Raw genomic sequence first — 228,083 nt, forward strand, 5'->3', positions numbered from 1 at the left:
TACTTCGGATCGATGTACTTGGCCATCACCTCGCTGTCGTCCAGCTCGCGCAGGGCATCGCGCAAGTTGTTCGGCAGGCTTTGTTCGTTCTGCTCGTAGCTGTTGCCCTCGACCGGAGCGCCTGGCTCGATCTTGTTCACCAGACCGTGATGCACACCGGCCAGGACCGAAGCCATCAGCAGGTACGGGTTGGCGTCGGCGCCGGCCACGCGGTGTTCGATACGCACGGCATCGGCAGAACCGGTCGGTACGCGGATCGCCACGGTGCGGTTGTCCAGGCCCCAGCACGGCGAGTTCGGCACATAGAACTGCGCGCCGAAGCGACGGTACGAGTTGACGTTCGGGCAGAGGAAAGCCATCTGCGCCGGCAGGGTCTCGAGCACACCGCCGATCGCGTGACGCAGCGCGGCGTTCTGCTCGGGATCCTCGCTTGCAAAGATGTTCTTGCCATCTTTGTCGAGCACCGAGATATGGACGTGCAGACCATTACCCGCCTGGCCCGGATACGGCTTGGCCATGAAGGTGGTGTCCATTTCATGGTCGTAGGCGATGTTCTTGATCAGACGCTTGAGCAGGACCGCGTAGTCGCACGCCTTGATCGGGTCGGCGACGTGGTGCAGGTTCACTTCGAACTGCGCCGGGGCACTTTCCTTGACGATCGCATCGGCGGGGATGCCTTGCTCTTTGGCACCTTCCAGAATGTCCTGGAGGCAGTCGACGTATTCGTCGAGGTCGTCGATCAGGTAGACCTGAGTCGAGTGCGGGCGTTTGCCGGAGATCGGCGAGCGTGGCGGCTGTGGACGGCCGTTCACGTTTTCCTGGTCGATCAGGTAGAACTCCAGTTCGAACGCGGCGCAGATGGTCAAGCCCAGCTCGTCAAACTTTGCAACAACTTGACGGAGCACTTCGCGCGGATCGGCGAAGAACGGGTCACCCTCGAGTTCGTGCATGGTCATCAACAGTTGCGCGGTAGGGCGCTTCTGCCATGGCTCGTTGCACAGGGTATCGGGGATTGGATAGCAGATCCGGTCGGCGTCGCCGATGTCCAGACCCAGGCCGGTGCTTTCCACCGTAGAACCATTGATATCCAGAGCAAATAGAGAGGCCGGCAGGTTGATGCCTTTCTCGTAAACCTTGTGGAGGCTGGTGCGTTCGATGCGCTTGCCGCGCACCACACCATTCATATCCGCAATCAGAAGGTCAACGTACAGAACCTCAGGATGTTCCTTAAGGAACGCGTTCGCTTCGTTAAGCTGAACGGCACGCGGGGGTACCGACATGATGCAACACCTTTGTTGTTAAAAATATCAATCATTGATCTTTTCTGGTTTCAGTCAACCCGAACGGCCTGCCGAAGTCAAGCGAGGCCTTTTTTGCCCTAAAAAAGCGCTGCAAGGGCATTTATGGGGCACTTTGGGGCGGTTTTTTGTCCTTGAAACACGTGGCACCCGCAGGCTTGAGCAGGCCGTGTTGTATTTTTTACGGGGGTGTTGTGTAAAAAAATGAACAAGGCTAAGCTCCGACCAAACCCATAACAGCAATAATACCGGGGTGCTTCATGTCTCGCCTGCCGTTAATCGGCATCACCGACTGCTCGCAACAGTCCGGTCTGCATGCTCATCACATCAGTGGCGACAAATCCGTCCGTAATGCAGCCAGCATGGCTCGCGGCGGGTCGACGAGGTTCTCGTGCGCATCAGGCCAAACGGCAACGTCCGATATTCTGGACGCACGCGACAGCATCCTGTTTATGGCGTTTCCTTTCAATATAGATCTCTTTGAGTCCCAAAGCCTGTGCCGCTCCCCGAGCCGTGCTCACGATTCTGCACGCCTTGAATGTGCACAGGAAATGCAACGCCAGCGTAAAGGGCAGGTAAGCTCCTCTTTCATTGTCGATGCGCGGTGCCGGGCGTAAGCCGGTACTGCGCGCAAGCAAGCCCCCTTTAACGCGACGCCACGGCGTCAAACTTTGCCTGACACGATGTCAGGAGACTCAGCCCAGAGGCATTTATGAGTAACAACCTCGACCAGCTCACCGATTGGTTGAAAGACCACAAGATCACAGAAGTCGAATGCATGATCGGCGACTTGACCGGTATCACCCGGGGCAAGATCTCGCCGACCAACAAGTTCATCGCCGAGAAGGGCATGCGCCTGCCAGAAAGCGTTCTGTTGCAGACCGTGACTGGCGACTACGTCGAAGACGACATCTATTACGAACTGCTCGACCCGGCCGACATCGACATGATCTGCCGTCCCGACCAGAACGCCGTGTACCTGGTGCCATGGGCCATCGAGCCAACCGCTCAGGTGATCCACGACACCTACGACAAGCAAGGCAACCCGATCGAGCTGTCGCCGCGCAACGTCCTCAAGAAAGTCCTGAAGCTCTATTCCGACAAGGGCTGGCAGCCGATCGTGGCGCCGGAAATGGAGTTCTACCTGACCAAACGCAGTGACGACCCTGACTATCCGTTGCAGCCGCCGATCGGCCGCTCCGGGCGTCCGGAAATCGGCCGTCAGTCGTTCTCCATCGAAGCGGCGAACGAATTCGATCCGCTGTTCGAAGACGTTTACGACTGGTGCGAACTGCAGGAGCTGGACCTCGACACGCTGATCCACGAAGACGGCACGGCGCAGATGGAAATCAACTTCCGTCACGGCGACGCACTGTCGCTGGCCGACCAGATCCTGGTGTTCAAACGCACCATGCGCGAAGCCGCGCTCAAGCACGACGTGGCCGCGACCTTCATGGCCAAGCCGATGACGGGCGAGCCGGGCAGTGCCATGCACTTGCACCAGAGCATCATCGACATCGAGACCGGCAAGAACGTGTTCTCCAATGAAGACGGGACCATGAGCCAGCTGTTCCTGCACCACATCGGTGGCTTGCAGAAACTGATCCCGGAACTGCTCCCGCTGTTCGCACCGAACGTCAACTCGTTCCGCCGCTTCCTGCCGGACACCTCGGCGCCGGTAAACGTCGAATGGGGCGAAGAGAACCGCACCGTGGGCCTGCGCGTCCCGGATGCCGGCCCGCAGAACCGCCGCGTGGAAAACCGCCTGCCGGGCGCCGACGCCAACCCGTACCTGGCGATTGCCGCGAGCCTGCTCTGCGGCTACATCGGCATGGTCGAGGGGCTGAACCCGAGCGCGCCAGTCGTAGGCCGTGGCTATGAACGCCGCAACCTGCGCCTGCCGCTGACCATCGAGGACGCGCTGGAGCGTATGGAAAACAGCGCGACCATCGAGAAATACCTGGGCAAGACCTTCATCACCGGCTACGTCGCGGTCAAGCGGGCCGAGCATGAAAACTTCAAGCGCGTGATCAGTTCCTGGGAGCGTGAATACCTGCTCTTCGCCGTCTGATACGCCGGGCGCGGTGGCCAGCCGCCGCGCCTTCACCGATAACAAGGAGAATTGGCATGACCAGCAACAACCCGCAAACCCGTGAGTGGCAAGCCCTGAGCAGCGATCACCACCTGGCCCCGTTCAGCGATTTCAAGCAGCTGAAAGAGAAGGGTCCACGGATCATCACCAACGCCAAGGGCGTGTACCTGTGGGACAGCGAGGGCAACAAGATCCTCGATGGCATGGCGGGTCTGTGGTGCGTGGCGATCGGTTATGGCCGCGATGAACTGGCCGACGCGGCCGCTAAACAAATGCGCGAACTGCCTTACTACAACCTGTTCTTCCAGACCGCGCACCCGCCAGCACTGGAACTGGCCAAGGCCATCGCCGACGTGGCGCCGGAAGGCATGAACCACGTGTTCTTCACCGGTTCCGGCTCCGAAGGCAACGACACCATGCTGCGCATGGTTCGCCACTATTGGGCGATCAAGGGCCAGCCGAACAAGAAAGTCATCATCAGCCGCAAGAACGGTTACCACGGTTCGACCGTGGCGGGCGCGAGCCTCGGTGGCATGACGTATATGCACGAGCAGGGCGATTTGCCGATCCCGGGCATCGTCCACATTGCGCAGCCGTACTGGTTCGCCGAGGGCGGCGACATGTCGCCGGAAGAGTTCGGCATCTGGGCGGCCAATCAACTGGAAGAGAAAATTCTCGAAGTCGGCGTGGACAACGTCGGTGCCTTTATTGCCGAGCCGATCCAGGGCGCCGGTGGCGTGATCATTCCGCCAGACACCTACTGGCCGCGCATCAAGGAAATCCTCGCCAAGTACGACATCCTGTTCGTCGCCGACGAGGTGATCTGCGGTTTCGGCCGTACCGGTCAGTGGTTCGGTTCGGATTTCTACGACCTGAAACCGGACATGATGACCATCGCCAAAGGCCTGACGTCCGGCTACATCCCGATGGGTGGCCTGATCGTGCGTGACGAAGTGGTGAAGGTGCTCAACGAAGGCGGCGATTTCAACCACGGTTTCACCTACTCCGGGCACCCGGTGGCGGCGGCGGTGGGTCTGGAAAACATCCGGATTCTGCGCGACGAGAAAATTATCGAGAACGCGCATAACGAAACGGCACCGTATTTGCAGAAACGTCTGCGCGAACTCAACGATCACCCGTTGGTGGGTGAAGTACGCGGAGTGGGGCTGCTGGGGGCGATCGAGCTGGTGCAGGACAAGGCCACTCGCAAACGTTACGAAGGCAAGGGCGTGGGCATGATCTGCCGGCAGTTCTGCTTCGATAACGGCCTGATCATGCGCGCCGTGGGCGACACCATGATCATTGCGCCGCCGCTGGTGATCAGCAAGGCGGAGATCGATGAGCTGGTGACCAAGGCGCGCAAGTGCCTGGACCTGACCCTCAGTGCGTTGCAGGCCTAAGTGCTAGGCTTCGAGCGGGGGAGCTGCGGCGCTCTCGCTCGAAGGTGTCAGAAAGGTTGGCCTTTTCTTGAAAGACCGCCTCCGATCTTGCCAGACTAGCCGCAGTTCCAGTTGTCGGGGTTCGGCCGCTGAACAAAGTGGTTCAAAAAAGAAAAATTTGGAGCATGACGCATGAAGGCATTAGGTAAAAAGCTTGCTGGCAAGACTCTTCTCGCTTTGTCCGTTGCGGGCATGATGGCGGGTGCGGTTCACGCGGACGACAAGGTGTTGCACGTCTACAACTGGTCCGACTACATCGCTCCTGACACCATCGCCAACTTCGAGAAAGAGTCCGGGATCAAGGTCGTCTACGACGTATTCGACAGCAACGAAACCCTGGAAGCCAAATTGCTGGCGGGCAAGTCCGGTTACGACGTGGTTGTGCCGTCGAACAACTTCCTGGCCAAGCAGATCAAGGCCGGCGTCTATCAGGAGCTGGACAAGTCCAAGCTGTCCAACTACGGCAACCTGAACAAGTCGCTGCTCAAGGCCGTTTCGGTCAGCGACCCGGATAACAAGCACGCCTTCCCGTACATGTGGGGCTCGATCGGCATCGGTTACAACCCGGAGAAGGTCAAGGCTGCGCTGGGCGTCGACACCATCGACTCCTGGGACGTGCTGCTCAAGCCGGAGAACATCGCCAAGCTCAAGGGCTGCGGCGTGAGCTTCCTCGATTCGCCGACCGAAATGCTTCCGGTCGCGCTGCACTACCTGGGCCTGCCAACCGACAGCCAGAAGAAAGAGGACATCAAGAAAGCCGAGGACCTGTTCCTCAAGATTCGTCCTTCGATCACTTACTTCCACTCCTCCAAGTACATCTCGGACCTGGCCAACGGCAACATCTGCGTAGCAGTCGGCTACTCGGGTGACGTGCAGCAGGCCAAGTCCCGTGCCGCCGAGGCCGGTGACAAGGTCAAAGTCAGCTACGCCATTCCGAAGGAAGGCGCCGGCAGCTTCTATGACATGGTCGCGATTCCGAAAGATGCGGAAAACATCGACGGCGCCTACAAGTTCATGAACTACCTGCTGCAACCGAAAGTGATGGCCGAGATCACCAACGCTGTGCGCTTCCCTAACGGTAACGCCGAAGCGACTCAGTACGTGAACAAGGACATCACCTCCGATCCAGGCATCTACCCACCAGCCGATGTGCAGGCCAAGCTGTATGCGATCGCCGACTTGCCGGCCGCTACCCAGCGTGAACTGACCCGCAGCTGGACCAAGATCAAATCCGGTAAATAAGCCGGTTTGAGGCAACAACCGCTGGCCGTCGTCGCCGTGACGGCGACCAGCGGATCAATTAAATGACAGAAAGTTTTGCTGGAACGGTTTTTCGAGGGTAAGTTGCGCGCCGGTTTGGTTGCCGGGCAGCCATGGCTGTCATGTAGCGCGGGGCAACTTGGGCCCAACTAATTTAGAGGACCTCCACTTGCCTATTTTTTCTTCTTTGCGCAAAGCCCTGCTGGCCACTGCCGGCCTGACGATCGCAGTCGGAGCCCAGGCCGCCGGTACGGTGCATATTTATAACTGGTCGGATTACATCGGCGAGACCACCCTGGCCGACTTCGAGAAAGCCACCGGGATCAAACCGGTGTACGACGTGTTTGATTCCAACGAAACCCTGGAAGGCAAGCTGCTGGCCGGGCGTACCGGTTACGACGTGGTCGTGCCGTCGAACCACTTCCTCGGCAAGCAGATCAAGGCGGGTGCGTTCCAGAAGCTCGACAGGTCGCAACTGCCGAACTATGCGAATCTCGATCCGGTGCTGCTCAAGCGCCTGGAACAGAACGACCCGGGCAACCAGTACGCCGTGCCGTACCTGTGGGGCACCAACGGCATCGGCTACAACGTCGAGAAAGTCAAAGCGGTGCTCGGCATCGACAAGATCGACTCCTGGAGCGTGCTGTTCGAGCCTGAGAACATCAAGAAGCTGCACAGCTGTGGCGTCGCGTTCCTCGACTCGGCCGATGAAATGATGCCGACCGTGCTCAACTACATGGGCCTGAACGCCAACAGTACCAATCCGAAGGACTACGCCAAGGCCACCGACAAACTGCTGGCCGTGCGTCCTTATGTGACCTACTTCCACTCGTCGAAATACATCGGTGATCTGGCCAACGGCGACATCTGCGTAGCCATCGGCTTCTCCGGCGATATCTTCCAGGCCAAACACCGTGCCGAAGAAGCCAAGAAGGGCGTGAACATCGCCTACTCGATCCCGAAAGAGGGCGGCGCGTTGTGGTTCGACATGCTGGCGATTCCGAAGGACTCGTCCAACGTCAAAGAAGCCCACGCCTTCATCAACTATTTGCTGAAACCTGAGGTGATCGCTCAGGTCAGTGATTACGTCGGTTACGCCAACCCCAACCCAGGGTCGGACAAGCTGATGGAACAGTCCATCCGCACCGATGAAGCGGTTTATCCACCGCAAGCAGTCCTCGACAAGACTTACGTGTCGGTCGAGTTGCCACCCAATATTCAGCGTTTGATGACCCGTAGCTGGACCAAGGTCAAGTCGGGCAAGTAAGGCACAAACTATCCTGGGTTCGCCCGCGTTGGGCGAACTGCACTGTTTTTTTCTGGGAGTTTCGTAAATGGCAGTTGCCTCCGGCGCCTATAAGAAAGCCCTCGAGGGCGACCAGACACCTAAGCAGGTGTTGGTCAAAATCGACCGGGTCACGAAGAAGTTCGACGAGACGATTGCCGTGGACGATGTGTCCCTGGAAATCAAGAAGGGCGAGATCTTCGCCCTGCTCGGCGGTTCGGGATCGGGCAAATCCACTCTGCTGCGGATGCTGGCAGGGTTCGAACGGCCCACGGAGGGGCGCATTTTCCTCGACGGCGTCGACATCACCGACATGCCGCCGTACGAGCGACCGATCAACATGATGTTCCAGTCGTACGCCTTGTTCCCGCACATGACCGTGGCGCAGAACATCGCCTTCGGCCTCAAGCAGGACAAGATTCCCAACGCCGAGATCGATGCGCGCGTGGCCGAGATGCTCAAGCTGGTACAGATGAGCCAGTACGCCAAGCGCAAGCCGCATCAACTGTCGGGCGGTCAGCGGCAGCGTGTGGCACTGGCACGCTCGCTGGCCAAGCGGCCGAAGTTGCTGCTGCTCGACGAACCGATGGGTGCACTGGACAAGAAACTGCGTTCGCAGATGCAGCTGGAGCTGGTGGAAATCATCGAGCGCGTCGGCGTGACCTGCGTGATGGTGACCCACGACCAGGAAGAGGCCATGACCATGGCCGAGCGCATCGCGATCATGCACCTGGGCTGGATCGCCCAGATCGGCAGCCCGATCGACATCTACGAAACCCCGACCAGCCGTCTGGTCTGCGAATTCATCGGCAACGTGAACATCTTCGAAGGCGAAGTGATCGACGACGCCGAAGGCCACGCGACCATCACCTGCAAGGACCTCGACCGGCAGATCTACGTCGGCCACGGCATCAGCACCTCGGTGCAAGACAAGTCCGTGACCTACGCGATTCGTCCGGAGAAGCTGCTGGTCACCGCTGAAATGCCGACCTGCGAATACAACTGGTCGAGCGGCAAAGTGCATGACATCGCCTACCTCGGCGGTCACTCGGTGTTCTACGTCGAATTGCCGAGCGGCAAACTGGTGCAGTCGTTCGTTGCCAACGCTGAACGTCGCGGTCAGCGTCCGACCTGGGGCGATCAGGTTTACGTGTGGTGGGAAGACGACAGCGGCGTGGTACTTCGCTCATGAACATGCGCAAGTTCAAACGACGGCTCAACCGAATAATTCCCAATGGCCGGCAACTGGTCATCGGGGTTCCGTTCATCTGGCTGTTCCTGTTCTTCATGCTGCCGTTCTTCATCGTCCTGAAGATCAGCTTCGCCGAAGCCGACGTGGCCATCCCGCCGTACACCGAGATCTACACCTTCGCCGAGCAGAAGCTGCAACTGCTGCTGAACCTTGGCAACTACGCGATGCTCGGCGACGACGAGTTGTACATCGCCGCCTACCTCGGCTCGCTGAAGATGGCGTTTTTCAGCACGCTGCTGTGTCTGCTGATCGGCTACCCGATGGCCTACGCCATCGCCAGTGCCCGCAAAGAGCTGCAGACGGTGCTGGTGCTGCTGATCATGATGCCGACCTGGACCGCGATCCTGATCCGCGTCTACGCGTGGATGGGCATCCTCAGCAACAACGGCCTGCTCAACGGTTTCCTGATGAGCATGGGCTGGATCGACGAGCCGCTGCAGATCCTCAACACCAACCTGGCGGTTTACATCGGCGTCGTTTACTCGTACCTGCCGTTCATGATCCTGCCGCTGTACGCCAACCTGGTGAAGCACGATCACAGCCTGCTGGAAGCCGCTTCCGACCTCGGTTCGAGCACCTTCAACAGCTTCTGGAAAATCACCATTCCGCTGTCCAAGAACGGGATCATTGCCGGCTGCATGCTGGTGTTCATCCCGGTGGTCGGTGAGTTCGTGATCCCGGAACTGCTCGGCGGCCCGGAAACCCTGATGATCGGTAAAGTGCTCTGGCAAGAGTTCTTCAACAACCGTGACTGGCCGGTGGCGTCCGCCCTGGCGGTGGTGATGCTGGCGATCCTGATTGTGCCGATCATCCTGTTCAACCGCAGTCAGGCCAAGGAAATGGAGGGCAAAGAATGAAGAACTTCCGTTTCTCCAGCCTGATGCTGGTACTGGGTCTGTTGTTCATCTACGCGCCTATGCTGATCCTGGTGATCTACTCGTTCAACGCCTCGAAACTGGTGACGGTGTGGGGTGGCTGGTCGGTGAAGTGGTACGTCGGCCTGCTCGACAACACCCAACTGATGGGCTCGGTGGTGCGCTCGCTGGAAATCGCCTGCTACACGGCAGTTGCTGCCGTGGCGCTGGGTACGCTGGCCGCCTTCGTGCTGACCCGCATCACCCACTTCAAGGGCCGCACGCTGTTCGGTGGCCTGGTCACCGCACCGCTGGTGATGCCCGAAGTGATCACCGGTCTGTCGCTGTTGCTGCTGTTCGTGGCGATGGCGCAGATGATCGGCTGGCCGCAGGAACGTGGCATCGTCACCATCTGGATCGCCCACACGACGTTCTGTGCGGCGTACGTGGCGGTGGTGGTGTCGGCGCGTCTGCGTGAGCTGGACCTGTCGATCGAAGAGGCGGCGATGGATCTGGGTGCGCGGCCGTGGAAGGTGTTCTTCCTGATCACCATCCCGATGATCGCGCCGTCGCTGGCAGCGGGCGGAATGATGTCGTTCGCCCTGTCGCTGGACGATCTGGTACTGGCGAGCTTCGTTTCCGGCCCGGGTTCGACCACCCTGCCGATGGAAGTGTTCTCGGCGGTGCGTCTGGGCGTGAAGCCTGAGATCAACGCCGTGGCCAGTCTGATTCTGCTGGCGGTGTCGCTGGTGACGTTCCTGGTGTGGTTCTTCAGCCGCCGTGCCGAAGAAGCGCGCAAGAAAGCCATCCAGCAAGCCATCGAAGAAGGCGCCGCCGATTCGTGGAAGCAACCGGACGTACGCCGCGCGCCTGCGCCGGAAGCGGCTTAAGCCATATCGGGTTGGCCACTTTCTCAGGGCCAACCCAAATCCAAATGTGGGAGCGGGCTTTTGTGGCGAGGGGATTTATCCCCGATGGGTTGCGAAGCGGCCCCTCTTTTGATCCTGAAAGTAGGGACTGCTACGCAGTCCATCGGGGATAAATCCCCTCACCACAGGGCTCACTCCTACAGTTGGTATTAGGCAGTCCAGGGAGATTGGCGGATGACTTCAACGAAGTTCATCGGCTTGAACCCCGGCTCCTGATCCTTCAGCACATCGGTCTTCACGTTGCCAAACGTGGTCTGCGGACGATGGCGCAAGCCGTCGGCAAACGCACAGATGATGCACTCCTTGAAACCTTCCCCGCGTGGATGCGCATGCACCACCGCCTCGCGCTGGGTGCTGCTGAACGCCGCGTAATCCATGCCCAGCACATCCATCTCGACACCTGCAGTCACCAGCGCCACGGTCGGACGCAGATGCTTGGGCACGCCCGGTGTGGTGTGCAGGGCAATCGACAGCCACACCTGCTCGATGTCGTCATCGCTCAGCCCGTACGGCTTGAGAAACGCCGCCGCCGCGTTGGCACCATCCACTTCGAAGCGCTCGTCGTCACTGCGATAACCTTCGACCAGACCGAGGTCGTGGAACATCGCGCCGACGTACAGCAGCTCCGGGTTGTAAGGCAGTTGCTGGCGCTCCCCGCTCAACGCACCGAACAAAAACACCCGGCGCGAGTGGTGGTAGAGCAGGTCGGTTTCGATGTCGCGAATGTACTCGGTGGTGGCCCGGGCGAGGGCGCTGTCGGGGATCTTGATGCCGGCAATGGTCGTGCTCATGAAGGTATCCTCATCGAAAACGCCGTCGTGGCGCTGATGGGCAAAGTCTGTTCCCCGAGACACTAAACGGACAATCAACGCATGGCTGCGATCCTTGCCAATCGACCTGCAAATCGTGCCAATCTCGCTTGTTGAACGAGGATTGGCCAGGGTTGGCTTACAAAAAGGCAGGCACGGCCCAGGTGGGAGCGGGCTTGCTCGCGAAAGCGGTGTGTCATTCAACAGATAAGTTGAATGTAAGGGCCCTTTCGCGAGCAAGCCCGCTCCCACAGGGATTTGTGTTTGCCACTGCATTGAGGACATTGGAGGCTTATGAACAAAACCATCGCCATCGTGGTATTCCCCGGCGTGCAGGCGCTGGATGTCAGCGGGCCGATGGATGTGTTCGCCGAGGCCAACCGGTTTCTGCCGCCCGAGGACCACTACCAGCTGGAGGTGATCGGCCTCGAACGTGGCCCGATGGCTTGCTCCAATGGCCTGAACCTCAGCGCTCACCGACACTTCAGTGAAGCGCACGATGCTTATGACCTGCTGCTGGTGGCCGGAGGGCCGCAGTTACCCTTCATGGATTTCGGCAAAGGCTTCGACACCTGGCTGCGCGAGGCCTGCGCGCGTGCACGGCGTTTCGGTTCGATCTGCAACGGCGCGTTCATGCTGGCGCGGGCGGGGCTGCTGGAAGGGCGCACGGTCACTACCCACTGGAACGATGCCGAGGCCCTGGCGCAGTTGTGCCCATCGACCCGGGTCGAGGCCGATCGCCTGTACGTCGAGGACGGTGCGCTCTACACCTCGGCCGGGGTCACCGCCGGGATCGATCTGTCGCTGTACCTGCTGGCCCGTGATTGCGGCGCTGAAGTGGCGCTGAGTGTGGCCAAGCGGCTGGTGGTGTTCACTCAGCGCTCGGGCGGGCAATCGCAGTTCAGCCCGTTCCTCACGCCGCATGCGGAGCCGACGTCAGCGGTGGCGATGGTGCAATTGTATGTGCTGGCCAATCTCACCGGCGATCTGACGATTGCCGATCTGGCGAACGCGGCGAACATGAGTGCGCGCAACTTCTCCCGGGTGTTCGCCCGTGAGGCTCGGGTCACCCCGGCAGAGTTCGTCGAAAGTGCGCGAGTGGACGCGGCGCGGGTGCTGCTGGAAAGCACCACGGCACCGCTGAAGACCGTGGCCTATCAGTGCGGGTTTCGCGATGCGCAGCACATGCGCAGTGTGTTCAACCGTCGATTGGGCGTGACGCCGCAGCAGTTTCGGCTGAATTTTGCAGTGCTGCTCTGAGTTCCAGTGTTGTTCTTGAGGGCCCCTTCGCGAGCAAGCTCGCTCCCACAGTTGAAATGCACTCCCCTGTGGGAGCGAGCTTGCTCGCGAAGGGTTCAGCGCAGAAAGTACAAAACTATTGGGCAGCCCGCGCCGGCAACAGCTTCAAGGTACTCCGGGTATTGGCCGTCACTTCTTCCTCGCTGAAGTGCGCCTGCACATACATCCCGTCGACATACGCCTCGGCCTGATCGTCATAGTGGCTGTCGAACGGCACGCCGCTCTGGCCGACCGGGTTGATGGTCAGGCTGTGCGCCGGGTCGGCGAAGTCGACCAGCCGCCGCGTCGAAGGCCCGTAGGTCACCGGCCATGGCGCCGGGCCGAGCTTGGCCGAGAGGTTGTTCGGCACTTCGTGGCTACCCGGTGCGGCGAACGGCCCGACGTTGAAGATGTGATCCAGCGGCTTCTGCTGACCCAACGGATGACCGTGGGTCAGGGTGTGCGCCGTGCCCCATTGCCAGTCGGACGGGTTGTCGCCGAGGGTCTGTTTCAGGTGCGCCATGCTCGCCTGCCACGCCGCTTTGACGATGTCGGCACGGGTCTCCTTGTTCGGTGTGTTGCGGTTGTCCCACCACGGCGAGTCCGCATTCGCCGCCAGGCGCGGCAGGGCGGCGTCGATCACCCGGGTCGACAGCAGCGTCTCGAAGAAGTCGTTGCCGAGCTCATCGCGCATCGCCGCATCGGCGAGGTCGTAGAGGAACTGGTTGAACACTGTGGCGCTCACCGAATCCAGTGGATAGTCGCCTTGCCACTGCGCCAGTTGCTCGACCAGTTTCAGCTGTGCCTGATCACTCACCACTTCACGCAGCACCGGCAGCAACGGCGCCAGGGTGCGCGGGCCGTAACCGGTGGTGGTGCCCAGTTGCAGTTTCTGGTTGGCCTCGTTGCTCCACTTCACGCTCTTGTCGCTGAGCTGACGGTTGAGCTGCTGCCCGCGATCGGCGAGGTTGTAGTAACCGGGAATCGCCATGCCGGTGGGCGACAGCGGCTGGAAGTTGGCCGAGACGATGTAGCCGCGTGCCGGGTTCTCTTCCTGCGGGTTGGCGCTGAACGGGTAGTAGCCGTCCTTGTCCGCCTGATTGCCGCTGCCGTCGAGAATGAACTCCGGGCGCACGCCCGCCGGACGTTTGGGCAGCAGCGCCGAAGCCCACCAGGCAATGTCACCCTTGGCGTTGGCGTAGACAATGTTCAGCCCCGGCGCCTGGACCTTGGCTGCTGCGGCGCGGGCCTTGGCCAGGGTGTCGGCGCGGTTAAGCTGGTAGAAACCTTCGAGGATCGGGTTCGGCGTTTCGAGAAACGCCCACCACATGGCGATCGGCGTTTTACCGGCGGCAGTGCCGAGGGCGTCGTTGACGATCGGGCCGTGGGGCGACTGGCGCAAGGTCAGCGTCACCGGCGCCTGGCCCTTCACCGCGATTTGCTGCTGGGTGCTGACCAGATCGGTCCACTGGCCGTGGTACCAGACCTGATTCGGGTTGTCCGGGTTGACCTTCTCGGCGATCAGATCCAGATCGTCATTCTGAAACATGGTCAGGCTCCAACCGAAATCCAGGTTGTGCCCCAGGAACGCAAACGGCACCAGCGCCTGATGATGGCCGTACAACTCGAACCCCGGCGCCGACAGTTGCGCCTCGTACCACACCGACGGCACCGAGAAGCGAATATGCGGATCACCGGCCAGTAGCGGTTTGCCGCTCTGGCTACGGCTGCCGGCAATCACCCAGGCGTTGCTGCCTTCGAATTGCGGCAGGCCGTTTTCAATCAGCGCCTGCTCGCTGAGACGGGCGAGGGCATTGAGGTCTTTCCAGTCGCCGGCGGCGAGGGCCGGAGTCTTGTTGGCGTGACCTTTGGCGAGCACTCCTTTGGGCTGCCAGTCGAGGTCGAAGACATTGAGGTAATCAGCGCCGAGTTGATCGCGCACGTAGGTCAGCAATGGCTCGGTGCGAAACGCCGCCGCAAAACTGTAGGCCATGTAACCGGCGACGCTGATGCTGTCTTCGGCGGTGAACGGCCGCTTGGGGATGCCCAGCACGTCGAACTCGACCGGTGCGGCGTGGCTGTCCTGATATTGATTGATGCCGTCCAGATAGGCTTGCAGGGCCTTCCACGCCGGGGACTGCTTATCGAGACTGGCAACATAACTGGCGGCGCGCTCGCGGATGCGCAGGCTGCGGAACAGTTTGTCGGTGTCGAGCAGCTTCGGCCCCAGCACTTCGGCCAGCTCGCCGCGGGCCAGGCGGCGCATGGCTTCCATCTGGAACAGTCGGTCCTGGGCATGCACGTAGCCGAGGGCGCGATACAGATCGGTTTCGTTCTCGGCACGAATGTGCGGCACCCCGCGATCGTCATAGCGCACGGTCACCGAGCCTTGCAGATTGCGCAGCTCCACCTGACCCTGACGCGTCGGTTGCTTGCTGTAGACGTAACCGCCGATGGCGATGAGCAGGATAACGATGAGCAAGGCAAGAACGGTGAAGACGCGTTTCATGGTGACTCCTTGTGCATGCGGGATTGCCGCCCGTCGGGCTGCAAACAATTAGCACAGACCTTCCGTGCCGTGCATCGCTGTCCTTGAAAAGTCCGGAATGCCTTACTGCGCCACTACCGGCCACGGGCAATAGCAACCGACCGCCAGGGTGTGCGTGGCGTTGACCGGACGGTCTTCCGTGAGGGCATTGAGGATCGGTTCGATAAAACTGTTGCTGGAATTGCAGGTCAGCCCTTCGCTGTACGGGCCGAAGTACGCCAGTTTGCCGCTGCGGTCCCAGATCGCCACGGCGGGGCTGGCCGGGATCTGCTCGGAGCCAGGCAGCACGGCGATGGTTTTCAGGTTGCTCAGGGTGGTGGGCAACTGACCGTGGGAGCCGGCGCGTTGCACGGCGAAGAATTCCACACCGCGCGTGCCGTACTGCTCGACCATCTCGGTCAGGTGCTGTTGATTGCCGACGTTGCATGGGCAGGCCGGGTCCCAGAAATGCACGAGACGGATTTTGCCGGGGCCGGCCAGTTCATCCGGCAGGCGCAACGGATCACCGGAAAACACTGCGGTGTGCTGACTGAACGCGCGTAGATAACGCCCCTGAAACCAGTCGTACGCCGCCCACAGCACCCCGGCACACACAAGCGCGAGCAGGCTGGCAAACAGTGCGGTGCGGTAGGGCGAGCGCATGGTTTTCGTTCCCGAAGAGGTGGGCTAGCTTGCCATGCTTGCCGCAACAGATGAATATCGCAGGCCGATAAAGTCTGTTTACCGCTCTGGAATACCCGCATGCCTGACACTTTCGATGCCGATCATTTACGCGCCAGCCTCAAGCCTTTGGCCCAGTGGCAGCCGTTGTCGGACGAGGCCAAGGCGTATCAGCAGTTCTATAAAACCGACTTTCCCGAGCGCGATGTCTGGCGCGGCATGGGCCGGTTCGAGGTGGACGGTTATGAGCTGGTCAGCCATTGCTGGTGGCCGGAGAAGGTCAAGGGCACGCTGTTTCTGCTGCACGGTTTTTACGATCACACCGGGCTGTATCGGCATGTGATCGAGTGGGCTCTGGATCAGGATTTTGCCGTCATCGCCTGCGACTTGCCGGGCCATGGTTTGTCGAGTGGGCCGCGGGCGAGCATCCGCGACTTCTCCGAATATCAGGACACGTTGCAGGCGTTGTTCGCTGAAGCCAGTTCGATTGCCCTGCCGCAACCCTGGCACCTGTGCGGACAAAGCACTGGCGGCGCGATCGTCGTCGATCATGTGCTCAACCATGGCGAGAACAGTCCGGCGCAGGGCCAGTTGATTCTGCTGGCGCCGCTGGTGCGTCCGCGCGCCTGGGGCTGGTCGCAGCTCAGTTATTACTTGCTGAGGCCTTTCGTGCGGGGTGTCACCCGGCGCTTCAGCGAGAACTCCAACGACCCGGATTTCCTGCCGTTTCTGCAGACCGATCCGTTGCAGCCCAAACGCTTGCCGACGGCGTGGGTCGGTGCGCTGTCGCGCTGGATCATCCGCGTGGAACACGCGAAAAAAAGTCCGCGACGGCCGCTGATCATTCAGGGGCAGGCGGACATGACCGTGGACTGGCAGCACAACTTGCAGGTGCTGAAGTGGAAGTTCGACCGGCCGCAGATTCTGCTGCTGCCGGAGGCGCGGCATCATCTGGCGAATGAGACGCTGGAGATGCGCGAGGAGTATTTCGAGTTTCTGAACAAGCGGATCAGGGGGCGGAATCTTCAGTGATTCCAAGGGCCTCTTCGCGAGCAAGCCCGCTCCCACAGGAGACCTCGATCACCTGTGGGAGCGGGCTTGCTCGCGAAGGCGGCCGGTCAGGCGATGAAGATCACTGGCCAAGGTTCGAAGAGCTTTGCCCCACCGCCAACCCCGCCCGAATCGCCGCCAGCGCCGCCTGGTAATACGCCTTGCCCTCGCTGGACTCGGCAAAGGTCGCGAACTGCTCCAGTTCGTCATCCGACAGATCGCGATAAACGTAGAGCAGCGTGTTGTTCAAATCGGCGCCGATCTGATCCATCAGGCGCTGGCGCTGACCGTTCAACATGCCCTGTGCCTGACCGCCGCCGAGCAGGCCGGGGATCATCGAGCTCAAACTGTCCGCCGCCACCCCGGCAATCGCCAGGCTGACTTCGGCGCCGGCCTCGCGGGCGGGCAGGGCCTGGGCCAGATGGCCGATGATCAACAGACGGCTGTCGCTGGCCTGCATTTTCGGCAAGCCCTTGGCGTTCTTCGCCAGTTGATCGCGACGGGTGGCGAGCAATTCAGCGGCGACGATTTTCTTGCCCAGCGGCGATTGAAAGAACGTCAGCGCCGGTTGTGGATCGGCAAGGTGCTGGCGCAGTTGCGCTTCGGCACGCTGATCCATGGCCTGGGGGGCGAAGCGCTGGTTGCTGTTGTTGACCAGGGCTTGAAACACCGCTGGCGGCAGATTGTTCTGGTAGCGCTGCTGCGCGGCACTCAGGGCATCATTGAAATGCGCACGTTGATCTGGCCAGCCGGCGATCTTGTACAGCTGATCGTGGCCGTCCGCCCAGGCGGGCAAAACGCAGAACATCAACAGTGAAAAAAGCAAACGGCGCATAGGGACTCCTGTCAGCAGCGGACTATTCTCCGTGCGGTGCCGGGACTTGTCGAGAATTCGTAGCAAGCCGCTGCGTGGCTCTGTCGGATTTCTTGCCGCCGGCATACTATGCGCGCCATGCAAATATCCTCTGAACACCCGCTGCTGTTACGTATCGTCGACGACCTGGCCGAACACGGCTGGTCGCAGCAGAACATTTTCCTGCCCGCGGGTTTGACCCGTGAGCTGGCGGCCGAGTGCCGCAAACGTGAGGCCGAGGGTGAGCTGGCGCCGGCGGGGGTAGGCCGTGGGCCGTTTTCGGAGATTCGCGAGGGCATTCGCGGCGACCACATCCAGTGGATCGACCCGGGCCAGGCCGAGGCCAGCGACCGTTATCTGAGCCTGATGGACAGTCTGCGCGAGGCGCTCAATCGCGGGCTGTTCCTCGGGCTTGAGGATTTCGAATGTCATTTCGCCCTCTATCCGCCGGGCGCGTTTTACCGCAAGCACGTCGACCGTTTTCGCGACGATGACCGGCGCATGGTTTCGGTGGTGGTCTACCTCAATGACGCGTGGTTGCCGGAAGACGGCGGTCAGCTGCGCATGTACCTGGACGATGAGCGCGTCCACGACGTGCAACCCACCGGCGGCTGTCTGGTGGTGTTCCTCTCCGGCGAGGTGCCGCATGAAGTGCTGCCGGCGCACCGCGAGCGCCTGTCGCTGACCGGCTGGTTCCGTCGCCGTGGCAACGAGCCGTTCTGATATGCAGAAGATTCTGGTCAGCCGCTGCCTGTTGGGCCACCGCGTGCGTTACGACGGCGGGGCCAGCGGGCCGTTCGATCTGCTCGAACAGTGGATCGCCGAGGGCCGCGTGGTACCGCTGTGTCCGGAAGTGGCTGGCGGTTTGCCAACCCCGCGGGCAGCGGCGGAGATCCCGGGCGGGCAGGGCGCGGAAGTGCTCGATGGCCAGGCGGCGGTGATCACCAGCGAGGGCGAGGACGTCAGCGCGCAGTTTCTCGATGGTGCGCGGCAAGCGCTGGAGCTGGTGCAAAAGCATGACATCCGCGTTGCGGTGCTCAAGGCCAACAGTCCTTCCTGCGGAAATTTGCTGACCTATGACGGGACGTTCAGTGGGGTGAAGGTCAGTGGCGAAGGCGTGACGGCTGCGCTGCTCAAACGGCATGGGGTACAAGTCTTCAGCGAGCTTGAACTGCCGCAAGCCGCAATGGCCCTGACCCAGCTCGACTGAAAGCCCACCGTAGACCCCCTGTAGGAGTGAGCCTGCTCGCGATAGCGGTCTATCAGCACATCAATGAATGACTGACAGACCGCTATCGCGAGCAGGCTCACTCCTACAGGGTTTGTGTGTTCATTTGGGCTCGCTGAACCACTTCTCGGACAACGCCGCCAACCGCCCATCCGCCTTGATCCGCTGCAACGCACCCGCAAGGCTCGCCTGAAACGCCGGGTTGCCCTTCTGAAACGGAATCGCCAGCTCCACCGGGGTCGCCTTCGGCTTTTCCTCGGTCAGCGCCTGTACCAGCACCATCGGCCGTGGCTGCTCATCCTTCTTCGCCCATAGCTGCGAGTCGACCTTGCCGTAAGACTCGCTGAAGTCGAAACGATCCTTGAGTTCAGGTGTCAGTGCTATGTGATTGAGCGCAACGTCGTACTTGCCGCTTTCAACGCCCTGAAGCAGGTCGGCGTCGTCGGTGACGATGAAGTCGGCGCGTACATCCAGCTCGTTGGCCAGCAGTTGCCCAAGCTCGACCTCGAACCCCGTGAGTGTGTCGCCGTCCTTGAAATTGAAGGGCGGTGTATTAGCCTCAAGGGCTATGCGCAACTCGCCACGGTCGTTGACGTCATCAATCAGTTCGGCGTGAGCCAGCGGGCTCAGAAGGGGTAGCAGGCAGATCAGGCCAGGCAGAAAACGCATGGTCACTCCTTTGAAATCATTATCGCGATGCTCTGAGTCAGGCTCGCTTTGCTATGGTTGTCGAGTGCCTTCGACAACGAATGGTCATGAAGTTGTCATGACCGCGCGGATTTTACGAAAAAACTGGAGAAGAGAATGAAAACATTCATGTCACGTGCAGCGCTGGCTGGCCTTCTGTTGGGTGCTTCGATGATGGCCAGCGCCGCCACAGAGGCGCCGGCGGGCGCTTCAGTGAGTATCGTCGAGCCAAGCAGTGGCGCCGTTGTCGACAAGACATTCAAGGTCAAGTTTGAAGTCAAAGGCATCGCACTGGCGCCGGCAGGCGATCCGACCGCGAACACCGGCCACCATCACCTGCTGGTCGATGCCAAGGACATTATCCCGGCGGGCGCGGTGATTCCGGCAGATGCCAACCACATCCACTTCGGCAAGGCGCAGACCGAAACCGAACTGACGCTGACCCCAGGCAAGCACACCTTGCAACTGGAACTGGGCGACAAGGGCCACATGGCTTTCAACCCGCCAATCGTTTCGGAAAAGATCACCGTGACGGTGAAGTAACGTTTTCAGCGGCATGAAAAAGGGAGCCTCGAAGGCTCCCTTTTTCATTGCTCGGCGTTCGATCAGAACAACACGCGGCTACGGATGGTGCCGTTGACGTGTTGCAGCTTCTCTTGCGCCAGCTCCGAGTACTCGGCGTCGACGTCGATTACCACGTAACCGACTTTCTCGTTGGTCTGCAGGAACTGACCGGAGATGTTGATACCGTTTTCGGCGAAGACCTTGTTGATCTCGCTCATCACACCCGGGATGTTCTCGTGGATGTGCAGCAGACGGTGCTTGCCAGGGTGAGCCGGCAGGGCCACTTCCGGGAAGTTCACCGACGAAACGGACGTACCGTTGTCGCTGTACTTGACCAGTTTTTCCGCCACTTCCAGACCGATGTTGGCCTGCGCTTCGGCAGTCGAGCCACCGATGTGCGGGGTCAGGATCACGTTGTCCAGGCCACGCAGCGGGCTTTCGAACTCTTCGTCGTTGGAGCGAGGCTCCACCGGGAAGACGTCGATGGCCGCGCCGATCAGGTGCTTGTCCTTGATCGCGTCCGCCAGGGCGTCCAGCTCGACCACGGTGCCGCGCGCGGCGTTGATCAGGATGCCGCCCTTCTTGATGGCGCGGATTTCCTTCTCGCCGATCATCCACTGGGTCGCAGCGGTTTCCGGAACGTGCAGGGTGACGATGTCGGACATGCCCAGCAGTTCGTGCAGGTTGCCGACCTGAGTGGCGTTGCCCAGCGGCAGCTTGGTCACGGTGTCGTAGAAGAACACCTGCATGCCCAGACCTTCAGCCAGAACCGACAGCTGCGTACCGATCGAGCCGTAGCCGACGATACCGAGTTTCTTGCCACGGATCTCGAAGGAGTTGGCTGCGGATTTGATCCAGCCGCCACGATGGCAGGAAGCGTTTTTCTCCGGGATGCCGCGCAGCAGCAGGATCGCTTCGGCCAGCACCAGTTCCGCGACGGAGCGGGTGTTGGAGTACGGCGCGTTGAACACGGCGATGCCGCGCTCGCGGGCAGCACTCAGGTCAACCTGGTTGGTGCCGATGCAGAAACAGCCGACCGCGACCAGCTTCTTCGCGTGATCGAAGATCTCTTCGGTCAGTTGGGTGCGCGAACGAATGCCGATGAAGTGAGCATCAGCGATCTTTTCCTTGAGCTCGGCTTCCGGCAAGGAGCCTGTCAGGTATTCGATGCTGGTGTAGCCCGCCGCCTTGAGGACGTCGACAGCCGATTGGTGGACGCCTTCGAGAAGAAGGAACTTGATCTTGCTCTTATCGAGAGAAGTCTTGCTCATCTGCGTAAACCTGTATCCCGGAGAAAAATGGCAGGAAATGGTCAACAGACATTGACCTGGACGACAAGAAAGCCGTCACCGCAGAACTGGCCTTGGGCACTGGCCTGCGGGGTCGGTATGCTAGCATAGCCACCCCGCTAAACACTCATTCCTGCGACGTGAAGCGTCTTCAGGATGACCATGAATTGTTCGAGAGTTCTGTCGATGACCAATCCTGCCCTGATTGATGAACTGAAGACCCTGGTCGAGCCTGGCAAGGTCCTGACCGACGCCGACTCCCTGAACGCGTACGGCAAGGATTGGACCAAGCACTTCGCCCCCGCGCCGAGCGCCATCGTATTTCCCAAGACCATCGAGCAGGTGCAGGCCATCGTCCGCTGGGCCAACACCCATAAAGTGGCGCTGGTGCCGTCGGGCGGGCGCACCGGGCTGTCCGCCGCCGCCGTGGCCGCGAATGGCGAAGTGGTGGTGTCGTTCGACTACATGAACCAGATTCTCGACGTGAACCTCACCGATCGCACCGCCGTGTGTCAGCCGGGCGTGGTCACCGAGCACCTGCAGAACGTCGCCGAAGAAAACGGCCTGTACTACCCGGTGGACTTCGCTTCGGCCGGTTCCAGCCAGATTGGCGGCAATATCGGCACCAATGCCGGCGGGATCAAGGTGATTCGCTACGGCATGACCCGTAACTGGGTCGCCGGCCTGAAAGTGGTCACCGGCAAGGGCGACGTGCTGGAACTGAACAAGGACCTGATCAAGAACGCTACCGGCTACGATCTGCGCCAGCTGTTCATCGGCGCCGAAGGCACCCTCGGCTTTGTGGTCGAAGCGACCATGCGTCTGGATCGCGCACCGAAAAATCTGACCGCCATGGTCCTCGGCACCGCCGACTTCGACTCGATCATGCCGGTGCTCCATGCCTTCCAGGGCAAGCTTGATCTGACCGCGTTCGAATTCTTCTCCGACAAGGCATTGGCCAAAGTGCTGGGGCGTGGCGACGTACCGGCGCCGTTCGACACCGACTGCCCGTTCTACGCGCTGCTGGAATTCGAAGCGACCAGCGAAGCAGTGGCCAACACGGCGCTGGAAACCTTCGAGCGTTGCGTCGAGCAAGGCTGGGTGCTGGACGGTGTGATGAGCCAGAGCGAAACCCAGTTGCAGAATCTGTGGAAGCTGCGCGAGTACATCTCCGAGACGATCTCTCACTGGACACCGTACAAGAACGACATCTCGGTCACCGTGTCGAAAGTGCCGGCATTTCTGCAGGAAATCGACGCGATCGTCGGCGAATACTACCCGGACTTCGAAATTGTCTGGTTCGGCCATATCGGCGACGGCAACCTGCACCTGAACATACTCAAGCCGGATAACCTGAGCAAGGACGAGTTTTTCGCCAAGTGCGCCACCGTCAACAAGTGGGTGTTCGAAACCGTCGAGAAGTACAACGGTTCGATCTCCGCCGAACACGGCGTGGGCATGACCAAGCGCGACTACTTGACGTACAGCCGCTCTCCGGTCGAAATCGAGTACATGAAAGCGGTCAAAGCGGTGTTCGATCCGAACGGCATCATGAACCCGGGCAAGATTTTCGCGGTTTGATTGGCAATCCCCTGAATCAATGAAGGCAGGAGTCGGTAAATGAGCTATCAGCACCAGTATGTCGACGGCACGCGCATTCACTTCCCGATCGGGAAAGTCGTGTGCATTGGCCGTAATTACGCCGAACACGCCAAGGAACTGGACAACCCGGTGCCTACCGAGCCGCTGCTGTTCATCAAACCGGGCAGTTGCGTGGTGCCGCTGGAAGGCGGCTTCAGCATTCCGACCGAGCGCGGCTCGGTGCACTACGAAGCGGAAATCGCTGTGTTGATCGGCAAGCCGCTGTCGACCAAGCCGAGCCGTGAAGAAGTGCTCGACGCGATCTCCGGGTTCGCCCCGGCGCTGGACCTGACCCTGCGCGACAAGCAGGCCGAGCTCAAGTCCAAGGGCCTGCCATGGGAAATCGCCAAGTCGTTCGACGGCGCGGCGGTGATTGCCCCGTTCGTGGTCGGCAGCACCTTCGCCGACCTGACTGACATCGGCATCCGCCTGACCATCAACGGCGAAGTACGCCAGGACGGCAACAGCAGCGCGATGCTCAACCCGATCGTGCCGATGATCCAGCACATGGCCGGCTGCTTCTCGCTGCAGGCCGGCGACGTAATCCTCACCGGCACGCCAGTGGGCGTCGGCCCGCTGAATGTCGGCGACGACATCGTCCTGGAACTGGTTGGCGCGAGCCGCTTCAGCAGCAGCGTGCGCTGACCGAACGCATTCGATACACAGCAACTGTGGCGAGGGAGCTTGCTCCCGCTGGACTGCGCAGCAGGCCCCTGCTTTTTGAAGTGAAAAGCAGGGTCGCTTCGCGCCCCAGCGGGAGCAAGCTCCCTCGCCACAAGTGCCCGCTCCTGCATTGGCTCTGTGTCGCGGCTCGCAAAGCCGCACGACAATCCCGTCATTTGCCGTTTTTTTCACATCCTGTCCGGATAATTCCTCTCATTCTGGCGTCTGAGCCGGCCTCTTTGTGCTATTACCCATAGCCTGAATTTTCGGAACGCGTCCCTGATGTCAGCTCAAACTCAGCTCAAAACTTCCCGTCGCTCACGTTTTGCCCTGCGCTGGTATGTCTGGCTATTGCTGGTGCTCGCCGTCGCTTATGGCCTGGCGCATATCATGCATTGGGACGACCGTGGCCTGCTGTGGCTGCGCGAACGTTTTGAGAGCCAGGCCGAGCAGAAGGCAAGCATCTGGTTGCCGGATTATCGGGCGGTCATCGATGGCAAGCTGCTGCCGGGCATGGAAAAGGACGAGGCCTCGGACCTGTCCTACAACCCGCAGACCAAAACCCTGTTTTCGGTGATGGGCAAGAACCCGTTCCTGGTCGAATTGACCCTGCAGGGTGATGTGCTGCGCAAGATGCCACTGGTGGGCTGGATCAATCCTGAAGGCGTGACCGTGATGGAAAACGGCCTGATGGCGATTGTCGACGAGCGCGAGCACCTGCTGACCATCGTCAAGGTCGATGCCAATACCCGCGAGCTGAATATCGCCGACTTCCCGAAATACGATCTCGGTCCGTCGAAAAACCAGAACAAGGCGTTCGAGGCAATTACCTGGGATCCGCGCAACCAGCAGTTGCTGCTGGGCGAAGAACGGCCACCGGCGCTGTTCACCTGGAAAAGCGACGGCAGCCAGATCCTCAAGGGCGACAAGCAGAAGCTGGCCAATGATGAACTGGATATCCGCAACCTCTCGGCACTGGCCATCGACCCGCGTACCGGCCACACCCTGGTGCTGTCCGCCGATTCGCACCTGTTGCTGGAGCTGGACGAGAAGGGCGAGCAAGTCAGCTTCATGACCCTGCTCGGCGGCTTCAACGGATTGAAGAACACCATTCCCCGTGCCGAAGGCGTGACCATGGACGACGCCGGTACGCTGTACATGGTCAGTGAGCCGAACCTGTTCTACCGCTTCGAAAAGCAGAAGTAGCAGCCTGAACCTCTCCCTATAGGAGCTGTTGTGGGCAAGGGCAAGTGGCCATTAAGCTTCAGTTCAGACAGGCGTGATATTTCATCCGCCTGTTTTGATCCCGAGCCTGCCCGAATGCGTCGACTTGTCCGCCCCAAGCCCCTGTTTGTCATCCTGTCGGTTGTCGCCCTGATCGCGTTGATTGCGATCGGCCAATACCTGCGCCTGTTCGAGCGCGCCTGGTTCAATCTGCAGACCTTGTGGCAGCCGTTGAGCAGCGAGGCCATTGGTCTGGGTCAATACCGGGTCGAGGTCGAAGCTCGGGTCATCGAAGGGCTGAACGACGATGTTTCGGCGCTGACCTACGATCCGGTGCGCAAGAGCCTGTTCACCGTGACCAACAAGAATGCCGAACTGGTCGAGTTGTCGCTTGAAGGCAAGATCCTGCGGCGTATCGCGTTGATCGGCTTTGGCGATGCGGAAGCGGTGGAGTTCATCAGCGCCGACACCTACGTGATCACTGACGAGCGTCAGCAACGGCTGATCAAGGTCCATCTGGAGCAGGGCACGACCTTCCTCGATGCGGCGGACGCCGAACAAATGACCCTCGGCGTGCACATGAGTGGCAACAAGGGCTTCGAAGGCCTGGCGTATGACTCGGTGGGCAAGCGCCTGTTCGTCGCCAAGGAGCGCGATCCGATGCTGATTTATGAAGTGCACGGATTTCCCCACTTCAATCCGGAAAAGTCCTACGCGGTACACGTGATCAACAACCCCAAGCGCGACGCCGGGATGTTCGTGCGCGATCTGTCGAGTCTGCAATACGACGAGCGCAGCGGCCATTTACTGGCGCTGTCCGACGAGTCGGGGCTGATTCTGGAGCTGGATGTGGACGGGCGGCCGTTGAGCACACTGTCACTGAACAAGGGACGGCAGGGTTTACAGAAGAGCGTACCGCAGGCCGAGGGTATCGCGATGGATGACGATGGGACGTTGTATCTGGTGAGTGAACCGAACTTGTTTTACGTCTTCAAGAAACCTGCGCAAAACTGACTGACACCCCAAAAAACCAAATGTGGGAGCGGGCTTGCTCGCGAATGCGGTGTATCAGACAAAATAATGTATCTGGCACACCGCATTCGCGAGCAAGCCCGCTCCCACAGGGGGTGATGCAATTACCCTCAAGAATGGGGCAGTCGGGCTTACTCAGCCTTCAGGGTTTTCACACCTTCGCTGGTGCCCAGCAACAGCAGATCCGCCGGCCGCGCCGCGAACAGACCGTTGGTGACCACGCCGACGATCGCGTTGATCTGCGCTTCCAGCTCCACCGGGTTGGTGATCTGCAGGTTGAACACGTCGAGGATGATGTTGCCGTTGTCGGTCAGCACGCCTTCGCGGTACACCGGATCGCCGCCCAGTTTCACCAGTTGACGGGCCACGTGGCTGCGGGCCATCGGGATCACTTCCACCGGCAGCGGGAATTCGCCCAGCACCGGCACCAGTTTGCTGGCGTCGGCGATGCAGATGAAGGTCTTGGCCACGGCCGCGACGATCTTCTCGCGGGTCAGGGCGGCGCCGCCGCCCTTGATCAGGTTCAGGTGCGCGTCGCTCTCGTCGGCGCCATCGACGTAGAACTCCAGGTCGCTGACGGTGTTCAGCTCATACACCGGAATCCCGTGGCCCTTGAGGCGCGCCGCAGTGGCTTCGGAGCTGGCGACCGCGCCATCGAACGCGCCCTTGTGCTGGGCCAGCGCGTCGATGAAGCAGTTGGCGGTGGAGCCGGTGCCGACCCCGACGATGCTCTTGTCGTCGAGTTTCGGAAGGATGAAGTCGACGGCGGCCTGAGCCACTGCCTGTTTGAGTTGATCCTGGGTCATGCGGGCTCCGGAAGCGGGCAAGGTGAGTACGGAAAGGCCGGCATTATAGGCCTCGCGGTGGTGAAGGGGGAAACACCCCTGTGGCGAGGGAGCTTGCTCTCCCGCTGGAGCGCGAAGCGGTCCTTTGCATTCCTTCAGGCAAATCGAATGTTCTGATTTACGACTGCTGCGCAGCCGAGCGGGAGCAAGCTCCCTCGCCACATTGGTTCTCTGTACCCTAAAACCCCCTGTTCAGTGTGGTCGTGCGCCCAAAAGCCGGGTTAGACTCGTCGGCCCCGCCCAATCGCCAGTGATGCTTTCCGATGCTCGAACAGTACGTCAAAAAGATCCTCACCTCGCGCGTTTATGACGTTGCCGTAGAAACCCCGCTGCAGAACGCTCGCCAGCTCTCCGAGCGGCTGGGCAATGACATCTGGCTCAAGCGCGAAGACTTGCAGCCGGTGTTCTCGTTCAAGATTCGCGGCGCGTACAACAAGTTGACCCAGCTGTCTGACGAAGAACGCGCCCGTGGCGTGGTCACCGCGTCGGCGGGCAACCATGCGCAGGGTCTGGCGCTGGCGGCGAAAGTGCTGGGCGTGAAAGCGACCATCGTGATGCCCAAGACCACTCCCGAGATCAAGGTCGAAGGCGTGCGTTCGCGCGGCGGCAAAGTGGTGCTGCACGGCGATTCCTTCCCGGAAGCCCTGGCCTACTCGCTGAAACTGGTCGATGAAAAGGGCTACGTTTACATCCACCCGTACGACGATCCGCACACCATTGCCGGGCAGGGCACCGTGGCGATGGAAATTCTGCGCCAGCACCCGCAACCGCTGGACGCGATTTTCGTGCCGGTCGGCGGCGGCGGGCTGATCGCTGGCATCGCGGCGTACGTGAAATACCTGCGTCCGGACATCAAGGTCATCGGCGTCGAGCCGGACGACTCCAACTGCCTGCAAGCGGCCATGGCCGCCGGCGAGCGCGTGGTGCTGCCGACCGTGGGCATCTTCGCCGACGGCGTGGCCGTGGCGCAGATCGGCCAGCACACCTTCGACATCTGCAAGGATTACGTGGACGAAGTGATCACCGTCAGCACTGACGAGATCTGTGCGGCAATCAAGGATATCTACGACGATACCCGCTCGATCACCGAACCTGCCGGCGCCTTGGGCGTGGCCGGGATCAAGAAGTACGTCGAGTTGCGTGGCGTCAGCGGCCAGACCTTCGTTGCCATCGACTCCGGGGCCAACGTCAACTTCGATCGCCTGCGCCACGTCGCCGAACGCGCCGAGCTGGGCGAGGGCCGCGAAGCGATCATCGCCGTGACCATCCCGGAGCAGGCCGGCAGCTTCAAGGCGTTTTGCGAAGCCATCGGCAAGCGCCAGATCACCGAATTCAACTACCGCTACAACACCGGCAGCGAAGCGCACATCTTCGTTGGCGTGCAGACTCACCCGGAAAACGACCCGCGCAGCGCACTTCTGGCGAGCCTGACCGGGCAGGGCTTCCCGGTGCTCGACCTGACCGACAACGAACTGGCCAAGTTGCACATTCGCCACATGGTCGGCGGCCACGCGGCGCACGTCATCGACGAAGTGGTGTTTCGCTTCGAATTCCCGGAGCGCCCGGGCGCATTGTTCAACTTCCTCAACAAACTCGGCGGGCGCTGGAACATCTCGATGTTCCACTACCGTAACCACGGCGCGGCGGACGGCCGGGTGGTCGCGGGCCTGCAAGTCCCGCATGACGAGCGGCATCTGGTGCCGGCGGCGCTTGAGGAAATCGGCTACCCGTACTGGGATGAAAGCGAAAACCCGGCCTATCAGCTGTTTCTTGGCTGAGCGGCTACGCTGATGGGCAGGCCATAAGGAAATCGAACAATGGAAACGTTAACTGCCCTGAAAACCGCGCACATGGTCGCCACCGTGGTGTTGCTGGCCAGTGCGCTGGGTCTGGGAATCTGGGTTTTTCTCGCGCGGCGCAAAGGTGATGCCACGGCGGGCAGCCGCACCTTGCAACGGCCACGGGTGTTCATCTGGTTGTTGATGGGCCTGGCGCTGTTGAGCATGCCGTTCACTGGCTGGGGCATGGTGCATCTGGTCGGCTGGCCGCTGGGGCAGACCTGGTTGCTGGCCTCCAGCGTGCTGTACACCGTGGCGGCACTGGCGTTGTTCTGGTTGCTGGTGCGGTTGAATCGGTTGCGCAAGGCGCCGGGTGGCGTTGGCAAGTTCACCTTTGCCTTGGCGTTGTTCAGTTTCGTCTGCTTTATCGCCATTGCCGGGTTGATGGGCGCCAAGCCTGTTTAAGGCTTCACACCGCGTTGGCCCCATTCGGGAGCAAGCCCCCTCCCACATTGGATTTGTGCTGTGAACACGGTCCCCTGTGGGAGCGGGCTTGCTCGCGAAGGCGTAATCAGTCGCGCAACGAGATAACTGGCCAGCCACGCTTCTCGGCCTCGGCGCGCAGATTCGGATCCGGATCAACGGCCACCGGGTTCGCCACCTGCTCCAGCAGCGGCAGGTCATTCATCGAATCGCTATAGAAATAGCTGTCATCCAGCGAATACCCAGTCTCCTCCAGCCAACGATTCAGGCGCGTCACCTTGCCCTCACGGAAGCACGGAATGTCGGTGCTGCGCCCGGTGTAGCGGCCATCGACCATCTCGCACTCGGTGGCGATCAGGGTTTCAACGCCCAGGCGCACGGCAATCGGGGCGGTGACGAAGCGGTTGGTGGCGGTGATGATCACCAGTTTGTCACCAGCGTCGCGGTGCTGTTTCAGCAGTTCCAGCGCCTTGGGCAGCACGATCGGCTCGATGCAGTCGCGCATGTAGTCGTTATGCCACTGTTCGAGCACGGCCATTTCGGTGCGGCCGAGGATTTCCAGGCAGAAGTTCAGGTACGCGGCGTTATCCAGCTTGCCGGCCAGGTAATCCTGATAGAACTCGTCGTTGCGCGTCTTGTACGCCACCGGGTCAAGGAAGCCGCGCTCGCACAGATAGTCGCCCCAGGCGTGATCGCTGTCGCCGCCCAGAAGGGTGTTGTCCAAATCGAATAGAGCCAGGCGCATTGCAGTTACCCGCTGAAAAGTCAGTAAAAAGGCGACAAGAATACGGTCTTTTCACAAGAGTGCACATAAGGTAGGAACCTTCGTTGCCGCCTTATCAAGCTTTGTGGAACAATGCGGCGACATGCGTTTGCGAGGTTGTTGCCGTGATCGACCCCGATGGTTTCCGCCCCAATGTCGGGATCATTCTGACGAATGACGCCGGCCAGGTGCTATGGGCTCGCCGTATCAATCAAGATGCCTGGCAGTTTCCACAAGGGGGAATCAACCCCGAGGAGACGCCGGAGGACGCCTTGTACCGCGAGCTGAACGAAGAAGTTGGCCTGGAACGTGAAGATGTTGAAATACTGGCCTGTACTCGTGGCTGGTTGCGCTATCGTTTGCCGCAACGTCTGGTGCGTACCCACAGCCAACCGCTGTGCATCGGCCAGAAACAGAAATGGTTTCTCCTGCGCCTGATCTCCAACGAGCAGCGGGTGCGGATGGATTTGACCGGTAAACCGGAGTTCGATGGCTGGCGCTGGGTCAGTTATTGGTATCCGTTGGGCCAGGTGGTGACATTCAAGCGCGAGGTGTATCGACGCGCCCTCAAAGAGCTTGCCCCGCGCCTTTTAGCGCGCGACTGACGACGGAGTTCGACCCCGAGCCATGCTCAATACGCTGCGCAAGATCGTCCAGGAAGTTAACTCCGCCAAGGATCTCAAGGCGGCGTTGGGGATTATTGTGTTGCGCGTCAAAGAGGCCATGGGCAGCCAGGTCTGCTCGGTCTACCTGCTTGATCCCGAGACCAACCGCTTCGTCCTGATGGCCACCGAGGGCTTGAACAAGCGCTCGATCGGCAAAGTCAGCATGGCACCCAACGAAGGTCTGGTGGGTCTGGTCGGCACGCGTGAAGAACCCCTGAACCTCGAAAACGCCGCGGATCACCCGCGCTACCGCTACTTCGCCGAGACCGGCGAGGAGCGCTACGCCTCGTTCCTCGGGGCGCCGATCATTCACCACCGCCGCGTCGTCGGCGTGTTGGTCATCCAGCAGAAAGAACGTCGCCAGTTCGACGAAGGTGAAGAAGCCTTCCTCGTGACCATGAGCGCGCAGCTCGCCGGCGTTATCGCCCACGCTGAGGCCACCGGCTCGATCCGTGGTCTGGGTCGTCAGGGCAAGGGCATTCAGGAAGCCAAGTTCGTCGGCGTACCGGGTTCGCCGGGTGCTGCCGTCGGTACCGCGGTGGTCATGCTGCCGCCGGCGGATCTGGACGTTGTTCCAGATAAAACCATTACCGATATCGACGCCGAGCTGGCGCTGTTCAAGACCGCCATCGAAGGCGTGCGCGCCGACATGCGTGCGTTGTCCGCCAAACTCGCGACCCAGCTGCGCCCGGAAGAGCGCGCGCTGTTCGACGTTTACCTGATGATGCTCGACGATGCCTCGCTGGGCAGCGAAGTCACCACCGTGATCAAGACCGGCCAATGGGCCCAGGGCGCACTGCGTCAGGTGGTCACCGATCACGTCAACCGTTTCGAACTGATGGACGACGCCTACCTGCGCGAGCGCGCGTCGGACGTCAAAGACCTCGGTCGGCGCCTACTGGCGTATCTGCAGGAAGAGCGTCAGCAGAACCTGGTCTACCCGGAAAAAACCATTCTGGTCAGCGAAGAGCTGACGCCGGCCATGCTCGGCGAGGTGCCGGAAGGCACGCTGGTCGGTCTGGTGTCGGTCCTCGGTTCGGGTAACTCCCACGTCGCGATCCTGGCCCGGGCCATGGGCATTCCGACGGTGATGGGCCTGGTCGACCTGCCGTACGCCAAGGTCGACGGCATCGAGGTGATCGTCGATGGCACCCGCGGCGAGGTCTACACCAACCCCAGCGACGTCCTGCGCAAGCAGTTCGCCGAGGTGGTCGAAGAAGAGAAACAACTGGCGCTGGGCCTCGACACCCTGCGTGATCTGCCGTGCGTGACCCTCGATGGCCACCGCATGCCGCTGTGGGTCAACACTGGCCTGCTGGCCGATGTGGCGCGGGCACAAAAGCGTGGCGCCGAAGGTGTCGGCCTGTACCGCACCGAAGTGCCGTTCATGATCAATCAGCGCTTCCCGAGCGAAAAGGAACAGCTGGCGATCTACCGCGAACAGCTCGCCGCGTTCCACCCGCAACCGGTGACCATGCGCAGCCTGGACATCGGCGGTGACAAGTCGCTGTCGTACTTCCCGATCAAGGAAGACAACCCGTTCCTCGGCTGGCGCGGGATTCGCGTGACCCTCGACCACCCGGAAATCTTCCTGGTGCAGACCCGCGCGATGCTCAAGGCCAGCGAAGGCCTGAACAATCTGCGGATCCTGCTGCCGATGATCTCCGGCACCCACGAACTCGAAGAAGCCCTGCACCTGATCCACCGGGCCTGGGGCGAAGTGCGTGACGAAGGCACCGACGTGCCGATGCCGCCGATCGGCGTGATGATCGAAATTCCGGCCGCGGTGTACCAGACCAAGGAACTCGCGCGGCAGGTGGACTTCCTGTCAGTCGGCTCCAACGACCTGACCCAGTACCTGCTGGCGGTCGACCGCAACAACCCGCGGGTGGCCGATCTCTACGACTACCTGCACCCGGCGGTGCTGCAAGCCCTGCAAACCGTGGTACGCGACGCGCATGCCGAAGGCAAACCGGTGAGCATCTGCGGCGAAATGGCCGGTGATCCGGCGGCGGCGGTGCTGTTGATGGCGATGGGCTTCGACAGCCTGTCGATGAACGCCACCAACCTGCCGAAAGTGAAGTGGATGCTGCGTCAGATCAACCTGAGCAAGGCCAAGGATCTGTTGGCCGAGCTGATGACCATCGACAACCCGCAAGTGATCCACAGCTCGCTGCAACTGGCGCTTAAGAATCTCGGGTTGTCGAAGATGAATCCGCCGGCGGTCAACAAGGCTCTCTAAAACCTTGTGGGCCTCTTCGCGAGCAAGCCCGCTCCCACATTTGACCGAGTTCTACCTTTGGAATGTGGTCGAATGTGGGAGCGGGCTTGCTCGCGAAGGCGTCAGTTCAAACGCTGCTAAACAGCAATCTCCACCTCGCCCAAATGCCCGCCATATGGCCCGAAACTGCGCTCGACCATTCGCCGAGTGCCGTCCGCCTGCACTATCAACGCCGTACTCGCCCGTGTGCCATAACTCTGGCTGGCAATGAACACACTCGACAGCAACGATTCGGTGGCCAGCCCGACCCCGGTATCCGGCAGCTCGGCAAACGGCGCGGTCTGCGCATCGCCCAGCAGCTCCAGTAACCGCGCAGGCTGTGGATCATCCAGCACCGCACTCAGTGCGGCCTTGGCCTTGAGCAACTTCGGCCACGGCGTATCCAGCCCGGCATTCGATAGCCCGTAAACGCCCGGTTCCAGCATCACCGGCTCGGACGTCCGCGCATTGAAGTGCCACAGCTCATGGGCATTGCCCAGCAGCAGGTTGAACCCGGCGTATTCCGGCGCGCGAGCGACCACATCGCGCAAATAATCATCAATCGACGCATCGCCCGTGAGAAACCGCGCCACCAGCTCCCCCCGCGACTTGCGCGCCGGTGGCTGGTGCGGGTCGCGGATATTGGTCAGCGCGGCAAAGCGCCCATTGACGCCGATTCCCAGCCACGTGCCGCCAGCCTCAAGATCGCGCCCCGCGTGCACGTGCGGCGCGTCGACCCATGGCGCCAGCGGCAGGCTCGGGCGGGCGTAGAACTCGTCACGGTTGGCCGCGACGATCAGCGGCTGGGCATGGCCCGGGCGCCAGGCGAAAACAATCAGGCACATAAGGTGGTCCTTGTGTGTTTTTTGCTCACTCTACGCAGTCAGCGTCCGTGCATCCATCGCCAGTTCCGCCAGAGGGTGTGCATCCGTTACCATGCCGCTCCGGTTTTGGGGATGCGTCTGGGAGACGGCCGTGGAATTTCTGCTCTATCTGGCGCTGGGCGCCTGTGCGGGCGTGCTGGCCGGGCTGTTCGGGGTGGGCGGCGGGATCATTATTGTCCCGGTGCTGGTGTTCAGTTTTACCTTGCAGGGTTTCGATCAGTCGATCCTTACACATCTGGCGGTTGGCACGTCGCTGGCGACGATCATCTTCACCTCGGTCAATGCCGTGCGCGAACACCACCGGCGTGGCGCCGTGCGCTGGCCGATTTTCAAGTGGATGGCGGTTGGCATACTGCTCGGCGCCGGTTTCGGTGCGCTGACGGCCGAGGCGATTTCCGGGCCGAACCTGCAAAAGATCATCGGCGTGTTTGCCTTGGTGATCTCGCTGCAGTTGGCGCTGGACATCAAACCCAAGGCCAGTCGAACCGTCCCCGGCAAACTCGGTCTGACCGTGGCCGGGAGCGTAATCGGTTGGGCGTCGGCGATTTTTGGCGTCGGCGGCGGTTCGCTGACCGTACCGTTTCTGACCTGGCGCAGCGTGCCGATGCAGCAAGCCGTGGCGACCTCGTCAGCCTGTGGCCTGCCGAGCGCCCTGGTCAGTGCATTAAGTTTCATGATTCTGGGCTGGCACGATTCGTTGTTGCCGCCGCATAGTCTCGGTTTTGTTTATTTGCCGGCGCTGCTGGGCATTGCCCTGACCAGCATGGTCTTCGCCCGTCTCGGCGCGCGCCTGGCCCACAGATTGTCGCCGCGCTTGCTGAAACGGCTGTTCGCCGCTTTGCTGTTCTGCGTGGGCCTGAATTTCCTGCTCTGATCCGCTTGTTCAGAACAGCCCGCAATCCTGGCTTAATCCTGAGGTGGCAGCGTCGCCCGGGAATTTTGGTTTCAACTCTAACGAGGAGTCGCAATGCTGCCTTACCCGCAGATCGACCCGGTGGCCCTGGCCATCGGTCCGCTGAAAATCCACTGGTACGGCCTGATGTACCTCGTCGGCATCGGCGGCGCATGGCTGCTGGCGTCGAGCCGGCTCAACCGTTTCGACCCGACCTGGACCAAGGAGAAGCTTTCCGATCTGGTGTTCTGGCTGTCGATGGGGGTGATTGTCGGTGGACGTCTGGGTTACGTGCTGTTCTATGACCTGAGCGCGTACATCGCCAACCCGACGCTGATTTTCGAAGTGTGGAAGGGCGGCATGTCGTTCCACGGCGGATTCATCGGCGTGATGCTTGCCGCGCTGTGGTTCGGCAAGCGTAACGGCAAGACCTTCTTCCAGCTGATGGACTTCGTTGCGCCGATGGTGCCGATCGGTCTGGGCGCCGGGCGCATCGGCAACTTCATCAACGCCGAGCTGTGGGGCAAGCCGACCGACGTGCCGTGGGCGATGATCTTCCCGCCGTTCAGCGATCCGGCGCAGCTGCCGCGTCACCCGTCGCAGCTGTATCAGTTCGCGCTCGAAGGTGTCGCGCTGTTCCTGATCCTGTGGCTGTTCTCGCGTAAGCCGCGCCCGACCATGGCCGTGTCCGGCATGTTCGCGCTGTTCTACGGCATCTTCCGTTTCATCGTCGAGTTCGTCCGCGTACCGGACGCGCAACTGGGCTACCTGGCCTGGAACTGGCTGACCATGGGGCAAGTGCTGTGCGTACCGATGATTGTCGCCGGACTGTTCCTGATCTGGCTGGCCTATCGTCGCGCGCCGGCAGCACCGCTCGCGCCGACCGCTTAAACTACGAACCCCGGCGCGCGACGCCGGGGCTCAAAGGACACAGGTAACTCATGAAGCAATATCTCGAACTGGTCTCGCACGTCATTCAGAACGGCACCAAACAGGCCAACCGCACCGGCATCAACACCATCAGCTTTCCGGGTGCGATGCTGCGTTTCGATCTGCAGGAAGGCTTTCCGGCGATCACCACCCGCAAGATGGCCTTCAAATCGGCCATCGGCGAGATGTGCGGTTTTCTGCGTGGCGTGAACAACGCCGCTGAATTCCGTGCGCTGGGCTGCAAGGTCTGGGATCAGAACGCCAACGAAAATGCGCAGTGGCTGGCCAACCCGTTCCGTCAGGGCGAAGACGATCTCGGCGAAATCTACGGCGTGCAATGGCGCAAATGGCCGGCGTACAAGCAGATCCCGCTGAGCAATACCGCCGCCATCGAACAAACCCTGAGCAATGGCTACAAGCAGATCGCCCAGGGCGAAGAAGACGGCCAGGCTTACGTGGTGCTGTACAAAGCCATCGACCAGGTACGCCAGTGCGTCGACACGATCATCAAGGACCCGGGCAGTCGCCGCATCCTGTTCCACGGCTGGAACGTCGCCCAGCTCGATGAGATGGCCCTGCCGCCGTGCCATCTGCTGTACCAGTTCCACCCGAACGTCGAGACCAAAGAGATCTCCCTGACCCTGTACATCCGCTCCAACGACCTGGGTCTGGGCACGCCGTTCAACCTCACCGAAGGCGCCGCGCTGCTGAGCCTGATCGGGCGCCTGACCGGCTACACGCCGCGCTGGTTCACCTATTTCATCGGTGATGCGCACGTCTACGAGAACCACTTGGACATGCTGAACGAACAGCTCAAGCGCGAGCCGTTCGCCATGCCGAAGCTGAAAATCTCCGACCGCGTGCCGGAGTTTGCCAAGACTGGCGTTTATCAGCCGGAGTGGCTGGAGCTGGTGGAACCGAGCGATTTCTCGCTGGAAGGCTATGAGCACCATGCGCCAATGACCGCGCCGATGGCGGTCTAAGCCGTTGCACAAAACCCCTGTGGGAGCGAGCCTGCTCGCGAAGAGGGCGTGTCAGTCATAGAGATGTCGACTGATACACCGCTTTCGCGAGCAGGCTCGCTCCCACATTCGGCTCTGTGTAAGTCTCAGTGGCCGTGGCTACGGCCTACATGGGAGTGTTCGACTTCGGTCGCCACAACCCCGCCACTCACCTCCAGCCGTTGCAAGATCCCGCACTGATCCGCCCCCGGCCCTTCGCCACAGCGTTGGCGCAGGTCGAGCAGTTGCGTCTGCAACGCCAACAAGCCATCAATTCGCGCCTTTACATGCTGGATGTGCTCGTCGATCAGCGCATTGACGTTTTCGCACTGGTCCTGCGGGCTGTCGCGCAAGGTCAGCAGGCTGCGGATCTCTTCGAGAGTCATGTCGAGGGTGCGGCAGTTGCGGATGAAAGTCAGGCGTTCGGCGTGGGCCTGGGTGTAAACGCGGTAGTTACCGTCGCTGCGCGCCGGTTCCGGCAGCAGGTTTTCGCGCTCGTAATAGCGGATGGTTTCCACGGCGCAGTCGGTGAGTTTGGCCAGTTCTCCGATCTTCATGATGGCAATCTCCAAAAGGGTGCTTGACCCTATAGTGGCTACAGGGTCTTTACTTGGCAACAGGCACCTTTATGGACGCGACCAATGAGCGATTCCCAGCACAACCACAAATCCCACGCGGGACACGACCACAGCCACAAATTGCAGCCTGTGCATAAGCATGACCACGGTGGCGATTCCTGCTGCGCGTCGAAAGCCGCTGCGCCTGCGTTGGTGCAACTGAGCGAAAAGACCAGCGCTGACGCCCGACTGAGCAGTTTCCGCATCGAGGCGATGGACTGTCCGACCGAGCAGACGCTGATCCAGAACAAACTCGGCAAACTGGCCGGTGTGCAGCAGCTGGAATTCAACCTGATCAACCGCGTGCTCGGCGTGACCCACAATCTGCCGGACACCGCGCCGATTACCGAGGCGATTACCTCGCTGGGCATGCACGCCGAACCGCTGGAGGCGGGCGTCGAAGCCCCGGCCCCGGCGCCGGTGAAAAAACACTGGTGGCCCCTGGCGCTGTCCGGCGTTGGTGCGCTGGCGGCTGAAGTGATCCACTTCACCAACGCCGCGCCGACCTGGGTGGTGGCGATCATTGCGCTGATCTCGATCCTCAGCGGCGGCCTGACCACCTATAAAAAGGGCTGGATCGCCCTGAAGAACCGCAATCTCAACATCAACGCACTGATGAGCATCGCGGTGACCGGTGCGGTGCTGATCGGGCAGTGGCCGGAAGCGGCGATGGTGATGTTCCTGTTCACCGTGGCCGAGCTGATCGAAGCGCGCTCGCTGGATCGTGCGCGCAACGCCATCAGCGGTCTGATGCAGATGACCCCGGAACAGGCCACGGTGCAGCAAGCCGACGGCAACTGGGTCGAACAAGAGGTCAAAAGCGTCGAACTCGGCGCCCGCGTGCGGGTAAAACCCGGCGAGCGTATCGCGCTGGACGGCGAAGTCGTCAGCGGCAGTTCGACCATCGATCAAGCGCCGATCACCGGTGAAAGCCTGCCGGTGGAGAAAACCATCGGCGATAAAGTCTTCGCCGGCACCATCAACCAGGCCGGCTCGCTGGAGTACACGGTGACTGCGGCGGCGAACAACTCGACCCTGGCGCGGATCATCCACGCCGTCGAGCAGGCTCAGGGTGCGCGGGCGCCGACGCAACGCTTCGTCGATCAGTTCTCGACAATCTACACCCCGGTGGTGTTCGTGCTGGCGCTGGCCGTGGCGATCATTCCGCCGCTGTTCATGGGCGCAGCATGGTTCGACTGGATCTACCGTGCGCTGGTGCTGTTGGTGGTGGCATGTCCGTGTGCCCTGGTGATTTCCACCCCGGTGACCATCGTCAGCGGCCTCGCGGCAGCGGCGCGCAAAGGCATTCTGGTCAAGGGTGGCGTGTACCTGGAGGGCGGTTTCAAGCTCGATTATCTGGCGCTGGACAAGACCGGCACGATCACCCACGGCAAACCGGTGCAGACCGATTACCTGTCGCTGGACCCGACCGCTGACGCCACAGCCCCGGCGATTGCCGCCGCGCTGGCCGGACGCTCCGACCACCCGGTGTCGCTGGCCATCGCCAATGCGGCTGTGGATAAAAACCTCGCCGTGCTGACTGTGGATAATTTCGAAGCGCTGGCCGGTCGCGGCGTAAAAGGCCAGGTCAACGGCCAGACCTATCACTTGGGCAACCATCGTCTGGTCGAGGAGCTGGGCCTCTGCTCGCCGCAACTGGAAGAGAAGCTGTTTGCGCTGGAGAAACAGGGCAAGTCCGTGGTGTTGCTGCTCGACAGTTCCGGCCCGCTGGCGCTGTTCGCCGTGGCCGACACGGTCAAGGAATCCAGCCGCGAAGCGATCCGCCAGTTGCACGCGCTGGGCGTGAAAACCCTGATGCTCACCGGTGACAACGTGCACACCGCGCAAGCCATTGCCGCGCAGGTCGGCATCGACCAGGCCAAGGGCGACTTGCTGCCGACCGACAAACTGCAGGCTATCGAAGAGCTTTATGCACAGGGGCATCGGGTCGGCATGGTCGGCGACGGTATCAACGACGCCCCGGCGCTGGCGCGGGCCGAAATCGGTTTCGCCATGGCGGCCGCTGGCACCGACACCGCGATTGAAACCGCCGATGTCGCCCTGATGGACGACGATCTGCGCAAGATCCCCGCGTTCATCAGCCTGTCGCGCGACACCGCGAGCATCTTGAAACAGAACATCGCGTTGGCACTGGTGATCAAGGCTATCTTTCTTGGGGTAACCTTCGCCGGACTCGCCACCATGTGGATGGCGGTGTTTGCCGACATGGGCGTGAGCCTGCTGGTGGTGTTCAACGGTTTGCGCCTGCTGCGCAAATAAACGATGAGGGATGGTTGTGCTGAGTGCCGAGCTGAAAGCGTTTTATATGGTCGCCCGCCTGGGCAGCATTACGCTGGCGGCGAAAAAGCTCGGCCTCAGCCAACCCACCGTGACCACGCAGATCCGTAATCTGGAAAGTCAGTACTCGGTGGAGCTGTTCTACCGTGGCGGTCGGCGCCTGAGTGTCAGCGACGAAGGCGCGCGGCTGCTGCCGATGGTCAAGGCGCTGTTGCAGCAGGAGGCCGACATCGAGTTCTTCCTGCGCAACAGCGGTCAGGTGCAGGGCACGCTGCGCATCGCTGCCACCGCGCCGTATTACATCCTTGATCTGGTGAAAACCTTCCGCGAGCGCTTGCCGCAGGTGGAAGTGTCGGTGGAAATCGGCAACTCGCAGCAGGTGCTCGAAGCGCTGGAGGATTACCGGGTGGATGTCGCGGCGTCGTCGCAGTTGCTTGAGGATGCGCGCTTGATTCGCCGGGTATTGGGTAGCGATCCGCTGGTGCTGGCGGTGCATCGCAACCATCCGCTGGCGGCGCAGGAGCATGTGGCGTTGAGCGCGCTGGCCGGGCATACCTTGCTGATGCGCGAGTCCGGTTCGACCACCCGGCGCCTGACCGAGGAGTTGCTGGAAAGCGCCGGAGTCAGTTTCGGCCCGCTGCTGGAGATCGGCAGCCGCGAGTCGATCCGCGAGGCGGTGCTGCGCAATATCGGCATCAGCATCATTGCCCGCCAGGAAGTCCCGCATGATCCGCAGTTGCGGGTGCTGACCATCGAGAATGCGCCGCAGATTCCCGAGTACCTGTATTGCCTCAAGGAGCGCAAGGGCGCGCGGTTGCCGGCGGCGTTTCTCGGGTTGGCTCAGGAAATGTCTCCGGCCTGATTTCTTCAGTGCCCATGCCGGCCTCTTCGCGAGCAAGCCCGCTCCCACAGGGGATAGTGTTCACAACACAAATCCAATGTGGGAGCGGGCTTGCTCGCGAAGGCGTCAGACCAGGCAACACATGACTTGAAACCTGAACCAAAATCCCCGAATACCACTATCAGCCGTTTTTGCCTCACTGCCACATGACGGACGCATTACAACTCTAGGATTGGCCCCATCAGCTTGATGAGGTCTGTCCATGAATCCTGCAATCGCAACTGCCCTGACCAACCCCGGTGCGCCGATGAAAGTGCGCGGCGTGCAGAAGCGCTTCGGCGCGTTCACCGCGCTGGATAACGTCTCCCTCGATGTCGCGGCCGGTGAGCTGGTGTGCCTGCTCGGCCCGTCAGGCTGTGGCAAGACCACGCTGCTGCGCTGCATCGCCGGGCTTGAGAAGCAGGACAGCGGCGAGTTGTACCTCGGAGATCGCGATGTTTCGCACCTCGCGCCGCAAGCCCGGGACTACGGCATCCTGTTCCAGTCCTACGCGCTGTTCCCCAATCTGACCGTCGAAGCGAACATTGCCTACGGCCTCGCCGGCAGTGGTCGTGACGAAGTGCGTCGTCGCGTCGGGCAGATGCTGGAACTTGTCGGCCTTACCGACAGTGAGAAAAAGTACCCGGGCCAATTGTCCGGCGGTCAGCAACAAAGGGTCGCACTGGCTCGTGCCCTGGCCCCGGCGCCGTCGCTGCTGTTGCTCGATGAACCGATGTCGGCCCTTGATGCCCGAGTGCGCGAGCATCTGTGCACCGAACTGCGCCAACTGCAGCGCAACCTCGGCATCACCACCCTGATGGTCACGCACAATCAGGACGAAGCCATGCTGATGGCCGACCGCATCGCCGTGATGCACAACGGCCGGGTCGAGCAGTACGCCACCCCGCAGGAAATCTACAATCGCCCGGCCACGCCGTTCGTGGCCGAGTTCGTCGGGCAGGGCAACTGGCTGCCGTTCCAGCGCAGCAGCGCCAGTCACGCCCGGGTTGGCGGGATGGATGTGCGTCTGGCCGATGGCAGCGTCAGCGGCGCTTCGGGCCGACTGTTCTGCCGTCCGGAAGCCATCAGCGTCAATCCGTTGGTGCACGAAGAAAACCTGTTCCCGGCGAAAGTCCGTGAGATCACCTTTCTCGGCAATCGCTGCCGCATGAGCTTCGAACTCGACCAATTGCCGGGCCACGCGCTGCTCGCTGAACTGGCGCCGGAAGCCATGCCGCGCCTCGGTGCCCAGCAGATCATGGTCGCCTTGCCGCCGCGCAGCCTGCAGGTGTTTGCCTGATGAGCGCGAACATCGCACTGCCGCTACCGCACAAGCAGGCGCGGCGAGTGTCCGGGGCCGAGGTCGGTGACCGGATCTTCGTCCTCGGCGGCAAACTCCTGCTGCTGTTACTGCTCGGTGTTGCTGTGCTGCTGCCGTTGCTGGCGATCTTCTGGCGCGGCTTCAGCAGCGAGGCCGGGCAGGGCGGTGGCTGGCTCGCCGCCAAGGAGCTGGTGAGCAGCGAGAATTTCCACTGGCTGCTCGGCAACAGCCTGAAAGTTTCCCTCAGCGTCGCGGCCATCGTCGTACCGCTGGCCTACCTGTTTGCCTACGCCCTGCAACGCACACTGATTCCGGCCAAGGGCATCTGGCGCGGGATTTCGCTGCTGCCATTGATGGCGCCGTCGATGCTGCCGGGTATCGCATTGGTCTATCTGTTCGGCAATCAGGGCATGTTGCGCGGGCTGCTCTCGGACAACATCTACGGTTTCTGGGGCATCGTGCTGGGTGAGGTGATCTACACCTTTCCGCATGCGCTGATGATTCTGCTGTCGGCGTTGTCGCTGGCCGATGCGCGGCTGTTCGATGCGGCGTCGAGCATGGGCGCCAGTCCGGCCAAGGCGTTCCGCAGCATCACCTGGCCGGCGACCCGGCAAGCGGTATTCGCTGCGTTCTGTCTGGTGTTCACCCTGACCATCACCGATTTCGGCGTGCCGGTGGTGGTCGGTGGCGACTATCAAGTGCTGGCGCTGGAAGCCTACAAAGCCGTGGTCGGCCAGCAACAATTCGGTCGCGGGGCGCTGATCGGCATGGTGCTGTTGCTGCCGGCGCTGTTCAGCTTCGGCGTCGATGCCTGGCTGCGCCGCCGTCACGGCGATTCCATGAGCGGCCGCGCCCAGGTGTTCAAACCGGCACCGTCGAAACTGCGCGACAGCTGCTATTTGACGATTGTCGTGTTGATCAGCGCCGCGTTGCTGCTGGTGTTCGGCATGGCAGTGTTCTCGTCGCTGGTGAAGTTCTGGCCATACAACCTGTCGTTGTCGCTCAACCACTACCAGTTCAACGAAACCGCCGGCGGTGGCTGGCTGGCCTACAGCAACAGCTTGAAGATGGCGCTGGGCACGGCGCTGATCGGCAGCGTATTGATCTTCACCGGCGCTTACCTGATGGAGAAAACCCGCAGCCAACGCGGCCTCAACCTGACCCTGCGCATGCTCAGTTTCGTGCCGATGGCGGTGCCGGGGCTGGTGCTCGGCCTGGGTTACGTCTTCTTCTTCAACCTCAGCGGCAACCCGCTGCACGTGCTGTACGGCACGATGACGCTACTGATCGTCTGCACCATTGCGCACTATCTGACCACCGCGCAAATGACCGCGACCACCGCGCTGCGCCAGCTCGACGCCGAGTTCGAAGCCGCCGCGCTGTCGCTCAAGGCGCCGCTGTACCGCCATTACCTGCGCGTCACCGTGCCGATCTGCCTGCCGGCGCTGCTGGACATCGTGCGCTACCTGTTTGTCTCGGCGATGACCACGGTGTCGGCGGCGATCTTCCTCTACAGCCCCGACACCATCCTCGCGGCGGTGGCGGTGCTGAACATGGATGACGCCGGCAATGTCGGCGGCGCGGCAGCGATGTCGACCCTGATTCTGTTCACCTCGGCAGGCGTGTCCTTGCTGCTGGCGTGGGCTTCGCGCGGCTTGCTGCGCCGTTCCCAGGCCTGGCGGCAAACCGCGCCCGGTCACTGATTGACGATTTATCCCTACAGCCTCAACTCACCGACAGGAAAACGATCATGTTCAAGCCTATGGCCCTGGCCGCTGCTGTGCTCGCTACTTTCAGCCTGAATGCCTTCGCGGCAAAAACCGAGTTGACGGTGTACACCGCTCTCGAAGCCGAGCAACTGACCGCTTACAAAGCCGCGTTCGAGAAGGCCAACCCGGACGTCGAGATCAAGTGGGTGCGTGATTCCACCGGGATCATCACCGCCAAACTGCTGGCCGAAAAGGCCCGTCCGCAGGCTGACGCGGTGTGGGGGCTGGCCGCTTCGAGCCTGGCGATCCTCGATCAGCAGGGCATGCTGCAAAGCTATGCACCGAAGGATCTGGGCAAGATCGGCGCGAACTACCGCGACGCCGCCAACCCGCCAGCCTGGGTCGGCATGGACGTGTGGGCCGCGACCATTTGCTTCAACACCGTCGAAGCCGAGAAGCAGGGTTTGAGCAAACCGGTGAGCTGGCAGGACCTGACCAAGCCTGAGTACAAGGGCAAGATCGTCATGCCGAACCCGGCGTCCTCCGGCACCGGTTTCCTCGACGTCAGCGCCTGGTTGCAAACCTTCGGTGAGAAACAGGGCTGGGCCTACATGGACGGTCTGCACCAGAACATCGGCCAGTACGTTCACTCCGGTTCCAAGCCTTGCAAACTGGCCGCTGCGGGTGAGTTCCCGATCGGCATTTCCTTCGAATACCCGGCCGTACAGCTGAAACGCCAGGGCGCGCCGCTGGACATCATCCTGCCGAAGGAAGGCCTGGGCTGGGAAATCGAAGCGACGGCCGTGATCAAAGGCACGCCGCATGAAGAGGCAGCGAAGAAACTCGCGGACTTCTCCGCCAGCGCCGAGGCGATGGATCTGTACAAGGAAAACTTCGCCGTCCTCGCCCAGCCGGGTATCGCCAAGCCACAGACCGAACTGCCGGCCGACTACGAGCAGCGCCTGATCAAGAACGACTTCGCCTGGGCCTCGAAGAATCGCGACGAGATCCTGACCGAGTGGCGCAAGCGTTATGACGGCAAGTCCGAGAAAGTTGTCGCCAAGTAAGATCTTTATCGACTGACAGGGCCTCTTCGCGAGCAAGCCCGCTCCCACATTGGATCTTCAGTGAACACCTATTTTGTGGGCACCAAGAATCCCCTGTGGGAGCGGGCTTGCTCGCGAAGGCGGTCTCCCATTCAGGGAAAATCTCCATGACTCAACACAAAGACCTGCTCATCGTCGGCGCCGGCATCCTCGGCCTGTCCCACGCCTACGCCGCCGCCAAGCGCGGCCTCAAGGTCAGCGTTTTCGAACGCACCGCCACGCCCCTCGGCGCCTCGGTGCGCAACTTCGGTCAGGCGCTGGTCACCGGCCAGCCACCCGGGCCGATGCTCGAACTGGCCAAGGCCAGCCGCGAGATTTGGGGCGACTGGGCGCAACTCGCCGGTCTGCAGATCAAGCGCAACGGCTCGTACCTGTTCGCCCGCAGCGAAGCCGAAGAGCAATTGCTCGAAGCCTTCTGCAACGGCCGCGCCGTGGAGCACGGTTACAACGTCGCCTTGCTGCGTGGCGCCGCCCTGCGGGATCTGTACCACGGCCAGTTCAGCCATCACCGCGCTGCGTTGCACGGCATGGACGATCAACAGTTGTACTCGCGGGAAGCGATCCCGGCGTTGATCGATTATCTGCGCCGCGACCTCGGCGTCGAGTTTCACTTCAGTACGCTGGTGCGCGACGTCGAGCCAGGACGTCTGCACAGCACTGCCGGCAGTTTCACGGCGAAGCAAATCATCGTCTGCTCCGGCCACGATTATCAGACCCTGCTGGCCGAGCCGATTGCCACGCTCGACCCGCAGATCTGCCGTTTGCAAATGCTCCGCGCCAAACCGCAGATCGAGTTGAATCTGCAACACGCCTTGCTCACCGGTTTGAGCTGCGTGCACTACGGCGCCTTCGCCGATTTGCCAGAAGCGGCAGCGGTGCAGGCACAGATCCTGCGCGAACAGCCGCACCTGCACGACAACGGCATTCACCTGCTGATCAGCCCGACGCCGCATGGCGAGCTGATCATCGGCGACTCGCACCATTACGGCAGCGATCCATCGCCGTTCAACGCCGAGCAAGTGGACAACTGGATGCTCGAACTGGCCGAGCACACGCTGGGCTGCAAGGTGCAAGTGGTCGAGCGCTGGCAGGGCGTCTATGGTTCCCGTGGGCCGGGGCCGTTCTCATTCCTGCGCCCGGCACCGGGCTTGAGTGTGGCGCTGATGCACACCGGCGTCGGCATGAGCGTCGGTCCGGCACTGGCCGAGCGCAACGTGGCGCAATTGCTGGAGGAAATCTGATGGCGGCGCATGCGCAAGTCGTTGACCGGGTGTTTGCGCTGTATGAACGCTTTGGTGCCAGTGATTACATCGGCGAGCCGGTGTCGCAGATCGAACACATGTCTCAGGCAGCGCAGTTGGCGATGGCTGAAGGCTTTGATGATGAAGTGGTGCTCGCCGCGTTCTTCCACGACATCGGCCATTTGTGTGCCGAAGGTGCCGAGAACATGGGCGGTTATGGCGTGGTCAGCCATGAGCGGCTGGGCGCGGATTATTTGCGTGAGGCGGGATTCAGCGAGCGTATGGCGCGGCTGGTGGAATATCACGTGCAGGCCAAGCGCTATCTGACGCTACGTGAACCGGGGTATTTCGAGCGCCTGAGTGAAGCCAGTCGTCGGACCCTGGAATATCAGGGCGGGGTGATGAGCGAGGCTGAGGCGGATGCGTTTGAGCGCGATCCGTTGTGTACCGTGAGTTTGCGCATGCGGCAGTGGGATGAGTTGGCCAAGGAGAGGGCGGTGCCGGTGATGGAGCTGGGAGTATTGAAGGAGAAGGCGTTGCGCCTGCTGGCGGCGTAATCCGTGTCACCGAGTCGCGCCATTCGCGAGCAAGCCCGCTCCCACATTCGACCGAGTTCCACCATAAAGAATGCGATCAAACTGTGGGAGCGGGCTTGCTCGCGAAGAGGCCAGATCAGGCGCTACAAATCTGCAGCCAGTAAATCAATCTGCTCCTGCCGCTCCGCCTGATTCAGCTTCGGATGCGGATTGAGCGAAGACCACTGCGGATGCGCCCGTGCCTTGTGCAACGCTTCAGGCAGCTTGCCTTCGCGCCAGGTCTTGTCCTGCGGGGTGGCGACCTGAACCGCTTCCATCGCCGCATGCCCGCGCTGATCGAGCGCCAGCAACAGTTGGCGCTGACGCAACGCCAACAGCCGCAGCACCCCGTCATCCACGGTCAATTCCCGCTGTCCCTTGATCTTGCCCAGCAAGCGGCTGCCATAACTGCGCGCGGTTTGCAGGGCGCCGCCGGCAATCGCACCGGCCAATGCCGCCGCACCGAGGGTAATGCCGCCGACCAGCAGATCCACCCCAGCCCCGGCAGCGGCACCGGCCGCAATCCCGCCGCCCACCCGCACGCCGAGTTGCTTCAGGGTTTCCGGGTTGAACAGATCATCGCCCCAACGCCCATCGAGCAACGGCAGATCACTGGCCGCCGCATCCTGCGGGCGAAACGCATAGAGCTTGAGCAACGCTTCGACGCATTTCTGTTCACGCTGGCGCACGGCTTTGCGCAGTTCGCTGATCGCTTGCTGTTCCTGCTCGGCCTCGCTGACCACACTGCGTCGGCAGGCGGCGCAGTCGATCAGCAATTCGGCGATCAAACGCGCCGCACTTTGTTGGCGGGCGAGGCGCTGGGCCTGTTGATCGGCGATCAAGCGCTCCAGTTGCGGACGGGCGTTTTCCAGCAGCAGCGCAAGGCTTTCGTACAGGCGCCGCTCGCCATCTTCCGGCGGTGCGACGCTGTCGAAGCGCACCAGCGCATGCAGGCCAAGCCGCGCCAACGCTTCGCGCCAGTCCGGCTCGCGATGGTTGGCGCTGCTGACGAAATTCAGCACCGGCAACAGCGGCTTGCCGCAACTGGCGAGCACTTCGAGTTCGTCACGATACTTGGCCAGCACCGGTTCGCGGGCGTCGATCACATACAGACCGGCGTCGGAGGCGAGTAGCTGTCGCAGCACTTTCGCCTCCTGTTCGAAACGCTGACGCGCTTCGCTGCCGTCGAGAAACCGCGCCAGTCGCGCCGGGCCGTCGAGACGTTCGCCGGGGCGTTCCAGACGCTCAAGGAAATCCAGCAGGGCGATGGCGTCTTCCAGCCCGGGGGTGTCGTAGAGATCGAGCAACGGCTCGCCGTCCACCGACAACCGCGCACCCTCGACATGTCGAGTGGTGCTCGGCCGGTGTGAGACTTCGCCGAAGCCGACGTCGCGGGTCAGGGTGCGTAGCAGCGAGGTCTTGCCGACGTTGGTGTGGCCGACCACCGCGAGTTTCAGCGGCGCTTTCCGGGCATCAGTCATGACCGCTCTCCAGCCAGTTCATCGGTGCGCAATCGGCGAAGGGCAACTCCAGTTGTTGCAGCGCAACGTGCCAGTCGCCGAGACGGGCACTGTCCAGCGCTTCGCCGGGCGGTGCTTGCAGCAACCAGACCCGGGTGGCGCTGGCGTTGCGCGCCAGTTCGGCGATCAGCGCGAGGCTGCCGCGATCCGGCGAGCGTCGCGGGTCGCAGGCGATCAGCAGGCGCGCCGGGGGGAAACGGCTGAGCTGTTCGAGCAGTTTGTGCCGCGATTCGCGGCTGTCGAGGATTCCGGCGTTGCTCACGGTTTTCGGCAGGGCCGGTGGCCACGGGCGCTGGTCGTCAAGTTCGATGGCGACCAGCAAAGCGCCGTCGCTGGCGTGTTCGCTGACGCTGCTTTCAACGCGATGCAAATGCGCAGGCGCCGCGTCGTTGATGCCGAGGCGTTCACTGGTTGGCATCAGCCGTTCACGCAACTGGGCGTAACCGGGCAAGTTCAGGTCCAGGGTCAGCGCGGCTTTGCCGCGACTCCAGCGCCAGAAACACAACAGCGCCAGCAGCAGACGCGGCAGCACGCCGTAGACCACCAGCACGCCGACCAGCCAGGTTGCCCAGGCCTGTCGCGCGCTTTCGATATCCAGCGCTGCGCCGCCGCTGGCGCGGATCATCTCTACGGTCGGCACGTTGAAGCCGAGCAGCGCCGGCAGCGCGCCAAGGGCTTGGGTCAGGTTGATAAAGGTGTCGGCGCCGAGAATGGTGGTTTCCCAGACGAAACCGTAGCGCCGGGTCGCCATCAGTGTCAGCAGCAACAGCAGCGCGCTGAGCATCGCCAGCAACCACAGGCCATTGACCAAAGTGCCGAGCGCCCAGCGATTGAGTTTCCTGCGCTGCAACATCAGCAGCAGGGCCGGCGCGAGTTGCGCGGCTTTGGCATCGCGGGCGAGTTTTTCGCTGAGCCACAGCCACAAGCGCCCAAGGGTGGCGCCGTGTTCACCGGCAAAGATCAGGCCCAGCGCCCAGCTCAGCAGCAGAATCAGGTTCAGTCCGAGCAGACTGCCCAGGGCCCAGAACACATTGACCGGCGTCTGGCTCAGCGCGGCGAAGGCCAGACCGGCGCCGCTCAGCAACGCGAAAATGACCAGCAGCACCAGCGCCAGACGCGCGCCTTGCAGCCAGTGCTTGAGTGCTGCGCTCAGCCCGTCGCGCTCGGCCAGCCACACGGCGCGGCGCTGAATACGGCCCGGCAGATCGCCGCCGGCCGCGCGGGCCAGTCGATTGGCTTCCAGATCCTCCAGGGGACCTGCGTGTTCTTCGCGCAGGCGGATGGTTTCGGTCAGCCAGAGGTTTTGCAGTGGAGTCAGTTCAGTCACGCGCCATTCCGTTGCTCGATTGAGCAGTGAGCATAACCGCTGTGGCGCTTATCGGGTCAAGCGAGGCTCTGGTATCCTCGCCGGCATGACTAAATCACTCCCCCTCAGCCTGATCGCAGCCCTCGGTGAAAACCGCGTGATCGGCGTCGACAACAGCATGCCCTGGCACCTGCCGGGGGACTTCAAATACTTCAAGGCCACGACCCTCGGCAAGCCGATCATCATGGGCCGCAAGACCTGGGATTCCCTCGGCCGTCCGCTGCCGGGGCGCTTGAACATCGTGGTCAGCCGTCAGCCGGATCTGCTGCTGGAAGGGGCAGAGGTGTATCCGTCGCTGGAAGCCGCGGTGGTTCGCGCCGAGGAATGGGCGAAAGCGCAGGGTGTCGATGAGTTGATGCTGATTGGCGGCGCGCAGTTGTATGCGCAAGGGCTGGCGCAGGCGGATCGTCTGTACCTGACCCGAGTGGCGCTGAGTCCGGAGGGCGATGCGTGGTTTCCGGAGTTCGATCCGAACCAGTGGAGACTGGTGTCGAATGTGCCGAATCCGGCTGAGGGCGAAAAGCCCGCTTACAACTTCGAAGTCTGGGAAAAAGCTTAATTAACCTGTGGCGAGGGAGCTTGCTCCCGCTGGCCTGCGCAGCAGGCCCAAGATGTCGGGGTCGCTTCGCAACCCAGCGGGAGCAAGCTCCCTCGCCACAAGACTGTGTTGCTGTCAGGCCTGCGCCAGCTCCGCATGCTCATCCGCATCCAGCAGTGCTTTATCGGTCTGCTGCATCACTTGGCTGGTAATCGCACCGGCCGTGATCGAACCACTCACGTTCAACGCCGTACGACCCATGTCGATCAGCGGCTCCACCGAAATCAGCAGCGCCACCAGCGACACCGGCAAGCCCATCGCCGGCAGCACGATCAGCGCAGCAAACGTCGCGCCACCGCCAACACCGGCCACACCGGCCGAACTCAGGGTCACAATCGCCACCAGCGTCGCGATCCACAGCGGGTCCAGCGGGTTGATGCCGACGGTTGGCGCAACCATCACCGCCAACATCGCCGGGTACAGACCGGCGCAACCGTTCTGGCCGATGGTCGCACCGAACGAGGCGGCGAAACTGGCGATCGACTGCGGAATGCCCAGGCGACGGGTCTGCGCTTCGATGCTCAGCGGAATGCTCGCCGCGCTGGAGCGGCTGGTGAACGCGAACGTCAGCACTGGCCAGATCTTGCGGAAGAACCGCAGCGGGTTGATCCCGGCCACCGACACCAGCAGGCCATGCACCACGAACATCAGGCCCAGACCGAGGTACGAGACCACCACGAAACTGCCGAGCTTGATGATGTCCTGCAGGTTGGAACCGGCCACCACTTTGGTCATCAGCGCCAGCACGCCGTACGGGGTCAGCTTCATCACCAGACGCACCAGACGCATCACCCAGGCTTGCAGGGTGTCGATGGCGTTGATCACTTTCTGACCTTTTTCGACATCATCCTTGAGCAGTTGCAGCGCCGCGACCCCGAGGAACGCGGCGAAGATCACCACGCTGATGATCGAGGTCGGCTTGGCCCGGGCCAGGTCGGCGAACGGGTTCTGCGGAATGAACGACAGCAGCAGCTGCGGCACATTCAGGTCGGCAACCTTGCCGGCGTAGTCGGTCTGAATGGTTTGCAGACGGGCCATTTCCTGAGTGCCGGCGACCAGACCTTCGGCGGTGAGGCCGAACAGGTTGGTCAGACCGATACCGATCAGTGCCGCAATCGCGGTGGTGAACAGCAGCGTGCCGATGGTCAGGAAGCTGATCTTGCCCAGCGACGAGGCGTTGTGCAGACGCGCGACCGCGCTGAGGATCGAGGCGAACACCAGCGGGATCACGATCATTTGCAGCAACTGCACGTAGCCGTTGCCGACCAGATCAAACCAGCCGATCGAGGCTTTCAGCACCGGGTTGCCGGCACCGTAAACGGTGTGCAGGGCAACACCAAATACCACGCCGAGCACCAGCGCGAGCAGGACTTTTTTCGCCAGGCTCCACGTAGTGTGGCGGGTTTGCGCCAGACCGAAGAGCAGGGCGAAGAACACCAGCAGATTGAGGATCAGCGGCAGATTCATGAAGACTCCGATAAGACTTGTGCCAGTCGCATTCTTGGGCAACTGCGAACCGGCAAGCCTAACAGTTTGATTTCCAATGAATTAATACCGAAATCGCAGGTCGTCCGTCGTTTTTGGAATAAGCGCCTGTCGCTCTCGGCAATGCAACTGGCGTTGAGGAGACGTAAGCGGTCGCTGACAGACGAGGACTGTCACACTTATTTGTTAGCGTCGATGTCTTTCAGTCAGGGAGAAAACGCCGATGAAGTTCGCACCGAAAATGCTCGCTGTGGTTCTTGGATTGGGCTTGGCCGCTCACGCATTCGCCACCGATCTGAAGCACTGGCCGGCGGATCAGGCCAAGGCACTGGACGCGATGATCGCGGCCAACGCCAACAAGGGTAACTACGCGGTGTTCGACATGGACAACACCAGTTACCGCTATGACCTCGAAGAGTCCTTGTTGCCGTTTATGGAAAACAAGGGGCTGATCACCCGCGAGACGCTTGATCCCTCCCTGAAACTGATGCCGTTCAAGGACACCGCTGACCATAAGGAAAGCCTGTTCAGCTATTACTATCGCCTGTGCGAAGTCGACGACATGGTCTGCTACCCATGGGTGGCGCAGGTGTTCTCTGGCTTTACCCTCAAGGAACTCAAAGGCTACGTCGATGAGCTGATGGCCTCGGGCAAACCGGTGCCGACCACTTATTACGACGGTGACGTGGTCAAGAACCTTGAGGTACAGCCACCAAAAGTCTTTACCGGTCAGGCCGAGCTGTACAACAAACTGATGGAGAACGGGATTGAGGTCTACGTGATGACCGCCGCCTCCGAAGAACTGGTGCGCATGGTCGCGGCAGATCCGAAGTACGGCTACAACGTCAAACCGCAGAACGTGATCGGCGTGAGCACATTGCTGAAGAACCGCGAAACCGGCGAGCTGACCACCGCACGCAAACAGATCACTGCCGGCAAATATGACGAGAAAGCCAACCTCGGCCTCGAACTGACCCCCTACCTGTGGACCCCGGCGACCTGGATGGCCGGCAAGCACGCGGCGATCCTGACCTACATCGACGAGTGGAAAAAGCCAGTGCTGGTGGGCGGCGATACCCCGACCAGCGACGGTTACATGTTGTTCCACAGTGTTGACGTGGCCAAGGGCGGCATCCACTTGTGGGTCAACCGCAAAGACAAATACATGACCCAGCTCAACGGCATGATGACCAAGAACGCGGCAGCGCAGGCCAAGGAAGGGTTGCCGGTGACGGCGGACAAAAACTGGGTGATCGTTAAACCCGAGGAAATTCAGTAAGACCCAATTCTGTGTTGGAGCGCAGATTCCGGAATCACTGACAGTCCCCTGTGGGAGCGGGCTTGCTCGCGAAGAGGGAGTGTCAGGCGAGAGATTTTTTGACCGGTAGACCGCTTTCGCGAGCAAGCCCGCTCCCACCGTTTTGATCTTCTGTGTCTGGGATATTTTGGTCGGGCAAAAAAATGCCCCGCACTTGGCGGGGCATTTTTATTCGGCGGCTAAAACTTACAGCCCGTCGAGCATCGCCTTGTTGCGCACCGCACCCTTGTCGGCGCTGGTCGCCAGCAGGGCGTAGGCCTTCAGGGCAGTGGTCACCTTGCGTGGACGCTGCTCGACCGGTTTCCAGCCTTTCTTGTCCTGTTCGACCCGGCGCGCAGCCAGTTCTTCATCGCTGACCAACAGGTTGATCGAGCGGTTAGGGATGTCGATCAGCACTTTGTCGCCGTCCTGCACCAGACCGATCGCGCCACCGGCCGCAGCCTCTGGCGAAGCGTGGCCGATCGACAGGCCGGAAGTACCGCCAGAGAAACGACCGTCTGTGAGCAACGCACAGGCTTTGCCCAGACCTTTGGACTTCAGGTACGAGGTCGGGTAGAGCATTTCCTGCATGCCCGGGCCGCCTTTCGGGCCTTCGTAGCGAATGATGACGATGTCGCCTTCCTTCACTTCGTCGGCGAGGATGCCGCGCACGGCGCTGTCCTGGCTTTCGAAGATCTTCGCGTTGCCTTCGAAGACGTGGATCGACTCATCGACGCCGGCGGTTTTCACCACGCAGCCGTCGAGGGCGATGTTGCCGTACAGCACGGCCAGGCCGCCTTCTTTCGAGTAGGCGTGTTCGAAGCTGCGGATGCAGCCGTTTTCACGGTCGTCATCGAGGGTTTCCCAACGAGTCGACTGGCTGAACGCGGTCTGGGTCGGGATGCCTGCCGGGCCGGCCTTGAAGAAGTGGTGCACGGCTTCATCGTCGGTCTGGGTGATGTCCCACTTGGCGATGGCTTCTTCCATGCTGCGGCTGTGCACGGTCGGCAGGTCGGTGTGCAGCAGACCGCCACGGGCCAGCGAACCGAGGATGCTGAAGATGCCGCCAGCGCGGTGCACGTCTTCCATGTGGTACTTCTGGATGTTCGGCGCCACTTTGCACAGTTGCGGCACGCTGCGCGAGAGACGGTCGATGTCGCGCAGGTCGAAATCGATCTCGGCTTCCTGAGCCGCAGCCAGCAAGTGCAGGATGGTATTGGTCGAACCGCCCATGGCGATGTCGAGCATCATCGCGTTCTCGAACGCCTTGAAGTTGGCGATATTGCGCGGCAGCACCGACTCGTCGTTCTCGCCGTAGTAACGCTTGCACAGCTCGACGATGGTACGACCAGCCTGCAGGAACAGTTGTTCGCGGTCGCTGTGGGTCGCGAGGGTCGAACCGTTGCCCGGCAATGCGAGACCGAGGGCTTCGGTCAGGCAGTTCATCGAGTTGGCGGTGAACATGCCGGAGCACGAACCGCAGGTCGGGCAGGCGCTGCGCTCGTACTCGGCAACCTTCTCGTCAGAAGCGCTGGAGTCGGCGGCGATCACCATGGCGTCGACGAGGTCGAGACCGTGGGACGCGAGTTTGGTCTTGCCGGCTTCCATCGGGCCGCCGGAAACGAAGATCACCGGAATGTTCAGGCGCAGGGCGGCCATCAGCATGCCCGGGGTGATCTTGTCGCAGTTGGAGATGCAGACGATGGCGTCGGCGCAGTGGGCGTTGACCATGTACTCGACGGAGTCGGCGATGATCTCGCGACTCGGCAGCGAATACAGCATGCCGTCGTGACCCATGGCGATGCCGTCATCCACGGCGATGGTGTTGAATTCTTTCGCGACGCCACCGGCGCGTTCGATTTCCCGGGCAACCAGTTGACCGAGGTCCTTGAGGTGCACGTGCCCCGGCACGAACTGGGTGAAGGAGTTGGCAATGGCGATGATCGGCTTCTTGAAGTCGTCATCTTTCATCCCGGTGGCGCGCCACAGTGCGCGGGCGCCGGCCATGTTGCGGCCGTGGGTGGATGTTTTCGAGCGGTAATCTGGCATGGAGCACTCCGGGCGGCTAATCAGGTATCAAAAGGGAGTGAGCTTCTATTGACGTCTGGAACACTCAGAAATGGCCGTGTGTCCTGGATGTTGCCGATGACTTTGCGGGATCGCCGCTTGCCTCAGCCTGAGCTCATAAACCCGCCGGGGGATGAATGGCGATGAATCAGCCGATTCTACACCGCTGGCGTCTGGAGGGAATGGCGCAAAGCGTTGTTCCAGTGCCGACGGTGCGTGTGGCATGACGACCGGCAGGCTCAATCGCTGCCAGAGGGCGTGATGGCACTGGTTTCGATGACTCTGGCGCGGTGGCTGATCCGCTTGTTCAACGCCAGTGCGATGCAGCTGAGCAGGATAAAACAGTAGCCGAGGGTGGCTTGCAGGTTGCTTGGGCTCAGGCTGATCAGGGCGCTGATCAGGCCGCCACAGATGAAAATGATCGTGCTGCCTGCGGAGGCCGAGGTCCCGGCATTTTCCGGGAACAGGCTCATGGCCCGCGAAGTGGCAGCAGGGCGCGCGATGGTCGTACCGGCGGTGCAGATCAGCATCGGGATCAGCACCGTGGCCGCCGAGAGCGCCAGGTGCCTGGCCATGAACAGCATCACCAGCCCCGCCAGCAGGATCAGGCTCAGCCCGACCAGCATTTGCTGCCCGGGCGAAATGCGCCGGCTCAGCAGCGTGGCGACGATGCCGCCAGCGACATAGGCCGCGCCGTAGATCAGCAGGATCAGCGAGAAGTCATAGGCTGACAGCTGCAATTGATCCATGAAAATCAGCGGCGAAATGACAATGAACGAGAAGTGGCAGGCGAATGCGAAAGCCGAGATCAGCCAGTAGCCAACGAAGTCGAAGTCCCCCAGCACCCGTCGGTAAGCCTTGAGAAAATGGATCGGTGTATCTCTGACAGCGGGCCGACTGTTGTCCAGAAACACCCAGGCTTTGAGCAACACCACAGCCGCCAGTGCGATGAACAGCCAGAAGCTGCCGCGCCAGCCCAGGGTCGCCTGCAGAAAGGTCCCGGCCAGCGGCGATACCGAGATGAAGATCCCGGTGGCGGTCACCATCAGGATCCGCAGGCGATCGCGCTGTTCGCCTTCGAACAGGTCCTGCACCAGTGCCTGCGACAGGACGAAACAGCCGCAGCCGATGGCCTGCACGATGCGAAAGGTCATGAACAGTGTGTAGTCACTGGTCATGACGCAGCCGATGGCGCCGAGGATCGAGACAGCCATGCCGGCGAGCAGCAAGCCCTTGCGCCCGATGACGTCGGACAATGGCCCGATCAGCAGTTGGGCAAAGGCGATGCCCACCGCGAACAGGCTGATCGACAGGGCGATGTCGGTCGGGGTGCTGGCGAAGTGTTCGGCCAGCGCCGGGAACGACGGCAGCAGGACGTCCAGCGGAAACACTCCCAGCAGCACCATGGCCAACAGCAGACTGACCGCCCCGCGTCGTTGTCGGGTCGTTACCACCGTTCTTCCTTCAAGCATCGATCAGTCCTGCCTTGGTGAAAAGTTTGCGGTTGTTGGGGTGCGCGAAGAATCCGGCCCTTTCGAGTGCAGCAAGCGTAGCCGTGGCTCCGGATCTGGCACGCTGGCGGCTGGCCTGTTCGTTGGTCAGGTCATCGAGAATCTCCTTGATTGCGCCTTCGCCAATGCCGGCGCGGCGCAGGCTCTGATGTAGCCATTGCTCGTCGACTTCGAAGAAGGTCGCCAGGGTCTCCAGCAAGGTTCTGGCCGCGAAGGCGCGCTGACGGCTGTTCAGGGTCAGCCAGAGGTAGTGAAAGACTTCGGAAAAAAACCGACTGTGCCGGGCTTCGTCAGCGAGGTGGTCGCGCAACATGTCACTCACGCTGGTGACCAGCGTTTCCCGGCACACATCCAGCAGCTCCCGGGCAATGATGGTTTCCGAGACGAAACCGAGCAGAAACCACGCCAGTGGGCGTTTGCTCTCCGGTGTTCGGGCGATCAGACCGGTCAGGCGGGTAATGCGCAGGGGCATCTGCGGTCGGCCGGTGAAACCATGCAGTTCGGCGATCTGTTCGGCCAGACGATGGGAGAACAGCGCGTGATAACCCTCGTCGGTATAGAGCTGCAGCGCGGCGGTTTTCATCCGTGAAGGAATGTAGGCAGGTAACTCGCCGTGGACGATGGTTTCCACGGCGCGGTTGACGATGCGGTGTTCAAGCAGCGTGGTGTAGTCGAGGAAGTGCACCAGGTGATTGGCCGCCAGTCGATGCATGACCCTGCTGCCTGCGGCTTCGATGGCCGGGTGGGACAGGTACGGCAGGAAGGCCGGCGGAAACCAGAAGCGGGTCTGCAGTTGTAACTGCAGGTCTGCCGGCAACTGGTAGTCGTGCCGGCTCGTACGCACCGAAGCGCGGTTGTCCCAATCGCCAAGCGTGAAGCGAAGCATCCAGGACTCAGGTGTTTCGGGCTGTTCCGCGGTTGGCACGTTCATGTACGCGTCTCCTGCAACAGGTCACGCATTTCCTGACAAATCGCCTGACCGTCGCTGGCGCCGCAGCCGACAAAGAACAACGGTTGTTCAGCGCTGCCTTCGAGTTTGAGCAGGGCTTCGACCTGCCGATCGGCAAACGCGCCGGTCAGCCACGTTCCCAGGCCCAGCGCCGTGGCCACCAGTTGAAAGGTCTGCGACAGGTGACCCGCTTCGACGAACGCCATGCGATAGGCGCGCGAGTGTTCATACTTCCACCAGAGCTTGTCGAAGCGGGCGGTGATGAACAGACCCAGCGGCAGGTTATTGATGAAATGCTGGCCCGCCAGCAAATGGCCGAGCGCGGGTTCGGGCAAGGGATTGACCCGGCTGAGCGCATGTTCTGCCGGGTGATAGGCATAGATGCCGGGTTCCAGGCCCTCGATATTGCGAGCCAGGAGAAACCCTTCACAGGCGTTCAACCCGCCACCCGAAGGACTGCTGCGACGGGCGCCAAGGCCCTCGGCGATACTCTCGTCGCGATCATGGTCGCGGTGGCGAAGAAAACCCAGCGTGAGATACATCAGTGTGCCGACGTCACCGAGGGTGATTGATGCGCCAGTAAAGGAGCGGCAGGTTTTTCTCAGGCGCAGGACATTGCCAAGACTGGCAACGGTCAGGGCGGCGGAGGCGGGGAGGGCGATTCGGGGTTCGTCCTGTTGTATCGGACGATCTTGCGCGGGTGCCGGTGTGGTCAGCACGGCGCTGCAATGGTTCAGGTATTGCCTGGACCACTCATGAATATTCTGGGGTATCTGTTCGCAGGGAATGTTCTGGGTGCCGATATGATAAATCTTCGACAACTCATCCCAGCCCCATGGCGGGCTGTCTATTTTTGCAACGGTTAATATGCCCGCATTCAGAAGTTGTGAGTCTATTATGTTGCGTCTGTCGAATTGCTCTGGATTATTGATAAGTTGTGCAAGTCGACAAGAATAAGTCAGGTCCAGCTCATGCTGAGTATGGTCTTTATAATTCCAGACTATTTGTCCGGGTGTGCGCGGCAATATGAATAAGTAAGGATTGATGTGCATGTTATATAGATCGCTCTGGAAAGGGTCGAAAGAACGCTGGGGTGCCGGCACTCCCCAGCGTTCTGGCTCACTTAGCGGGCTTTAGGCGCAACCAGGAAGGCCAGGTTTGCGATTTTGTTGGTTTCCAGAGTAATTGCTTTCATAAGTATGAACTCCTTGTTCATTGAGAGTGAATGTCACCGTCGTGGTGACAACTTAATAATAGGTTGTAATGAATTATTGGCAAGCGATACTTGGGTAGGAAATTTCTATTAATTTTGTCGGAGCGGGCATGCTGCACGGGCGGGCTTGTAAGTTTTAATTCTTAAAATTTAATGCGCAGGGAAATGTCCTGCGTACATGTAGGAAGTTGGTTGTAGGAAAAAGCCAAGGAATTCGACGACATTGCATCGCCGTAAGCAAACGGGAAGCCCGCAGGCTCCCCGTTTCATGGCCAATCAGCTGTTCGGCAGCAGACGGCAGGTGATGCTCTTGATGTAGCGGGTCTCGGCGATGGCCGGGTGTACCGGGTGATCCGGGCCTTGACCACCACGTTCCAGCAACTGGATGTTGCGATCCAGGTGACGGGCGCTGGTCAGCAGGATGTTCTGCAGATCATCTTCCGGCAGGTGCATGGAGCACGAAGCGCTGACCAGAATGCCGTCCTTGGTGAGCAGGCGCATGGCTTGCTCGTTCAAGCGACGGTAGGCGCCTTCACCGTTTTTCATGTCTTTCTTGCGTTTGATGAACGCCGGCGGGTCGGCAACGATCACGTCGAAACGTTCTTCGCTGGCCTTGAGTTCTTTCAAGGCTTCGAAGACGTCGCCTTCGATGCAGGTCATCTTGTCGGCGAAGCCGTTCAGTGCGGCGTTACGCTCGACACCGTCTAGGGCGAAGCCCGATGCGTCGACGCAGAACACTTCGCTGGCGCCGAACGCTGCAGCCTGCACGCCCCAGCCACCGATGTAGCTATAGAGGTCGAGCACGCGTTTGCCTTTGGCATAGGGAGCCAGGCGGGCGCGGTTCATGCGGTGGTCGTAGAACCAGCCGGTTTTCTGGCCGCCAATCACCGGCGCTTCAAACTTCACGCCGTTCTCTTCCAGCGCGACCCACTCCGGCACCAGACCGAACACGGTTTCGACGTAGCGGTTGAGGCCTTCGGCGTCACGGGCGGCGGAGTCGTTCTTGAACAGGATGCCGCTTGGCTTGAGCACTTGGGTCAGTGCAGCGATCACGTCATCTTTGTGCGCTTCCATGGTTGCCGAGGCAATCTGCACCACGAGGATGTCGCCGAAACGGTCGACCACCAGACCCGGCAGCAGGTCGGAATCGCCGTACACCAGGCGGTAGAACGGCTTGTCGAACAGGCGCTCGCGCAGCGACAGGGCCACGTTCAGACGATGCACCAGCAGCGATTTGTCCAGAGGCAGCTTGATGTCGCGCGACAACAGGCGAGCGCAGATCAGGTTGTTCGGGCTCATCGCGACGACGCCCAGCGGCTTGCCGCCAGCGGCTTCGAGGATCGCCTGATCGCCGGCCTTGAAGCCGTGCAGTGGCGTGGCGGCCACATCGATTTCGTTGCTGTAGACCCACAAGTGGCCGTTGCGCAGGCGACGGTCGGCGTTGGCTTTGAGGCGCAGGCTAGGCAGGGACATGACGTCGCTCCGGAAAAAGAGCGGGAGTATACCGTGTTGATGCGCGTGCAGGTTCAGCGCTGGACATGTGGCGAGGGAGCTTGCTCCCGCCGGGCTGCGAAGCGGCCCCAATTCATGCAACTCGATTCATCAGGAAGAACCGGTTGGCAGGGCTTGCGACTGCTGCGCAGCCGAGCGGGAGCAAGCTCCCTCGCCACAGAGGCGCGTCAGGCCGACAGCGCGTCGATCAGTTCTTTGTTGAAAGCTGGAATATCGTCCGGCTGACGGCTGCTGATCAGATGACCGTCCTTGACCACTTCCTTGTCGACCCAGTTGGCCCCGGCATTCACCAGATCGTCCTTGAGTGTCTTGTAGCTGGTCAGGGTCTTGCCGTTGACCAGCCCGGCGGAAATCAGCAGCCAGCTGCCGTGGCAGATCACCGCGATCGGTTTGCCGGCGGAGGCGCCGGTCTTGACCAGATGCTGGGCATCCTGATCGATGCGGATGGTGTCGGAGTTCTGCACGCCACCTGGCAGGACGATCGCGTCGTACTGCTCGCTGCTGGCGCCTTGAAAGGTCTGATCGACCTTGAAGTCATCTGCCGGTTTGTCGTGGTTCCAGCCTTTGACCTTGCCGGCCTCGGCCGAGAGGATGTCGACCTGGGCGCCGGCCTGCTCCAGTGCTTGCTTGGGCCCGGTCAGTTCGACCTGTTCGAAACCGTCTGTTACCAAAATGGCGACACGCTTGCCGCTGAGGGAATTAGCCATGATTAAGCTCCTGAGTCTGCGGGAAATTGCCGCCGAGCCGGTGCTTGAGTGTCCGGTCGGCATTACAAAGTCCGAAGCCTGAGCGGGAATGAAAGTTCCTGACAAATGCCCACTGGTGTGTCGTCGTGCGGTTTTTAGAGGTTAGAATCGCCGCCTGTCCCAGAGTGTGTACTTATGTCCCAAGAGCTGACCACCGAACAGATTCAACAATCCCTGCAAGGCATCAGTGTGCCGGCGCAGCCGCAGATCATGGTGGATCTGCAAATGGAGCAGTACATGCCCGACCCGGACCTGGAGGTGATCGCCAAGCTGATCTCCCAGGACCCAGGCCTGTCCGGCTCGCTGCTGAAAATCGTCAACTCGCCGTATTACGGCCTGAGCAACAAGATCACCTCGATCCAGCGTGCGGTGAACCTGTTGGGCAGCCGCTCGATCATCAACCTGATCAACGCGCAGTCGATCAAGGGCGAGATGAACGACGACACCATCGTCACCCTCAACCGCTTCTGGGACACCGCTCAGGACGTGGCGATGACCTGCCTGACCCTGGCCAAGCGCATCGGCACCCAGGCCGGTGATGAAGCCTATGCCTTGGGTCTGTTCCATGACTGTGGCGTGCCGTTGATGCTGCAGCGTTTCCCCAATTACATGTCGGTGCTGGAAAAGGCCTATGCCAATGCCAGCGCCGAGTGCCGGGTGGTGGACACCGAAAACAGCGAGTTCAATACCAACCACGCCGTGGTCGGTTACTACACCGCCAAGTCGTGGCGCCTGCCGGAGCACGTCAGCGCGGCGATTGCCAATCACCACAACGCCTTGGCGATCTTCAGCGACGAGTCGTCACGCAACAGCCAGCTGAAAAACCTGCTGGCGATCCTGAAGATGGCCGAGCACATCTGCGCGTCTTACCGGGTGCTGGGCAATCAGACCGAAGACTTCGAATGGAACGCTGTCGGGCCGCTGGTGCTCGATTACGTCGGCCTGTCGGATTACGACTTCGAAACCCTCAAACAAACGATCCGCGACCTCGGCGCGCATTGATTCGAGGACACCATGCCTGAACTGCCGGAAGTCGAAACCACCCGCCGGGGTATTGCCCCGCACCTTGAAGGCCAGCGCGTCAGCCGGGTGATCGTGCGTGACCGCCGGCTGCGCTGGCCGATCCCTGAAGACCTCGATGTGCGCCTGTCCGGGCAGCGCATCGTGCTGGTCGAACGGCGGGCCAAGTACCTGTTGATCAATGCCGAGGTCGGCACGCTGATCAGTCACCTGGGCATGTCGGGCAACTTGCGGTTGGTGGAGGTCGGGTTGCCGGCGCTCAAGCACGAGCACGTCGATATCGAGCTGGAATCCGGTCTGGCGCTGCGCTACACCGATCCACGCCGTTTCGGCGCGATGCTGTGGAGTACCGACCCGCTCAATCACGAACTGCTGATTCGCCTCGGGCCGGAGCCATTGACCGATCTGTTCGACGGCGAGCGCCTGTTCCAGTTGTCGCGCGGGCGTTCGATGGCGGTCAAGCCGTTCATCATGGACAACGCGGTGGTGGTGGGTGTCGGCAACATTTACGCGACCGAAGCGCTGTTCGCTGCCGGGATCGATCCGCGCCGCGAAGCCAAAAGCATCTCCCGGGCGCGTTATCTGAAGCTGGCGATCGAGATCAAACGGATTCTCGCTGCAGCCATCGAGCGCGGCGGCACCACGTTGCGGGATTTCATCGGCGGCGACGGGCAGCCCGGCTACTTCCAGCAGGAACTGTTTGTCTATGGTCGCGGCGGTGAGCACTGCAAGGTCTGCGGCACCGGCCTGCGCGAAGTGAAGCTGGGTCAACGGGCCAGTGTGTTCTGTCCGCGTTGCCAGACCTGAGGCAAAAATCTGAAAAAGTCCTACGGTCTATAGTGAGTTGTCTCACTGTTCAGCCCGAAGGATCGTGCCATGAAGTCCTTGCAAGTCCTGTTTGCAGCACTGCTGCTGTGTTCCAGCCTGGCCGTTCAGGCCACGGAAAACGGCAGCGGTGATCCGCGCTACACCATCCAGAACCCTCCCGCCTACGCCATGATCGGCGATTTGCTGATTGCCCGACCTTTATTGGTGGTGGCAACGGTGCTGGGTGCGGGGGTGTTTGTGGTGTCATTGCCGTTTACCGCGCTGGGTGGCGGGGTGGGCGATGCGGGACAGGCGCTGGTGGTGGATCCGGCGAAAGCGGCGTTTGTGCGCTGTTTGGGGTGTACGGGGGAGGGGTTCGAACAGCGCGAGTGAGCTGATCAGGATGGTGTGGTGTTGCTGATGGCCCTTTCGCGAGCAAGCCCGCTCCCACCATTGAAATGCATTCCAACTGTGGGAGCGGGCTTGCTCGCGAAGAGGCCCGAAAGAGCGCTACAAAATTGCCGGATCAGGCCTTGCCGGTGATCTTGCGGTACTTCTCCATCAACTGTTCTTCAGTCTCCGGATGCGCCTCGTCCAGTGGAATGCAATCCACCGGGCAGACCTGCTGGCACTGCGGTTCGTCGTAGTGGCCGACGCACTGGGTGCACAGGTTCGGGTCGATCACATAGATCTCTTCGCCTTGAGAAATGGCGGCGTTCGGGCACTCGGGTTCGCAGACGTCGCAGTTGATGCAATCGTCGGTGATGATCAGGGACATGCTAACTCCAGCCGGGGCGGCAGGCCCGGGCGCTATAAATCAATGCGCGCAATTGTGCCGCATTGGCGAGCGCAGTGCACGCGGCTGCGATCAAGGGCTGAAATCAAAAGCCAAGATCGCAGCCTGCGGCAGTTCCTACTTTTTAAAGCGCAGCGTCAGGGCATCGGCCACGGCCGGGTGCACGAACTTGCTGATATCGCCGCCCAGCGCGGCGATTTCCCGCACCAGCGTCGAGGAAATGAACGAATAACGCTCGGACGGGGTGAGAAACAGGCTCTCGACGTCCGGGGCCAGTTGGCGGTTCATGTTGGCCAACTGGAATTCGTATTCGAAGTCCGACACCGCACGCAGGCCACGCAGGAACACATTGGCGTTCTGCTCCTTGGCGAAATGCGCCAGCAGCGTCGAGAAGCCGACCACTTCGACGTTGGGCAGGTGTTTGGTGACCTCGCGAGCCAGCTCAACCCGTTGTTCCAGCGGGAACAGCGGATTTTTCTTCGGGCTGGCGGCGACCGCAATGATCACGTGATCGAACAGGCGCGAGGCGCGTTCGACCAGATCGCCATGGCCCTTGGTAATAGGGTCGAAGGTACCTGGGTACAACACTCGGTTCATCGCGTCGTCCTGGCGGGAGTCCGTTGGGGAGTCGGATGGTATCGCAGCCGTCCCGGTCGGCCAAGTCGCCTGTTGGGTAAGAAAGCACTATAGACGACGCGATAAACCGGTTTTTTCACGGATTTCTCAGCCGATCAGCGAGGGACGTCGCCAATTGTGCAGTCAGCCCATACACCGACAATTGCGGGTTGGCGCCAATGCTGGTGGGGAACAGCGAGCCGTCGTGAATCGACAGATTGCTCAGTTGATGATGCCGGCCGAGGCTGTCGGTGACCGCGTTTTTCGGCTCTTCGCCCATCGCACAACCGCCCATCACGTGGGCACTGCCCAGGCGCGTGCGGTACAGCTCAAGGCTCAAACTGTCGATCAAAGTGCGGGCTTCGGCCAGGGTTTTCACGTAGCGCGCATCGGCGTGCATCGGCATCACGGCTTTGGCGGCGCCGGCAAACTGGATCTCGGCCATGCTGTGAAAGGCGCGGCGCAAGCCTTCCCAGGCGTAAGGCGAGACTTGATAGTCGAGCACTGGCGAACCGTCGCCGCGCAATTCGACACTGCCACCGGGGCTGTCCGGGTGGAAACCGTCGCGCAGCAACGCGAGCATCGCGTGGGTGTGCGGCAGGTCGGCCATGTGTTCGGCGTTCTGCTGGCCGAAGCCGCCGAGCAAGGTCGCGGCCAGTGCCGGTTGCAGCGGTGGCACTTCGAGTTTGTAGCCCATCGGCCCGCTGGTGCCGTCCTTCCACTGGAAATGATCCGAGTAGATCGACTGTGGCGCGCCGTAGAACGGGTTGATCACCTCGTCGAAACGCCCGGCGGACATGTTCACCAGATGCAGGAACGTGCGTTTGCCGAGGCGCTGATGCGGGTCTGGCGCGTCCGAACGCAGCAGCAGGGCCGGGCTGTTGATGCCGCCGCCGGCCAGCACGTAGTGCCGGGCCTTGACCGTGATGGTGTGGCCGGTCGGCGCGACGCAGCGTTCGTCCATCGCCACGCATTGCAGGTCGGTGATCTTGTCGCCGCTGATCAACAGCTTTTCCGCACGGGCCAGGTACAGCAACTCGCCACCCTTTTCCAGCGTCGCCGGGATGGTCGTGACCAGCATCGATTGCTTGGCGTTGGTCGGGCAGCCCATGCCGCAATAGCCAAGGTTCCAGCAGCCACGGACGTTGCGCGGGATCACGTGCCAGCTGTAGCCGAGTTGCTCGCAGCCCTTGCGGATCACGTCGTTGTTGGCGTTGGGCGGCACCATCCATGGCGCGACGCCGAGGCGCTGTTCCATTTTTTCGAACCACGGCGCCATCTCGGCCGGGCTGTGGCCTTTGACGTTGTGCTCCTTGGCCCAGTGTTCGAGGGTCGGCTCGGGCGTGCGGAAACTCGAGGTCCAGTTGATCAGCGTGGTGCCACCGACCGCACGGCCCTGGAGGATGGTGATCGCGCCGTCCTTGCTCATGCGGCCGATGCCTTCCTGATAGAGGCTGCTGTAGGCCTGGTCTTCGAGCATCTTGAAGTCGGAACTGGTCTTGAGCGGGCCTTCTTCGATCAGCAGCACTTTGTAACCGGCGACGCTGAGGATTTCTGCCGTGGTGCCGCCACCGGCACCGCTGCCGATGATCGCCACGTCGGCTTGCAGCGTCAGGTCACCGGTCAGTTGTGCGCCGTTGTAGGTTTTCCAGCCACGGGCGAGGCCTTCGCGGAACGGGTCGGGTACGGGCATGGATCAGGTTCTCTTGTTTTTGTTGTTCTTGCGGGCCTCTTCGCGAGCAAGCCCGCTCCCACAGGGGAATCGCATTGCAAATGTGGGAGCGAGCCTGCTCGCGAAGGGTGCGACTCGGTTTCAAACAGCAGGCGGGCCGGGATAACCGCAATGGCCCCAGGACTCGGCGCGGGTGTACCAGGCCATCATCACCATCTGCTGCAATGAGCTGTGGCCCATGCGCAGCAGGCTCAATGAACTGTTCTGCCAGCGCTCGAGGAAGTGGCGCAGCGCCTCGGGACTGGCGTTTTCCCAACTGCCCCAAATGCCCGTGAGCGGGCCACGGGTGACCGCCATGCCGAGCACATCGAACAATTGCCGGGTGAGCTTGAGCATTTCCGGCGACAGGTGATCGAGGCTGTAGTCCAGCGACTTCAGGGTGCCATCCACCGCACCGGGCATTTTCTCGGCGGCCACGGCGCCTTCGAGCATCACCGGAATCAGTGCGCGCAGAAATAGCAGGTCGCCGTCGCGCAAAGTGACGAAGCCGTTGGCCGCGACACTCGATGAACAGCCACTGAGGCTCGCGCCAAGGCCAGCGGTGGCGAGGAACGCGGTGGCGCCGAGGCTGAATTTCAGCAGGCCACGGCGCGACAGGGCAGGTGTTTCGGTCAGGCTTGGGTGCATTGTTGTTATTACCCGGCGGTGACGACGATTAGCGGATGAACAGCTTCTGGATCAGTTTCTGAATCGATTTGCCGTACGGCGGGTAGATCAGCTTCGCCGCGTTGAAACGCTGTTTGATCAATACGCCCTTGGCCTTGCTGAAGGTCAGGAAGCCTTCGTGGCCGTGGTAATGGCCCATGCCTGACGGGCCGATGCCGCCGAACGGCATGTCGTCTTGCGCCACGTGCAGCAGGGTGTCGTTCAGGCACACGCCGCCGGAGTGGGTTTCGTGCAGCACGCGGTTCTGCTCGCGCTTGTCGTAGCCAAAGTAGTAAAGCGCCAGAGGACGCGGGCGCTGATTGATGTAGGCAAACGCCTGATCCAGATCCTGATACGGCACGATCGGCAGCAACGGGCCGAAGATTTCGTCCTGCATCACGGTCATCTCGTCAGTGACATTGAGCAGCAGGCTGTGCGGCATGCGCCGGCCCTGGCCTTGTTCGAACAGCGGGATCAGCAGCGCGCCCTTGCTCGTGGCGTCGCTGACATAACCGTTGAGCCGGGCCAGTTGGCGCTCGTTGATGATCGCGGTGTAGTCCGGGTTGTCGGCGAGGGTTGGATAGAAACTGTTGACCACCTGACGATAGGCTTCGACGAACGCGCCGACGCGGTCTTGCGGCACCAGCACGTAATCGGGGGCGACGCAGGTCTGCCCGGCATTCAGGGTTTTACCGAAGGCGATGCGTTCGGCGGCGTCCTTGAGCGGCACGTCGCGAGAGACGATGGCCGGGGACTTGCCGCCCAGTTCGAGAGTCACCGGAGTCAGGTTTTCCGCCGCAGCGCGCATCACGTGTTTGCCGATGCTGGTGGCGCCGGTGAACAGCAGGTGATCAAAACGCAGGCGGGAGAACGCCACGCCGATGTCGGCCTCGCCGAGCACCACGCAGACCAGATCTTCGGGGAAAATCCGTCCCAGCAGGGTCTTGAGCAACTGGCCGGTGGCCGGGGTCGATTCGCTGAGCTTGAGCATCACCCGGTTGCCCGCTGCCAGCGCGCCGACCAGTGGGCCAATGGCCAGATACAACGGGTAGTTCCACGGAACGATGATGCCGACCACGCCAAGCGGCTGGTACACGACTTTCGCCGACGCTGGCTGAAAGGCCATGCCGACTTTGCGTCGCGACGACTTCATCCAGCCCTTGAGGTGGCGGCTGGCGTAATGGATCCCGTGCAGGCTGGGCATCAGTTCGGCGAGCAGGGTTTCATCGGCGCTGCGATGACTGAAATCCGCGCTGATGGCCTCGACCAGCGCCTGCCGCTCATTACTGAGCAAGTCGCGCAACGCCTTGAGCCATTGCTGGCGCTGATCTGCCGGCGGCATCGGGTTGGCGGCATAGGCGGCGCGCTGTGCCGCGAACAGCCGATCCAGCTCTTCCAGGGGCTGTTGCAGCGTTTGCAGATAAGCAATGTCGGCAGTCATCGTCGGCTCCGGATTTATTGTAGTGATGACTTTCTAGAGTCTATGCTCTAGAAAGTCAAATGACTTCCCGACACAGCTTTGTTTTATCCCATTCCGGTTAGGTCGTAAGATGCTCCTCACCGCACTCTGAATTAAAGCTCAAGCCATGGCCCCACGAATAAAAACCAGCGAGCGCATCGTGCAGAACAGCCTCGAACTGTTCAATCAGCAGGGCGAGCGCAGCATCAGCACCAATCACATCGCCGCCCACATGGAGATTTCTCCGGGCAATCTGTACTACCACTTCCCGAACAAGCAGGCGATCATCGCCGTGCTGTTCAGTGAGTACGAGACGCTTGTGGACAGCTTTCTGCGCCCGCCGCAGGGGCGTGCCGCCACCGTCGAAGACAAGCGCTATTACCTCAAGGAACTGCTGTCGGCGATGTGGGGCTACCGCTTTCTGCATCGGGATCTCGAGCACCTGCTCGACAGCGACCCGGACCTGGCTGCGCGCTACCGGCGCTTTTCCCAGCGCTGCGTGATTCAGGGCATGGCGATCTACGAGGGCTTCGTCGCCGCCGGCATCCTCAAGATGGATCGGGTGCAGATCGAATCCCTGACGATCAATGCCTGGATCATCCTCACCTCGTGGGTGCGCTTTCTGTGCACCACCCGGGAAAACTCCAATCACCTCAGCGAACAGGCCATCAAGCGTGGCGTGTATCAGGTGCTGGTGCTGGAAGCCGGATTCGTCACTGATCAGGCGCGCGAAGAGGTGAATGCCTTGTTCGACGAGTTCTACGTGCCGCTGGCCCAGGCCCTCGAGGAAGGGCGCTAAACCATTTCGAAGTCGCTCACAGGAGTCCGTTATGCCGATTGCGCAACTGCTCAGCCCGAATGCACTGGATGCCCGCAAGGAGCAGCCGGGGCTGGTGATTCTCGATTGTCGTTTTGCCCTCGAAGACCCGGACTACGGGCAGCGCAGCTATGCCGAAGGGCACATCGCCGGCGCCCGCTTCGCCGACCTTGAGCGTGACCTGAGCGGCAAGGTGATCAAAGGCGTCACCGGACGTCACCCGCTGCCTGAGCCGGCGGTGCTGATCGAGCGTCTGCAGGCGTGGGGCATCAATGCCGACAGCGATGTGGTTTTGTACGACGACGGCCCCGGTGCCTATGCGGCCCGCGCCTGGTGGTTGCTGGCGTGGCTGGGCAAGCGCGACGGCGTATTCATTCTCGACGGCGGGCTCAAGGCCTGGCACGCGGCGGGTCTGCCGCTGAGCCTGGATGCGCCATCGGTCACCCGGGGCAACTTCAGCGGGCAGCCGGACATGAACCTGCTGCTGAGTGCCGAGCAATTGCAGAAGCGCCTCGGCCAGTCAGCGCTGACGTTGCTCGACGCCCGGGCCTTGCCGCGCTTCAAGGGTGAGGTGGAGCCGATCGACCCGATTGCCGGGCACATTCCCGGCGCGCAATGCGCAGCGTTTACCGAAAACCTCGGCAGCGACGGGCGATTCCTGCCGGCGGAGCAGCTCAAGCAGCGCTTTGCCGCAAAACTCGGCGAGCGTTCACCTGCGGAACTGGTCGCCTATTGCGGCTCCGGGGTGACGGCGTGTCACAACCTGTTCGCGTTATGCCTGGCGGGGTATCCGCTGGGGTCGCTGTATGCCGGGTCGTGGAGTGAGTGGATCAACGAGCCTTCTCGGGGCATCGCCACGGGCGAATAACCACCACAAATCACCCTTGTGGGAGCGGGCTTGCTCGCGAAAGCTGTGTGTCAGTCAACCATGATGTGTGCCGAAACACCGCTTTCGCGAGCAAGCCCGCTCCCACAGGGGTTAATCGCCGCTAACAGGTTGTCGGGCACTGCGATACGCCGCCGGCCCCACGCCATACACCTGCTTGAACTGCCGGCTCAGATGACTCTGGTCGGCAAAGCCCAACTGCATGGCGACTTCCACCGGCAGGCAACCGTGCTGCAATAAACCCCGGGCCGTGGCGATGCGCTGCTGCATCAGCCAGGTGTGCGGTGGCATGCCGGTGGCGCGGCGGAATACCCGGGCGAAGTGGAAGGGCGACAGATTCACTGCGGCCGCCAGCTCTTCCAGCGACGGCGGCGCAGCGAGTTGCGCATGCAGCAACTCCTTGGCCATCACCACCGCGCGGTGTTCCTTGCCCGGTTTACCGTTGATCTGCACCGCCGCATGCCGCTGCAACAGCAGCATCATAATCTCGCGCCATACCGTTTGCTGTTGCAGCGCGGTGGCGGGGCTTTCCAGTAAGCGATGCAGATGACAGAAACCGTTGACCAGATCCGGGTCGCGATACAGCGTCGCGCCAAACGCCGGCATCGGCGCGGTGGGCAGTTCCAGTTCTTCGAGCAGTGAAACGATCTTTCCGGTGTCGGGATAAAACGCCCGGTACAGCCAGCCGTCCTCGGTACCCTTGTGCCCGGTGTGCAATTCGTCCGGGTTGATCAGCACCAGCGTGCCGCTGCCGGCCAGGTGTTCGGCACCGCGATAGCGATAACGCTGGGCACCGGCCATGATCATGCCGATCACATAACCGTCGTGGACATGCGGGGCGAAGCGATGCTCGATGTAGCGCGCCGACAGCAACTCGACCCCGGCCAGTGGCGCGGTCTGCCAGAAACGGATCGACTCGCCCTGGTCGCTCATGACGTCACACGGGCCAACCATTGCGGGATGCGCCGTTCCAGGTAGTAACCGGGCTGGCGCAACGTGCCATCGACAAACCCGACATGCCCACCCTTGGCCTGCAGCTCGAACTGCGTGGTGGCGGACAACTCCTCGGTCGTCGGCAGGCTGTGGGGGAACACGAACGGATCGTCAGCGGCTTGAATGATCAGGGACGGGGTGCGGATCTCGCCGAGAAAGTAGCGACTCGACGCCCGGCGATAGTAATCCTCGGCATCGGTAAAACCGTGCAGCGGCGCGGTGACCCGGCCATCGAAGTCCCAGAAAGTCCGCATGTTCTCCAGCGAGCCGAGCGCCGCCAGAGCTGCCAGGCCATCCTCGCGCCCGTCGTGCTGGAACTGCCGTTGCTTGTTCTTGATGTAGGCGACCATCTCGCGCATGAAATGCGCCTGATAGACCTTGGAGAAACCCTGACCGATCCGGTCCGCACACTGATCAAGACGAAACGGCACCGACACTGCCACCGCACCGAGCACGCCGCTGTCGCTGCCGGTCTCGCCCAGATGCTTGAGCAACACATTGCCGCCGAGGGAATAACCGACCGCATACAGCGGCGCCAGCGGGCGTTTGGCACGCAAGTGTTGGATGGCTTCGGCGAGGTCTTCGCTGGCACCGGAGTGGTAGCTGCGCGGTAGCAGATTGGGTTCACCGGAGCAGCCGCGCCAGTTCAGCGCGACACTGGCCCAGCCTTGTGCGGCGAGGGCGGCCTGAATTCCGGCGACGTAGGGCGAATTGGAAGAACCGGTCAACCCGTGCAATACCAGCACCAGCGGCGCGTCGGCGCTGTGCGGACCATGCCAGTCGAGGTCGAGGAAGTCCCCGTCGTCCAGCCACAGGCGTTCGCGCTGGCGATCAAGGTGGACGGTTTTGCGCCACAGCGGCCCCCACAAGGTTTGCAGGTGCGGATTGCCGAGGCCGAAGGCGGGGATGAAGCGTTCAGTTTCCAGAGTGCACACACCTTTTGTGGCGAGGGAGCTTGCTCCCGCTGGGGCGCGAAGCGGCCCTTTTTTGGGACTGCTGCGCAGTCCAGCGGGAGCAAGCTCCCTCGCCACAGGGTTGTTCAATACGTTCAGTTGACTGCCATACGTTGCCACAACGCGTAGTACACCCGCCCGGATTTCTGCTCGCGGTGCAGGCGCCAGTTGCCCGGCAGGCCCAGCGTCGAAGGCGCGGTCTCGCTTTCAGTGTAGATCCACGAATCCGGCGCCAGCCATTGGCGTTCTTCCAGCAAAGTGCAGACGGCTGGCAACAGATTCTGGTTGAACGGCGGATCGAGAAATACCAGATCGAACGGCGTGGCGACCTGGGTTTCCAGATAACGCAGCGCGTCGGCGGTCTGCACCTGGCCGTTGGTGCAGCGCAGGGTGCCGAGGTGTTCCTTCAGGCTCGATACCGCAACGTTGCTGGCATCCAGCGCCTGGCCCATGGCCGCGCCGCGGGACAATGCCTCCAGAAACAGCGCGCCGCTGCCGGCGAACGGATCCAGCACCTTGGCCCCGGCCACATACGGCGCGAGCCAGTTGAACAGGGTTTCGCGCACGCGATCCGGTGTCGGGCGCAGGCCGGGTGCATCGGGGAAGCTCAGTTTGCGGCTGCGCCATTCGCCGCCGATGATGCGCAGCTGGTTCACACCGTTGTGGACGTTCTGCGCAGGTTTTTTAGGGCGAGTAGCCATTAATGCTCCGGAACCCCGAGCGGTTGCTCGGCAGGTTTATCAGATGGGGCCGGTAACGGCTTTTGCGGCACGGTCGGGCCAGCGCTGACGATGACCAGTTTGTCCGTGCTCAGATGTTTGTTCATCGCGTCTTTGACCTGTTCGACGGTCAGGCTCTGGGACTGACGCATGAAGTCATCCAGATAGCTCAGCGGCAGATTATAGAAACCCATGGCGCCCAGCTGGCCGACGATATCGGCGTTGCTCGCGGTGGACAGCGGGAAGCTGCCGGCCAGTTCGCGTTTGGCATCATCGAGTTCTTTCTGGGTCGGGCCGGTCTTCAGGTAATCGGCGAGCACGTCCTGCACCAGTTTCAGGGTGCCCTCGCTCATTTCCGCGCGAGTCTGCAGGTTGATCATGAACGGGCCGCGAGCCTGCATCGGGCTGAAACCCGAATACACGCCATAGGTCAGGCCGCGCTTCTCGCGCACTTCGCTCATCAGGCGGGTGCCGAAACCGCCGCCACCGAGGATCTGGTTACCCATCGACAGCGCCGCGTAATCCGGGTCGTCACGGTCGATGCCCAGTTGCGCGAGCAACAGGTTGGTCTGCTTGGACGGGAACTCGATGTGATTGATGCTGGCTTTCGGTTCCTGCGGCTGAGCGATCTTCGCCAGTGCCGGGCCTTTCGGCAGGGCAGAGGAGACCTGATTGGCAATCGCCTCGGCCTCGGCGCGAGACAAGTCACCGACCAGCGCGATCACCACGTTGCCGGCCGCGTAGGCCTTGGCGTGGAACTCACGCAGTTGCGCCAGAGTGATCTTCGGCACGCTCTGCGCATTACCGTCGCTGGAATGCGCATACGGGTGGTCGCCGTACAAACGCTTCATCAGCTCGAGGCTGGCGAGTTTGCCGGGGTTCTGTTTCTGGTATTCGAAACCGGCGAGCATCTGGTTCTTGATGCGCGCGAAGGAATCGGCCGGGAAGGTCGGTTTGCCCACCACATCGGAGAACAGCTTCAGCGCCGGCTCGCGCTTGTCGGCGGCACTCAGACTGCGCAGCGAAGCCAGCGCCATGTCCTTGTAGGCGCCGTTGCCGAAATCCGCCCCGAGGCTTTCGAAGCCCTGGGCGATGGCGCCAACGTCCTTGCCCGCCACGCCCTCGTTGAGCATGGCGTTGGTCAGGATTGCCAGGCCCGGCGCATTGCCGTCCTGGCTGCTGCCCGCGGCGAAGATCAGGCGCATGTCGAACATCGGCAGCTCATGGGCTTCGACGAACAGCACCTTGGCCCCTTCGGCGGTGTTCCAGGTCTGCACGTCGAGCTTGCGGCTGGCCGGGGCCTTGCCATCGAGTTCGGCCAGCGATTGCAGCTTCTGGCTGGACTTGGCGTTGTCCAGTGCTTCACTGGCGTCGGTTTTAACGCCGGGCATCAGATAGAACGCGGCAGAGCCGATCACAGCGATGGCGATCAGGCCGAGCAACAGGCGCGGGGTTTTACGCTCACTCATGAGTCGTCTCCAGTGGCAGGACATGGGCGACGCTGAGACGTTCGCGGGTGAAATACAGCTTGGCGGCGTTCTGGATGTCTTGCGGGGTCACGCTTTCCAGATCGGCGAGTTCGGTGTCCATCAACTTCCACGACAGACCGACCGTTTCCAGCTGGCCGATGGCGGTGGCCTGGCTGGTGATCGAGTCACGTTCGAACACCAGACCGGCGATCACTTGCGCACGCACGCGCTCCAGTTCTTCGGCGGACGGTGCGGTGGTTTTCAGCTGTTCCAGCAGTTTCCACAGACCGGCTTCAGCTTGCGCCATGGTCTTGTTCTTCTGCGTGTTCGGCGTCGCCGACAGGGTGAACAGGCTGTCGCCACGGGTGTAGGCGTCGTAGCTCGACGAACCGCCGGAAACCAGCTCTTCGCCGCGCTCCAGTTGCGTCGGGATGCGCCCGCTGTAGCCGCCGTCGAGCAACGCCGAGATCAGGCGCAGGGCGTTGACCGAGCGCTTGTCTTCAGCGGTGGCGATGCTGGGCACGTTGAAACCGAGCATCAGGCTGGGCAGTTGAGTCTGCACATGCAGGGTGATCTGGCGCTCACCGGGTTCGGCCAGTTCCAGTGGCTTCTTCGCTGGCGGCACCTCGCGCTTGGCAATCGGCCCGAAGTAGCGTTGGGCGAGGGTCTTCACTTCATCGGGGGTGACGTCGCCGACCACTACCAGCGTGGCGTTGTTTGGCACATACCAGGACTGATACCAGTGGCGCAGCTCTTCGACCTTCATCCGATCGAGGTCGGCCATCCAGCCGATGGTCGGCGTGTGGTAGCCGCTGGCCGGGTAAGCCATCGCCTTGTAGCGCTCGTAAGCCTTGGACATCGGCTTGTCGTCGGTGCGCAGGCGACGCTCCTCCTTGATGACTTCGATTTCCTTGGCGAACTCGTCAGCCGGCAGGCGCAGATTGGCCATGCGGTCGGCTTCCAGTTCGAACGCTACGCCCAGACGGTCGCGGGCCAGCACCTGGTAATACGCGGTGAAATCGTCGCTGGTGAAGGCGTTTTCTTCGGCGCCAAGGTCGCGCAGGATCAACGAGGCTTCGCCGGGGCCGACTTTCTCGCTGCCCTTGAACATCATGTGCTCGAGCGCGTGGGACAGGCCGGTCTGGCCCGGGGTTTCGTAGCTGGAACCGACCTTGTACCAGACCTGCGACACCACCACCGGCGCGCGATGGTCTTCGCGCACGACGACCTTCAGGCCGTTGTCGAGGGTGAATTCGTGGGTCGGTTGCGGGTCGGCCGCCAGGGCCGAAAGGGGCAGGCAGACTGTGCTGAGCAGCAGGCCTGCAGCGCGGCGGGCTAGAGCATTCATTCGTTTTTTAACCTGTTGGGCTGCCCGCTTGGTCTTAGCGTCGGCGGGCGAGAGGGTGCTAGGATACTGATCCGTTTTACCGGCGACCACGCCTATCAGGTTTTCAGGCCTGAACCGGCTGTATGGGTTTGCGGCAGAAAGCTGCGGTTTATCGACTAGACTTCGCTTTTTCGCCGATTTTGCCGGTTTAGTCCTTCGTTTATACGATTCTTTGAGGTGCCGCTGGCGCCTCGACAAAATGTTGCGCGTGAACAAGCTGGATGAAACACAGTCTGTTCTGCATCGAATATTTATTTGCCGGGGCGCCCTTATGGCGCGTCGCTACCGTGAGATAGCCGTCCTCCATGTTTGGTTCCAACGACGACAAGAAGACCCCAGCTGCGGCTGGCGAGAAGAAAAGCCTGTTCGGATGGCTGCGTAAGAAACCGCAGGAACCCGTCGTCGAACAGCCGCCCGTGATTCCTGAGCCAGCCCCGGCGCCAGTCATAGAAGCAGAGCCGGCGCCGATCGTGCTGCCGATTGCCGAGCCGGTGCTGCAACCGGTCGAGCCCGAGCCAGAACCTGAAACCCCGGTGGCGGCCGAGCTGCCACTGACCCCGGCGGCCGAGCCGTGGCTGACCTTGCCGGTGGCCGAAGAGCCGGTGGCTTTGGTCGAAGAGGCCGCGCCGCATGTGACGCCGCCGATTCCTGCGCCTGCCGCGTTCGTTCCTGAAGTTGCTCCGGCGCCTGTGGTTGAGCCGGTTGTCGAGCCTGCGCCGGTTGTTGCCGAGCCGGTGGCCCCGGTGTTCGTTGCCCCTGTTGCGCCGGTCGTTCAGCAGCCCGAGCCTGCACCTGCACCTGCACCTGCACCTGCACCTGCACCTGCACCTGCACCTGCACCGGTCGTCGCTGCTCCGGTTGTGCCGGTGGAAGTGGTTGCTGAAACGCCAGTCGAAGCGACGCGCAGCGAAGAAACCAAAGTCGGCTTCTTCGCTCGCCTCAAGCAAGGCCTGTCGAAAACCAGCGCCAGCATCGGCGAGGGCATGGCCAGCCTGTTTCTCGGCCGTAAAACCATCGATGACGACCTGCTCGATGAGCTGGAAACCCGACTGCTGACCGCCGACGTCGGTGTCGAAGCCACCACCCAGATCATCCAGCGTCTGACCCAGAAGGTCGCACGTAAAGAGCTGGCCGACGCCGATGCGCTGTACAAGTCGTTGCAGGCCGAGCTGGCGGCGATGCTCAAGCCGGTCGAGCAGCCGCTGAAAATTGCCTCGCAGAACAAGCCGTTCGTGATTCTGGTGGTCGGCGTCAATGGCGCTGGCAAGACCACCACCATCGGCAAACTGGCGAAGAAGCTGCAACTGGAAGGCAAGAAAGTCATGCTCGCCGCCGGTGACACCTTCCGCGCCGCTGCCGTCGAGCAGCTGCAGGTCTGGGGCGAGCGCAACAAGATCCCGGTGATCGCCCAGCACACCGGCGCCGACTCTGCTTCGGTGATCTTCGACGCCGTGCAGGCCGCCAAGGCCCGTGGCATCGACGTGTTGATCGCCGACACCGCCGGTCGTCTGCACACCAAAGACAACCTGATGGAAGAGCTGAAGAAAGTTCGCCGGGTGATCGGCAAGCTCGACGCCGACGCGCCGCACGAAGTGCTGCTGGTGCTCGACGCCGGCACCGGTCAGAACGCGATCAACCAGGCCAAGCAATTCAACCAGACCGTTGAACTGACCGGCCTGGCGCTGACCAAGCTGGACGGCACCGCCAAGGGCGGGGTGATTTTCGCCCTGGCCAAGCAGTTTGGCCTGCCGATCCGCTACATCGGCGTCGGTGAAGGCATCGACGATCTGCGTACCTTTGAAGCCGAACCCTTTGTCCAGGCACTGTTTGCCGAGCGGGAGCGTTCATGATTCGTTTCGAACAGGTCGGTAAACGCTACCCGAACGGTCACGTCGGCTTGCATGAGCTGAGCTTTCGAGTCCGTCGTGGCGAGTTTCTGTTTGTCACCGGTCACTCCGGTGCCGGTAAGTCCACGCTGTTGCGCCTGTTGCTGGCGATGGAGCGTCCGACCAGCGGCAAACTGCTGCTGGCCGGGCAGGATCTGAGCACCATCAGCAACGCGCAGATTCCGTTCCTGCGTCGGCAGATCGGCGTGGTGTTCCAGAATCACCAGTTGCTGTTCGATCGCACGGTGTTCAACAACGTCGCGCTGCCGCTGCAGATTCTCGGCTTGTCCAAGGCCGAAATCGCCAAGCGCGTCGATTCGGCGCTGGAGCGCGTGGCGTTGTCGGATAAAACCGATCTGTACCCGGGCGACCTGTCCACCGGTCAGCAACAGCGCGTCGGCATCGCCCGCGCCATCGTGCACCGTCCGGCCCTGCTGCTGGCGGACGAACCGACCGGTAACCTCGACCCGCGTCTGGCGGCCGAGATCATGGGCGTGTTCGAAGACATCAACCGGCTGGGCACCAGCGTGCTGATCGCCAGTCACGACCTGGCCCTGATTGCGCGTATGCGCCACCGCATGCTGACCTTGCAGCGCGGCCGATTGATCGGCGACGGGGAGGCCGGCGTATGAGTGCGACACGCAGTCCGAAGGTTTCCGAGCGCGTGGCCCCGAAAGCCGCCGATCCGCAGCCGCCAAAGAAGAAAAAGCACGACGATGACGACGGCCCGGACTTTTCCACGCTGTTGCGTTCGTGGATCGAAAGTCATCGTGCCAGCCTGCTCGACAGCCTGCGTCGCCTCGGCAAGCAGCCGATCGGCAGCTTTTTCACCTGCATGGTGATGGCCGTGGCGTTGAGCCTGCCGATGGGCCTGTCGCTGCTGATCAATAACGTCGAGCGTCTCGGCGGTTCGTGGCAGCGTGCGGCGCAGATTTCGCTGTACCTGCAGCTGGATGCCACGCCCGCGCAGGGTGAGGCGTTGCGCGAGCAGATCAAAGGCATGCCCGGCGTTGCTGATGCCGAATATGTCGGCCGTGATCAGGCGCTGGAGGAGTTCCAGCAGCAGTCCGGTCTGGGCGAGGCCCTGCGCGAGCTGCCGGAAAACCCGCTGCCGGGCGTGGTGCTGGTGACCCCGAAGGAAGTCGACAAGCCGACGCTGGAAGCATTAAGACAAAAACTTTCCGAGCTGCCGAAGGTACAACAGGCGCAACTTGATCTAGTCTGGGTCGAGCGTCTGGCCGCTATCCTCAAGCTCGGTGATCGTTTTGTCTTCGGTCTGACGGTGCTGCTGGTTTCTGCATTACTTTTGGTGATAGGCAATACCATTCGTCTTCATATTGAAAACCGCCGCACAGAGATAGAAGTGATTAAACTCGTCGGCGGCACTGACAGCTATGTACGTCGTCCCTTTCTTTATATGGGCGCGTTGTATGGCTTCGGTGCGGGTGTTCTGTCCTGGGGAGTGCTGGCGTTCGGCCTCAACTGGCTGAACGACGCTGTGGTTGGACTAGCCGGTTTGTACGGCAGTGATTTCGCGCTGGCCGGAGTGCCAGTTGCCGACGGTCTGTCGCTCTTGCTTGGCGCGGTGCTGTTGGGTTATATCGGTGCATGGATTGCAGTCGCACGTCATCTCAGGGAGCTGGCGCCGAAGTAGAATCTTTTTTGCGCGTGATTGACCTTGCGGTTTTTTTGGGAACTTGTACTTGAATTCCCGGTCAATTTTTCGCAGTGCCGAGAGGCACGAGTATGTAAGTGGGAGGTTTTTTCGCATGACCAATTCTTTGCAACCTGCGTATGCGTTGGTTCCGGGTGCGAACCTGGAAGCCTATGTGCACACCGTCAACAGCATTCCATTGCTGACGCCGGAGCAGGAGCGTGAACTGGCCGAGAGTCTCTACTATGAGCAGGATTTGGGGGCGGCTCGGCAGATGGTGCTCGCCCACCTGCGTTTTGTCGTACACATTGCCCGTAGCTATTCCGGCTACGGTCTGGCTCAGGCTGACCTGATCCAGGAAGGCAACGTCGGCCTGATGAAGGCCGTGAAGCGCTTCAACCCGGAAATGGGTGTGCGTCTGGTGTCGTTCGCCGTGCACTGGATCAAGGCGGAAATTCACGAGTTCATCCTGCGCAACTGGCGCATTGTGAAAGTCGCGACCACCAAGGCCCAGCGCAAGCTGTTCTTCAACCTGCGCAGCCAGAAGAAACGTCTGGCGTGGCTGAACAACGAGGAAGTCCACCGTGTGGCGGAAAGCCTTGGCGTCGAACCACGTGAAGTGCGCGAGATGGAAAGTCGTCTGACCGGTCATGACATGGCCTTCGACCCGGCTGCTGAAGCCGATGACGACAGTGCTTTCCAGTCGCCGGCCAACTACCTGGAAGACCACCGGTACGACCCGGCGCGTCAACTGGAAGATGCCGACTGGAGCGACAACTCCAACCACAACCTGCACGAAGCGCTGGAAGTGCTGGACGAACGTAGCCGCGACATCCTCTACCAGCGCTGGCTGGCAGAAGAAAAAGCCACGCTGCACGACCTGGCGCAGAAGTACAACGTGTCGGCCGAGCGAATCCGTCAGCTCGAGAAGAGCGCGATGAACAAGCTCAAGTTGTCGATCGCCGCATAACCGGCGCTCAGGCAATAAAAAACGCCCCGATCAGCAATGATCGGGGCGTTTTCATTTCTGGCTCAACACAAATCCTTGTGGGAGCGAGCCTGCTCGCGAATGCGGTTTATCAGTGACATCAATGCAAGCTGACACACCGCTTTCGCGAGCAAGCCCGCTCCCACAGGAGATCTTCTGTGTTATTCGGCCCAAGGCGCCCGGCGCGAATCGTTGAGCCCCAGCAGATAGCTGGTCCCGCCCAACTGGCTCATCTGCTGCCGAATCCACCCGGCCCGGCGTGACACATAAGCCGTAGGATGGCTGGCGCTCCACACTCGCGGGTTGGGCAGCACCGCCGCCAGATAACTCGCCTGCTGCCGCGATAACGACTTGGCACTCACGCCAAAGTGATGGCGTGCCGCCGCTTCGGCACCAAACACCCCGTCGTCCCACTCGACGCTGTTCAGATAAACCTCAAGAATCCGCTGCTTGGGCCAGAACACCTCGATCAGTGCGGTAAACCACGCCTCCAGGCCTTTGCGCAGATAACTGCGGCCCGACCACAGAAACAGGTTCTTGGAGACTTGCTGGCTCAAAGTGCTGGCGCCGCGAATCGAACCGCCGAGCTCGTTGTGGGCCAATGCAGCCTGGATCGCGCCGAAGTCAAAGCCCCAGTGCTCGGGAAATTTCTGGTCTTCGCCGGCCATGACCGCGACCTTGAGGTCGTCGGAAATCTCGTCCCACGGCTTCCAGGTGCGCTGCAGGTCAATCGGCTCGCCGTCGACCCAGGATTCGATCTTGCGCTCGACCATCAGCGCCGTGCCCGGCGGTGGCACGAAGCGAAACAGCAACACCAGCAATACACTGCCGCCCGCGAACCAGAGCAGGGCCTTCGTGAGACGACGCAAAAGTGAACGCAGCATAGAGATGGCTTGGCCGAACCGATAGAGCGGGCCATTATACAGACCCTGCCGAACGAGTCTGACTGGAGTTCCACATGCTGCGTGGCTTTCTGATGCTGGCCGCTTTCTTTGGTTTTACCGGTGTGGGCCTGGGCGCCTTCGCCGCTCATGGCCTGAAGAGCCGCCTGACCCCCGAGTATCTGGCGATTTTCCACACCGGCGTGACCTATCAACTGGTGCACACCCTGGCGCTGTTCGGCGTTGCGCTGCTGGCCACGCAGATTCAGGGGCGTCTGGTGACCTGGGCCGGTATCTCGTTCGCCGTCGGCATCCTGTTGTTCTCCGGCAGTCTGTATGTGCTGACCACCACCGGCATCAGCAAGCTCGGCATCATCACCCCGTTCGGCGGTCTGGCGTTTCTGCTCGGCTGGCTGTGCCTTGGACTGGCCGCCTGGCGCCTGCAATAACCGCTTGACGCTTGGTGCTGACCTTTAGGTCATGATCGGGCTAGAATGCCACCCCCTAAAAATGATGGCGGCCTGGCGCATGCGCATTCAGTTGAACGGCGAATCCCTTGAACTGCCCGACGGTGAAACCGTTGCGGCCCTGATCACCCGCCTGGAACTGACCGGACGCCGGGTGGCAGTCGAACTCAATCTGGACATCGTTCCACGCAGCCAGCATGCCGAGACCGTGCTCAACGACGGCGATAACGTCGAAGTGGTGCACGCCATCGGCGGCGGCTAGCCGCCGGGTCCGCAAGGGCACAGAATTCTGCAAGACCCTCACCCTTAAAGAGGATTCCCCATGAGCATCGTTCGTAGCGACAAGCCTTTCGTTCTGGCCGGTCGTACTTACCAGTCGCGTTTGCTGGTCGGTACCGGCAAGTACCGTGACATGGAAGAAACCCGTCAGGCCATCGAAGCCTCGGGTGCCGAAATCGTCACCTTCGCCGTGCGCCGCACTAATCTGGGCCAGATCGAAGGTGAGCCGAACCTGCTCGACGTGCTGTCGCCGGATCGCTACACCTTTTTGCCGAACACCGCCGGTTGCTACGACGCTATCGAAGCCGTGCGCACCTGCCGCCTGGCCCGTGAGCTGCTCGATGGGCACAACCTGGTGAAGCTGGAAGTGCTGGCCGACCAGAAAACCCTGTTCCCCAACGTGATCGAAACCCTCAAGGCCGCAGAAACGCTGGTCAAGGAAGGCTTCGACGTGATGGTTTACACCAGTGATGACCCGATCATCGCCCGGCAACTGGCGGAAATCGGCTGCATCGCGGTCATGCCGCTGGCCGGTCTGATCGGTTCCGGTCTGGGGATCTGCAACCCGTACAACCTGCAGATCATCCTCGAAGAAGCGAAAATTCCGGTGCTGGTGGATGCCGGTGTCGGTACCGCTTCCGACGCTACCATCGCCATGGAGCTGGGCTGTGACGCGGTGCTGATGAACTCGGCCATCGCCCACGCCCAGCAACCGGTGATGATGGCCCAAGCCATGCAACACGCGATCGTCGCGGGCCGCCTGGCCTACCTCGCCGGCCGCATGCCGAAAAAACTCTATGCCAGCGCCTCTTCGCCGCTGGATGGTCTGATCAAGTAAGAGCCATTGATGACTGAATCGAACGACACGCCTCTCCAGACGGAAGAGGGCGACGAGCGCCAACACCGCCGCATCAAGAGTTTCGTGATGCGCGCCGGGCGCATGACCGAAGGCCAGCAACGTGGTCTGGATCAGGGCGCGCCGCTGTACGTGCTGCCGCTGGCCGACGCGCCGGTGGATTACGATCAGGTGTTCGGCCGCTCGGCGCCGCGCTCGCTGGAGATCGGTTTCGGCATGGGTCACTCGCTGCTGGAAATGGCCGCGGCGGCGCCGGATCAGGACTTCATCGGTGTGGAAGTGCACCGTCCGGGTGTCGGTGCGCTGCTCAACGGCGTGCTGACTCAGGGCCTGACCAACCTGCGGGTCTACGATTGCGATGCGATCGAAGTGCTCAACCGCTGCATCGCCGACAACAGCCTCGATCGCCTGATGCTGTTCTTCCCGGATCCATGGCACAAGAGCCGTCACCACAAGCGTCGTATCGTTCAGGCGTCCTTCGCCGAACTGGTGCGCAGCAAGCTGAAGGTTGGCGGCATCCTGCACATGGCCACCGACTGGGAGCCGTACGCCGAGTACATGCTGGAAGTGATGAACGTCGCCCCGGGCTACCGCAACCTCGCCGAAGACGGCAAGTGCGTACCACGCCCGGCTGAACGGCCGATCACCAAGTTCGAACGCCGCGGCGAACGTCTTGGGCATGGCGTGTGGGATCTGAAGTTCGAGAAAATCTCCTAAGCATCACGCAAAACCCAATGTGGGAGCGGGCTTGCTCGCGAAAGCGGTGGATCATTCAACGTTGATGTTGACTGATTCGACGCCTTCGCGAGCAAGCCCGCTCCCACAGTTGTTTTGTGTGCTCAGAAATTACAGGGTGGAAAGAAATCGAGCCGGCACCTGTTCTGTAAGCCAGACACCGTTTTCGGCCTGATAGAACTTGAAGCCCTGTTCTTCCATTTGTCGTGCGGCGACTTTCAAAATCACCACGGTACCGTAGCGCTGCCCGACCGCCGTAGCGGTGTCGATGTCTTGGGAAAGGTGCACGTGATGGCGTGATCCCGGGATCAGGCCTTGTTCTTTGATTGACTCAAGAAAGCGCGTCGCCGTGCCGTGATACAGCATTTGCGGGGGCTGTTTCTGCTCAAACTGCAGATCCACGCTTTTCGTTGAATGGCCCTGAACCGCACGAATCAGTTGGCCGTCCTCGGAAATCGAGAAGCGCTTTTTGTCGCTACTTGTAACGACTGCTTCAATCAGTTCGCGATCCAGTTTACGACCGTCACCCATAGCGCCGCTGATCAGTGCGTCGATATTCGCCCAGCCTTCAGAATCCAGCGTCAGACCAACCGCCTGAGGTTCGTGGCGCAATACGAAGCTGAGAAATTTGCTTGTCTCGTCCAACAGTTTTTTGCTCATGAACGTCCCTGTCATTGCGATCAACTGTGGGAGCGGGCTTGCTCGCGAAAGCGGTGGATCATTCAACGTTGATGTTGACTGACCCGACGCCTTCGCGAGCAAGCCCGCTCCCACAGTTGTTTTGGGGGTATTGGATTCAGCGGCGGTCCGCGACGACGCCAATCAACACCAGCACCACCAGCAACACCGGCGCCAGGCTGTAGTTGTTGAACTGGCTCAGGCCCTTGACCACCCACGGTGTGGCGTAGATCAGTGCGGCGCCGCTGCCGATCACGCACAGCAGGGCCATCAGCGGTACGCGCAGGGCGCCGGCGATGCTGCCCAGACGCTGCTCGACCCAGCCCTTGAAGTCGGCGCCGAACAGCACCAGCAGGCAGCCCACCAGCGCCAGGGCGATTTCCGAGAGGTTGCTGCGGCTCCAGCGGGACACGGTGGCGAGCAGATCGAGTATCAAATCCATGCGGTTTTCCTTGGGGCGGCCGTTAGGGCTCAGCTCAGAAATTTCTGCAGCAAATCGTTGAGGAACAGTTGTCCGCGCTCGGTGGCCGCCAGACGTGACGGTTCGACCTGCATCAGGCCACTTTGTTCGGCCTCGCGGCGGTGTTCGGCGAGACTTTCCAGTGGCAGGCCGGTGCGCTCGGGATACAGGTGCGATTCCACCCCGGCCGTCAGGCGCAAAGCGTTCATCAGGAACTCGAACGGCATCTCGTCGTTGCTCAGGGCTTTCTCGCCGGCCTGGAAATTCTTGGCCGGGTTGAGATAGTCCTTCGGCAGGCGTGTCTTCCAGGTGCGCACGATGCGCCCGTCCGGGTGGCTGAGCTTGCCGTGGGCGCCGGCACCGATGCCGATGAAGTCGCCGAAACTCCAGTAATTGAGGTTATGCCGCGCCGGGCGCCCAGGCTGCGCGTAGGCCGAGACTTCGTATTGCGCGTAACCGTGCGCGGCCAGCAGCGCTTGCCCGGCTTCCTGAATGTCCCACAGCGTGTCGTCTTCTGGCAGCACCGGCGGCTGGTTCCAGAACACCGTGTTCGGCTCCAGTGTCAGCTGATACCAGGAGATGTGCGTCGGTTTCAGTTCGATGGCCTGGCGCAGATCGCTCAAGGCATCGTCCAGCGACTGATCCGGCAAGCCGTGCATCAAGTCGAGGTTGAAGTTATCGAACCCGGCCTGGCGCGCCATACCCGCCGCACGTACAGCTTCGTCACCGTTGTGGATACGCCCGAGGGCTTCGAGTTTCTGCTGCTGGAAGCTCTGGATGCCGATCGACAGGCGATTGATCCCCAGCTTGCGATACGCAACGAACTTCTCTTGCTCGAAGGTGCCGGGATTGGCTTCCAGGGTGATCTCGATGTCGTGGGCGAACGGGATGCGCTGCTCGACGCCTTTGAGCAAGCGCCCGAGCGCTTCGGCGCTGAACAGACTCGGCGTACCGCCACCGAAGAAGATCGAACTGATTTCACGGCCGTACACCGCGTGCAGATCCTGATCGAGATCGGCCAGCAACGCGTCGACGTATTCCTGCTCCGGCAGCACTGGGCTGGCGGTGTGCGAGTTGAAATCGCAATACGGACATTTGCGCACACACCACGGGATGTGGATGTACAGCGCCAGGGGTGGCAGCGTTGGCAGCGGCGCCCGCGGCGAAGAGGCGGCGCCGCCGATGATCAGCGACGACGCGGAGGGGCTATCGGTCATTTCAGGCCCAGACGCTGGCGCAGCAGATCCATTGCACGGGCGCGGTGGCTGATCCGGTTCTTGTCGGCCGGGCTCAGTTCGGCGCTGGACAGGTCACGCTCCGGCACCCAGAACAGCGGGTCATAGCCGAAACCGTGCTCGCCGCTGGCGGCGGTCAGGATGCGTCCGTGCCACAGACCTTCGCAGAGAATCGGCAATGGATCATCGGCGTGACGCACCAGTGCCAGCACGCAGACGAACTGCGCGCCGCGCTCGGCTTCCGGCACATCTTTGAGGGCGTCGAGCAGTTTGGCGTTGTTCGCCGCATCGCCCTTGCCATCGGCGTAGCGTGCCGAATAGATGCCCGGCGCGCCGCCGAGGAAATCCACCGCCAGACCGGAATCATCGGCCAGCGCCGGCAGGCCGGAGATGCGCGCGGCATTGCGCGCCTTGAGGATCGCGTTCTCGACGAACGACAGGCCGGTTTCTTCCGGCTCGACCTTGCTCCATTCGCCGATCGAGCGCAGTTGCACCGAGTCGCCGAGCATGGCCTGGAGTTCCTTGAGTTTGCCGGCGTTATGGCTGGCCAGTACGAGCTGCTTGATGTTCATTGTTCGCCGGGAAAGAGGTCTTGATTGAAATTGATGGTGTTGATCTTGTCACCCGTTTGCACCTTGATTTCAAAGGTGCGGGTTTCCTGCTGTTCCACCGGATACTGGGCGAGGTAGTAGACCGCGCCCTGTTCGCTCACCTGACGGAAATTCAGGGTCACGCTCTGGCTGGTCAGGTCTTTGACCGTGCCGGTGACGCTGGCGACCAGCGGTTTGCCGTCCTTGATCACCGAGACATTGATCACGCCCTGATTGTTGCTGCGGATCAGCGTCGCTGCCTCGGCGATGTCCGGCTGCAGGTAGGTGGAGTTGAAGGTGTTGTAGTGCACCGTCACGTCGCCGAAGGTTTCCTGGCGCTCGCTTTTGATGATGTCCGCTGCCATGGCGCTGGCGCTCAGGCAGGCGGTCAGTAACAACAGGGCTAGACGACCCATGATCGTTCTCCTCGAAATGTCGTGGTTCAGACCGCGACCCGATGATCTGCAAGCACCGGGCTGCTGACGCGGTAGATACCAATCTCACCTAACAGATTAGGCCATAGCTTACTGGCCCACCCGTGACGGTGCTGTTGATCCACGGCAAGCCGATCAATGACCTTCGCATCACGTTCGCGACAAAGTTCTTCAAAATCTTCGAAGGTGCAGAAGTGAATGTTCGGCGTGTTGTACCAGGTGTATGGCAGAAATTCCGACACCGGCATCCGGCCCTTGCTTGCCAGGTACCAGCGGCAGCGCCAGTGACCGAAGTTGGGGAAGGTGATGATGCACTGACGACCGACCCGCAGCATTTCGTCGAGGATCTTGTCCGGGTAATGCACGGCTTGCAGGGCCTGGGTCATGACGACGATGTCGAAACTGTTGCTGGCGAAGTTGCCCAGCCCCTTGTCCAGGTCCTGCTCGATGACGTTGATGCCCTTGGCCACGCACTCGGCGATGTTATCGGCGTCGTTTTCCAGGCCATAACCGGTGACGTTCTTGTTGTCGCGCAACCAGGTCAGCAATTCGCCGTCGCCGCAACCGAGGTCGAGCACGCGGCTGCCGGCGGGGATCCATTCCTGGATGATTTCCAGATCAGCTCTCATGGCTTGTTCACACCGTAATTCGGTTCATGTAATTGCCGAACGCCTGCAGATAGCGCGGGATCGGAATCAGGAAGGCGTCGTGGCCCTGTGGCGCGTCGATTTCCAGGTAGCTGACGTCTTTGCGTGCCGCCATCAGCGCGTCCACCAGCTCCCGCGAGCGGGCCGGGGAGAAGCGCCAGTCGGTGGTGAACGACATCACGCAGAACTTGGCGGTGGCGTTTTCGAAAGTTTTCGCCAGGTTATCGTCGAAGTTCGCCGCCGGATCGAAGTAGTCCAGTGCCTTGGTCATCAACAGATAGGTATTGGCGTCGAAACGCCCGGAAAACTCTTCACCCTGATAGCGCAGGTAGCTTTCGACCTGGAACTCGACGCTGTGGAAGTCGTAGTTGAGCTTTTCGCTCTTCAGGCCGCGGCCGAATTTCTCGCCCATGGAGTCGTCGGACAGGTAGGTGATGTGCCCGACCATCCGCGCCAGCATCAGCCCGCGCTTGGGGATCACGCCCGCTTCCTGGAACGAACCGCCGTGGAACTCCGGGTCGGTAAGGATCGCCTGGCGCGCCACTTCGTTGAAGGCGATGTTCTGCGCCGACAGCTTGGGGGCCGAGGCGATCGCCAGACAGTGGCGCACGCGATCCGGGTAAGTGATGGTCCACTGCAACGCCTGCATGCCGCCTAGGCTGCCGCCGATGACGGCGGCGAACTGACGAATGCCGAGCAGGTCAGCCAGACGCGCCTGGCTGTGCACCCAGTCTTCGACGGTGAGCACCGGGAAGTCGGCGCCGAATGGCTTGCCGGTCTCCGGGTTGATACTGCTCGGGCCGGTGGAGCCGTTGCAGCCGCCCAGATTGTTCAGGCTGACCACGAAGAACTTGTTGGTGTCGATCGGTTTGCCGGGGCCGATGCAGCTGTCCCACCAACCGGGCTTGCGGTCGTCGGGGCTGTGATAGCCGGCAGCATGATGATGACCAGACAAGGCGTGGCAGATCAGCACGGCGTTGCTCGCCTGCGCGTTCAGCGTGCCGTAGGTTTCGTAGATCAGGTCGTAGGCAGGCAGCGAACGGCCACAGGCCAGAGCCAGAGGTTCACTGAAGTGCGCCGTTTGCGGCGTCACCAGACCAACAGAATCGGGGGGAAAGGCAGCTGGCATCGACCCTGCTCTCGTTGAAATGAGGCGTAAGTCTAAAGAGCATGGGGGTTAGCGGCAAGCAACGATCGGGCCTGATCGTTGATTGAGCGAAGTCCCTGTGGTGAGGGGATTTATCCCCGATGGCTGCGTAGCAGCCCTGTAATCTTTGGCCGTGCAGAGAGAATGAGGTTGGCAGCAACAAGGGGGCCGCTTCGCGACCCATCGGGGATAAATCCCCTCACCACAGTGGATCAGGCTGGACGCACCAATCCCGCCAACTCCGGCAGCTTCTTCGGCGCACAGATCTTCACCCGTTTCTGCCGGTTCAACTCGCCGCTGAGCAAGCTGACCTGGCTCTTGGACACCCCAAACGCCTTGGCCAGAAAGCCCATCAGATACGCATTGGCCTTGCCCTCGACCGGCGGCGCGGTGAGGCGGATCTTCAGGCGGTCACCGTGCAGCCCGACGAAATCATCGCTGCGGGCTGCCGGTTGCAGGTGACATTCGAGGATCAGATCGTCGCCGTCCCAGCGAAACCAGCTCACATCAGCAGGCGCAGGATGTCCGGCATCATGGTCATTGCCGCCAGATTGTTGATCACCAGCATGTCGATCAGCTTCAGCGCCAGAAAGGCGAAGATCGGCGACAGGTCGAGACCGCCGAGGTTCGGCAGGATGCGGCGGAACGGTGCCAGCGCCGGCTCGCAGATCTGGTTCACCAGTTCAGCGCCCGGGTTGTGGCTGCCCGGGGCGACCCACGACAGGATCACGCTGATGATCAGGGCGAAGAAGAAAATCTTCAGGAACAGCGCGGTGACGCCGATGATCGACCAGATAAACAGTTGCAGCGGGTTGCCGGTGGTGCCGTAGGTCAGCAGCAGGGTCAGGGCCATCAGCGCCAGCTGCACCAGAATCGCCAGCACCAGCGACGACATGTCGAGGCCGAAGATGCTCGGGATGATCCGGCGCAGTGGTTTGAGCAGCGGCTGGGTAGCCTTGACCACGAATTGGCACAGCGGGTTGTAGAAGTTCGCGCGCACCAGTTGCAGGACGAAGCGCAGCAGCACGATCAGCAGGTACAGACTGCCGAGGGTTTGCAGCACGTAAACCGCTGCAGTGTTCAATCCAATCATGTAAGGCTCCTTATTTGCCCAGTTGTTCGGCCATTTCGGCCGAGCGGTGCGCGGCGGCGCCGAGTGCTTTTTCTACCAGGGCTTCGAAGCCATTAGCCTGGAATGATTTGATCGCGGCCTCTGTGGTGCCATTTGGCGAGGTCACGCGGCGGCGCAGTTCGGCAGCGTCGACATCGCTGGATACCGCCATGTGCGCGGCGCCCAGAGCCGTTTGCAGGGTCAGTTGCTCGGCGATTTCCTTTGGCAGGCCGAGTTTGACGCCAGCGGCGGTCATCGCTTCGATCAGCAGGAAGAAGTACGCCGGGCCGGAACCGGAGACGGCGGTCACCGCATCGAGTTGCTGCTCTTCGTTCAACCACAGCGCGATGCCCACGGCGGACAGCAGCTCCTCAGCCTGCTGACGCTGCTCGGCGGTCACTTCGCTGGTGGCGTACAGGCCGCTGACGCCCTGGCGCAGCAGTGCCGGGGTGTTCGGCATGCAGCGCACGATCGGCTGCTCGCCAAGCCACGCAGTCATGCTCGCGCAAGTGATGCCGGCGGCGATCGACACCACCAGTTGCTGCGGCTTCAGGCTGGGGCGGATGGCTTCGCACACGGCTTTCATCGCCTGTGGCTTGACCGCCAGCACGATCACGTCGACGCCCTCGATGGCCTGGGCGTTGTCGGCGAAGGTTTCGATGCCGTGTTCGGCGCTGACGCGTTTGCGCGTCTCTTCGCCCGGATCGCTGGCGCGAATGTGGCTGGCTTGCAGACCCTTGGCCCGCAGGCCGCCGATCAGGCTGGCGGCCATGTTGCCGGCACCGATAAAGGCAATGCGTGTGTTGCTCATGTCAGGTCCTTTTTCAGATGGCTGTCGGTCATTGCTGACCGTAATCTCTGGCGCCAAACAGCGCGGTACCGATCCGCACCCACGTGGCGCCTTGGGCGATGGCCGACTCGAGGTCGTGGCTCATGCCCATGGAAAGTGTGTCGAGCGGCAGATTCAGGCTGGCCTGCAAACGTTGCACGGCAGCAAAAGCGGCATCCTGTTCGGCGCGATCTTCGGTCGGCTCGGGAATCGCCATCAGCCCGCGCAGTTTCAGCCGGGGCAGGGCGCTGATGGCCTCGGCCAGCGCCGGCAGGTCGCCCGGGGTGCAGCCGGACTTGCTGGCTTCACCACTGACGTTGACCTGAATGCAGATGTTCAGCGGCGGCAGCTCGGCCGGGCGCTGTTCGGACAGGCGTTGGGCGATTTTCAGACGATCCACGGAGTGCACCCAGTCGAAATGCTCGGCGATGGCGCGAGTCTTGTTCGATTGAATGGGGCCGATGAAGTGCCAGATCAAGGGCAGGTCGGCCAGTTCGAGCTGTTTGCCCAGGGCTTCCTGCAGATAGTTCTCGCCAAAGTCACGCAGGCCGGCGGCGTAGGCTTCACGCAGGTCCTGCGCCGGCTTGGTCTTGCTCACGGCCAGCAACTGGATGCTGTGTTCATCGCGGTTTGCAGCTTTGGCCGCTGCCTGGATACGCGAACTAACCTGAAGAATGTTGTCTGCTATCGTGGACATCAAGAGGCGCCGGCGGTCTGAAGGTTCGCGGCATTCTACTGGAATTGAGGGACGCTATGGATATCACTGAACTGCTGGCGTTCAGCGCCAAACAGGGCGCTTCCGACCTGCACCTGTCGGCCGGTCTGCCGCCGATGATCCGCGTCGATGGCGATGTGCGGCGGATCAATCTGCCGGCGCTGGATCACAAACAAGTGCACGAATTGATCTACGACATCATGAATGACACCCAGCGGGTCGACTTCGAGAAACACCTGGAAACGGATTTCTCGTTCGAAGTCCCCGGCGTCGCGCGCTTTCGGGTCAATGCGTTCAATCAGAACCGTGGCGCTGGCGCGGTGTTTCGCACCATTCCCTCGAAAGTGCTGAGCATGGAAGACCTCGGCATGGGCGACGTCTTTCGCAAGATCACCGATGCGCCGCGCGGGCTGGTGCTGGTGACCGGGCCGACCGGGTCCGGCAAATCCACCACGTTGGCGGCGATGATCGACTACCTCAACACCCATCGCCATCACCACATTCTCACCATCGAAGACCCGATCGAGTTTGTCCACGAATCGCGCAAATGCCTGATCAATCAGCGCGAAGTCCATCGCGATACCCGCAGCTTCGCCACGGCGTTGCGCTCGGCGCTGCGCGAAGACCCGGATGTGATCCTGGTGGGCGAGATGCGCGACCTGGAAACCATTCGCCTGGCCCTGACCGCCGCTGAGACCGGGCATCTGGTGTTCGGCACGCTGCACACGACGTCAGCCGCCAAGACCATCGACCGTATTGTCGATGTGTTCCCGGGCGACGAGAAGTCCATGGTGCGTTCGATGCTGTCCGAGTCATTGCTGGCGGTGGTGTCGCAGACCCTGATCAAGAAGATCGGCGGCGGACGGGTGGCGGCGCACGAGATCATGCTCGGAACGTCGGCGATCCGGAACCTGATCCGCGAGGACAAGGTGGCGCAGATGTATTCGGCGATTCAGACCGGCGGGTCGTTGGGGATGCAGACACTCGACATGTGCCTGAAGGAGCTGGTGACCAAGGGCCTGATCAGCCGCGAGCATGCGCGGGAGAAGGCGCGTACGCCGGATAATTTCTGAGAGAGGCTTGTGTTGCTTTCACTGGCCTCTTCGCGAGCAAGCCCGCTCCCACATTGGAATGCATTTCCATGTGGGAGCGGGCTTGCTCGCGAAGGGGTCAGTACTGCTTGAGCAGATTCTGGATCAGTCAGCTCAGCGCTGAACCACGCGCATCTGCTTGCCGGCCGGTTCTTTCGGCAACACACGCTTGGCAACCACGTAATGCTGTTCCCAGTACGGCTTGTTCAGCGTATCGATGCTCACCGCTTTGCCACGGCGTGGGGCGTGGATGAAGCGGTCATTGCCCAGGTAGATGGCAACGTGGTTGACCCGACGGCTCTTGATGTTGAAGAAAATCAGGTCGCCCGGTTTCAGATCCTTGCGTTCAACTTTCTCGCCATGACCGCTGGCCATCGCGTTGGAGGTGCGTGGCAGGTCGAAGGTCGCGTCGTTGAACGCATATTTCACCAGACCACTGCAATCGAACCCTTTACTTGGGCTGCTGCCGCCCCAACGATAAGGAGTACCAAGGACGTTCACCGCACGGCTCAGGACGTTGCTGCTTTCCTTGTTGGCCATCGGTGGCACCAGCTTGCCGTGGTTCTTGCTGGCGAGCGTGGTGTGTTTCGTTTGTTTGCTGCTCTTGCTCGAAGGAGCCGAAGCGTGGGATTTAGGGGTGAAACCGTTAACGTTGGGAAGACGTTGCTCACGATTGGTGGCGTGGGCGGCCAGTGGCATTAATAGGCAAATAGTTAGCCATGTCTTGAAAAATGGTCGCATTAGGCGTGGCTCTTATGTGGTAGCGCGCAACTTTATAACAGCTTTTTCGTCCCTTCCGAGGCCGTTGGTCGATTCCATCTGAGGGCAACGGAACCAAACAAGCGGCAAATGGACGCAATTGTCGGACAGAAGTCCGGTGCTATAAGGCTTTGACGGACGACACGTTAACATTTGCCGTACGTCGGCCACATGTAAAAAAGTCACAAAGAATTAAAGAAAATTTATCTATTGGGTGAATCGAGGTCTTCATGAATCGCTATCAGCAGGTTGCTGCACCGCAGGATACGCACAGCAAAATCATCGGGTATCTGCTGTGGATTTTTGGTTTCACCGGCGCGCACCGCTTCTATTACGGCAAGCCGGTGACCGGGACGATCTGGTTCTTCACCTTCGGTCTGCTGGGTATTGGCTGGCTGATCGACGTGTTCCTGATCCCGGCGATGGATCGCGAGGCGGATCTGCGTTTCACCGCAGGACCGATCGAATACAACGTGGCGTGGATTCTGCTGACGTTCCTGGGCGTATTCGGCGTGCACCGGATGTACCAGGGCAAGTGGATCAGCGGCTTGCTGTATCTGCTGACCGGCGGGTTGTTCTTTGTCGGCGTGCTGTATGACTTCTGGACCCTGAATGATCAGGTTTCGGTGCGTAACGCGCAGAACCGCGGCGCCTTCCAGTAATTGTGGCGAGGGAGCTTGCTCCCGCTGGGTCGCGAAGCGGCCCCTCTCTTGATCCAAAAGAAGGTCTGCTGCGCAGCCCGGCGGGAGCAAGCTCCCTCGCCACAGAGTTACGCCTGGTGACTGACCCGCCCATCCACCAAGGTGTAACGCACCACACCCGGCAAACTATGCCCAAGGAACGGGCAGTTCTCGCCCTTCGACAGCCAGCCTTCGCCGGCCACGGTGGACGCCTTCGGGTCGAACAGCACGATATCCGCCGCACCGCCCACCGCCAGTTTGCCCGCCGGCAGACGCAGCGCATCCGCAGGCCCGGCACTCAGGCGCGCCAGCAGGGTCGGCAGATCCAGCAAGCCATCCTCAACCAGCGTCATCGCCAGCGGCAGCAGCAATTCCACACTGCTGATGCCCGGCTCGGTCGCGCCGAACGGTGCCAGTTTGGCGTCGCGCTCATGCGGTTGGTGATGGCTGGAAATCGCCGAAATCACTCCGGATTTCACCGCTTCGCGCAGGCCATCGCGGTCGGCGCGGGTGCGCAGCGGCGGTTGCACGTGATACAGGCTGCTGAAGTCGATCAGCGCTTCATCGGTGAGGATCAACTGATACAGGGCGACATCCGCCGTGACCTTCAAGCCACGGGCCTGCGCCTGGGCGATCAGGGCCACACCGCGCGCGCTGGTCAGTTGGCTGAAGTGCGCGCGCACGCCGGTCTGCTCGACCAGCAGCAGATCGCGAGCGAGGGCCACGGTTTCCGCGGTTTCCGGAATCCCCGGCAGACCGAGGAAACTGGCGACCGCGCCTTCATGGGCCAGACCGCCATCCGCCAGATCGTGATCCTGCGAATTGAAAATCACCGTCAGGTCGAAGGTGGCTGCGTACTCCAGCGCCCGGCACAGGGTGCGGGTGTTGCGGAAACTCTCCAGACCGTTGCCGAACGCCACACAACCGGCGTCGCGCAGCGCCACCAGTTCGGCCAGTTGCTCGCCGTCCAGACCTTTGCTCAGCGCGCCAATCGGGAACACCTTGGTGTTGCCGGCCTCGCGGGCGCGGTCGAGGATCAGTTCGGCCACGGCCGAAGTGTCGAGCACCGGTTTGGTCTTCGGTGGGCAGCACAGGCTGGTCACGCCGCCGGCCGCAGCCGCGCGGGTTTCGCTGGCGATGCTGCCTTTGCGGCTGTAACCCGGTTCGCGCAGGGCCACGTTCAGGTCGACCAGCCCCGGTGCGGCGACCAGACCGCTGGCGTCGATGGTTTCTACTGCGGTGAAACCGGCCGGTGCGGCGCCGAGGGCGACGATCTTGCAGGCTTCAACGTGGATGTCGGTGATTTGATCCAGGCCGCTGCTTGGATCGATGACGCGGGCGCCGAGAATGCTGAGCTTCACTGGGCGTTCTCCTGCTCGAATTGACGTTGCGCTGTTTGCCCGCTCATGGCCATCGACAGCACGGCCATGCGGATGGCGATGCCGTAGGTGACTTGATTGAGAATCACCGAGTGCGGGCCGTCGGCCACTGCGGACTCGATCTCTACCCCACGGTTGATCGGCCCCGGGTGCATGACGATGCAATCGGGTTTGGCCCCGGCCAGACGCGCGGTGGTCAGGCCGAACAGGCGGTAGAACTCGCCTTCGCTCGGCAGCAGGCCGCCGGTCATGCGCTCACGCTGCAGGCGCAGCATGATCACCACGTCGACGTCCTTCAGGCCTTCGTTCATGTCGGTGTAGACCTTGACGCCGTACTGCTCGATGCCGATCGGCAGCAGAGTCTTCGGCGCGATCACGCGGATGTCCGGGCAGCCGAGGGTCTTCAGGGCGAGCATGTTCGAACGCGCCACTCGCGAGTGCAGGATGTCGCCGACGATCGCCACCGAGAGGTTTTCGAAACCGCCCTTGTGCCGACGGATGGTGAGCATGTCGAGCATGCCCTGGGTCGGGTGCGCGTGACGGCCGTCGCCGCCGTTGATGATCGCCACCTGCGGGCAGACATGTTCGGCGATGAAGTGTGCGGCGCCGGAATCACCGTGGCGCACGACGAACATGTCGGCAGCCATCGCTTCGAGGTTGCGCAGGGTGTCGAGCAGGGTTTCACCTTTACTGGCCGACGAGGTCGACACGTTCAGGGTGATCACGTCCGCCGACAGCCGCTGGGCCGCCAGTTCGAAGGTGGTGCGGGTGCGGGTGGAGTTTTCGAAGAACACGTTGCACACGGTCTTGCCGCGCAGCAACGGGACCTTCTTCACCGCCCGGGCACCGACTTCGAGGAACGAGTCGGCAGTGTCGAGGATTTCCGTCAGCAACTCGCGGCGCAGGCCGTCGAGCGAGAGGAAGTGGCGCAGCTGGCCCTGATCATTGAGCTGCAGCGGGCGCTTGGTATCTAGAGGCGTCATCGCGAGGGGGACTCTCAATAAGGGCGGGTTAAGGATTCAGGTCTTGCAGTTCGAGCGTCAGCGGCTCCGGGCCGGACAGCTTCACGCGCTCGTTGGCGGCCAGCGACAGGGTCGCGCCGACCACGTTCGGGCGGATCGGCAGTTCGCCAGCGTCCAGGTCGAGCAGGCAGACCAGGGTCACGCTGGCCGGGCGGCCGTAGTCGAACAATTCGTTCATGGCGGCGCGGATGGTCCGGCCGCTCATCAGTACGTCATCGATCAGCACCAGATGCTGGCCTTCGATCTCGAAGGGCAGGGCCGACGGGCGCACTTGCGGGTGCAGGCCGTTCTGGCTGAAGTCGTCGCGGTAGAAGGAAACATCCAGCGTGCCCAGCGGCGCGTCGCTGGCCAATTCCTTGAGCAGGGCCTGCGCGACCCAGATGCCACCGGTGCGGATGCCGATGTAACGCGGTTCGCGGATATCACGCTGTGCCAGGTGCGCCTTGAGGCGGATCGCCATCTGGCTGATCAGATCGGCGGGATTGGGCAGGCTCATGGTTGCTCCTTCTTGGGGCCGAGCCGCGTCCTTGGACGAGATTCGGGTTATCACTCAAAAGAAAAGCGCCGAAGCGCTTGTCAGGATTCAAACAATGCAGTGTTTTCGTCGAGCCAGCCTTGCAGCAGCAGGGCGGCGGCGATGGCGTCCACCGGGTTGTCGCGGTAACTGCCTTTCTGCCCGCCACGCACCAGTCGCTCACCCTTGGCTTCGAAGGTGGTCAGGCGTTCGTCGTGGGTATAGAAGGGCACATTGAAGCGGCCATTGAGACGGCGAGCGAATTTCTCCGCGCGCAGGCACATCTCGCTCGGCGTGCCGTCCATGTTCAGCGGCAGGCCGACCACCACGGCGTCGGGTTTCCATTCCTTGAACAGCGCTTCGACCTGATTCCAGTCGGGCACGCCGTTCTGCGCTTTCAAGGTGCACAGCTCGCGGGCCTGGCCGGTAATCACCTGGCCGACCGCAACGCCGATCTGTTTGGTGCCGTAGTCGAAGCCGAGAATCAGGCGCAGGGCCATCAGGCGTGCCCCGCCTGGCTGGTCAGCAGGCTGAGGTTGATCCCCAGGTGCCGGGCCGCTGCCTCAAGCCGCAGTTCGCTGCTGGTGTTGAACAGGATGTCGGCGTCGTACGGGCAGGTCAGCCAGGCGTTGTCGGCCAGTTCGGCCTCCAGTTGCCCGGCTTCCCAACCGGCATAGCCGAGGGCAATCAGGCTTTTCGCCGGGCCCACACCGTCGGCGATGGCGAACAGCACGTCCTGGGACGTGGACAGCGCCAGATTACCGTCCAGCTCGACGGTGGCCTGAAAGGTCTTGCCCGCCGGATGCAGGACAAACCCGCGATCAGTCTGCACCGGGCCGCCAATGAAGATCGGCACATGCTGGCACAGCGCTGGCGGGTCGATGTCCGGGCGCAATTGCTCAAGGATGTCAGCCAGATTCAGCTCTTGCGGTCGATTGACCACCAGCCCCATGGCGCCATTGGCCGTGTGCTCGACGATGTAGGTCAAGGTGTGGGCAAAGTTCGGGTCGGCCATGTGTGGCATGGCGATCAGGAAGTGATGCTTGAGGTAGCTGGGGCTGACGTTTTTCATGAGCGATAGTGTGGCGTTCAAGGGGCGAACTGACAAGCTGGGGATCAGAGAACAACGCAGATCCATTGTTGAAGCTGAACCTTTGTGGTGAGGGGATTTATCCCCGATGGGGCGCGAAGCGGCCCTGAATCCATTGACGTGATATGCCTGACATACCGCGCATGCTGGTTTTGCGACTGCTTCGCAGCCGATCGGGGATAAATCCCCTCACCACAAAAAACCTGTATGCAGGCGGTCAGTTGCTGGAAAGCTTGTCGCCCCGGGCAAATTTCCAGGTGCGGATGATTTCCAGTCGGTCGATATCCGACAGATCGCCGGTGAACGGCGCGAACGGTGCCGCCAGTCGGACGATGCGCTGCGCGGCCTGATCCAGCAGCGGCTGGCCGGAGGATTCCAGCACCAGCACTTCATACAGCGAGCCGTCGCGGTTGATCGAGACCATCAGCCGCAGATTGCCGTAGATCTGCTTGCGCCGCGCTTCTTCCGGGTAATTGAGGTTGCCGATGCGCTCGACCTTCTTGCGCCAGTCGTCCTTGTACCAGGCACCCTTGTCGCGCATGGTCGAGGCGGCGCTCAAACGGTGAATGCGCGGGCGCTTGGCGTACAGCTGCTGTTCGTTGGCCAGTTCCGCTTCGAGGCTGGCGATGTCGCTGGACAGCTGCGAGCTGTCAAACGTCGGCGCGTTGACCGCAGGTTTGGTCTCGGTCCTGGTTTCTTCTTTCTTGGTCGGCGCCTTTTGCTGTTTCGGCGCCACCGTGGTCACCGCAGCCTTGGGCGCGGCTTCGCGCACTTCCGGTTTGGCGGCCGGGGGCGGGGTGACTTTCTTGACCTGATTGTCCTGGAACGGCGCGACCTCGGTGGTCTTGGGAATCGCCTTCTTGTCCAGGGTGCCGCTGCCTTCCTGGTTTTCCTGAGCGAGGAAATCAGCCTTTTTCGGCTTGGTTTCGCTCTTGAAGGTGGCAAGAGTGATTTCCAGGGTTTTACTGATCTGCTTGGGCTCGACCATGGTAAAGCCGACACCGAGCAGCAGCGCCAAATGAATCAGCGCCGCGAGAAACAGGGTAAATCCGAGGCGATCGGCCGGGCGCACGCCACGATGGGCGAGTTCTGCGGGCAGATCGGACGGGAGGGTCATGACAAGAAAACCAACATCGCGTTTTTCAGAGGCTGCGCATGATAACGCAATGTTGGTTTCACGCCTTGGGCTTCACGCTTCAAGCGACAGGCTGCATGTGACACACGTCAAGCTTGCGGCTTTTTGCCGGCGGCTTGCAGCTTCTTGTCGATCGCGTCCATCAGCAGGCCGCCGATGTCGGTACCGAAAGCGTTGTCGATTTCGCGGATGCAGGTCGGGCTGGTGACGTTGATTTCGGTGAGGTTTTCACCGATCACGTCCAGACCGACGAACAGCAGGCCTTTCTCGCGCAGAGTCGGGCCGACCTGGGCGGCGATCCAGCGATCCTTGTCGGTCAGCGGCCGCGCTTCGCCACGACCACCGGCCGCGAGGTTGCCACGGGTTTCGCCTTGGGCCGGAATTCGCGCCAGGCAGTAATCCACCGGCTCGCCGTCGATCATCAGGATGCGTTTGTCGCCGTCCTTGATTGCCGGCAGGTAGGCCTGGCCCATGATCTGCTGGTTGCCGAGGGCGGTCAGGGTTTCCAGAATCACCGACAGGTTCGGATCGCCCGCGCGATGACGGAAAATCGAAGTGCCACCCATGCCGTCCAGCGGCTTGAGGATCACGTCACCGTGCTTGGCGGCGAATTCGCGCAGCACATCGGCGCGGCGGCTGACCACGGTTGGCGGGGTGCACTGCGGGAACAGCGTGGCGAACAGTTTTTCATTGCAGTCGCGCAGGCTCTGCGGCTTGTTGACCACCAGCACGCCGGCGGTTTCCGCCTGTTCCAGCAGGTAGGTGGAGTAGACGAACTCCATGTCGAACGGCGGATCCTTGCGCATCAGGATCACGTCCAGATCGCTCAGCAGGTTGTCCTGCTCGGCGTCCAGTTCGAACCATTTTTCCGGGTTGGCGAAGACTTTCAGCGGCTTCATGCGCGCCCGGGCCTGACCTTCGGCCTGATACAGGTCGCGCTGCTCCATGTAGAACAGCTCCCAGCCACGTTTCTGCGCGGCCAGCAGCATGGCCAGCGAGCTATCCTTTTTATAGGAAATGCTGGCGATAGGGTCCATGACAATCCCGACGCGAACGCTCATTGGGTTTTCCTCGAAAATTGGCTACCGGATCGGTATTGAAAAAGTGCCGCCAGAGTGGCGCCGGGCGGGTTTTCGGTCAAGGAAAAACCCGTCGATAGATTGCTTCTGGAGACTGTGCTAAAAAGGCTGGCATATCGTGCTGGCCCTTGAGCATCAAGGGTTTCCAGCCATTACTCATTGCAAAACGGACAATTTGATTCGCAAAGGCGACGGTAGAGCCCCCTTATGGAACAGCAGTCCAGCGCCTTGAAGGTCATGGTGATCGATGACTCGAAAACGATTCGTCGCACCGCCGAAACACTGCTGAAAAATGTGGGCTGCGAAGTCATCACGGCGATTGATGGTTTTGACGCTTTGGCGAAGATCGCCGACCACCACCCCGGGATCATTTTTGTCGACATCATGATGCCGCGTCTGGATGGTTATCAGACCTGCGCTTTAATCAAGAACAACAGTGCGTTCAAGGCCACGCCGGTGATCATGCTGTCGTCGCGTGACGGGCTGTTCGACAAGGCCAAGGGGCGGATTGTCGGTTCTGATCAATTTTTGACCAAGCCTTTCAGCAAGGAAGAACTGCTCGACGCGATTCAGGCCCACGTTCCGGGCTTTGCCGCCGTTTTGCCGCAGTAAGACACGTACAGTGACGCTCGGCCAGCGGGCCGGATGTCGACAAGAAAAATGGGGAAGACCATGGCACGTATCCTGATCGTCGATGATTCGCCGACTGAAATGTACAAACTCACCGGCATGCTCGAAAAGCACGGCCATGAAGTGCTCAAGGCCGAAAACGGCGCCGACGGCGTGGCCCTGGCCCGTCAGGAAAAGCCCGACGCGGTCTTGATGGACATCGTCATGCCCGGCCTCAATGGCTTCCAGGCCACCCGGCAACTGACCAAGGATGCCGAGACCAGCCATATTCCGGTGATCATCATCACCACCAAGGATCAGGAAACCGACAAGGTCTGGGGTACGCGCCAGGGCGCGAAGGATTACCTGACCAAACCGGTCGAAGAAGACACCCTGATCAAGACCCTGAACAACGTGCTGGCCGGTTGATCGCGCCGCTATGAACCAGTCGCTGACCGCGTTCGAGCTGCTGTGGCAGATCGACCAGCGCTGCCGCCTGCTGGCGGCGGACCTGCCGTCGCAAGCCGGCCGTCAGGATCGCTGGAGCGGTATCGGCTTTCGCCTCGGCGAGCACTGGTACGTGACGCCGATGGGCGAGGTCAGCGAAGTGCTGCACGAACCGCGCTGCACTCAGTTGCCCGGGGTCAAGCCGTGGGTCAAAGGGGTGGCTAACCTGCGTGGGCGCTTGCTGCCGATCATGGACCTGTGCGGCTTCTTCGGCCATGAGCTGTCGCCGCTGCGCAAACAGCGGCGGGTATTGGTGGTGGAGCACAACGACGTGTTCGCCGGGTTGCTGGTGGATGAGGTGTTCGGTTTGCAGCACTTCGAGCAGGACAGCTTCGAGCCGATCTCGATCAGCAAGCGCCAGGGCTCCAAGGCCGAGTTCGTCAAAGGCTATTTCCGGCGCGAGCAGAACTGGCGGGTGTTCAGCCTGTTTGCACTGGCCAAATCGCCGGTGTTCATGAGCGTTGCGATATAACCGATTCAACACTGTCCCCTGTGGGAGCGAGCCTGCTCGCGAAGAGGGCGTGTCAGGCAAGATGAATATTGGCTGACCCAACTCTTTCGCGAGCAGGCTCGCTCCCACAGGGATTGCAGCAGGCCTCAAAGATGTGGGTTAAGGGCGAGGACCGATGACAAAAGCAAAAACAGGCAAATCGGCGGAAGGGTCGCGCAGTCGTTCGCAGATCATTGTGCTGTTCATCGCACTGATCGTGTTCATCATGCTGCTGTTCGCCAACTTCGCCTACCTCAACACCCAGGCCAACTACGACAAGCAGTACATCGGCCACGCCGGTGAGCTGCGCGTGCTGTCGCAGCGGATTGCCAAGAACGCCACCGAAGCCGCCGCCGGCAAGGCCGCCGCGTTCAAGTTGCTGAGCGATGCGCGTAACGATTTCGCCCAGCGCTGGGGTTACTTGAAGAAGGGCGATCCGGCCACCGGCCTGCCACCCGCGCCGGCCAGCGTGCGCCCGGAAATGCGCGCGGTGCAGCTGGACTGGGAACGCCTGCTGAAAAATACCGATGCGATTCTCTCCAGCGAACAGACCGTGCTCTCTCTGCATCAAGTCGCCGCGACGCTGGCCGAAACCGTGCCGCAGTTGCAGATCGAATACGAAAAAGTCGTCGAAATCCTCTTGCAACGCGGCGCCCCGGCAGCGCAGGTGGCAATGGCCCAGCGCCAATCGCTGCTCGCTGAACGCATTCTCGGCGCGGTCAACACCGTGCTGGCCGGCGACGAAAACTCGCAGCAGGCTGCCGACGCTTTTGGCCGCGATGCCACCCGTTTCGGCCAAGTCCTCAACGGCATGTTGCAGGGCAACCCGACCCTGAAAATCAGCCAGGTCGAAGACCGTGATGCCCGTGCGCGGCTGAGTGAAATTTCCGAGCTGTTCCAGTTCGTCTCCGGCTCCGTGGACGAAATCCTTGAAACCTCACCGGAACTGTTCAAGGTCCGGGAGTCGGCGAGCAACATTTTCAGCCTGTCGCAGACCCTGCTCGACGAAGCCTCGCACCTCGCTACCGGTTTCGAAAACCTTGCCGGCGGGCGCAGCACCGACACCATCGGCGGCTACGTGCTGGGTTTGCTGGCGCTGGCCTCGATTATCCTGATCGGCATGGTCATGGTTCGTGAAACCAACCGCCAGTTGCGCGAGACCGCCGAGAAGAACGAGCGCAACCAGAACGCGATCATGCGCCTGCTCGACGAGATCGAAGACCTCGCCGACGGCGACCTGACCGTGACCGCCTCGGTGACCGAAGACTTCACCGGGACCATCGCCGATTCGATCAACTACTCGGTCGATCAACTGCGCGATCTGGTCGCGACCATCAACCTTACCGCCGGCCAGGTCGCCGCCGCCGTGCAGGAAACCCAGGCCACCGCCATGCACCTGGCCCAGGCCTCGGAACATCAGGCGCAGCAGATCTCCGAAGCCTCGACCGCGATCAGCGACATGGCCCAGTCCATCGATCAGGTCTCGGCCAACGCCGCCGAGTCGTCGGCGGTGGCCGAGCGCTCGGTGGAAATCGCCAACAAGGGCAACGAGGTGGTGCACAACACCATCCACGGCATGGACAACATCCGCGAGCAGATCCAGGACACCGCCAAGCGCATCAAGCGCCTGGGCGAGTCGTCGCAGGAAATCGGCGACATCGTCAGCCTGATCGACGACATTGCCGACCAGACCAACATCCTCGCGCTCAACGCGGCGATTCAGGCCTCGATGGCCGGAGATGCCGGGCGCGGTTTTGCCGTGGTCGCCGACGAAGTGCAGCGGCTGGCCGAGCGCTCGTCCGCGGCCACCCGGCAGATCGAAACGCTGGTGCGGGCGATTCAGGCTGACACCAACGAAGCGGTGATTTCCATGGAGCAGACCACCACCGAAGTGGTGCGCGGCGCGCGACTGGCGCAGGATGCCGGAGTGGCGCTGGAAGAAATCGAAGGCGTATCGAAGACCCTTGCCGCGCTGATTCAAAGCATCTCCAATGCGGCGCAGCAGCAGACCTCGTCGGCCGGGCAGATTTCCATGACGATGAACGTGATCCAGCAGATCACCACGCAGACGTCATCCGGCTCGACCGCCACCGCCGAGAGCATCGGCAATCTGGCGAAGATGGCCAGTCAGCTGCGCCGTTCGGTATCCGGTTTCACCTTGCCGTCGGCGTCCGCGACGGACAAGGCGTGAGTGGAGTGGTTATGGGTGACCGGCACGACTACGTGGCCCTCGAATGGGTCAAGGGTGAAATTGCCGAAACGCTGAGGCAGGCGCATCAGGCGATTGAAGCCGTGCTCGATGACCCGCAGGCCTCACCGGGGCTGGACGAGTGTCTGACGTATATTCATCAGGTGCACGGCAGCCTGCAGATGGTCGAGTTCTACGGCGCCGCTTTGCTCGCCGAAGAGATGGAACATCTGGTCGAAGCCTTGCAGCAGGAGCGCGTCAGCCACCGTGACGAAGCCCTGCACCTGCTGCTGCAAGCCCTCGGGCAATTGCCGATCTACCTCGATCGCGTGCAGAGCGCCCGCCGCGACCTGCCGCTGGTGGTGCTGCCGCTGATCAACGATCTGCGCAGTGCGCGCGGCGACAGCCTGCTCTCGGAAACCAGCCTGTTCAGCCCGCCCTTGCCGGACTTGCCGCCGTTGAGCGCACAAGCCTTGGCCGCGCTGGAGCCTCCCGACCTGCCCAATGTGCTGCGCAAATTGCGCCAGATGCTGCAAATGGCGCTGGTCGGTTTGCTGCGCGAGCAGGATGACCAGACCCACCTCGAATACCTGGCGAAAGTCTTCCAGCGCCTCGAAGCGCTGAGCTTTGACGCGCCGTTGAGTCCGCTGTGGCAGGTCGCTTCAGCCCTGGTCGAAGGCATGCGCGAAGGCGCCATCGCCAACAGTCCGGCGTTGCGCAGCCTGTTCAAGGACGCCGACAAGGAACTCAAGCGCCTGCTCGAACAGGGCATGCGCGGCCTCAACCAGCCGCCCCCGCCGGAGCTGCTGAAAAGCCTGCTGTTCTATATTGCCAAAGCCGAACATCCCACCGGGCAGATGCTGACCATGAAAGATCGCTACTCCCTGGACGACGCGTTGCCCGACAGCGCGATGGTCGACGAAGAACGCGCGCGTCTGGCCGGTCCCGACCGCGATGCGATGCGCTCGGTGCTGGCGGCATTGTGCGAAGAACTGGTGCGGGTCAAGGAGCGCCTCGACCTGTTCGTGCGCAGCGACCGTCAGCACACCTCCGATCTGGAGAGTCTGCTGGCGCCGCTGCGGCAGATCGCCGACACCCTCGCGGTGCTCGGTTTCGGCCAACCGCGCAAGGTCATCATCGATCAACTGGCGGTGGTACTCGGCCTCGTTCAGGGCCAGCGCGAACCGAACGACGCGACCCTGATGGACGTGGCCGGCGCGCTGCTCTACGTCGAAGCCAACCTCGCCGGAATGGTCGGCACCGTAGAGCCGGAAAGCCCCGAAGACGCGCGCCTGCCGACCACTGATCTGACGCAGATCCATCAGATCGTGATCAAGGAAGCACGCATCTGCCTGCAACAGGCCAAGGACATGATCGTCGACTACATCGACGCCGACTGGGATCGCCAGCAACTGCAACCGCTGCCGGAACTGCTGACCCAGGTGCGCGGCGCGCTGGCGATGATTCCGCTGAGCCGCGCGGCGAGTCTGGTCGAGGCCTGCAACAGCTTTATTCGCGAACACCTGCTGCTGGATCCGCACCAGCCAGGCTGGCAGCAACTGGATAATCTGGCCGACGTCATCACCAGCCTCGAGTATTACCTCGAGCGCCTGAGCGACGACCCGCAAGCGCCGAATGAACAACTGCTGGATGTTGCACAGAAAAGCCTCGCCAGCCTGGGGTTCTTTCCACATGAGCAGCACGTGCCGCTGCTCGACGATGTACTCAGCCCCAGCGAAGCGCTGGTGATGCAGGACCAGCAGGCACTGGATGACCCCGAGACCGTGAAGTCGCTGGCCGAGGTGCTGGCCAGCCCGGTGTCGGCGGTCAACCCGCCGGCCTTGATCACCCCCGGCAACCTGATGCCGCCGCCCGCCGATGAAGAACCGGTGGACGATGAACTGCGCGAAGTGTTCCTCGAAGAGACCGACGAGGTACTTGAGGTTCTGCACGAATACCTGCCGCGCTGGTCGGCCGACACCCATGACCGCGCCGCACTGACTGAATTGCGTCGGGCCTTTCATACCTTGAAGGGCAGCGGGCGCATGGTTCGCGCATTGATCCTTGGCGAGCTGGCGTGGGCCGTGGAAAACCTGCTCAACCGCGTGCTGGAGCACAGTGTCGAGCCTGGCGCGCAGGTACAGCAGTTGCTCACCGACACAGTGTTGCTGCTGCCGGAGCTGATCAGCGAATTCGCCACGCACCGCCAGCGCCAGCGCAGCGATGTCGATCAACTGGCGGCCCGTGCGCATGCGCTGGCCAAAGGTGTCGAGCCGCTGGCAGCCGAAGACGTCGACGACGTGGCGGCCCTCGACCCGCTGTTGCTGGAGATCTTTCGCAACGAAGCCGAGACCCACCTCGCCAGCCTCAACCGCTTCCTCGATCAGGCTGCCGAGCATGTGCCGCTGCCGGCCAGCGACGAATTGCAGCGCGCCTTGCACACGCTCAAGGGCAGTGCCTCGATGGCCGGCGTGTTGCCGATTGCCGAACTGGCGGCGCCGCTGGATAAGCTGGCGCGCGAGTTCAAGGCGCACCAGATGCCGCTGGATCTCGATGAAGTGGAGTTGCTCCTCGAAGCCGAAGGCCTGTTCCGCGTCGGTTTGCGCCAGCTCAAGCACGATCCGCTGGCGCCGATTGTCGGCGCACAGTCGCTGATCAAACGCACCGAAGCGCTGCTGGCCGAGCGCCTGGAAGCGATCCTCAACGCGCCGAACACCGGTCTGCGGATCAAGCGCGATGCGCAACTGATCAACAACTTCCTCGCCCAGGGCATGGACATCCTGCTCGACGCCGAAAGCCTGTTGCAGCGTTGGCAACAACACCCCGGCGAACGTCAGGAACTCAGCGCGCTGCTGGACGAACTGACCACCCTTGGCGAAGGCGCGCACCTCGCCGATCTGCTGCCGGTGGACGTGTTGTGCGAAGCCTTGCTCGACCTCTATGGCGCCGTCGAAGAAAGCAGCCTGGCGGTCAGCGACAGGTTTTTCCAGGAGGCGCAGAACGCCCACGAAGCGTTGATCAACATGCTCGACGAACTGGCTGCAGGCCAGGAAATCACCCCACAGCCGCAGCGCGTCCGCGCCCTGCACGAACTGCTCGATGAAAGCCTCGATCCGACGGCGATGGGGCTGATTCGCAGCGACGGCAGCCGCACCTTGAGCATCAGCGAACTGGGCGCCGCGACCGCCGAACTCGCCCACACCCATGCCGAGACCGCACCCGACGACGAGATCGTTGAAATCTTCCTCGAAGAAGCGGTGGATATTCTCGACAGTGCCGGTCAGGCCTTGCAGCGTTGGGTGAGCGACCCGGACAACGCTGCGCCGCTGTCGTCGTTGCAGCGCGATTTGCATACCCTCAAGGGCGGCGCGCGGATGGCCGAAGTTGACGCCATCGGCGATCTGGCCCATGAGCTGGAAAGTCTTTATGAAGGTCTGGTGGATCGTCGCCACAGTTACAGCGAGCTGCTCGGGCGCTTGCTGCACAAAAGTCACGACCGCTTGGCGCAGTTGCTCGAACAGTTGCAGAACCATCAGGCGCTGACCCCGGCGCAAGACCTGATCGAAGCGATCCGCCAGTTCCGCCAGGGCCAGGCCGGCAGTCCCGAAACGGCGCAGCCGACGGCTGAACACGACAGCGCGGCGCATGATCCGGAGCTGCTGGAAATCTTCCTCGAAGAAGGTTTCGACATCATTGAAAGCTCCGGCGCGGCGCTGCTGCGCTGGCAGGCCGAACCCGGCAATCGGCAGGAAGTGGAAACCCTGCTGCGCGATCTGCACACCCTCAAGGGCGGCGCGCGGATGGTCGAGATCGGCCCGATCGGCGACCTCGCCCATGAGCTCGAATACCTTTACGAAAGCCTCGCCACCGGCGTGCTGCAACCGTCCGCCGAACTGTTCGCGCTGGTGCAGCGCGGGCATGACCGGCTGGCGCAAATGCTTGATGGCGTGCGTGCCGGGCAGCCATGCCCACCGGCGGATCGGCTGATCAATGCGATCCAGAATTTCAGCCACCCGGCGACCCCTGACACGCCGCCGCTGCTGCCGATTCCAACCAAGACCGAGCCTGCGGCACCCGCCGCTGATGCCGGCGCGGACATGGTCAAGGTCTCCGCCGAACTGCTCGATGAGCTGGTCAACCTGGCTGGGGAAACCTCGATTTTCCGTGGGCGTATCGAGCAGCAAGTCAGCGATGCGCAAACCGCGCTGAACGAGATGGAAACCACCATCGAGCGCATGCGCGATCAGCTTCGCCGGCTCGACACCGAAACCCAGGGGCGGATTCTCAGCCGTCAGCAAGTCGATGCCGAACGCCTCGGCTACGAAGAATTCGATCCTCTGGAAATGGACCGTCATTCGCAGTTGCAGCAGCTGTCGCGGGCGCTGTTCGAATCTGCCTCCGACTTGCTCGATCTCAAGGAAACCCTCGACCGCCGCAACCACGACGCCGAGAACCTGTTGCAGCAACAGGGGCGGATCAACACCGAGTTGCAGGAAGGCCTGATGCGTACGCGCATGGTGCCGTTCGAACGCATGCTGCCGCGCCTGAAACGCATCGTGCGTCAGGTTGCCGAAGAGCTGAACAAAGACGTCGCGTTCATCATCGGCAACGCCGAAGGCGAGATGGATCGCAACGTGCTGGAGCGCATGGCCGCGCCGCTGGAGCACATGCTGCGCAACGCCGTCGACCATGGTCTGGAGTCGGCCGAAGTGCGGCTGGCGGCGGGCAAACCGGCGCAGGGCACGATTACCCTGGACCTGACCCGCGAGGGCGGCGACATCGTTTTCGATATTCGTGACGATGGTGCCGGGGTGCCGCTGGAAGCGGTGCGGCGCAAGGCGATCAAGCGCGGCCTGCTGGCACCGGACGCCGAAATCAGCGACCGCGACGTGCTGCAGTTCATCCTGCAGCCGGGCTTCTCCACGGCGGAAAAGATCACCCAGATTTCCGGGCGCGGCGTTGGCATGGACGTGGTTCATGAGGAAGTCCGCCAGCTCGGCGGCACCATGAGCATCGATTCGGTGCCGGGGCAGGGCGTGCACTTCCGCATTCGTCTGCCGTTCACCGTGTCGGTCAATCGTGCGCTGATGGTGCAGTGCGGCGAGGATCAATACGCGATTCCGCTGAACACCATCGAAGGCATCGTCCGCGTGTTGCCGAATGATCTGGAAGGGCACTACCGCAACGATCCGCCGAGCTACCACTACGCCGGCCAGCGTTACGAACTGTGCTATCTGGGCGAGCTGCTGAAAACCGCGCCGCGGCCGAAACTGCTCGGCCAGAGCCTGCCGTTGCCGGTGCTGCTGGTGCAGTGCAATGACCGGCACATCGCGGTGCAGGTCGATGCGATGGCTGGCACCCGCGAGATCGTGGTCAAGAGCCTCGGCCCGCAGTTCGCGGCAGTGCAGGGCGTGTCCGGGGCGACGATTCTCGGCGATGGCCGGGTGGTGCTGATTCTTGATTTGCTCGCACCGATCCGCGCGATGCAGGCGCGGGTTGCGCAGCGTCCGGCCCATGCGGAGATCGACAGTGAACCGCAGAAGCCGTTGCTGGTACTGGTGGTCGACGACTCGGTGACCGTGCGCAAGGTCACCAGCCGTTTGCTCGAACGCCACGGCATGAACGTGCTGACCGCCAAGGACGGCGTCGACGCCATGTTGCTGCTCGAAGAACACATGCCCGACCTGATGCTGCTCGACATCGAAATGCCGCGCATGGACGGCTTCGAAGTCGCCACCCAGGTACGCAATGACGAGCGCCTGCAACACCTGCCGATCATCATGATCACCTCGCGCACCGGGCAGAAACACCGCGACCGCGCGATGGCCATCGGCGTCAACGACTACCTCGGCAAGCCGTATCAGGAATCGGTGCTGCTCGAAAGCATTGCCCACTGGAGCAAGAAACATGCATGAGCGCCGCCACAACGCGCGCACCAGCCAACTCACCGGCCTGCTGCTGCCATTGGCCGACCGCAACCTGATCCTGCCCAACGTCGCCGTCGCCGAACTGATCGACTACCAGGCCAGCGCCTTCGACCTCGACACCCCGCCGTGGTATCTGGGGCGGGTGAGCTGGCGTGAACGGCAGATTCCGCTGCTGAGTTTCGAGTCGGCCTGCGGGCAGAAAATCGTCATCGGCGAACGCGCGCGGATCGTCATCCTCAACGCCCTCGGCGGCTTGCCACAGCTGAAATTCATTGCGCTGCTGGTGCAGGGGATCCCGCGTTCGTACAAGCTCGACAGTCAGTTGAGTTATGTCGATGTGCCGTTGTGTGCGCTGGAGCAGGCAGCGGTGCAGGTCGGGGAACAGGTGGCGAAGGTGCCGGATTTGTTGGGGTTGGAGCAGTTGTTGGTGGAGGCGGGGCTGGTCCACTGATCCAGAATTTGCGGTGATCTTGCTGGCCTCTTCGCGAGCAAGCTCGCTCCCACATTGGAACTTCAGTGAACACAGATTTTGGACACGACACAGATCCCCTGTGGGAGCGAGCTTGCTCGCGAAGGCGCCAGTCGCTTCACTCTGATCCGACAGACAAGCCCTCAATTTCTACAGCGCAATAAACACCATTCAGCACAGCTGTTTAAAGACACTCAGTGTTACGCCTAATCCGCCTACAAATCCTTGCGCCGCTGCCTACGCATGCACCAGAATCCGCCGGCTTGTGCGCCTTGGGCAGGCTGCGTAACTTGATCCCGTCACTGATTCCCAGTGATCGGGTTTAGCAGCTCGTGGTTAATCTAAGGGTGCACATACATCATCGTCAGGCTCAGTGCCTGCATTCGATGGCGGCTGTGCGCAGGGCGCTTCGGCGCGCCGGCTTCCTTAGGTTCCCCGGTCTGCTAACCTGCGTTCAGCTGCCACCCCTTCTTTTAGCAGAGAAGCGGTTCCAGCTTTATTTCGGAACCTGAAAATGATTAAACCAACACCAAGTCCGCCGCCAACAGATGCGGCATCCCCCTACGAAGCCCCCGAATCAAAGAAATTTCACGAAGCCGCTGAACGCGCCCTCGACCATTACCTCGGCCCGCCAAAACCCGACCTCATGGCCACGCCCTACACCCCCAACACGCTGTACATGGCCAACCCCGACGCCGACAGCGAATCCCTGCTGGCCGACGCCAGCGAATCCCTCGGCTCGGCCACGGTCATGCTCAACAACCATGCGGCGCTGGTTGAAGGCACGCACCGCAAGACGTTGCAGGGTATTGCTCAGGTGGTGATGGTGGCGGAAATGGCAGTCAATCGCGTATTGGACAGGCTGGTGCCGACTGACTGAGTGATGTGGTGATCTCACCGGCCCCTTCGCGAGCAGGCTCGCTCCCACATTTGGAATGCGTTCCTCTGTAGGAGCTGCGGCACGCTGCGATCCTTTGATCTTGATCCTGAAGATCAAAAGATCGCAGCCTCGTTGCACTCGACAGCTCCTACAGGCTTTTTATTGAAGCTATTTCAGAACATCTACTGGTAATTGTTTGGTTGGCCCTAAGACAGAAGTGGAGGACTGTTGCACGGTTTGTTGCTTGATCAACTTCGTTTCTGGATCGATATCTTCGTCTTGATTCCGACCTGGAGTTACGACAGGGTCTTCGACAATCTTCATCGATATGATCTTGTCAGGATTTCTCACAGGATCGCCACGCTCGAGCCGGTCGATATTCTCCATTCCTTCGATGACCTTTCCCCAAACCGTGTACTGCCCGTCCGAAACAGGAGAGTCCTCAAAACAAATGAAAAATTGACAATCCGCCGAGTCAGGGTCGGATTTCCTAGACATCGAGCAAGTGCCCCGAAGGTGTTTACTTTTCGAAAATTCGGACTTGAGAAAACCGTAGCCGCTCCCGAAGTGTTTGTCGCTACGGTATCCAGTCTGAGCCATGAAACCACCAATGACTCGATGGAAATTGCAACCATCATAATAGTGTTCCTGCGTCAGTTTCTTGATGCGTTCAACATGATTGGGCGCAAGATCGGGGAAAAGCTCAATCCAGACTTTGCCTTGAGTTGTCTCCATGACAATTGTGTTTTTGGGATCCTTGATGTCGGCCATTTCAATCTCCCTTCGTCATTCGAATTTATGACGAGTAACTTTTGGATGAGAACCCAACAGGGGCGTGAGTCCTTTTTAGCAGTAATCGTCTAATGCTGAACCTGTAAGAACTGACAGTTCGTTAATGTGTTTGGCAATTAAAACCGCTGCTTTTAGTCCTGAGGGTTTGCTATCTCGTGCTTGAGCTCCCCCATTGCTCAACCATTACGCTGACCGTAATGATTCACCACCGCGCTTGATTGATGCGCCCCGCTCACACGCCTACCTTGGCTCCACGACAGCGAACCCCGTGGAGTGAGCATGACAACAACAATTTCCCCCGACTCGCGCTGGACGCGGCGGCGTGACGAGAAGCAGCGGCGTCTCGACAAGGTGCGCGGGCTGGCCGATGGTGTGGTGTTGCCCAGCGACAAGATCGTCGCGGCGCTTGAAGCGTTGATCCATCCCGGCGACCGGGTGGTGCTGGAGGGCAACAACCAGAAGCAGGCGGATTTCCTTTCCCGTTCGCTGGCTAAAGCCGATCCGGCCAAGCTGCATGATCTGTACATGATCATGCCCAGCGTCGGTCGCTCCGAGCACCTTGATCTGTTCGAACGCGGCATCGCCCGCAAGCTCGATTTCTCCTTCGCCGGCACCCAGAGCCTGCGCATCAGCCAGTTGCTCGAAGACGGCCTGCTGGAAATCGGCGCGATTCATACCTACATCGAACTCTACGCCCGGCTGGTGGTGGACCTGATCCCCAACGTCGTGCTCTCGGCCGGGTTCATGGCCGACCGCGCCGGCAATATCTACACCGGCCCCAGCACCGAAGACACCCCGGCACTGATCGAACCGGCCGCGTTCAGCGACGGCATCGTCATTGTCCAGGTCAACCAATTGGTCGACGACGTCAGCGAACTGCCGCGCGTCGACATCCCGGCCTCGTGGGTGGATTTCGTGGTGGTGGCCGACAAGCCGTTCTACATCGAGCCGCTGTTCACCCGCGACCCACGGCACATCAAACCGGTGCACGTGTTGATGGCGATGATGGCGATCCGTGGGATCTACGAAAAACACAACGTGCAGTCGCTCAACCACGGCATCGGTTTCAACACCGCCGCGATCGAATTGATTCTGCCGACCTACGGCGAATCGCTTGGCCTCAAGGGCAAGATCTGCCGCAACTGGACGCTCAATCCGCACCCGACGCTGATCCCGGCGATCGAGAGCGGCTGGGTCGAGAGCGTGCATTGCTTCGGTACTGAACTGGGCATGGAAAACTACATCGCCGCACGCCCGGACGTGTTCTTCACCGGGCGCGACGGCTCGCTGCGCTCCAACCGGATGTTCTGCCAACTCGCGGGGCAGTACGCGGTGGATCTGTTTATCGGCGCGACGTTGCAGGTCGATGGTGATGGCCACTCCTCGACCGTGACCCGTGGTCGCCTCGCCGGTTTCGGCGGTGCGCCGAACATGGGCCACGACCCGCGTGGTCGGCGTCACGGCACTCCGGCGTGGCTCGACATGCGCCACGACGAGTCACAACAACCGATGCTCGAACGCGGCAAGAAACTCGTGGTGCAAATGGTCGAGACCTTCCAGGAGGGTGGCAAACCGACCTTCGTCGAAACCCTCGACGCGGTGGAAGTGGCGAAGAAAAGCGGCATGCCGCTGGCGCCGATCATGATCTACGGCGACGACGTCACCCACCTGCTCACCGAAGAAGGCATCGCCTACCTGTACAAGGCGCGCTCGCTGGAAGAGCGCCAGGCGATGATCGCTGCCGTCGCGGGCGTGACTGCCATCGGTCTGCGCCACAACCCGAAAGACACCGAACGCATGCGCCGCGAAGGCCTGATTGCCTTGCCCGAAGACCTCGGCATCCGCCGCACCGACGCCACCCGCGAACTGCTGGCGGCGAAAAGCGTGGCCGATCTGGTCGAGTGGTCCGGCGGCCTCTACAACCCGCCCGCCAAGTTCAGGAGCTGGTAATGCACGCACTTAACCTGCAAGCGAAACCGCTGTCCTTGGCTGATCGATTGGCCGATCTGGCGGTGGATGCGCTGATCGACGAAGCCGATCTGTCGCCAAAACCGGCGCTGGTCGACCGGCGTGGCAATGGCGCGCACACCGATTTGCACTTGGGCCTGATGCACGCTTCGGCGTTGTCGTTGTGGCCGGCGTTCAAGGAAATGGCTGAAGCGGCGGTGGACATCGGCGAAGTCGGTTCAACGTTGCGCGAAGCGATTGGTCGGATCGGTCGTGAAGGCGAGCAAGCCATGCTCACGACCACCAACGGCGTGAACACTCATCGCGGGGCGATCTGGGCCTTGGGGTTGTTGATCACCGCCGCGGCACTGGAACCTAAATCCAGCGGCGCCAGTGCCGTCGCCGTACGCGCTGCGCGATTGGCTTTAATCGATGACCGCCACGCACCGCGCCCACTCAGCCACGGCGCGCAAGTCGCCCTGCGCTACGGCGCACGCGGTGCCCGCGAAGAAGCGCAACTCGGCTTTCCGTCCGTGCTGCAACGTGGCCTGCCGCAACTCCAGCGCAGCCGCGCCAACGGCCACGGCGAACAGAACGCCCGGCTCGATGCGCTGCTGGCGATCATGACCGATCTGGCCGACACCTGCGTGCTCTACCGCGCGGGCGAAGAGGGTTTGCAGGCCATGCAACAAGGTGCGCAAGCGGTGCTCGACGCTGGCGGCAGCGCCAGCCTCACCGGGCGTCGGCGCCTGCACGAACTGGATCAACAACTCATCGCATTGAATGCCTCGCCCGGTGGCGCCGCCGACTTGCTCGCCGCCACGCTGTTGCTCGATCGTATCGAGCGCGACGGCATCCTTCAGGGAGCGTTTTGATGGAAACCTTATCCTTTGAATTCCCCGCCGGGCAGCCGCCGCGCGGGCGCGCGCTGGTCGGTTGTGTCGGCTCGGGCGATCTGGAAGTGCTGATCGAACCGGGGCTGGCCGGCAAACTGACGATCAATGTGCAGACCTCGGTCAACGGTGCGCAGCAGCGCTGGCAGCATCTGTTCGCGCGGATGTTCGACGGCTCCACGCCACCGGCGATGGCCATCGATATTCACGATTTCGGCGCCACGCCGGGTGTGGTGCGTCTGCGTCTGGAACAAGGTTTCGAGGAGCTCGGCCATGACTGACAGCGCAGCGTTGCTCAACAAACACAGCTTCGTCGAACTCGGCGCACGGCAACGGGCGAAAGCCTTGCTCGACGCCGGGACCTTCCGCGAATTGCTCGACCCGTTTCAACGGGTCATGTCGCCATGGCTCGAACGCCAGGGCGTGGTGCCGCAAGCCGATGACGGCGTGGTGCTCGCCAAGGGCAGCCTCGATGGTTTGCCGGTAATGATCGCCGCAATTGAAGGCGCATTTCAGGGCGGCAGCCTCGGCGAAGTCGGCGGGGCTAAGATTGCCGGCGCGCTGGAACTGGCCGCCGAAGACAACCGCAAAGGCATCCCGACCCGCGCTGTGTTGCTGCTGGAAACCGGTGGCGTGCGTTTGCAGGAAGCCAACCTCGGGCTGGCGGCGATTGCCGATATTCATGCGGCGATTGTCGATTTGCAGCAGTACCAACCGGTGGTCGGTGTGGTCGCGGGCAGCGTCGGCTGTTTCGGCGGCATGTCGATTGCCGCCGCGCTGTGCAGCTATTTGCTGGTGACCCAGGAAGCACGCCTCGGCCTCAACGGCCCGCAGGTGATTGAGCAGGAAGCCGGGATCGAAGAATACGATTCCCGCGACCGGCCCTTCATCTGGAGCCTGACCGGTGGCGAGCAACGTTTTGCCAGTGGTCTGGTGGATCGTTATGTCGCCGATGATGTGGCGCAGATCCGTCAGCAAGTCGGTGATCTGTTGCAACAAGGCTTGCCAACCCAGCCGCGCAGTCAGCGCGCCGATTGGTTTCTGCAACGCCTGAACCGTTTGGACACCGCCAAGCAAATCGAACCGTCGGTGGTTCGCGATCTGTATCAAGGAGAGCGCTCATGAGTGGTTATTCCGTGCGCGGTTTGAACTGGTTCAACGCCCTGAGCGCTGGCGCGAAAGCGGTCGAAGGTTTGCCGCCATCGTTGAAGGTCGCCGACGGCGAACTTGGGCGGTTTATCGCGGTGGTCGCTGACCCGGACAACCGTTTCCCACGGGCTCGCAACGGTGAAGTTGGCTTGCTCGAAGGCTGGGGTCTGGCCAAGGCTGTGGATGACGTGATCACGGCAGATCGCGACGAAGCGCAGAAGCGCCCGATCATCGCCATCGTCGATGTACCGAGCCAGGCTTACGGTCGCCGCGAAGAAGCCCTCGGTATTCATCAGGCCCTGGCCGGGGCGGCGGACAGTTATGCCCGCGCCCGTTTGGCCGGGCATCCGGTGATTGCGCTGCTGGTGGGCAAGGCCATGTCCGGGGCGTTTCTCGCTCAGGGTTATCAGGCCAACCGTTTGATTGCCCTGCGCGATCCGGGGGTGATGGTGCATGCGATGGGCAAGGCCTCGGCGGCGCGAGTGACGCTGCGCAGTGTCGAGGAACTGGAAGCGCTGGCCGCCAGCGTGCCGCCGATGGCCTATGACATCGACAGCTACGCCAGCCTCGGTTTGCTCTGGGAAACCCTCTCGGTGCAGCAGATCGAGCAGCCGACGGCGGAGGATCTGGCGCGGGTGACCGAGTGCCTGAAACAGGCCATCGACGATATCTCCAGCACTGACTTGAGCAATCGTCTTGGCGCAAAAAATCGCCAAGCCTCCAGCCGCGTGCGCGAACTGTTGAGGGCGCAGTGGTGAACATGCCACTGGCTCACGACCTGCTCTGGGGCATGACCCCGGCGCAGCTACCGGCGGATGCGCCGCAGTGGGCAATCGAGTCGCTGGCTGCCGGGCAACCGGTGGTGGTTCGGCGCGCGGTGGGCGCGGAAGGTTGGGTCGCGGTGGGCATTCGCGGTGCGTTGCGTGAGCAGCGGCTGGCGGCGTTTATGGCGCTCGATTCGATTGCCTGTCGGGTCAGCCCCGAAGCGCTTAGTCATGTCGATTGCGAGCGCGATCTGCCAGTGATGCAGGCCCTCAAACAACTGCGGCCAATGCTCGATGACTGCGGCTGGGTCTGGGGTGTCAGCGGCAGTGTCGGGTTTGAGTTGGCCAGTGGTTTTACCGCGATGCACGCGGCCAGTGACCTCGATCTGATTCTGCGGACACCGCAACTGATCACGCGTAATCAGGCACGCAAACTGGTCGCGGTTTTTGATCAAGCCGTGTGCCGGGTCGACATGCAATTGCAGACGCCGTTCGGTGCCGTGGCGTTGCGCGAATGGGCCAGCGGATCTGCACGGGTGCTGCTGAAAAACGCCCATCGAGCCTGTCTGGTCGCTGATCCGTGGAACCCGCAGGAGCAGGCAGCGTGAGCAGCCTGTTGGTGTTCCCCGGCCAGGGCGCGCAGCAACCGGGCATGCTCCAGCGTTTGCCTCGGGAAGCGTTGATCGAGGCCAGCGACGTGCTCGGTGAAGATGTCGCGCTGCTCGATTCTGCTGATGCGTTGCGCAGCACCCGGGCGGTTCAGCTGTGCCTGTTGATCGCCGGGGTCGCTGCTTCACGACAATTGCTGAAGGACGGACTCACGGCGGATTACGTCGCCGGCCTGTCCATCGGTGCGTACCCGGCAGCGGTGGCCGCCGGGGCCTTGAGCTTCAGCGACGCGCTGCATCTGGTCAGCCTGCGTGGCGAGTTGATGCAGCAGGCTTATCCACAGGGCTTTGGCATGACCGCAATCATCGGTCTGCAATTTTCCACCGTCGAAACGCTGCTGGCGCAGGTGCACAGCGCGGAGTCGCCGGTGTACCTGGCCAACATCAACGCCGATAACCAGGTGGTGATTGCCGGCAGCGACGCGGCGATGCAAGCGGTGGCCGAACTGGCGCGCAGTCGTGGCGCCGGTTTGGCCAAACGCCTGGCGGTGAGCGTGCCGTCACACTGTCCGTTGCTGGACGCGCCGGCGCAAACCCTCGCTGAAGCCTTCGCCAACGTTGAACTGAACACCCCGAAAATCGCTTACCTGAGTGGCAGCCGTGCGCGTCCGCTGATCAAGCTTGATGCCCTGCGCGACGACCTCGCTTTCAACATGTGCCGCGTGGTGGACTGGCGCGGCACTGTGCAAAGCGCCTACGAGCGCGGCGTGCGGCTACAGATCGAACTGCCACCCGGTGCGGTGCTGACCGGGCTGGCGCGCCGGGTGTTTGAATCGGGCACGGTCACTGCCTTCGACAGTGCGCGTCTGGACACCTTGCAGGCGCTGTTGCGAGAGGAGGGTGGCCGCCGACCATAAACCGCCGCGACTCAGGCTTCGAACAACAAAAACAACATTCGACGATGCACTTTGAGGACTACAACAATGATTATTTACGGTGTGGCGCTGCTGGCGATCTGTACGCTGGCAGGGGTGATCATGGGCGACATGCTCGGCGTGTTGCTGGGCGTCAAATCCAACGTCGGCGGGGTCGGCATCGCCATGATCCTGCTGATCTGCGCGCGGTTGTGGATGCAGAAACGCGGCGGCATGACCAAGGATTGCGAAATGGGCGTCGGCTTCTGGGGCGCGATGTACATTCCGGTGGTGGTGGCGATGGCCGCGCAACAGAACGTCGTCACCGCCCTGCACGGCGGCCCGGTGGCGGTGCTCGCGGCGATCGGTTCGGTAGTGGTCTGTGGCTGCACGATTGCCTTGATCAGCCGCACCCACAAGGGCGAACCGTTGCCCGACGAACCGGTGGAAGTCACTCCGGTCGGCACCCCGGTAGGAGGTCGCTGACATGTGGGCACTCATTGAAAACGGTCTGGAACACAACGGCCTGATCACCGCGTTCGCTTTCGTCGGCGTGATCATGTGGGTCTCGGTGATTCTCTCGAAACGCCTGACCTTCGGGCGCATTCACGGCTCGGCGATTGCCATCGTCATCGGTCTGGTGCTGGCCTGGGTCGGCGGCACCCTGACCGGCGGCCAGAAAGGCCTGGCGGATCTGACGCTGTTCTCCGGCATCGGCCTGATGGGCGGGGCGATGCTGCGTGATTTCGCAATTGTCGCCACGGCGTTCGAAGTGCAGGCGACCGAGGCGAAGAAGGCCGGGTTGATCGGCGTGATCGCGCTGCTGCTCGGTACGATCCTGCCGTTCATTGTCGGCGCGTGCATGGCCTGGGCCTTCGGGTATCGCGATGCGGTGAGCATGACCACTATCGGCGCGGGCGCGGTGACCTACATCGTCGGCCCGGTTACCGGCGCGGCGATTGGCGCGACCTCGGATGTGATGGCGCTGTCGATTGCCACTGGATTGATCAAGGCGATTCTGGTGATGGTCGGCACGCCGGTCGCAGCGCGCTGGATGGGCCTGGATAACCCACGTTCGGCGATGGTGTTCGGTGGTCTGGCCGGGACGGTGAGCGGGGTGACCGCGGGGCTGGCGGCGACGGATCGGCGGTTGGTGCCTTATGGGGCGTTGACGGCGACGTTCCACACCGGGCTTGGCTGTTTGCTGGGGCCATCGCTGTTGTTCTTCATTGTTCGGGGGATTGTGGGTTAAAGATCAAAAGCCCCTCACCCTAGCCCTCTCCCGGAGGGAGAGGGAACCGACCGAGTTGGATATTGGAGGTACGCCGACTTGAAAGTCCTGAGGCGAACTCAGGTCTTGAAACCCATGAAGATCTGCTCCCTTTCCCCCTCTACCCCTTGGGGGAGAGGGTTGGGGTGAGGGGGTAGCTCTTGATCTTGATCTAAACCCCAGCCTGGCGATTGGCATACATCCGACACTCCGCCAGCAACGCCAGCAGATTCGGATCGCGCTCCTTGGCCTTGAGAAACACCACGCCAATGTGCTGCTGCAAGCGGTACTTCTCCTGCAACGGAATGAGCTTCACGCGGTTCTCGTACACCGCTGCAATCCTTCCCGGCAGCAACGCATAACCCACCCCCGAGCTGACCATGCTCAGCAGGGTGAAGATGTCGTTGACCTGCATCGCCACCTTCGGCTCGAACCCCGCCTGCTTGAACACCCGGATGCCGTCCTGATGGGTGGCGAAGCCTTGGGTCAGGGTGATGAAGGTTTCGTCGCGCACTTCCGCCAGATCGACCTCCTGACGCTGGGCGAATCTTGAATCTGCCGGCGTGGCGAGGAAAATGTCGTCGGAGAACAGCGGGATCTGCTCGCAGTCCGGATCGCTGACCGTGTCGTCCAGCGACACCAGGATCGCGTCGACTTCCATGTTCTTCAGCTTGTACAGCAGGTCGATGTTCGAGCCGAGGATCAGGTCGATGTTGAGTTCGCTGCGGCGGATCTTCAGGCCCATGATCAGTTGCGGTACGGTTTTCACTGTCAGCGAATACAGCGAGCCGAGTTTGAAGCGTTCAGCGGAGAATCCGGCAGCCTCGCGGGTCAGGCGTACGCTTTCGACCACGTCCTGAATCAGCTTCTGCGCGCGCTCTTCGAGCACGTAGGCGCTTTCCAGCGGCGTCAGGTTGCGGCCCTCGTGCTTGAACAGCGGGCAGCGCAGGGCGCTTTCCAGCGAATGGATCGCCCGGTGCACGCTGACATTGCTGGTCTGCAACTCGGCAGCGGCGCGCGCCAGATTGCCGGTGCGCATGAAGGCGAGGAACACCTCGAGTTTTTTCAGGGTCAATTCTTCGTCGATCAGCATGGCGCGGACTCTTTTTAGAATGCGTCGATTGTGCCCGGTATGTGCCGCTCTTTGTAGGAGCTGCCGAAGGCTGCGATCTTTTGATCTTGAAAAGCAAAGATCGCAGCCTTCGGCAGCTCCTACAGAGGGCGTGTTGAATGGAAACATTGCGCTTTTACGCTCAAGGCCCGAGCCTTGCGCGCTGCGGTGACGAATAACGAGGTGAGTGACACATGTATCACGGAGAAAAACTCAACGCCTGGACGCACTTGGTCGGGGCAGTGGCAGCGTTTATCGGCGGCGTGTGGATGCTGGTGATTGCCAGCCTCGACGGCAGTCCGTGGAAAATTGTCAGCGTGGCGATCTACGCCTTTACCTTGCTGGTGCTCTACAGCGCCTCGACCGTGTACCACAGTGTGCGCGGGCGCAAGAAAGCGATCATGCAGAAGGTTGATCACTTTTCGATTTACCTGTTGATCGCCGGCAGCTACACGCCGTTTTGTCTGGTGACCCTGCGCGGGCCGTGGGGCTGGACGCTGTTCGGGATTGTCTGGGGGCTGGCGCTGATCGGCATCTTGCAGGAGATCAAGCCACGCTCGGAGGCGCGGATCCTGTCGATCGTGATCTATGCGGTGATGGGTTGGATCGTGCTGGTGGCGGTCAAGCCGTTGATCGCGGCGCTGGGTACGACGGGGTTTGCCTGGCTGGCGTCGGGCGGGGTGTTGTACACCGTGGGGATCATCTTTTTTGCCCTCGATCACCGGTTGCGGCATGCGCACGGGATCTGGCATCTGTTTGTGATCGCCGGGAGTCTGCTGCACTTTGTGGCGATTCTGTTTTATGTCCTCTGAACGCCCCGCCATCCCTTTGCAGGAGTGAGCCTGCTCGCGATGGCGTCAGGTCAGCCAACATCTTTGTTGAATGACACACCGCCTTCGCGAGCAAGCCCGCTCCCACAGTGGATTTGCAGTGAACACAAATGCCGTGTACACCCAAGAACTACTGTGGGAGCGGGCTTGCTCGCGAAGAGGCCCTAGAAGTCACCCCACAACTGCTGGGCTACCGCCAGTGCAACCACCGGCGCGGTCTCGGTTCGCAACACGCGCGGCCCAAGGCGGGCCGCATGGAAGCCATTACCCCTAGCCTGCTCAACCTCGGCATCCGACAAGCCACCCTCCGGCCCGATCAGGAACGCCAGTGTCGCCGGTTTGGCATGGCTCACCAGCGGCTCGGCCACCGGGTGCAGCACCAGTTTCAATTCGGCCTGGGTCTGCTTCAGCCAGTCGGCCAGCAGCAGCGGCGGGTGAATCACCGGCACCCGCGAGCGACCGCATTGTTCGCAGGCGCTGATCGCCACCTGACGCCAGTGCAGCAGGCGTTTGTCGGCGCGTTCGTCCTTGAGCCGCACTTCGCAGCGGTCGCTGAAGATCGGGGTGATTTCGCTCACGCCCAGCTCGGTGGCTTTCTGGATCGCCCAGTCCATGCGCTCGCCCCGGGACAGGCCCTGACCGAGGTGGATCTGCAACGGCGATTCGATCTGACCGGCTAACTGCTCGTCGATCTGCACGACGACGCGTTTTTTGCCGACTTCCACCAGCGAGCCGCGAAACTCATGGCCGGAACCGTCGAACAACTGCACCGCATCGCCCTCGGCCATGCGCAGCACGCGGCTGATGTAATGCGCCTGGGCTTCCGGCAGTTCGTGTTCGCCGGTGCTCAGGGGGGCGTCGATAAAGAAGCGGGACAGTCTCATTTCGGGTCTCTGGAAAGATGTGAATCAGTTGGAACGGTGTCGACTTCATTCGCGAGCAGGCTCGCTCCCACCCTGGAATGTATTTCCCTGTGGGAGCGAGCCTGCTCGCGAAAGCGGCAGTTCAGGCGCCACAAATTTTCAATCAGCCCGGATCGCGGAACCCCGGGTGGAAATCCTTCGGCACGGCCACGCTGACGCTGTCACGGGTGGCGATGTCGATGCCTTCGCTGGCGACTTCGGCGAGGAAGTCGATCTGCTCCGGGGTGATCACGTACGGCGGCAGGAAATACACCACGCTACCCAGCGGACGCAGCAGCGCGCCGCGCTCCAGCGCATGCTGGAACACCTTCAGGCCACGTCGCTCCTGCCAAGGGTAGGCCTCTTTCGTGGCTTTATCCTTGACCATCTCGATGGCCAGCACCATCCCGGTCTGGCGTACTTCCGAGACGTTCGGGTGATCGACCAGATGCGCAGTGGCCGAGGCCATGCGCCGGGCCAGGGCCTGGTTGTTCTCGATGACGTTGTCCTGCTCGAAGATATCCAGGGTTGCCAGCGCCGCCGCACAGGCCAGCGGGTTGCCGGTGTAGCTGTGCGAGTGGAGGAAGGCGCGCAGGGTCGGGTAGTCGTCGTAGAACGCGCTGTAGACCTCGTCGGTGGTCAGGCACGCCGCCAGCGGCAGGTAGCCGCCGGTCAGGGCCTTGGACAGGCAGAGGAAGTCCGGGCGAATGCCGGCCTGTTCACAGGCAAACATGGTGCCGGTGCGGCCGAAACCGACGGCGATTTCGTCGAGGATCAGGTGCACGCCATAGCGGTCGCAGGCTTCGCGCAGCAGCTTGAGGTACACCGGGTGGTACATGCGCATGCCGCCGGCGCCCTGAATCAACGGCTCGACGATCACGGCCGCGACGCTGTCATGGTTTTCGGCCAGCGTCTGTTCCATCGCCGCAAACATGTTGCGTGAGTGTTCTTCCCAGCTCATGCCCTGCGGGCGCAGGTAGCAATCCGGGCTTGGCACCTTGATGGTGTCCATCAGCAGCGCTTTGTAGGTTTCGGTGAACAGCGGCACGTCACCGACCGCCATCGCCGCCATGGTTTCACCGTGGTAGCTGTTGGTCAGGGTGACGAAGCGTTTCTTGTTCGGCTGGCCGCGGTTGAGCCAGTAGTGGAAGCTCATTTTCAGCGCGACTTCGATGCAGGACGAACCGTTATCGGCGTAGAACACCCGGTTCAGGCCTTCGGGCGTCATCTTCACCAGGCGCTCGGACAGCTCGATCACCGGCTGGTGGCTGAAACCGGCGAGGATCACGTGTTCCAGCTGATCGACCTGATCCTTGATGCGCTGGTTGATCCGCGGATTGGCGTGGCCGAACACGTTGACCCACCAGGAGCTGACGGCATCGAGGTAGCGCTTGCCTTCGAAATCTTCGAGCCAGACGCCTTCACCGCGTTTGATCGGGATCAGCGGCAGCTGTTCGTGGTCTTTCATCTGGGTGCAGGGATGCCACAGCACCGCGAGGTCGCGTTGCATCCACTGGTTATTCAGGCCCATTTACAGTCTCCTCGAGGCGGCTCGCGTCAGGCGCGGGCAAACAATCGCGCAAGCCTATGCAATGCATCGCGCCGGGACAACCCATTGTGTGGATTGAGCTACTTTGTATGGGCTGATAGAGGACGCAGATGGCGTTGTCATTCCCGGCCAAAAAACACTCGAGAGCCAGCAAGGAATCCCCTTTAATCTTTCCTTAACTCATCTGTTCAAGACTCTTGATCGCATTTCTCGATATTTCAAAGCAAAATTTTCCGCTTTAATTCGATAGATAACTCGCTAGTCTTGGTTCGCAGTTCTCACAGGATTTGGGCAATGCAGCTACGTAACTCTGCTTCTCGCTATGGTTGGGTCAGCATCTTCATGCACTGGGGCGTGGCGCTGGCGGTCTTCGGACTGTTCGCGTTGGGTCTGTGGATGGTGGGGCTGGATTACTACAGCAGCTGGCGCAAAGACGCGCCGGATCTGCACAAGAGCATCGGTCTGGTGTTGCTGGGCGTGATGGTGTTGCGGGTGCTCTGGCGCTTTGTCAGCCCGCCGCCGCCAACGCTGCAGAGCTACAGCCGCATGACCCGCATCGGCGCCAAATTCGGCCACGGGTTTCTGTACCTCGCGCTGTTCGCCGTGATGATTGCCGGTTACCTGATTTCCACCGCAGACGGTGTCGGGATCCCGGTGTTTGGCCTGTTTGAAGTTCCTGCACTGGTTTCCGGACTACCGGATCAGGCAGATACCGCTGGGGTGATTCATCTCTGGCTGGCGTGGGCGCTGGTAATTTTTTCCGGTCTCCATGCGTTGGCAGCATTGAAGCACCACTTTATCGATCGTGATGCGACCCTGACGCGAATGCTCGGTCGCAAAGCCTGAAATTCAACCTCGACTCAAAGGAAAAGAAAGCATGTTGAAAAAGACTCTGGCCGCTCTGGCAATCGGTTCTGCCGTACTGTCCGCGAACGTGATGGCTGCTGATTACACTGTCGACAAGGAAGGCCAGCACGCTTTCGTCGACTTCAAGATCAGCCACCTGGGCTACAGCTACATCACCGGTACCTTCAAGGACATCGACGGCAAGTTCAGCTTTGACGCCGCCAAGCCTGAAGACAGCAAAATCGAATTCAACGTGAAAACCGCCAGCGTGTTCACCAACCACGCCGAGCGCGACAAGCACATCTCCAGCAAAGACTTCCTGGACGTGGGCAAATACGCTGACGCCAAGTTCGTCTCCACCAGCGTCAAATCCACCGGCAAGAACGCCGAGGGCAAAGACACTGCTGACGTGACCGGCGACCTGACCCTGCACGGCGTGACCAAGCCAATCGTGGTCAAGGCTGTGTTCCTGGGCGAAGGCAAGGATCCATGGGGCGGCTATCGTGCCGGCTTTGAAGGCACCACCAGCATCAAGCGCTCTGATTTCGGCAAGATGATGGATCTGGGTCCACAGTCCGACAAGGTCGACCTGTACATCTCGTTCGAAGGTGTGAAAGCGAAGTAATTTTCGCCGCCATACAAAAACGCCCCCGGTCGCAAGGCCGGGGGCGTTTTTTATTGCCCGCCACATCCCTTGTGGGAGCGAGCCTGCTCGCGAAAGCGGTCATTCAGTCAACATCATTACTGACTGACCCGCCGCCTTCGCGAGCAGGCTCGCTCCCACAGGGGACATGCGGTGATTCAGGGATATTCGTGACGGCATAAAAAAATGCCCCGGCTCTTGCGAGCCGGGGCATTTTTCATGGCAGCGATAACTCAGCGATTGCGGGTCAGCAGTGCTGGTTTCTCGCCGCGCGGACGGGTCGGCAGTTGATCGAGCTGCTCAGGCGTCGGGAAGCGGTCGGCTTTCGATTCCTTGTGCATGATCTTCGGCCCGTTGCTGCGCGGGTTCTGCACGGCTGGCTCGGTACGAGGCTGATCGTCGCGAGCCGGGCGGCGGTTGCGCGACGAGGACTCGTCACGACGGCCCTGGCCATCACGCGGCGCGCCGTTGCGCGGGCCGTTGCGTTTGGCCGGCGGGGTGCCGGTGCTCGAACCGTTGCTGTTGCGCGGACCGTTCTGGCGACCTTGCGGCTGCCCGCCACGAGGGGCGCCAGCGCCTGCACCTTGTGCCGGCGCACCCGGACGACGGCCACGGCCACCGGCAGGGGCGGCTTTCGGCACGTAATCCACGCGGTTACCGAAGTTATCGATATCGTCGTCGAGGAACTCGTCCGGTGCACGATCAGCCGCCGCACGTGGTGGCTGGCTCGGACGCTGTTCGCGGGCCGGGGTGCCTTCACGTGGTTTCTGCTGACGGGCAGGGCGCTCGCCGCGTTCGCCGGCCGGTTTTTCCTTGCCCTTGTCTTTGCCTTTGTCCTTGCGACCGCCGCCACCACCGCCGCCATTCGGACCATCGCCACGTGGGCCACGGGCGTTGCGCGGGTTGCGCATGTCCGGACGCTCGCGCACTTCAGGCTTCTCGGCCTCGATGGTGCTGGCATCGAAGCCCATCAGGTCGCCGTCGGCGATTTTCTGCTTGGTCATGCGTTCGATGCTTTTCAGCAGTTTTTCTTCGTCCGGGGCCACCAGCGAGATCGCCTCGCCCGAACGACCGGCACGGCCAGTACGGCCGATACGGTGCACGTAGTCTTCATCGACGTTCGGCAGTTCGAAGTTGACCACGTGTGGCAACTGGTCGATGTCCAGACCGCGAGCAGCGATGTCGGTCGCTACCAGAATGCGCACTTCACCGGCCTTGAAGTCGGCCAGGGCTTTGGTGCGGGCGTTCTGGCTCTTGTTACCGTGGATCGCCACAGCCGGCAGGCCGTGTTTGTCCAGGTACTCGGCCAGACGGTTGGCGCCGTGTTTGGTACGGGTGAACACCAGTACCTGTTCCCAGGCGCCGGCGGTGATCAGGTGCGCCAGCAGGGCACGCTTGTGGCTGGCCGGCAGACGGAACACGCGTTGTTCGATGCGCTCGACCGTGGTGTTCGGCGGCGTCACTTCGATACGTTCCGGGTTGTGCAGCAGCTTGCCGGCAAGATCGGTGATGTCTTTGGAGAATGTCGCCGAGAACAGCAGGTTCTGACGCTTGGCCGGCAGACGCGCGAGGACTTTCTTCACGTCGTGGACGAAGCCCATGTCGAGCATGCGGTCGGCTTCGTCGAGGACGAGGATTTCGACGTGGGACAGATCGACGCTGCCCTGGCCTGCGAGGTCGAGCAGGCGACCCGGGCAGGCGACGAGGACGTCAACCCCACGGGACATGGCCTGGACTTGCGGGTTCATGCCGACGCCGCCGAAGATGCAGGCGCTGACGAATTTCAGGTCACGGGCGTAGATCTTGAAGCTCTCGTGTACCTGGGCCGCGAGTTCGCGGGTCGGGGTCAGGACCAGAACGCGCGGTTGGCGCGGGCCATGACGCTGGGATTTGTCCGGGTGACCGTTGGGGAACAACCGCTCCAGGATCGGAAGGGCGAAACCGCCGGTTTTACCGGTACCTGTCTGTGCCGCAACCATCAGGTCGCGACCTTGCAACACGGCGGGAATGGCCCGCTGTTGCACCGGAGTAGGCTCGGTATAGCCCGCATCTTCGATGGCACGGACTAAAGCCTCGGAGAGACCGAGGGAAGCAAAGGACATGAGTAATCCTGTTTTAGTTAGGGCTTGGCCCAATGGGAGTCTTGCCTGGCGCGAATCACGTTTAAGAGGACGCAATCCCGTCCGGTCCTGCTGCGGTTCCGAAGGCACGTCAGGAGCGCTCGCGCGGGCTGAAAGCTGCGCTGTAGCGGGTCGAGAGGCCTGTTACGGTTCCGGGCGTCCGGGCGTGAGCCTGGCGGGAACGCCGGAGTATAACAGAGCAATCACTGCGCGCTGCTTTCCTGCTGCTCAACGGTTTTGCGGCTGGCCGAGGCGTTGCTCAGCGGAGCGGCGTCGACCGGGGCTGCGCCGTAGCGTGCGCTGAGCTCGGCGTAGGCCGGTTCACGCTTGAAACGCTTGAGTTCGGCACCGAAACGCGCCACCAGCAGATCCATCCCGGCATTGCGTCGAACGGCCAGATATTGGCTCTGACGGCTGATGATCGTCGGGTTTTCGCTGATCTGATCGCGGATATTCAGCTGATCGAGCAAATGCTGACCGACGCGGCGATCGGTGATCAGCAAGTCGATGCGTCCGCGCAGCAGTTTGCCGAAGTTGGCCTCGTGGGTCGGTGCCGGCTCGCGGGTGAATAATGTCGATTCGCTGAAGTCCGGGCTGTACAGATAGCCCGGCGAAGTGCCGATGGTCAGGCCTTTGAGTTCGTCGAGCTTGCTGAATGGGTGTGGCCGGTCGTTGGCATAGAACATCACGAACTCGACGTCCGACAACGGTTCACTCGGATAGAGCAGGGTGGCGTCGCGCTCGTCGCTGTGAAAGATATCCAGCGCGCCGTCAGCCTGGCCGGTCTCGAGCATCGACAGGCAGCGTTTCCACGGCAGGAACTGCCATTCGACTTCGATTCCCAAACGCTTGAACACGATGGCGGTGGTTTCGTAGTCCAGCCCGAGGTTCTTGCCGTCCTCCTCATATACGTAAGGGGCCCACGGCTCGGTGACAATACGCAACTTCTCGCCCCGAGCGGCAAAGCTCAGGCAAGCAAAAACCAGTACCGTGAATAGTTGCGCGATCAAAGGCATGACTTGAGATTACGACGAGAAACGCGAAAGAGCCAGAAAGTGCCTGCACAAGCTCTAATTCGGGGATTCAAAAGCAAAAGATCGCAGCAACGACACCCCTGTAGGAGCTGCCGAAGGCTGCGATCTTTTGATCTTTCTTTTAACGCTTAACGTGGCAACTTCAGGTTATTCCAGATCGCCAGACTAGGTTCAGCCTGGTTCATGGAATAGAAGTGCAGCCCCGGTGCGCCACCCTGCAGCAGGCGCTCGCACATTTCGCTGACAACTTGCTCGCCGAAGCGCTGAATGCTTTGGCTGTCATCGCCGTAGGCTTCCAGTTGCTTGCGGATCCAGCGCGGGATTTCCGCACCGCAGGCATCGGAGAAGCGCGCGAGTTTGCTGTAGTTGGTGATCGGCATGATCCCCGGTACCACCGGAATATCCACGCCCAGTGCCTGCAAACGATCGACGAAGTAGAAGTAGCTGTCGGCGTTGAAGAAGTACTGGGTGATCGCGCTGTCGGCGCCGGCGCGGGCCTTGCGCACGAAGTTGGCGAGATCGTCTTCGTAATTGCGCGCTTGCGGATGCATCTCCGGGTAAGCGGCAACTTCGATGTGGAAATGATCGCCGGTTTCTTCACGAATGAATTCAACCAGTTCATTGGCGTGACGCAGCTCACCGCTGGTCATGCCCATGCCGGACGGCAGGTCGCCGCGCAGGGCAACGATGCGCTTGATACCGGCAGCCTTGTATTCGTTCAGCAGGCCGCGCAGGTCGTCCTTGCTGTCGCCGACGCACGAAAGGTGTGGTGCGGCCGGTACTTTGACTTCGCTTTCCAGCTGCAGAACGGTGTTGAGGGTGCGATCACGGGTCGAACCACCAGCGCCATAGGTGCAGGAGAAGAAATCGGGATTGTACGTTGCCAACTGACGGGCAACGTTGAGCAGCTTTTCATGCCCAGCATCGGTCTTGGTCGGGAAGAACTCGAAGCTGTAGCGACGGTCTTGGGACATGGGAAATACCCTTGGAAACACGAAGCCTGTGAGGCTTGCACCGCCCATGTGGGAGCGGGCTTGCTCGCGAAAGCGGCGGGTCAGGCAACATCAATGCTGAATGACAGACCGCTTTCGCGAGCAAGCCCGCTCCCACAGGGAGAGCAGGCCGCCGCGTCAATCAGTAGCGGTAAGCGTGCGGCTTGAACGGGCCTTCGACGGTGACGCCGATGTAGTCAGCCTGTTGCTTGGTCAGTTGAGTGACCACGCCGCCGAAGCCGCGAACCATTTCCAGGGCCACTTCTTCGTCGAGTTTCTTCGGCAGTACTTCAACGGTCAGACGCTTGGCTTTCTCGGCTGGCGACAGGTCGGCGTACTTCTGGCCGAACAGGAAGATCTGCGCCAGTACCTGGTTGGCGAACGAACCGTCCATGATGCGGCTCGGGTGACCGGTGGCGTTGCCCAGGTTCACCAGACGGCCTTCGGCCAGCAGGATCAGGTAGTCGTCGTTCTGTGCGTCGAAAGCGCCCGGGCCGGTACGGTGGATCTTGTGGACCTGTGGCTTCACTTCTTCCCACGCCCAGTTCTTGCGCATGAAAGCGGTGTCGATTTCATTGTCGAAGTGACCGATGTTGCAGACAACAGCGCGCTTCTTCAGGGCTTTGAGCATGTTCGCATCGCAAACATTGACGTTGCCGGTGGTGGTCACGATCAGGTCGATCTTGCCCAGCAGCGCTTTGTCGATGCTTGCTTCGGTGCCGTCGTTGATACCGTCGATGAACGGCGAAACCAGTTCGAAACCGTCCATGCAGGCCTGCATGGCGCAGATCGGGTCAACTTCGGAAACCTTGACGATCATGCCTTCCTGACGCAGGGACTGAGCAGAGCCCTTGCCCACGTCACCGTAACCGATGACCAGCGCTTGCTTGCCGGACAGCAGGTGGTCGGTGCCGCGCTTGATCGCATCGTTCAGGCTGTGACGGCAGCCGTACTTGTTGTCGTTCTTGGACTTGGTCACCGAGTCGTTGACGTTGATCGCCGGGATCTTCAGCTCGCCCTTGGCCAGCATGTCCAGCAGGCGGTGAACGCCGGTGGTGGTTTCTTCGGTCACGCCGTGAACGCGGTCCAGCACCTGTGGGTACTTGTCGTGCAGCAGCTGAGTCAGGTCGCCGCCGTCGTCGAGGATCATGTTGGCGTCCCATGGCTGGCCATCCTTGAGGATGGTCTGCTCCAGGCACCACTCGTACTCTTCTTCAGTCTCGCCTTTCCAGGCGAAAACCGGGATGCCGGCGGCAGCGATGGACGCAGCGGCCTGATCCTGAGTCGAGAAAATGTTGCAGGACGACCAGCGTACTTCGGCACCCAGGGCAACCAGGGTTTCGATCAGCACGGCAGTCTGAATGGTCATGTGGATGCAGCCGAGGATTTTCGCGCCCTTGAGCGGCTGCTCGGAGGCGTACTTGCGGCGCAGACCCATCAGGGCCGGCATTTCCGATTCGGCGATGATGGTTTCGCGACGGCCCCAGGCGGCCAGGGACATATCGGCAACTTTGTAATCGTTAAAATCTGCAGGCGTGATAACAGCGCTCATGAAGAGCCTCCATTCGTAATGTATGCGAATGGGCGCCGTTGTGCGTTTAGTGTCCGGCCGTGGCCAGTCAACGCCCCATCCGAGCCTGACAGGTTGATCCTGCTGCAGCGCCCCTCGGACAGGTGGCGGGAAAACGGTAGCAGGTGAACGTTACCGTTTTGAAACGGGGGCGATTATAGCCGTCTAGACTGATCTTCCAAAGGGTTTCTGTCGGCCAAATGAAGATCGCTAATAGCGACCATAGTAGAAGGCTCATGGAGCATGACCGTCCGGTCTGCCAAGATGGCGCCATCTTTCGGCAAACGCTCAGGAGTGAACATGAATTTCCACACCCGCAAATGGGTAAAACCCGAAGACCTCAACCCCAATGGCACCCTGTTCGGCGGCAGCCTGCTGCGCTGGATCGACGAAGAAGCGGCGATCTACGCCATCGTCCAGTTGGGCAATCAGCGCGTGGTGACCAAGTACATTTCCGAGATCAACTTCGTCAGCGCCTCGCGCCAGGGCGACATCATCGAGCTGGGCATCACCGCCACCGAGTTCGGCCGCACCTCGATCACCCTGACCTGCGAAGTGCGTAACAAGATCACCCGCAAGAGCATCCTCACGGTCGAGAAGATGGTGTTCGTCAACCTCGGCGAAGATGGTTTGCCAGCCCCGCACGGACGGACCGAGATCAAGTACGTCAAAGACCAGTTCAAGGAAGATGAGCTCGTTACCAAGTGACATTGGCGGTGGCTTCATCGCGAGCAGGCTCGCTCCCACATGGATTGCGTTGTACCTGTGGGAGCGAGCCTGCTCGCGAATGCGGTTGTTCAGTCAGCGAAGAATCATCTGGCCACTGAACAGCCATGAACCGCCGGGGTCGTAGCTAAAAGCCCCCCACCCGGTTCCCACGCCATGACCACGCCTATAGACGGCAAGACCCCCAACCTCTCGACCGATGAACAACACGAAGTCGAGAAAAACCAGCCGCCCCGCGCGGCGGTTCTGCATGAAATCATCCGCACTCAAGGCGATCAGGAACTGGAGCGCAGCATCGCCGCGCTGTGGTGGTCGGCGCTCGCCGCCGGGCTGACCATGGGCCTGTCGCTGATGGGCATGGGCCTGCTCAATTCGCGCCTGCCCGAGGGCGAGGAATTCAAGGTGATCGCCAGTTTCGGCTACTGCGCCGGTTTCCTCGCGGTGATCCTCGCCCGCCAGCAACTGTTCACCGAAAACACCCTGACCGCCGTCCTCCCGGTGATGAGCAAACCGACCCTGGCCAATTTCGGCCGGCTGATCCGCCTGTGGGGCGTGGTCCTGTTCGGCAATTTGTGCGGGACGATTCTGGTGGCGTACGTGATGCTCGAGCTGCCGATCTTCGACGCCAAGACCGATCACGCCTTCCTTGAAATCGGCCGCAAGGTCATGGAAAACCACGCCAGCCAAATGTTCGCCAAGGGCATCGTTTCCGGCTGGATGATCGCCACCATGGTCTGGATGATCCCGTCCATGGAGAGCGCGAAGATGTGGATCATCATCCTCATCACCTACCTGATGGCGCTGGGCGATTTCACCCACATCGTGGTCGGTTCGGCGGAAGTGTCGTATCTGGTGTTTGCCGGCGAGCTGCCGTGGAGTGATTTCTGGATGGTGTTTGCCGGGCCGACGCTGGCGGGGAACATCATCGGCGGCAGTTTCATCTTCGCCCTGATCAGCCATGCGCAGATCCGCAGCGAGAGCGGCGCGCCGAAAGAAACAGGCAAAGGGTCTGCGGATCAGGCCGAGAAGCCTGACCCGCAGCAGATCAGAAAATGATCAGTGGTGCGCGGGCTCGGCCGCTGTGGCCGGCTCGTCACGGGTGGCGTGCTTGACCAGTTTGCCGATGGTCAGACCCTGCAACAGGATCGACGACAGCACCACGATGTAGGTGATGCTCAGCAGCAGATCGCGCTCCGGGCCCAGCGGCAGGGCCAGCGCCAGTGCCACCGAGACACCACCGCGCAAACCGCCCCAGGTCAGGATTCGGATGGTGCCGCGCGGCACTGTGCGCCAACGGCGTAGCAGAACGATGGCCGGGGCCACGGTGAGCAGGCGCGACAGCAGAATCGCCAGCGCCAGCAAACTGGCCGCCGCCACGTGCGCCCAGTTGAACGGCAGCAGCAACAGCTCCATGCCGATCAGCGCGAACAGCAGGGCGTTGAGCATGTCATCGAGCAGCTCCCAGAAGCCGTCGAGGTACTTGCGGGTCATGTCGTTCATCGCCAGGTTGCGTCCCAGGTTACCGATGATCAGACCGGCGACCACCATCGCAATCGGCGCCGAGACGTGCAGCTCGGTGGCCATCGCCGAACCGCCGATCACCAGCGCCAGGGTCAGCATCACGGTGATCTGATGCTGCTGGACGCTTTTGATCATCCGGTACACCCCATAACCGATCAGCCCGCCGAACAACACGCCGCCAATGGCTTCGTGCACGAACAGCATTGCCGTGGCGCTGATCGTCGGCGTTTCACCCAATTGGGCGATACCCAGCAGCACGGTGAACACCACCACCGCCGTGCCGTCGTTGAACAGCGACTCGCCGACGATGGTGGTTTTCAGCGGCTTCGAAGCGTTGGCGGTGCGCAGGACGCCGAGCACCGCAATCGGGTCGGTCGGCGAAATCAGCGCGCCGAACAACAGGCAGTAGAGGAAGCTCACGTGCCAGCCGAACAGGGCAAAAATGTAATAGGCGAGGCTACCGATCACCACGGTCGCAATCAGCACGCCGAAAGTGGCCAGCAGGCCGATCGGCCAGCGATAGCTGCGCAGGTCGTTCAGGTTGACGTGCAGGGCGCCGGCGAACAGCAGAAACGACAGCATCCAGTTCATCAGCAGATCGCCGAAGTCGATCTGGCCGATCAGTTGCTGCACGCGTTCTTCGAGGCCGGGATAGCCGAGCAGGCTCAGGCCTTGCAGCAACAGGGAGAACATCAGCGCGGTGACCATCACGCCGATGGTCGGCGGCAGGCCGATGAAGCGGTAGTTGACGAAGGTGAGAAGGGTTGTGAGGCAGATGAATGCGGCTACGAGTTCAAGCATCCGGGCTCCTTTGGATGGGGGTGGAAAGACAGCGCCCCGATTCTTCGGTGCAAAGGTTGGATGGGCTGATTCGGGGTGGGGACACAACTGTGTCCCCTCGGTTGGTCGGCCGCGCACATTGGTGTAGGGTCAACAATAAAAATCAAGGAGTGGGACGTGGCGGCGACAGTTCTGGTGTTAATGGCGGCGCTGTTGCATGCGACGTGGAATACCCTGATCAAGTTCAGCGCCGAGCGGCTGCTGGTGGTGGCGTGCATGGACACGGTGGCGCTGCTGTTTGTCGCCCTCGCATTTCCATTCATCAGCCTGCCGCCGGCGGAAATCTGGCCGTGGATTCTGGCTTCGGCGGCGTTCGAGTTGCTGTATCGCTATTTGCTGATTCAAGCCTATCGGGTCGGCGACCTCGGGTTGGTCTATCCGCTGATGCGCGGCTTGTCGCCACTGGTGGTGCTGGCGTTGACCCTGATCTTCGCCGGCGAAGTGCTTACCGCGCAGCAGATCTTCGGGATCATGCTGATTCCGCTGGGCATGGCCTGCCTGCTCTGGCAGGGCGGCGGCGGCAAGCATCTGCCGTGGTCGATGCTGCCGGTGGTGGCGCTGATCGGGTTGTGCATCGGCTGCTACACCTACATCGATGGCCAGGCCTTGCGGCGCTGGTCGCATCCACTGGATTACCTGGTCTGGGTCACGTTGCTCAGCGCCTGGCCGTTTCCGTTGCTGGCATGGGTCGCCAAACGCCCGGCATTTCTGGTGTTCTGGCGCGAGCAATGGAAGTTGGGGCTGGCGGTCGGGTTCTGCGTGTTGTTCAGCTACGCTCTGGTGCTGTGGGCGATGCAGTTGGGCTCGATTGCCGAAGCGGCGGCGTTGCGCGAGATCAGCGTGATTCTGGTGGTGCTGTTCGGCATGCGTTACCTGAAAGAACCTTTCGGCAGGCCGCGGCTCTTAGCCTGTGGGCTGGTACTGATCGGCATGCTGGTGATGAAGTTCTGACGGCCCACAATTCTCTATCACTCGAAGAAGGACGGCTTTATGACGGTGGCTCTGTGGTGCGTATTGATCGCGATTTTCCTGCCGTATGTGTGCACGATCGTGGCCAAGGCCAGCGGCGGTTTCAGGCTTCAGGACAACCATGATCCCCGGGACTTTCTCGAAAGCCTGAACGGCGTGGCCCGACGGGCGCATGCGGCGCAGTTGAACAGTTTCGAGGTGATGCCGGCGTTTGCGGCAGCGGTGATCGTTGCGCATCTGGTGGGCACGGCGCAGTTGGTGACGGTGAATGTGCTGGCGGTGATGTTTATCACCAGTCGCCTGCTGTACATCATCTGCTACCTGGCGGACTGGGCGATTCTGCGGTCGTTGGTGTGGTTTGTCGGGATGGGGCTGATTGCTGCGTTCTTCTTTGTGTCTGTCTGAATCTCGGGTGTTGCTGCTGGCCTCTTCGCGGGCAAGCCCGCTCCCACAGGGGTCTTGGGTGTACACAGAATTTGTGCTCGCCATGAATACCTGTGGGAGCGGGCTTGCCCGCGAAGACGATAGCTCAGGCGCCGAGGCGCTTAAGGTTTGTCCTTAACCGTGTCGGCGACCTGGGGCACTTGCGGCAACGCCGCACCTTTAGGCCAGAGCATCCAGATCTGTCCCTGCTGCTTCATGTCCCCGGCTAACTGCCCGGCCGCGTCGCCCGTGCCCCAGAACAGGTCCGCGCGCACCTCGCCGGCAATCGCGCCGCCAGTGTCCTGCGCCGCGACCGGGCGAACCAAAGCGGTGCCATCCGGGCGGGTGGTCGACAGCCACAGCAGGCTGCCCAACGGAATCACCTTGCGATCCACCGCTGCGCTGTAGCCGGCGGTCAGCGGCACATTGAGCGAACCGCGCGGACCTTCGTTGCTGTCCGGGTTACGGGTGAAGAACACGTAGCTCGGGTTGCTGCCCAGCAGCTCCGGGATGCGCGACGGGTTGGCCTTGGCCCAGTTGCTGATCGCGCTCATGGTCACGTCTTCTTTCTTCAACTCGCCCTGTTCCACCAGCCAGCGGCCGATCGGTCGGTACGGGTGGCCGTTCTGGTCGGCGTAGGCGATGCGCAGTTGCTTGCCATCCGGCGTCTGAATCCGCCCCGAGCCCTGGATCTGCAAAAACTGCAGGTTCATCGGGTCGGTGAGGTACGCCACCACCGGCGCTTTTACGCCTTTGGATTCAATGGTCGCCGCGTCGTCGTAAGGCTTGAGCACCCGGCCTTCGAGACGGCCACGCAGGCGCTTGCCCTTGAGTTCCGGATAAATACTGTCCAGCGAGACGATGATCATATCTTCCGGCACGCCATACACCGGCACGTTGGCTACGTCGGTGGGCGTCAGGCTGCCGGGGTAGACCGGTTCGTAGTAACCGGTGATCAGACCGTTCGGGTTGTCATGCTCGGCGCGCAGGCCGAACACATCGAGGTTCTGCTTGAGGAACGCGCGGATCTCGTTGGCGCTCGGCGGCACGTTGGCCGCTGCGGCGCAGGTGCCGCCCCAGACCGGGTCGGCCTTGAGTCGGGTGCAGGCGCTGCGCCACGAGCCGAAACCGGCGATCAGATCGCTGTCGGACACCGCCGGCAGGGCTTCCCAGGTGGTGCTGGAATAAGTGGCCAAGGCGTGGGTTTTCGGTTTGGCATTGTCGCCGCCCGTACAGCCGGCAAGGATTGCCAGCAGCGGCAGGGTTGCGATCAGTGGGTGACGCCAGGCCTTGAAACGGCTGTTCATGGAGTGATTCCTGTGCCGGTTGCCCAAGTGCTCCATGCGCTCGGGCAACCCGTATTTTTAATAGGGCTATTGGTGTTTGTCGGCGACGCGAGGATACTGGCCGCCGAATTCCGTGACTTGAAGCCACCATGACTCTTAAAAGAATTTCTGTTGTATTGCTGGCCTGTCTGACCTTGTCCGCCTGTGGCGGTGTCGATCCGAATTCTCCGCTGGGGCAACGCAAGGCGATCTTCAAGCAGATGCTTAAGACCGGCGAAGACCTGGGCGGCATGTTGCGCGGACGCATTCCGTTCGACGGGCCGAAATTCACCGAGGGTGCAGTGAAACTCGACGCGCTGTCCCATGAGCCGTGGAAGCATTTCCCGCAGGTGCGTGAGGAAGATCACACCAGCGCCAAGGACGATGTCTGGTCGCGTCAGGCACGCTTTCAGGAACTGGCCCGCAACCTCGAGGCCGCCACCGGTGAGCTGGTGACCGCCAGCAAGGTTCAGCCGTACAAGGCCAGTAACCTCGGGCCGGCGGTGCAGAAGGTTGAAGATGCCTGCAGCGCTTGCCATAAAGAGTTTCGGGATCATTGATTGTCTGAGACTGCTGGAAAACTGTGGCGAGAGATCTTGCTCCCGCTGGGCCGCGAAGCGGCCCCAACCCCATTCAACCGCGCTGTAACAGACTCAACTCGATTGAATGGGTTTGCGACGGCTGCGCCGCCGAGCGGGAGCAAGCTCCCTCGCCACAGGACATCGCCTTCAATACGGGTTACTTGTCGATCTGGTCCAGCGCGTCCTGCAGTTCTTTGCGCGACTCGGCGAGCTTGTTCTTGCGCTTGTCGATCTTCTCCGGATCGCCTTTCTTCATGGCCTTGTCGAGATCGGCCTGGCGCTTGCTCACTTCGTGCTTGGCTTCCAGCACCTTGTTCTCGCGTTCTTTCTTCAGGCCGGCATCGGTGCAGTTCTTCGTCACTTCATCCAGGGCTGTTTGCAGGCCGGCCTGCTGATCGGTGTTGCCCCGGGACTTGGCCTGTTCGAGCTGATTAATGATGCCCTGCTTCTTGGCGGCGCAACCGGTCAGGCCCGGTGCATCTTCGTCGGCCATCACAGGCGCGGCCAGGACGCCACAGAGAGTCAGCAAGGCGAGCGGTGCAAGAAATTTCATAAAAGCTCCATGTGCAAAGGCAGTCGGGTCGGGGGCACTGCGCTGTTTGAGCGTCTGACGGCCCTTGGGTTCCCGGCTGCCGGGGGATTGCGTGATCAGAAACCGTCGATTCCGGCGGCGCGTAATGTGTCACTCAAGGCCAGCACCTGCGGGTCGCGGAAGAATGCGCTCAATTGCGCCGCGCGGCCCGGGCCGATTCCGGCTTGTGCCTGCCATTGTTCGGTGTCGCGTTGCGCCAGCGCCTGCCACGAGTCGGCCAGTCGGGCCTGACCTGTCGGCGGCATGCCCAACGCTTTGAGCCACTGAGCGAACGGCCGTTGCCGGGCGCTCTGAAAGCTGTTGATCAGGCGTGCGCTGCTGCGCTCGCCGAAGCCGGCAATGTTAGCAAGCTCTGGCTCATCAAGGGTCAACCAATCCAGCAGGTTGTTCAGGCGGCCTGTTTCCAGAAGTTTCTCCCAGGTGCCGCGACCGACATTCTGCAGCGCCAGTCCTTGTTTGCCACTGAGCCAGGTCAGTCGAGCGAGAAACTGGCTTTTGCATTCCTGCGTCGGTTGCCAGCAGCTCAGGGCATGAAAGTCGCGGGCGTCGGGGATCTCCAGATCGACGCGTTCGACACTGCGCAGCACCACACTGTCGAGTCGCGGAATGGTCAGTCCGGTCAGGCTGATGGCAACCTGATCGCCGGGACGGATGTCCAGTTCCTGCCAGCGCTTCAGCGAGCTGACGCTGACACGTTTGATCTGACGGTCATCAAGGGCAACGGGCTTCAGTTCCAGAACGGGGGTGATACGCCCGGTGCGACCAACTTTGAAATTGACTTTGCGCACCTGCGCCAAGGCCAGGGCGAACGGGTATTTCCAGGCGATGGCCCAGTAGGGCGAGCGCGCCTGCCAGCGTTCGGCGGGAGGCCTCTGGCTTTGGCGCAGAACGATCCCGTCCGTGGCGAACGGCAGGGGTGAGCGATACCAGTGTTCGCGCCATGTCTGAGCCTCGGCGAAATGGCTGATCGGCTGGCTGTAAGGTGCGGTCGTGGCGAAGCCCAATGTCGCCAGCATGGAAATTCGATCCGGCAGTTCGATCGGCCCTTGCGGCCAGTCCCAGACGAACAGGCCGACCCCGGCCGCTTGTTCGGTACTCAAGGTTTTGCGCGCCATCAGGCCGGCAACGGTCGCACGGGCGTTGACGCTGCCGGAACTGGCCTGAATATGCTTGTCCAGGCGCCAATAGAGTTCGCCCTGGACCAGCAGATCCACCGGGCGTGTCAAGCGTTGGGGAATGGCGCTGATCTTCTGCGCGGAAGGAGTCCAGTCATGACCGTTGACCCCGTCGCCACGACTGATCGCCTGCCGCAAGACGCCACCGCTATAGATCAGCGTCACGGCAACGCCATCCACTTTGGGTTGTACCCAGACATCCTTTCGATCCCGCAGCCAGGTTTCAATGGCCGATGCCTCGTGAATCTTGTCCAGGCCAGTGTGGGCGACCGGGTGCGCGACGGAGCCTGATGCTGTGCGCAAAGGGGCGGGCGCCGAGTGCCGCGCGAAGCACTGGCGCCATTCGTTGAGTCGCAGGCGCGATTGATCGTAGAGCTCGTCGGCAATCAGCGAGCGGCCTTCGCGGTGGTAGGCGTCGTCCCATTGATCGATCTGCTTTTGCAGGGCCGAGAGTTCAGTTTGCGCCTTGCTGGCTGACCAGTCCGGGCAGGCTGCATAGGCGATCAGAGGGGTGAAACTCAGTAGAACAAATGAAAACAGGCGCAGCGTGGCAAGCATTTTGAGCGTCCTTGCTCAGGGGCAATGCTTGAAGGCTAGGCGAGGATTCAGAGAAGCACCGGGTGGGTGTTTTGCATGGTGTTTCCATGCTGAAACTCAGGTCGCCGGGACTGGCCTCTTCGCGGGCAAGCCCGCTCCCACAGGGTTCTTGATTGATATTGGAATGGTATTTCAGGCATGAAAAAGCCCCGCACGGCGCGAACCGTGCGGGGCTTTTTGTGCAGCCGGGGAGGGCTTACAGACCAGCGGCAGAACGCAGAGCGTCGGCGCGGTCGGTTTTTTCCCAGGTGAAGGTGGTGAAGGTGTCTTCGCCAACAGTCTTGGTCTGCGGAGCACGACCGAAGTGGCCGTAGGCTGCAGTTTCCTTGTACATCGGGTGCAGCAGATCGAGCATGGTGGTGATCGCGTATGGACGCAGGTCGAACACTTCACGCACCAGTTTGATGATCTTGTCATCGCTGATCTTGCCGGTACCGAAGGTGTTCAGCGAGATCGAAGTCGGCTGAGCGACACCGATGGCGTAGGACACCTGGATCTCGCAACGCTCGGCCAGGCCGGCCGCGACGATGTTCTTGGCAACGTAACGGCCAGCGTAGGCAGCCGAACGGTCAACCTTCGATGGATCTTTACCGGAGAACGCGCCACCGCCGTGACGGGCCATGCCGCCGTAGCTGTCGACGATGATCTTGCGACCGGTCAGACCGCAGTCACCTACCGGGCCGCCAATGATGAACTGGCCGGTCGGGTTGATGTGGAACTGGGTGTCTTTGCTCAGCAGTTCGGCAGGCAGTACGTGCTTGACGATCAGCTCCATCACGCCTTCGCGCAGGTCTTTGTACGACACTTCAGGGTTGTGCTGGGTCGACAGTACAACGGCGTCGATACCGACCACCTTGCCGCCTTCGTAACGGCAGGTCACTTGCGACTTGGCGTCCGGACGCAGCCACGGCAGCAGACCCGATTTGCGGGCTTCGGCCTGACGCTGCACCAGTTGGTGCGAGAAGGTGATCGGCGCCGGCATCAAAACGTCGGTTTCGTTGCTGGCGTAGCCGAACATCAGGCCCTGGTCGCCGGCGCCCTGATCTTCAGGCTTGGCACGGTCAACACCCTGGTTGATGTCTGGGGACTGCTTGCCGATGATGTTCATCACGCCGCAGGTCGCGCCGTCGAAGCCGACTTCGGAGCTGGTGTAGCCGATGTCGCAGATCACGTCACGAACGATCTGCTCCAGGTCGACCCAGGCGCTGGTGGTCACTTCACCGGCGACAATGGCTACGCCGGTCTTGACCAGGGTTTCCACGGCAACGCGTGCGTGTTTGTCCTGGGCGATAATGGCGTCCAGCACCGCATCGGAAATCTGGTCGGCGATTTTGTCCGGATGCCCTTCGGACACGGACTCGGAGGTGAAGAGGGAGTATTCGCTCATCTCGATGTTTTCCTGAATTTACCGATGGTGAGTGTCGCCAGCCGGTCGCTGAAAGTGGCGAACCTGGATCTGGAAACCATTACGTAAGCCTACATAGAGGCTGTCCCCGGGAACGAGTCCCGCAGCGGTGGCCCAACGGGCCAAATCGTCCTGTTCAAACCCCAACCACAGATCACCGCAGGCCTCCCTGGCCCAACTCTGGTTGTGGCTACATAACTCTGTCACGAGCAGGCTACCGCCCGGTTGCAGCAGGCCGGCCATGTGCTTGAGCGCTTCGGCCGGCGCGGCGAAATGGTGCAACACCATGTTCAGTACCACGCAATCGGCCTGAAGGCTGGAGCCATTCAATGCATCGGCCAATTGCAGGCTGACGTTAGCCAGCCGTTCACGTTCACATACCTGACGCGCCAGTTCGAGCATCGCCGGGCTGTTGTCCAGCGCGGTTACGGTACCGAAGCGACGGGCCAGTTCCGGCAGAAAAGCACCATCGCCGGGGCCGACTTCAATGGCCGTGGCAGCACCATTGAAGTTCAGTTTATCGAGCAGGGCCAGCACGCTGTCGCGGTACTGCGGCAGGCCTGCGATCAAGTCTTGCTGGGCGCGAAATTTCTCTGCGACCCGAGCGAAAAATTCCTGGCTGGCCGCTTCACGTTGCCCGTGAACCTGGGCGATACGCGCTTGCACGTCCTCTGGCAGCGCCAGGTTGTCGACTTCTTCTAACAGTGCTGCGTGCAGTTTACCGCCCAGCAATTCGGTGTGAGGCAGGGCGCGACGATAGAAAATCGCGTTGCCTTCGCGGCGCGTTGCCACCAGATCGGCCTGGGCCAGCACCTTCAGGTGATGGCTCATGCCGGACTGACCGATACCGAAAATCTGCGCCAGCTCCAGTACACCGAACGAATCGTTGGCCAGCGCGCGCAATACATTCAGGCGCAGCGGGTCGCCACCGGCCTTGCACAGGGCCGCCAGCTCGTCGCAGTCGTCATGGCGAATGGAAGGCACGCGTAAGTTCATAGGGCCAGCAGTCTAGTGACGGCGGGAAATCGCTGCAAGGGCAATATCAAAAAGTTTTGATATTGCACGATAGATGGCACTTCTCACTGGCTGGTTAACTCTACAAACGAATAGCGGAAAGGTTTCACCAGGCGAATCCACTGTTAACCATGGGAAAAACGCCTCCGTATGACTATCTGTCATTGCCCCGAGGCGCTCCGGTGAGGGAAAATGCCCTCCTTTTTTCCGTTTCAATTATTCACACCCAGGAGATCAGCGATGCCTAGCCGTCGTGAGCGTGCCAACGCCATTCGTGCCCTCAGCATGGATGCCGTGCAAAAAGCCAACAGCGGCCATCCCGGTGCCCCCATGGGTATGGCAGATATCGCCGAAGTACTTTGGCGCGACTACCTCAAGCACAACCCGAGCAACCCGTCGTTCGCCGACCGTGACCGCTTCGTGCTGTCCAACGGCCACGGCTCGATGTTGATCTACTCGCTGCTGCACCTGACCGGTTACGACCTGTCGATCGACGACCTCAAGCAGTTCCGTCAGCTGCACAGCCGCACCCCGGGTCACCCGGAATTCGGCTACACCCCGGGCGTCGAGACCACCACCGGCCCGCTGGGTCAGGGTCTGGCCAACGCTGTGGGCTTTGCCCTGGCAGAAAAAGTGCTGGCCGCGCAGTTCAACCGTCCTGGCCACGACATCGTGGATCACCACACCTACGTGTTCCTGGGTGATGGCTGCATGATGGAAGGCATTTCCCACGAAGTCGCTTCCCTGGCCGGTACGCTGGGCCTGGGCAAGCTGATCGCCTTCTACGATGACAACGGCATCTCCATCGACGGCGAAGTCGAGGGCTGGTTCACCGACGACACCCCGAAGCGTTTCGAAGCCTACAACTGGCAGGTGATCCGCAATGTCGACGGCCACGATCCGGAAGAGATCAAGACCGCCATCGAGACCGCGCGCAAGAGCCCGCTGCCGACCCTGATCTGCTGCAAGACCACCATCGGTTTCGGTTCGCCGAACAAGCAGGGCAAGGAAGATTGCCACGGCGCGCCACTGGGCGACGCCGAAATCGCCCTGACCCGCAAGGCGCTGAACTGGAACTACGGCCCGTTCGAAATCCCGGCCGACATCTATGCCGAGTGGGATGCCAAGGAAAAAGGTCGCGCCGCCGAAGCCGAGTGGGATCAGCGTTTCGCAGCTTACTCCGCGGCGTTCCCGACCGAAGCCAACGAGCTGATCCGTCGTCTGAGCGGCGAACTGCCGGCTGACTTCGCTGAAAAAGCCTCGGCTTACATCGCTGAAGTGGCTGCCAAGGGCGAAACCATCGCCAGCCGCAAAGCCAGCCAGAACACCCTGAACGCGTTCGGCCCGCTGCTGCCGGAGCTGCTCGGCGGTTCGGCTGACCTGGCCGGTTCCAACCTGACCCTGTGGAAAGGTTGCAAAGGCGTCAGCTCTGAAGACGCCAGCGGCAACTACATGTACTACGGCGTGCGCGAATTCGGCATGACCGCGATCATGAACGGCGTGTCCCTGCACGGCGGCCTAGTGCCTTACGGCGCGACCTTCCTGATGTTCATGGAATACGCGCGCAACGCAGTGCGCATGTCGGCGCTGATGAAGAAGCGTGTGATCCATGTCTACACCCACGACTCCATCGGTCTGGGCGAAGACGGCCCGACGCACCAGCCGATCGAGCAACTGACCAGCCTGCGCACCACGCCGAACCTCGACACCTGGCGTCCAGCCGACGCCGTTGAATCGGCGGTGGCCTGGAAAAACGCGCTGGAGCGTAAAGACGGCCCATCGGCGCTGATCTTCTCGCGTCAGAACCTGCAGCACCAGGAGCGCGATGCCGGCCAGATCGCCGACATCAGCCGCGGTGGCTACGTATTGAAGGACTGCGCAGGCGAGCCTGAGCTGATCCTGATCTCCACCGGTTCGGAAGTCGGCCTGGCCGTTCAGGCCTACGACAAACTGACCGAGCAGGGCCGCAAGGTGCGTGTGGTTTCCATGCCTTGCACCAGCGTGTTCGACGCTCAGGACGCTGGCTACAAGCAATCGGTTCTGCCGCTGCAGGTCAGCGCACGTATTGCGATCGAAGCGGCTCACGCCGACTTCTGGTTCAAGTATGTGGGTCTGGAAGGTCGCGTGATCGGCATGACCACCTACGGCGAATCGGCTCCGGCTTCGGCACTGTTCGAAGAGTTCGGCTTCACCCTGGAAAACATCCTGGGTCAGGCTGAAGAGCTGCTGGAAGACTGATCCAGAAGCCGAGTCGTCTGGACTGACGCCTTCGCGAGCAAGCCCGCTCCCACATTGGAATGCATTTCCCTGTGGGAGCGAGCCTGCTCGCGAAAGCGTTGGTTCAGGCAACATCGCACTACCCGATTCACCACGGTAATCGAGAACCCCATGCCTCAACCGCGTCCCTACAAAGTTGCACTCAACGGCTACGGCCGGATTGGTCGTTGCGTCTTGCGTGCATTGTTTGAGCGAGGGGCGAAGGCAGGGTTTGAAATTGTCGCGATCAACGATCTGGCGGACATGGCCAGCATCGAATACCTGACACGCTTCGACTCCACCCACGGCCGCTTTCCCGGCGAAGTGCGAGTAGAAGGCGATTGTCTGCATATTAATGGCGACTGCGTGAAGGTCTTGCGCAGTGCCACCCCCGAAGGCATCGATTGGGCCGCTCTTGGCGTCGATCTGGTGCTGGAGTGCTCTGGCGCCTATCACACCCGTGAAGACGGCCAGCGTTTCCTCGACGCCGGCGCGCCACGCGTGCTGTTCTCGCAGCCGATGGCCAGCGAGGCGGATGTCGACGCCACCATCGTCTACGGCGTCAATCAGGATTGCCTGACCGGCGCCGAACTGCTGGTATCCAACGCCTCCTGCACCACCAACTGCGGCGTGCCGCTGTTGCGTCTGCTGGACAAGGCGATTGGCCTGGATTACGTGTCGATCACCACCATCCACTCGGCGATGAACGATCAGCCGGTGATCGACGCTTATCACCACGAAGACCTGCGCCGCACCCGTTCGGCGTTCCAGTCGGTGATCCCGGTGTCCACTGGTCTGGCGCGTGGCATCGAGCGCCTGCTGCCGGAACTTGCCGGGCGAATTCAGGCCAAAGCCGTACGCGTGCCGACGGTCAACGTGTCCTGCCTCGACATCACGATGCAGACCGCCACCGCGACCGACGCGAACGAGGTCAACCGGATCCTGCGCGAGGCCGCCACCAATGGCCCGCTCAAAGGTCTGCTGGCCTACACCGAGTTGCCGCATGCCAGCTGTGATTTCAACCATGACCCACATTCGGCCATCGTCGATGCCAGTCAGACCCGTGTTTCCGGCCCGAAGCTGGTGAACATCCTGGCCTGGTTCGACAACGAATGGGGTTTTGCCAACCGAATGCTGGACGTTGCAGAACACTATCTGCAAACAGCGATTTCAAAAAAACCTGCTCTCTAAGAACAGCTACTCAGGAAGTGCGACCCATGACCGTGTTGAAGATGTCCGACCTCGATCTGCAAGGTAAGCGCGTATTGATCCGCGAAGACCTCAACGTCCCAGTCAAGGACGGTGTTGTCACCAGCGATGCGCGTATCCTGGCTTCGCTGCCGACCATCAAGCTGGCCCTGGAAAAAGGCGCGGCGGTGATGGTGTGTTCGCACCTGGGCCGTCCGACCGAAGGCGAGTTCTCCGCCGAGAACAGCCTCAAGCCAGTCGCCGACTACCTGAGCAAGGCCCTGGGCCGCGAAGTGCCGCTGGTGGCCGATTACCTGGGCGGCGTTGACGTCAAGGCCGGCGACATCGTGCTGTTCGAAAACGTACGCTTCAACAAGGGCGAGAAAAAGAACGCCGACGACCTGGCCCAGCAATACGCCGCCCTGTGCGACGTGTTCGTGATGGACGCCTTCGGCACCGCGCATCGCGCCGAGGGTTCGACCCACGGCGTGGCCAAGTTCGCCAAAGTCGCCGCTGCCGGCCCGCTGCTGGCCGCTGAGCTGGACGCACTGGGCAAGGCGCTGGGTGCACCGGCCAAGCCAATGGCCGCGATTGTTGCCGGCTCCAAGGTGTCGACCAAACTCGACGTACTCAACAGCCTGAGCCAGATCTGCGATCAACTGATCGTCGGTGGCGGCATCGCCAACACCTTCCTGGCTGCTGCCGGTCACCCGGTCGGCAAGTCGCTGTACGAGCCGGACCTGCTGGACACCGCACGCGCCATCGCCGCCAAGGTCAGCGTGCCGCTGCCGGTGGACGTGGTCGTCGCCAAGGAATTCGCGGAAAGCGCCGAAGCCACCGTCAAGCTGATCGCTGACGTGGCTGCTGACGACATGATTCTGGACATTGGCCCGCAGACCGCCGCCAACTTCGCCGAACTGCTGAAATCGTCGAAAACCATCCTGTGGAACGGCCCGGTCGGCGTGTTCGAATTCGACCAGTTCGGCAACGGCACCAAAGTGCTGGCCCAGGCCATCGCTGACAGCGCGGCGTTCTCCATTGCCGGCGGTGGCGACACCCTGGCGGCCATCGATAAATATGGCGTGGCTGAGCAAATCTCCTACATTTCCACCGGTGGTGGCGCGTTCCTCGAATTCGTCGAAGGCAAGGTGCTGCCGGCCGTTGAAGTTCTGGAAAGCCGGGCCAAGGCCTGAGGCCGCCCGTTTGGCCAGGCAAAGGAGTGGTTACATGGTCAAGTCGTTAGTGCTGTTGTTGCTGACCGGTACATTGGCGGCCTGCGGGAGTAACCCTAAGGCCGAGGCGACACCTGCGCCGGATGCGGTGCAGAAAGGCTGCTACCAGGCCGACTGGCAGGCCGAAACCAACCCGGTGCTGAACAAGCGCTCGGGGCCGGATGGCCTGGACAAGTACGAGACGCAAACCCCGGCCAAGGAACATGGTTGTCCTTGACCGGTCTGACTCTTTAACTCAGGGCTGGCGGCGTGCGCCGTCAGTCGAGGAACACGGATGAAAGGCTTGATCGCCATTGCGGCGTTGGCATTGTTGGGCGGTTGCGCGCAGATGAATCTGTTTCAGTCGTCCGCCCCTGCTGACAACTGGACGAAATGGACCTGCGACAGCCAGGCCAAAGTGCTGTGGCGCTACACCGATGCCAGCCAGAAGGAAGTCGATGTTCGACTGGGCGGCGGCGATCAGGTCTATCGCCTGAAAGAAGAACCGGGCGCGTCGGGCGTGCTGTACAGCGACGGCATGCTGGCGTTTCACGTCAAGGGTGACGAAGGCCTGGTGTACTGGGTCGCCACCAATGACCTGATCGGCCGCGGCTGCAAGGCGCAGTAACACGATTGAATTGATGTACAGAGATCCGAATGTGGGAGCGGGCTTGCTCGCGAAAGCGGTGAATCAGCTTGCGGTGATGTTGAATGTTGAACCGCATTCGCGAGCAAGCCCGCTCCCACACGGGTTCTGCGTAGTCCTGAAAAATTTGCTTTATCGAATCACCAGACCGGGCTTCGACCCCCGATCTGCAATCACTTGAATAGCCGCCGCCGCTCCGGCAGGCTGGCACGATTAACGACCCTCAACCGGGAGAGACACACACAATGGCACTTATCAGCATGCGCCAGATGCTGGACCACGCAGCCGAGTTCGGCTACGGCGTTCCAGCCTTCAACGTCAACAACCTTGAGCAGATGCGCGCCATCATGGAAGCCGCTGACAAGACTGACTCCCCGGTGATCGTCCAGGCTTCGGCCGGCGCTCGCAAATACGCCGGCGCGCCATTCCTGCGTCACCTGATCCTGGCCGCGATCGAAGAATTCCCGCACATCCCGGTGTGCATGCACCAGGACCACGGCACCAGCCCTGACGTCTGCCAGCGCTCCATCCAGCTGGGCTTCAGCTCGGTGATGATGGACGGCTCCCTCGGCGAAGACGGCAAGACCCCGACCGACTACGAGTACAACGTCCGCGTTACCCAGCAAACCGTGGCCATGGCTCACGCCTGCGGCGTTTCGGTTGAAGGCGAGCTGGGCTGCCTGGGTTCGCTGGAAACCGGCATGGCCGGTGAAGAAGACGGCATCGGCGCTGAAGGCGTTCTGGATCACAGCCAGATGCTGACCGACCCGGAAGAAGCCGCTGACTTCGTCAAAAAGACTCAGGTCGATGCCCTGGCTATCGCCATCGGCACCAGCCACGGCGCCTACAAGTTCACCAAGCCACCTACCGGCGACGTGCTGGCGATCGACCGCATCAAGGAAATCCACAAACGCATCCCGAACACCCACCTGGTGATGCACGGTTCCTCGTCCGTGCCACAAGAGTGGCTGGCGATCATCAACCAGTACGGCGGCGACATCAAAGAAACCTACGGCGTACCGGTTGAAGAAATCGTCGAAGGCATCAAGTACGGCGTACGCAAGGTCAACATCGACACCGACCTGCGCCTGGCATCCACCGGCGCCATGCGTCGCCTGATGGCCACCAACCCGAGCGAATTCGACCCACGTAAATTCTTCGGCGCGACCGTGACGGCGATGCGTGATGTATGTATCGCTCGTTATGAAGCGTTCGGTACTGCCGGTAATGCTTCGAAGATCAAGCCGATCTCGCTGGAAGCGATGTTCCAGCGTTATCTGAAGGGTGAGTTGAACGCCAAGGTGAACTAAGCCTGAACGTTGAGCTGCGCTGATAAAAAACCCGCCGAGAGGCGGGTTTTTTATGGGTGGTGATTTCTTCGTGTAGCGACACTGTTCATGAGGAGTACCTGATAAATTGATCTAACTGAGTTTTGCTTATTTCCAATAGATCTCAATGACTGTCAGATCTGACAGTAGGCAGCCTCAAGCGATACTCACAAGATAAGACTCCACCTCGTAATGGAGTACACAGCAATGACTATTAAGGACGTTAAACCCAAAGGCCCGGCCCCGGTTACCCTGCCAGTTGAGCCAAAAACGGAAAACCTCAAAAACTCCAAGGGGCCAGCTCCTGTCACACTCCCCAAGCAACCGGAGTAAGCCCTCTGGCTTTAGAATCCACAGACATGTGAATTCTTTTTACTTAGTGAAGTATTGAGGCAATAGCTGTCCATGTGAGAAACCCGCCGAGAGGCGGGTTTTTTATGGGCGTAATTAAACAAATATTTCCGCTAGCGCTTCAAGCGTAAGCATCACTGCCGGAACGACGGTGCTCGCAATCCAGAGCGGCAATAATACGTGCATAGACGTTCATGCCCACGGAATGGGTGCCTTTCTCTATCGCGAGGTCGGCGAGTTGCGCTTGCGTTAGTCCGCGATTCAGACGCTTTATGCGTAACTGGGCGGCGAGGCGGCTTATTAATAGAGCGTGAACCATGTACTGTCTCTTTAACTTTCAAAGTTAACTGTGGCGTAAACGCTACATTTGACCGTCATGAGTCCGCTCGCACGCGTCCGCGTCTAAACCCGATCAGTGGATATTTTGGGTATTAGAAGTATTGAATATATGCTTTATTAATATAAAAACCTGTCAGATATAACAGGTGTGCCGGGCCAGTTGAAAAATTAAGCTTCGAACTCACTTATTTTGTAGGGCGAAGATATGAAAAACGAATTTGAAGCTGATAAGGGATTTTTGGGTAAACTGAATATCACTTACAAGCATCCAGAGTATGGTTCTCACCCGCTTAATCTTAAGGATGAAGGGTTGTACGCTGACGAAGAGTTTTTTTTTCTTAATCCCCGGTATAGGACTTTTGGGGGGCATGAATATTATATGGCGGTTAGATTTAAAAAAGACCTTGTCGTTGGTAAAGAATACAAACTAGAGGGGAATGATCATGGCCCGATTTGGGCGCAACTAGAATTAGACTCGGAAGCCGGTGATAAACATGCGAGTGGTACCTTTGAATTGACCAGAAGCGGGCACCGGCCCAAAGGAGTCTTTAATCTATTTGAGAAAGGGGTCTTTGAAGTAGAAGGTGATTTTGAGTTCTATGAAAACCGTAGCTGACATTGGTCTGATGCCGTAAGGCAGACTCATAGAGTCTGCCGTTTTTTGGGTTTTGCATCACCTGTGGATGCGCGCCAGTTTTATTTGTCGTGATCAATATCCAGCTTGGTAAATGTCACCTGCCCACCCTCACTGGTATACCCGGTGTTGTCCTGCACATACACGCCAGCCTTGAAGTACAGCGGCTTATTCCGCCAGGTTGCGCTGATCTGTGAATCCCACTGATAGCCTGCCGCGCTCACGCCGAGTGCGCCGCCGGGGCTGAGGTGGATCAGGTAGTTGAATTCGTTGTCCAGTTTGATACCGGTCGCCAGGGTGATGACACGGCTTTCGTCATCGTCCGGGTGCATGCGGACCTTGATCACCAGGTTGCCGGTCTGGGTCTTTTCCTTGTACTGGTATTCGAGCTTGACCATCGGCTTCTGGCTTTCATAGGCGTGGATCTGGCCGATGACGATCTTGCCGGAGCTGGGCACCTTGTTCACTGCGAGGGTCGCGCGCAGGGTGTTGTCGGCGTCCGGGTAGTACCAGTTGCGCAGGGTGCCGTTGCTGAAGGTTTCGCGCAGTTCGGTGCGCGGGTAGATGGCGTTTTCGGTTTTTGACCCGGTGACCGGGGACCAGAAAAACAGCGTGCCGCTGTCGGAATGGAAGTACTGATCCTTGAAGCCATTCACCAGTTTGGAGGTTTCGACGATGTACGGCGGATTGCCGACGGGAACGCTGAGGTTCCAGGTTGCGAGATCGATCATGTCGGTTCTTCCACTCAATTCATCCTGAACGCGAGTGCCAGAAGCTCTAGCCCGCGCCTTTTCGGGCGGCCTTTATAAGCGTAGAGGACTTTTTTGTTAACGCCCGTTTGGCAGATGATTGGCGTCAACATCCTGTCGAAATGCCATCTGTGCCGGTTTCCGCGGGCTGCAGGGGTGACCGTTAGTCGGTAAATCGTCGCTTTGGCTAAATGATGGCGGCGTGACAGCTTCTGCTTTCACAGTTCCGGGACTAGAGTGATGACTCAGTAACTGTACGGTTTTCACAAGAAACCGACCGATATCCCGACAAGAGATGTCCCGACAAGAGAAGCAGCATGGAATGCGCGCAACCCCAGCCAGGTGAAGGCAGCTCTGTCCTTTTGATCGTTGATGATTACCCTGAAAACCTGATCAGCATGCGCGCGTTGCTGCAGCGTCAGGATTGGCACGTCATGACCGCCGCCTCCGGCTTCGAGGCGCTCAATCTGCTGCTCGAACACGACGTCGACCTGGTGCTGCTGGATGTGCAGATGCCGGGCATGGACGGCTTTGAAGTCGCGCGACTGATGCGCGGCAGTCAGCGCACACGCCTCACACCGATCATTTTCCTCACCGCCAACGAACAGTCACAGGACGCCGTGATCAAGGGCTACGCCAGTGGTGCGGTGGATTATCTGTTCAAGCCGTTCGATCCGCAGATCCTCAAACCGAAAGTCCAGGCGTTGCTCGAACACCAGCGCAACCGCCGTGCCTTGCAGCGCCTGAGTCATGATCTGGAGGTCGCGCGGGCCTTCAATGCCTCGGTGCTGGATAACGCGGCGGAAGGCATTCTGGTGCTCGGCGAGGACGGCTTGATCCGCTTCGCCAACCCGGCGATTTCGCGGCTGCTGAATGCACCGGTGAAGGAGCTGGAGGGCGAGGAATTTCTCGATTATCTGCAGAAACCGCACATCCCGCTGTGGGCCGATTCCGAGTTGTTGGCCGGCTATAAACGCGGAGAGACCCTGCGTCTGCACGATGCGTTGTTGCGGACGGCGCCGGGGCAGCAGGTGCCGGTGGCGTTGTCCTGCGCGCCGTTGCCGGCCGAGCAGCGGGCGATGGTGGTGACGGTGCTGGACATGTCGGTGGTGCGTCACCTGCATCAGCAGCTGGAATTTCAGGCAGTCACCGATCCGTTGACCGGTCTGCTCAATCGCCGGGGCTTTTATCAGACGGTGGAAAACCTGCTGCTGCGCGGTGAACGCAGCGACAGCAGTTGGGTGCTGTTGTACCTCGACCTCGATGGTTTCAAGCGGGTCAACGATTCCCTCGGCCACGATGCCGGCGATCGGGTGCTGCGCTGGGTCTCCGAGCAATTGAAAGCCTGCCTGCGACCGTTCGATATTCTCGCGCGCATGGGCGGTGATGAGTTCACTGCGCTGCTCGATCTGGAATTCCCCGAGCAAGCGGCGAAAATCGCCGAGAAACTCATCGAACGGGTGTCGATCTGTCAGCAAATCGAAGGGCTGGATATCGCCCTCGGCGCGAGTATCGGCATTGCCACCTACCCGGACTGCGGTTCTAACCTCGACGGCTTGCTGCGCGCCTCGGACATCGCCATGTATGAGGCGAAGCGCGCCGGGCGTCAGCAGTATCGTTTTTATGATCACGAAATGAACGGTCGCGCCCGCTCGCGGCTGATGCTCGAGGAGAGCGTGCGCAACGCCATCGAGAACCGCGATTTCAATCTGGTGTATCAGCCACAGGTCGCGATCGACAGCGGGCAGATCCGCGGTTTCGAGGCGTTGCTGCGCTGGCAGCATCCGAGCGTCGGCGATGTGCCGCCGGGGTTGTTCCTGCCGTTGCTGGAAGAAGCGCGGCTGATCAGTCGACTCGGCAGCTGGATCTATCATCGCGGCGCCGGCCAGCGCAAAGCCTGGGAAACCCTGTTCGCCGAAGATCTGGTGCTTGGCGTGAGTTTGAGCAACACCCAGTTCGGGCTGCCGAACCTGGTCACCGAGTTACGCCAGGTGCTGGAGCGGCATTCGTTGCAGCCGCGGCAACTGGAGGTGGAAATCACCGAAGACGCGCTGATGCACAACCCCGACGAGACCCGCAAACAGCTGCGCCTGCTGCGTAATCTCGGGGTGCGCGTGGCGCTGGATGATTTTGGTTCGGGACCGTGTTCGCTGGCGCATCTGCGTGATCTGGAACTGGACACGCTCAAGCTCGATCGACACCTGATTGCGCGGCTGCCGGATTCGACGCGCGACGCGGCGCTGGTCAGCAACGTGATCAATCTGTGCAAGCAGTACGGTTTGCTGGTGATCGCCGAAGGCGTGGAAACCATCGAACAGTACCAATGGCTGCAAGCGCATGGCTGCGAATATGTGCAGGGTTTCCTAGTGGCGCGCCCGCTGACCTCCGAAGACGCCGCCAGCTTCGCCGAGCCCTTCGACTGGGGCACGCTGCCGGTTTGAATTCGCTACACTGGCGCTCTTTTCGAACCGTGTTGCCGTGTCCATGACTGCGTTGAAATACCTCCAGGCCTACCCCGCGCAATTGCAGGATCAGGTGCGCAAACTGATCGCCGAACAGCGTCTGGGTGACTACCTGAGCCAACGCTATCCGGGGCGTCACGATGTGCAGAGCGACAAGGCGCTGTACAGCTACGCGCTGGACCTGAAGCAGGAATACCTGCGCAACGCGCCGGCCATCGACAAGGTGCTGTTCGACAACCGCCTCGACCTGACGCACCGCGCGCTGGGCCTGCACACCACGGTCTCAAGGGTGCAGGGCGGCAAGCTCAAGGCCAAGAAAGAGATTCGCATCGCCTCGTTGTTCAAGGAGGCAGCGCCCGAGTTCCTGAAGATGATCGTCGTGCATGAACTGGCGCACTTCAAGGAATCGGACCACAACAAGGCCTTCTATAAATTGTGCGAGCACATGCTGCCGGGGTATCACCAGGTCGAGTTCGATCTGCGGGTGTACCTGACGTGGCGGGATCTGCAATAGCCGTTAACAAGGAGCGTGTGGATGGACGTCAGCAAGACCAAAAGCAGTTTTTACCGGCGCCTGTATGTGGCCTACCTGATCGACAGCGGCCTGGCCCCAAGCGTCCCGGCGCTGACCGAAGTGACCGGCATGCCCCGGCGCACGGCGCAGGACACGATCGCCGCGCTGGCGGATCTGGATATCGTCTGTGAATTCGAGCAGGAAGAGGGCGCGCGCAACCATGCCGGGCGCTATCGGATTCGCGAGTGGGGGGCGATTGATCGCGGGTGGATCGAGCGTAATCTGCGGCAGATCAAGGCTGTGCTGGAGTATCCCTGAGTTTCGCAGTGCCTGAGCTGACGCCTTCGCGAGCAGGCTCACTCCCACAGTAGACCGAGTTCCTTCAGATGGAATGCGATCAAAATGTGGGAGCGGGCTTGCTCGCGAAGGGGCCCTCAAGGACGACGCATGCCTATGTGCGGAATGTCATCCTCCAGATACTCCTCACCCGCCACGACAAACCCGTACCTGCCGTAATACCCCTGCAAATGCGCCTGCGCCGACAGATAGATCGGCACCTGCGGCCAATGCTTCTCGGCCTGTTTCAGTGCGTGTTCCATCATCACATGCCCCAGCCCTTTGCCACGGCCCTGCGGCGCAATGATCACGCGGCCGATCACCACGTCACCGCCCTGGGATTCGGGATCCAGCAGGCGTAGATAGGCCATCAACTGATCATCTTCCCAACCCATGAGGTGATGGGTGTCGCCGTCCAGATCCTGGCCGTCGAGGTCCGGGTAGGCGCATTTCTGTTCGACCACGAACACCTCCGAGCGCAGCTTCAACAGCGCGTACAGCTGCTCTTTGCCCAGATCGCTGTGATGCTTGCAGATCCACTCGATTGTCATCTTCCAACTCCTTGAACTCCGTCGCCCGATACTAAGCGCACAGGCCCTGGATGTCTGTATGGCGGAAGAGTCTGTGACAAAGGTCAAAATGCCATCATTCCTTTCTCGCGGCGGCGGCTGCTTTGTGTAATCTGCTGGAAAGCGCTGTGCACTGGCTTCAATGAGCTAATGTTAGGGCCTGGGTTTCGCCGGTAAGGGGCCTTGGGGTTTTGACTGAAAACACGCCGGGCAACTCGCCCGCTAAGGATTTTCAAGCATGCCGCGACTGCATCGAGCCTTTGCGTTGGTCGGATTGCTCTTGCTGGCCCAAACCGCCGCAGCGGACAAGTTGCGGCTGGTGTTCGATATCTGGCCACCGTTTACCGACGACACGCTGGTCAACGGCGGCCTGGCCACCGACATCGTCAGCACCGCGCTGGCGCGGGCCGGTTATGCCAGCGACTACGAGCAGGTGCCGTGGGCGCGGGCGCTGCTGGGGGTTGGCGAGGGGCGCTACGACGTTCTGGTCAACGCCTGGTACAACGACGAACGCACCAAACTCGGCCAGTTCTCTGGCGAATACCTGCTCAATCGCATCCGCTTTCTCAAGCGCAAAGACACGCCGCTGGACTACAGCAACCTGGAGCAACTGCACACCTATTCGGTGGCGGTGGTGCGCGGCTATGCCTACTCGCAGGCGTTCGATGCGGATACCGCGCTCGAGAAAGTCCCTGTGCATAACTTCGCCATGGCCGTGCGCATGCTCGCGGCGGATCGGGTCAAGCTGACCCTGGAAGATGAATACGTCGCGCGTTATTACCTGGCCCGCGAATCACCCAAAGTGCGCAACGCCGTGGAGTTTTTGCCCAAGCCGTTGAGCGAGAACAGCCTGCACATTCTGGTGAGCCTGAAGAACCCTGAGCATGAACAGATTGTGGCCGGGTTTGATAAGGCGATTGCGGCGATGAAGGCGGATGGGAGTTATGACAAGTTGCTGCGCCAGCATGGGATGTAGGGGTTGATCCGGAAATGGCTGTGTGGCTGATGGCCCTTTCGCGAGCAAGCCCGCTCCCACAGTTTGAAATGCGTTCTCCTGTGGGAGCGGGCTTGCTCGCGAAGAGGCCCTGACAAACACCGCAAAACTCAGGCTTCGCTGGTGTCCTTGATCAGGTGCGCCGCCAACGTCCGCAACGGCCCCAGCTGCCGGCAGATCAACGCCAGTTGGGTCTGCACCAGCCGTTGCCCTTCATCGATCTCGTCCGGCATCTGCTCCAACTCGTTGGCCAGCGCTTCCTCTTCGTCACTCTGAATCGCCACTGGTTGCTTGTTCGCCAGGCCCTGGGCGATGTCGTCGATGCTCGCGGCCAGTTTCACCCCGGCGCCGTCGATCAGCTGTTCGCGCACGTCCGCCGGTAGCTGCGTTTCGCGATGCGCGCCGAGCCCGGACAGGTAGCTGAGCAGGGTGTGTGACAGCACCAGGAAACGGAAGCCGACATCCGCCTCCTTCCGGAAATGCCCCGGCTCCATCAGCATGTTGGCCAAGGTGGTCGACAACGCCGCATCGGCGTTGTGCGCGTTGCGTCGGGCCAGGCGATAGGCGAGGTCGTCGCTCTTGCCGGCGGCGTATTGCTGCATGATCTGGCGCAGATAGATGCTGTTGCAGGTCAGGGTGTTGGCCAGCACTTTATTCAGGCGTCGACCCTGCCAGTCCGGCAGGAACAGGAACACCGTCAGGCCGGCGATCAGGCTGCCGAGCAGGGTATCGAACAGGCGCGGCAGGAACAGCCCGTAGCCATCGCCGATCTGGTTGAAGCAGAACAGCACCATGATCGTGATCGCGGCGGTCGCCACCGTGTAGCGCGTGGTGCGGTTGGTAAAGAACACCACCCCGGCGGCGATCGCGAAACACGACTGCACCAGCGGGCTGGGGAACAGATCGAACAGTGCCCACGCCACGGTCAGGCCGATGGCGGTGCCGAGAATCCGCTGCCCGAGTTTGCGCCGGGTCGCGCCGTAGTTCGGCTGGCAGACGAACAGGGTGGTCAGGATGATCCAGTAGCCCTGCGACGGGTGAATCAAGTGCACCATGCCGTAGCCGATACTCAGCGCCAGCGGCAAGCGCAGGGCATGGCGGAACAGCAGGGAAGTCGGTGTTAGTTGCGTACGCAGGCGAATCCACACGTCCTTGAGGTTGCGCGGCGAGCGGTCGAGCAGGCTGCTGTCGGTGGCGTCCGCCAAGGCATCCGGGTTGCTCGCGTCGCTGAGCAAACGGTCGAGGGTGCCGAGGTTGGCTGCCAGTGCGCGCAGCGAACGCAGGAGGCCGCGCCACGCCGGATTGCTCTGGATGCGCAGGTGTTCAAGGGAGGCATCGAGGTCAGTCAGCGCTTCGGCAAAACTGGCGTCGTAAACGAACGGCTGGCGCATCTGGATCGATTCGGCCAACGCGCGGCAGGCCTTGCCCTGCTGGCGCAACAAACGCTGGCAGCGGAACAGCACGTCGCTGTGAAAGAACGCATCGGCCAGCGCGTTGTACGGATAGTGCGAAGAGCTGGCGCGTTCGTGGATGTCCTGGGCGAGGAAATACAGCTTCAGATAACGGCTGACTTTCGAACCCGGGCGGCCGTTGCCGACCCGGTGCAGAATGATTTCCTTGGCACTGTTCAGCGCCGCTACCACTCGACCGTTCTGCTGCGCCAGTTCCAGTCGCCGCCCCTCGACGTCCAGTTGGCGGATCGGCTCGAACAGCGAGGCTTTCAGCTTCAGGTAGAAGCCGAGTTCACGGAACAGCCGCGCCAGACTCTGCTGCACCGGCTGGTTGGAAAACATCGCCTGCCACAGTACCGAGAGCAGGCCGTACCACGCGGCACCGGCCACCAGCAGCATCGGTTCGTGCCAGAAATCGGTGACCGCGCCGCCGCGCTGATCCACGCCGATCATGGTGTAGACCGACAGAATCAACGTCGCCGAGGCGATCGCACCGTAACGCTCGCCGAGCGCGCCGAGCATGGTCAGGCCGAAGCTGGCCAGTGCCAGAGCAATGGCAAATACGATGGGGTAGGGGAAGAGCAGTTCCACCGACAGCGCGGCGATGCTGAAACACACCAGTGTCACTGCCAGTGCGTTTAGACGGCCCTGCCAACTGTCGTCGGTCTCGGCCAGGGCGCTGGCGATAATCCCCAGGAACAACGGGATCAACAGGCCCATTTCATCCTGATACCAACACAGCGCCATGCTGCCGGTCAGGGCGATGAACACCCGCACGCTGTAGCTGAATTTATCCAGCGCCCACAGGCGCCGCAAAGACTGACGAAACGAGTTCGAGGACATGAAGTGCGAAGGCCTTCCGAGGCGATGCCGCTAAATTGAGCCAGTAATGACGCCGACGCAATGGCGCCGATCACATCTGACAGCAAAAAGTGTTCCTTACTGCATCCCACATAACAACTGTGGGAGGGGGCTTGCTCCCGAAAGCGGTGTGTCATTCAACATGTATGTCGACTGATCCAGCGCATTCGCGAGCAAGCCCGCTCCCACAGTTTTTGATTTGTGTTGGATCAGACGTACTGCGCAGCCGCGTAGCCGGAGGCCCAGGCCCACTGGAAGTTGAAACCGCCCAGATGCCCGGTGACGTCGAGCACTTCGCCGACAAAATACAGGCCAGGGCTTTTCAGCGATTCCATGGTCTTGGACGACACCTCGCGGGTATCGACGCCACCCAGCGTGACCTCGGCGGTGCGGTAGCCTTCGGTGCCGGCCGGGACGACTTTCCAGCTGCCGAGCTTGTCGGCGATCTGCGCCAGTTCGGCGTGGGTGTACTGCTTCATCGGTTTGGAAACGAACCAGTTGTCCGCCAGCAGATTGGCCATCTTCTTGGTGAAGATCTCACCAAGCAAAGTTTTCAGCTCGCTGTTCGGGCGTTCGGCTACTTGCTGCTGCAGCCATGCGGCGGTATCGTGATCCGGCAGCAGGTTGATCTCCACGGTGTCACCCGGCTCCCAGAACGACGAGATCTGCAGAATCGCCGGGCCGCTGAGGCCACGGTGAGTGAACAGAATGTTCTCGCGAAAGCTCTGCTCGTTGCAGCTGACCAGACAATCCACCGAAGTACCGGACAGCTCGGTGCACAGTTCCTTGAGCTGATCGGTGATGGTGAACGGCACCAGCCCGGCGCGGGTCGGCAGCAGTTCATGGCCGAACTGTTTGGCCACCTGATAACCGAAGCCTGTAGCGCCCAGCGTCGGGATCGACAGCCCGCCGGTGGCAATCACCAGCGATTGGCACTGAACTTGGCCGAGGGTGGTGTCGAGCAGGTAACCGTTCTCGACTTTCTCGATGGTCTGGATCGAGGTGTCCAGGTGCAGCTCGACGCCGACCTGATCGCACTCGTCGAGCAGCATGCCGAGGATGTCGCTGGATTTGTTATCGCAGAACAACTGGCCGAGTTTCTTCTCGTGGTACGGCACGCCGTGCTTGGCGACCATGCCGATGAAATCCCACTGGGTGTAGCGCGCCAGTGCCGATTTGCAGAAATGCGGATTGTGCGAGAGGAAATTGCCCGGCTCGGTGTACATGTTGGTGAAATTGCAGCGGCCACCACCGGACATCAGGATTTTCTTGCCGGCCTTGTTCGCGTGGTCGAGCAGCAACACCTGACGCCCACGCCCGGCAGCGGTCAGTGCACACATCAACCCTGCGGCGCCAGCGCCAATGATCACGACTTCGGTAGAGCGCAAAACGGTGTCCTCTTGGTGGGTCGCTACAAAACAAATTGTGGGAGCGGGCTTGCTCGCGAAAGCGGTGTGTCATTCAACATGATGTCGACTGACAGATTGCATTCGCGAGCAAGCCCGCTCCCACAGGAGATCTTCTTTGGGGCGAAGATCGTTTACAAAACCCGCACGCGCAGCGAACGGCCCTTGATCTTGCCGTTGTTCAAGCGCTGCAGCGCCTGCATGACCACGGTGCGTTCAACGGCCACATAAGACTGGAAGTCGAAGATCGCGATCTTGCCCACCTGCGCGCCCGGGATGCCGGCGTCGCCGGTCAGTGCGCCGAGGATGTCGCCCGGACGCACTTTGTCTTTACGCCCGCCGGCGATGCACAGCGTGCTCATCGGTGGCTGCAGCGGGGCGCCGCCCTGGGACTTGAGGTTGTCGACCTGATCCCAGTTCAGCGGAGCTTTCTGCAACTGTTCGATGGCTTGCGCGCGATGCGCTTCGGACGGCGCAACGAGGCTGACCGCGATGCCTTTCTCGCCGGCACGACCGGTACGGCCAACGCGGTGAATGTGGATTTCCGAGTCACGGGCCAGCTCGACGTTGATCACCATGTCCAGCGCATCGATGTCCAGACCACGGGCGGCCACGTCGGTGGCGACCAGGACCGACGTACTGCGGTTGGCGAACATCGCCAGCACCTGGTCGCGGTCACGCTGTTCCAGATCGCCATGCAGGCCGACGGCGGAGATGCCTTTGGAGGTCAGGTGATCGACGGTTTCCTGCACCTGCTGCTTGGTGAAGCAGAACGCCACGCAGGAGTCCGGGCGGAAGTGGTGCAGGACTTTGGTCACTGCGCTCATGCGCTCTTCCGGAGAAATTTCGTAGAAGCGCTGTTCGATCTGCGTGTCGTCATGGAACGCTTCGGCTTTCACCGTTTGCGGATCGCGCATGAATTTCGACGCCAGTTGCTTGATGCCCACCGGATAGGTGGCGGAGAACAGCAGGGTCTGACGGCGTGCCGGAGTCTTTTCGATGATGTCTTCGATGGCGTCGTAGAAGCCCATGTCGAGCATGCGGTCGGCTTCGTCGAGGATCAGCGTGTTCAGACCGTCGAGCACCAGCGAACCCTTGCGCAGGTGCTGCTGGATTCGTCCCGGGGTGCCGACGATGATGTGCGCGCCGTGCTCCAGCGAAGCGATCTGCGGGCCGAACGACACACCGCCGCACAGGGTCAGGACCTTGATGTTGTCCTCGGCACGGGCCAGACGCCGGACTTCCTTGGCGACCTGGTCGGCCAGCTCACGGGTCGGGCAGATCACCAGCGCCTGGCAACCGAAGTAGCGCGGGTTGATCGGGTTCAGCAGGCCGATGCCGAACGCGGCGGTCTTGCCGCTGCCGGTCTTGGCCTGGGCGATCAGGTCCATCCCCTTGAGGATCACCGGCAAGCTCTGCGCCTGGATCGGCGTCATCTGGGCATAACCGAGGGATTCGAGGTTAGCCAGCATGGCGGCGGACAGCGGCAGAGTATTAAAAGCGGTGGCGATGGTGGTCACGGGACTGGCCTGCAAAACAAAATGTCGCGCAGTGTAGCAGCCCCGTGCCACTTTCCTCGAAAGTTCTGGACGAACAGTGCCTGAAACCCGAGGCAAGGTGATTTATCTGTGGTGAGTGAATTTATCTGTGGTGAGGGGATTTATCCCCGATGGGCTGCGAAGCAGCCCCAGAATCTGTCACCTCAGTACATCAGGCTGATCGCATTCAACCTTTTCAGGGGGCGCTTCGCACCCCATCGGGGATAAATCCCCTCACCACAAAAGCATTCACAAGACATGACACTGTCTAGTGTTCGATGTGTTCATCCGGGCGTTTGACCCGGCGGCCGTCCTCTTTCGACAGTTGCGAGAAGATCGTCGCCGCCAGCATCGCCATCACTCCGACCGTGACAAACGTCAGCTGGAATGCGCCCAACACGGTTTCGACGCCGTCGTTGCCGATCTCCGCCGTGAAGCCGCCAAGCAGCGCACCGGCGCAGGCCACCCCCAGACTCAGCGACAGTTGCGCCACCACCGACAGCAAGCTGTTGCCGCTGCTGGCACTGGCGTCGTCGAGGTCGATCAGGGTCACGGTGTTCATCGCGGTGAACTGCAGCGAGTTGATTGCGCCGAGAATCGCCAGCAGGCACAGCAGCAACCAGTACGGCGTCTGTTCACTGACCAGGCCCATGCTCGCCAGCATGATCCCCAGCGCCAGGGTGTTGCCGGTGAGCACGATGCGATAGCCAAGACGTTCGATCAGCGGTCGCGCCACCCACTTGGCGATCATTGCCGCCGCCGCCAGTGGCAGCATGCTCATCCCGGCTTGCGCCGGTGAATAACCCAGCGCCACTTGCAGCAGCAACGGCACCAGAAACGGCAGGGCACCGCTGCCCAGGCGGGCGAACAGGTTGCCAATGATCCCGACCGCAAAGGTCCGGGTCTTGAACAGCGATGGCGAGAACAGTGGATTTTCGACACGCCCGGCACGCAGCCAGTAAGCCGCCAGACAGGCCAGACCGCCGAACAGCAGCAACATCACCCGCAGGTGCGGCAAGTGCAGTTCGCCCAGGCCTTCCATGGCGATGGTGATCAGGATCATCGCCGCGCCGAACAGCAGGAAACCGAGGCTGTCGAAACGCGTGCGCTCGGTGCCGCGCAGGTCGGGAATGAATTTCCACACCGCGTAGCAACCGATGAGGCCGACCGGCAGGTTGATCAGAAAGATCCAGTGCCACGTCAGGTATTGCACCATCCAGCCGCCCATGGTCGGGCCAATCAGCGGGCCGAGCAGGCCGGGAATGGTGATGAACCCCATGATCCGCACCAGTTCCGAACGCGGGTAGGCGCGCAGTACCACCAGACGCCCGACGGGCAACATCAGCGCACCACCGAGGCCCTGAATGACCCGCGCGCCGACCAGCATGGTCAGGCTGCTGGATAACGCGCAGAGCAGTGAGCCGAAACTGAACAGCAGGATCGCGCCGAAGAAGATTTTCTTGGTGCCGAAGCGGTCGGCGATCCAGCCCGAGGCCGGAATCAGCAAGGCGACGGTGAGCATGTAGGCGATGACTACGCCCTGCATGCGCAACGGGTTTTCGGCCAGATCCCTGGCCATGGCCGGCAGGGCGGTGTTGAGGATGGTCCCGTCGAGGGACTGCATGAAGAACGCAATGGCGACGACCCACGGCAACCAGCGGGCGGTAATGGCGTCGAGAGGCGGGCGTGTGGGCATGGAACCTCTTGTGGGTTATTGATCCGAATGCTTGTCCTGGCTTGAAGCTTTTGTGGCGAGGGAGCTTGCTCCCGCTCGGCTGCGCAGCAGCCGTAAATTCAGCCAACCCGGTATTACAGGAACACCGAGTTGACAGGTTTTGGGGGCGCTTCGCACCCCAGCGGGAGCAAGCTCCCTCGCCACAGTGTTATAGCGTTAGCGTGAGTCGGCTCACCAGCGCCCCCGGCAGCAGCGCCGACGACGTATTGCGCTGGCTATACGTGCTCGCCGACAGCAGCAACTCGCGCTCGGCGGTCAACGCTTCCAGCTGCGAACCCAGCAGGTTGTAGGCGCTGTCGTCGAAACGCATGGTGCTGACCGGCGCCTGAATCTCGCCGTTCTCGACCCAGAACGTTGCGAAGCGGGTCATGCCGGTCAGGCGCGCCGCCGGTTGATCCGAGAAGTTCAGGTACCACAGGTTGCTGATGTACAACCCGGTGCCCAACTGCTTGAGTATCTCTGCCTGTGACAGATCACCGGCCGCCATGTTCAGTGCGCTCGGCGATTCGCCGCCGCTGGCACCGTTGGCGGTCAGGCCGTATTCGGCGGCACTGCGGGAGCCGACCAGTTGATCACCGGCCTTGCCTTCGACGATCAGCCGCAGATCGCTGCGCGGATAACCCTCGGCGGAAAACGCCGGACTCAACGATTCGCTGACTTTCTCATCCAGCGATACCAGTGGACTGAACGTCTGGTCGCCGACATACAGCTTCTGCAGCGGGCTGCTCTTGCTGGCAATCGACTGCGCCGAGAAACCGCCCCAGCTGAGCATGCCCATGATTTCTTCCAGCGCGGCCGGCGCCAGATAAGCCCGGTATTGCCCCGGTGCCAGAGTACGTAGCGGGCGACCGAGGAACGCCAGTTGCTCGCGGGCCTGCTGGAAGCGTCGGGCGAAGCCTTCGCTGCTCCAATCGTGCCCGGCGTAGCTGGCCTTTACCGCTTCGCCATTTTCGTGGAACAGGCTGAAGTCGAAGTTGAAGCTGTTGGCTTGATGCCAGCCGAACGCCCCCGAGGAACTGGCGAAACCACGGCTGATCGGGCCGGCAGCATAGAAACCGACCAGATCCAGACCTTCAGCAGCGGTGCAGATTTCCTCGACCACCTGCTCGGTGTCCGGCAACGGGTGTTCCTGCACGTTGTTGCTCTGCCAGCCGTTGTGGTTGAGCAGCAGGTACGGATCCTGCGGCAGCAGCGGCAGGGTTTCGCGCAGTTGCTGCAGGCCTTCGGCGAGGCGTTGCAGATCGGCTTCCTGATCACCGGACAGGGTGATGTGCAGGTCAGCGTGGCGGCCGTCGTTGATCAGTTTCAGCCCGACGTCGGCTTGCTGCACCTGGCCGGCCTGACGCACCTTGGCGTGGTTGAAACGGACGAACGCCGACGATTCGGCGGCATAGCTGAGCGTGAACTGTTCCGGCTCGCGCACACTGTCGCGCAGCCAATTGACGATGACCTTGAAGGCGTCGGACTGACTCTTCGAAATGCTCATCAGGCGTCTCCCCCAAACACATCAACGTTGCTGAATACGCAGGCCGGCGAAGCGTGGCCGACGCGGATCACCTGGTTCGGCTCGCCCTTGCCGCAGTTTGGCGTGCCCAGCACCATCCGGGTGCCGGCATCGCCGACCGCGCGCAGACTCTTCCAGAAGTGCGCGGATATGCCCCGGTAGTTCGGATTTTTCACCACACCTTTAAGTTCACCGTTCTCGATCAACTGACCCCACTCGCAACCGAACTGGAATTTGTTGCGCGCGTCGTCAATCGACCACGAACGGTTGGTGCTCATCAGAATGCCATGCTCGATGCCGCTGATCAGTTGCGTCAGCGACTGATCGCCCGGCTCGATGTTGAGGTTGGCCATGCGGTCGATCGGCGGCCGGTTCCAGCCGCAGGCGCGGCTGTTGGCAACGCCGTCGAGACCGGCGCGGAACTGCGACAGCGCGCCGCCCAGTGGCCGTAGCAGCAAGCCTTCGCGAATCAGGAATTGTTTGCTGGCCTTGCTGCCGTCGTCGTCGTGGCCGTAGCTGGCGAGCTCTTCGGGAATGTCTGGATCGAAGGTCACGTTGAGCAGCTTCGAGCCATATTGCAGGCTGCCGAAGTCACTGGTTTTGACGAAGCTGGTGCCGGCGTAGTTGCGCTCGTCACCGAGGATGCGGTCCAGCTCCAGCGGGTGACCGATGGACTCGTGGATCTGCAGCATCATCTGGTCGGGCATCAGCAACAGATCGCGCGGGCCTTGCGGGGTGTTCGGCGCGAGCAGCAGTTGCAGGGCCTGATCGGCCACTTTCGGGCCGGCGCCGACCAGGCCGCAACGGCTGATCACGTCCGCGCCGCCCTGCTGGCCGAAGTTCTCGCGACCGAGGGAGCGGGTCTGGCTGTCGTTGCCGTCGTAGGCGGTGACATCCAGGCTCGGGTAGACGAAGCGCTGGGCCTGGCGCAATTCGGCACCGGCGCTGCTCAGATAGATCTGTTCGACATGGGTGATGCCGATGCTCGCTTCCCAGTTCACCAGGCGCTCATCCTTTGGCACCGAGGCGGATTCCGCGCCGAGCAGCTCGAAGCACTCGCTCAGGGACGGGAAGGGTTGCTCGAGATTGGGCGAAAAGTAATCGGCGCGGTCACTCGACACTGGCTGGTCGCGCAGGTCGAGCAAGGCGTGCGGCTTCAGTCGCCGGGCCTGCTGTTCGGCGCGCTCAAGGGCGGCTTGCAGGCCTTGCTGCGACAGGTCGTTGGTCGCCGCATAGGCTTCAACGCCGTTGACCCGCACGGTGAGCATCGCGCCTTCGTCGCGGCTCAGGCTTGGTGGCTCGGCGACGTTCTTGCGCACCGACAGGTATTGGCCGGACTCGCGTACATACCGCAGGGAAAAAAACTCGGCGCCCGTGCGCAAGGCAGCGAAGCGCTGCTTGAGCTGGGGGTGGAAATCGAACATTCGGGAACCTCCTTGTTATGGAGTTGCGGGGTGAAGCGATTCGGCGGGGAGGGGTGAAACGGTTGCGCGAGGTCTAGAGTAGGCCTGCGTGGGGGTAGGATCAAGTGAAGAGGGGGTGTAGGAGGATTTACTGTGCAGCAGGGGAATTTGTGTTGAATGTGAGGGCCCCTTCGCGAGCAAGCTCGCTCCCACCTTTGAAATGCATTCCAATGTGGGAGCGAGCTTGTCTCCGGGCGGCGTTCCGACGAAGGTAGCGCCTCGGTATTACGTCTTACTGAGCAGCCGGGGTGATATCACGCATCGGCTTGCCTTTCACCGGCGCATTGCCAGCGACGTAGTAGGCAGCGGTGCTGCGCGGCAGCGGTTTGCGGCCACGGATCTTGTCGGCGATTTTCTCCGCCATCATGATCGTCGGCGCGTTCAGGTTGCCGGTGGTGATGATCGGCATGATCGAAGCATCGACCACACGCAGGCTCTGCATGCCGTGCACGCGACCTTCGCCATCCACTACGGCCATCTCGTCGGTGCCCATCTTGCAAGAGCAGGACGGGTGGAACGCGGTTTCGGCGTGCTCGCGGATGAACTTGTCCAATTGCTCATCGGTTTGCACTTCGATGCCCGGGCTGATTTCGCGGCCACGGAAGGCGTCCAGTGCCGGCTGTTGCATGATTTCGCGGGTCAGGCGGATGCCGTCACGGAATTCCTGCCAGTCCTGCTCGGTGGCCATGTAGTTGAACAGGATGCTCGGGTGCTGGCGCGGATCCTTGGATTTGACCTGGATGCGGCCACGGCTCGGCGAGCGCATGGAACCCATGTGCGCCTGGAAACCGTGCTCTTTCACACCGTTGCTGCCGTTGTAGTTAATCGCCACCGGCAGGAAGTGGTACTGGATGTTCGGCCATTCGAACTCTTCGCGAGTCCGGATGAAACCGCCGGCTTCGAACTGGTTGCTGGCGCCGATACCGGTGCCGTTGAACAGCCACTCGGCACCGATGGCCGGCTGGTTGTACCAGAGCAGCGACGGGTACAGCGAGACTGGTTGGGTGCAGGCGTATTGCAGGTACAGCTCAAGGTGATCCTGCAGGTTCTCACCGACGCCCGGCAGGTCATGGACGACCGGGATGTCGAGGCTTTCCAGCAGTTTTGCCGGGCCGACACCGGAGCGCTGCAGAATCTGTGGCGAAGCGATGGCGCCGGAGCACAGCAGGACTTCTTTGCGCGCTTTGGCTTCAACGCGCTCTTCCGCCGAACCGACCAGGTAACGCACGCCGACCGCACGCTTGCCTTCGAACAGAATCTTGTCGGTCAGGGCGTGGGTGACGATGGTCAGGGTCGAACGCTTCTTGGCGATGTCGAGGTAGCCACGGGCGGTGGAAGCACGACGGCCGTTCGGCGTCACGGTGCGGTCCATCGGGCCGAAGCCTTCCTGCTGGTAGCCGTTCAAGTCTTCGGTGCGCGGGTAACCGGCCTGCACGCCGGCTTCGACCATGGCGTGGAACAGCGGGTTGTTGCCCGCCTTCGGCGTGGTCACGCTGACCGGGCCGTCGCCACCGTGGTAGTCGTTCGGGCCGATGTCGCGGGTTTCCGCTTTACGGAAGTACGGCAGGCAGTCGAGGTAGGTCCAGTCTTCCAGGCCTGGCAGTTTCGCCCAGTTGTCGTAGTCCATCGCGTTGCCACGGATGTAGCACATGCCGTTGATCAGCGAAGAACCGCCGAGGCCTTTGCCGCGACCGCATTCCATCCGGCGACCGTCCATGTGTGGCTCTGGATCGGTTTCGTACGCCCAGTTGTAGCGACGACCCTGCAGCGGGAATGCCAGCGCGGCCGGCATTTGTGTGCGGAAGTCGAAACGGTAGTCCGGGCCTCCGGCTTCGAGCAGCAGCACGGTGACGCCTTCGTCTTCAGTCAGACGGGTCGCCAGGGTGTTACCGGCCGAGCCGGCACCGATGATGATGTAATCGAATTCTTGGGACATTGAATGCACCCTCTTTAGATGTGGTCAGGTAGGACCTCGGCGAGTGCTGCGCACTCGAATCGCTGGCAAGCCAGCTCCCACAAGGATTGGGAGCTGCCACAGATTTGATGGACGACTCCAGACCTGTGGGAGCGGGCTTGCCCGCGAAGAGGCCCTCGCAGGCAATACAAGACTCGGGGCTTAGAACACCGAAACGTAATCGCCCAGTTCGACCTGTACCGATTTGATGCGTGTGTAGTTGGTCAGCGAGCTGATGCCGTTTTCACGACCCACGCCCGACTGCTTGTAACCGCCCACCGGCATTTTTGCGTCGGACTCGCCCCAGGCGTTGATCCAGCAGATACCGGCTTCCAGTTGATGAATCACGCGGTGTGCGCGGTTCAGGTCTTTGGTGACGATACCGGCGGCCAGGCCGAAGTCGGTGTCGTTGGCGCGGCGGATTACTTCTTCTTCGGTCTCGTAGGACAGGATCGCCATCACCGGGCCAAAGATTTCTTCACGGACGATGGTCATCTCGTCGGTGCAATCGGTGAACACGGTCGGCGCGACGAATGCGCCTTTGGCGAATTCGCCGTCGGTCAGACGCTCGCCGCCGCACAGGACGCGGGCACCTTCTTCTTTACCCTTGGCGATGTAACCCAGCACGCTTTCCATGTGGGCGAAGCTGACCAGTGGGCCGAAGTTGGTGTTTTCGTCTTCCGGGTTGCCGATGCGGATGCGCGCTACGCGCTCGACGATCTTGGCTTCGAAAGCAGCTTTCAGGTGGCTCGGTACGAATACGCGAGTACCGTTGGTGCAAACCTGACCGGAGCTGTAGAAGTTGGCCATCATCGCGGTGTCGGCGGCGCGATCGAGGTCGGCGTCGTCGCAGATGATCAGCGGCGACTTGCCGCCCAGTTCCATGGTCACGTCTTTCAGCGACGAAGCCGAAGCGCTGGCCATGACTTTCTTGCCGGTGTCGGTGCCGCCGGTGAAGGAGACTTTCTCGATGCGCGGGTGCTCGGTCAGCCAGGTGCCGACTTCACGGCCGCTGCCGGTCAGTACGTTGAACACGCCGTTTGGCAGGCCGGCTTCGGTGTAGATCTCGGCCAGTTTCAGGGTGGTCAGCGAGGTGACTTCGCTTGGCTTGAAGATCATCGCGTTACCAGCGGCCAGGGCCGGTGCGGATTTCCACAGCGCGATCTGGATCGGGTAGTTCCACGCGCCGATACCGGCGACCACGCCCAGCGGTTCGCGACGGGTGTAGACGAAGGACGTGTCGCGCAGCGGGATCTGCTCGCCTTCGATCGCCGGCACGAGGCCTGCGTAGTATTCCAGCACGTCGGCGCCGGTGACGATGTCGACGTATTTGGTTTCGGAGTAAGCCTTGCCGGTGTCCAGGGTTTCCAGAGCAGCCAGTTCATCGTTGCGCTCGCGCAGGATGTCGACGGCACGACGCAGGATGCGCGAACGCTCCATGGCGGTCATTGCGGCCCAGATTTTCTGGCCCTTTTCAGCGCTGACCACTGCGCGCTCGACGTCTTCCTTGGTCGCACGTTGCACTTGGGCGAGGACTTCACCGTTCGCCGGGTTGATGGCTTCGAAGGTGGCATCGCTGCCAGCGTCGGAGTACGCGCCATCGATGTAGAGTTTTTGCAGTTCGAAACGGGCCATAGTGTCCTCGCAAGTGCATTAGTGGTTGGCGTCGACCACCGCGCTGAAACTGCGGTGGCGGTTCAGGTGCCGAGCGTTTTCTGTGTGCTCTGGCTCACCTGCTTGGCCAATTGGAAATCCATGTATTCGTAAGCGATCTGTTGCGCCTGCGCCGTGTCGAAAGCGTCTCCCGACAGCGCGCCGCGCAACCACAAGCCGTCGATCAACGCTGCCAGTCCACGCGCTGCACTGCGCGCCTCTTCGAGCGGCAACACACGGCGGAACTCGCAGCACAGGTTGGAATACAGACGGTGATCGTTGATCCGCTGCAACCTGTGCAAAGACGGCTGGTGCATGCTGGTGGCCCAGAAGGCCAGCCAGGTTTTCATTGCCGGGCCATTGACCTGGCTGGCGTCGAAGTTGCCTTCGATGATCACCTGCAGATGCGCCCGTGGGCTGCTGTCTGCCAGCGCCTGACGGCGCGCGGTGACGTTCTCGCTGAGGACGTTCATCAGATACCGCATCGTGGCGGCGATCAGGCCGTTCTTGTCCTGAAAGTAATGACTGATGATGCCATTCGAGACACCGGCCAAACGGGCGATCAGCGCAATGCTGGCGTCCCCCATTCCGACCTGATCGACCGCTTGCAACGTGGCTTCGATCAGTTGTTGGCGGCGGATGGGTTGCATACCGACCTTGGGCATCTTGCACATCTCCTTAGGCCTTCCGACGGGCGATAAACGCCTATCGGATTGAGGGCCAGTCTATTTTGTTTTGATTGAACGTTCAATCAACAAAGAATAAGATCTGCGACAAATCGTCGCTGCCTACAGATTTTTTCTGCTTGCAAATGGCGATAAAACGACATCCGAAAATGCTTGAAACCTGCGTGGGGCATGGCGCGGTTCGCTATTCGATGGACGTGTTGAAAGGGCAAGACGCTCTGGGCCAGGTTTCGGATGAACGTCCGCACAGCTTTGGCCACGAAAGCGATTCGCAACGCCATTTCGGCAGGTTCGGGCTTTTTTCGGGGTGTCTTTATATCACCCGCCGGTCGGCTGCCAACTAACCGATTGGTCGGGTTCCGTGTTGCCTTGTGTTCTTCTCTCGCACTGCCTGGAGCATTTGTGCCATGAGTTCTGCCTCTCTTATAAAGACCCCGCCCGAGAAGGTGACGGTCAACGGTTGGGTGTTTTACACCTCTACCGCGTTGATTCTGTTGTTGACCGCCATTCTGATCATCGCCCCGCAAGAGGCCGGCAGATTGTTGGGTATCGCTCAGGCCTGGTTGTCGCGCAGCTTCGGCTGGTACTACATGGTGGTGATCGCCGCCTACCTGGTGTTTGTGGTGGGCCTGGCGTTTTCCTCCTACGGCAAACTCAAACTGGGCAGCAAGGACGACACCCCGGATTTCAGCTACGGCGCCTGGGCGGGGATGCTGTTCTCGTCGGGTATCGGTATTTCGCTGCTGTACTTCGGCGCCTCCGAGCCGCTGGATCATTACTTCAATCCGCCGGAAGGCGCATCGGCCACCAACATGGCCGCGCGTCAAGCTGTACAGCTGACCTTCCTGCACTGGGGCCTGCACGGCTGGGCGATCTATGCACTGGTCGGTCTGGCCGTGGCGTACTTCGCTTACCGTCATAACCAGCCATTGGCCCTGCGTTCGGCGCTGTATCCACTGGTCGGCGAGCGTTGGGTCAAAGGCGCGGCCGGTCATGCAGTGGACGGTTTCGGCATGTTCGTGACCCTGCTGGGTCTGGTGACCAACCTGGGCATCGGCTCGCTGCAAGTGTCCTCCGGGCTGGAAAACCTGTTCGGCATGGAACACAGCAACACCAACCTGCTGATCGTGATCATCGTGATGAGCACCGTGGCGACCATCGCTGCCGTGTCCGGTGTGGAAAACGGCATCCGTCGTCTGTCCAACCTGAACATCGTGCTGTTCAGCGGTCTGCTGATTTTCGTCCTGCTGTTCGGCCCGACCCTGCACCTGCTTAACGGCTTTGTGCAGAACATCGGCGACTACCTCAACGGCGTAGTGCTGAAAACCTTCGACCTGTACGTCTATGAAGGCGACAGCGCCAAGTCCGACCGCTGGCTGGGGCTGTGGACCCTGTTCTACTGGGCCTGGTGGATTTCCTGGGCGCCATTCGTAGGCATGTTCATCGCGCGTATTTCCCGTGGGCGTACCGTGCGTGAACTGGTGGCCGGCGTGCTGCTGATCCCGCTGGGCTTCACCTTGGCCTGGTTGTCGATCTTCGGTAACTCGGCGCTGGATCTGGTGATGAACCAGGGGGCGGTGGAACTCGGCAAGACGGCGCTGGAACAGCCGTCGATGGCGATCTACCAGTTGCTGGAACACTACCCGGCGTCGAAAGTCGTCATCGGTGTGTCGATCTTCGTCGGTTTCGTGCTGTTCCTGACCCCGGCCGACTCCGGCGCGGTGATGATGGCCAACCTGTCCTGCAAGGGCGGTAATGTTGACGAAGATGCGCCGCACTGGCTGCGGATCTTCTGGTCGGTGGTGATCACGCTGGTGACCATCGGTCTGCTGTTCGCCGGTAACTTCGAAGCCATGCAAACCATGGTGGTGCTGGCCGGTCTGCCGTTCTCGGTGGTGCTGGTGTTCTTCATGTTCGGCCTGCACAAGGCGATGCGTCAGGACGTGCAGATCGAACAGGAGCAGGCGCAACTGGCCGAGCGCGGTCGTCGTGGCTTCAGCGAGCGTCTGACGCAGCTGGACCTGCAACCGAGCCAATCGGTGGTGCAGCGTTTCATGGACAAGCAGGTCAGCCCGGCGCTGGAAGACGCTGCCGCACAAATGCGTGTGCAGGGTCTGGAAGTGCAGACGCTGCTGGGCAAATCCAAGCGCTGCATGGGCGTGCGCGTCGAGATGGAAGAGGGCAACCCTTTCGTCTACGAAGTGAGCCTGGACGGTTATCTGGCGACCCCGACCGAATCGGCCCAGTCCGATGAAGCGCGCCAGCGTTACTACCGCGCCGAGGTGTACCTGCACAACGGCAGCCAGGATTACGACCTGATGGGCTTCACGCAGGATCAGATCACACGCGATGTGCTCGATCAGTTTGAAAGCCATCGGCAGCTCCTTGGCCGGGTGTATAGCTAAGTTGTAGGTGGTGCGGTGTTTCTGTCTGAAGCACCGTGCCGCATTCTTCGCGAGCAAGCCCGCTCCCACATTGGAATGCATTTCAAATGTGGGAGCGGGCTTGCTCGCGAAGGGGCCATCAGCTCCAACGCTGAACGCCCTGTATTCCGATAAACAAAAACGCCGCGATCCTCTCGCGGCGTTTTTGTGTCTGCGGGGTTCTTACCCCAGGTTCTTGCCCAGCAGCGCGTGATACAGCTCGCTGTCGCCAAGAATCCCCACCACATGGTTGTTGTCGTGCAGCACCAGTTTGTTGCCGGTCTGGTAGCGGATCTGCAATGCATCGCGCATGCCGATATTCGAATCCACCAGTGTCGGCTTGCGCTCCAGCGCTTCCACCGCTTGCCCCGGCGCCCAGTTCTGCAGGTTCAGCACCGAACCGTTCTGCCGCGCACCCTTGATGGTGTTGCCTTCGGCCAGGTCCAGCCACGAATCGCCACCCGGGTCGAGGCACACCGAACCGTTGATGCGTTTGCAGTTGTCCAGCGTGCGCATCAGGCTGCGGCCACACAGGACGTTGAGCGGGTTGGTGTGGGCCACGAAGGTGCGCACATAGTCGTCCGCCGGATTGAGCACGATCTCTTCCGGCACGCTGTACTGGATGATCCGGCCGTCCTTCATGATCGCGATGCGGCTGCCCAGTTTGAGCGCCTCGTCGAGGTCGTGACTGACAAACACGATGGTCTTGCTCAGCTTGCGTTGCAGCTCCAGCAGTTCATCCTGCAGGCCCTGACGGATAAGCGGGTCGAGTGCCGAGAACGGTTCGTCCATCAGCAGAATATCGGCGTCCATCGCCAGCGCCCGGGCCAGGCCGACACGCTGCTGCATGCCGCCGGAGAGTTCATCGGGCTTCTTGTTGCGCCATTGAGTCAGGCCGACCAGTTCGAGCTTGTCGTCGACCAGCTTGCGCCGTTCCTTCTCCGGGCGACCCTGCATTTCCAGACCGAAGCTGATGTTCTCGCGCACGGTCAGCCACGGCATCAGGGCGAACTTCTGGAACACCATGGCGATGCGTTTGGTGCGCATCATCTTCAGTTCGGCCGGGGTGCAGGAGGCGATGTCGATCTGCTTGCCTTCGTGCTCGACGAACAGCTTGCCGCGACTCACGGTGTTGAGGCCGTTGATGCAGCGCAGCAGGCTCGACTTGCCGGAGCCGGACAGGCCCATCAGCACGCAGATCTCGCCCTTGTTGATATCCAGCGTGGCTTTTTCCACACCGACGATCTGTCCGGTCTTTTTCAGGATCTCGTTACGCGTCATGCCCTGATCCAGCAGCTTGAGCGCCTCGCGTGGATCCTTGGAGAAGATTACGTCGACGTCTTCGAAGCGAATTATGCTCATGCGTCACCCCCTGCTTTGGCGTCGGGTTGTTTGCAGATACGGTCGAGCATGATCGCCAGCAGTACGATCGCCAGGCCCGCTTCGAAGCCCAGGGCGATATCAGCAGTGTTCAGTGCGTTGACCACCGGTTTGCCGAGTCCGTCGGCGCCCACCAGTGCCGCGATCACCACCATCGACAGCGACAGCATGATGCACTGGGTGATGCCGGCAGCGATGCTCGGCATGGCGTGAGGCAGTTCGATCCGTGAGAGCAATTGGCGACGCGAGCAGCCGAAGGCCTTGCCGGCGTCCATCAGTTCTTGTGGGACATCGCGGATGCCCAGGTAGGTCAGGCGGATCGGCGCAGCGATGGCGAACACCACCGTGGAGATCAGGCCCGGCACCACACCCAGCCCGAAGAGGGTCAGGGTAGGAATGAGGTAAACGAAGGTCGGTACGGTCTGCATCAGATCGAGTACCGGACGCATTAGTGTGTAGAACATCGGTTTGTGCGCGGCGACGATGCCCAACGGCACGCCGATGACCACGCAGACCAGGGTCGCGAACATGACCTGGGCGAGGGTTTCCATGGTTTCCTGCCAGTACCCCAGGTTGAGGATCAGCAGGAACGAGGCAATCACAAAAACAGTCAGCCCCCATTTGCGCTGGATGAAATGTGCGAGCAGGGCAATGAGGCCGATCAACACAAAAGGATTGAACCAGGTCAGCGCAAACGTCACGCCGTGGATCATCGTTTCCAGTGTCACGGCGATTGCGTCGAAGGTGCTGGCGCCGTGTTGCGTCAACCATTCAACGAAGCCCGCGATGTACTGGCCTAAAGGGATTTTCTGATCAATCAGCATGGTAGTGAACGTCCGCATGCAAGGAATAAACAGCCCGGGCGAGCGAACTCGCCCGGCGTAAGGCAATTACTGTGCGAGCTTGGCTTTCACGGCCTCCAGGCCTGGTTTACCGTCAATGGTGGTCACGCCAGCGAGCCAGGTATCGAGCACCTGTGGATTCTTTTTCAGCCAGGCCTTGGCGGCCGCGTCAGGCTTCATCTTGTCGTCGAGGATGTTGCCCATCAGTTCGCTTTCCATGTCGACGGTGAACTCCAGGTTTTTCAGCAGCTGACCGACGTTGCTGCATTCGGTGCTGTAGCCCTTGCGAGTGTTGGTCGCCACGGTGGCAGCACCGAAATCGGGGCCGAAGAAGTCATCGCCGCCGGTCAGGTATTGAATCTTGAAGCGCTTGTTCATCGGGTGCGGCGCCCAGCCGAGGAAGACCACGGCGGTGTCGCGTTTCTGCGCGCGGTCGACCTGCGAGAGCATGCCCGCTTCGGACGATTCGACGACCTTGAAGCCGGCGGTTTTCAAGCCGAAGGCGTCTTTGTCGATCATGCTCTGGATCAGGCGGTTGCCGTCGTTGCCAGGCTCGATGCCGTAGATCTTGCCATCGAGCTCTTTCTTGAATTTGGCGATATCGGCGAAGTCATGCAGCCCTTTGTCATACAGCGCCTGCGGGACGGCGAGGGTGTACTTGGCGCCCTTGAGGTTGGTGCGCACGGTTTCCACGGTGCCGGCGTCACGGTAGGCCTTGATGTCGTTTTCCATGGTCGGCATCCAGTTACCGAGGAACACGTCCATGTTCTTGCCGTCGGCCAGCGACTTGTAGGTTACGGGCACGGAAATCATGGTGGTCTTGGTCTTGTAGCCGAGCGCATCGAGCACCACCGAGGTGGTGGCGGTGGTGGCGGTGATGTCGGTCCAGCCGACATCGGAGAAGTTCACGGTACTGCACTGAGCGGGTTCTGCAGCTTGAGCCAGTAACGGCAGACTCAGCATGGCGGCCAACAACAACGACGGGGAACCTTTCATGGATGGACTCCTTGGTGTTTTTTTTGGCAGTGTTCCGACTGGACCACCGCACTTATAGGTTGCGGTTGGATGGCGTTCTGGAGACAGCTCTACCACGGCGCCTTGCAATCGAGTCATAACGATCATGTACCAGTGAAAATCTGACGCCTACAGGGTGGGTCGTATCCAGTACAGGGATGGTCGCATCCAGTGTCAGTGACGTCGTTTACAGCTTTTTTCTACCCCGTCTGGCCATCTGAACCGCATAAAAACGGCGAAAACACGGGAGAAAACCGGCACGGCGTTGGTGGGCATGAGTGCGTCGGTGTCAGACGCCGAGCGACCCGGCAAAAGCCTGATGATGCGGGCATTCCGGCGGATCGCAGCTTGAGCGTAGCAGCTCCGCCAGCGGGCGCTTAATGCCCGGGAACGGCATCCTCAGGAGCTCTGCAGCAATGGCTATCAGCGTTTTCGACCTGTTCAAGATCGGCATTGGCCCGTCCAGTTCTCACACCGTCGGGCCGATGCGCGCCGCCGCCCTGTTTGTCGAGTCGTTGCGCGACAAATTCCTGCTGGAGCAGGTACGGCGTATAGAAGTGCAACTGTTCGGTTCGCTGTCGGCCACCGGTATCGGGCACGGCAGCGACAATGCGGTGATCATGGGCCTGATGGGCGAGTGGCCGGACGCAATCGACCCGTCGCAGATCGGCCCGCGGATTCAGGCGCTGCGCGAAACCCACACACTTCTGCTGGATGGGCGCTTGTCGGTGCCGTTTGTCTGGGCCCGCGACATGCGTCTGATCGACGAGAACCTGCCGTTCCACCCCAACGCCATGACCCTGATTGCCGAAGGCGATCACGGCGAGATTCATCGCGATACCTACTATTCGGTCGGTGGCGGTTTTGTCGTGGATCAAGCGCAGGCATCCAGCGGCGTGGTCGATCTGGATCGCACCGAATTGCCTTATGACTTCTCCAGCGCGGTGGAGCTGCTGGAGCTGTGCAAACAGAACAATCTGCGTGTCGCCGAATTGATGATGGCGAACGAAAAGGTCTGGCGCAGCGAAGAAGAAATCCGCGCCGGGCTGATGAAACTGTGGCGGGCCATGCAGGACTGTGTCGAGCAGGGCCTAAAGCACGAAGGCATCCTCCCCGGTGGCCTTAATGTGCGGCGGCGTGCGGCCAAGCTGCATCGCAGCCTGCAGGAATTGAACAAACCCAACGTGATTGGCTCGACCCTCAGTGCCATGGAGTGGGTCAACCTGTTTGCCCTCGCGGTCAACGAAGAAAACGCGGCGGGTGGGCGCATGGTCACCGCACCGACCAATGGCGCGGCGGGGATCATCCCGGCGGTATTGCACTACTTCATGAAGTTCAGCGAAGCGGTCACCGACGCCAACGTGGTCGACTACTTCTTGGGCGCGGCGGCGGTGGGCATTCTGTGCAAGAAGAACGCTTCGATCTCCGGTGCCGAAGTCGGTTGCCAGGGCGAGGTCGGTTCGGCCTGTGCGATGGCGGCGGCGGGGCTGGCGGAGATTCTCGGCGCGACGCCGGAGCAACTGTGCAACGCGGCGGAAATCGGCCTGGAACACAACCTTGGCCTGACCTGCGATCCGGTGGGTGGACTGGTGCAGGTGCCGTGCATCGAGCGCAACGCGATTGCCGCGGTGAAGGCGATCAACGCGGCGCAGATGGCCTTGCGTGGTGATGGTCAGCACTTCATCTCGCTGGACCGGGTGATCCGCACCATGCGTGATACCGGCGCGGATATGCATGACAAATATAAAGAGACGTCACGTGGTGGGTTGGCGGTCAGTGCGGTTGAGTGCTGAATCAGCAATACCGAGTGGAATTCTTCGCGAGCAAGCCCGCTCCCACAGTGGATCTACAGTGAACACAGAATTTGTGAACACCCGCTTCCAATGTGGGAGCGGGCTTGCTCGCGAAGGGGCCAGACCAGTCAAAACTGCTCACCAAGTGAACACGCTAATCAAATCACGCCACCTTTTGGCGCGTCGCAATCAGATAAGAGTGTTTCCCACCCACAGCGCGCCATTCGCACCCCCTACCGTCCGTCACCCGTGCCGGCGGTGACACTCTGAAACAACCCCGCGCAAGCCTGTTCCCACAAGTGCTACCGATCTGCTCACAGGCAGCGGGGCAGGGCTTTCACCGCCGCTGATGGCACTTCGAAATACCTTTCGTCGCACGTCTTGAATAGACACGTCGCGACGTCGTTTTCAGGAGTTATTGAACAGCCATTCAATTTTAGGCATGGCAATTGCTCTGTCATAACAAAGCCCGTCTCCCACGCGAGAACGCTGGCAATAACAAGAGCCTCCGCCTGAGGCCATCACCCGCTTTGTGTGAGGAGATACCGCGATGACGTCGTTCAACTCCGGGGCCCAACCCCAGAACCGTGCGCCTCAATCCATCGGCTTTCTGCTGCTGGACAATTTCACGCTGATTTCTCTGGCCTCTGCGGTTGAACCGCTACGCATGGCCAACCAGTTGTCCGGTCGTGAGCTGTATCGCTGGAGCACCCTGACGGTCGATGGCGGCCAGGTGTGGGCCAGTGACGGTCTGCAAATCACCCCCGATGCCTCCATGCACAAAGCCCCGCCCCTGGACACCGTGATCGTCTGCGGCGGCATCGGCATTCAACGCACCGTCACCCGTGAACACGTCTCTTGGCTGCAAAGCCAGGCCCGTCAATCGAAACGTCTCGGCGCCGTCTGCACCGGCAGTTGGGCCCTGGCCTGTGCCGGTCTGCTCGACGGTTTCGATTGCAGCGTGCACTGGGAATGTCTGGCGGCGATGCAGGAAGCTTTCCCCCGCGTGGCGATGAGCACTCGTCTGTTCACCCTCGACCGTAACCGTTTCACCAGCTCCGGCGGCACCGCGCCGCTGGACATGATGCTGCACCTGATCAGCCGCGATCATGGCCGTGAACTGTCTGCCGCGATCTCGGAAATGTTTGTCTACGAGCGTATCCGCAACGAGCAGGATCACCAGCGTGTGCCGCTCAAGCACATGCTCGGCACCAACCAGCCGAAGCTGCAGGAAATCGTCGCGCTGATGGAAGCCAATCTGGAAGAGCCGATCGACCTCGACGAACTGGCGGTGTACGTCGCCGTGTCGCGTCGACAGCTGGAGCGCCTGTTCCAGAAATACCTGCACTGCTCGCCGTCGCGCTACTACCTCAAGCTGCGCCTGATTCGTGCGCGGCAACTGCTGAAGCAGACGCCGATGTCGATCATCGAAGTGGCGTCGGTGTGTGGGTTCGTCTCGACCCCGCACTTCTCCAAGTGCTATCGCGAATACTTCGGCATTCCACCGCGTGACGAACGCGTAGGCTCCAACACCACCCAGCAAGTGGCGATGATGCCACTGCCGCAGGCAATCGTGATGTCGCCGCTGTCGGGGCCGCTGTCGGCGTTGAGTCAGGCGCGTAATGAGTCGACGTTTGCCAGCGTAAGGTTGTAGACCGGAAAGTTTTTGTGGCGAGGGAGCTTGCTCCCGCTCGAGCGCGAAGCGCTCGTTAAACCTGCGAATGCGATTTATCTGGAATAGAGCATCTGCCGGTTTGGGGGCGCTTCGCGGCCCAGCGGGAGCAAGCTCCCTCGCCACAGTTGCTCGTCAGGCGCTGTGGGTCTGTTGGTATTGCGCCAATGCCGGCAACAACTGCTTGTCGATCGCCTGACGCACCGCTGGCTGGATACTGGCGCCGCTGGTGTACATGTCCTTGACCATCTTGCGCAGTTCAAACGCGCGAACATTATCCAGACCGCGCACCGCGCACTCACAGGCCTGCTCGGCGGTTGAGCCGCTCGGCACCTGAAACCCCAATGCCTTGAGCTGGCCCAACAGGTCTTCCTGATCGATCAAATCGGCGTACATCATGGCGCGCATCCTTCTTCGGTAACGGAGGTCGTGGCTCGATTCTGGTAGGCACGGGAAGTGACGGCAAGGGCGATTTGTCGCAGTGGCTGCGACGGCTATGAACAGGTCGCTTTCGGCTAACTGACCGCCCAGGGGAGTGGGCACACTGGACTCAGCTCGCTACACGACGGTTTGGTCACCCTCGACTGGCAGCTCCTCAACAGTACCCTCTGCCCCGATCCTGTCACGGCTTGTATCGGGGCTTTTTTTGCGTGCCGCATGCTTACCGTGCCGGTGGCAAAGCGATGATGCGACCGACATAGGCGGGGGCGGGTAGATCGGACTGCTCGGCGATGGCGGCTTGCAGGTGGCTCAGGGTGTCCGCCGTGAACGGTGCCGAGCGCGGGCCGGCGAGGTCGACGTGCAGCAGCATCTGCTCGTTGCCGGCCAGTTCCTTGTCGTCGCCGGGAAGGTGCAGGCTGTGATAGAGGTGCAGGCGTTTGCTGTCGTGACCGATGATCTGCGTGCGCACTTCGACCTCGGCGTCGAGCTTCACTTCGTGCAGATAATTGAGGTGCAGTTCGAGGGTGAACAGCGAATGACCGCTGGCTTCGCGGCTATTGCTGTCCATGCCGAGGCGATCCATCAGGGCATCGGTGGCGTAGCTGAAAATCAGCAGGTAGAAGGCGTCGCGCAGGTGGCCGTTGTAGTCGACCCAGTCGGGGATGATGCGGGTTTGGTAGGTGGTGAGGCTTGGCATGGTGTCAGATCCAACATTGATGGTGGCTGGGCTGCCGTCTTCGCGAGCAAGCCCGCTCCCACATTGGAATGCGGTCACCTGTGGGAGCGGGCTTGCTCGCGAAGGGGCCGGAACTGCTGAGCAAGGATTACTCGCTGAAACTCATTCCATGCTTCTCCTTGGTGGTTTTCACCGCCTCCAGCACCGCCAGCAGGCAATCATCACGATAGCGCTCCAGCGCGGAAATGCTGTGGCGGCCGAGCTGATCAGTGGTGCCATCGACCACATCGTCAATCAACTTGTCGGTCAGTTCCGGTGCCGGCAGATAGGTCCACGGCAACTGCAACGCCGGGCCGAACTGCGACATGAAGTGACGCATTCCGGCATCGCCACCGGCGAGGGTGTAGGTCAGGAAAGTGCCCATGAATGACCAGCGCAGCCCGGCGCCAAAACGGATCGCGTCGTCGATCTCGCCAGTCGTCGCCACCCCGTCGTTGACCAAGTGCAGCGCCTCACGCCACAGCGCTTCGAGCAGACGGTCAGCGATGAATCCCGGTACTTCCTTGCGCACATGCAGCGGGCGCATGCCGAGGGATTCGTAGACTTGCATCGCCGCTTGCACCGCTTCCGGTGCGGTGTGCTTGCCGCCGACCACTTCCACCAGCGGCAACAGGTAAACCGGGTTGAACGGATGGCCGACCACGCAGCGTTCCGGGTGGGTCGAGCTCTCGTAGAACTCGCTCGGCAACAGGCCCGAGGTGCTGGAGCCGATCAGCGCATTGGGCTTGGCGGCCGAGCTGATTTTGCTGTGCAGTTGCAGTTTCAGTTCAAGGCGTTCCGGAGCGCTTTCCTGAATGAAATCCGCGTCGCGCACGCACTCCTCGATGGTCGCGACAAAGCGCAAGCGATCCTGCGAGGCACCGGGTGCCAGACCGTTTTTCTCCAGCGCGCCCCAGGCATTCGCCACACGTTTGCGCAGCGCGGCTTCAGCGCCAGGCGCCGGGTCCCAGGCCACCACGTCGAGGCCATGGGCGAGGGCGCGCGCAACCCAGCCGCTGCCGATGACACCGCTGCCGAGGGCGGCGAAGGTTTTGATGTCGGTGATAAAGCTCATGGTGATTTCCTGAAAGAATTCGCAGAACCCTGTGGGAGCGGGCTTGCTCGCGAAGAGGCCGGTACATCCGACGCATCTTTATGGGCAGAGCCACCGCCTTCGCGAGCAAGCCCGCTCCCACAGGGGGGAAATGAGTGATGATTTAGCCGCGCTGGGTCAGGCCCATCTTCTTGCGGCCCTCAGCCGGGGTCAGCACCCGGGCGCCGAGGCGGCTGAGGATTTCGCTGGCGCGTTCGACCAGTTGGCCATTGGTTGCCAGCACACCCTTGTCCAGCCACAGGTTGTCCTCCAGCCCGACCCGCACGTTACCGCCGAGCAGTACCGCTTGCGCGGCCATCGGCATCTGCATCCGGCCGATGCCGAACCCGGCCCAGACCGCGTCGGCGGGCAGGTTGTCGACCATGGCTTTCATGGTGGTGGTGTCAGCCGGCGCGCCCCACGGGATGCCCAGGCACAGCTGGAATAACGGGTTGTCGAGCAGGCCTTCCTTGATCAGCTGCTTGGCGAACCACAGGTGACCGGTGTCGAAAATCTCCAGCTCGGCCTTCACCCCCAGCTCGGTGATGCGCCTGGCGCCAGCGCGCAGTTGCGCCGGGGTCGAGACGTAAATGGTGTCGCCATCGCCGAAGTTCAGCGTGCCGCAATCGAGGGTGCAGATTTCCGGCAGCAGCTCTTCGACGTGGGCCAGACGGGTCAGCGGGCCGACCAGATCGGTGTTCGGGCCGAACTCCATCGGGTGCTCGCCGGCACCGATTTCCAGGTCGCCGCCCATGCCGGCGGTGAGGTTGACGATGATGTCGACGTCCGCCTCACGGATGCGCTCCATCACTTCGCGGTATAGCGCCACGTCACGGCTGAACTTACCGGTCTGCGGGTCGCGCACATGGCAGTGAACAACCGTGGCGCCGGCCTTGGCGGCTTCCACGGCGGCGGCTGCGATCTGTTTCGGGGTGACCGGCACATGCGGGCTCTTGGCGGTCGTGTCGCCAGCACCGGTGAGTGCGCAGGTGATGATGACGTCGTGGTTCATGGTGCGGTTTCCTTCAGGCGTGATGGGTCTGTTCGCAGCCCTTTTTCAGGCTGCGAAGGGTTGATTCGGGGTGCGTTATTGGCTGGTCAGTTGCAGGTTGTCAGCCGCCGGTTTGCCGTCGAAGGTGGTCACACCGTCGAGCCAGCGCTGCTTGTCTTCGGGGTGGTCCTTGAGCCATTGCCTGGCCGATTCGAAGGCGTCCTTGTGATCGAGCAGCGGCTGCATCATCCGGCTCTCTTCTTCGGCGGTGAACGTCAGGTTGCTCAGCAAGCGACCGACGTTCGGGCATTGTTCGGCGTATTTCGGCGCGGTGACGGTCCACACCGTGGCCATGCCTTCGTTCGGGCCGAGGGCGTCGTCGCTGCCGGTGAGGTAAGTCATTTTCACGTTGACGTTCATCGGGTGCGGCGCCCAGCCGAAGAACACCACGGCCTCCTTGCGGCGTACGGCGCGGTCGACGGCGGCGAGCATCCCGGCTTCGCTGGACTCGACCAGCTGGAACTTGCCGAGGCCGAACTGGTTTTTGGCGATCATTGCCTTGATCTGCGTGTTGGCACCCGAGCCCGGTTCGATGCCGTAGATCTTGCCGCCCAGTTCCTTCTCGAATCTGGCGATGTCGGCGAAGGTTTTCAGGCCCTTGTCGGCCAGATAAGTCGGCACGGCGAGGGTCGCGCGGGCGTCCTTCAGGCTCGGTGCTTCAAGGACTTTGACCTGGTTGGCGTCGACGAACGGGGTGATGGTCTGGGTCATCAGCGGGTTCCAGTAACCGAGGAACAGGTCCAGCCGCTGATCGCGGATCCCGGCGAAGATGATTTGCTGGGAGGCGCTGGTTTGTTTGGTGTTGTAGCCGAGGCCATCGAGCAGCACCTGGGTCATGGCACTGGTGGCGATCACGTCGGTCCAGTTGACCACGCCCATGCGCACGTTCTGGCACGACGCGGGTTCGGCTGCCATGACGCTGGCGCTGAAGAAAGCGGTACCGCTGAGTGCAAGAACGCAGCTGCTGATCAGTCGTTTCATGTCGGGTTCCTCGGCAGGTCATTATTGTGAGTTCCGGCGTCTGCGCGCCGGTGATGCCAAGTTACGCAGCAACGGCCCCGTGAAAGCGCACTGCGGCGACTGGCTCTTGCACTGTAGCGACCTGTGCGCTTGAACGCCGACGCCAAACGGCGTATCAACGATTCACGCTACCCGCTAACCGAGTGCGCCCATGTCCCAGGATTTCTATTTCTTGCTGATGCCGGGGTTCTCCGCCATCGGCTTCATCTCTGCGATCGAACCGCTGCGGGTGGCCAACCGCTTTCGCGGCGAGTTGTACCGCTGGCATGTGCTCAGCGCCGATGGCGGGGCGGTGTTGGCGAGCAATGGCATGTCGGTCAATGCCGACGCGGCGCTGGAGCCGCTGAAGAAGGGCGCGACGCTGCTGGTGGTCGCTGGGTTCGAACCGCTGAAGTTCGCCACGCCAACGCTGGAACACTGGCTGCGCCGGCTGGACAACGAAGGTGTGACCCTCGGTGCCATCGACACCGGCAGTTTCGTGCTCGCCGAAGCCGGCCTGCTCGACGGCCATCGCCTGACCCTGCACTGGGAAGCCATCGATGCGTTCAAAGAGTCTTATCCACAGCTCAGCGTGACCCAAGAGCTGTTCGAGATCGACCGCCGACGCATCACCTCGGCGGGTGGCACCGCCTCCATCGATTTGATGCTCGACCTGATCGCCCAGGCCCATGGTCCGCAACTGGCGATTCAGGTCAGCGAGCAGTTTGTATTGGGGCGGATTCGTCCGCGCAAAGACCACCAGCGCATGGAAGTCGCCACGCGCTACGGCATCAGCAACAAGAAACTGGTGCAAGTGATTGGCGAAATGGAACAGCACAGCGAACCACCGCTGACCACACTGCAACTGGCGGAATCGATCAAGGTGACGCGGCGACAGCTGGAGCGTTTGTTTCGGCTGCACCTGAACGACACGCCGAGCAATTTCTATCTGCGTCTGCGATTGGAAAAGGCCCGGCAGTTATTGCGCCAGACCGATATGAGCGTGCTGGAAGTCAGCATCGCCTGCGGCTTTGAATCACCGTCGTATTTCACCCGCAGCTACCGGGCGAAGTTCGCACGCTGCCCCCGCGAAGACCGGCGTACCGTACAGGCTTGATGGGCGCACCAAAACCCAATGTGGGAGCGGGCTTGCTCGCGAATGCGGAGTGTCAGTCGAAACATGAGTTGACTGATCCACCGCATTCGCGAGCAAGCCCGCTCCCACATTGGTTTTATGTTGCCTGACAGTACGCTTACTTCTTCACCAACGCCGAACACGCCGCCTTGTAAGCCTCATGCTGATACTTGTTCAGCGTCCCCGGCAGCTCAAAGTTGTGCTTCTTGGCCTGCGCATTGATCGTCTGCGGCGACAACAACGTCACCTCACACCCGTCCAGCAGTTGAAACACACCCTCGATCTTGAACGTGGTCGGCCCACCGGCAAACTCACCCTTCTTGCTGCGCTTCTTGATCGCAATGCGGTCAATCGAATGCTCGCGTACAAACGAAGCAACCTGCGCCGCGAAACGTTTGACGTTGGCCGCCTCGTCATCATCGTCGAGGGCGATTTTCTTGGTGTTGAGCGCCACATGGCTCAGCGTTGCCCCGTCAAGGGAGGCCACGGCGATGATCGCTTCGCTGCCTTTGATTTCGATGCCGCAGATGTTCATATGTTGACCTGATTGATAATAGAGAAGACATGCGTTGCCAACGCCTTTGCTCTGTCTGAAGGTATTACAGGTTTTTAGAGTCGACGGTGGAGCTCCATCAACTGCTGCAGGGTTTTATGCATGGGCTGCAGTTGGGATATTTCAATCTGGAGCTTGAGCAGGCTGGCCTCTTTTATTTTCAGCTCCATATCATTAGCAGCTTCATTTGGGAGTTGGATTTTTTTGTACCACCACTTGAACCCCAGATACGGGCACGCAATGGCTATTGCCACATACAACCATAGAATCCAAAGCGCCCCTGATGCTTCGAAAATCTTCAGATCTCTGCCTGTTTGACTTTTAAGAACATACTTAGTGCTTTCCATGGTTTCTTCGTGATTTTTTAGAGCTTCTTTCAGAAAACTCTTCTCTTGGTCAGGGCTAGAGTTTTCTGGCACCCACTCAAGCTTGTTCTCTCCAGAGTTATTTGCTTCAAGAGATGCAAGGCGTCGGGAAATATCCAATTTCATGTTCTTGGAAAAGTAGTAGTGCTGATTGTCCCGGCTTTCCTCGTCAAGTTTGAAGTTCATATAGCCAAACCAAGCGAAAAGAAGCAAAAGTCCGAGGAGAAGCCAGAGACCAAAAATTGCCATGAACTTATAAAGATTATCCGTAGGGGGAGATGGAAGCCATTGCATTGAAAGCACCGATCCTTGATAGGGGGATAAATAACGCGCCGAAAGCTTTTCTAGTCTTCGGCGCAACGTCCAGTTACCGCAAGTTTAACTGACCTTATCCCCTACGTTTCGAGCCTCACTCCTGCCCAATCGACTCCAAAAACTCCGACCGTTCGTCACTCATCCGCGCCACACAGTCATTCTGCGCAATCTTGAACGCCTTGCTGCCTTCGGTGGCGGGGAATGCTTCTACCGCGCAATCGGCATCGCGGGTTTTCAGCCATTGTTGCTGGGCGGTTTTGAGTTTGGCGGTGATGTCGGCCAGTTGCGCGGCGTTTTTGCCGTAGGTGGCCTGCATGCGTTCGTTGAGGCTGGCGTAGTTGTCCTTGAGCAGGTCTTCGGCGGTGGTGCGGCTGTAGGTCGAGCATTCCAGGGTCTGGACGTCGTTTTCCACCGCGTCACACGGGTTGTTGTCGGTGTCTTCGGCGGCGTGTACGCCGGTCGCAATCAGTGCCAAGGCCAGGAAGATCGATTTCATTGATGTCGCCGCTCTAATCCAGTGGTGTATCCAAGATGCGCCAGATTCTGGCTCAAGCTTGCGGGCTTGAACAGGTGGCTGGTCGGGTCGCCTGATGACGCTTTGTCGCGGATTGACGCTTTCGGCAATTCCCCTGTCGTTTTTGCACCCGGTCGCCCCGGCACCGAGGCATATGCTGGCCCCAAAGCGCCGGCAGACGATTCGGCGCATGAATCGCCAATAAGGGGACGCCTGATGAGCCCAGCCGAATTACACGCCGACAGCATCGTTATCGACGGTCTGATCATTGCCAAATGGAACCGCGAGCTGTTCGAAGACATGCGCAAGGGCGGTCTGACGGCGGCCAACTGCACTGTGTCGGTGTGGGAAGGCTTTCAGGCGACCGTGAACAATATCGCCGCCAGCCAGAAGCTGATCCGCGAAAACAGCGACCTGGTGATGCCGGTGCGCACCACCGCCGATATCCGTCGCGCCAAGGAACAGGGCAAGACCGGCATCCTCTTCGGCTTCCAGAATGCCCACGCGTTCGAAGACCAGATCGGCTATGTCGAGGTGTTCAAGCAGCTCGGCGTCGGCATCGTGCAGATGTGCTACAACACCCAGAACCTGGTGGGCACCGGGTGCTACGAGCGTGATGGCGGCCTGTCGGGCTTCGGTCGCGAAATCGTCGCCGAGATGAACCGCGTCGGCGTGATGTGCGACCTGTCCCACGTCGGCTCCAAGACGTCCGAAGAAGTCATCCTCGAATCGAAAAAACCGGTCTGCTATTCCCACTGCCTGCCGTCGGGTCTGAAAGAGCACCCGCGCAACAAGTCCGATGCTGAACTGAAGTTCATCGCCGACCACGGTGGTTTTGTCGGCGTGACCATGTTCGCGCCGTTCCTCGCCAAGGGCATCGATTCGACCATCGACGATTACGCCGAAGCCATCGAATACACCATGAACATTGTCGGCGAAGACGCCATCGGCATCGGCACCGACTTCACCCAGGGCCACGGCCAGGACTTCTTCGAATACCTGACCCACGACAAGGGCTACGCCCGTCGACTGACCAGTTTCGGCAAGATCATCAACCCGCTGGGCATCCGCACCGTCGGCGAGTTCCCGAACCTGACCGAAACCCTGCTCAAGCGCGGCCACTCCGAGCGCGTGGTGCGCAAGATCATGGGCGAGAACTGGGTGAACGTCTTGAAAGACGTCTGGGGCGAATAAACCGCCGCACTTCTGAATCCTTTCCCCCGGCCGTCCGCGCCGGGGGCAACAAACCGAATTTTCTGGAGTTAAGTTTCCATGGCCAAGATCGCCCCGCAATTGCCAATCGAAGTCGACAGCGAGACCGGTGTCTGGACCTCCGACGCCCTGCCGATGCTCTATGTGCCACGGCATTTCTTCGTCAATAACCACATGGGTATCGAGGAAGTGCTGGGCGCCGAAGCCTATGCCGAAATCCTCTACAAGGCTGGCTACAAGTCCGCCTGGCACTGGTGTGAAAAAGAAGCCGAATGCCACGGCCTGGAAGGCGTCGCGGTGTTCGAACACTACATGAAACGCCTGTCGCAACGCGGCTGGGGCCTGTTCAAGATTCAGGACATCGACCTCGACAAAGGCACCGCCAGCGTCAAGCTCGAACACTCGGCATTCGTCTATGTGTACGGCAAGGTCGGGCGCAAGGTCGACTACATGTTCACCGGCTGGTTTGCCGGGGCCATGGATCAGATCCTCGCTGCACGTGGCAGCAAGATTCGTACGGTGGCCGAGCAAGTCTACGGTGGCTCCGAAGAAGGCCACGACGACGGCCTGTTTACCGTCAAGCCGTTGTAAGTCGAGGAACCCGCCATGGCTTTCGAAGCAATGTTCCAGCCGATCCAGATCGGCAAACTGACCATCCGCAACCGCGTGCTCAGCACCGCGCACGCCGAGGTCTACGCGACTGACGGCGGCATGACTACCGACCGTTACGTCAAATACTACGAAGAGAAAGCCAAGGGCGGCATCGGCCTGGCGATCTGTGGCGGTTCTTCCAGCGTGGCCATCGACAGCCCGCAAGGCTGGTGGAAATCGGTGAACCTGGCAGACGACCGGATCATCCCGCACTTCCAGAATCTGGCCGACGCCATGCACAAGCATGGCGCCAAGATCATGATCCAGATTACCCACATGGGCCGTCGCTCGCGCTGGGACGGCGAGCACTGGCCGACCCTGCTGTCGCCGTCGGGCATCCGCGAGCCGGTGCACCGTGCGACCTGCAAGACCATCGAGCCGGAAGAAATCTGGCGGGTGATCGGCAACTACGCCACTGCTGCGGCACGGGCCAAGGCCGGTGGCCTGGACGGCGTCGAATTGTCTGCCGTGCACCAGCACATGATCGACCAGTTCTGGAGCCCGCGCGTCAACAAGCGTACTGACGAGTGGGGCGGCAGCTTCGAGAACCGCATGCGTTTCGGCCTCGAAGTGATCAAGGCTGTGCGCAAGGCAGTCGGCGACGATTTTTGCGTCGGCATCCGTATCTGCGGTGACGAATTCCACCCGGACGGCCTGTCCCACGAGGACATGAAACAGATCGCCAAGTATTACGACGACACCGGCATGATCGATTTTATTGGTGTCGTGGGTTCAGGGTGCGACACCCACAACACCCTGGCCAACGTGATCCCCAACATGAGTTATCCACCGGAGCCGTTCCTGCACCTGGCGGCCGGGATCAAGGAAGTGGTGAAAGCGCCGGTGCTGCACGCGCAGAACATCAAGGACCCGAACCAGGCCACGCGCATCCTTGAAGGTGGTTACGTCGACATGGTCGGCATGACCCGCGCGCACATCGCCGACCCGCACCTGATCGCCAAGATCAAGATGGGCCAGGTCGACCAGATCAAACAATGCGTCGGCGCCAACTATTGCATCGACCGTCAGTACCAGGGTCTGGACGTGCTGTGCATCCAGAACGCCGCGACGTCCCGTGAATACATGGGCGTGCCGCACATCATCGAGAAATCCACCGGGCCGAAACGCAAAGTCGTGGTGGTCGGTGCCGGCCCGGCCGGGATGGAAGCCGCGCGCGTGGCGGCCGAACGGGGCCACGACGTGACCCTGTTCGAGAAGAAAGAATTCATCGGTGGGCAGATCACTACCGCGTCGAAAGCGCCGCAGCGTGACCAGATCGCCGGTATCACCCGCTGGTTCCAGCTGGAGCTGGCGCGGCTGAAAGTCGACCTGCGTCTGGGTACAGCAGCCGATGCAGCAACCATCCTCGATCTGCGTCCGGACGTGGTGGTGCTGGCGGTCGGTGGTCATCCGTTCCTTGAGCAGAACGAGCATTGGGGCGCCGCCGAAGGATTAGTGGTCAGCAGTTGGGACGTGCTCGACGGCAAGGTGGCGCCGGGCAAGAACGTGCTGGTCTACGACACCATTTGCGAGTTCACCGGCATGTCGGTCGCCGACTTCCTCGCCGACAAGGGCAGCCAGGTCGAGATCGTCACCGACGACATCAAGCCGGGTGTGGCCATCGGCGGGACATCGTTCCCGACCTACTACCGCAGCATGTACCCGAAAGAAGTGATCATGACCGGCGACATGATGCTGGAGAAGGTCTACCGCGAAGGCGACAAGCTGGTGGCGGTGCTGGAGAACGAATACACCGGCGCCAAAGAGGAGCGGGTGGTTGATCAGGTGGTGGTGGAAAACGGCGTGCGTCCGGATGAAGAGCTGTATTACGGACTCAAGGACGGTTCGCGCAACAAGGGGCAGATCGACATCGATGCCTTGTTCGCGATCAAGCCGCAGCCATCGCTGAGTACCACCGGCGACGGCTACTTGCTGTTCCGTATCGGCGACTGCGTGGCGCAGCGTAATACCCATGCTGCGATCTATGACGCCCTGCGGTTGTGCAAAGACTTCTAAGGACTTGCACATGCCCCCTGTGGGAGCGGGCTTGCTCGCGAATGCATTCTGTCAGTTCTGCATGAGTTGACTGATCCAGCGCTTTCGCGAGCAAGCCCGCTCCCACAGTAATGCAGACCGTGTTTCTCCAGGCTGTACTGGTGGGAGCTTCACCATGTTGAACACCCTTCTTCCAATCCTGTTGTTCGCCGCCCTGGGCCTTGGTGTCCTCGGCGCGTTGCGGCGGGTGGCCATGTGGCGTCGGGGCCGGGCCTCGAAGGTCGATCTGCTCGGCGGCCTGTTCGCCATGCCCAAGCGCTACATGGTCGACTTGCACCACGTGGTGGCGCGGGACAAATACATCGCCAACACCCACGTCGCCACGGCGGGCGGCGCGGTGGCGTCGATCGTGCTGGCGATTCTGGTGCACGGTTTTGGCCTGCATAACCGCATCCTCGGTTACGCGTTGCTGTTGATGACGGCGGTGATGTTCGTCGGCGCGATCTTCGTTTACCGGCGCCGGCTCATCCCGCCGGCACGCCTGTCGAAAGGCCCGTGGATGCGCCTGCCGAAAAGCCTGCTGGCGTTCTCCGCGTCGTTCTTCCTGGTGACCCTGCCGGTGGCCGGCATCCTCCCGGAGAACTTCGGCGGCTGGTTGCTCGCGGCGATTCTCGGGCTTGGCGTTTTGTGGGGCGTGTCGGAATTGTTCTTCGGCATGACCTGGGGCGGGCCGATGAAGCACGCGTTCGCCGGCGCGCTGCACCTGGCCTGGCACCGCCGCGCCGAACGCTTTGGCGGCGGTCGCTCCACCGGTTTGAAACCGCTGGACCTCAACGATCCATCCGCACCGCTGGGCGTGGAAAAACCCAAGGATTTCACCTGGAACCAGTTGCTCGGTTTTGACGCCTGCGTGCAGTGCGGCAAGTGCGAAGCGGCGTGCCCGGCCTTCGCTGCCGGCCAGCCGCTGAACCCGAAGAAACTGATTCAGGACATGGTCGTCGGCCTTGCTGGCGGCACCGATGCCAACTTCGCCGGCAGCCCATATCCGGGCAAGCCAATCGGTGAGCACAGCGGCAATCCGCATCAACCGATCGTCAACGGTCTGGTCGATGCCGAGACTTTGTGGTCGTGCACCACCTGCCGCGCCTGCGTCGAGGAGTGCCCGATGATGATTGAGCACGTCGATGCCATCGTCGACATGCGCCGTCACCTGACTCTGGAAAAAGGCGCGACCCCGAACAAGGGTGCCGAAGTTCTCGAGAACCTGATCGCCACCGACAACCCCGGCGGTTTCGCCCCGGGCGGGCGGATGAACTGGGCGGCGGATCTGAACCTCAATCTGCTCAGCGAAAAGAAATCCACCGACGTGCTGTTCTGGGTCGGCGACGGCGCCTTCGACATGCGTAACCAACGCACCTTGCGCGCGTTCGTCAAAGTGCTGAAAGCCGCGAAAGTCGACTTCGCCGTACTCGGCCTGGAGGAACGCGACAGCGGCGATGTGGCCCGTCGTCTGGGCGACGAAGCGACCTTTCAGTTGCTCGCCAAACGCAATATCCAGACCCTGGCCAAATACAGCTTCAACCGCATCGTCACCTGCGATCCGCACAGCTTCCATGTGCTGAAAAACGAGTACGGCGCGTTCGACGGCAACTACCTCGTCCAGCACCACAGCACCTACATGGCGGAAATCATTCAGGCCGGTGCGCTGAACCTCGGTCAGCACAAAGGCAACAGCGTGACCTATCACGACCCGTGCTACCTCGGTCGCTACAACGGCGAGTACGAGGCGCCGCGTGAAGTGCTGCGCGCCCTCGGCATCGAGGTCAAAGAGATGCAACGTTCCGGCTTCCGCTCGCGCTGCTGCGGCGGCGGTGGCGGCGCGCCGATCACCGACATTCCGGGCAAGCAGCGGATTCCCGACATGCGCATGGACGACATCCGCGAGACCGGCGCCGAGCTGGTGGCCGTGGGTTGTCCACAGTGCACGGCGATGCTCGAAGGCGTGGTCGAACCGCGTCCGTTGATCAAGGACATCGCCGAGCTGGTGGCCGATGCGCTGCTCGAAGACGCCGCGCCAGGCAAGCCGACTGCACCGGCCAAACGTGAACCTGCGGAGGCCCACTGATGAGCGACATTATCCGCCGCGACCCACGCGCCGAATGGATTGCGCGTAACCGCCTGCACCCGTTGCACGCGGCGATGCAACCGGCGCAACACAGCTGGATGGGCCCCAATGGCGTCATCCGCAAGAACCTGCACGGCATCGGTTTCATCGGTCCCAACGGCATCAAACGGATCGACCGCAGCGGCGCGCAACAGGGCGGGGCGGTCAAACGCTCGGCCACGGTTGCAGTGCAATTGCCGCTGCATCAGGTACCGGCCCCGGCGTTCTACATCAGCGTGGTGCCGGACATGGTCGGCGGTCGCTTGAGCAGCCACGACCGCGACTTGCTCGGCCTCGCTCATCAATTGGCCGGCAACGACGGCGCGGTGCTGGCGGTGGTGTTTGGCGAACACAAAGAGAACGCCTTCGCCACGGCCGGCGTTGATCGCTTGCTGGTACTGGAGGGCCACCAATTCAGCGGTTATGCACCGGAGCAACGGGTGCAGGGCCTGCGGGCTGTGGATAACCAGTTCAACCCGCGTCACTGGCTGCTGCCGGACAGTCGCAGCGGTGGCGGTGAACTCGGTCGGCGTTTTGCCGCGGCACTGGGCGAACGCCCGGCGACGCGGGTGTGGCAGGTCAAGGATCAGCAATGCATCGGGCGTGCCGGTGCGGGCCTGCAAGATTTGGCGCGGCCGGTCGCACGCTTGATTCTGGCTTCCGCCGAATGCGCAGAGCCGGTCAGCGAAACCCGTCACGAAGCCCTGCCGGTGGAGTTATCCACAACGATTGCGCGCAGCCTGTCGCGGATCGAGGATCTCGGCGCGGTAGCGGTGGATCCGGCGGCGATTCCGATGGCCGAGGCCGAATTCATTTTCTCCGGCGGCAACGGGGTCAAGGACTGGGCGCTGTTCCACCAGACAGCTGCGGCGCTCGGCGCCACCGAAGGCGCCTCGCGGGTGGCGGTGGACGACGGCTTCATGGCGCGTGATCGGCAGGTCGGTGCGTCCGGTACCTGGGTCACCGCACGGGTTTACGTGGCTGTGGGTATCTCCGGAGCGATCCAGCATCTGCAGGGCATTGGTGCCTGCGACAAGGTGGTGGCGATCAATCTCGACCCCGGTTGCGACATGATCAAACGTGCCGATCTTTCGGTGATTGGCGAAAGCGCAGAAATTCTTCAGGCGTTAATCGCGGCGGTAGCGGCTTACCGCAACGAAGCCAAGCGCGATGCGGCTTAAGGAACGGGTTATGAGCACAAAGATCATCAGTCTGGTTTCCATCGGTGCGCACCCGACGTCTGGCCGGCCACGCCGCGCCGAACAGGACGCCCGCGCCGTGGAACTGGGCCTGCAACTGGCTGGGGATAACCTGCAAGTGCTGCATGCCGGGGACGTTGCTGAACCGGCGTTGCGCGCCTATCTGGGCATGGGCCTGGAACAGCTGCATGTGCTGGAGCAACCCGCTGGCGCCGACGCCTTGCCGGCGCTGACCGCGTATCTGCGCGAGGCTGGCGCTCAGGTGGTGCTGACCGGCAGTCAGGCGGAAACCGGTGAGGGCTCGGGCATGTTGCCGTTCCTGCTCGCCGAAGGGCTGGGCTGGCCGTTGGTGGTGGGGCTGGCGCAGGTCGAGTCGATCACCGATGGTTCGGCGCTGGTGCTGCAAGCCTTGCCCCGTGGCCAGCGGCGGCGCTTGAAGGTGCGCCTGCCGTTTCTGGCGACTGTGGATAACGCCGCACCCAAGCCGCGGCAGAGTGCGTATGGCCCGGCGCAGCGTGGCGTGTTGAACGCCGAAGACGTGGAGGTGCTGGATGATGAATTGCTGGCGGTTGCCACGTTGCAACCGGCCAAGCCACGGCCGAAACGCCTGAAGGTGATCAAGGCCAAGAGCGGCGCTGACCGGATGAAAGCTGCCACCGCCAAGGCGAGTGGTGGCGGTGGGCAGGTGCTCAAAGGCGTGACCGCGCAGGCCGGGGCGGAAGCGATTCTCAAACTTCTGATCGAAGAGGGCGTCGTGCGCTAGCCACAATCCTCCAGACACTGAACACCCCCTGTGGGAGCGGGCTTGCTCGCGAAAGCGTCGTTTCAGCTGCATCAAAGTTGAATGACCCACCGCTTTCGCGAGCAAGCCCGCTCCCACATTGGATAGGGGGGCAGCAAGTTTCAGTGTTGTTTACCCACAATCCCTGTTGGCGGATCTGTGGATAACGTGTTCGCCCATCCCCAGACCCCACGCCAATCAAGCCCTGTAGCCATCCGGTTAAAAAACGACCAACCTAAGTCACGGTTTTTCCGGGCTTTTTCTCCTGAATAACTTTGCAAGTTGCCCCCAATCTCTGTTGGCGCTTCTGTGGACAAGATGTTCGCTGTCCGCTGCAAGCCATATAAAACGTGGTCTGTAGAGATTTGATCAATAAATGATCAATTAAGCTTTTAAAGCTGATAATCCCCGCGCAAACCCCGATTTCACACAGCTTCCAGCGCTTTTCCACAGCAGCCGTAAAGTTACCCCCGAAGTCTGTTGGCGCTTCTGTGGATAACGTGTTCGCCATCCTCTACAGGCCATATGAAATGTGGTCTGTAGAGATTTGATCAAAAAACAGCCAATCACTCCTGCAAATCATTCTTCTGGATAAGTCACGAGTTTTCTTCACAAATCAGCCAGTTATTTTTCCGTTCATCCACAGTTACCCCCATTTGCTGTGCATGGCTATGTGGATAACTTGTTCGCTGAACTTCACTAGCCCCGGCCGGCTTAGTCCAAATAGCAATTGATCAGATTTCATACAGTTCTAAAGCGTTGCCTTGACTTCGATTCCTGCGCTGTCTTCACTGCAATGGCACAAGGACAGCCGTCACTTATCCACATCAGGTTCTGGGAGAACGCATGATGGATAGCCGCCCACACCGCCATCCCCCCTCGCCACGCAAGCGCACGTTACGTCGTGCGGCCAATCAACGCGCTCGTCTGTAGCGACCTCCTGCTTTAACCGCTGTGCTGTCGCCGGGCTCGCCCCGGAGGCCAGGTGCTCGTTCGCCCATTGATTGCAGGCAACCGCAGAGTTGCCCCATCAGCCTGAGAAAGGATCAGTCTCATGACACGCATCGCAACGCCCATCAGCGAGATCAAGGAACACTACGACGTCATTGTCATCGGCTCCGGTTATGGCGGCGGCATTGCTGCGTCGCGCCTGTCCCGGGCGGGTAAGCAGGTGTGCCTGCTGGAGCGGGGCCGGGAGATCCAGCCCGGCGAATACCCCAACACGATGATTGCCGCGACCGAAGAATTGCAGGTGCACGACCCCGACGGCCATATCGGTTCGCGCACCGGACTGTTCGACCTGCACGTGAATGCGCAGCAGAACGTGGTGGTCGGTTGCGGCCTCGGCGGTACGTCGCTGATCAATGCCAACGTCGCGCTTGAACCCGAGCCCGGGGTATTTGATGACCCGCGCTGGCCTCAAGCCGTGCGCGAACACCGCGACACCTTGCTCAAGGACGGTTACGCCCGCGCCCGGGAAATGCTCAAGCCCAATCCGTACCCGAACAACGCGCCGAACTTGCCCAAGCTCGACGCCAACAAAAAGTCTGCGGACTACCTCAAGCAGGGCGCGCATTTCTACAAGCCGCCGATCAACGTGACCTTCGACAAACTGCCGAACAACCTCAACCACGTCGGCGTCGAGCAACTGCCGTGCAACCAGTGCGGCGACTGCGTCTCGGGCTGTAACAACAAGGCCAAGAACACCACGCTGATGAACTATCTGCCGGACGCCTGGAACCACGGCGCGGAGATTTTCTGTCAGGCCGAGGTGCGCTATCTGGAGCGCGATGGCGATGGCTGGATCGTGCACTTCCAGTATCTCGACAGCGGTCGCGAGAAATTCGACGCGCCAACGTTGTTTGTGAAGGCCGATATCGTCGTGGTCTCCGCCGGCACTCTTGGTTCGACCGAGATTCTGCTGCGCTCGCGGGACAAGGGCCTGGTGATGTCCGGTCAACTCGGCGAGAACATGAGCGGCAACGGTGACATTCTCGGCTTCGGCCACAACTGCGAGCAGACCATCAACGGCATCGGTTTCGGCGCGCACTCGGCCAAGGAGCTGCAGCCGGTTGGCCCGTGCATCACCTCGGTCATCGACATGCGCACCGAAGGTGACTGGCGCAGCCGCATGGTCATCGAGGAAGGTTCGATCCCCGGTGCCCTCGGCCGGCCGATGGTGCCGGCGATGGCCGGGTTTGCCGAGATGATCGGTGTGGCCACTGACGACAGTTTCAGTGGCAAGCTCGGCTACAAGGAACGCGAAGCCGAGAGCTTTCTGCGCGGCCCGTATTACGGCGCGCTGCACAACATGCAGACCTACCTGATCATGAGCCACGACAGCGGCCAGGGCCGGATGCTTCTCGACAACAAGGACCAGTTGCGTATCGACTGGCCGGGCGTCGGCGAACAGGAAAACTTCAAGCTCGGCAATGAGCGTCTGTACCAGAGCACCAAGGCGTTGGGCGGGGTCTGGGTCGAGAATCCGATCTGGACCAGGCTGCTCAAGCACAGCATCGTTTCTGTGCATCCGCTGGGCGGTTGCGTGATGGGCGAAGACGCCGCGCAAGGCGTGGTCAATCACAAGGGCCAGGTGTTCAGCGGCGCCAACGGCACTGATGTCTACGCCAGCCTCTACGTGACCGATGGCGCGGTGATCCCGACCTCGCTGGCGGTCAATCCGCTGCTGACCATCTCCGCCGTGAGTGAACGCAACATGGGCCTGCTGGCTGCCGACCGTGGCTGGAAGATCGACTACACGCTGCCGTCGGCACCGCGCAAACAGGTGGCACCACCGACCCTCGGCGTGCAGTTCACCGAAACCATGAAGGGCTATTTCTCCCGCGCCTTCACCGCTGCGCAGAGCACCGATCTGAAAGTCTACGAAGCGGCGGCCAAACGCGGCGAGGCGGACAATTCGCCGATCGACTTCACCCTGACCATCACCGCCAACGACCTCAATCGGATGATCAAGGAGCCGCAACACGCCGCGACCATTGTCGGCACCGTGAATGCCCCGGCGCTGTCGCCGCAACCGCTGACCGCCAGCAATGGCGTGTTCAATTTGTTCGAGCAATTCGAGCAGCAGGTCGACACGCGCCACATGAAATACGACATGAAACTGACCGCCGAGGACGGCAACGACTATTTCTTCAGTGCCTTCAAAACCGTGCCGGAAGACAACGGCGTGCTGAACATCTGGCACGACACCAGCACCCTGTATGTGACGCTGTATCGCGGGCCGGACAAGTCGGGCGAGGTGATCGGCTCCGGGGTGATGCACATTCATCCGACCGATTTCGCCAAGCAGATGACCACCATGAAAGTGCTCAACGCGCGCAACGAGCGCGAGCGCATCGAAGGCCTGGCGCGCTTCGGCAAGTTCTTCGCCGGAATCCTCTGGGAGAGTTACGGCGGAGTGTTTGCCGGTGATGTCTACTTCAATCCCGACGCGCCGCCACGGTTGAAACGGCCGCTGGATGCGCCGACTCCGGCGGTGCATTTCTTCCCCACCGAGGACGGCGTCGAACTGCGCCTGACCCGCTATCAGGCCGGCAGCAAAGGCCCGGTGATGCTGGTGCATGGCCTGGGCGTTGGTTCAAATATCTTTTCCACCGACACCATCCAGACCAACCTGTTGGAGTACCTGTGCAAGCACGACTATGACGTGTGGCTGCTGGATTTCCGCGTGAGCATTCTGCTGCCGGCGAGCAAGAAAGAATGGAACGGCGACCAGATTGCCCAGTACGACTTCAAGGCTGCCATCGCGCAAATTCAGCAGGAGACCCAGGCCAAAGACGTGCAATGCGTGGTGCATTGCTACGGCGCGACCACGTTCTTCATGTCGTTGCTGGCGGGGCTGCAGGGCGTGCGTTCGGTGGTCTGCTCGCAGATTGCCGCTGACACCGTGGTCGCCACCGCTACCGGGTTGAAGGCCGGTCTGCACCTGCCGGGGATGCTCGATGCGATCGGCATCAAGTCGATGACGGCTTACGCCGACAGCAAGGAAAACTGGTTCAACCGCCTCTACGACAAAGCCCTCAACGGCTACGCGCGGATCGAGGCGCAGGGCTATTGCACCAATCCTGTGTGCCACCGCATCACCTTCATGTACGCCTCGCTGTATCGCCACGACACCCTCAACGAAACCCTGCACGACAACCTGCACGAACTGTTCGGCGAGTCGAACATCGAGACCTTCGAGCACCTGGCGCTGATCGTGCGCAAAGGGCACCTGGTGGATTTCAAGGGCAACGATGTGTACATGCCGCACTTCGACCGGCTGAGCATGCCGATCTGCTTCATCAGCGGTGCGGAGAACCAGTGTTACCTGCCAGAAAGCACGCTGAAGACTTACCAGCGAGTCTGCGAAGTCCACGGGCCGGAGCGCTACAGCCGGCATGTGGTGCCGGGCTACGGCCACATCGACTGCATGTTCGGCAAGAACGCGGTGGTGGATGTGTATCCGATCATCCTTGAACACCTGGAGAAAACGGCCCTCGGTTGATGAAGTTTTCCTGTGGCGAGGGAGCTTGCTCCCGCTGGGCTGCGAAGCGGCCCCAAAATCTGAGTGTGCGGTTTTCCTGAAACACCGCATCTGCCGGGTTTACGACGGCTGCGCCGCCGAGCGGGAGCAAGCTCCCTCGCCACAAAAGCTCATCACACAGAGGGACTCTCCTAAGGTCTGCACAAGGAAATGGATGACATGGATACCTGTATCCGCTGGTTTCAACGCTTCATCTGGATCGGCATTGCGATGAACATGGTGTTCGCGATTCCGGCGCTGTTTGCGCCGGGGTTGCTGACATCGGTAGTCGGCCTGCCGCCGCAACTCTCCGACCCGTGGCTGGAAAACGCCGGGATGCTGCTGGTGGGCATCAGCGTGTTTTACATGCCGTCGGGCTTCAACGCGCCGCGCTACGTGGTGCATTCCTGGTTGTGCGTACTGACGCGGCTGATCGCCGTGGTGTTCTGGATTTACCTGATCAATACGAGCATTCAGGGTTCGGTGTTCGTGCCGATGCTGATGGGCGATCTGAGCTTCTTTCTGATCCTCGGCATTCTGCTGTACTTGGGCACCACGCCCGAGCACCGACCATGGGCGTTGCTCTGCGATGGCTGGCGCGAGTGGCGCGCGGCCTGGGCGCGGCAATGGCAGAGCCATGCCTTCAAGGTCGGCACCTTGATCGTGGTGGCGCTACTGGGTTTCATCGGTTACGAAACCTGGTACCAGATGCTGCGCGTGGTGCCGGAGCAGGAATACGCCTCCGACGAAGACCACTACAAATACGCCGCCATCGGCTTGGGCATCGAAGCGCGGATCCCGTATTACCTGTTCGCCGTGCTGCCGCAGATGTGCCCGGAAAAGATGCCCAAACCCGGCGGCTGGGAAGTGTTCGGCTTCCTCTATGAAAACGGCAAGGACCTGCCGATCGGCATGGCCAAGCGACAAATCGGTTACCCGACCGTAGAGCCGAACTGCGCGCTGTGCCACACCGGCTCCTACCGGGCCAATGCCAGCGACGTCGCGGTGAATGTGCCGAGCGCACCGGCCAACACCCTGCAACTGCAAGCCTTCCAGTGGTACGCCTACGATTGCGCCAGCGATCCGAAATTCACTACCGACGCGGTAATGGCGGCGATCAACAGCAAATTCCAGCTGGGCTTTTTCGAGAAGCTCTACAACCGCTACCTGATCATCCCGATGGCCAAGAGCGCGCTGCTCAAACAGAAACAGGCCTATGCCTGGCAGAAGTTGCGGCCCGCTCAGGGGCCGGGCCGCACCGACACCTTCAACCCGACGAAAATGGTGGTATTCGGCTTCCCGGATGACTCGACCATCGGCACCGTCGACCTGCCGCAAGTGTGGAACCAGAAGCCGCGGGAGTCGATGTACCTGCACTGGGACGGCAATAACAACAAGATCCACGAGCGCAACTACGCCGCCGCCATGGCCGTGGGCGCGACCCCGGAATCGGTGCTGCCGCCGAGCTTCAACCGGGTGACCAACTGGCTGCTCGGGCACAAGCCGCCGGCGTGGCCGTGGGCGCTGGATCAAGCGAAAGTCGCGCAGGGCAAACCGATCTGGGAAGCCAATTGCGCCGGTTGCCATGACTTCGGGCGTGCCGACACCGGGCAGGTCACCACCAACATCGATCAGCTCGGCACCGATCCGCATCGGCTGGACTCGTTTACCACCGGTCTGGTGACGGCGTTCCACACCTTCAAGAAACCGCCGTTCGACTTCGGCGCCTATCGCAAGACCCAGAGCTACAGCAACACGCCGACTGACGGCATCTGGCTGCGCGCGCCGTATCTGCACAACGGTTCGGTACCGACCCTGTGGGATCTGCTGCAACCGCCGGAAAAACGTCCGGTGGTGTTCATCACCGGTTCCGACGTCTACGACCCGGTCAATGTCGGTTTCGTCACCAGCGGCGCCCAGGCCAAGGCCTCGGCGGACTTCAAATACGACACGCGGCTGGAGGGCAACCACAACACCGGTCACCTGTATGGCACGACGCTTTCGGACGACGACAAGCGTGCGTTGATCGAATTCATGAAAACCCTGTGAGCCCTTACGGATAGAGGATTACGCCATGTCACTGGTCAGTCATTGGGAACACGAGTACGACAAGGTCAAACTGCGCCTTCACGGCTTGTTCACGCGCATGGAAATGGCCTGGATGAAGCTCATCAGCGAGCTGGAGCCGCAGGAGTTTCAGGCGATCATCAAGCTGCTGCAGCGCGGTCACGATCAGGCGCAATACGTGCTGAAAAACGGCGAGTTGCCGGGCGACGAACCGGCGGTGCCGTGGGAATTGTCCCATGGCCTGTCGATCCTGCGCATCGGCAACGCTGCGCCTTTGCCGCAGTCGAGTGATCAACTGCAAACCCGGGTGCTGAAGGACGGCAGTCTGCTCGGCTGTCGCAAGTGGGAACTGCTCGATCTGCTGTGGAGCGAGGCGCTGCTGAAATGGATCGAAAACCTGCGTCACCACGCGACCTTCGGCACCGATCCGGCGGTGGTGCAGATGGAGCGCGACGTGACCCTGGCGATTGCCGGCGACTGGGGCACCGGCCCCTTTGACAGTCATGCGCCGGCGGTTTCAGTCGCCAACCAGATGCAACTGGCGCAAGCCGATTTCACCATCCATCTGGGTGACGTGTATTACGCCGGCAGCCACTCGCAGGAAGACGTCGACATGGCCGGTTGGCCGATGGGCAGCCACGGTTCCTTCACCCTTAATTCCAACCATGAGATGTACAGCGGCGCCCACGGCTATTTCAAGGAACTGGCCAAGCGCTTTCCGGGGCAGCAGGGCACCAGTTATTTCGCCTTGATCAATGACGATTGGCTGGTGGTCGGCCTCGATTCGGCCTACGCCTCGGATGCGATGAACCTGTACATGGATGGCACCCTGAACGAGCCGCAGATCGTCTGGATGAAGGGCCTGCCGAAACGCAAAAAGATTATGGTGCTCAGCCATCATCAGGGCTTCGACATTTCCGGGCACAACAAGACCGCGCTGTATCAACCGGTGTGCGATGCCCTGGGGCGCGAGCCGGATTATTGGTACTGGGGACATCTGCACAACGGCATCGTCTACGCACAACAGGGCAGTTTGCATGCGCGCTGCGCCGGGCACGGGGCGATTCCATACGGCAACGCCAGCGAGCTGGACGGGCATTCGCGGGTGCTGTGGTCGGAGACGCAGGATGCCAAAGACCCGGACTATCCGCAGCGGGTGTTGAATGGCTACGCGAAAATCAGGCTGGTGGGGGAGGATATTTTTGAGGAGTTTATTGGTGAGGATGGCAGTGTGAGGTGGTCATCCAAGTGAGGCGGTGACCGGACCGGCCTCTTCGCGAGCAAGCTCGCTCCCACAGGTGGAATGCATTCCAAATGTGGGAGCGGGCTTGCTCGCGAAGCTTTTGCCTTTGATCTTAGCCCTGAACCGGGACGCCCTTGAGGTACGGCGCCGGCTCGGCCCCAAGGTTGTTGAGCATCCGCTCGCTGTACCAATCTACGAAGTTGACCACGCCAAACTCATAGGTCTTCGAGTACGGCCCTGGCTGATAGGCGGTGGAGTTGATCCCGCGCTGGTTCTCTTCGGCCAGACGCCGGTCCTGATCGTTGGTCGCGTCCCACACCTGGCGCATGCGTTCGACGTCGTAATCCACACCTTCCACCGCGTCCTTATGCACCAGCCATTTGGTGGTGACCATGGTTTCCTGGGCGCTGATTGGCCACACGGTGAAGACGATGATGTGGTCGCCCATGCAGTGGTTCCACGAGTGCGGCAGGTGCAGGATGCGCATCGAGCCGAGGTCGGGGTTCTTGATCCGGCCCATCAGTTTGGCGCAGCCCTGTTTGCCGTCCAGGGTCATCGACACGGTGCCTTTGAGCAGCGGCATGCGCACGATACGGTTGCGCAGGCCGAAACTGGCGTGGGCGTAAGGGATCTTCTCGGCTTCCCACGCCGCGGCGGAGGCGGCGACGTGATCCTTGAACGCCTGATCGGCGCGCGGGTCGGTGACGTCGTCCCATTCCAGCAGGGTCTTCAGCAGTTCCGGGTGCGACGCGTTGCAGTGGTAGCACTCGCGGTTGTTTTCCAGCACCAGTTTCCAGTTGGCCTTTTCCATCAAGGTGGTGGTGATCGCCACCTTGGTGTTCTCCATGTCGTACGGTTCCATGTAGTGGTTCAGTGTCGACAGGAAGTCATCAATGGCCGGCGGATTCTCCGCCAGGCTGATGAAGATGTAGCCGCCGGCAGTCTTCACGTTCACCGGTTTGAGGCCGTACTGCTTCATGTCGAAGTCGGCACCCATCTCGGTGCCGGCGAACAGCAGACGACCGTCCAGCTCATAGGTCCACTGGTGGTAGTGGCAGACCAGTTTGGCAACCTTGCCCTTGTCGCTGGTGCACAGGCGCGAGCCACGGTGGCGGCAGACGTTGTGGAAGGCGTGGACTACGCCGTCAGCGCCACGGATGACGATGATCGGGTTCTTGCCGACCTGCAGGGTCAGGTAGTTGCCCTTGGCCGGGATCTCGCAAGTCATGCCGGCGATCAACCACTCTTTCTGGAAGATCTCCTGCATGTCTATATCGAACAGGCGCTCATCGCTGTAGAACGGTTGCGGCAGGGAAAAGGTGCGCTCGCGCTCCTGCAGCATCTGTGCGGTGGCCTTGCGTGCGGGTTCTAGCGGATCGCCCAGGCTGATTTTTGCGGTGACGTCCATCGATGTATTCCTCAAGGCCATCTGCGTGGCCGCGAAAGTGGCTGATCAGGGTTGCTACGCAAGGTGTAAAGAATCTGTTTGATGTGAGGCGAGTGTGGGGCCGGCGCTGGGCGGAACCTTATCCATGGGCGACATGGTGCAATCTGTTCCCGACGCGCAACCCCCGGTGGTTGGGGGCTGGTCGCGATAAGCATGCCGATGTCGCGGATAGGTAAACGGGCGGTCTGCGCTATACGCAGAATCGCCACATGAAGGCCGACAGTCGGCCGTGGAGAACAGCATGTCCAACAGCTTCCTGAATCCGGTCACCACCCAGACCTGGGCCAATGGCCGACACATCGTCCGTTGCGTCAAAGTCATCCAGGAAACCTGGGACGTGCGCACCTTCTGTTTCATGGCCGACCAGCCGATCCTGTTCTTCTTCAAGCCCGGGCAATTCGTGACCCTGGAGCTGGAAATCGACGGTCAGCCGATCATGCGTTCGTACACCATTTCCAGTTCGCCGTCGGTGCCGTACAGCTTCTCGGTGACCATCAAACGGGTGCCGGGTGGCAAGGTCTCCAACTGGCTGCACGACACCCTGCATGAAGGCCAGGAGCTGGCGGTGCACGGGCCGGTCGGGCTGTTCAACGCGATCGACTTCCCGAGTCCGAAAGTGCTGTATCTCAGCGGCGGCGTGGGGATCACCCCGTGCATGTCGATGGCGCGCTGGTTCTACGACACCAACGCCAACGTCGACATGACCTTTATCCACAGCGCGCGCTCGCCGAAAGACATCATTTATCACCGCGAACTGGAGCACATGGCGTCGCGGATCGATAACTTCAGCCTGCACCTGATCTGCGAAAAACACGGGCTGGGCGAGCCGTGGGCCGGCTATCGCGGCTACCTCAATCACAAGATGCTCGAACTGATGGTGCCGGACTTCCTCGAACGCGAAGTGTTCTGCTGCGGCCCGACGCCGTACATGACCGCGGTCAAGCGCTTGTTGGAAGCCGCCGGTTACGACATGTCGCGGTATCACGAGGAATCCTTTGGCGCCACACCACCCGAGGCCCGTGCCGACGCGGTGGAACAGGCCGAGCAGGCGGCCGAGGCACCGGAAATCGACGCAGCGGATCTGCATCAGGTCGAGTTCACCGCCTCCGGCAAGAGCATTCGCGTGGGCCCGGGCGAAACCGTGCACGCAGCCGCGGCCAAGCTTGGCCTGATGATCCCGAAAGCCTGCGGCATGGGGATTTGCGGCACGTGCAAGGTGCTCAAGCTCGGTGGCGAGGTGGAGATGGAGCACAACGGCGGGATCACCGAGGACGACGAGGCGGAAGGGTTCATCCTGTCGTGCTGCAGCGTGCCGAAGGGCGACGTGCGGATCGAGTTCTAAGGGTCGATGCAAATCCCCTGTGGGAGCGGGCTTGCTCGCGAAAGCGTCGGATCAGTCGGCAAACGTGTTAAATGACACACCGCTTTCGCGAGCAAGCCCGCTCCCACACGGGAATGTGTTTTCAATCGATGAACAGGTCGGGCATCAGGGTTGCGTTGCTGTCCGGCTCGAATCGGTAATGATCGAATTCGGTCACGCCGTTTTCTCGCAAAATCTCCTCATCAATCAACAGCCGACCGCTGATCTGCCGCCCGCTGCTGCTCAGGATCACATGCGCCGCATCCGCCATGATCGCTGGCGTGCGCGCATGCTTGAACGACTCTCTGTTGCCCAGCTGAAACTCGATCGCCGCCGTGGCAATCATGGTCTGCGGCCACAGCGAATTGACGCTGATCCCGTAATTGGCGAATTCCTCGCTCATGCCCACCGTCAGCATGCTCATGCCGTATTTGGTCACGGTGTAGGGGCTGTACTGGGCGAACCATTTGCTTGCCAGATTCAGCGGCGGCGACAGGTTGAGGATGTGTCCGGCGGATTTCTTCAGATAGGGCAGGGCGGCCTGGCTGCACAGCAGCACCGCGCGGGTGTTGATCTGGTGCATCAGGTCGAAGCGTTTGAGTTCGATGTGTTGCACACCGGTGAGCTTGATCGCCCCGGCGTTGTTCACCAAGGCATCGATGCCGCCAAAATGTTCGTTGGCCTGGGCCAGTGCACTGCGCACCGCATCTTCATCACGCACGTCCAGTTGCAGCGCCAATGCCTTGCCGCCCGCCGCTTCGACTTCTGCGGCGACGCTGTGGATGGTGCCGGGCAATTTCGGATGAGCTTCGGCGCTCTTGGCCGCAATCACGATATTGGCCCCGTCCTTCGCGGCGCGCAGCGCAATCTCACGGCCGATGCCACGGCTGGCGCCGGTGATGAACAGGGTTTTGCCTTGTAGCGACATGCCGATGCTCTTGCTGTTGTTATGTGAGCGGGGGGCTCGACAGACAATGTAGACGAAGTCTTCAGGTGCGAACGAGGAGGGGCGATTGGATTGGGTGAGCTTTTGTGGGAGCGAGCCTGCTCGCGAAAGCGGTCTGTCAGCCGACGTCTATGTCGGATGTGCCGGCCTCTTCGCGAGCAGGCTCGCTCCCACAGGGGGGGGAGCTATCAGGCCGACATCACTTCGCGGATGTCACGGGCCAATTCGCGCACGCGTTCTTCTTCGGTGTCCCACGAACACATGAAACGTGCGCCGCCCTTGCCGATGAAGGTGTAGAAACGCCAGTTTTTCGCGGTCAGCGCGGCGATGGCCGGTTCCGAGAGTTGCAGGAATACGCCGTTGGCCTGCACCGGGAACATCAGTTCCACGCCCGGAATGTCGCTGACCAGCTCGGCCAGCAGTTGCGCGCAGTGGTTGGCGTGGCGGGCGTATTTGAGCCAGGCGTCGTTTTCGAGGATGCCGACCCACGGTGCCGAGAGGAAGCGCATTTTCGACGCCAGTTGCCCGGCCTGCTTGCAGCGGTAATCGAAGTCTTCGGCCAGTTTGTGGTTGAAGAACAGAATCGCTTCACCCACGGCCATGCCGTTTTTCGTACCGCCGAAGCACAGCACGTCGACGCCGGCCTTCCAGGTCAGGTCGGCCGGCGAGCAGCCGAGGAAGGCGCAGGCGTTGGAGAAACGCGCGCCGTCCATGTGCAGGTGCAGGCCCAGTTCCTTGCAGGTGGCGCTGATGGCGCGGACTTCTTCCGGGGTGTAGACGCTGCCGACTTCAGTGGCCTGAGTCAGGGTCACGACGCGCGGTTTCGGGTAGTGGATGTCCTGCCGCTTGAGCGCGACTTCGCGGATCGACTGCGGGGTGATCTTGCCGTTTTCGGTGCCGGCGATCAGCAGTTTCGAGCCGTTGGAGAAGAATTCCGGTGCGCCGCATTCGTCGGTTTCGACGTGGGCGGTTTCCGAGCAGATCACGCTGTGGTAACTCTGGCACAGTGACGACAGCGCCAGCGAGTTGGCGGCGGTGCCGTTGAAGGCGAAGAACACTTCGCAGTCGGTTTCGAACAATTTGCGGAAATAGTCCGAAGCGCGCGCGGTCCATTCATCGTCGCCATAAGCGCGCTGGTGGCCGTGGTTGGCCTGTTCCATGGCAGCCCAGGCTTCAGGGCAGATACCGGAGTAGTTGTCGCTGGCGAATTGTTGGCTCTTGTCGGTCATGGCCGGCTTCCGTGGTCGAGACTCTTGTGAAGGCTCGTGGTCAATGATGGTGCGCACTTTACCGAAGATCTTCCGGGGAGCACACGGGATGTCGCTGTCAGAAAATTACCAGTTTGTTGCCCGATTATGCACGTGACTAAACGCGACGGCGCGCTGGATTTGCTCAAGTGGCTGGCGCTGCTAAGCATGCTGCTCGATCACCTGCGATATGTCGGGATCAGCGCCGATTGGCTGTATGTTCCGGGGCGTCTGGCGTTCCCGTGGTTCTGTCTGGCGATGGCGGCGAACCTTGCCCGGGCCGGTGCGCAGAAGACCGAGTGGCGCTATCTGGGCTGGTTGCTGCTGTTCAGCCTGGTCAGCGAGATTCCCTACCGCTTGTACATTCCTGATCCCGACACCTTGAACGTGATGCCCACGCTGGCGCTCGGTTTGCTGGTGGCGCGAGGGTGGCAGGATCGAACCTTGCCATCGCGCCTGTTGGGCGTCGGTGCCTTGCTGCTGGCGGCGCTGTTTTCGCAGTGGCTGATGTTCGGCGTGTTTGGCGTGTTGCTGCCGCTGGCGCTGCGGTGGGTGATCCGTCGCCCCTGGTACTTCGGCCTGCTGCCGGGGCTGGTGTGTCTGGCGGGGAATCAGTGGCAGGTGCTGTATGAGGCGGCGGAGTTTGGCAACTACGTGGCGGTGTTCGGCATCGCGGCATGCCTGATTGCGCCAATGCTCGGGCTGTTCTTGTTGCGACACTTCAGATCTATCCATCCGCTGCCCATGCGCCGTTGGGCGTACGCGCTCTATCCCCTGCATTTCCTCTTGCTGCTCGCCATTCGCACGGCCTGCACATAACCCCTGTGGGAGCGGGCTTGCTCGCGAAAGCGGTGTATCAGACGGCATAGATGTCGACTGACACACCGCTTTCGCGAGCAAGCCCGCTCCCACAAGGGATCTGCGTGGATTCAATCGGTCATTTCCCGCCATGTCGTAAACGCACCTTTGTGTGGCGTCCGTAGGCATCTGGGCTGTCTGCGCCGGCCATACCATCGCATCAAAGGGCACCGTCGCAAGCCGCGTGCCTGACCAAGACAAAATGGCGCACTGCCGCCGCTGGGAGAGACGCGATGTTCAGCAAGCAAGACCAGATCCAGGGTTATGACGATGCACTGCTGGCGGCGATGAATGCCGAGGAGCAGCGTCAGGAAGATCACATCGAGCTGATCGCGTCGGAAAACTACACCAGCAAACGCGTGATGGAAGCGCAAGGCAGCGGCCTGACCAACAAATACGCCGAAGGCTATCCGGGCAAGCGCTACTACGGCGGCTGCGAGCATGTGGATAAAGTCGAAGCGCTGGCCATCGAACGCGCCAAGCAGCTGTTCGGCGCCGATTACGCCAACGTCCAGCCGCACTCCGGCTCCTCGGCCAACAGCGCGGTGTACCTGGCGCTGATCCAGCCGGGCGACACCATTCTGGGCATGAGCCTGGCCCACGGCGGTCACCTGACCCACGGCGCCAAAGTGTCGTCCTCGGGCAAGCTGTACAACGCGGTGCAGTACGGGATCAACACCGATACCGGGCTGATCGATTACGACGAAGTCGAGCGTCTGGCCGTCGAGTGCAAGCCGAAGATGATCGTTGCCGGCTTCTCCGCTTATTCGAAGACCCTGGACTTCCCGCGCTTCCGGCAGATCGCCGACAAGGTCGGCGCGCTGCTGTTCGTCGACATGGCCCACGTCGCCGGTCTGGTCGCTGCTGGCCTGTACCCGAATCCGCTGCCGTACGCCGACGTGGTCACCACCACCACGCACAAAACCCTGCGCGGTCCGCGTGGCGGGCTGATCCTGGCCAAGTCGAACGAAGAGATCGAGAAGAAGCTCAACGCCGCGGTATTCCCCGGGGCCCAGGGCGGCCCGCTGATGCACGTCATCGCCGGTAAAGCGGTGTGCTTCAAGGAAGCGCTGGAGCCTGGCTTCAAGGCTTATCAGCAGCAAGTGATCGACAACGCCAAGGCGATGGCCAGCGTGTTTATCAAACGTGGCTACGATGTAGTGTCCGGCGGTACCGACAACCACCTGTTCCTGGTCAGCCTGATCCGTCAGGGCCTGACCGGCAAGGATGCTGACGCCGCCCTTGGCCGTGCGCACATCACCGTCAACAAGAACGCCGTGCCGAACGACCCGCAATCGCCGTTCGTGACCTCGGGCCTGCGCATCGGCACCCCGGCCGTCACCACCCGCGGCTTCAAGGTCGCCCAGTGCGAAGTGCTGGCCGGCTGGATCTGCGACATCCTCGACAACCTCGGTGACGCCGACGTTGAAGCGAATGTGGCCAAGAACGTCGCGGCACTGTGCGCTGACTACCCGGTTTATCGCTGAGCGGTTTGGAGTAAATGACTATGCAACGCTATTCGGGCTTCGGCCTCTTCAAACACTCCCTCAGCCACCACGAGAACTGGCAGCGCATGTGGCGCACGCCGACGCCGAAGAAAGTCTACGACGTGGTCATCGTTGGCGGCGGCGGGCACGGTCTGGCGACCGCCTACTATCTGGCCAAAGAGCACGGCATCACCAACGTGGCCGTGGTCGAGAAGGGCTGGCTGGGCGGCGGCAACACTGCGCGCAACACCACCATCGTGCGTTCCAACTACCTGTGGGACGAGTCGGCGCACCTGTACGAACACGCGATGAAACTGTGGGAAGGCTTGTCGCAGGACCTGAACTACAACGTGATGTTCTCCCAGCGTGGCGTCTACAACCTGTGCCACACCCTGCAGGACATCCGTGATTCCGAGCGTCGGGTCAGCGCCAACCGCCTCAACGGCGTTGATGGCGAACTGCTCAACGCCAAGCAAGTGGCCGACGAGATTCCGTACCTCGACTGCTCGAAAAACACCCGCTACCCGGTAATGGGCGCGACTGTTCAGCGTCGCGGCGGCGTCGCCCGTCACGATGCCGTGGCCTGGGGCTTTGCCCGCGCGGCCGATGCCCTCGGCGTGGACTTGATCCAGCAGACCGAAGTCATCGGTTTCCGCAAGGAAAACGGTGTGTGCATCGGCGTTGAAACCAACAAGGGTTTCATCGGCGCCAAGCGCGTCGGCGTGGTCACCGCCGGTAACTCCGGGCACATGGCCAAGCTCGCCGGTTTCCGTCTGCCGATCGAATCCCACCCGCTGCAAGCGCTGGTGTCCGAGCCGATCAAGCCGATTATCGACAGCGTGATCATGTCCAACGCCGTGCACGGTTACATCAGCCAGTCGGACAAGGGCGACCTGGTGATCGGCGCCGGTATCGACGGCTACAACGGCTACGGCCAACGCGGTTCGTACCCGGTGATCGAGCACACCATCCAGGCCATCGTCGAGATGTTCCCGGTGCTGTCGCGGGTGCGCATGAACCGCCAGTGGGGCGGCATCGTCGACACCACCCCGGACGCTTGCCCGATCATTTCGAAAACCCCGGTGCCGAACATGTTCTTCAACTGCGGTTGGGGCACCGGTGGCTTCAAGGCGACTCCCGGCTCGGGCAACGTGTTTGCCGCCAGCCTCGCCAAGGGTGAAATGCACCCGTTGGCTGCACCGTTTTCCATCGACCGTTTCCACAACGGCGCCCTCATCGACGAACACGGCGCTGCTGCCGTCGCCCACTAACAGGAGAAATCTCCATGTTGCATATCTTCTGTCCTCACTGCGGCGAACTGCGCTCCGAAGAGGAATTCCATGCATCCGGTCAGGCGCACATCCCGCGTCCGCTGGATCCGAACGCCTGCACTGATGAAGAGTGGGGCGACTACATGTTCTTCCGCGATAACCCGCGCGGTCTGCACCACGAGCTGTGGGATCACGTCGCCGGTTGCCGCCAGTACTTCAACGTCACTCGCGACACCGTGACCTACGAGATTCTCGAAACCTACAAGATCGGCACCAAGCCGCAATTCACCGACAAGGCTGATACGGCGAAAACAGCCACGACGGCGCTGGGAGAGAAGGTATGAGCCAGACCAATCGCCTGTCCAACGGTGGACGGATCGACCGCAACAAAGTGCTGAGCTTTACCTTCAACGGTCAGAGCTACAAAGGCTTCGAGGGCGACTCGCTGGCCTCGGCACTGATCGCCAACGGCGTCGACATCATCGGTCGCAGCTTCAAGTATTCGCGTCCTCGCGGGATCTTCGCCGCCGGTGCCGAAGAGCCGAACGCCGTGCTGCAGATCGGTGCCACCGAAGCCACGCAAATTCCCAACGTGCGCGCCACGCAACAGGCGCTGTACCAAGGCCTGGTCGCGACCAGCACCAACGGCTGGCCGAGCGTCAACAACGACATGATGGGGATTCTCGGCAAGGTCGGCGGCAAGCTGATGCCGCCGGGTTTCTACTACAAAACCTTCATGTACCCGCAATCGTTCTGGATGACGTACGAGAAGTACATTCGCAAGGCTGCCGGTTTGGGCCGTTCGCCGACCGAAGTCGATCCGGACACCTACGACTACATGAACCAGCACTGCGACGTGCTGATCGTCGGCGCCGGCCCTGCCGGTCTCGCCGCTGCCCTGGCGGCTGCGCGCAGTGGTGCGCGGGTGATCCTCGCTGATGAGCAGGAAGAGTTCGGCGGCAGCCTGCTCGATTCCCGCGAAAGCCTCGACGGCAAACCGGCGATCGAGTGGGTGGCCAGCGTCATCGCTGAACTCAAGGACACCCCGGACGTGCTACTGTTGCCGCGCGCCACGGTCAACGGTTACCACGACCACAACTTCCTGACCATTCACGAACGCCTCACCGATCACCTCGGTGACCGTGCGCCAATCGGTCAGGTGCGTCAGCGCATCCACCGCGTCCGCGCCAAGCGTGTGGTGCTGGCGACCGGCGCGCACGAGCGTCCGCTGGTCTACGGCAACAACGACGTGCCGGGCAACATGCTTGCCGGTGCGGTCTCGACTTACGTGCGCCGTTACGGCGTGGCACCGGGCAAGAAGCTGGTGCTGAGCACCAACAACGATCACGCCTACCGCGTGGCGCTGGACTGGCTCGACGCCAGCCTGCAAGTGGTGGCCATCGCCGATGCGCGGAGCAATCCGCGGGGGGCGCTGGTGGAAGAAGCCCGCGCCAAAGGCATTCGTATCCTCACTGGCAGCGCCGTGATCGAGGCCCGTGGCAGCAAGCGCGTGACCGCTGCCCGCGTCGCTGCGATCGACGTCAAGGCGCACAGCGTGACCAGCCCGGGCGAATGGCTCGACTGCGACGTGATCGCCAGTTCCGGCGGTTACAGCCCGGTGGTTCACCTGGCTTCGCACCTCGGTGGCAAGCCGATCTGGCGTGAAGACATCCTCGGTTTCGTACCGGGCGAAGCACCGCAGAAGCGTGTGTGCGTCGGTGGCATCAACGGCGTTTACGGCCTCGGCGATTCGCTGGCCGATGGTTTCGAAGGGGGCGCTCGCGCTGCCAGTGAAGCCGGTTTCGGTGTGGTCGAAGGCACACTGCCAAAAGCGCTGAGCCGCCTCGAAGAAGCGACTTTGGCGCTGTTCCAGGTGCCGCACGAGAAGGGCACCGCGCGGGCACCGAAGCAATTCGTCGACCTGCAGAACGACGTCACCGCCGCCGCCATCGAACTGGCGACCCGCGAAGGTTTCGAGTCGGTCGAGCACGTCAAACGCTACACCGCGCTGGGCTTCGGCACCGATCAGGGCAAGCTCGGCAACGTCAACGGTCTGGCCATCGCCGCGCGCTCGCTGAACGTGACCATCCCGCAGATGGGCACCACGATGTTCCGCCCCAACTACACGCCGGTGACCTTCGGCGCCGTGGCCGGTCGTCACTGTGGGCACATCTTCGAACCGGTACGCTACACCGCGCTGCATGCCTGGCATGTGAAGAACGGCGCCGAGTTTGAAGACGTCGGCCAGTGGAAACGTCCGTGGTACTTCCCGAAAAACGGTGAAGACATGCACGCCGCGGTGAAGCGCGAATGCAAAGCCGTGCGCGACAGCGTCGGCCTGCTCGACGCCTCGACCCTCGGCAAGATCGACATTCAAGGCCCGGATGCCCGCGAGTTCCTCAACCGCGTTTACACCAACGCCTGGACCAAGCTCGACGTGGGCAAGGCCCGTTACGGCTTGATGTGCAAAGAGGACGGCATGGTTTTCGACGACGGGGTGACGGCGTGTCTGGCCGACAACCATTTCGTCATGACCACCACCACGGGCGGCGCCGCGCGCGTCCTGCAATGGCTGGAGCTGTACCACCAGACCGAATGGCCGGAGATGAAGGTGTACTTCACTTCCGTCACCGACCATTGGGCGACCATGACCCTGTCCGGGCCGAACAGCCGCAAGCTGCTCAGCGCCGTGACCGACATCGATCTGAGCAACGAAGCCTTCCCGTTCATGACCTGGAAAGAAGGTCTGGTCGGCGGCGTGCCGGCGCGGGTGTTCCGCATCTCGTTCACCGGTGAGCTGTCGTACGAAGTCAACGTGCAGGCCGACTATGCGATGGGTGTGCTGGAGAAAATCGTCGAGGCCGGCAAGCAGTACAACCTGACGCCGTACGGCACTGAAACCATGCACGTTCTGCGCGCCGAGAAAGGTTTCATCATCGTCGGCCAGGACACCGACGGCTCGATGACTCCGGACGACCTGAACATGGGCTGGTGCGTCGGTCGTACCAAACCGTTCTCGTGGATCGGCCAGCGCGGCATGAACCGTGAAGACTGTGTGAAGGATCAGCGTAAGCAACTGGTGGGCCTGAAGCCGATCGATCCGAATGTCTGGCTGCCGGAGGGTGCGCAACTGGTGTTCAACACCAAGCAGGCGATCCCGATGACCATGGTCGGCCACGTGACCTCCAGCTACGCGCACAACTCCCTCGGTTATTCGTTTGCCATGGGCGTGGTCAAGGGCGGTCTCAAGCGCATGGGCGAGCGGGTGTTTGCGCCGCTGGCCGATGGCAGCGTGATCGAGGCGGAGATTGTGTCTTCGGTGTTCTTCGATCCGAAGGGGGATCGGCAGAACATCTGATTGCTCGGGGGACGGTGGGGTGTCAGTGGGTGCGAGTCGTCTGATCGATTCGCGAGCAAGCCCGCTCCCACAGGTTCCGGGTCGTTAATGGAATTTGTGTCAGGCATCAGTCCCCTGTGGGAGCGGGCTTGCTCGCGAAGGCGGCAGTACAGCCACCACAAGGACCGGACCAACAGAATTGAGATAGGTGCTTTATGACCACAGCCAACGTGTACCAACAACGCCCGACCACCGGGGCCCGTGCCGAGTCGTCGCTGCACCATGCCGACCTCGCCAGCCTGGTCGGCAAGGGGCGCAAGAACGCCGGCGTCATCGTGCGTGAAAAGAAACTCCTCGGTCACCTGACCATTCGTGGCGATGGCCACGATGCAGCTTTCGCCGCCGGCGTGCACAAGGCCCTCGGCATTGAATTGCCCGGCGCCCTGAGCGTGATCGTCAAAGGCGAAACCAGCCTGCAGTGGATGGGCCCGGACGAGTGGCTGCTGATCGTGCCAAGCGGTGAAGAGTTCGCCGCCGAGCAGAAACTGCGCGAGGCGCTGGGCGATCTGCACATCGCGATCGTCAACGTCAGCGGCGGCCAGCAAGTGCTCGAACTGAGCGGGCCGAACGTGCGTCAGGTGCTGATGAAATCCACCAGCTACGACGTGCACCCGAACAATTTTCCGGTCGGCAAAGCGGTGGGCACGGTGTTCGCCAAATCGCAGCTGATGATTCGCCACACCGCCGAAGACACCTGGGAACTGCTGATCCGTCGCAGCTTCTCGGATTACTGGTGGTTGTGGTTGCAGGATGCGTCGGCCGAGTACGGGCTGAGCGTTCAGGCCTGAAAGATCAAGAGCCACCCCCTCACCCCAGCCCTCTCCCCCAAGGGGGAGAGGGGGAAAGGGAGCAGATTTGTGTGGTTTTCGAGCCCGAGTTCGACCCGATACTTCAGGTCGGCGTAGCTCGAAAGAACACCTCGGTCAGTCCCCTCTACCTCCGGGAGAGGGCTAGGGTGAGGGGCAAAAATCCCCCAGACACCGCGCACAAAAGAACAGGAGTCACCGCACCATGAGCCGCGCCCCAGACACATGGATTCTGACCGCCGACTGCCCCAGCGTCCTCGGCACGGTGGACGCGGTGACGCGTTTTCTGTTCGAGCAGGGTTGCTACGTCACCGAGCACCATTCGTTCGATGACCGGCTCTCGGGCCGTTTCTTCATTCGCGTGGAATTCCGTCAGCCTGACGGTTTCGACGAACAATCCTTCCGCGCGGGTCTCGCCGAGCGTGGGCAAGCCTTTGGCATGATCTTCGAACTGACCGCGCCGAACTACCGGCCAAAAGTGGTGATCATGGTTTCCAAGGCCGATCACTGCCTCAACGACTTGCTCTACCGCCAGCGCATCGGCCAGTTGTCGATGGACGTCGCGGCGGTGGTGTCCAACCATCCGGATCTCAAGCCTTTGGCCGACTGGCACCAGATTCCCTACTACCATTTCCCCCTCGATCCCAACGACAAGCCGGCGCAGGAGCGTCAGGTGTGGCAGGTGATCGAAGCGTCCGGCGCCGAACTGGTGATCCTCGCCCGCTACATGCAGGTGCTGTCGCCGGAGCTGTGCCGCAAACTCGATGGCAAGGCGATCAACATCCATCACTCGCTGCTGCCGGGGTTCAAGGGTGCCAAGCCGTATCACCAGGCTTACAACAAGGGCGTGAAACTGGTCGGCGCGACGGCGCATTACATCAACAACGACCTCGATGAAGGGCCGATCATTGCCCAAGGCGTCGAGGCGGTGGATCACAGTCATTACCCCGAGGATCTGATTGCCAAGGGGCGCGATATCGAGGGCCTGACCCTGGCCCGGGCCGTGGGTTATCACATCGAAAGAAGGGTGTTTTTGAACGCCAACAGAACTGTCGTTCTTTAGATAGCTTTCGCGAGCAGGCTCGCTCCCACAGGGATTTGTGTTGAAACACAGCTCTCTGTCACACCAAAGATCAACTGTGGGAGCGGGCTTGCTCGCGAAGGGGCCATAACTGACAACGCAAGACCAACAAGCAATAACCCGAGCACTTAACGCGCTGCCTGCCTGGGCAACGCGGTTCCATAAAAACAACAGCGAGGTGAAAGCATGTCTGGCAATCGTGGTGTGGTGTATCTCGGCGCTGGCAAGGTCGAAGTGCAGAAAATCGACTATCCGAAAATGCAGGACCCGCGCGGCAGGAAGATCGAGCACGGGGTGATCCTGCGTGTGGTGTCCACCAACATTTGTGGCTCCGACCAGCACATGGTGCGCGGCCGCACTACGGCGCAGACCGGTCTGGTGCTGGGCCATGAAATCACCGGCGAAGTGATCGAAAAAGGTTCCGACGTCGAGAACCTGAAAATCGGCGACCTGGTCTCCGTACCGTTCAACGTAGCTTGCGGGCGCTGCCGTTCCTGCAAGGAGCAACACACCGGTGTCTGCCTGACCGTTAACCCGGCCCGTGCCGGCGGTGCCTACGGTTATGTCGACATGGGCGACTGGACCGGCGGCCAGGCCGAATACGTGCTGGTGCCGTACGCCGACTTTAACCTGCTGAAACTGCCGGATCGCGACAAGGCCATGGAGAAAATCCGCGACCTGACCTGCCTCTCCGACATTCTGCCGACCGGCTATCACGGTGCGGTGACGGCGGGCGTTGGCCCGGGCAGCACCGTTTATATCGCGGGCGCCGGCCCGGTCGGTCTGGCCGCGGCTGCCTCGGCGCGTCTGCTGGGCGCGGCGGTGGTGATCATCGGCGACGTCAACACCATCCGCCTGGCGCACGCCAAGGCTCAGGGTTTTGAAGTGGTCGACCTGTCCAAGGACACGCCGCTGCACGAGCAGATCGCCGAGCTGCTGGGCGAACCGGAAGTCGATTGCGCGGTGGACTGCGTGGGCTTCGAAGCCCGTGGTCATGGCCATGACGGGGTGAAATCCGAGGCGCCGGCCACCGTGCTCAACTCGCTGATGGGCGTGGTGCGTGTCGCCGGCAAGATCGGTATCCCGGGCCTCTACGTCACCGAGGATCCGGGTGCCGTGGACGCCGCCGCGAAAATGGGCAGCCTGAGCATCCGCTTCGGTCTGGGCTGGGCAAAATCCCACAGCTTCCACACCGGCCAGACCCCGGTGATGAAGTACAACCGCCAACTGATGCAGGCGATCATGTGGGACCGCATCAACATCGCCGAAGTGGTGGGCGTGCAGGTGATCAGCCTCGATCAGGCGCCGGAAGGTTACGGCGAGTTCGATGCCGGTGTGCCGAAGAAGTTTGTGATCGATCCGCATCGGTTGTTCAGTGCGGCGTAAGCGTCAGGCAGTGCAGAACGGCGACCTCAAGGTCGCCGTTTTTTATTGGGATAAGCATTAAACCTGTGGCGAGGGAGCTTGCTCCCGCTCGGCGGAGCCGTCGTAAAATCCACACATGCGGCGTCTCAGGAAAATTACCCACACAAGATTTGGGCCGCTTCGCAGCCCAGCGGGAGCAAGCTCCCTCGCCACAGAGGTTTGTGGTGCCAGATTCAGAGAGCCGCTAACGCGCCTTGGTAAAGCACCGGCCCGGTCGGCTGCCCGGTCGGCGAGCCACCCTTCGGCTCCAGACTCACCGCCAGCGCAATCGGCTGGCCGATCAAGACTTTCTGCGCCGCGCTCAACTCAACCTTGCCTTTGCCGCCCAAAGGAATCACCCCAAGCGAAATCGGCTTGCCATCCGCTGGAATCGCCCACAATTCCAGGCTGCGATCAGGCCCGACTGCCGCCAATGTCAGCGGCTCGACTTGCAGATAATCGGCATGCGCCTCGACCTTCAGTGCCGGCTGCGCGTCGGCGGTCAGCAGGGTGGCGCGGTAGCGGGCGTCGTCGCGGTTGTACAGCGAGCCGAGGAAAACCAGGATCACGATCGAACACAGCGCGGCGGTGACCCGTAGCCAGTTCCAGAACGGACGTTTTTCCGGGACGTGCAGCACTTGCGGTTCGATCCGCGCGGTGATGCCTTGCCACACCCGATCCGGCACCGGTTGCTCCGGCAGCGTTTCGGTAAGGCTGGCAAGGCTCTCCTGCCACTGCGCCAACTCGCTTCGCAGTGCTGCGTCATCCAGCAGCAATTGTTCAAAGCGCCTGCGCGCTGCCGCAGACATCAGGCCAATGGCGTAATCGGCAGCGAGGGCGCGGCGCAGGGCGGGGGTCTGGTAGTTCATGATTCAAGGCACCTGCGCAGACGCTCCATGCCACGACGAATCCACGACTTCACCGAGCCCAGCGGTGCGGCCAGCTGTTCGGCCAGTTCCGAGCAGGAAAGGCCCTGGAAGTAGGCGACGCTGATCGACTGGCGCTGCATGCCGTCGAGGGTGTCCAGGCAGCGATGCAGCGCGCTGGCTTCGCGGCTGCTGTTCAACAGGTCGTGGGCTGAAGGGCCATCGTCCGGCAGGGTGTCCTGTTCGAAGTCGGTCAGCGGCCGCTCGCGCTGTTTGCGTAATTGGTCGATGGCCTGATTGCGAGTGATGTTGATCATCCAGGTCAGCGGCGCCGACAAGTGGGCTTCGTAGCGCGAGGCGTTGTTCCAGATGCGTACGAAGCTTTCCTGCAGCACGTCCTCGGCCAGATCCGCCCGGCCCATGATGCGCAGGGCCACGCCGTGCAGACGCGGGCCAACGCTGCGATAGAGCGTTTCGAACGCAGTACGGTCACCCAGTGAGCACTGGGCCAGCAGCTGGCGCAACTGATCGGGGTCGGCGATGGAAATGACGGCTCTCCAGGCAATGAGCGGGCGACGAGGGCGGTGCTCGGGCTGTTCACAGGCTAGTTCAGGGACAGCGCTTGTGCCATTCATCTTGGGTTATCCACGGTTTCACGTTTTATATACGTGGCTATCCTGAAAATGGATGCGCCGGCGAGGAACATGCCGGCTGATACCCGGTCAAATCGGCAGTTTTGCCGCCCATTGAGGGGCGGTCACCACAGCGCAAGAGGATGTCTGAATGAAGATTTCACGCGGTATTGCCTTGGCTTCACTGATGACCCTTGCAGCGACCCCGGTGTTCGCCGGCTTCAGTCTGGACGACGTGACCAAAGCGGCTTCGAGCATGCAGGGTGGCAACGCTGCCACCGCCGCCGCGCCGACCTCGGAAACGGCTGGTTTGCTGCAAGCGGTCACCGATCTCGGCGTTACGCCGCAGCAAGCCGTCGGTGGCACCAGCGCCATGCTTGGCCTGGCCAAGAACCAATTGAGCAGCACCGATTATTCGCAGTTGGCCAAAGAAGTGCCGGGCATCGACAAGCTGTCGGGCGGTAGCGGCAACCTGGCGGCGTTGAGCGGGTTGCTCGGCTCGTCGGGCAAGTCAGCCGGGCTGGAAAACGCGCTGGGTAACGTCAAGAACACCAGCGACCTGAACAATGCCTTCGGCGCGTTGGGCATGGACAGCGGCATGGTCGGTCAGTTTGCCCCGGTGCTGCTCAAGTACCTGGGTGATCAAGGCGTCGGCGGCCCGCTGCTGCAGAGCCTGGGCAGCATCTGGGGCGCCGGCACCGGTAGCTGATTCAGGCGCGCTCGTAGCGCTCGCCGCGCAGTTGGCTGATGCGTTGATCCTTCTCGGTCCAGAGCTGGTTGACCCAGTTCTGGACCTGCTGGCGAAACAGCGGATCATTCTCGTAATCGCCCTGCGACAGCGCCGGGTCGAGTTCTCGGGTCTGGATGTCGACGATCACCCGCGGCACGCTGCCGCTGATCAGATCCCAGAACCCCGGAATCTTCTGCTGTGGATAGACCACGGTCACGTCGAGCAGCGCGTCCAGCTGTTCGCCCATCGCCGCCAGAACAAATGCCACGCCACCCGCCTTGGGTTTGAGCAGGTGCTTGAACGGTGACTGCTGCTGCGCGCTTTTCGCCGCGGTGTAGCGAGTACCTTCCAGATAATTCACCACCGTTACCGGCTGGCGCTTGAACAGCTCGCAGGCCTGTCGGGTGATTTCCAGATCCTTGCCCGCCAGCTCCGGGTGCCTGGCGAGGAACGCCTTGCTGTAGCGCTTCATGAACGGGTAATCCAGCGCCCACCACGCCAGACCCAGGAACGGCACCCAGATCAGTTCTTTCTTGAGGAAGAACTTGAAGAACGGCGTGCGCCGGTTGAGGGTCTGGATCAGCGCTGGAATGTCGACCCACGACTGGTGGTTGCTGACCACCAGATACGAGGTGTCACCACGCAGGTTTTCACCGCCGCGAATGTCCCATTGAGTGGGGATGCACAGGCGAAAGATCAGCTTGTCGATTTCCGCCCACGTCTCGGCAATCCACATCACCGCCCACGAGGCGTAATCGCGCCAGCGCCCCGGTGCAATCAGTTTGAGCAGGGCAAAGACCAGCAACGGCCCGATCAGAATCAGGGTGTTGAGCAACAGCAGCAGGGTGACGAAACAGCCGGTGAGCAGGCGGCGCATAAGCAACTCTATGAAGGCGGATGGGCGCGCCATGATAAGTGGCTTCGTGCGACAGGCCAAATCGATGGTGACGAATGTTTCACTTTTGGGCCGGTATGCTTTGCTCAAGATTCATTTTGAATGGGCTGGCCTCTTCGCGAGCAGGCTCGCTCCCACAGGAGATTTATGCGGTGCGCAAGATTGCATGCACACAGAAGATCCAATGTGGGAGCGGGCTTGCTCGCGAAGGCGGATTCAGGGCGAACGAATTGCCCAATGGCTGTCTAAAATCTCGCGTCTGACGCCCTCATTTTCCAAGGAAGCCCTCTACGTGAAATCCCTCCTTGCACTGTTTGCCCTCGTCGCCCTGCCGGTCATGGCCGCCGAGCCGACCCTGTACGGGCGTTACGAATACATCGCGCTGCCGGAAATCGGTGGTGAGGTGCTCAAGGCCAAGATGGACACCGGCGCACTGACCGCTTCGCTGTCGGCCAAGGACATCGAGACCTTCACCCGCGATGGCGAAGACTGGGTGCGTTTTCGCCTCGCTACCAAGGATGCCGATAACAAGGTCTACGAGCACAAGGTCGCGCGGATCAGCAAGATCAAGAGTCGCTCCGACGAGGACGATGAAGATCGCGACGTCACCGAAGTCGCCAAGCGTCCGGTGGTCGATCTGGAACTGTGCCTGGGCAACGTCAAGCGCACCGTTGAGGTCAACCTGACCGACCGCAGTCACTTCAACTATCCCCTGCTGATCGGCGCCAAGGCCCTGCGCGAGTTCGGCGCGGCAGTGAACCCGGCACGACGTTTCACCGCCGACAAGCCGGACTGTTAAGTGGTCTCATTGACGTAAGGTCAGGCTTGGGGCACCGTTCGCGCACTTAACCCATGGGCTCGGACGCCATGCCTCATATCCTGATTGTCGAAGACGAAGCGGCGATTGCCGACACGCTGATTTTTGCCCTGCAGGGCGAGGGGTTTGCCACCACGTGGCTGAGCCTCGGCGCGGCGGCGCTGGAGCATCAACGGCAGACCCCGGCTGACTTGATTATTCTCGATATCGGCTTGCCGGACATCAGCGGTTTCGAAACCTGCAAACAGCTGCGGCGCTTCAGTGAAGTGCCGGTGCTGTTCCTCAGCGCCCGGGACGCCGAGATCGACCGGGTGGTGGGGCTGGAAATCGGCGCCGACGATTACGTGGTCAAGCCGTTCAGCCCGCGCGAGGTCGCCGCGCGGGTCCGGGCGATTCTCAAGCGCATGGCGCCGCGTCCCGTGGTTGAAGCCTCCTCGGCGCTGTTTCGCATCGATCCCGAGCGCGTGCAGATCGTCTACCGGGGCCAGCCGCTGAATCTGACCCGCCACGAATTCCGCCTGTTGCAATGCCTGCTTGAACAACCGCAGCGGGTGTTCAGCCGCGAGCAATTGCTCGACGCGCTGGGGGTTGCCGCCGACGCCGGCTACGAGCGCAGCATCGACAGCCACATCAAGAGCGTGCGCGCCAAACTGCGTCTGGTGCGGGCCGACGCCGAGCCGATCCAGACCCATCGCGGCCTCGGTTACAGCTACAGCCCGGGGCACAGCTGATGTCGCTGGGGCTGCGGATTTTTCTGGTGTATGTGCTGTTTGTCGGCCTGACCGGTTATTTCGTGCTCAACACGGTGATGGAAGAAATCCGCCCCGGCGTGCGCCAGTCCACCGAAGAAACCCTGGTCGACACCGCCAACCTGATGGCGGAAATTCTCCGTGATGATTTCAAGGCCGGCACGCTCAGCGAGAACCGCTGGCCCGAATTGCTGCGGGCCTACGGTGAGCGCCAGCCACAGGCGACGATCTGGGGCCTGGCGAAAAACCAGGTCAACCATCGCATCTACGTCACCGACGCCAAAGGCATTGTGGTGCTGGATTCCAGCGGGGTGGCGGTCGGGCAGGATTACTCGCGCTGGAACGACGTCTACCTGACCCTGCGCGGCGAATACGGCGCGCGCTCAACCCGCAGCGATCCGAACGACCCGGCGTCCTCGGTGATGCACGTCGGCGCGCCGATCCGCGACAACGGGCGGATCATCGGTGTGGTCACGGTGGCCAAACCCAACAGCTCATTGCAGCCTTATGTCGATCGCACCGAACGGCGCTTGCTGTTTTACGGTGCCGGGCTGATCGGCCTCGGCCTGCTGTTCGGCGCTTTGCTGTCGTGGTGGCTGAGCCGCGCGCTGCACCGTTTGACCGGCTACGCCAAAGCAGTGAGCGAAGGGCGTCGGGTTGAAGTGCCGCATTATCGTGGCGGCGAGCTGGAACAACTGGCCACGGCGCTGGAGCAGATGCGCACCCAGCTCGAGGGCAAGGCTTACGTCGAACGCTACGTGCACACCCTGACCCATGAATTGAAAAGTCCGCTGGCGGCGATTCGTGGTGCGGCGGAATTGCTGCAGGGTGACATGCCAGCGATTCAGCGCCTGCGTTTTGTCGGCAATATCGACAGCGAAAGCGCGCGGATGCAGCAGTTGATCGAGCGCCTGTTGAACCTCGCGCAAGTCGAGCAGCGGCAGGGGCTTGAGGAGCGGGTGGCGGTGCCGCTGGCAGGACTGGTCGACGAGTTGTTGCAGGCGCAGGCAGCGCGGATCGAAGGCCGGCGGCTCAAGGTCGAGCAGACGATTGCGTCGGATCTGTTGCTGATCGGCGAGCCGTTTCTGCTGCGTCAGGCATTGGGCAATCTGCTGGAGAATGCGCTGGATTTCACCCCGGTCGGCGGGTTGCTGCGTTTCAGTGCCGAGCGTGTTGGAGAGCAGGTCGAGTTGCGCTTGTTCAACGAAGCGGCGGCGATTCCCGAGTACGCCTTGCCGCGTCTGAGTGAGCGGTTTTACTCATTGCCGCGTCCGGACAGTGGGCGCAAGAGCACCGGTTTGGGGCTGAACTTCGTTGAAGAGGTGATGAAGTTGCATGGTGGGTCGATGCAGATCCGCAATGTCGAGAGCGGTGTGGAAGTGACATTGCGTTTGTCCTGATACCGAGTCGCTGCCTTCGCGAGCAAGCCCGCTCCCACAGGTTTTTGTGTTGTACACAGATATTGCTTACACCTGAGTCACTGTGGGAGCGGGCTTGCTCGCGAAGGGGCCGGTGCAGTCTCCACACAATCTCCATATTCCCCCCACATTCCCCTCATACATCAACACCAGACTCTGCCCATCCAAACAGGGAGAGTCCCATGAACAAGAATCTGACCATCAAGCTCGGGGCGATTGCCCTGCTGATCCTGCTGTTGCTGATACCGCTGCTGATGATCGACGGCATCATCGATGACCGCCAGCAACGGCGCGATGGCGTGCTTGAAGACATTGCCCGCAGCTCCAGTAACAGCCAGCAATTGAGCGGGCCGGTGATGGTGGTGCCGTATCGCAAAGTGATTCACAACTGGAAGCTCAACGACAAAACCAACCAGCGCTACGACGAGCCAAGTGAAGAACGCGGTCGTCTGTATTTTTTGCCGGAGCGCTTCGAGCTCGACGGCCAGGTGCAGACCGAACTGCGCAATCGCGGTATCTACGAAGCGCGACTGTTCCACGCCGACAACCGCATCGATGGGCATTTCTCGTTGCCGGCGCAGTTGGGGATTCAGGAAGATTTTGCCGACTACCAGTTCGATGCGCCGTTTCTGTCGGTGGGCATCAGCGATATTCGCGGCATCGAAAACGCGCTGAAACTGGAACTCGACGGCCAACGCCTGGACTTCGTACCCGGCACCCAGGTCGGCTGGCTCGGCGAAGGTGTACGGGTCACACTGCCGGTGCTGGACACTCGCAACGCCACCGAGCTGACCTTCGGTTTCGACTTGCGTCTGCAAGGTACCGGTTCGCTGCAGGTGTTGCCGGTGGGCAAAAGCAGCCACGTCAGCCTTGCCGCCAACTGGCCGCATCCAAGCTTTGTCGGCAACTTCCTGCCGGGCAAACGCGAGATCAGCGATCAGGGTTTCAGCGCCGATTGGCAGACCACGTTCTTCTCCACCAACCTGCAAGAAGCCATGAGCCGTTGCGTGATGGGCAATGACTGCGAGGCTTTCAACGGACGCAGCTTTGGTGTGAGCTTCATCGATCCGGTGGACCAATATCTGAAGAGTGATCGGGCGATCAAATATGCGCTGTTGTTCATCGTCCTGACGTTCGCCGGTTTCTTCCTGTTCGAAGTGCTCAAGAGTCTGGCGGTGCACCCGGTGCAATACGCATTGGTCGGGGTGGCGCTGGCGTTCTTTTACCTGTTGCTGTTGTCGTTGTCGGAGCACATCGGCTTTGCCCTGGCGTATCTGCTGTCGGCCAGTGGCTGTGTGTTGTTGATCGGGTTTTATGTTTGCCACGTGCTGCACAGCGTGCGTCATGGCCTGAGTTTTTCCGCAGGGTTGGCGGCGTTGTATGGCCTGCTGTATGGCTTGCTGAGCGCTGAAGATTATGCGCTGCTGATGGGCTCGCTGCTGTTGTTCGGCCTGCTCGGGGTGTTCATGGTGCTGACGCGCAAACTCGACTGGTACGGGATCGGGCAGAAACCGGCCAAGCCGCTGGAGTTTGATGTGGGGGGGATGCAATGAGTGGATTGCGAGAGGAGCAGCGCTGGAAGGAAGCATTGGTGACGCGGATTGTCGGGTTTCTGCCAGTGAGACCGAGCTGGTGCATTCGCGAGCAGGCTCGCTCCCACAGGAGTACGCATTCCAATGTGGGAGTGAGCCTGCTCGCGAAGGGGCCGGATCAGACGCCGCAGCCTTAGGGCTTGGGCATGGTGGCGACCATGGACGGTCGCTGGCTCACGTCGAAATACCAGTTGGCCAGTTGCGGATTGGCGCTGCGCCAGTCCAGATCCGGATGACGCAGATCGATGTAACCCAGTGCACAAGCGACGCTGATCGCCGCCACGTCGAAATGGCTGGTCAGCTCGGCAATGGCGTCACTTTCCAGATAGGCCAGGGCGCGACGAATCTTGTCGCGCTGGGCGTCGAGCCATTCATCCCAGTGCTTTTCCGGGGCGCGCAGCACCAGTTCGTAACGCACCATCACTGAGGCGTCCATGATCCCGTCGGCCATCGACGCCAGGGTCAGACGCCGCCAGCGGGCCGCACCTTCGCGGGGGATAAGCGGATTGCCGACGTGCTGCTGGTCGAGGTATTCGAGGATCACGCGGCTGTCATGAATCACGCTGCCGTCGGCCAGACGCAGGGCCGGAATCTTGCCCAGCGGGTTGTCGGCGTTGAGCGCCGGATCCGGGCTGACCGGGCTGAGGACGCAGTCTTGCAGAGCGACGCGATCCTGCTGGCCGGTCTCGTGCAGCAGCACCATCACTTTGCGCACGAACGGGGAAAGCGTGTTGTGGTACAGGGTCATGCTGGGGGCGGACATTGGCAAACCTCGGTGGTCATCGAAGAGCAGGAGGTTAGCCTAGTCAGATACAGAGCGGCTGGCGAGGGATTTGCGGGTGCTCATGAGGCCGCCTTCGCGAGCAAGCCCGCTCCCACACTGGATCTGTTTCGTTCACAAATCCCCTGTGGGAGCGGGCTTGCTCGCGAAGAGGCCCTGTCAGGCAGCACAAAAATCACCCACGCGGCAGCAAGCCTCTTACGGCCAGAAACGCCGGCACACCCAGCCCGACCCAGCTCAACGCATCCCAGATTCCATCCCCCAACAACGCCGCGAACAGCCCCGCCGCACTCAGCAGCGCAATCACCAGCGGGGTGCTGAACACTTTCCAGAAACTCGACTGACGCGGCTTCATGCAGCAGCCTCCGCCGTCACCGGTTTCGCCGCTTTACGCCGCACCACCCAGAGGTACACGCCGCTGCCGAGGACGATGATGGTCAGCACGTCGAGGGTCGCCCAGAGGATTTTCATCGGCATGCCGCCGTAGTCGCCGAAGTGCAGCGGCTGTGACATGCCCATGGCGTCCATGTACCACGGGCGTTCACCGACGGCGGTGACTTGCAGGGTGCTGGCATCGATCAGTACCGGCGTCAGCAGGTGCGAGGTCAGGTGCGTGCCGCCCTTCATGAAGACTGAATAATGATGCTCGCTGGAAAACCGCGTGCCGGGGAAGGCGATGAAATCCGGGTTCATCCCCGGTGCCACGTCGCGGGCGATGTCCAGCAAGCGGGTGGCCGGGGCCAGTCGGGTCAGCGGCGGGGCATCGCGGTAGGGCGCGACCATGGCGGTCAGCGTGTCATTGCGCCACGCGGCGATGATCAGATCGGCGCAGGCACTGATCACTCCGGTGACGCCGACCACCAAGGCCCAGGTCAGGGTGACGATGCCGATCAGGTTGTGCAGATCGAGCCAGCGCAGGCGGGTGGACTTGTCCTGACGCACGGTGCCGAACTGCAAACGGCGCATGAATGGCAGATACAGCACCGTCCCGGAAATGATCGCGACCACAAACAGCAGGCCCATGAATGCCAGCAGCAACTTGCCCGGCAACCCGGCGAACATGTCGACGTGCAGGCGCAGGATGAACAGCATCAGGCCGCCATTGGCCGACGGGGTTTCCAGCGCTTCACCGGTACGCGCATCAAGCATGAAGGTGTGCGACGAGTTTGGTTCGGTGCCGGCGGTCTTCGCCATGATCGTCAGCACGGCGTTCGGTTCGTCGTCTTCGAAACCGAAGTACTGCACCACTTCGCCGGGGCGATGTTTTTCTGCGGCGTCGACCAGTTGCGCCAGATTCAGGCGCGGCGTGTCGGCGGGCATCTCGCGCATTTGCGGCGCATCGCCGAGCAAATGCTCGATCTCGTGATGGAAAATCAGCGGCAGGCCGGTCAATGCCAACAGCAGCAGAAACACGGTGCAGATCAGGCTGGTCCAGGTGTGGATGAACGACCAGCGGCGGATGGTTTTACTTTTCATTTCGTGACCTTCAAAAACACCAAAGCCGTCCCCGCAGGGACGGCCTGATGACAGGACCGGTTGGCACTCAGTCGCTTACCACTTGTAGGTGGCGCTGGCGACGACGCTGCGCTGGTCGCCGTAGTAGCAGTAGAAGCCGTCGCAGGTGGAGATGTAGTCCTTGTCGAACAGGTTGGTGGCGTTGACGGCCAGCGACGCACCTTTGAGGCTGTTGTCCAGACGCCCGAGGTCGTAATGCACGGAGGCATCGAACACGGTGTAGGCATTGGCCTTGCCCAGCCAGGTGTTGCCCTGATCGCCATAGGTGTTGCCGGTGTAACGCACGCCACCGCCGATACCGAAGCCGTCGAGCACGCCGCTGTGCCAGGTGTAATCAGTCCACAGCGAGGCTTGCTGGTTCGGCATCAGTTGCAGGCGGTTGCCTTTGTAGTCGCCTTTCTGCACTTCGGACTTGGCCAGGGTGTAGGCGGCAATCACTTTCAGGTTATCGGTGACGTCCGAGGTCGCCTCCAGTTCCAGGCCTTTGACTTTCACTTCGCCGGTCTGGCTGGTGATCGGGGTGTTGCCGACGGTGGTGGTGACCGCGACGTTTTTCTGCGTCAGGTCATACACGGCGGCGGTCAGCAGGGTCTTGCTGCCCGGTGGCTGGTACTTGATGCCCATTTCCCATTGCTTGCCTTCGGTCGGTTTCAGCGAACCGCTGGAGGAGGCGTCGGCGCCGGTGGTTGGCTGGAAGGATTCGGCGTAGGAAATGTACGGGACGAAGCCCGAGTCGAACACATAGCTGAGCGCTGCGTTGCCGCTGAAGTTCTTGTCGCGCTGGGTGTTGGTCGCGTCGGCCTTGTTGAAGAACGTGGTGCCGGTGTGGACCCAGTCTTCACGACCGCCCAGCGTCAGGCGCCATTGGTCGAGGGCCATCTGGTCCTGCACGTAGAGGCCGGTCTGGTAGGTCTTCTGGTCGTAGTCGTAATACGCCGTCGAGCGATCCGGACGAACGATCGGCTGGCCGTATATCGGGTTCAGCACGTTGGTTTTCAGGCCGTCACCGTAGATCGACAGGTAGTTGGTGTTGCTGCGCTGGTGATCCAGCCCCAACAGCACGGTGTGGCGAATGTCACCGGTGGCGAAGTCGGCCTGGAAGTTGTTGTCCACCGCGAACTGGCTGATGTCTTCGTCAACGCTGGTGCTGGTGCGCCCGACGTTACCTTGATCGTCCACCATGGTGTACGGGTAAGAACCGACGGTCAGAGCCTGGAACGACAGGTCCGACTTGGTGTAACGCAGGTTCTGCTTGAACTGCCAGACATCGTTCAGCCGGTGTTCGAAGGCATAACCGAGCGCGTAGTAAGTGCGGTCGTAGTATTCCCAATCCGGATCGCCGAGATTTTTGTGGTGCGAGACGCTACCGAACGGCATGTCGATCTTGGTGCCCTGCACCGGCAGGAACTGGCTGGTGATGCCGGTATCGTCGCGAGTGAACTGGCTCAGCAGGGTGAATTTGGTGTCGTCGTCGATGTTCCAGGTCAGGCTCGGCGCGATGTTGTAGCGCTTGTTGTCGATGTGGTCGATCTGGGTGCCGCTGTCACGCACCACGC

The 228,083-nt window shown here is 61.3% G+C and carries 206 protein-coding genes, 2 pseudogenes and 1 riboswitch (2 of these 209 cut by a window edge); of the genes and pseudogenes, 110 read left to right on the forward strand and 98 right to left on the reverse strand.

Annotated features, from left to right (window positions below; genetic code table 11):
• Positions 1–1,280, reverse strand: partial view of a glutamine synthetase family protein gene (locus M0814_RS11670; protein ID WP_003229254.1) — the 5' portion only. The gene continues 97 nt to the left of window position 1, outside the view; 1,280 of the gene's 1,377 nt are visible here — the first part of the coding sequence; it begins with the start codon at positions 1,278–1,280; its stop codon lies off the left edge, out of view.
• A 278-nt stretch (positions 1,281–1,558) separates the two neighbouring features.
• Here M0814_RS11670 and M0814_RS11675 point away from each other — a divergent pair, with 278 nt between their 5' ends.
• The 8 genes from M0814_RS11675 (at position 1,559) to M0814_RS11710 (ending at position 10,370) form a co-directional block, all read left to right on the forward strand.
• Positions 1,559–1,915, forward strand: coding sequence for a glutamine amidotransferase (locus tag M0814_RS11675; RefSeq protein ID WP_103485653.1), 357 nt, complete (start codon positions 1,559–1,561; stop codon positions 1,913–1,915).
• Positions 1,916–2,010: 95 nt separating this feature from the next.
• A complete protein-coding gene (locus M0814_RS11680; RefSeq protein WP_003229252.1) occupies positions 2,011–3,369 on the forward strand; it encodes a glutamine synthetase family protein in 1,359 nt (452 codons plus the stop codon).
• A gap of 56 nt (positions 3,370–3,425) precedes the next feature.
• Positions 3,426–4,790: an aspartate aminotransferase family protein gene (locus M0814_RS11685; RefSeq protein ID WP_103485652.1), complete on the forward strand. Its 1,365-nt coding sequence runs from the start codon at positions 3,426–3,428 to the stop codon at positions 4,788–4,790.
• A gap of 171 nt (positions 4,791–4,961) precedes the next feature.
• Positions 4,962–6,071 (forward strand): polyamine ABC transporter substrate-binding protein, encoded by a 1,110-nt coding sequence (locus M0814_RS11690; protein ID WP_003229249.1) that lies wholly within the window; start codon positions 4,962–4,964, stop codon positions 6,069–6,071.
• Between the two features lie 187 nt (positions 6,072–6,258).
• Entirely contained in the window at positions 6,259–7,356 is a 1,098-nt protein-coding gene (locus M0814_RS11695) for a polyamine ABC transporter substrate-binding protein (protein ID WP_103485651.1), read from the forward strand.
• A 67-nt stretch (positions 7,357–7,423) separates the two neighbouring features.
• Complete coding sequence (gene potA / locus M0814_RS11700; protein ID WP_003229245.1) at positions 7,424–8,566, forward strand: polyamine ABC transporter ATP-binding protein; 1,143 nt, start codon at positions 7,424–7,426, stop codon at positions 8,564–8,566.
• A gap of 35 nt (positions 8,567–8,601) precedes the next feature.
• Positions 8,602–9,483, forward strand: a complete 882-nt coding sequence (locus M0814_RS11705; RefSeq protein WP_177434709.1) for an ABC transporter permease subunit — start codon at positions 8,602–8,604, stop codon at positions 9,481–9,483.
• Complete coding sequence (locus M0814_RS11710; protein ID WP_003229242.1) at positions 9,480–10,370, forward strand: ABC transporter permease subunit; 891 nt, start codon at positions 9,480–9,482, stop codon at positions 10,368–10,370. Before M0814_RS11705 ends, M0814_RS11710 begins: the two co-directional genes overlap by 4 nt.
• 188 nt (positions 10,371–10,558) lie before the next feature.
• Here the strand turns inward: M0814_RS11710 and M0814_RS11715 are convergent, their stop codons facing one another.
• On the reverse strand, positions 10,559–11,200 hold the full coding sequence (locus tag M0814_RS11715) for an HD domain-containing protein (protein ID WP_103484331.1): 642 nt from the start codon (positions 11,198–11,200) through the stop codon (positions 10,559–10,561).
• 312 nt (positions 11,201–11,512) lie between these two features.
• Between M0814_RS11715 and M0814_RS11720 the strand changes: the two genes are divergently transcribed.
• Complete coding sequence (locus M0814_RS11720) at positions 11,513–12,478, forward strand: GlxA family transcriptional regulator (RefSeq protein WP_103484330.1); 966 nt, start codon at positions 11,513–11,515, stop codon at positions 12,476–12,478.
• 115 nt (positions 12,479–12,593) lie between these two features.
• Here M0814_RS11720 and M0814_RS11725 read toward each other — a convergent pair whose 3' ends face one another.
• A complete protein-coding gene (locus M0814_RS11725; protein WP_103484329.1) occupies positions 12,594–15,005 on the reverse strand; it encodes a penicillin acylase family protein in 2,412 nt (803 codons plus the stop codon).
• 102 nt (positions 15,006–15,107) lie between these two features.
• Positions 15,108–15,686, reverse strand: coding sequence for a DUF6436 domain-containing protein (locus tag M0814_RS11730; protein ID WP_103484328.1), 579 nt, complete (start codon positions 15,684–15,686; stop codon positions 15,108–15,110).
• A 99-nt stretch (positions 15,687–15,785) separates the two neighbouring features.
• Between M0814_RS11730 and M0814_RS11735 the strand changes: the two genes are divergently transcribed.
• Positions 15,786–16,736, forward strand: coding sequence for an alpha/beta hydrolase (locus M0814_RS11735; RefSeq protein ID WP_103484327.1), 951 nt, complete (start codon positions 15,786–15,788; stop codon positions 16,734–16,736).
• Between the two features lie 100 nt (positions 16,737–16,836).
• On the opposite strand, the gene M0814_RS11740 is transcribed toward M0814_RS11735, so the two are convergent.
• Positions 16,837–17,589: a DUF2059 domain-containing protein gene (locus M0814_RS11740; protein ID WP_003229229.1), complete on the reverse strand. Its 753-nt coding sequence runs from the start codon at positions 17,587–17,589 to the stop codon at positions 16,837–16,839.
• Between the two features lie 108 nt (positions 17,590–17,697).
• Between M0814_RS11740 and M0814_RS11745 the strand changes: the two genes are divergently transcribed.
• Together M0814_RS11745 and M0814_RS11750 are read left to right on the forward strand one after the other, a co-directional pair.
• The gene (locus tag M0814_RS11745) at positions 17,698–18,330 is read left to right on the forward strand and encodes a 2OG-Fe(II) oxygenase (RefSeq protein ID WP_103484326.1); all 633 of its coding nucleotides are present in this window, start codon (positions 17,698–17,700) and stop codon (positions 18,328–18,330) included.
• 1 nt (position 18,331) lies between these two features.
• On the forward strand, positions 18,332–18,817 hold the full coding sequence (locus M0814_RS11750) for a DUF523 domain-containing protein (RefSeq protein WP_103484325.1): 486 nt from the start codon (positions 18,332–18,334) through the stop codon (positions 18,815–18,817).
• 120 nt (positions 18,818–18,937) lie between these two features.
• On the opposite strand, the gene M0814_RS11755 is transcribed toward M0814_RS11750, so the two are convergent.
• Positions 18,938–19,504: a transporter substrate-binding domain-containing protein gene (locus M0814_RS11755; RefSeq protein WP_103484324.1), complete on the reverse strand. Its 567-nt coding sequence runs from the start codon at positions 19,502–19,504 to the stop codon at positions 18,938–18,940.
• 135 nt (positions 19,505–19,639) lie between these two features.
• On the opposite strand from M0814_RS11755, the gene M0814_RS11760 reads away from it, so the two are divergent.
• Positions 19,640–20,065, forward strand: a complete 426-nt coding sequence (locus M0814_RS11760; protein ID WP_103484323.1) for a DUF4399 domain-containing protein — start codon at positions 19,640–19,642, stop codon at positions 20,063–20,065.
• A 62-nt stretch (positions 20,066–20,127) separates the two neighbouring features.
• Here the strand turns inward: M0814_RS11760 and serA are convergent, their stop codons facing one another.
• Positions 20,128–21,357, reverse strand: a complete 1,230-nt coding sequence (gene serA / locus M0814_RS11765) for a phosphoglycerate dehydrogenase (protein WP_003229219.1) — start codon at positions 21,355–21,357, stop codon at positions 20,128–20,130.
• 204 nt (positions 21,358–21,561) lie between these two features.
• Here serA and M0814_RS11770 point away from each other — a divergent pair, with 204 nt between their 5' ends.
• The 4 genes from M0814_RS11770 (at position 21,562) to M0814_RS11785 (ending at position 25,917) form a co-directional block, all read left to right on the forward strand.
• Entirely contained in the window at positions 21,562–22,956 is a 1,395-nt protein-coding gene (locus M0814_RS11770; RefSeq protein ID WP_103484322.1) for an FAD-binding oxidoreductase, read from the forward strand.
• Positions 22,957–22,995: 39 nt separating this feature from the next.
• Complete coding sequence (locus M0814_RS11775; RefSeq protein WP_003229216.1) at positions 22,996–23,661, forward strand: fumarylacetoacetate hydrolase family protein; 666 nt, start codon at positions 22,996–22,998, stop codon at positions 23,659–23,661.
• A 300-nt stretch (positions 23,662–23,961) separates the two neighbouring features.
• Positions 23,962–24,885 carry an SdiA-regulated domain-containing protein gene (locus tag M0814_RS11780; protein ID WP_103484321.1) on the forward strand — a complete coding sequence of 308 codons (924 nt, stop codon included), beginning with the start codon at positions 23,962–23,964 and terminating at the stop codon, positions 24,883–24,885.
• 114 nt (positions 24,886–24,999) lie between these two features.
• Positions 25,000–25,917, forward strand: a complete 918-nt coding sequence (locus M0814_RS11785; protein WP_103484320.1) for an SdiA-regulated domain-containing protein — start codon at positions 25,000–25,002, stop codon at positions 25,915–25,917.
• A gap of 149 nt (positions 25,918–26,066) precedes the next feature.
• On the opposite strand, the gene rpiA is transcribed toward M0814_RS11785, so the two are convergent.
• On the reverse strand, positions 26,067–26,741 hold the full coding sequence (gene rpiA, locus M0814_RS11790; protein WP_007913886.1) for a ribose-5-phosphate isomerase RpiA: 675 nt from the start codon (positions 26,739–26,741) through the stop codon (positions 26,067–26,069).
• A gap of 302 nt (positions 26,742–27,043) precedes the next feature.
• Between rpiA and ilvA the strand changes: the two genes are divergently transcribed.
• Positions 27,044–28,558: a threonine ammonia-lyase, biosynthetic gene (gene ilvA, locus M0814_RS11795; RefSeq protein ID WP_003229210.1), complete on the forward strand. Its 1,515-nt coding sequence runs from the start codon at positions 27,044–27,046 to the stop codon at positions 28,556–28,558.
• 39 nt (positions 28,559–28,597) lie between these two features.
• Positions 28,598–29,023 (forward strand): DUF2269 domain-containing protein, encoded by a 426-nt coding sequence (locus M0814_RS11800; protein WP_103484319.1) that lies wholly within the window; start codon positions 28,598–28,600, stop codon positions 29,021–29,023.
• A 106-nt stretch (positions 29,024–29,129) separates the two neighbouring features.
• On the opposite strand, the gene M0814_RS11805 is transcribed toward M0814_RS11800, so the two are convergent.
• Positions 29,130–29,786: an HAD family hydrolase gene (locus tag M0814_RS11805; protein WP_103484318.1), complete on the reverse strand. Its 657-nt coding sequence runs from the start codon at positions 29,784–29,786 to the stop codon at positions 29,130–29,132.
• Between the two features lie 143 nt (positions 29,787–29,929).
• Here M0814_RS11805 and M0814_RS11810 point away from each other — a divergent pair, with 143 nt between their 5' ends.
• Entirely contained in the window at positions 29,930–30,409 is a 480-nt protein-coding gene (locus tag M0814_RS11810) for an RNA pyrophosphohydrolase (protein ID WP_003229203.1), read from the forward strand.
• 22 nt (positions 30,410–30,431) lie between these two features.
• A complete protein-coding gene (gene ptsP, locus M0814_RS11815) occupies positions 30,432–32,711 on the forward strand; it encodes a phosphoenolpyruvate--protein phosphotransferase (protein WP_103484317.1) in 2,280 nt (759 codons plus the stop codon).
• Positions 32,712–32,827: 116 nt separating this feature from the next.
• On the opposite strand, the gene M0814_RS11820 is transcribed toward ptsP, so the two are convergent.
• The gene (locus tag M0814_RS11820) at positions 32,828–33,574 is read right to left on the reverse strand and encodes an NRDE family protein (RefSeq protein ID WP_103484316.1); all 747 of its coding nucleotides are present in this window, start codon (positions 33,572–33,574) and stop codon (positions 32,828–32,830) included.
• A gap of 130 nt (positions 33,575–33,704) precedes the next feature.
• Here M0814_RS11820 and M0814_RS11825 point away from each other — a divergent pair, with 130 nt between their 5' ends.
• The 3 genes from M0814_RS11825 to M0814_RS11835 all read left to right on the forward strand — a co-directional run bounded on the left by M0814_RS11825 (position 33,705) and on the right by M0814_RS11835 (position 36,418).
• Entirely contained in the window at positions 33,705–34,487 is a 783-nt protein-coding gene (locus M0814_RS11825; protein ID WP_103484315.1) for a sulfite exporter TauE/SafE family protein, read from the forward strand.
• Between the two features lie 93 nt (positions 34,488–34,580).
• On the forward strand, positions 34,581–35,396 hold the full coding sequence (lgt, locus tag M0814_RS11830) for a prolipoprotein diacylglyceryl transferase (RefSeq protein ID WP_003229193.1): 816 nt from the start codon (positions 34,581–34,583) through the stop codon (positions 35,394–35,396).
• A gap of 50 nt (positions 35,397–35,446) precedes the next feature.
• Positions 35,447–36,418 (forward strand): thymidylate synthase, encoded by a 972-nt coding sequence (locus M0814_RS11835; RefSeq protein WP_047596629.1) that lies wholly within the window; start codon positions 35,447–35,449, stop codon positions 36,416–36,418.
• A 125-nt stretch (positions 36,419–36,543) separates the two neighbouring features.
• Here M0814_RS11835 and cadR read toward each other — a convergent pair whose 3' ends face one another.
• Positions 36,544–36,993: a Cd(II)/Pb(II)-responsive transcriptional regulator gene (gene cadR, locus M0814_RS11840; protein ID WP_003229189.1), complete on the reverse strand. Its 450-nt coding sequence runs from the start codon at positions 36,991–36,993 to the stop codon at positions 36,544–36,546.
• Between the two features lie 84 nt (positions 36,994–37,077).
• Here cadR and M0814_RS11845 point away from each other — a divergent pair, with 84 nt between their 5' ends.
• The 7 genes from M0814_RS11845 to M0814_RS11875 all read left to right on the forward strand — a co-directional run bounded on the left by M0814_RS11845 (position 37,078) and on the right by M0814_RS11875 (position 46,165).
• Complete coding sequence (locus M0814_RS11845; RefSeq protein WP_103484314.1) at positions 37,078–39,333, forward strand: heavy metal translocating P-type ATPase; 2,256 nt, start codon at positions 37,078–37,080, stop codon at positions 39,331–39,333.
• A gap of 16 nt (positions 39,334–39,349) precedes the next feature.
• Complete coding sequence (locus M0814_RS11850) at positions 39,350–40,213, forward strand: LysR family transcriptional regulator (RefSeq protein ID WP_041072184.1); 864 nt, start codon at positions 39,350–39,352, stop codon at positions 40,211–40,213.
• A 241-nt stretch (positions 40,214–40,454) separates the two neighbouring features.
• Entirely contained in the window at positions 40,455–41,531 is a 1,077-nt protein-coding gene (locus M0814_RS11855) for a putative 2-aminoethylphosphonate ABC transporter ATP-binding protein (RefSeq protein WP_103484312.1), read from the forward strand.
• Positions 41,531–43,255: a putative 2-aminoethylphosphonate ABC transporter permease subunit gene (locus M0814_RS11860; protein ID WP_103484311.1), complete on the forward strand. Its 1,725-nt coding sequence runs from the start codon at positions 41,531–41,533 to the stop codon at positions 43,253–43,255. The genes M0814_RS11855 and M0814_RS11860 overlap by 1 nt, the downstream gene beginning before the upstream one ends.
• Before the next feature lie 47 nt (positions 43,256–43,302).
• On the forward strand, positions 43,303–44,328 hold the full coding sequence (locus tag M0814_RS11865; RefSeq protein ID WP_103484310.1) for a putative 2-aminoethylphosphonate ABC transporter substrate-binding protein: 1,026 nt from the start codon (positions 43,303–43,305) through the stop codon (positions 44,326–44,328).
• A 146-nt stretch (positions 44,329–44,474) separates the two neighbouring features.
• On the forward strand, positions 44,475–45,608 hold the full coding sequence (locus M0814_RS11870; RefSeq protein ID WP_103484309.1) for a TIGR03364 family FAD-dependent oxidoreductase: 1,134 nt from the start codon (positions 44,475–44,477) through the stop codon (positions 45,606–45,608).
• The gene (locus M0814_RS11875) at positions 45,608–46,165 is read left to right on the forward strand and encodes a phosphonate degradation HD-domain oxygenase (RefSeq protein ID WP_103484308.1); all 558 of its coding nucleotides are present in this window, start codon (positions 45,608–45,610) and stop codon (positions 46,163–46,165) included. The genes M0814_RS11870 and M0814_RS11875 overlap by 1 nt, the downstream gene beginning before the upstream one ends.
• 122 nt (positions 46,166–46,287) lie before the next feature.
• On the opposite strand, the gene M0814_RS11880 is transcribed toward M0814_RS11875, so the two are convergent.
• Entirely contained in the window at positions 46,288–47,664 is a 1,377-nt protein-coding gene (locus M0814_RS11880; RefSeq protein ID WP_103484307.1) for a GTPase/DUF3482 domain-containing protein, read from the reverse strand.
• Entirely contained in the window at positions 47,657–49,030 is a 1,374-nt protein-coding gene (locus tag M0814_RS11885) for a DUF2868 domain-containing protein (RefSeq protein ID WP_103484306.1), read from the reverse strand. Before M0814_RS11885 ends, M0814_RS11880 begins: the two co-directional genes overlap by 8 nt.
• Before the next feature lie 85 nt (positions 49,031–49,115).
• Between M0814_RS11885 and M0814_RS11890 the strand changes: the two genes are divergently transcribed.
• Entirely contained in the window at positions 49,116–49,628 is a 513-nt protein-coding gene (locus M0814_RS11890) for a dihydrofolate reductase (protein ID WP_103484305.1), read from the forward strand.
• Between the two features lie 114 nt (positions 49,629–49,742).
• Here M0814_RS11890 and M0814_RS11895 read toward each other — a convergent pair whose 3' ends face one another.
• Positions 49,743–51,134, reverse strand: coding sequence for an L-cystine transporter (locus M0814_RS11895; protein ID WP_103484304.1), 1,392 nt, complete (start codon positions 51,132–51,134; stop codon positions 49,743–49,745).
• Positions 51,135–51,375: 241 nt separating this feature from the next.
• Here M0814_RS11895 and M0814_RS11900 point away from each other — a divergent pair, with 241 nt between their 5' ends.
• The gene (locus M0814_RS11900) at positions 51,376–52,431 is read left to right on the forward strand and encodes a hypothetical protein (RefSeq protein ID WP_003229167.1); all 1,056 of its coding nucleotides are present in this window, start codon (positions 51,376–51,378) and stop codon (positions 52,429–52,431) included.
• A gap of 225 nt (positions 52,432–52,656) precedes the next feature.
• Here the strand turns inward: M0814_RS11900 and ilvD are convergent, their stop codons facing one another.
• From ilvD to M0814_RS11930, 6 genes are all read right to left on the reverse strand, one after another.
• The gene (gene ilvD / locus M0814_RS11905) at positions 52,657–54,498 is read right to left on the reverse strand and encodes a dihydroxy-acid dehydratase (protein WP_086792292.1); all 1,842 of its coding nucleotides are present in this window, start codon (positions 54,496–54,498) and stop codon (positions 52,657–52,659) included.
• Between the two features lie 257 nt (positions 54,499–54,755).
• The gene (locus tag M0814_RS11910) at positions 54,756–55,988 is read right to left on the reverse strand and encodes a multidrug effflux MFS transporter (RefSeq protein WP_103484303.1); all 1,233 of its coding nucleotides are present in this window, start codon (positions 55,986–55,988) and stop codon (positions 54,756–54,758) included.
• Complete coding sequence (locus tag M0814_RS11915; RefSeq protein WP_103484302.1) at positions 55,981–56,958, reverse strand: diiron oxygenase; 978 nt, start codon at positions 56,956–56,958, stop codon at positions 55,981–55,983. The genes M0814_RS11910 and M0814_RS11915 overlap by 8 nt, the downstream gene beginning before the upstream one ends.
• Complete coding sequence (locus M0814_RS11920) at positions 56,955–58,028, reverse strand: SagB family peptide dehydrogenase (protein WP_103484301.1); 1,074 nt, start codon at positions 58,026–58,028, stop codon at positions 56,955–56,957. The genes M0814_RS11915 and M0814_RS11920 overlap by 4 nt, the downstream gene beginning before the upstream one ends.
• Positions 58,029–58,465: 437 nt before the next feature.
• Positions 58,466–59,662 (reverse strand): class I SAM-dependent rRNA methyltransferase, encoded by a 1,197-nt coding sequence (locus tag M0814_RS11925; protein ID WP_103484300.1) that lies wholly within the window; start codon positions 59,660–59,662, stop codon positions 58,466–58,468.
• A gap of 206 nt (positions 59,663–59,868) precedes the next feature.
• Positions 59,869–60,408: a type 1 glutamine amidotransferase domain-containing protein gene (locus M0814_RS11930; RefSeq protein ID WP_103484299.1), complete on the reverse strand. Its 540-nt coding sequence runs from the start codon at positions 60,406–60,408 to the stop codon at positions 59,869–59,871.
• A gap of 228 nt (positions 60,409–60,636) precedes the next feature.
• Between M0814_RS11930 and M0814_RS11935 the strand changes: the two genes are divergently transcribed.
• The 3 genes from M0814_RS11935 to M0814_RS11945 all read left to right on the forward strand — a co-directional run bounded on the left by M0814_RS11935 (position 60,637) and on the right by M0814_RS11945 (position 62,667).
• Entirely contained in the window at positions 60,637–61,449 is an 813-nt protein-coding gene (locus tag M0814_RS11935; protein ID WP_177434710.1) for an HDOD domain-containing protein, read from the forward strand.
• A gap of 12 nt (positions 61,450–61,461) precedes the next feature.
• On the forward strand, positions 61,462–62,274 hold the full coding sequence (gene mutM, locus M0814_RS11940; protein WP_003229159.1) for a bifunctional DNA-formamidopyrimidine glycosylase/DNA-(apurinic or apyrimidinic site) lyase: 813 nt from the start codon (positions 61,462–61,464) through the stop codon (positions 62,272–62,274).
• A gap of 69 nt (positions 62,275–62,343) precedes the next feature.
• A complete protein-coding gene (locus M0814_RS11945) occupies positions 62,344–62,667 on the forward strand; it encodes a multidrug transporter (protein ID WP_096795774.1) in 324 nt (107 codons plus the stop codon).
• A gap of 133 nt (positions 62,668–62,800) precedes the next feature.
• Here M0814_RS11945 and M0814_RS11950 read toward each other — a convergent pair whose 3' ends face one another.
• From M0814_RS11950 to M0814_RS11970, 5 genes are all read right to left on the reverse strand, one after another.
• Entirely contained in the window at positions 62,801–63,052 is a 252-nt protein-coding gene (locus tag M0814_RS11950; RefSeq protein WP_003195146.1) for a YfhL family 4Fe-4S dicluster ferredoxin, read from the reverse strand.
• Positions 63,053–63,187: 135 nt separating this feature from the next.
• Complete coding sequence (gene coaD / locus M0814_RS11955; protein ID WP_003229157.1) at positions 63,188–63,667, reverse strand: pantetheine-phosphate adenylyltransferase; 480 nt, start codon at positions 63,665–63,667, stop codon at positions 63,188–63,190.
• A gap of 115 nt (positions 63,668–63,782) precedes the next feature.
• Entirely contained in the window at positions 63,783–65,378 is a 1,596-nt protein-coding gene (locus M0814_RS11960) for a GMC family oxidoreductase (RefSeq protein ID WP_103484298.1), read from the reverse strand.
• A gap of 120 nt (positions 65,379–65,498) precedes the next feature.
• Positions 65,499–66,044, reverse strand: coding sequence for a twin-arginine translocation pathway signal protein (locus M0814_RS11965; RefSeq protein WP_103484297.1), 546 nt, complete (start codon positions 66,042–66,044; stop codon positions 65,499–65,501).
• 28 nt (positions 66,045–66,072) lie between these two features.
• Positions 66,073–67,503, reverse strand: a complete 1,431-nt coding sequence (locus M0814_RS11970) for a coniferyl aldehyde dehydrogenase (protein ID WP_103484296.1) — start codon at positions 67,501–67,503, stop codon at positions 66,073–66,075.
• Between the two features lie 145 nt (positions 67,504–67,648).
• Between M0814_RS11970 and M0814_RS11975 the strand changes: the two genes are divergently transcribed.
• Complete coding sequence (locus M0814_RS11975) at positions 67,649–68,320, forward strand: TetR/AcrR family transcriptional regulator (protein ID WP_027610562.1); 672 nt, start codon at positions 67,649–67,651, stop codon at positions 68,318–68,320.
• Between the two features lie 31 nt (positions 68,321–68,351).
• Positions 68,352–69,206 carry a sulfurtransferase gene (locus tag M0814_RS11980; RefSeq protein ID WP_103484295.1) on the forward strand — a complete coding sequence of 285 codons (855 nt, stop codon included), beginning with the start codon at positions 68,352–68,354 and terminating at the stop codon, positions 69,204–69,206.
• A 111-nt stretch (positions 69,207–69,317) separates the two neighbouring features.
• Here M0814_RS11980 and M0814_RS11985 read toward each other — a convergent pair whose 3' ends face one another.
• The 5 genes from M0814_RS11985 to M0814_RS12005 all read right to left on the reverse strand — a co-directional run bounded on the left by M0814_RS11985 (position 69,318) and on the right by M0814_RS12005 (position 74,706).
• Positions 69,318–70,157 carry an AraC family transcriptional regulator gene (locus M0814_RS11985; protein WP_103484294.1) on the reverse strand — a complete coding sequence of 280 codons (840 nt, stop codon included), beginning with the start codon at positions 70,155–70,157 and terminating at the stop codon, positions 69,318–69,320.
• On the reverse strand, positions 70,154–71,152 hold the full coding sequence (locus M0814_RS11990; RefSeq protein ID WP_103484293.1) for a hydrolase: 999 nt from the start codon (positions 71,150–71,152) through the stop codon (positions 70,154–70,156). Before M0814_RS11990 ends, M0814_RS11985 begins: the two co-directional genes overlap by 4 nt.
• A 113-nt stretch (positions 71,153–71,265) precedes the next feature.
• Positions 71,266–71,871, reverse strand: coding sequence for a 16S rRNA (guanine(966)-N(2))-methyltransferase RsmD (gene rsmD, locus M0814_RS11995; RefSeq protein ID WP_083367657.1), 606 nt, complete (start codon positions 71,869–71,871; stop codon positions 71,266–71,268).
• The gene (locus M0814_RS12000; protein ID WP_103484292.1) at positions 71,871–73,358 is read right to left on the reverse strand and encodes a pitrilysin family protein; all 1,488 of its coding nucleotides are present in this window, start codon (positions 73,356–73,358) and stop codon (positions 71,871–71,873) included. The genes rsmD and M0814_RS12000 overlap by 1 nt, the downstream gene beginning before the upstream one ends.
• Positions 73,351–74,706, reverse strand: coding sequence for a pitrilysin family protein (locus M0814_RS12005; RefSeq protein WP_103484291.1), 1,356 nt, complete (start codon positions 74,704–74,706; stop codon positions 73,351–73,353). The genes M0814_RS12000 and M0814_RS12005 overlap by 8 nt, the downstream gene beginning before the upstream one ends.
• 344 nt (positions 74,707–75,050) lie before the next feature.
• On the opposite strand from M0814_RS12005, the gene ftsY reads away from it, so the two are divergent.
• The 4 genes from ftsY (at position 75,051) to rpoH (ending at position 79,255) form a co-directional block, all read left to right on the forward strand.
• Positions 75,051–76,595 (forward strand): signal recognition particle-docking protein FtsY, encoded by a 1,545-nt coding sequence (ftsY, locus tag M0814_RS12010; RefSeq protein ID WP_103484290.1) that lies wholly within the window; start codon positions 75,051–75,053, stop codon positions 76,593–76,595.
• Entirely contained in the window at positions 76,592–77,263 is a 672-nt protein-coding gene (gene ftsE / locus M0814_RS12015; RefSeq protein ID WP_003229148.1) for a cell division ATP-binding protein FtsE, read from the forward strand. The genes ftsY and ftsE overlap by 4 nt, the downstream gene beginning before the upstream one ends.
• On the forward strand, positions 77,260–78,285 hold the full coding sequence (gene ftsX, locus M0814_RS12020; RefSeq protein ID WP_003229147.1) for a permease-like cell division protein FtsX: 1,026 nt from the start codon (positions 77,260–77,262) through the stop codon (positions 78,283–78,285). Before ftsE ends, ftsX begins: the two co-directional genes overlap by 4 nt.
• A 115-nt stretch (positions 78,286–78,400) precedes the next feature.
• Positions 78,401–79,255 (forward strand): RNA polymerase sigma factor RpoH, encoded by an 855-nt coding sequence (gene rpoH, locus M0814_RS12025; protein ID WP_003229146.1) that lies wholly within the window; start codon positions 78,401–78,403, stop codon positions 79,253–79,255.
• Between the two features lie 179 nt (positions 79,256–79,434).
• Here the strand turns inward: rpoH and mtgA are convergent, their stop codons facing one another.
• Positions 79,435–80,157, reverse strand: coding sequence for a monofunctional biosynthetic peptidoglycan transglycosylase (mtgA, locus tag M0814_RS12030; protein WP_003229145.1), 723 nt, complete (start codon positions 80,155–80,157; stop codon positions 79,435–79,437).
• Positions 80,158–80,231: 74 nt separating this feature from the next.
• Between mtgA and M0814_RS12035 the strand changes: the two genes are divergently transcribed.
• The 4 genes from M0814_RS12035 (at position 80,232) to trmB (ending at position 82,473) form a co-directional block, all read left to right on the forward strand.
• Complete coding sequence (locus M0814_RS12035) at positions 80,232–80,603, forward strand: DUF423 domain-containing protein (protein ID WP_103484289.1); 372 nt, start codon at positions 80,232–80,234, stop codon at positions 80,601–80,603.
• Positions 80,604–80,682: 79 nt separating this feature from the next.
• Positions 80,683–80,883: a sulfur carrier protein ThiS gene (gene thiS, locus M0814_RS12040; protein ID WP_177434703.1), complete on the forward strand. Its 201-nt coding sequence runs from the start codon at positions 80,683–80,685 to the stop codon at positions 80,881–80,883.
• Between the two features lie 60 nt (positions 80,884–80,943).
• Entirely contained in the window at positions 80,944–81,738 is a 795-nt protein-coding gene (locus M0814_RS12045; RefSeq protein WP_047297148.1) for a thiazole synthase, read from the forward strand.
• 9 nt (positions 81,739–81,747) lie between these two features.
• Positions 81,748–82,473 (forward strand): tRNA (guanosine(46)-N7)-methyltransferase TrmB, encoded by a 726-nt coding sequence (gene trmB / locus M0814_RS12050; RefSeq protein ID WP_003229138.1) that lies wholly within the window; start codon positions 81,748–81,750, stop codon positions 82,471–82,473.
• Between the two features lie 20 nt (positions 82,474–82,493).
• Here trmB and M0814_RS29155 read toward each other — a convergent pair.
• From M0814_RS29155 to M0814_RS12110, 12 genes and pseudogenes are all read right to left on the reverse strand, one after another.
• Positions 82,494–82,580, reverse strand: a pseudogene (locus tag M0814_RS29155) (metal ABC transporter ATP-binding protein); the annotation flags it as partial.
• Positions 82,581–82,602: 22 nt separating this feature from the next.
• A complete protein-coding gene (locus M0814_RS12060) occupies positions 82,603–83,151 on the reverse strand; it encodes an RNA 2'-phosphotransferase (RefSeq protein WP_003229136.1) in 549 nt (182 codons plus the stop codon).
• Positions 83,152–83,287: 136 nt separating this feature from the next.
• Positions 83,288–83,611: a DUF3392 domain-containing protein gene (locus tag M0814_RS12065; RefSeq protein ID WP_003229134.1), complete on the reverse strand. Its 324-nt coding sequence runs from the start codon at positions 83,609–83,611 to the stop codon at positions 83,288–83,290.
• A gap of 29 nt (positions 83,612–83,640) precedes the next feature.
• The gene (hemW, locus tag M0814_RS12070; protein ID WP_103485171.1) at positions 83,641–84,846 is read right to left on the reverse strand and encodes a radical SAM family heme chaperone HemW; all 1,206 of its coding nucleotides are present in this window, start codon (positions 84,844–84,846) and stop codon (positions 83,641–83,643) included.
• Positions 84,843–85,436: an RdgB/HAM1 family non-canonical purine NTP pyrophosphatase gene (gene rdgB / locus M0814_RS12075; protein ID WP_103485172.1), complete on the reverse strand. Its 594-nt coding sequence runs from the start codon at positions 85,434–85,436 to the stop codon at positions 84,843–84,845. The genes hemW and rdgB overlap by 4 nt, the downstream gene beginning before the upstream one ends.
• Complete coding sequence (locus M0814_RS12080) at positions 85,433–85,870, reverse strand: DUF4426 domain-containing protein (protein ID WP_103485173.1); 438 nt, start codon at positions 85,868–85,870, stop codon at positions 85,433–85,435. Before M0814_RS12080 ends, rdgB begins: the two co-directional genes overlap by 4 nt.
• A 26-nt stretch (positions 85,871–85,896) precedes the next feature.
• Complete coding sequence (metW, locus tag M0814_RS12085) at positions 85,897–86,517, reverse strand: methionine biosynthesis protein MetW (RefSeq protein WP_003229126.1); 621 nt, start codon at positions 86,515–86,517, stop codon at positions 85,897–85,899.
• 7 nt (positions 86,518–86,524) lie between these two features.
• Positions 86,525–87,664, reverse strand: a complete 1,140-nt coding sequence (locus tag M0814_RS12090) for a homoserine O-acetyltransferase (protein ID WP_003229124.1) — start codon at positions 87,662–87,664, stop codon at positions 86,525–86,527.
• Positions 87,665–87,894: 230 nt separating this feature from the next.
• A complete protein-coding gene (locus tag M0814_RS12095) occupies positions 87,895–88,188 on the reverse strand; it encodes a DUF167 domain-containing protein (protein ID WP_103485174.1) in 294 nt (97 codons plus the stop codon).
• Positions 88,185–88,775: a YggT family protein gene (locus tag M0814_RS12100; protein ID WP_003229120.1), complete on the reverse strand. Its 591-nt coding sequence runs from the start codon at positions 88,773–88,775 to the stop codon at positions 88,185–88,187. Before M0814_RS12100 ends, M0814_RS12095 begins: the two co-directional genes overlap by 4 nt.
• A 10-nt stretch (positions 88,776–88,785) precedes the next feature.
• On the reverse strand, positions 88,786–89,604 hold the full coding sequence (gene proC, locus M0814_RS12105) for a pyrroline-5-carboxylate reductase (RefSeq protein ID WP_103485175.1): 819 nt from the start codon (positions 89,602–89,604) through the stop codon (positions 88,786–88,788).
• Between the two features lie 28 nt (positions 89,605–89,632).
• Positions 89,633–90,319, reverse strand: a complete 687-nt coding sequence (locus tag M0814_RS12110; RefSeq protein WP_103485176.1) for a YggS family pyridoxal phosphate-dependent enzyme — start codon at positions 90,317–90,319, stop codon at positions 89,633–89,635.
• Between the two features lie 56 nt (positions 90,320–90,375).
• Here M0814_RS12110 and M0814_RS12115 point away from each other — a divergent pair, with 56 nt between their 5' ends.
• Positions 90,376–91,410: a type IV pilus twitching motility protein PilT gene (locus M0814_RS12115; protein ID WP_103485177.1), complete on the forward strand. Its 1,035-nt coding sequence runs from the start codon at positions 90,376–90,378 to the stop codon at positions 91,408–91,410.
• A 132-nt stretch (positions 91,411–91,542) separates the two neighbouring features.
• Here M0814_RS12115 and M0814_RS12120 read toward each other — a convergent pair whose 3' ends face one another.
• Positions 91,543–92,169 carry a C40 family peptidase gene (locus tag M0814_RS12120; protein ID WP_003229112.1) on the reverse strand — a complete coding sequence of 209 codons (627 nt, stop codon included), beginning with the start codon at positions 92,167–92,169 and terminating at the stop codon, positions 91,543–91,545.
• 248 nt (positions 92,170–92,417) lie between these two features.
• Here M0814_RS12120 and M0814_RS12125 point away from each other — a divergent pair, with 248 nt between their 5' ends.
• A complete protein-coding gene (locus M0814_RS12125; RefSeq protein WP_041063521.1) occupies positions 92,418–92,849 on the forward strand; it encodes a TM2 domain-containing protein in 432 nt (143 codons plus the stop codon).
• A 107-nt stretch (positions 92,850–92,956) separates the two neighbouring features.
• Here the strand turns inward: M0814_RS12125 and M0814_RS12130 are convergent, their stop codons facing one another.
• The 7 genes from M0814_RS12130 to gshB all read right to left on the reverse strand — a co-directional run bounded on the left by M0814_RS12130 (position 92,957) and on the right by gshB (position 99,068).
• Positions 92,957–94,228 (reverse strand): dihydroorotase, encoded by a 1,272-nt coding sequence (locus M0814_RS12130; RefSeq protein WP_103485178.1) that lies wholly within the window; start codon positions 94,226–94,228, stop codon positions 92,957–92,959.
• The gene (locus M0814_RS12135; RefSeq protein WP_003229107.1) at positions 94,225–95,229 is read right to left on the reverse strand and encodes an aspartate carbamoyltransferase catalytic subunit; all 1,005 of its coding nucleotides are present in this window, start codon (positions 95,227–95,229) and stop codon (positions 94,225–94,227) included. The genes M0814_RS12130 and M0814_RS12135 overlap by 4 nt, the downstream gene beginning before the upstream one ends.
• A 28-nt stretch (positions 95,230–95,257) precedes the next feature.
• Positions 95,258–95,764, reverse strand: coding sequence for a bifunctional pyr operon transcriptional regulator/uracil phosphoribosyltransferase PyrR (gene pyrR / locus M0814_RS12140; RefSeq protein WP_003229104.1), 507 nt, complete (start codon positions 95,762–95,764; stop codon positions 95,258–95,260).
• Between the two features lie 80 nt (positions 95,765–95,844).
• Positions 95,845–96,282 carry a Holliday junction resolvase RuvX gene (ruvX, locus tag M0814_RS12145; protein WP_003229101.1) on the reverse strand — a complete coding sequence of 146 codons (438 nt, stop codon included), beginning with the start codon at positions 96,280–96,282 and terminating at the stop codon, positions 95,845–95,847.
• Complete coding sequence (locus M0814_RS12150) at positions 96,282–96,854, reverse strand: YqgE/AlgH family protein (protein WP_103485179.1); 573 nt, start codon at positions 96,852–96,854, stop codon at positions 96,282–96,284. The genes ruvX and M0814_RS12150 overlap by 1 nt, the downstream gene beginning before the upstream one ends.
• 235 nt (positions 96,855–97,089) lie before the next feature.
• Positions 97,090–97,989: an energy transducer TonB gene (locus M0814_RS12155; RefSeq protein WP_003229097.1), complete on the reverse strand. Its 900-nt coding sequence runs from the start codon at positions 97,987–97,989 to the stop codon at positions 97,090–97,092.
• Positions 97,990–98,096: 107 nt separating this feature from the next.
• Positions 98,097–99,068, reverse strand: coding sequence for a glutathione synthase (gshB, locus tag M0814_RS12160; protein WP_003229095.1), 972 nt, complete (start codon positions 99,066–99,068; stop codon positions 98,097–98,099).
• Positions 99,069–99,293: 225 nt separating this feature from the next.
• On the opposite strand from gshB, the gene pilG reads away from it, so the two are divergent.
• From pilG to M0814_RS12195, 7 genes are all read left to right on the forward strand, one after another.
• Positions 99,294–99,698, forward strand: coding sequence for a twitching motility response regulator PilG (gene pilG / locus M0814_RS12165; RefSeq protein WP_003229093.1), 405 nt, complete (start codon positions 99,294–99,296; stop codon positions 99,696–99,698).
• A gap of 60 nt (positions 99,699–99,758) precedes the next feature.
• Positions 99,759–100,124, forward strand: coding sequence for a twitching motility response regulator PilH (gene pilH, locus M0814_RS12170; protein ID WP_003229091.1), 366 nt, complete (start codon positions 99,759–99,761; stop codon positions 100,122–100,124).
• 10 nt (positions 100,125–100,134) lie between these two features.
• Positions 100,135–100,674: a chemotaxis protein CheW gene (locus M0814_RS12175; protein ID WP_103485180.1), complete on the forward strand. Its 540-nt coding sequence runs from the start codon at positions 100,135–100,137 to the stop codon at positions 100,672–100,674.
• Positions 100,675–100,828: 154 nt separating this feature from the next.
• Entirely contained in the window at positions 100,829–102,883 is a 2,055-nt protein-coding gene (locus tag M0814_RS12180; protein WP_003229088.1) for a methyl-accepting chemotaxis protein, read from the forward strand.
• A gap of 11 nt (positions 102,884–102,894) precedes the next feature.
• Positions 102,895–108,795 carry an Hpt domain-containing protein gene (locus M0814_RS12185; protein ID WP_103485181.1) on the forward strand — a complete coding sequence of 1,967 codons (5,901 nt, stop codon included), beginning with the start codon at positions 102,895–102,897 and terminating at the stop codon, positions 108,793–108,795.
• The gene (locus M0814_RS12190; RefSeq protein ID WP_027610587.1) at positions 108,788–109,258 is read left to right on the forward strand and encodes a chemotaxis protein CheW; all 471 of its coding nucleotides are present in this window, start codon (positions 108,788–108,790) and stop codon (positions 109,256–109,258) included. The genes M0814_RS12185 and M0814_RS12190 overlap by 8 nt, the downstream gene beginning before the upstream one ends.
• Before the next feature lie 532 nt (positions 109,259–109,790).
• Positions 109,791–110,156 carry a hypothetical protein gene (locus tag M0814_RS12195; protein WP_103485182.1) on the forward strand — a complete coding sequence of 122 codons (366 nt, stop codon included), beginning with the start codon at positions 109,791–109,793 and terminating at the stop codon, positions 110,154–110,156.
• Between the two features lie 168 nt (positions 110,157–110,324).
• On the opposite strand, the gene M0814_RS12200 is transcribed toward M0814_RS12195, so the two are convergent.
• On the reverse strand, positions 110,325–110,927 hold the full coding sequence (locus tag M0814_RS12200; RefSeq protein ID WP_103485183.1) for a peptidylprolyl isomerase: 603 nt from the start codon (positions 110,925–110,927) through the stop codon (positions 110,325–110,327).
• A gap of 300 nt (positions 110,928–111,227) precedes the next feature.
• On the opposite strand from M0814_RS12200, the gene mdcA reads away from it, so the two are divergent.
• From mdcA to madM, 9 genes are all read left to right on the forward strand, one after another.
• Positions 111,228–112,898 (forward strand): malonate decarboxylase subunit alpha, encoded by a 1,671-nt coding sequence (mdcA, locus tag M0814_RS12205; protein ID WP_103485184.1) that lies wholly within the window; start codon positions 111,228–111,230, stop codon positions 112,896–112,898.
• Entirely contained in the window at positions 112,898–113,770 is an 873-nt protein-coding gene (locus tag M0814_RS12210; RefSeq protein ID WP_103485185.1) for a triphosphoribosyl-dephospho-CoA synthase, read from the forward strand. The genes mdcA and M0814_RS12210 overlap by 1 nt, the downstream gene beginning before the upstream one ends.
• Positions 113,770–114,069, forward strand: a complete 300-nt coding sequence (locus tag M0814_RS12215) for a malonate decarboxylase subunit delta (protein WP_103485186.1) — start codon at positions 113,770–113,772, stop codon at positions 114,067–114,069. Before M0814_RS12210 ends, M0814_RS12215 begins: the two co-directional genes overlap by 1 nt.
• On the forward strand, positions 114,062–114,913 hold the full coding sequence (locus M0814_RS12220) for a biotin-independent malonate decarboxylase subunit beta (protein ID WP_103485187.1): 852 nt from the start codon (positions 114,062–114,064) through the stop codon (positions 114,911–114,913). The genes M0814_RS12215 and M0814_RS12220 overlap by 8 nt, the downstream gene beginning before the upstream one ends.
• The gene (mdcE, locus tag M0814_RS12225; protein ID WP_103485188.1) at positions 114,910–115,695 is read left to right on the forward strand and encodes a biotin-independent malonate decarboxylase subunit gamma; all 786 of its coding nucleotides are present in this window, start codon (positions 114,910–114,912) and stop codon (positions 115,693–115,695) included. The genes M0814_RS12220 and mdcE overlap by 4 nt, the downstream gene beginning before the upstream one ends.
• Positions 115,689–116,309, forward strand: coding sequence for a malonate decarboxylase holo-ACP synthase (locus M0814_RS12230; RefSeq protein WP_103485189.1), 621 nt, complete (start codon positions 115,689–115,691; stop codon positions 116,307–116,309). Before mdcE ends, M0814_RS12230 begins: the two co-directional genes overlap by 7 nt.
• Entirely contained in the window at positions 116,306–117,226 is a 921-nt protein-coding gene (gene mdcH, locus M0814_RS12235; RefSeq protein ID WP_103485190.1) for a malonate decarboxylase subunit epsilon, read from the forward strand. The genes M0814_RS12230 and mdcH overlap by 4 nt, the downstream gene beginning before the upstream one ends.
• A 66-nt stretch (positions 117,227–117,292) precedes the next feature.
• Positions 117,293–117,709 (forward strand): malonate transporter subunit MadL, encoded by a 417-nt coding sequence (gene madL / locus M0814_RS12240; RefSeq protein ID WP_003229065.1) that lies wholly within the window; start codon positions 117,293–117,295, stop codon positions 117,707–117,709.
• A 1-nt stretch (position 117,710) separates the two neighbouring features.
• On the forward strand, positions 117,711–118,475 hold the full coding sequence (madM, locus tag M0814_RS12245; RefSeq protein ID WP_103485191.1) for a malonate transporter subunit MadM: 765 nt from the start codon (positions 117,711–117,713) through the stop codon (positions 118,473–118,475).
• 190 nt (positions 118,476–118,665) lie between these two features.
• On the opposite strand, the gene M0814_RS12250 is transcribed toward madM, so the two are convergent.
• Positions 118,666–119,586 (reverse strand): LysR substrate-binding domain-containing protein, encoded by a 921-nt coding sequence (locus M0814_RS12250; protein ID WP_045122660.1) that lies wholly within the window; start codon positions 119,584–119,586, stop codon positions 118,666–118,668.
• A gap of 212 nt (positions 119,587–119,798) precedes the next feature.
• Between M0814_RS12250 and M0814_RS12255 the strand changes: the two genes are divergently transcribed.
• Positions 119,799–120,416: a hemolysin III family protein gene (locus M0814_RS12255; protein WP_003229061.1), complete on the forward strand. Its 618-nt coding sequence runs from the start codon at positions 119,799–119,801 to the stop codon at positions 120,414–120,416.
• 182 nt (positions 120,417–120,598) lie between these two features.
• On the opposite strand, the gene M0814_RS12260 is transcribed toward M0814_RS12255, so the two are convergent.
• Both M0814_RS12260 and M0814_RS12265 read right to left on the reverse strand, forming a co-directional pair.
• Positions 120,599–121,318 carry a 16S rRNA (uracil(1498)-N(3))-methyltransferase gene (locus tag M0814_RS12260; RefSeq protein WP_103485192.1) on the reverse strand — a complete coding sequence of 240 codons (720 nt, stop codon included), beginning with the start codon at positions 121,316–121,318 and terminating at the stop codon, positions 120,599–120,601.
• Positions 121,319–121,460: 142 nt separating this feature from the next.
• On the reverse strand, positions 121,461–122,867 hold the full coding sequence (locus tag M0814_RS12265; RefSeq protein WP_003229058.1) for an adenosylmethionine--8-amino-7-oxononanoate transaminase: 1,407 nt from the start codon (positions 122,865–122,867) through the stop codon (positions 121,461–121,463).
• Between the two features lie 312 nt (positions 122,868–123,179).
• Between M0814_RS12265 and M0814_RS12270 the strand changes: the two genes are divergently transcribed.
• Both M0814_RS12270 and M0814_RS12275 read left to right on the forward strand, forming a co-directional pair.
• The gene (locus M0814_RS12270) at positions 123,180–123,731 is read left to right on the forward strand and encodes a cytochrome b (protein WP_103485193.1); all 552 of its coding nucleotides are present in this window, start codon (positions 123,180–123,182) and stop codon (positions 123,729–123,731) included.
• A 31-nt stretch (positions 123,732–123,762) separates the two neighbouring features.
• On the forward strand, positions 123,763–124,356 hold the full coding sequence (locus M0814_RS12275; RefSeq protein WP_027610605.1) for a YceI family protein: 594 nt from the start codon (positions 123,763–123,765) through the stop codon (positions 124,354–124,356).
• 251 nt (positions 124,357–124,607) lie between these two features.
• Here the strand turns inward: M0814_RS12275 and M0814_RS12280 are convergent, their stop codons facing one another.
• The 4 genes from M0814_RS12280 to ahcY all read right to left on the reverse strand — a co-directional run bounded on the left by M0814_RS12280 (position 124,608) and on the right by ahcY (position 130,072).
• Positions 124,608–126,476, reverse strand: a complete 1,869-nt coding sequence (locus M0814_RS12280) for a DEAD/DEAH box helicase (protein ID WP_003229051.1) — start codon at positions 126,474–126,476, stop codon at positions 124,608–124,610.
• A 221-nt stretch (positions 126,477–126,697) separates the two neighbouring features.
• On the reverse strand, positions 126,698–127,510 hold the full coding sequence (locus M0814_RS12285) for a transporter substrate-binding domain-containing protein (RefSeq protein WP_103485194.1): 813 nt from the start codon (positions 127,508–127,510) through the stop codon (positions 126,698–126,700).
• Between the two features lie 146 nt (positions 127,511–127,656).
• The gene (gene metF, locus M0814_RS12290) at positions 127,657–128,502 is read right to left on the reverse strand and encodes a methylenetetrahydrofolate reductase [NAD(P)H] (RefSeq protein WP_003229047.1); all 846 of its coding nucleotides are present in this window, start codon (positions 128,500–128,502) and stop codon (positions 127,657–127,659) included.
• A gap of 160 nt (positions 128,503–128,662) precedes the next feature.
• Positions 128,663–130,072, reverse strand: coding sequence for an adenosylhomocysteinase (ahcY, locus tag M0814_RS12295; protein WP_003229045.1), 1,410 nt, complete (start codon positions 130,070–130,072; stop codon positions 128,663–128,665).
• A 23-nt stretch (positions 130,073–130,095) separates the two neighbouring features.
• Positions 130,096–130,194: riboswitch (S-adenosyl-L-homocysteine riboswitch) on the reverse strand.
• Positions 130,195–130,390: 196 nt separating this feature from the next.
• Here ahcY and M0814_RS12300 point away from each other — a divergent pair.
• Both M0814_RS12300 and M0814_RS12305 read left to right on the forward strand, forming a co-directional pair.
• Complete coding sequence (locus M0814_RS12300) at positions 130,391–130,798, forward strand: hotdog domain-containing protein (protein ID WP_003229043.1); 408 nt, start codon at positions 130,391–130,393, stop codon at positions 130,796–130,798.
• A gap of 174 nt (positions 130,799–130,972) precedes the next feature.
• Positions 130,973–131,872 carry a formate/nitrite transporter family protein gene (locus tag M0814_RS12305; RefSeq protein WP_103485195.1) on the forward strand — a complete coding sequence of 300 codons (900 nt, stop codon included), beginning with the start codon at positions 130,973–130,975 and terminating at the stop codon, positions 131,870–131,872.
• Here the strand turns inward: M0814_RS12305 and M0814_RS12310 are convergent, their stop codons facing one another.
• On the reverse strand, positions 131,873–133,138 hold the full coding sequence (locus M0814_RS12310; RefSeq protein WP_064589608.1) for a sodium:proton antiporter: 1,266 nt from the start codon (positions 133,136–133,138) through the stop codon (positions 131,873–131,875).
• 156 nt (positions 133,139–133,294) lie between these two features.
• Between M0814_RS12310 and M0814_RS12315 the strand changes: the two genes are divergently transcribed.
• Entirely contained in the window at positions 133,295–134,128 is an 834-nt protein-coding gene (locus M0814_RS12315) for an EamA family transporter (protein ID WP_003229038.1), read from the forward strand.
• 39 nt (positions 134,129–134,167) lie between these two features.
• Positions 134,168–134,551 carry an MAPEG family protein gene (locus tag M0814_RS12320; protein WP_003229034.1) on the forward strand — a complete coding sequence of 128 codons (384 nt, stop codon included), beginning with the start codon at positions 134,168–134,170 and terminating at the stop codon, positions 134,549–134,551.
• A gap of 140 nt (positions 134,552–134,691) precedes the next feature.
• Here M0814_RS12320 and M0814_RS12325 read toward each other — a convergent pair whose 3' ends face one another.
• Positions 134,692–135,876, reverse strand: a complete 1,185-nt coding sequence (locus tag M0814_RS12325) for a murein transglycosylase A (RefSeq protein WP_103485196.1) — start codon at positions 135,874–135,876, stop codon at positions 134,692–134,694.
• A gap of 128 nt (positions 135,877–136,004) precedes the next feature.
• Here M0814_RS12325 and M0814_RS12330 point away from each other — a divergent pair, with 128 nt between their 5' ends.
• Complete coding sequence (locus M0814_RS12330; protein WP_003229030.1) at positions 136,005–136,454, forward strand: cytochrome c; 450 nt, start codon at positions 136,005–136,007, stop codon at positions 136,452–136,454.
• A 178-nt stretch (positions 136,455–136,632) separates the two neighbouring features.
• Here the strand turns inward: M0814_RS12330 and M0814_RS12335 are convergent, their stop codons facing one another.
• From M0814_RS12335 to M0814_RS12350, 4 genes are all read right to left on the reverse strand, one after another.
• Entirely contained in the window at positions 136,633–137,028 is a 396-nt protein-coding gene (locus tag M0814_RS12335) for a DUF1090 domain-containing protein (protein ID WP_003229029.1), read from the reverse strand.
• 95 nt (positions 137,029–137,123) lie between these two features.
• On the reverse strand, positions 137,124–138,800 hold the full coding sequence (gene ligB / locus M0814_RS12340; protein ID WP_103485197.1) for an NAD-dependent DNA ligase LigB: 1,677 nt from the start codon (positions 138,798–138,800) through the stop codon (positions 137,124–137,126).
• Positions 138,801–139,035: 235 nt separating this feature from the next.
• Positions 139,036–140,226, reverse strand: a complete 1,191-nt coding sequence (gene metK / locus M0814_RS12345; protein ID WP_103485198.1) for a methionine adenosyltransferase — start codon at positions 140,224–140,226, stop codon at positions 139,036–139,038.
• An 18-nt stretch (positions 140,227–140,244) separates the two neighbouring features.
• On the reverse strand, positions 140,245–141,240 hold the full coding sequence (locus tag M0814_RS12350; RefSeq protein WP_003229023.1) for a metalloregulator ArsR/SmtB family transcription factor: 996 nt from the start codon (positions 141,238–141,240) through the stop codon (positions 140,245–140,247).
• A 258-nt stretch (positions 141,241–141,498) separates the two neighbouring features.
• Here M0814_RS12350 and tkt point away from each other — a divergent pair, with 258 nt between their 5' ends.
• The 6 genes from tkt to fba all read left to right on the forward strand — a co-directional run bounded on the left by tkt (position 141,499) and on the right by fba (position 147,869).
• A complete protein-coding gene (tkt, locus tag M0814_RS12355; protein WP_103485199.1) occupies positions 141,499–143,496 on the forward strand; it encodes a transketolase in 1,998 nt (665 codons plus the stop codon).
• A gap of 150 nt (positions 143,497–143,646) precedes the next feature.
• On the forward strand, positions 143,647–144,705 hold the full coding sequence (gene epd / locus M0814_RS12360; RefSeq protein ID WP_103485200.1) for an erythrose-4-phosphate dehydrogenase: 1,059 nt from the start codon (positions 143,647–143,649) through the stop codon (positions 144,703–144,705).
• Between the two features lie 26 nt (positions 144,706–144,731).
• A complete protein-coding gene (locus M0814_RS12365; protein ID WP_003229015.1) occupies positions 144,732–145,895 on the forward strand; it encodes a phosphoglycerate kinase in 1,164 nt (387 codons plus the stop codon).
• A 34-nt stretch (positions 145,896–145,929) separates the two neighbouring features.
• Positions 145,930–146,151 (forward strand): hypothetical protein, encoded by a 222-nt coding sequence (locus M0814_RS12370; protein WP_003229014.1) that lies wholly within the window; start codon positions 145,930–145,932, stop codon positions 146,149–146,151.
• Positions 146,152–146,208: 57 nt separating this feature from the next.
• Positions 146,209–146,541, forward strand: coding sequence for an MliC family protein (locus M0814_RS12375; protein ID WP_103485201.1), 333 nt, complete (start codon positions 146,209–146,211; stop codon positions 146,539–146,541).
• A gap of 263 nt (positions 146,542–146,804) precedes the next feature.
• A complete protein-coding gene (fba, locus tag M0814_RS12380) occupies positions 146,805–147,869 on the forward strand; it encodes a class II fructose-bisphosphate aldolase (RefSeq protein ID WP_003229012.1) in 1,065 nt (354 codons plus the stop codon).
• Positions 147,870–148,334: 465 nt separating this feature from the next.
• Here fba and M0814_RS12385 read toward each other — a convergent pair.
• A pseudogene (locus M0814_RS12385) lies at positions 148,335–148,557 on the reverse strand (transcriptional regulator).
• Positions 148,558–148,782: 225 nt separating this feature from the next.
• Here M0814_RS12385 and M0814_RS12390 point away from each other — a divergent pair.
• The gene (locus M0814_RS12390) at positions 148,783–149,193 is read left to right on the forward strand and encodes a hypothetical protein (RefSeq protein ID WP_103485203.1); all 411 of its coding nucleotides are present in this window, start codon (positions 148,783–148,785) and stop codon (positions 149,191–149,193) included.
• Between the two features lie 80 nt (positions 149,194–149,273).
• Here M0814_RS12390 and M0814_RS12395 read toward each other — a convergent pair whose 3' ends face one another.
• Positions 149,274–149,942 carry a polysaccharide lyase family 7 protein gene (locus M0814_RS12395; protein WP_103485204.1) on the reverse strand — a complete coding sequence of 223 codons (669 nt, stop codon included), beginning with the start codon at positions 149,940–149,942 and terminating at the stop codon, positions 149,274–149,276.
• A gap of 335 nt (positions 149,943–150,277) precedes the next feature.
• Here M0814_RS12395 and M0814_RS12400 point away from each other — a divergent pair, with 335 nt between their 5' ends.
• From M0814_RS12400 to M0814_RS12410, 3 genes are read left to right on the forward strand one after another with little or no spacing between them, the layout of a single operon-like run.
• On the forward strand, positions 150,278–152,401 hold the full coding sequence (locus M0814_RS12400; protein WP_103485205.1) for an EAL domain-containing protein: 2,124 nt from the start codon (positions 150,278–150,280) through the stop codon (positions 152,399–152,401).
• Positions 152,402–152,444: 43 nt separating this feature from the next.
• Positions 152,445–152,936 carry a M48 family metallopeptidase gene (locus M0814_RS12405; RefSeq protein ID WP_103485206.1) on the forward strand — a complete coding sequence of 164 codons (492 nt, stop codon included), beginning with the start codon at positions 152,445–152,447 and terminating at the stop codon, positions 152,934–152,936.
• Between the two features lie 21 nt (positions 152,937–152,957).
• On the forward strand, positions 152,958–153,254 hold the full coding sequence (locus M0814_RS12410) for a winged helix-turn-helix domain-containing protein (protein WP_003229005.1): 297 nt from the start codon (positions 152,958–152,960) through the stop codon (positions 153,252–153,254).
• Between the two features lie 116 nt (positions 153,255–153,370).
• Here the strand turns inward: M0814_RS12410 and M0814_RS12415 are convergent, their stop codons facing one another.
• Positions 153,371–153,823, reverse strand: a complete 453-nt coding sequence (locus M0814_RS12415) for a GNAT family N-acetyltransferase (RefSeq protein WP_003229004.1) — start codon at positions 153,821–153,823, stop codon at positions 153,371–153,373.
• Between the two features lie 256 nt (positions 153,824–154,079).
• Between M0814_RS12415 and M0814_RS12420 the strand changes: the two genes are divergently transcribed.
• Positions 154,080–154,817, forward strand: coding sequence for a transporter substrate-binding domain-containing protein (locus M0814_RS12420; RefSeq protein WP_103485207.1), 738 nt, complete (start codon positions 154,080–154,082; stop codon positions 154,815–154,817).
• A gap of 128 nt (positions 154,818–154,945) precedes the next feature.
• Here the strand turns inward: M0814_RS12420 and yccS are convergent, their stop codons facing one another.
• The 9 genes from yccS to betI form a co-directional block, all read right to left on the reverse strand.
• Positions 154,946–157,129, reverse strand: coding sequence for a YccS family putative transporter (yccS, locus tag M0814_RS12425; protein WP_103485208.1), 2,184 nt, complete (start codon positions 157,127–157,129; stop codon positions 154,946–154,948).
• A gap of 227 nt (positions 157,130–157,356) precedes the next feature.
• Entirely contained in the window at positions 157,357–158,535 is a 1,179-nt protein-coding gene (locus M0814_RS12430; protein ID WP_103485209.1) for an NAD(P)/FAD-dependent oxidoreductase, read from the reverse strand.
• A 152-nt stretch (positions 158,536–158,687) separates the two neighbouring features.
• On the reverse strand, positions 158,688–160,073 hold the full coding sequence (gene dbpA, locus M0814_RS12435) for an ATP-dependent RNA helicase DbpA (protein WP_103485210.1): 1,386 nt from the start codon (positions 160,071–160,073) through the stop codon (positions 158,688–158,690).
• Positions 160,074–160,359: 286 nt separating this feature from the next.
• Positions 160,360–161,787, reverse strand: coding sequence for a multidrug transporter subunit MdtD (gene mdtD / locus M0814_RS12440; protein WP_103485211.1), 1,428 nt, complete (start codon positions 161,785–161,787; stop codon positions 160,360–160,362).
• 187 nt (positions 161,788–161,974) lie between these two features.
• Complete coding sequence (locus M0814_RS12445; protein ID WP_103485212.1) at positions 161,975–163,312, reverse strand: TldD/PmbA family protein; 1,338 nt, start codon at positions 163,310–163,312, stop codon at positions 161,975–161,977.
• Positions 163,312–164,754, reverse strand: a complete 1,443-nt coding sequence (locus M0814_RS12450) for a TldD/PmbA family protein (RefSeq protein ID WP_103485213.1) — start codon at positions 164,752–164,754, stop codon at positions 163,312–163,314. Before M0814_RS12450 ends, M0814_RS12445 begins: the two co-directional genes overlap by 1 nt.
• 271 nt (positions 164,755–165,025) lie before the next feature.
• Entirely contained in the window at positions 165,026–166,729 is a 1,704-nt protein-coding gene (betA, locus tag M0814_RS12455) for a choline dehydrogenase (protein WP_103485214.1), read from the reverse strand.
• Between the two features lie 180 nt (positions 166,730–166,909).
• Positions 166,910–168,382: a betaine-aldehyde dehydrogenase gene (gene betB, locus M0814_RS12460; RefSeq protein WP_003228997.1), complete on the reverse strand. Its 1,473-nt coding sequence runs from the start codon at positions 168,380–168,382 to the stop codon at positions 166,910–166,912.
• Between the two features lie 62 nt (positions 168,383–168,444).
• A complete protein-coding gene (gene betI, locus M0814_RS12465) occupies positions 168,445–169,065 on the reverse strand; it encodes a transcriptional regulator BetI (protein ID WP_003228996.1) in 621 nt (206 codons plus the stop codon).
• Between the two features lie 428 nt (positions 169,066–169,493).
• On the opposite strand from betI, the gene betT reads away from it, so the two are divergent.
• Positions 169,494–171,491, forward strand: coding sequence for a choline BCCT transporter BetT (betT, locus tag M0814_RS12470; RefSeq protein ID WP_103485215.1), 1,998 nt, complete (start codon positions 169,494–169,496; stop codon positions 171,489–171,491).
• Between the two features lie 201 nt (positions 171,492–171,692).
• On the opposite strand, the gene choV is transcribed toward betT, so the two are convergent.
• The 3 genes from choV to M0814_RS12485 form a co-directional block, all read right to left on the reverse strand.
• Complete coding sequence (choV, locus tag M0814_RS12475; protein WP_003228994.1) at positions 171,693–172,871, reverse strand: choline ABC transporter ATP-binding protein; 1,179 nt, start codon at positions 172,869–172,871, stop codon at positions 171,693–171,695.
• Positions 172,868–173,713: a choline ABC transporter permease subunit gene (choW, locus tag M0814_RS12480; RefSeq protein ID WP_003228993.1), complete on the reverse strand. Its 846-nt coding sequence runs from the start codon at positions 173,711–173,713 to the stop codon at positions 172,868–172,870. The genes choV and choW overlap by 4 nt, the downstream gene beginning before the upstream one ends.
• Positions 173,714–173,779: 66 nt before the next feature.
• Complete coding sequence (locus tag M0814_RS12485; RefSeq protein ID WP_003228992.1) at positions 173,780–174,727, reverse strand: choline ABC transporter substrate-binding protein; 948 nt, start codon at positions 174,725–174,727, stop codon at positions 173,780–173,782.
• Between the two features lie 434 nt (positions 174,728–175,161).
• On the opposite strand from M0814_RS12485, the gene M0814_RS12490 reads away from it, so the two are divergent.
• Together M0814_RS12490 and M0814_RS12495 are read left to right on the forward strand one after the other, a co-directional pair.
• Complete coding sequence (locus M0814_RS12490) at positions 175,162–176,538, forward strand: L-serine ammonia-lyase (RefSeq protein ID WP_003228991.1); 1,377 nt, start codon at positions 175,162–175,164, stop codon at positions 176,536–176,538.
• A 550-nt stretch (positions 176,539–177,088) separates the two neighbouring features.
• On the forward strand, positions 177,089–178,192 hold the full coding sequence (locus tag M0814_RS12495; protein ID WP_103484870.1) for a GlxA family transcriptional regulator: 1,104 nt from the start codon (positions 177,089–177,091) through the stop codon (positions 178,190–178,192).
• A gap of 153 nt (positions 178,193–178,345) precedes the next feature.
• Here M0814_RS12495 and M0814_RS12500 read toward each other — a convergent pair whose 3' ends face one another.
• The 5 genes from M0814_RS12500 to M0814_RS12520 form a co-directional block, all read right to left on the reverse strand.
• Positions 178,346–178,609 carry a hypothetical protein gene (locus M0814_RS12500; RefSeq protein WP_103304375.1) on the reverse strand — a complete coding sequence of 88 codons (264 nt, stop codon included), beginning with the start codon at positions 178,607–178,609 and terminating at the stop codon, positions 178,346–178,348.
• Between the two features lie 262 nt (positions 178,610–178,871).
• Positions 178,872–179,348 (reverse strand): thioesterase family protein, encoded by a 477-nt coding sequence (locus M0814_RS12505; RefSeq protein ID WP_103484869.1) that lies wholly within the window; start codon positions 179,346–179,348, stop codon positions 178,872–178,874.
• A gap of 127 nt (positions 179,349–179,475) precedes the next feature.
• Positions 179,476–180,441, reverse strand: a complete 966-nt coding sequence (locus M0814_RS12510) for an L-carnitine dehydrogenase (protein WP_103484868.1) — start codon at positions 180,439–180,441, stop codon at positions 179,476–179,478.
• A gap of 142 nt (positions 180,442–180,583) precedes the next feature.
• Entirely contained in the window at positions 180,584–181,471 is an 888-nt protein-coding gene (locus M0814_RS12515; RefSeq protein WP_103484867.1) for a 3-keto-5-aminohexanoate cleavage protein, read from the reverse strand.
• A gap of 75 nt (positions 181,472–181,546) precedes the next feature.
• Complete coding sequence (locus M0814_RS12520) at positions 181,547–182,491, reverse strand: choline ABC transporter substrate-binding protein (protein WP_103484866.1); 945 nt, start codon at positions 182,489–182,491, stop codon at positions 181,547–181,549.
• 190 nt (positions 182,492–182,681) lie between these two features.
• Between M0814_RS12520 and M0814_RS12525 the strand changes: the two genes are divergently transcribed.
• Entirely contained in the window at positions 182,682–183,626 is a 945-nt protein-coding gene (locus tag M0814_RS12525) for a GlxA family transcriptional regulator (protein WP_103484865.1), read from the forward strand.
• A 136-nt stretch (positions 183,627–183,762) separates the two neighbouring features.
• On the opposite strand, the gene M0814_RS12530 is transcribed toward M0814_RS12525, so the two are convergent.
• The 3 genes from M0814_RS12530 to M0814_RS12540 all read right to left on the reverse strand — a co-directional run bounded on the left by M0814_RS12530 (position 183,763) and on the right by M0814_RS12540 (position 185,373).
• Positions 183,763–184,179: a DUF3010 family protein gene (locus tag M0814_RS12530; protein ID WP_064589572.1), complete on the reverse strand. Its 417-nt coding sequence runs from the start codon at positions 184,177–184,179 to the stop codon at positions 183,763–183,765.
• A 74-nt stretch (positions 184,180–184,253) separates the two neighbouring features.
• On the reverse strand, positions 184,254–184,856 hold the full coding sequence (locus tag M0814_RS12535) for a hypothetical protein (protein WP_103484864.1): 603 nt from the start codon (positions 184,854–184,856) through the stop codon (positions 184,254–184,256).
• Between the two features lie 115 nt (positions 184,857–184,971).
• The gene (locus tag M0814_RS12540; RefSeq protein ID WP_003228981.1) at positions 184,972–185,373 is read right to left on the reverse strand and encodes a lysozyme inhibitor LprI family protein; all 402 of its coding nucleotides are present in this window, start codon (positions 185,371–185,373) and stop codon (positions 184,972–184,974) included.
• Positions 185,374–185,607: 234 nt separating this feature from the next.
• Between M0814_RS12540 and M0814_RS12545 the strand changes: the two genes are divergently transcribed.
• The 9 genes from M0814_RS12545 (at position 185,608) to M0814_RS12585 (ending at position 201,237) form a co-directional block, all read left to right on the forward strand.
• Positions 185,608–186,585 (forward strand): dipeptidase, encoded by a 978-nt coding sequence (locus M0814_RS12545; protein WP_007962626.1) that lies wholly within the window; start codon positions 185,608–185,610, stop codon positions 186,583–186,585.
• 78 nt (positions 186,586–186,663) lie between these two features.
• Positions 186,664–187,194, forward strand: a complete 531-nt coding sequence (locus M0814_RS12550) for a DUF5943 domain-containing protein (protein ID WP_003228980.1) — start codon at positions 186,664–186,666, stop codon at positions 187,192–187,194.
• A gap of 15 nt (positions 187,195–187,209) precedes the next feature.
• The gene (gene dgcA, locus M0814_RS12555) at positions 187,210–189,270 is read left to right on the forward strand and encodes a dimethylglycine demethylation protein DgcA (protein WP_003228979.1); all 2,061 of its coding nucleotides are present in this window, start codon (positions 187,210–187,212) and stop codon (positions 189,268–189,270) included.
• A gap of 154 nt (positions 189,271–189,424) precedes the next feature.
• On the forward strand, positions 189,425–191,374 hold the full coding sequence (gene dgcB / locus M0814_RS12560; RefSeq protein ID WP_103484863.1) for a dimethylglycine demethylation protein DgcB: 1,950 nt from the start codon (positions 189,425–189,427) through the stop codon (positions 191,372–191,374).
• The gene (locus M0814_RS12565) at positions 191,374–192,594 is read left to right on the forward strand and encodes an electron transfer flavoprotein subunit alpha/FixB family protein (RefSeq protein WP_103484862.1); all 1,221 of its coding nucleotides are present in this window, start codon (positions 191,374–191,376) and stop codon (positions 192,592–192,594) included. Before dgcB ends, M0814_RS12565 begins: the two co-directional genes overlap by 1 nt.
• A gap of 10 nt (positions 192,595–192,604) precedes the next feature.
• Positions 192,605–193,375 carry an electron transfer flavoprotein subunit beta gene (locus M0814_RS12570; RefSeq protein WP_103484861.1) on the forward strand — a complete coding sequence of 257 codons (771 nt, stop codon included), beginning with the start codon at positions 192,605–192,607 and terminating at the stop codon, positions 193,373–193,375.
• Between the two features lie 1,072 nt (positions 193,376–194,447).
• Positions 194,448–197,900, forward strand: coding sequence for a GMC oxidoreductase (locus tag M0814_RS12575; protein ID WP_103484859.1), 3,453 nt, complete (start codon positions 194,448–194,450; stop codon positions 197,898–197,900).
• Positions 197,901–198,098: 198 nt separating this feature from the next.
• Positions 198,099–199,967, forward strand: a complete 1,869-nt coding sequence (locus M0814_RS12580; protein ID WP_103484826.1) for a hypothetical protein — start codon at positions 198,099–198,101, stop codon at positions 199,965–199,967.
• A 25-nt stretch (positions 199,968–199,992) separates the two neighbouring features.
• Complete coding sequence (locus M0814_RS12585) at positions 199,993–201,237, forward strand: metallophosphoesterase (RefSeq protein ID WP_103484825.1); 1,245 nt, start codon at positions 199,993–199,995, stop codon at positions 201,235–201,237.
• Positions 201,238–201,340: 103 nt separating this feature from the next.
• On the opposite strand, the gene gbcA is transcribed toward M0814_RS12585, so the two are convergent.
• Entirely contained in the window at positions 201,341–202,636 is a 1,296-nt protein-coding gene (gene gbcA, locus M0814_RS12590) for a glycine-betaine demethylase subunit GbcA (protein WP_003228971.1), read from the reverse strand.
• Positions 202,637–202,916: 280 nt separating this feature from the next.
• Here gbcA and gbcB point away from each other — a divergent pair, with 280 nt between their 5' ends.
• Complete coding sequence (gene gbcB, locus M0814_RS12595) at positions 202,917–204,017, forward strand: glycine-betaine demethylase subunit GbcB (RefSeq protein WP_103484824.1); 1,101 nt, start codon at positions 202,917–202,919, stop codon at positions 204,015–204,017.
• Positions 204,018–204,138: 121 nt separating this feature from the next.
• Here gbcB and M0814_RS12600 read toward each other — a convergent pair whose 3' ends face one another.
• Together M0814_RS12600 and M0814_RS12605 are read right to left on the reverse strand one after the other, a co-directional pair.
• The gene (locus M0814_RS12600) at positions 204,139–204,963 is read right to left on the reverse strand and encodes an NAD(P)-dependent oxidoreductase (protein WP_103484823.1); all 825 of its coding nucleotides are present in this window, start codon (positions 204,961–204,963) and stop codon (positions 204,139–204,141) included.
• 206 nt (positions 204,964–205,169) lie between these two features.
• Entirely contained in the window at positions 205,170–206,210 is a 1,041-nt protein-coding gene (locus tag M0814_RS12605; protein WP_003228968.1) for a low specificity L-threonine aldolase, read from the reverse strand.
• Between the two features lie 126 nt (positions 206,211–206,336).
• Here M0814_RS12605 and M0814_RS12610 point away from each other — a divergent pair, with 126 nt between their 5' ends.
• From M0814_RS12610 to fdhA, 8 genes are all read left to right on the forward strand, one after another.
• Entirely contained in the window at positions 206,337–207,047 is a 711-nt protein-coding gene (locus M0814_RS12610) for a TraX family protein (RefSeq protein WP_103484822.1), read from the forward strand.
• A gap of 272 nt (positions 207,048–207,319) precedes the next feature.
• Positions 207,320–208,573 (forward strand): serine hydroxymethyltransferase, encoded by a 1,254-nt coding sequence (gene glyA / locus M0814_RS12615; protein ID WP_003228965.1) that lies wholly within the window; start codon positions 207,320–207,322, stop codon positions 208,571–208,573.
• 20 nt (positions 208,574–208,593) lie between these two features.
• Positions 208,594–209,844 (forward strand): sarcosine oxidase subunit beta, encoded by a 1,251-nt coding sequence (locus tag M0814_RS12620; protein ID WP_003206307.1) that lies wholly within the window; start codon positions 208,594–208,596, stop codon positions 209,842–209,844.
• A gap of 14 nt (positions 209,845–209,858) precedes the next feature.
• Positions 209,859–210,188, forward strand: a complete 330-nt coding sequence (locus tag M0814_RS12625; RefSeq protein ID WP_003228964.1) for a sarcosine oxidase subunit delta — start codon at positions 209,859–209,861, stop codon at positions 210,186–210,188.
• A complete protein-coding gene (locus M0814_RS12630; protein WP_103484821.1) occupies positions 210,185–213,202 on the forward strand; it encodes a sarcosine oxidase subunit alpha in 3,018 nt (1,005 codons plus the stop codon). The genes M0814_RS12625 and M0814_RS12630 overlap by 4 nt, the downstream gene beginning before the upstream one ends.
• Positions 213,203–213,396: 194 nt before the next feature.
• Positions 213,397–214,029, forward strand: a complete 633-nt coding sequence (gene soxG / locus M0814_RS12635; protein ID WP_034155013.1) for a sarcosine oxidase subunit gamma family protein — start codon at positions 213,397–213,399, stop codon at positions 214,027–214,029.
• Positions 214,030–214,252: 223 nt separating this feature from the next.
• Complete coding sequence (gene purU, locus M0814_RS12640) at positions 214,253–215,110, forward strand: formyltetrahydrofolate deformylase (protein ID WP_103484820.1); 858 nt, start codon at positions 214,253–214,255, stop codon at positions 215,108–215,110.
• Positions 215,111–215,314: 204 nt separating this feature from the next.
• Positions 215,315–216,514: a formaldehyde dehydrogenase, glutathione-independent gene (gene fdhA, locus M0814_RS12645; RefSeq protein WP_103484819.1), complete on the forward strand. Its 1,200-nt coding sequence runs from the start codon at positions 215,315–215,317 to the stop codon at positions 216,512–216,514.
• A gap of 212 nt (positions 216,515–216,726) precedes the next feature.
• Here fdhA and M0814_RS12650 read toward each other — a convergent pair whose 3' ends face one another.
• Positions 216,727–217,401, reverse strand: coding sequence for an anti-sigma factor (locus tag M0814_RS12650; protein WP_103486429.1), 675 nt, complete (start codon positions 217,399–217,401; stop codon positions 216,727–216,729).
• Positions 217,398–218,033, reverse strand: a complete 636-nt coding sequence (locus M0814_RS12655; RefSeq protein ID WP_103486430.1) for a sigma-70 family RNA polymerase sigma factor — start codon at positions 218,031–218,033, stop codon at positions 217,398–217,400. The genes M0814_RS12650 and M0814_RS12655 overlap by 4 nt, the downstream gene beginning before the upstream one ends.
• A 148-nt stretch (positions 218,034–218,181) precedes the next feature.
• Between M0814_RS12655 and M0814_RS12660 the strand changes: the two genes are divergently transcribed.
• Positions 218,182–218,739, forward strand: coding sequence for a DUF2780 domain-containing protein (locus M0814_RS12660; protein ID WP_103486431.1), 558 nt, complete (start codon positions 218,182–218,184; stop codon positions 218,737–218,739).
• 1 nt (position 218,740) lies between these two features.
• Here M0814_RS12660 and M0814_RS12665 read toward each other — a convergent pair whose 3' ends face one another.
• Positions 218,741–219,637, reverse strand: a complete 897-nt coding sequence (locus M0814_RS12665; RefSeq protein ID WP_103486432.1) for an acyltransferase — start codon at positions 219,635–219,637, stop codon at positions 218,741–218,743.
• Positions 219,638–219,947: 310 nt separating this feature from the next.
• On the opposite strand from M0814_RS12665, the gene M0814_RS12670 reads away from it, so the two are divergent.
• The 4 genes from M0814_RS12670 to creD all read left to right on the forward strand — a co-directional run bounded on the left by M0814_RS12670 (position 219,948) and on the right by creD (position 224,192).
• Entirely contained in the window at positions 219,948–220,454 is a 507-nt protein-coding gene (locus tag M0814_RS12670; protein ID WP_103486433.1) for an ATP-dependent zinc protease, read from the forward strand.
• A gap of 68 nt (positions 220,455–220,522) precedes the next feature.
• Positions 220,523–221,203 carry a two-component system response regulator CreB gene (creB, locus tag M0814_RS12675; protein ID WP_103486457.1) on the forward strand — a complete coding sequence of 227 codons (681 nt, stop codon included), beginning with the start codon at positions 220,523–220,525 and terminating at the stop codon, positions 221,201–221,203.
• Positions 221,203–222,621, forward strand: a complete 1,419-nt coding sequence (gene creC, locus M0814_RS12680) for a two-component system sensor histidine kinase CreC (RefSeq protein ID WP_103486434.1) — start codon at positions 221,203–221,205, stop codon at positions 222,619–222,621. Before creB ends, creC begins: the two co-directional genes overlap by 1 nt.
• Before the next feature lie 200 nt (positions 222,622–222,821).
• On the forward strand, positions 222,822–224,192 hold the full coding sequence (gene creD / locus M0814_RS12685) for a cell envelope integrity protein CreD (protein WP_103486435.1): 1,371 nt from the start codon (positions 222,822–222,824) through the stop codon (positions 224,190–224,192).
• Positions 224,193–224,364: 172 nt separating this feature from the next.
• Here creD and M0814_RS12690 read toward each other — a convergent pair whose 3' ends face one another.
• The 4 genes from M0814_RS12690 to M0814_RS12705 all read right to left on the reverse strand — a co-directional run.
• Positions 224,365–224,994 carry a glutathione S-transferase gene (locus tag M0814_RS12690; protein WP_103486436.1) on the reverse strand — a complete coding sequence of 210 codons (630 nt, stop codon included), beginning with the start codon at positions 224,992–224,994 and terminating at the stop codon, positions 224,365–224,367.
• A 193-nt stretch (positions 224,995–225,187) separates the two neighbouring features.
• The gene (locus tag M0814_RS12695; RefSeq protein WP_003228937.1) at positions 225,188–225,367 is read right to left on the reverse strand and encodes a hypothetical protein; all 180 of its coding nucleotides are present in this window, start codon (positions 225,365–225,367) and stop codon (positions 225,188–225,190) included.
• On the reverse strand, positions 225,364–226,488 hold the full coding sequence (locus M0814_RS12700) for a PepSY domain-containing protein (protein ID WP_103486437.1): 1,125 nt from the start codon (positions 226,486–226,488) through the stop codon (positions 225,364–225,366). The genes M0814_RS12695 and M0814_RS12700 overlap by 4 nt, the downstream gene beginning before the upstream one ends.
• A 75-nt stretch (positions 226,489–226,563) precedes the next feature.
• Positions 226,564–228,083, reverse strand: the 3' portion of a protein-coding gene (locus tag M0814_RS12705) for a TonB-dependent siderophore receptor (protein WP_103486438.1). Its footprint extends 907 nt past the window's final position; the window shows 1,520 of its 2,427 coding nt (coding positions 908–2,427); the start codon falls outside the window, past its right edge; its stop codon occupies positions 226,564–226,566.

Source organism: Pseudomonas sp. MWU12-2020, assembly GCF_023100605.1.
Classification (GTDB): Bacteria; Pseudomonadota; Gammaproteobacteria; order Pseudomonadales; family Pseudomonadaceae; genus Aquipseudomonas; species Aquipseudomonas fluorescens_H.

What these genes read in the sequence shown, in the direction of transcription:
- M0814_RS12620 (WP_003206307.1), top strand. Translation starts at nt 208,594, where the DNA reads ATGCAACGCTATTCGGGCTTCGGCCTCTTCAAACACTCCCTCAGCCAC.
- M0814_RS12495 (WP_103484870.1), top strand. Translation starts at nt 177,089, where the DNA reads ATGACGTCGTTCAACTCCGGGGCCCAACCCCAGAACCGTGCGCCTCAA.
- M0814_RS12650 (WP_103486429.1), bottom strand. Translation starts at nt 217,401, where the DNA reads ATGAACTACCAGACCCCCGCCCTGCGCCGCGCCCTCGCTGCCGATTAC.
- M0814_RS12365 (WP_003229015.1), top strand. Translation starts at nt 144,732, where the DNA reads ATGACCGTGTTGAAGATGTCCGACCTCGATCTGCAAGGTAAGCGCGTA.
- gbcB (WP_103484824.1), top strand. Translation starts at nt 202,917, where the DNA reads ATGTCCAACAGCTTCCTGAATCCGGTCACCACCCAGACCTGGGCCAAT.
- proC (WP_103485175.1), bottom strand. Translation starts at nt 89,604, where the DNA reads ATGAGCAACACACGCATTGCCTTTATCGGTGCCGGCAACATGGCCGCC.
- choW (WP_003228993.1), bottom strand. Translation starts at nt 173,713, where the DNA reads ATGCTGATTGATCAGAAAATCCCTTTAGGCCAGTACATCGCGGGCTTC.
- M0814_RS12375 (WP_103485201.1), top strand. Translation starts at nt 146,209, where the DNA reads ATGAAAGGCTTGATCGCCATTGCGGCGTTGGCATTGTTGGGCGGTTGC.
- M0814_RS12665 (WP_103486432.1), bottom strand. Translation starts at nt 219,637, where the DNA reads ATGCGCCGCCTGCTCACCGGCTGTTTCGTCACCCTGCTGCTGTTGCTC.
- M0814_RS11895 (WP_103484304.1), bottom strand. Translation starts at nt 51,134, where the DNA reads ATGAATCTGCCGCTGATCCTCAATCTGCTGGTGTTCTTCGCCCTGCTC.
- gshB (WP_003229095.1), bottom strand. Translation starts at nt 99,068, where the DNA reads ATGAGCGTTCGCGTCGGGATTGTCATGGACCCTATCGCCAGCATTTCC.
- coaD (WP_003229157.1), bottom strand. Translation starts at nt 63,667, where the DNA reads ATGAACCGAGTGTTGTACCCAGGTACCTTCGACCCTATTACCAAGGGC.
- M0814_RS12420 (WP_103485207.1), top strand. Translation starts at nt 154,080, where the DNA reads ATGCCGCGACTGCATCGAGCCTTTGCGTTGGTCGGATTGCTCTTGCTG.
- M0814_RS12035 (WP_103484289.1), top strand. Translation starts at nt 80,232, where the DNA reads ATGCTGCGTGGCTTTCTGATGCTGGCCGCTTTCTTTGGTTTTACCGGT.
- soxG (WP_034155013.1), top strand. Translation starts at nt 213,397, where the DNA reads ATGACCACAGCCAACGTGTACCAACAACGCCCGACCACCGGGGCCCGT.
- M0814_RS11770 (WP_103484322.1), top strand. Translation starts at nt 21,562, where the DNA reads ATGACCAATCCTGCCCTGATTGATGAACTGAAGACCCTGGTCGAGCCT.
- betB (WP_003228997.1), bottom strand. Translation starts at nt 168,382, where the DNA reads ATGGCCCGTTTCGAACTGCAAAAACTCTACATCGATGGCGCGTACTCC.
- M0814_RS12580 (WP_103484826.1), top strand. Translation starts at nt 198,099, where the DNA reads ATGGATACCTGTATCCGCTGGTTTCAACGCTTCATCTGGATCGGCATT.
- M0814_RS11745 (WP_103484326.1), top strand. Translation starts at nt 17,698, where the DNA reads ATGCGCGCCATGCAAATATCCTCTGAACACCCGCTGCTGTTACGTATC.
- ilvD (WP_086792292.1), bottom strand. Translation starts at nt 54,498, where the DNA reads ATGCCAGATTACCGCTCGAAAACATCCACCCACGGCCGCAACATGGCC.
- potA (WP_003229245.1), top strand. Translation starts at nt 7,424, where the DNA reads ATGGCAGTTGCCTCCGGCGCCTATAAGAAAGCCCTCGAGGGCGACCAG.
- M0814_RS12285 (WP_103485194.1), bottom strand. Translation starts at nt 127,510, where the DNA reads ATGCCTTTGATCGCGCAACTATTCACGGTACTGGTTTTTGCTTGCCTG.
- lgt (WP_003229193.1), top strand. Translation starts at nt 34,581, where the DNA reads ATGCTGCCTTACCCGCAGATCGACCCGGTGGCCCTGGCCATCGGTCCG.
- ptsP (WP_103484317.1), top strand. Translation starts at nt 30,432, where the DNA reads ATGCTCAATACGCTGCGCAAGATCGTCCAGGAAGTTAACTCCGCCAAG.
- M0814_RS11710 (WP_003229242.1), top strand. Translation starts at nt 9,480, where the DNA reads ATGAAGAACTTCCGTTTCTCCAGCCTGATGCTGGTACTGGGTCTGTTG.
- M0814_RS12255 (WP_003229061.1), top strand. Translation starts at nt 119,799, where the DNA reads ATGTATCACGGAGAAAAACTCAACGCCTGGACGCACTTGGTCGGGGCA.
- M0814_RS12250 (WP_045122660.1), bottom strand. Translation starts at nt 119,586, where the DNA reads ATGCTGATCGACGAAGAATTGACCCTGAAAAAACTCGAGGTGTTCCTC.
- M0814_RS12115 (WP_103485177.1), top strand. Translation starts at nt 90,376, where the DNA reads ATGGATATCACTGAACTGCTGGCGTTCAGCGCCAAACAGGGCGCTTCC.
- M0814_RS12515 (WP_103484867.1), bottom strand. Translation starts at nt 181,471, where the DNA reads ATGAACCACGACGTCATCATCACCTGCGCACTCACCGGTGCTGGCGAC.
- thiS (WP_177434703.1), top strand. Translation starts at nt 80,683, where the DNA reads ATGCGCATTCAGTTGAACGGCGAATCCCTTGAACTGCCCGACGGTGAA.
- mutM (WP_003229159.1), top strand. Translation starts at nt 61,462, where the DNA reads ATGCCTGAACTGCCGGAAGTCGAAACCACCCGCCGGGGTATTGCCCCG.
- M0814_RS12195 (WP_103485182.1), top strand. Translation starts at nt 109,791, where the DNA reads ATGATTAAACCAACACCAAGTCCGCCGCCAACAGATGCGGCATCCCCC.
- M0814_RS12330 (WP_003229030.1), top strand. Translation starts at nt 136,005, where the DNA reads ATGACTCTTAAAAGAATTTCTGTTGTATTGCTGGCCTGTCTGACCTTG.
- M0814_RS11690 (WP_003229249.1), top strand. Translation starts at nt 4,962, where the DNA reads ATGAAGGCATTAGGTAAAAAGCTTGCTGGCAAGACTCTTCTCGCTTTG.
- serA (WP_003229219.1), bottom strand. Translation starts at nt 21,357, where the DNA reads ATGAGCAAGACTTCTCTCGATAAGAGCAAGATCAAGTTCCTTCTTCTC.
- M0814_RS11915 (WP_103484302.1), bottom strand. Translation starts at nt 56,958, where the DNA reads ATGAACGTGCCAACCGCGGAACAGCCCGAAACACCTGAGTCCTGGATG.
- M0814_RS12090 (WP_003229124.1), bottom strand. Translation starts at nt 87,664, where the DNA reads ATGCCAGCTGCCTTTCCCCCCGATTCTGTTGGTCTGGTGACGCCGCAA.
- M0814_RS12660 (WP_103486431.1), top strand. Translation starts at nt 218,182, where the DNA reads ATGAAGATTTCACGCGGTATTGCCTTGGCTTCACTGATGACCCTTGCA.
- M0814_RS12300 (WP_003229043.1), top strand. Translation starts at nt 130,391, where the DNA reads ATGAATTTCCACACCCGCAAATGGGTAAAACCCGAAGACCTCAACCCC.
- M0814_RS12305 (WP_103485195.1), top strand. Translation starts at nt 130,973, where the DNA reads ATGACCACGCCTATAGACGGCAAGACCCCCAACCTCTCGACCGATGAA.
- M0814_RS11740 (WP_003229229.1), bottom strand. Translation starts at nt 17,589, where the DNA reads ATGCGCCGTTTGCTTTTTTCACTGTTGATGTTCTGCGTTTTGCCCGCC.
- M0814_RS11855 (WP_103484312.1), top strand. Translation starts at nt 40,455, where the DNA reads ATGAATCCTGCAATCGCAACTGCCCTGACCAACCCCGGTGCGCCGATG.
- M0814_RS11760 (WP_103484323.1), top strand. Translation starts at nt 19,640, where the DNA reads ATGAAAACATTCATGTCACGTGCAGCGCTGGCTGGCCTTCTGTTGGGT.
- M0814_RS12415 (WP_003229004.1), bottom strand. Translation starts at nt 153,823, where the DNA reads ATGACAATCGAGTGGATCTGCAAGCATCACAGCGATCTGGGCAAAGAG.
- M0814_RS12215 (WP_103485186.1), top strand. Translation starts at nt 113,770, where the DNA reads ATGGAAACCTTATCCTTTGAATTCCCCGCCGGGCAGCCGCCGCGCGGG.
- mdcA (WP_103485184.1), top strand. Translation starts at nt 111,228, where the DNA reads ATGACAACAACAATTTCCCCCGACTCGCGCTGGACGCGGCGGCGTGAC.
- M0814_RS12535 (WP_103484864.1), bottom strand. Translation starts at nt 184,856, where the DNA reads ATGCAATGGCTTCCATCTCCCCCTACGGATAATCTTTATAAGTTCATG.
- M0814_RS11910 (WP_103484303.1), bottom strand. Translation starts at nt 55,988, where the DNA reads ATGCTTGAAGGAAGAACGGTGGTAACGACCCGACAACGACGCGGGGCG.
- M0814_RS12565 (WP_103484862.1), top strand. Translation starts at nt 191,374, where the DNA reads ATGAGCGACATTATCCGCCGCGACCCACGCGCCGAATGGATTGCGCGT.
- M0814_RS12370 (WP_003229014.1), top strand. Translation starts at nt 145,930, where the DNA reads ATGGTCAAGTCGTTAGTGCTGTTGTTGCTGACCGGTACATTGGCGGCC.
- M0814_RS12125 (WP_041063521.1), top strand. Translation starts at nt 92,418, where the DNA reads ATGAATCGCTATCAGCAGGTTGCTGCACCGCAGGATACGCACAGCAAA.
- metF (WP_003229047.1), bottom strand. Translation starts at nt 128,502, where the DNA reads ATGTCCCAAGACCGTCGCTACAGCTTCGAGTTCTTCCCGACCAAGACC.
- ftsX (WP_003229147.1), top strand. Translation starts at nt 77,260, where the DNA reads ATGAGTGCGACACGCAGTCCGAAGGTTTCCGAGCGCGTGGCCCCGAAA.
- metW (WP_003229126.1), bottom strand. Translation starts at nt 86,517, where the DNA reads ATGAGAGCTGATCTGGAAATCATCCAGGAATGGATCCCCGCCGGCAGC.
- M0814_RS12525 (WP_103484865.1), top strand. Translation starts at nt 182,682, where the DNA reads ATGTCCCAGGATTTCTATTTCTTGCTGATGCCGGGGTTCTCCGCCATC.
- M0814_RS12510 (WP_103484868.1), bottom strand. Translation starts at nt 180,441, where the DNA reads ATGAGCTTTATCACCGACATCAAAACCTTCGCCGCCCTCGGCAGCGGT.
- M0814_RS11835 (WP_047596629.1), top strand. Translation starts at nt 35,447, where the DNA reads ATGAAGCAATATCTCGAACTGGTCTCGCACGTCATTCAGAACGGCACC.
- M0814_RS12655 (WP_103486430.1), bottom strand. Translation starts at nt 218,033, where the DNA reads ATGAATGGCACAAGCGCTGTCCCTGAACTAGCCTGTGAACAGCCCGAG.
- M0814_RS12505 (WP_103484869.1), bottom strand. Translation starts at nt 179,348, where the DNA reads ATGCCAAGCCTCACCACCTACCAAACCCGCATCATCCCCGACTGGGTC.
- M0814_RS11890 (WP_103484305.1), top strand. Translation starts at nt 49,116, where the DNA reads ATGACTAAATCACTCCCCCTCAGCCTGATCGCAGCCCTCGGTGAAAAC.
- ligB (WP_103485197.1), bottom strand. Translation starts at nt 138,800, where the DNA reads ATGCTTGCCACGCTGCGCCTGTTTTCATTTGTTCTACTGAGTTTCACC.
- pilH (WP_003229091.1), top strand. Translation starts at nt 99,759, where the DNA reads ATGGCACGTATCCTGATCGTCGATGATTCGCCGACTGAAATGTACAAA.
- pilG (WP_003229093.1), top strand. Translation starts at nt 99,294, where the DNA reads ATGGAACAGCAGTCCAGCGCCTTGAAGGTCATGGTGATCGATGACTCG.
- M0814_RS12175 (WP_103485180.1), top strand. Translation starts at nt 100,135, where the DNA reads ATGAACCAGTCGCTGACCGCGTTCGAGCTGCTGTGGCAGATCGACCAG.
- M0814_RS11960 (WP_103484298.1), bottom strand. Translation starts at nt 65,378, where the DNA reads ATGCCCGTACCCGACCCGTTCCGCGAAGGCCTCGCCCGTGGCTGGAAA.
- M0814_RS12060 (WP_003229136.1), bottom strand. Translation starts at nt 83,151, where the DNA reads ATGAGCAAAAAACTGTTGGACGAGACAAGCAAATTTCTCAGCTTCGTA.
- M0814_RS12110 (WP_103485176.1), bottom strand. Translation starts at nt 90,319, where the DNA reads ATGTCCACGATAGCAGACAACATTCTTCAGGTTAGTTCGCGTATCCAG.
- M0814_RS12600 (WP_103484823.1), bottom strand. Translation starts at nt 204,963, where the DNA reads ATGTCGCTACAAGGCAAAACCCTGTTCATCACCGGCGCCAGCCGTGGC.
- M0814_RS12490 (WP_003228991.1), top strand. Translation starts at nt 175,162, where the DNA reads ATGGCTATCAGCGTTTTCGACCTGTTCAAGATCGGCATTGGCCCGTCC.
- M0814_RS12605 (WP_003228968.1), bottom strand. Translation starts at nt 206,210, where the DNA reads ATGACCGACAAGAGCCAACAATTCGCCAGCGACAACTACTCCGGTATC.
- M0814_RS11980 (WP_103484295.1), top strand. Translation starts at nt 68,352, where the DNA reads ATGCCGATTGCGCAACTGCTCAGCCCGAATGCACTGGATGCCCGCAAG.
- fdhA (WP_103484819.1), top strand. Translation starts at nt 215,315, where the DNA reads ATGTCTGGCAATCGTGGTGTGGTGTATCTCGGCGCTGGCAAGGTCGAA.
- M0814_RS12350 (WP_003229023.1), bottom strand. Translation starts at nt 141,240, where the DNA reads ATGAACTTACGCGTGCCTTCCATTCGCCATGACGACTGCGACGAGCTG.
- M0814_RS12445 (WP_103485212.1), bottom strand. Translation starts at nt 163,312, where the DNA reads ATGAGCATTTCGAAGAGTCAGTCCGACGCCTTCAAGGTCATCGTCAAT.
- M0814_RS12540 (WP_003228981.1), bottom strand. Translation starts at nt 185,373, where the DNA reads ATGAAATCGATCTTCCTGGCCTTGGCACTGATTGCGACCGGCGTACAC.
- M0814_RS12610 (WP_103484822.1), top strand. Translation starts at nt 206,337, where the DNA reads ATGCACGTGACTAAACGCGACGGCGCGCTGGATTTGCTCAAGTGGCTG.
- M0814_RS12390 (WP_103485203.1), top strand. Translation starts at nt 148,783, where the DNA reads ATGAAAAACGAATTTGAAGCTGATAAGGGATTTTTGGGTAAACTGAAT.
- M0814_RS12045 (WP_047297148.1), top strand. Translation starts at nt 80,944, where the DNA reads ATGAGCATCGTTCGTAGCGACAAGCCTTTCGTTCTGGCCGGTCGTACT.
- M0814_RS12585 (WP_103484825.1), top strand. Translation starts at nt 199,993, where the DNA reads ATGTCACTGGTCAGTCATTGGGAACACGAGTACGACAAGGTCAAACTG.
- M0814_RS12220 (WP_103485187.1), top strand. Translation starts at nt 114,062, where the DNA reads ATGACTGACAGCGCAGCGTTGCTCAACAAACACAGCTTCGTCGAACTC.
- M0814_RS11875 (WP_103484308.1), top strand. Translation starts at nt 45,608, where the DNA reads ATGGCGGCGCATGCGCAAGTCGTTGACCGGGTGTTTGCGCTGTATGAA.
- M0814_RS12080 (WP_103485173.1), bottom strand. Translation starts at nt 85,870, where the DNA reads ATGGGTCGTCTAGCCCTGTTGTTACTGACCGCCTGCCTGAGCGCCAGC.
- M0814_RS12395 (WP_103485204.1), bottom strand. Translation starts at nt 149,942, where the DNA reads ATGATCGATCTCGCAACCTGGAACCTCAGCGTTCCCGTCGGCAATCCG.
- M0814_RS12265 (WP_003229058.1), bottom strand. Translation starts at nt 122,867, where the DNA reads ATGGGCCTGAATAACCAGTGGATGCAACGCGACCTCGCGGTGCTGTGG.
- M0814_RS12150 (WP_103485179.1), bottom strand. Translation starts at nt 96,854, where the DNA reads ATGAAAAACGTCAGCCCCAGCTACCTCAAGCATCACTTCCTGATCGCC.
- M0814_RS12405 (WP_103485206.1), top strand. Translation starts at nt 152,445, where the DNA reads ATGACTGCGTTGAAATACCTCCAGGCCTACCCCGCGCAATTGCAGGAT.
- M0814_RS12310 (WP_064589608.1), bottom strand. Translation starts at nt 133,138, where the DNA reads ATGCTTGAACTCGTAGCCGCATTCATCTGCCTCACAACCCTTCTCACC.
- M0814_RS11970 (WP_103484296.1), bottom strand. Translation starts at nt 67,503, where the DNA reads ATGACTGCCGACATTGCTTATCTGCAAACGCTGCAACAGCCCCTGGAA.
- M0814_RS11945 (WP_096795774.1), top strand. Translation starts at nt 62,344, where the DNA reads ATGAAGTCCTTGCAAGTCCTGTTTGCAGCACTGCTGCTGTGTTCCAGC.
- M0814_RS12275 (WP_027610605.1), top strand. Translation starts at nt 123,763, where the DNA reads ATGTTGAAAAAGACTCTGGCCGCTCTGGCAATCGGTTCTGCCGTACTG.
- ftsY (WP_103484290.1), top strand. Translation starts at nt 75,051, where the DNA reads ATGTTTGGTTCCAACGACGACAAGAAGACCCCAGCTGCGGCTGGCGAG.
- M0814_RS12485 (WP_003228992.1), bottom strand. Translation starts at nt 174,727, where the DNA reads ATGAAAGGTTCCCCGTCGTTGTTGTTGGCCGCCATGCTGAGTCTGCCG.
- cadR (WP_003229189.1), bottom strand. Translation starts at nt 36,993, where the DNA reads ATGAAGATCGGAGAACTGGCCAAACTCACCGACTGCGCCGTGGAAACC.
- M0814_RS11820 (WP_103484316.1), bottom strand. Translation starts at nt 33,574, where the DNA reads ATGTGCCTGATTGTTTTCGCCTGGCGCCCGGGCCATGCCCAGCCGCTG.
- M0814_RS11685 (WP_103485652.1), top strand. Translation starts at nt 3,426, where the DNA reads ATGACCAGCAACAACCCGCAAACCCGTGAGTGGCAAGCCCTGAGCAGC.
- creC (WP_103486434.1), top strand. Translation starts at nt 221,203, where the DNA reads ATGTCGCTGGGGCTGCGGATTTTTCTGGTGTATGTGCTGTTTGTCGGC.
- betA (WP_103485214.1), bottom strand. Translation starts at nt 166,729, where the DNA reads ATGTCCCAAGAATTCGATTACATCATCATCGGTGCCGGCTCGGCCGGT.
- M0814_RS11865 (WP_103484310.1), top strand. Translation starts at nt 43,303, where the DNA reads ATGTTCAAGCCTATGGCCCTGGCCGCTGCTGTGCTCGCTACTTTCAGC.
- rsmD (WP_083367657.1), bottom strand. Translation starts at nt 71,871, where the DNA reads ATGGCTACTCGCCCTAAAAAACCTGCGCAGAACGTCCACAACGGTGTG.
- yccS (WP_103485208.1), bottom strand. Translation starts at nt 157,129, where the DNA reads ATGTCCTCGAACTCGTTTCGTCAGTCTTTGCGGCGCCTGTGGGCGCTG.
- M0814_RS12410 (WP_003229005.1), top strand. Translation starts at nt 152,958, where the DNA reads ATGGACGTCAGCAAGACCAAAAGCAGTTTTTACCGGCGCCTGTATGTG.
- ilvA (WP_003229210.1), top strand. Translation starts at nt 27,044, where the DNA reads ATGCTCGAACAGTACGTCAAAAAGATCCTCACCTCGCGCGTTTATGAC.
- epd (WP_103485200.1), top strand. Translation starts at nt 143,647, where the DNA reads ATGCCTCAACCGCGTCCCTACAAAGTTGCACTCAACGGCTACGGCCGG.
- mdcE (WP_103485188.1), top strand. Translation starts at nt 114,910, where the DNA reads ATGAGTGGTTATTCCGTGCGCGGTTTGAACTGGTTCAACGCCCTGAGC.
- M0814_RS11725 (WP_103484329.1), bottom strand. Translation starts at nt 15,005, where the DNA reads ATGAAACGCGTCTTCACCGTTCTTGCCTTGCTCATCGTTATCCTGCTC.
- M0814_RS12570 (WP_103484861.1), top strand. Translation starts at nt 192,605, where the DNA reads ATGAGCACAAAGATCATCAGTCTGGTTTCCATCGGTGCGCACCCGACG.
- M0814_RS11975 (WP_027610562.1), top strand. Translation starts at nt 67,649, where the DNA reads ATGGCCCCACGAATAAAAACCAGCGAGCGCATCGTGCAGAACAGCCTC.
- M0814_RS12520 (WP_103484866.1), bottom strand. Translation starts at nt 182,491, where the DNA reads ATGAAACGACTGATCAGCAGCTGCGTTCTTGCACTCAGCGGTACCGCT.
- M0814_RS12695 (WP_003228937.1), bottom strand. Translation starts at nt 225,367, where the DNA reads ATGAAGCCGCGTCAGTCGAGTTTCTGGAAAGTGTTCAGCACCCCGCTG.
- M0814_RS12155 (WP_003229097.1), bottom strand. Translation starts at nt 97,989, where the DNA reads ATGACCCTCCCGTCCGATCTGCCCGCAGAACTCGCCCATCGTGGCGTG.
- M0814_RS11730 (WP_103484328.1), bottom strand. Translation starts at nt 15,686, where the DNA reads ATGCGCTCGCCCTACCGCACCGCACTGTTTGCCAGCCTGCTCGCGCTT.
- betT (WP_103485215.1), top strand. Translation starts at nt 169,494, where the DNA reads ATGAGTTCTGCCTCTCTTATAAAGACCCCGCCCGAGAAGGTGACGGTC.
- ruvX (WP_003229101.1), bottom strand. Translation starts at nt 96,282, where the DNA reads ATGGCCCTGCGCCTGATTCTCGGCTTCGACTACGGCACCAAACAGATC.
- M0814_RS12180 (WP_003229088.1), top strand. Translation starts at nt 100,829, where the DNA reads ATGACAAAAGCAAAAACAGGCAAATCGGCGGAAGGGTCGCGCAGTCGT.
- M0814_RS12210 (WP_103485185.1), top strand. Translation starts at nt 112,898, where the DNA reads ATGCACGCACTTAACCTGCAAGCGAAACCGCTGTCCTTGGCTGATCGA.
- dgcB (WP_103484863.1), top strand. Translation starts at nt 189,425, where the DNA reads ATGTTGAACACCCTTCTTCCAATCCTGTTGTTCGCCGCCCTGGGCCTT.
- M0814_RS12120 (WP_003229112.1), bottom strand. Translation starts at nt 92,169, where the DNA reads ATGCGACCATTTTTCAAGACATGGCTAACTATTTGCCTATTAATGCCA.
- M0814_RS12260 (WP_103485192.1), bottom strand. Translation starts at nt 121,318, where the DNA reads ATGAGACTGTCCCGCTTCTTTATCGACGCCCCCCTGAGCACCGGCGAA.
- madL (WP_003229065.1), top strand. Translation starts at nt 117,293, where the DNA reads ATGATTATTTACGGTGTGGCGCTGCTGGCGATCTGTACGCTGGCAGGG.
- M0814_RS11750 (WP_103484325.1), top strand. Translation starts at nt 18,332, where the DNA reads ATGCAGAAGATTCTGGTCAGCCGCTGCCTGTTGGGCCACCGCGTGCGT.
- M0814_RS11925 (WP_103484300.1), bottom strand. Translation starts at nt 59,662, where the DNA reads ATGTCCCTGCCTAGCCTGCGCCTCAAAGCCAACGCCGACCGTCGCCTG.
- ahcY (WP_003229045.1), bottom strand. Translation starts at nt 130,072, where the DNA reads ATGAGCGCTGTTATCACGCCTGCAGATTTTAACGATTACAAAGTTGCC.
- M0814_RS11715 (WP_103484331.1), bottom strand. Translation starts at nt 11,200, where the DNA reads ATGAGCACGACCATTGCCGGCATCAAGATCCCCGACAGCGCCCTCGCC.
- tkt (WP_103485199.1), top strand. Translation starts at nt 141,499, where the DNA reads ATGCCTAGCCGTCGTGAGCGTGCCAACGCCATTCGTGCCCTCAGCATG.
- metK (WP_103485198.1), bottom strand. Translation starts at nt 140,226, where the DNA reads ATGAGCGAATACTCCCTCTTCACCTCCGAGTCCGTGTCCGAAGGGCAT.
- creB (WP_103486457.1), top strand. Translation starts at nt 220,523, where the DNA reads ATGCCTCATATCCTGATTGTCGAAGACGAAGCGGCGATTGCCGACACG.
- betI (WP_003228996.1), bottom strand. Translation starts at nt 169,065, where the DNA reads ATGCCCAAGGTCGGTATGCAACCCATCCGCCGCCAACAACTGATCGAA.
- M0814_RS11800 (WP_103484319.1), top strand. Translation starts at nt 28,598, where the DNA reads ATGGAAACGTTAACTGCCCTGAAAACCGCGCACATGGTCGCCACCGTG.
- M0814_RS11735 (WP_103484327.1), top strand. Translation starts at nt 15,786, where the DNA reads ATGCCTGACACTTTCGATGCCGATCATTTACGCGCCAGCCTCAAGCCT.
- M0814_RS12185 (WP_103485181.1), top strand. Translation starts at nt 102,895, where the DNA reads ATGGGTGACCGGCACGACTACGTGGCCCTCGAATGGGTCAAGGGTGAA.
- M0814_RS12190 (WP_027610587.1), top strand. Translation starts at nt 108,788, where the DNA reads ATGCATGAGCGCCGCCACAACGCGCGCACCAGCCAACTCACCGGCCTG.
- M0814_RS12270 (WP_103485193.1), top strand. Translation starts at nt 123,180, where the DNA reads ATGCAGCTACGTAACTCTGCTTCTCGCTATGGTTGGGTCAGCATCTTC.
- M0814_RS12335 (WP_003229029.1), bottom strand. Translation starts at nt 137,028, where the DNA reads ATGAAATTTCTTGCACCGCTCGCCTTGCTGACTCTCTGTGGCGTCCTG.
- M0814_RS12100 (WP_003229120.1), bottom strand. Translation starts at nt 88,775, where the DNA reads ATGATTGGATTGAACACTGCAGCGGTTTACGTGCTGCAAACCCTCGGC.
- M0814_RS12280 (WP_003229051.1), bottom strand. Translation starts at nt 126,476, where the DNA reads ATGTCCTTTGCTTCCCTCGGTCTCTCCGAGGCTTTAGTCCGTGCCATC.
- M0814_RS11870 (WP_103484309.1), top strand. Translation starts at nt 44,475, where the DNA reads ATGACTCAACACAAAGACCTGCTCATCGTCGGCGCCGGCATCCTCGGC.
- M0814_RS11920 (WP_103484301.1), bottom strand. Translation starts at nt 58,028, where the DNA reads ATGCACATCAATCCTTACTTATTCATATTGCCGCGCACACCCGGACAA.
- M0814_RS12400 (WP_103485205.1), top strand. Translation starts at nt 150,278, where the DNA reads ATGGAATGCGCGCAACCCCAGCCAGGTGAAGGCAGCTCTGTCCTTTTG.
- M0814_RS12545 (WP_007962626.1), top strand. Translation starts at nt 185,608, where the DNA reads ATGAGCCCAGCCGAATTACACGCCGACAGCATCGTTATCGACGGTCTG.
- M0814_RS11880 (WP_103484307.1), bottom strand. Translation starts at nt 47,664, where the DNA reads ATGACTGATGCCCGGAAAGCGCCGCTGAAACTCGCGGTGGTCGGCCAC.
- hemW (WP_103485171.1), bottom strand. Translation starts at nt 84,846, where the DNA reads ATGACCGATAGCCCCTCCGCGTCGTCGCTGATCATCGGCGGCGCCGCC.
- M0814_RS12625 (WP_003228964.1), top strand. Translation starts at nt 209,859, where the DNA reads ATGTTGCATATCTTCTGTCCTCACTGCGGCGAACTGCGCTCCGAAGAG.
- M0814_RS11950 (WP_003195146.1), bottom strand. Translation starts at nt 63,052, where the DNA reads ATGTCCCTGATCATCACCGACGATTGCATCAACTGCGACGTCTGCGAA.
- M0814_RS11930 (WP_103484299.1), bottom strand. Translation starts at nt 60,408, where the DNA reads ATGGCTAATTCCCTCAGCGGCAAGCGTGTCGCCATTTTGGTAACAGAC.
- M0814_RS11720 (WP_103484330.1), top strand. Translation starts at nt 11,513, where the DNA reads ATGAACAAAACCATCGCCATCGTGGTATTCCCCGGCGTGCAGGCGCTG.
- M0814_RS12135 (WP_003229107.1), bottom strand. Translation starts at nt 95,229, where the DNA reads ATGACGCCTCTAGATACCAAGCGCCCGCTGCAGCTCAATGATCAGGGC.
- M0814_RS11860 (WP_103484311.1), top strand. Translation starts at nt 41,531, where the DNA reads ATGAGCGCGAACATCGCACTGCCGCTACCGCACAAGCAGGCGCGGCGA.
- glyA (WP_003228965.1), top strand. Translation starts at nt 207,320, where the DNA reads ATGTTCAGCAAGCAAGACCAGATCCAGGGTTATGACGATGCACTGCTG.
- rpoH (WP_003229146.1), top strand. Translation starts at nt 78,401, where the DNA reads ATGACCAATTCTTTGCAACCTGCGTATGCGTTGGTTCCGGGTGCGAAC.
- M0814_RS12575 (WP_103484859.1), top strand. Translation starts at nt 194,448, where the DNA reads ATGACACGCATCGCAACGCCCATCAGCGAGATCAAGGAACACTACGAC.
- mdtD (WP_103485211.1), bottom strand. Translation starts at nt 161,787, where the DNA reads ATGCCCACACGCCCGCCTCTCGACGCCATTACCGCCCGCTGGTTGCCG.
- trmB (WP_003229138.1), top strand. Translation starts at nt 81,748, where the DNA reads ATGACTGAATCGAACGACACGCCTCTCCAGACGGAAGAGGGCGACGAG.
- M0814_RS11775 (WP_003229216.1), top strand. Translation starts at nt 22,996, where the DNA reads ATGAGCTATCAGCACCAGTATGTCGACGGCACGCGCATTCACTTCCCG.
- M0814_RS11900 (WP_003229167.1), top strand. Translation starts at nt 51,376, where the DNA reads ATGAAGTTCGCACCGAAAATGCTCGCTGTGGTTCTTGGATTGGGCTTG.
- M0814_RS11965 (WP_103484297.1), bottom strand. Translation starts at nt 66,044, where the DNA reads ATGCACCCAAGCCTGACCGAAACACCTGCCCTGTCGCGCCGTGGCCTG.
- fba (WP_003229012.1), top strand. Translation starts at nt 146,805, where the DNA reads ATGGCACTTATCAGCATGCGCCAGATGCTGGACCACGCAGCCGAGTTC.
- madM (WP_103485191.1), top strand. Translation starts at nt 117,711, where the DNA reads ATGTGGGCACTCATTGAAAACGGTCTGGAACACAACGGCCTGATCACC.
- M0814_RS12550 (WP_003228980.1), top strand. Translation starts at nt 186,664, where the DNA reads ATGGCCAAGATCGCCCCGCAATTGCCAATCGAAGTCGACAGCGAGACC.
- M0814_RS12325 (WP_103485196.1), bottom strand. Translation starts at nt 135,876, where the DNA reads ATGAACAGCCGTTTCAAGGCCTGGCGTCACCCACTGATCGCAACCCTG.
- M0814_RS11805 (WP_103484318.1), bottom strand. Translation starts at nt 29,786, where the DNA reads ATGCGCCTGGCTCTATTCGATTTGGACAACACCCTTCTGGGCGGCGAC.
- M0814_RS12005 (WP_103484291.1), bottom strand. Translation starts at nt 74,706, where the DNA reads ATGAATGCTCTAGCCCGCCGCGCTGCAGGCCTGCTGCTCAGCACAGTC.
- M0814_RS12630 (WP_103484821.1), top strand. Translation starts at nt 210,185, where the DNA reads ATGAGCCAGACCAATCGCCTGTCCAACGGTGGACGGATCGACCGCAAC.
- ftsE (WP_003229148.1), top strand. Translation starts at nt 76,592, where the DNA reads ATGATTCGTTTCGAACAGGTCGGTAAACGCTACCCGAACGGTCACGTC.
- M0814_RS11780 (WP_103484321.1), top strand. Translation starts at nt 23,962, where the DNA reads ATGTCAGCTCAAACTCAGCTCAAAACTTCCCGTCGCTCACGTTTTGCC.
- rdgB (WP_103485172.1), bottom strand. Translation starts at nt 85,436, where the DNA reads ATGAACATCAAGCAGCTCGTACTGGCCAGCCATAACGCCGGCAAACTC.
- creD (WP_103486435.1), top strand. Translation starts at nt 222,822, where the DNA reads ATGAACAAGAATCTGACCATCAAGCTCGGGGCGATTGCCCTGCTGATC.
- M0814_RS12065 (WP_003229134.1), bottom strand. Translation starts at nt 83,611, where the DNA reads ATGGATTTGATACTCGATCTGCTCGCCACCGTGTCCCGCTGGAGCCGC.
- M0814_RS11785 (WP_103484320.1), top strand. Translation starts at nt 25,000, where the DNA reads ATGCGTCGACTTGTCCGCCCCAAGCCCCTGTTTGTCATCCTGTCGGTT.
- choV (WP_003228994.1), bottom strand. Translation starts at nt 172,871, where the DNA reads ATGAGCATAATTCGCTTCGAAGACGTCGACGTAATCTTCTCCAAGGAT.
- M0814_RS12700 (WP_103486437.1), bottom strand. Translation starts at nt 226,488, where the DNA reads ATGAAAAGTAAAACCATCCGCCGCTGGTCGTTCATCCACACCTGGACC.
- M0814_RS12500 (WP_103304375.1), bottom strand. Translation starts at nt 178,609, where the DNA reads ATGATGTACGCCGATTTGATCGATCAGGAAGACCTGTTGGGCCAGCTC.
- M0814_RS11985 (WP_103484294.1), bottom strand. Translation starts at nt 70,157, where the DNA reads ATGAGCGACCAGGGCGAGTCGATCCGTTTCTGGCAGACCGCGCCACTG.
- dgcA (WP_003228979.1), top strand. Translation starts at nt 187,210, where the DNA reads ATGGCTTTCGAAGCAATGTTCCAGCCGATCCAGATCGGCAAACTGACC.
- M0814_RS11755 (WP_103484324.1), bottom strand. Translation starts at nt 19,504, where the DNA reads ATGCGTTTTCTGCCTGGCCTGATCTGCCTGCTACCCCTTCTGAGCCCG.
- M0814_RS12320 (WP_003229034.1), top strand. Translation starts at nt 134,168, where the DNA reads ATGACGGTGGCTCTGTGGTGCGTATTGATCGCGATTTTCCTGCCGTAT.
- gbcA (WP_003228971.1), bottom strand. Translation starts at nt 202,636, where the DNA reads ATGGACGTCACCGCAAAAATCAGCCTGGGCGATCCGCTAGAACCCGCA.
- M0814_RS12000 (WP_103484292.1), bottom strand. Translation starts at nt 73,358, where the DNA reads ATGAGTGAGCGTAAAACCCCGCGCCTGTTGCTCGGCCTGATCGCCATC.
- rpiA (WP_007913886.1), bottom strand. Translation starts at nt 26,741, where the DNA reads ATGACCCAGGATCAACTCAAACAGGCAGTGGCTCAGGCCGCCGTCGAC.
- purU (WP_103484820.1), top strand. Translation starts at nt 214,253, where the DNA reads ATGAGCCGCGCCCCAGACACATGGATTCTGACCGCCGACTGCCCCAGC.
- M0814_RS12690 (WP_103486436.1), bottom strand. Translation starts at nt 224,994, where the DNA reads ATGTCCGCCCCCAGCATGACCCTGTACCACAACACGCTTTCCCCGTTC.
- M0814_RS12200 (WP_103485183.1), bottom strand. Translation starts at nt 110,927, where the DNA reads ATGGCCGACATCAAGGATCCCAAAAACACAATTGTCATGGAGACAACT.
- M0814_RS12450 (WP_103485213.1), bottom strand. Translation starts at nt 164,754, where the DNA reads ATGTTCGATTTCCACCCCCAGCTCAAGCAGCGCTTCGCTGCCTTGCGC.
- mtgA (WP_003229145.1), bottom strand. Translation starts at nt 80,157, where the DNA reads ATGCTGCGTTCACTTTTGCGTCGTCTCACGAAGGCCCTGCTCTGGTTC.
- M0814_RS12530 (WP_064589572.1), bottom strand. Translation starts at nt 184,179, where the DNA reads ATGAACATCTGCGGCATCGAAATCAAAGGCAGCGAAGCGATCATCGCC.
- M0814_RS11675 (WP_103485653.1), top strand. Translation starts at nt 1,559, where the DNA reads ATGTCTCGCCTGCCGTTAATCGGCATCACCGACTGCTCGCAACAGTCC.
- pyrR (WP_003229104.1), bottom strand. Translation starts at nt 95,764, where the DNA reads ATGAGCCTGCCCAATCCCGCCGATCTGATCAGCCAGATGGCGATCCGC.
- M0814_RS11680 (WP_003229252.1), top strand. Translation starts at nt 2,011, where the DNA reads ATGAGTAACAACCTCGACCAGCTCACCGATTGGTTGAAAGACCACAAG.
- M0814_RS11845 (WP_103484314.1), top strand. Translation starts at nt 37,078, where the DNA reads ATGAGCGATTCCCAGCACAACCACAAATCCCACGCGGGACACGACCAC.